This is a genomic window from Jannaschia pagri, from assembly GCF_019655435.1.
GTDB classification, from domain to species: Bacteria; Pseudomonadota; Alphaproteobacteria; order Rhodobacterales; family Rhodobacteraceae; genus Jannaschia; species Jannaschia pagri.
The window spans coordinates 163,849-394,534 of sequence record NZ_BPFH01000004.1; the positions used below are offsets into that span (position 1 = coordinate 163,849).

At 62.7% G+C, this 230,686-nt stretch carries 204 protein-coding genes, 5 tRNA genes and 1 pseudogene (2 of these 210 running past the window's edge); 115 read left to right on the forward strand and 95 right to left on the reverse strand.

Going from position 1 to position 230,686, the window contains the following annotated elements:
* On the forward strand, positions 1-674 hold the final stretch of the coding sequence (locus K5R33_RS11780) for a mechanosensitive ion channel family protein (protein ID WP_220749244.1). It extends 1,744 nt beyond the left edge of the window; the window shows 674 of its 2,418 coding nt (coding positions 1,745-2,418); its start codon lies off the left edge, out of view; its stop codon occupies positions 672-674.
* Positions 671-1,396, forward strand: a complete 726-nt coding sequence (locus K5R33_RS11785; RefSeq protein ID WP_220749245.1) for an alanyl-tRNA editing protein — start codon at positions 671-673, stop codon at positions 1,394-1,396. Before K5R33_RS11780 ends, K5R33_RS11785 begins: the two co-directional genes overlap by 4 nt.
* Before the next feature lie 104 nt (positions 1,397-1,500).
* Here the strand turns inward: K5R33_RS11785 and K5R33_RS11790 are convergent, their stop codons facing one another.
* The 5 genes from K5R33_RS11790 to K5R33_RS11810 form a co-directional block, all read right to left on the reverse strand.
* The gene (locus K5R33_RS11790) at positions 1,501-2,502 is read right to left on the reverse strand and encodes an endonuclease/exonuclease/phosphatase family protein (RefSeq protein ID WP_255576354.1); all 1,002 of its coding nucleotides are present in this window, start codon (positions 2,500-2,502) and stop codon (positions 1,501-1,503) included.
* On the reverse strand, positions 2,499-3,539 hold the full coding sequence (locus K5R33_RS11795) for an ABC transporter ATP-binding protein (RefSeq protein ID WP_220749246.1): 1,041 nt from the start codon (positions 3,537-3,539) through the stop codon (positions 2,499-2,501). Before K5R33_RS11795 ends, K5R33_RS11790 begins: the two co-directional genes overlap by 4 nt.
* Before the next feature lie 10 nt (positions 3,540-3,549).
* Positions 3,550-4,455 carry an ABC transporter permease subunit gene (locus tag K5R33_RS11800; RefSeq protein ID WP_220749247.1) on the reverse strand — a complete coding sequence of 302 codons (906 nt, stop codon included), beginning with the start codon at positions 4,453-4,455 and terminating at the stop codon, positions 3,550-3,552.
* Positions 4,456-4,468: 13 nt separating this feature from the next.
* On the reverse strand, positions 4,469-5,350 hold the full coding sequence (locus K5R33_RS11805) for an ABC transporter permease subunit (protein WP_220749248.1): 882 nt from the start codon (positions 5,348-5,350) through the stop codon (positions 4,469-4,471).
* A gap of 87 nt (positions 5,351-5,437) precedes the next feature.
* Complete coding sequence (locus K5R33_RS11810) at positions 5,438-6,739, reverse strand: extracellular solute-binding protein (RefSeq protein WP_220749249.1); 1,302 nt, start codon at positions 6,737-6,739, stop codon at positions 5,438-5,440.
* A 259-nt stretch (positions 6,740-6,998) separates the two neighbouring features.
* On the opposite strand from K5R33_RS11810, the gene K5R33_RS11815 reads away from it, so the two are divergent.
* Positions 6,999-8,003, forward strand: a complete 1,005-nt coding sequence (locus K5R33_RS11815; protein WP_220749250.1) for a LacI family DNA-binding transcriptional regulator — start codon at positions 6,999-7,001, stop codon at positions 8,001-8,003.
* Here K5R33_RS11815 and K5R33_RS11820 read toward each other — a convergent pair.
* Positions 7,977-8,696, reverse strand: coding sequence for an ArsR/SmtB family transcription factor (locus K5R33_RS11820; protein ID WP_220749251.1), 720 nt, complete (start codon positions 8,694-8,696; stop codon positions 7,977-7,979). The genes K5R33_RS11815 and K5R33_RS11820 overlap by 27 nt on opposite strands.
* A 72-nt stretch (positions 8,697-8,768) precedes the next feature.
* Here K5R33_RS11820 and K5R33_RS11825 point away from each other — a divergent pair, with 72 nt between their 5' ends.
* Entirely contained in the window at positions 8,769-9,092 is a 324-nt protein-coding gene (locus tag K5R33_RS11825; RefSeq protein WP_220749252.1) for an NIPSNAP family protein, read from the forward strand.
* A 185-nt stretch (positions 9,093-9,277) separates the two neighbouring features.
* Here K5R33_RS11825 and K5R33_RS11830 read toward each other — a convergent pair.
* Positions 9,278-9,367 (reverse strand) — tRNA-Ser (locus K5R33_RS11830).
* A 107-nt stretch (positions 9,368-9,474) separates the two neighbouring features.
* Between K5R33_RS11830 and K5R33_RS11835 the strand changes: the two genes are divergently transcribed.
* The 6 genes from K5R33_RS11835 to K5R33_RS11860 all read left to right on the forward strand — a co-directional run bounded on the left by K5R33_RS11835 (position 9,475) and on the right by K5R33_RS11860 (position 16,064).
* Positions 9,475-10,464 carry an ArsJ-associated glyceraldehyde-3-phosphate dehydrogenase gene (locus tag K5R33_RS11835; RefSeq protein WP_220749253.1) on the forward strand — a complete coding sequence of 330 codons (990 nt, stop codon included), beginning with the start codon at positions 9,475-9,477 and terminating at the stop codon, positions 10,462-10,464.
* Entirely contained in the window at positions 10,461-11,666 is a 1,206-nt protein-coding gene (arsJ, locus tag K5R33_RS11840) for an organoarsenical effux MFS transporter ArsJ (protein WP_220749254.1), read from the forward strand. Before K5R33_RS11835 ends, arsJ begins: the two co-directional genes overlap by 4 nt.
* 87 nt (positions 11,667-11,753) lie before the next feature.
* Positions 11,754-12,359, forward strand: coding sequence for a CDP-alcohol phosphatidyltransferase family protein (locus K5R33_RS11845; protein WP_220749255.1), 606 nt, complete (start codon positions 11,754-11,756; stop codon positions 12,357-12,359).
* A gap of 26 nt (positions 12,360-12,385) precedes the next feature.
* A complete protein-coding gene (locus K5R33_RS11850) occupies positions 12,386-13,582 on the forward strand; it encodes an ABC transporter substrate-binding protein (protein ID WP_220749256.1) in 1,197 nt (398 codons plus the stop codon).
* A 195-nt stretch (positions 13,583-13,777) separates the two neighbouring features.
* Entirely contained in the window at positions 13,778-15,442 is a 1,665-nt protein-coding gene (locus K5R33_RS11855) for an ABC transporter permease (RefSeq protein ID WP_220749257.1), read from the forward strand.
* Positions 15,435-16,064, forward strand: coding sequence for an ATP-binding cassette domain-containing protein (locus K5R33_RS11860; protein ID WP_220749258.1), 630 nt, complete (start codon positions 15,435-15,437; stop codon positions 16,062-16,064). Before K5R33_RS11855 ends, K5R33_RS11860 begins: the two co-directional genes overlap by 8 nt.
* On the opposite strand, the gene K5R33_RS11865 is transcribed toward K5R33_RS11860, so the two are convergent.
* The 5 genes from K5R33_RS11865 to K5R33_RS11885 all read right to left on the reverse strand — a co-directional run bounded on the left by K5R33_RS11865 (position 16,051) and on the right by K5R33_RS11885 (position 20,590).
* Positions 16,051-18,060 carry an ASKHA domain-containing protein gene (locus K5R33_RS11865; protein WP_220749259.1) on the reverse strand — a complete coding sequence of 670 codons (2,010 nt, stop codon included), beginning with the start codon at positions 18,058-18,060 and terminating at the stop codon, positions 16,051-16,053. The two genes, K5R33_RS11860 and K5R33_RS11865, sit on opposite strands and share 14 nt — an antisense overlap.
* Before the next feature lie 70 nt (positions 18,061-18,130).
* The gene (locus K5R33_RS11870) at positions 18,131-18,361 is read right to left on the reverse strand and encodes an N-(5'-phosphoribosyl)anthranilate isomerase (RefSeq protein WP_220749260.1); all 231 of its coding nucleotides are present in this window, start codon (positions 18,359-18,361) and stop codon (positions 18,131-18,133) included.
* Between the two features lie 38 nt (positions 18,362-18,399).
* On the reverse strand, positions 18,400-19,386 hold the full coding sequence (locus tag K5R33_RS11875) for a methyltetrahydrofolate cobalamin methyltransferase (protein WP_220749261.1): 987 nt from the start codon (positions 19,384-19,386) through the stop codon (positions 18,400-18,402).
* Positions 19,383-20,285, reverse strand: coding sequence for a methylenetetrahydrofolate reductase (locus K5R33_RS11880; RefSeq protein ID WP_220749262.1), 903 nt, complete (start codon positions 20,283-20,285; stop codon positions 19,383-19,385). Before K5R33_RS11880 ends, K5R33_RS11875 begins: the two co-directional genes overlap by 4 nt.
* A complete protein-coding gene (locus K5R33_RS11885) occupies positions 20,285-20,590 on the reverse strand; it encodes a virulence factor (protein WP_220749263.1) in 306 nt (101 codons plus the stop codon). The genes K5R33_RS11880 and K5R33_RS11885 overlap by 1 nt, the downstream gene beginning before the upstream one ends.
* A gap of 236 nt (positions 20,591-20,826) precedes the next feature.
* On the opposite strand from K5R33_RS11885, the gene K5R33_RS11890 reads away from it, so the two are divergent.
* Together K5R33_RS11890 and K5R33_RS11895 are read left to right on the forward strand one after the other, a co-directional pair.
* Complete coding sequence (locus tag K5R33_RS11890) at positions 20,827-21,975, forward strand: Ppx/GppA phosphatase family protein (protein ID WP_220749264.1); 1,149 nt, start codon at positions 20,827-20,829, stop codon at positions 21,973-21,975.
* 166 nt (positions 21,976-22,141) lie between these two features.
* Positions 22,142-22,882: an RlmE family RNA methyltransferase gene (locus K5R33_RS11895; protein WP_220749265.1), complete on the forward strand. Its 741-nt coding sequence runs from the start codon at positions 22,142-22,144 to the stop codon at positions 22,880-22,882.
* Between the two features lie 75 nt (positions 22,883-22,957).
* On the opposite strand, the gene K5R33_RS11900 is transcribed toward K5R33_RS11895, so the two are convergent.
* The 4 genes from K5R33_RS11900 to K5R33_RS11915 form a co-directional block, all read right to left on the reverse strand.
* Complete coding sequence (locus K5R33_RS11900; protein ID WP_220749266.1) at positions 22,958-23,137, reverse strand: hypothetical protein; 180 nt, start codon at positions 23,135-23,137, stop codon at positions 22,958-22,960.
* 49 nt (positions 23,138-23,186) lie between these two features.
* Positions 23,187-23,597: an MAPEG family protein gene (locus K5R33_RS11905; RefSeq protein WP_220749267.1), complete on the reverse strand. Its 411-nt coding sequence runs from the start codon at positions 23,595-23,597 to the stop codon at positions 23,187-23,189.
* Positions 23,597-24,025: an SRPBCC family protein gene (locus tag K5R33_RS11910; RefSeq protein ID WP_220749268.1), complete on the reverse strand. Its 429-nt coding sequence runs from the start codon at positions 24,023-24,025 to the stop codon at positions 23,597-23,599. Before K5R33_RS11910 ends, K5R33_RS11905 begins: the two co-directional genes overlap by 1 nt.
* A gap of 91 nt (positions 24,026-24,116) precedes the next feature.
* Positions 24,117-24,890, reverse strand: a complete 774-nt coding sequence (locus tag K5R33_RS11915) for an ArsR/SmtB family transcription factor (protein ID WP_220749269.1) — start codon at positions 24,888-24,890, stop codon at positions 24,117-24,119.
* A 250-nt stretch (positions 24,891-25,140) separates the two neighbouring features.
* On the opposite strand from K5R33_RS11915, the gene K5R33_RS11920 reads away from it, so the two are divergent.
* The 3 genes from K5R33_RS11920 (at position 25,141) to K5R33_RS11930 (ending at position 28,492) form a co-directional block, all read left to right on the forward strand.
* Positions 25,141-25,887: an alpha/beta fold hydrolase gene (locus K5R33_RS11920; RefSeq protein ID WP_220749270.1), complete on the forward strand. Its 747-nt coding sequence runs from the start codon at positions 25,141-25,143 to the stop codon at positions 25,885-25,887.
* Between the two features lie 45 nt (positions 25,888-25,932).
* Positions 25,933-26,922: an alpha/beta hydrolase gene (locus K5R33_RS11925; protein ID WP_220749271.1), complete on the forward strand. Its 990-nt coding sequence runs from the start codon at positions 25,933-25,935 to the stop codon at positions 26,920-26,922.
* Positions 26,923-27,547: 625 nt separating this feature from the next.
* On the forward strand, positions 27,548-28,492 hold the full coding sequence (locus K5R33_RS11930) for an ester cyclase (protein WP_220749272.1): 945 nt from the start codon (positions 27,548-27,550) through the stop codon (positions 28,490-28,492).
* A 6-nt stretch (positions 28,493-28,498) separates the two neighbouring features.
* Here K5R33_RS11930 and K5R33_RS11935 read toward each other — a convergent pair whose 3' ends face one another.
* Entirely contained in the window at positions 28,499-29,071 is a 573-nt protein-coding gene (locus K5R33_RS11935) for an exopolysaccharide biosynthesis protein (RefSeq protein WP_220749273.1), read from the reverse strand.
* A 123-nt stretch (positions 29,072-29,194) separates the two neighbouring features.
* Between K5R33_RS11935 and K5R33_RS11940 the strand changes: the two genes are divergently transcribed.
* From K5R33_RS11940 to K5R33_RS11955, 4 genes are all read left to right on the forward strand, one after another.
* On the forward strand, positions 29,195-29,950 hold the full coding sequence (locus K5R33_RS11940) for an SDR family NAD(P)-dependent oxidoreductase (RefSeq protein WP_220749274.1): 756 nt from the start codon (positions 29,195-29,197) through the stop codon (positions 29,948-29,950).
* Between the two features lie 70 nt (positions 29,951-30,020).
* Positions 30,021-31,040: a LacI family DNA-binding transcriptional regulator gene (locus K5R33_RS11945; protein WP_220749275.1), complete on the forward strand. Its 1,020-nt coding sequence runs from the start codon at positions 30,021-30,023 to the stop codon at positions 31,038-31,040.
* The gene (locus K5R33_RS11950) at positions 31,037-32,005 is read left to right on the forward strand and encodes a nuclear transport factor 2 family protein (RefSeq protein ID WP_220749276.1); all 969 of its coding nucleotides are present in this window, start codon (positions 31,037-31,039) and stop codon (positions 32,003-32,005) included. The genes K5R33_RS11945 and K5R33_RS11950 overlap by 4 nt, the downstream gene beginning before the upstream one ends.
* 158 nt (positions 32,006-32,163) lie before the next feature.
* Positions 32,164-33,294 (forward strand): cobalamin-independent methionine synthase II family protein, encoded by a 1,131-nt coding sequence (locus K5R33_RS11955; RefSeq protein ID WP_220749277.1) that lies wholly within the window; start codon positions 32,164-32,166, stop codon positions 33,292-33,294.
* Positions 33,295-33,329: 35 nt separating this feature from the next.
* Here K5R33_RS11955 and K5R33_RS11960 read toward each other — a convergent pair whose 3' ends face one another.
* Positions 33,330-33,779, reverse strand: a complete 450-nt coding sequence (locus tag K5R33_RS11960; protein ID WP_220749278.1) for a hypothetical protein — start codon at positions 33,777-33,779, stop codon at positions 33,330-33,332.
* 119 nt (positions 33,780-33,898) lie between these two features.
* Between K5R33_RS11960 and K5R33_RS11965 the strand changes: the two genes are divergently transcribed.
* On the forward strand, positions 33,899-34,324 hold the full coding sequence (locus K5R33_RS11965; RefSeq protein WP_220749279.1) for a SufE family protein: 426 nt from the start codon (positions 33,899-33,901) through the stop codon (positions 34,322-34,324).
* Positions 34,325-34,407: 83 nt separating this feature from the next.
* Complete coding sequence (locus tag K5R33_RS11970) at positions 34,408-34,818, forward strand: hypothetical protein (RefSeq protein ID WP_220749280.1); 411 nt, start codon at positions 34,408-34,410, stop codon at positions 34,816-34,818.
* Positions 34,819-35,011: 193 nt separating this feature from the next.
* Here the strand turns inward: K5R33_RS11970 and K5R33_RS11975 are convergent, their stop codons facing one another.
* A complete protein-coding gene (locus K5R33_RS11975; protein ID WP_220749281.1) occupies positions 35,012-35,917 on the reverse strand; it encodes a LysR family transcriptional regulator in 906 nt (301 codons plus the stop codon).
* 136 nt (positions 35,918-36,053) lie between these two features.
* Between K5R33_RS11975 and K5R33_RS11980 the strand changes: the two genes are divergently transcribed.
* Positions 36,054-39,458 carry an indolepyruvate ferredoxin oxidoreductase family protein gene (locus K5R33_RS11980; protein WP_220749282.1) on the forward strand — a complete coding sequence of 1,135 codons (3,405 nt, stop codon included), beginning with the start codon at positions 36,054-36,056 and terminating at the stop codon, positions 39,456-39,458.
* 159 nt (positions 39,459-39,617) lie between these two features.
* Here K5R33_RS11980 and K5R33_RS11985 read toward each other — a convergent pair whose 3' ends face one another.
* Positions 39,618-39,839 carry a sulfurtransferase TusA family protein gene (locus K5R33_RS11985; RefSeq protein WP_220749283.1) on the reverse strand — a complete coding sequence of 74 codons (222 nt, stop codon included), beginning with the start codon at positions 39,837-39,839 and terminating at the stop codon, positions 39,618-39,620.
* A 58-nt stretch (positions 39,840-39,897) separates the two neighbouring features.
* Between K5R33_RS11985 and K5R33_RS11990 the strand changes: the two genes are divergently transcribed.
* On the forward strand, positions 39,898-41,094 hold the full coding sequence (locus K5R33_RS11990) for a hypothetical protein (protein ID WP_220749284.1): 1,197 nt from the start codon (positions 39,898-39,900) through the stop codon (positions 41,092-41,094).
* On the forward strand, positions 41,091-42,449 hold the full coding sequence (locus tag K5R33_RS11995) for a cytochrome P450 (protein WP_220749285.1): 1,359 nt from the start codon (positions 41,091-41,093) through the stop codon (positions 42,447-42,449). The genes K5R33_RS11990 and K5R33_RS11995 overlap by 4 nt, the downstream gene beginning before the upstream one ends.
* Before the next feature lie 42 nt (positions 42,450-42,491).
* On the opposite strand, the gene gpt is transcribed toward K5R33_RS11995, so the two are convergent.
* The 4 genes from gpt to fabI all read right to left on the reverse strand — a co-directional run bounded on the left by gpt (position 42,492) and on the right by fabI (position 45,121).
* Positions 42,492-42,992 carry a xanthine phosphoribosyltransferase gene (gpt, locus tag K5R33_RS12000; protein WP_220749286.1) on the reverse strand — a complete coding sequence of 167 codons (501 nt, stop codon included), beginning with the start codon at positions 42,990-42,992 and terminating at the stop codon, positions 42,492-42,494.
* Between the two features lie 88 nt (positions 42,993-43,080).
* Positions 43,081-43,695 (reverse strand): LysE family translocator, encoded by a 615-nt coding sequence (locus K5R33_RS12005; protein WP_220749287.1) that lies wholly within the window; start codon positions 43,693-43,695, stop codon positions 43,081-43,083.
* Positions 43,692-44,306: a LysE family translocator gene (locus tag K5R33_RS12010; protein ID WP_255576360.1), complete on the reverse strand. Its 615-nt coding sequence runs from the start codon at positions 44,304-44,306 to the stop codon at positions 43,692-43,694. The genes K5R33_RS12005 and K5R33_RS12010 overlap by 4 nt, the downstream gene beginning before the upstream one ends.
* On the reverse strand, positions 44,306-45,121 hold the full coding sequence (fabI, locus tag K5R33_RS12015; RefSeq protein WP_220749288.1) for an enoyl-ACP reductase FabI: 816 nt from the start codon (positions 45,119-45,121) through the stop codon (positions 44,306-44,308). The genes K5R33_RS12010 and fabI overlap by 1 nt, the downstream gene beginning before the upstream one ends.
* Positions 45,122-45,218: 97 nt before the next feature.
* Between fabI and pdxH the strand changes: the two genes are divergently transcribed.
* The 4 genes from pdxH (at position 45,219) to K5R33_RS12035 (ending at position 47,127) form a co-directional block, all read left to right on the forward strand.
* Positions 45,219-45,845 carry a pyridoxamine 5'-phosphate oxidase gene (gene pdxH, locus K5R33_RS12020; protein WP_220749289.1) on the forward strand — a complete coding sequence of 209 codons (627 nt, stop codon included), beginning with the start codon at positions 45,219-45,221 and terminating at the stop codon, positions 45,843-45,845.
* A 150-nt stretch (positions 45,846-45,995) separates the two neighbouring features.
* Positions 45,996-46,547: a cold-shock protein gene (locus tag K5R33_RS12025; RefSeq protein ID WP_255576361.1), complete on the forward strand. Its 552-nt coding sequence runs from the start codon at positions 45,996-45,998 to the stop codon at positions 46,545-46,547.
* Entirely contained in the window at positions 46,526-47,005 is a 480-nt protein-coding gene (locus K5R33_RS12030; RefSeq protein ID WP_220749290.1) for a DUF192 domain-containing protein, read from the forward strand. The genes K5R33_RS12025 and K5R33_RS12030 overlap by 22 nt, the downstream gene beginning before the upstream one ends.
* 45 nt (positions 47,006-47,050) lie before the next feature.
* Positions 47,051-47,127: transfer RNA gene (locus K5R33_RS12035), tRNA-Pro, on the forward strand.
* 11 nt (positions 47,128-47,138) lie between these two features.
* Here the strand turns inward: K5R33_RS12035 and K5R33_RS12040 are convergent.
* Complete coding sequence (locus tag K5R33_RS12040; protein WP_220749291.1) at positions 47,139-49,145, reverse strand: FAD-dependent oxidoreductase; 2,007 nt, start codon at positions 49,143-49,145, stop codon at positions 47,139-47,141.
* A 577-nt stretch (positions 49,146-49,722) separates the two neighbouring features.
* Here K5R33_RS12040 and K5R33_RS12045 point away from each other — a divergent pair.
* Positions 49,723-53,385, forward strand: coding sequence for a vitamin B12-dependent ribonucleotide reductase (locus K5R33_RS12045; RefSeq protein ID WP_220749292.1), 3,663 nt, complete (start codon positions 49,723-49,725; stop codon positions 53,383-53,385).
* 801 nt (positions 53,386-54,186) lie between these two features.
* Here K5R33_RS12045 and K5R33_RS12050 read toward each other — a convergent pair.
* The 6 genes from K5R33_RS12050 to miaA form a co-directional block, all read right to left on the reverse strand.
* A complete protein-coding gene (locus K5R33_RS12050; protein WP_220749293.1) occupies positions 54,187-56,307 on the reverse strand; it encodes a dipeptide ABC transporter ATP-binding protein in 2,121 nt (706 codons plus the stop codon).
* 80 nt (positions 56,308-56,387) lie between these two features.
* A complete protein-coding gene (locus tag K5R33_RS12055; protein WP_220749294.1) occupies positions 56,388-57,848 on the reverse strand; it encodes an ABC transporter permease in 1,461 nt (486 codons plus the stop codon).
* 13 nt (positions 57,849-57,861) lie between these two features.
* Complete coding sequence (locus K5R33_RS12060; protein WP_220749295.1) at positions 57,862-58,908, reverse strand: ABC transporter permease; 1,047 nt, start codon at positions 58,906-58,908, stop codon at positions 57,862-57,864.
* 108 nt (positions 58,909-59,016) lie between these two features.
* Positions 59,017-60,690: an ABC transporter substrate-binding protein gene (locus K5R33_RS12065; RefSeq protein WP_220749296.1), complete on the reverse strand. Its 1,674-nt coding sequence runs from the start codon at positions 60,688-60,690 to the stop codon at positions 59,017-59,019.
* Between the two features lie 200 nt (positions 60,691-60,890).
* Positions 60,891-61,733 carry an AraC family transcriptional regulator gene (locus K5R33_RS12070; protein WP_220749297.1) on the reverse strand — a complete coding sequence of 281 codons (843 nt, stop codon included), beginning with the start codon at positions 61,731-61,733 and terminating at the stop codon, positions 60,891-60,893.
* 31 nt (positions 61,734-61,764) lie between these two features.
* Positions 61,765-62,676: a tRNA (adenosine(37)-N6)-dimethylallyltransferase MiaA gene (miaA, locus tag K5R33_RS12075; protein ID WP_220749298.1), complete on the reverse strand. Its 912-nt coding sequence runs from the start codon at positions 62,674-62,676 to the stop codon at positions 61,765-61,767.
* An 85-nt stretch (positions 62,677-62,761) separates the two neighbouring features.
* Between miaA and pyrH the strand changes: the two genes are divergently transcribed.
* The 14 genes from pyrH to K5R33_RS12140 all read left to right on the forward strand — a co-directional run bounded on the left by pyrH (position 62,762) and on the right by K5R33_RS12140 (position 75,208).
* The gene (gene pyrH / locus K5R33_RS12080) at positions 62,762-63,499 is read left to right on the forward strand and encodes a UMP kinase (protein ID WP_220749299.1); all 738 of its coding nucleotides are present in this window, start codon (positions 62,762-62,764) and stop codon (positions 63,497-63,499) included.
* Between the two features lie 93 nt (positions 63,500-63,592).
* Positions 63,593-64,147: a ribosome recycling factor gene (gene frr, locus K5R33_RS12085; protein WP_220749300.1), complete on the forward strand. Its 555-nt coding sequence runs from the start codon at positions 63,593-63,595 to the stop codon at positions 64,145-64,147.
* 60 nt (positions 64,148-64,207) lie between these two features.
* The gene (gene uppS / locus K5R33_RS12090) at positions 64,208-64,924 is read left to right on the forward strand and encodes a polyprenyl diphosphate synthase (protein WP_220749301.1); all 717 of its coding nucleotides are present in this window, start codon (positions 64,208-64,210) and stop codon (positions 64,922-64,924) included.
* Positions 64,921-65,808 carry a phosphatidate cytidylyltransferase gene (locus tag K5R33_RS12095; protein WP_255576362.1) on the forward strand — a complete coding sequence of 296 codons (888 nt, stop codon included), beginning with the start codon at positions 64,921-64,923 and terminating at the stop codon, positions 65,806-65,808. The genes uppS and K5R33_RS12095 overlap by 4 nt, the downstream gene beginning before the upstream one ends.
* Entirely contained in the window at positions 65,805-66,974 is a 1,170-nt protein-coding gene (gene dxr / locus K5R33_RS12100; RefSeq protein WP_220749302.1) for a 1-deoxy-D-xylulose-5-phosphate reductoisomerase, read from the forward strand. Before K5R33_RS12095 ends, dxr begins: the two co-directional genes overlap by 4 nt.
* Positions 66,975-66,981: 7 nt before the next feature.
* A complete protein-coding gene (gene rseP / locus K5R33_RS12105; RefSeq protein WP_220749303.1) occupies positions 66,982-68,316 on the forward strand; it encodes an RIP metalloprotease RseP in 1,335 nt (444 codons plus the stop codon).
* Positions 68,317-68,408: 92 nt separating this feature from the next.
* Positions 68,409-68,534 carry a hypothetical protein gene (locus tag K5R33_RS19080; protein ID WP_255576364.1) on the forward strand — a complete coding sequence of 42 codons (126 nt, stop codon included), beginning with the start codon at positions 68,409-68,411 and terminating at the stop codon, positions 68,532-68,534.
* A gap of 264 nt (positions 68,535-68,798) precedes the next feature.
* On the forward strand, positions 68,799-71,084 hold the full coding sequence (gene bamA / locus K5R33_RS12110) for an outer membrane protein assembly factor BamA (RefSeq protein ID WP_255588471.1): 2,286 nt from the start codon (positions 68,799-68,801) through the stop codon (positions 71,082-71,084).
* A 2-nt stretch (positions 71,085-71,086) separates the two neighbouring features.
* On the forward strand, positions 71,087-71,710 hold the full coding sequence (locus K5R33_RS12115) for an OmpH/Skp family outer membrane protein (RefSeq protein ID WP_220749304.1): 624 nt from the start codon (positions 71,087-71,089) through the stop codon (positions 71,708-71,710).
* Positions 71,711-71,778: 68 nt separating this feature from the next.
* Positions 71,779-72,246, forward strand: a complete 468-nt coding sequence (gene fabZ, locus K5R33_RS12120) for a 3-hydroxyacyl-ACP dehydratase FabZ (RefSeq protein ID WP_220749305.1) — start codon at positions 71,779-71,781, stop codon at positions 72,244-72,246.
* Positions 72,243-73,040 carry an acyl-ACP--UDP-N-acetylglucosamine O-acyltransferase gene (gene lpxA, locus K5R33_RS12125; RefSeq protein WP_255576366.1) on the forward strand — a complete coding sequence of 266 codons (798 nt, stop codon included), beginning with the start codon at positions 72,243-72,245 and terminating at the stop codon, positions 73,038-73,040. Before fabZ ends, lpxA begins: the two co-directional genes overlap by 4 nt.
* Positions 73,037-73,942, forward strand: coding sequence for an LpxI family protein (locus K5R33_RS12130; protein ID WP_220749306.1), 906 nt, complete (start codon positions 73,037-73,039; stop codon positions 73,940-73,942). The genes lpxA and K5R33_RS12130 overlap by 4 nt, the downstream gene beginning before the upstream one ends.
* The gene (lpxB, locus tag K5R33_RS12135) at positions 73,942-75,090 is read left to right on the forward strand and encodes a lipid-A-disaccharide synthase (protein WP_220749307.1); all 1,149 of its coding nucleotides are present in this window, start codon (positions 73,942-73,944) and stop codon (positions 75,088-75,090) included. Before K5R33_RS12130 ends, lpxB begins: the two co-directional genes overlap by 1 nt.
* Before the next feature lie 41 nt (positions 75,091-75,131).
* Positions 75,132-75,208: transfer RNA gene (locus K5R33_RS12140), tRNA-Arg, on the forward strand.
* Positions 75,209-75,270: 62 nt separating this feature from the next.
* Here the strand turns inward: K5R33_RS12140 and K5R33_RS12145 are convergent.
* From K5R33_RS12145 to K5R33_RS12180, 8 genes are all read right to left on the reverse strand, one after another.
* Positions 75,271-76,161 carry an MBL fold metallo-hydrolase gene (locus K5R33_RS12145; protein WP_220749308.1) on the reverse strand — a complete coding sequence of 297 codons (891 nt, stop codon included), beginning with the start codon at positions 76,159-76,161 and terminating at the stop codon, positions 75,271-75,273.
* A 13-nt stretch (positions 76,162-76,174) separates the two neighbouring features.
* The gene (locus K5R33_RS12150; protein ID WP_220749309.1) at positions 76,175-76,609 is read right to left on the reverse strand and encodes a DUF6691 family protein; all 435 of its coding nucleotides are present in this window, start codon (positions 76,607-76,609) and stop codon (positions 76,175-76,177) included.
* 1 nt (position 76,610) lies between these two features.
* Positions 76,611-77,039: a YeeE/YedE family protein gene (locus tag K5R33_RS12155; protein ID WP_220749310.1), complete on the reverse strand. Its 429-nt coding sequence runs from the start codon at positions 77,037-77,039 to the stop codon at positions 76,611-76,613.
* A gap of 1 nt (position 77,040) precedes the next feature.
* Positions 77,041-77,253, reverse strand: coding sequence for a YgaP family membrane protein (locus K5R33_RS12160; protein ID WP_220749311.1), 213 nt, complete (start codon positions 77,251-77,253; stop codon positions 77,041-77,043).
* A 97-nt stretch (positions 77,254-77,350) separates the two neighbouring features.
* Entirely contained in the window at positions 77,351-77,788 is a 438-nt protein-coding gene (locus tag K5R33_RS12165; RefSeq protein WP_220749312.1) for a DsrE family protein, read from the reverse strand.
* Positions 77,789-77,883: 95 nt separating this feature from the next.
* Positions 77,884-78,555 carry a Crp/Fnr family transcriptional regulator gene (locus K5R33_RS12170; RefSeq protein WP_220749313.1) on the reverse strand — a complete coding sequence of 224 codons (672 nt, stop codon included), beginning with the start codon at positions 78,553-78,555 and terminating at the stop codon, positions 77,884-77,886.
* A gap of 188 nt (positions 78,556-78,743) precedes the next feature.
* The gene (locus K5R33_RS12175) at positions 78,744-81,635 is read right to left on the reverse strand and encodes a Calx-beta domain-containing protein (RefSeq protein WP_220749314.1); all 2,892 of its coding nucleotides are present in this window, start codon (positions 81,633-81,635) and stop codon (positions 78,744-78,746) included.
* 170 nt (positions 81,636-81,805) lie between these two features.
* Complete coding sequence (locus tag K5R33_RS12180; RefSeq protein ID WP_220749315.1) at positions 81,806-82,927, reverse strand: aminotransferase class I/II-fold pyridoxal phosphate-dependent enzyme; 1,122 nt, start codon at positions 82,925-82,927, stop codon at positions 81,806-81,808.
* A gap of 109 nt (positions 82,928-83,036) precedes the next feature.
* Between K5R33_RS12180 and xylB the strand changes: the two genes are divergently transcribed.
* Entirely contained in the window at positions 83,037-84,485 is a 1,449-nt protein-coding gene (gene xylB, locus K5R33_RS12185) for a xylulokinase (RefSeq protein ID WP_220749316.1), read from the forward strand.
* Between the two features lie 10 nt (positions 84,486-84,495).
* On the opposite strand, the gene K5R33_RS12190 is transcribed toward xylB, so the two are convergent.
* Entirely contained in the window at positions 84,496-85,722 is a 1,227-nt protein-coding gene (locus K5R33_RS12190; RefSeq protein ID WP_220749317.1) for an ROK family transcriptional regulator, read from the reverse strand.
* Between the two features lie 127 nt (positions 85,723-85,849).
* On the opposite strand from K5R33_RS12190, the gene xylA reads away from it, so the two are divergent.
* Positions 85,850-87,157, forward strand: coding sequence for a xylose isomerase (gene xylA, locus K5R33_RS12195; RefSeq protein WP_220749318.1), 1,308 nt, complete (start codon positions 85,850-85,852; stop codon positions 87,155-87,157).
* Between the two features lie 230 nt (positions 87,158-87,387).
* Here the strand turns inward: xylA and K5R33_RS12200 are convergent, their stop codons facing one another.
* Entirely contained in the window at positions 87,388-88,938 is a 1,551-nt protein-coding gene (locus K5R33_RS12200; RefSeq protein ID WP_255576368.1) for a CRTAC1 family protein, read from the reverse strand.
* A 221-nt stretch (positions 88,939-89,159) separates the two neighbouring features.
* Between K5R33_RS12200 and xylF the strand changes: the two genes are divergently transcribed.
* The 7 genes from xylF to K5R33_RS12235 all read left to right on the forward strand — a co-directional run bounded on the left by xylF (position 89,160) and on the right by K5R33_RS12235 (position 95,782).
* Positions 89,160-90,188 (forward strand): D-xylose ABC transporter substrate-binding protein, encoded by a 1,029-nt coding sequence (gene xylF / locus K5R33_RS12205; protein ID WP_220749319.1) that lies wholly within the window; start codon positions 89,160-89,162, stop codon positions 90,186-90,188.
* 106 nt (positions 90,189-90,294) lie between these two features.
* Complete coding sequence (locus K5R33_RS12210) at positions 90,295-91,560, forward strand: sugar ABC transporter permease (RefSeq protein ID WP_220749320.1); 1,266 nt, start codon at positions 90,295-90,297, stop codon at positions 91,558-91,560.
* A 1-nt stretch (position 91,561) separates the two neighbouring features.
* Positions 91,562-92,320, forward strand: coding sequence for an ATP-binding cassette domain-containing protein (locus K5R33_RS12215; RefSeq protein WP_220749321.1), 759 nt, complete (start codon positions 91,562-91,564; stop codon positions 92,318-92,320).
* Between the two features lie 51 nt (positions 92,321-92,371).
* The gene (locus tag K5R33_RS12220) at positions 92,372-93,301 is read left to right on the forward strand and encodes a Kelch repeat-containing protein (protein WP_220749322.1); all 930 of its coding nucleotides are present in this window, start codon (positions 92,372-92,374) and stop codon (positions 93,299-93,301) included.
* A gap of 55 nt (positions 93,302-93,356) precedes the next feature.
* Positions 93,357-94,358, forward strand: coding sequence for an inositol 2-dehydrogenase (gene iolG, locus K5R33_RS12225; protein ID WP_220749323.1), 1,002 nt, complete (start codon positions 93,357-93,359; stop codon positions 94,356-94,358).
* 9 nt (positions 94,359-94,367) lie between these two features.
* Entirely contained in the window at positions 94,368-94,550 is a 183-nt protein-coding gene (locus tag K5R33_RS12230) for a hypothetical protein (RefSeq protein ID WP_220749324.1), read from the forward strand.
* A gap of 59 nt (positions 94,551-94,609) precedes the next feature.
* On the forward strand, positions 94,610-95,782 hold the full coding sequence (locus tag K5R33_RS12235; protein ID WP_220749325.1) for a polysaccharide pyruvyl transferase family protein: 1,173 nt from the start codon (positions 94,610-94,612) through the stop codon (positions 95,780-95,782).
* Here the strand turns inward: K5R33_RS12235 and K5R33_RS12240 are convergent.
* Positions 95,760-97,430: a glycoside hydrolase 5 family protein gene (locus tag K5R33_RS12240; RefSeq protein ID WP_220749326.1), complete on the reverse strand. Its 1,671-nt coding sequence runs from the start codon at positions 97,428-97,430 to the stop codon at positions 95,760-95,762. The genes K5R33_RS12235 and K5R33_RS12240 overlap by 23 nt on opposite strands.
* 73 nt (positions 97,431-97,503) lie before the next feature.
* Here K5R33_RS12240 and K5R33_RS12245 point away from each other — a divergent pair, with 73 nt between their 5' ends.
* The 4 genes from K5R33_RS12245 to K5R33_RS12260 all read left to right on the forward strand — a co-directional run bounded on the left by K5R33_RS12245 (position 97,504) and on the right by K5R33_RS12260 (position 103,209).
* Positions 97,504-98,925 carry a hypothetical protein gene (locus K5R33_RS12245; protein ID WP_220749327.1) on the forward strand — a complete coding sequence of 474 codons (1,422 nt, stop codon included), beginning with the start codon at positions 97,504-97,506 and terminating at the stop codon, positions 98,923-98,925.
* 215 nt (positions 98,926-99,140) lie between these two features.
* The gene (locus tag K5R33_RS12250) at positions 99,141-101,357 is read left to right on the forward strand and encodes a GumC family protein (protein ID WP_220749328.1); all 2,217 of its coding nucleotides are present in this window, start codon (positions 99,141-99,143) and stop codon (positions 101,355-101,357) included.
* Entirely contained in the window at positions 101,350-102,504 is a 1,155-nt protein-coding gene (locus K5R33_RS12255; RefSeq protein WP_220749329.1) for a glycosyltransferase, read from the forward strand. Before K5R33_RS12250 ends, K5R33_RS12255 begins: the two co-directional genes overlap by 8 nt.
* A 3-nt stretch (positions 102,505-102,507) precedes the next feature.
* A complete protein-coding gene (locus tag K5R33_RS12260; RefSeq protein ID WP_220749330.1) occupies positions 102,508-103,209 on the forward strand; it encodes a 4'-phosphopantetheinyl transferase family protein in 702 nt (233 codons plus the stop codon).
* Here the strand turns inward: K5R33_RS12260 and K5R33_RS12265 are convergent.
* From K5R33_RS12265 to K5R33_RS12280, 4 genes are all read right to left on the reverse strand, one after another.
* On the reverse strand, positions 103,194-105,848 hold the full coding sequence (locus tag K5R33_RS12265) for a condensation domain-containing protein (protein ID WP_220749331.1): 2,655 nt from the start codon (positions 105,846-105,848) through the stop codon (positions 103,194-103,196). The genes K5R33_RS12260 and K5R33_RS12265 overlap by 16 nt on opposite strands.
* Positions 105,845-115,336 (reverse strand): non-ribosomal peptide synthetase/type I polyketide synthase, encoded by a 9,492-nt coding sequence (locus tag K5R33_RS12270; protein ID WP_220749332.1) that lies wholly within the window; start codon positions 115,334-115,336, stop codon positions 105,845-105,847. The genes K5R33_RS12265 and K5R33_RS12270 overlap by 4 nt, the downstream gene beginning before the upstream one ends.
* 251 nt (positions 115,337-115,587) lie before the next feature.
* Positions 115,588-116,379: a methyltransferase, TIGR04325 family gene (locus tag K5R33_RS12275; protein ID WP_220749333.1), complete on the reverse strand. Its 792-nt coding sequence runs from the start codon at positions 116,377-116,379 to the stop codon at positions 115,588-115,590.
* A gap of 4 nt (positions 116,380-116,383) precedes the next feature.
* Positions 116,384-117,865 (reverse strand): oligosaccharide flippase family protein, encoded by a 1,482-nt coding sequence (locus K5R33_RS12280; RefSeq protein WP_220749334.1) that lies wholly within the window; start codon positions 117,863-117,865, stop codon positions 116,384-116,386.
* Positions 117,866-118,246: 381 nt separating this feature from the next.
* On the opposite strand from K5R33_RS12280, the gene K5R33_RS12285 reads away from it, so the two are divergent.
* From K5R33_RS12285 to K5R33_RS12305, 5 genes are all read left to right on the forward strand, one after another.
* Positions 118,247-118,858 carry a sugar transferase gene (locus K5R33_RS12285; protein ID WP_255576369.1) on the forward strand — a complete coding sequence of 204 codons (612 nt, stop codon included), beginning with the start codon at positions 118,247-118,249 and terminating at the stop codon, positions 118,856-118,858.
* Positions 118,859-119,113: 255 nt separating this feature from the next.
* Entirely contained in the window at positions 119,114-119,776 is a 663-nt protein-coding gene (locus tag K5R33_RS12290; protein ID WP_220749336.1) for a hypothetical protein, read from the forward strand.
* Positions 119,773-121,023, forward strand: a complete 1,251-nt coding sequence (locus K5R33_RS12295) for a glycosyltransferase family 4 protein (RefSeq protein WP_220749337.1) — start codon at positions 119,773-119,775, stop codon at positions 121,021-121,023. Before K5R33_RS12290 ends, K5R33_RS12295 begins: the two co-directional genes overlap by 4 nt.
* Complete coding sequence (locus tag K5R33_RS12300) at positions 121,020-122,081, forward strand: acyltransferase family protein (protein WP_220749338.1); 1,062 nt, start codon at positions 121,020-121,022, stop codon at positions 122,079-122,081. The genes K5R33_RS12295 and K5R33_RS12300 overlap by 4 nt, the downstream gene beginning before the upstream one ends.
* A gap of 281 nt (positions 122,082-122,362) precedes the next feature.
* Entirely contained in the window at positions 122,363-127,189 is a 4,827-nt protein-coding gene (locus K5R33_RS12305) for a calcium-binding protein (RefSeq protein WP_220749339.1), read from the forward strand.
* Between the two features lie 420 nt (positions 127,190-127,609).
* Here the strand turns inward: K5R33_RS12305 and K5R33_RS12310 are convergent.
* A tRNA-Ser gene (locus tag K5R33_RS12310) sits at positions 127,610-127,699 on the reverse strand.
* Positions 127,700-127,894: 195 nt separating this feature from the next.
* Here K5R33_RS12310 and K5R33_RS12315 point away from each other — a divergent pair.
* Positions 127,895-128,371 (forward strand): DUF302 domain-containing protein, encoded by a 477-nt coding sequence (locus K5R33_RS12315; RefSeq protein WP_373314168.1) that lies wholly within the window; start codon positions 127,895-127,897, stop codon positions 128,369-128,371.
* Here the strand turns inward: K5R33_RS12315 and K5R33_RS12320 are convergent.
* Positions 128,368-129,234 (reverse strand): LysR family transcriptional regulator, encoded by an 867-nt coding sequence (locus K5R33_RS12320; protein WP_220749340.1) that lies wholly within the window; start codon positions 129,232-129,234, stop codon positions 128,368-128,370. The genes K5R33_RS12315 and K5R33_RS12320 overlap by 4 nt on opposite strands.
* 90 nt (positions 129,235-129,324) lie before the next feature.
* Here K5R33_RS12320 and K5R33_RS12325 point away from each other — a divergent pair, with 90 nt between their 5' ends.
* The 7 genes from K5R33_RS12325 (at position 129,325) to mdoH (ending at position 139,481) form a co-directional block, all read left to right on the forward strand.
* Positions 129,325-130,470, forward strand: a complete 1,146-nt coding sequence (locus K5R33_RS12325; RefSeq protein WP_220749341.1) for an acyl-CoA dehydrogenase family protein — start codon at positions 129,325-129,327, stop codon at positions 130,468-130,470.
* The gene (locus tag K5R33_RS12330) at positions 130,467-132,074 is read left to right on the forward strand and encodes a thiamine pyrophosphate-binding protein (RefSeq protein WP_220749342.1); all 1,608 of its coding nucleotides are present in this window, start codon (positions 130,467-130,469) and stop codon (positions 132,072-132,074) included. The genes K5R33_RS12325 and K5R33_RS12330 overlap by 4 nt, the downstream gene beginning before the upstream one ends.
* Positions 132,058-133,242 (forward strand): CaiB/BaiF CoA transferase family protein, encoded by a 1,185-nt coding sequence (locus tag K5R33_RS12335; RefSeq protein WP_220749343.1) that lies wholly within the window; start codon positions 132,058-132,060, stop codon positions 133,240-133,242. The genes K5R33_RS12330 and K5R33_RS12335 overlap by 17 nt, the downstream gene beginning before the upstream one ends.
* Before the next feature lie 163 nt (positions 133,243-133,405).
* Positions 133,406-134,767 carry a tetratricopeptide repeat protein gene (locus K5R33_RS12340; protein ID WP_220749344.1) on the forward strand — a complete coding sequence of 454 codons (1,362 nt, stop codon included), beginning with the start codon at positions 133,406-133,408 and terminating at the stop codon, positions 134,765-134,767.
* Between the two features lie 27 nt (positions 134,768-134,794).
* Positions 134,795-136,120: an OpgC family protein gene (locus tag K5R33_RS12345; RefSeq protein WP_220749345.1), complete on the forward strand. Its 1,326-nt coding sequence runs from the start codon at positions 134,795-134,797 to the stop codon at positions 136,118-136,120.
* Positions 136,102-137,628 carry an OpgD/OpgG family glucan biosynthesis protein gene (locus K5R33_RS12350; protein ID WP_220749346.1) on the forward strand — a complete coding sequence of 509 codons (1,527 nt, stop codon included), beginning with the start codon at positions 136,102-136,104 and terminating at the stop codon, positions 137,626-137,628. Before K5R33_RS12345 ends, K5R33_RS12350 begins: the two co-directional genes overlap by 19 nt.
* Positions 137,625-139,481: a glucans biosynthesis glucosyltransferase MdoH gene (mdoH, locus tag K5R33_RS12355; protein ID WP_220749347.1), complete on the forward strand. Its 1,857-nt coding sequence runs from the start codon at positions 137,625-137,627 to the stop codon at positions 139,479-139,481. Before K5R33_RS12350 ends, mdoH begins: the two co-directional genes overlap by 4 nt.
* A gap of 131 nt (positions 139,482-139,612) precedes the next feature.
* Here mdoH and K5R33_RS12360 read toward each other — a convergent pair whose 3' ends face one another.
* A complete protein-coding gene (locus K5R33_RS12360) occupies positions 139,613-140,449 on the reverse strand; it encodes a CE1 family esterase (protein ID WP_220749348.1) in 837 nt (278 codons plus the stop codon).
* Positions 140,446-140,904, reverse strand: coding sequence for a rhodanese-like domain-containing protein (locus tag K5R33_RS12365; RefSeq protein WP_220749349.1), 459 nt, complete (start codon positions 140,902-140,904; stop codon positions 140,446-140,448). Before K5R33_RS12365 ends, K5R33_RS12360 begins: the two co-directional genes overlap by 4 nt.
* Positions 140,905-141,172: 268 nt before the next feature.
* Here K5R33_RS12365 and K5R33_RS12370 point away from each other — a divergent pair, with 268 nt between their 5' ends.
* The 4 genes from K5R33_RS12370 to K5R33_RS12385 all read left to right on the forward strand — a co-directional run bounded on the left by K5R33_RS12370 (position 141,173) and on the right by K5R33_RS12385 (position 144,693).
* Positions 141,173-141,673: a chemotaxis protein CheD gene (locus K5R33_RS12370; protein ID WP_220749350.1), complete on the forward strand. Its 501-nt coding sequence runs from the start codon at positions 141,173-141,175 to the stop codon at positions 141,671-141,673.
* 234 nt (positions 141,674-141,907) lie between these two features.
* On the forward strand, positions 141,908-143,074 hold the full coding sequence (locus K5R33_RS12375) for a M20 aminoacylase family protein (RefSeq protein ID WP_220749351.1): 1,167 nt from the start codon (positions 141,908-141,910) through the stop codon (positions 143,072-143,074).
* A gap of 117 nt (positions 143,075-143,191) precedes the next feature.
* Positions 143,192-143,824 (forward strand): DUF1007 family protein, encoded by a 633-nt coding sequence (locus K5R33_RS12380; RefSeq protein ID WP_220749352.1) that lies wholly within the window; start codon positions 143,192-143,194, stop codon positions 143,822-143,824.
* Positions 143,812-144,693 carry a nickel/cobalt transporter gene (locus K5R33_RS12385; protein ID WP_220749353.1) on the forward strand — a complete coding sequence of 294 codons (882 nt, stop codon included), beginning with the start codon at positions 143,812-143,814 and terminating at the stop codon, positions 144,691-144,693. Before K5R33_RS12380 ends, K5R33_RS12385 begins: the two co-directional genes overlap by 13 nt.
* A gap of 204 nt (positions 144,694-144,897) precedes the next feature.
* Here K5R33_RS12385 and K5R33_RS12390 read toward each other — a convergent pair whose 3' ends face one another.
* The 3 genes from K5R33_RS12390 to K5R33_RS12400 form a co-directional block, all read right to left on the reverse strand.
* Positions 144,898-145,143, reverse strand: a complete 246-nt coding sequence (locus tag K5R33_RS12390) for a hypothetical protein (RefSeq protein ID WP_220749354.1) — start codon at positions 145,141-145,143, stop codon at positions 144,898-144,900.
* 110 nt (positions 145,144-145,253) lie between these two features.
* Positions 145,254-145,424 carry a DUF1328 domain-containing protein gene (locus K5R33_RS12395; protein ID WP_220749355.1) on the reverse strand — a complete coding sequence of 57 codons (171 nt, stop codon included), beginning with the start codon at positions 145,422-145,424 and terminating at the stop codon, positions 145,254-145,256.
* 73 nt (positions 145,425-145,497) lie between these two features.
* The gene (locus tag K5R33_RS12400; RefSeq protein WP_220749356.1) at positions 145,498-145,851 is read right to left on the reverse strand and encodes a hypothetical protein; all 354 of its coding nucleotides are present in this window, start codon (positions 145,849-145,851) and stop codon (positions 145,498-145,500) included.
* 113 nt (positions 145,852-145,964) lie between these two features.
* Between K5R33_RS12400 and K5R33_RS12405 the strand changes: the two genes are divergently transcribed.
* Positions 145,965-146,693 (forward strand): Crp/Fnr family transcriptional regulator, encoded by a 729-nt coding sequence (locus tag K5R33_RS12405; RefSeq protein ID WP_220749357.1) that lies wholly within the window; start codon positions 145,965-145,967, stop codon positions 146,691-146,693.
* Positions 146,694-146,952: 259 nt separating this feature from the next.
* Positions 146,953-147,450, forward strand: coding sequence for a Dps family protein (locus K5R33_RS12410; RefSeq protein WP_220749358.1), 498 nt, complete (start codon positions 146,953-146,955; stop codon positions 147,448-147,450).
* 63 nt (positions 147,451-147,513) lie between these two features.
* Here the strand turns inward: K5R33_RS12410 and K5R33_RS12415 are convergent, their stop codons facing one another.
* Positions 147,514-148,341, reverse strand: coding sequence for a response regulator (locus K5R33_RS12415; RefSeq protein WP_220749359.1), 828 nt, complete (start codon positions 148,339-148,341; stop codon positions 147,514-147,516).
* Positions 148,342-148,427: 86 nt separating this feature from the next.
* On the opposite strand from K5R33_RS12415, the gene K5R33_RS12420 reads away from it, so the two are divergent.
* Genes K5R33_RS12420 through K5R33_RS12430 form a run of 3 tightly spaced genes read left to right on the forward strand, consistent with a single transcriptional unit; the run spans position 148,428 to position 150,905 of the window.
* Entirely contained in the window at positions 148,428-148,601 is a 174-nt protein-coding gene (locus tag K5R33_RS12420; RefSeq protein ID WP_220749360.1) for a NepR family anti-sigma factor, read from the forward strand.
* Complete coding sequence (locus K5R33_RS12425) at positions 148,591-149,139, forward strand: RNA polymerase sigma factor (RefSeq protein WP_220749361.1); 549 nt, start codon at positions 148,591-148,593, stop codon at positions 149,137-149,139. The genes K5R33_RS12420 and K5R33_RS12425 overlap by 11 nt, the downstream gene beginning before the upstream one ends.
* Positions 149,136-150,905 (forward strand): histidine kinase dimerization/phosphoacceptor domain -containing protein, encoded by a 1,770-nt coding sequence (locus K5R33_RS12430; protein WP_220749362.1) that lies wholly within the window; start codon positions 149,136-149,138, stop codon positions 150,903-150,905. Before K5R33_RS12425 ends, K5R33_RS12430 begins: the two co-directional genes overlap by 4 nt.
* A 15-nt stretch (positions 150,906-150,920) precedes the next feature.
* Here the strand turns inward: K5R33_RS12430 and K5R33_RS12435 are convergent, their stop codons facing one another.
* The 3 genes and pseudogenes from K5R33_RS12435 to K5R33_RS12440 all read right to left on the reverse strand — a co-directional run bounded on the left by K5R33_RS12435 (position 150,921) and on the right by K5R33_RS12440 (position 152,461).
* Positions 150,921-151,649, reverse strand: a complete 729-nt coding sequence (locus tag K5R33_RS12435) for a DNA topoisomerase IB (RefSeq protein WP_220749363.1) — start codon at positions 151,647-151,649, stop codon at positions 150,921-150,923.
* A 51-nt stretch (positions 151,650-151,700) separates the two neighbouring features.
* Positions 151,701-151,997 (reverse strand): annotated as a pseudogene (locus K5R33_RS19230) (DNA topoisomerase IB-related protein); the annotation flags it as partial.
* Positions 151,998-152,203: 206 nt separating this feature from the next.
* On the reverse strand, positions 152,204-152,461 hold the full coding sequence (locus K5R33_RS12440; RefSeq protein ID WP_220749364.1) for a DUF7218 family protein: 258 nt from the start codon (positions 152,459-152,461) through the stop codon (positions 152,204-152,206).
* 170 nt (positions 152,462-152,631) lie between these two features.
* Between K5R33_RS12440 and K5R33_RS12445 the strand changes: the two genes are divergently transcribed.
* From K5R33_RS12445 to K5R33_RS12460, 4 genes are all read left to right on the forward strand, one after another.
* Entirely contained in the window at positions 152,632-153,087 is a 456-nt protein-coding gene (locus K5R33_RS12445; protein WP_220749365.1) for a hypothetical protein, read from the forward strand.
* A gap of 38 nt (positions 153,088-153,125) precedes the next feature.
* Positions 153,126-153,497 carry a phage holin family protein gene (locus K5R33_RS12450; protein ID WP_220749366.1) on the forward strand — a complete coding sequence of 124 codons (372 nt, stop codon included), beginning with the start codon at positions 153,126-153,128 and terminating at the stop codon, positions 153,495-153,497.
* Positions 153,475-154,419 carry a hypothetical protein gene (locus K5R33_RS12455; protein WP_220749367.1) on the forward strand — a complete coding sequence of 315 codons (945 nt, stop codon included), beginning with the start codon at positions 153,475-153,477 and terminating at the stop codon, positions 154,417-154,419. The genes K5R33_RS12450 and K5R33_RS12455 overlap by 23 nt, the downstream gene beginning before the upstream one ends.
* Before the next feature lie 79 nt (positions 154,420-154,498).
* Positions 154,499-155,476 carry a YihY/virulence factor BrkB family protein gene (locus K5R33_RS12460; protein WP_220749368.1) on the forward strand — a complete coding sequence of 326 codons (978 nt, stop codon included), beginning with the start codon at positions 154,499-154,501 and terminating at the stop codon, positions 155,474-155,476.
* A 3-nt stretch (positions 155,477-155,479) separates the two neighbouring features.
* Here the strand turns inward: K5R33_RS12460 and K5R33_RS12465 are convergent, their stop codons facing one another.
* Positions 155,480-156,496 (reverse strand): AI-2E family transporter, encoded by a 1,017-nt coding sequence (locus K5R33_RS12465; protein WP_220749369.1) that lies wholly within the window; start codon positions 156,494-156,496, stop codon positions 155,480-155,482.
* A 172-nt stretch (positions 156,497-156,668) separates the two neighbouring features.
* Here K5R33_RS12465 and dusA point away from each other — a divergent pair, with 172 nt between their 5' ends.
* Positions 156,669-157,661 (forward strand): tRNA dihydrouridine(20/20a) synthase DusA, encoded by a 993-nt coding sequence (gene dusA, locus K5R33_RS12470; protein WP_220749370.1) that lies wholly within the window; start codon positions 156,669-156,671, stop codon positions 157,659-157,661.
* A 28-nt stretch (positions 157,662-157,689) separates the two neighbouring features.
* Here dusA and K5R33_RS12475 read toward each other — a convergent pair whose 3' ends face one another.
* From K5R33_RS12475 to ccmI, 3 genes are read right to left on the reverse strand one after another with little or no spacing between them, the layout of a single operon-like run.
* Positions 157,690-157,932: a DUF1289 domain-containing protein gene (locus tag K5R33_RS12475; protein ID WP_220749371.1), complete on the reverse strand. Its 243-nt coding sequence runs from the start codon at positions 157,930-157,932 to the stop codon at positions 157,690-157,692.
* Complete coding sequence (ruvX, locus tag K5R33_RS12480; RefSeq protein WP_220749372.1) at positions 157,929-158,405, reverse strand: Holliday junction resolvase RuvX; 477 nt, start codon at positions 158,403-158,405, stop codon at positions 157,929-157,931. The genes K5R33_RS12475 and ruvX overlap by 4 nt, the downstream gene beginning before the upstream one ends.
* Positions 158,402-159,616 (reverse strand): c-type cytochrome biogenesis protein CcmI, encoded by a 1,215-nt coding sequence (gene ccmI / locus K5R33_RS12485; RefSeq protein ID WP_220749373.1) that lies wholly within the window; start codon positions 159,614-159,616, stop codon positions 158,402-158,404. Before ccmI ends, ruvX begins: the two co-directional genes overlap by 4 nt.
* Positions 159,617-159,827: 211 nt before the next feature.
* Between ccmI and K5R33_RS12490 the strand changes: the two genes are divergently transcribed.
* The 6 genes from K5R33_RS12490 (at position 159,828) to K5R33_RS12515 (ending at position 166,021) form a co-directional block, all read left to right on the forward strand.
* The gene (locus tag K5R33_RS12490) at positions 159,828-161,072 is read left to right on the forward strand and encodes a sarcosine oxidase subunit beta family protein (protein WP_220749374.1); all 1,245 of its coding nucleotides are present in this window, start codon (positions 159,828-159,830) and stop codon (positions 161,070-161,072) included.
* A 319-nt stretch (positions 161,073-161,391) separates the two neighbouring features.
* The gene (locus K5R33_RS12495; RefSeq protein ID WP_220749375.1) at positions 161,392-161,541 is read left to right on the forward strand and encodes a hypothetical protein; all 150 of its coding nucleotides are present in this window, start codon (positions 161,392-161,394) and stop codon (positions 161,539-161,541) included.
* A gap of 66 nt (positions 161,542-161,607) precedes the next feature.
* A complete protein-coding gene (locus K5R33_RS12500) occupies positions 161,608-161,916 on the forward strand; it encodes a sarcosine oxidase subunit delta (RefSeq protein WP_220749376.1) in 309 nt (102 codons plus the stop codon).
* A complete protein-coding gene (locus K5R33_RS12505) occupies positions 161,913-164,873 on the forward strand; it encodes a sarcosine oxidase subunit alpha family protein (RefSeq protein ID WP_220749377.1) in 2,961 nt (986 codons plus the stop codon). The genes K5R33_RS12500 and K5R33_RS12505 overlap by 4 nt, the downstream gene beginning before the upstream one ends.
* Positions 164,866-165,354 carry a sarcosine oxidase subunit gamma gene (locus K5R33_RS12510; protein ID WP_220749378.1) on the forward strand — a complete coding sequence of 163 codons (489 nt, stop codon included), beginning with the start codon at positions 164,866-164,868 and terminating at the stop codon, positions 165,352-165,354. The genes K5R33_RS12505 and K5R33_RS12510 overlap by 8 nt, the downstream gene beginning before the upstream one ends.
* 67 nt (positions 165,355-165,421) lie before the next feature.
* Entirely contained in the window at positions 165,422-166,021 is a 600-nt protein-coding gene (locus tag K5R33_RS12515; protein ID WP_220749379.1) for a superoxide dismutase, read from the forward strand.
* 182 nt (positions 166,022-166,203) lie between these two features.
* Here the strand turns inward: K5R33_RS12515 and K5R33_RS12520 are convergent, their stop codons facing one another.
* Positions 166,204-166,743, reverse strand: coding sequence for an LOG family protein (locus K5R33_RS12520; RefSeq protein ID WP_220749380.1), 540 nt, complete (start codon positions 166,741-166,743; stop codon positions 166,204-166,206).
* 107 nt (positions 166,744-166,850) lie between these two features.
* Here K5R33_RS12520 and K5R33_RS12525 point away from each other — a divergent pair, with 107 nt between their 5' ends.
* Together K5R33_RS12525 and K5R33_RS12530 are read left to right on the forward strand one after the other, a co-directional pair.
* Positions 166,851-168,257: a LysM peptidoglycan-binding domain-containing protein gene (locus K5R33_RS12525; RefSeq protein ID WP_220749381.1), complete on the forward strand. Its 1,407-nt coding sequence runs from the start codon at positions 166,851-166,853 to the stop codon at positions 168,255-168,257.
* Positions 168,258-168,320: 63 nt separating this feature from the next.
* Entirely contained in the window at positions 168,321-170,135 is a 1,815-nt protein-coding gene (locus K5R33_RS12530; RefSeq protein WP_220749382.1) for an ABCB family ABC transporter ATP-binding protein/permease, read from the forward strand.
* A gap of 1,673 nt (positions 170,136-171,808) precedes the next feature.
* Here the strand turns inward: K5R33_RS12530 and K5R33_RS12535 are convergent.
* The 9 genes from K5R33_RS12535 to K5R33_RS12580 all read right to left on the reverse strand — a co-directional run bounded on the left by K5R33_RS12535 (position 171,809) and on the right by K5R33_RS12580 (position 180,182).
* Positions 171,809-172,096: a hypothetical protein gene (locus K5R33_RS12535; protein WP_220749383.1), complete on the reverse strand. Its 288-nt coding sequence runs from the start codon at positions 172,094-172,096 to the stop codon at positions 171,809-171,811.
* Positions 172,097-172,143: 47 nt separating this feature from the next.
* Positions 172,144-172,530 carry a response regulator gene (locus tag K5R33_RS12540; RefSeq protein WP_220749384.1) on the reverse strand — a complete coding sequence of 129 codons (387 nt, stop codon included), beginning with the start codon at positions 172,528-172,530 and terminating at the stop codon, positions 172,144-172,146.
* Positions 172,521-173,369 (reverse strand): CheR family methyltransferase, encoded by an 849-nt coding sequence (locus K5R33_RS12545; RefSeq protein WP_220749385.1) that lies wholly within the window; start codon positions 173,367-173,369, stop codon positions 172,521-172,523. Before K5R33_RS12545 ends, K5R33_RS12540 begins: the two co-directional genes overlap by 10 nt.
* Positions 173,366-173,884: a chemotaxis protein CheW gene (locus tag K5R33_RS12550; protein ID WP_220749386.1), complete on the reverse strand. Its 519-nt coding sequence runs from the start codon at positions 173,882-173,884 to the stop codon at positions 173,366-173,368. The genes K5R33_RS12545 and K5R33_RS12550 overlap by 4 nt, the downstream gene beginning before the upstream one ends.
* On the reverse strand, positions 173,881-176,073 hold the full coding sequence (locus K5R33_RS12555; RefSeq protein ID WP_220749387.1) for a chemotaxis protein CheA: 2,193 nt from the start codon (positions 176,071-176,073) through the stop codon (positions 173,881-173,883). The genes K5R33_RS12550 and K5R33_RS12555 overlap by 4 nt, the downstream gene beginning before the upstream one ends.
* Before the next feature lie 8 nt (positions 176,074-176,081).
* Positions 176,082-176,453 carry a response regulator gene (locus K5R33_RS12560; RefSeq protein ID WP_220749388.1) on the reverse strand — a complete coding sequence of 124 codons (372 nt, stop codon included), beginning with the start codon at positions 176,451-176,453 and terminating at the stop codon, positions 176,082-176,084.
* A 380-nt stretch (positions 176,454-176,833) separates the two neighbouring features.
* A complete protein-coding gene (locus K5R33_RS12570) occupies positions 176,834-177,793 on the reverse strand; it encodes a glucokinase (protein WP_373314171.1) in 960 nt (319 codons plus the stop codon).
* A gap of 6 nt (positions 177,794-177,799) precedes the next feature.
* On the reverse strand, positions 177,800-179,137 hold the full coding sequence (locus K5R33_RS12575; RefSeq protein WP_255576376.1) for a GH1 family beta-glucosidase: 1,338 nt from the start codon (positions 179,135-179,137) through the stop codon (positions 177,800-177,802).
* Positions 179,138-179,156: 19 nt separating this feature from the next.
* Positions 179,157-180,182 (reverse strand): substrate-binding domain-containing protein, encoded by a 1,026-nt coding sequence (locus K5R33_RS12580; protein WP_220749391.1) that lies wholly within the window; start codon positions 180,180-180,182, stop codon positions 179,157-179,159.
* Positions 180,183-180,465: 283 nt separating this feature from the next.
* Between K5R33_RS12580 and K5R33_RS12585 the strand changes: the two genes are divergently transcribed.
* From K5R33_RS12585 to K5R33_RS12610, 6 genes are all read left to right on the forward strand, one after another.
* Entirely contained in the window at positions 180,466-181,821 is a 1,356-nt protein-coding gene (locus tag K5R33_RS12585) for an ABC transporter substrate-binding protein (protein WP_220749392.1), read from the forward strand.
* Between the two features lie 104 nt (positions 181,822-181,925).
* Positions 181,926-182,903 (forward strand): carbohydrate ABC transporter permease, encoded by a 978-nt coding sequence (locus K5R33_RS12590; protein WP_220749393.1) that lies wholly within the window; start codon positions 181,926-181,928, stop codon positions 182,901-182,903.
* Positions 182,903-184,045 carry a carbohydrate ABC transporter permease gene (locus tag K5R33_RS12595; protein ID WP_220749394.1) on the forward strand — a complete coding sequence of 381 codons (1,143 nt, stop codon included), beginning with the start codon at positions 182,903-182,905 and terminating at the stop codon, positions 184,043-184,045. Before K5R33_RS12590 ends, K5R33_RS12595 begins: the two co-directional genes overlap by 1 nt.
* 9 nt (positions 184,046-184,054) lie before the next feature.
* On the forward strand, positions 184,055-185,707 hold the full coding sequence (locus tag K5R33_RS12600; RefSeq protein ID WP_220749395.1) for an alpha-amylase family glycosyl hydrolase: 1,653 nt from the start codon (positions 184,055-184,057) through the stop codon (positions 185,705-185,707).
* Between the two features lie 52 nt (positions 185,708-185,759).
* Positions 185,760-186,878, forward strand: coding sequence for an ABC transporter ATP-binding protein (locus K5R33_RS12605; protein WP_220749396.1), 1,119 nt, complete (start codon positions 185,760-185,762; stop codon positions 186,876-186,878).
* A 65-nt stretch (positions 186,879-186,943) separates the two neighbouring features.
* Positions 186,944-188,566: a hypothetical protein gene (locus tag K5R33_RS12610; RefSeq protein ID WP_220749397.1), complete on the forward strand. Its 1,623-nt coding sequence runs from the start codon at positions 186,944-186,946 to the stop codon at positions 188,564-188,566.
* Between the two features lie 22 nt (positions 188,567-188,588).
* Here the strand turns inward: K5R33_RS12610 and hpt are convergent, their stop codons facing one another.
* The gene (gene hpt / locus K5R33_RS12615; protein WP_220749398.1) at positions 188,589-189,128 is read right to left on the reverse strand and encodes a hypoxanthine phosphoribosyltransferase; all 540 of its coding nucleotides are present in this window, start codon (positions 189,126-189,128) and stop codon (positions 188,589-188,591) included.
* Between the two features lie 70 nt (positions 189,129-189,198).
* Between hpt and K5R33_RS12620 the strand changes: the two genes are divergently transcribed.
* Entirely contained in the window at positions 189,199-189,642 is a 444-nt protein-coding gene (locus tag K5R33_RS12620) for a type II toxin-antitoxin system RatA family toxin (RefSeq protein WP_220749399.1), read from the forward strand.
* Here the strand turns inward: K5R33_RS12620 and K5R33_RS12625 are convergent.
* Genes K5R33_RS12625 through K5R33_RS12635 form a run of 3 tightly spaced genes read right to left on the reverse strand, consistent with a single transcriptional unit; the run spans position 189,633 to position 191,697 of the window.
* Positions 189,633-190,094, reverse strand: coding sequence for a CinA family protein (locus K5R33_RS12625; RefSeq protein WP_220749400.1), 462 nt, complete (start codon positions 190,092-190,094; stop codon positions 189,633-189,635). The two genes, K5R33_RS12620 and K5R33_RS12625, sit on opposite strands and share 10 nt — an antisense overlap.
* On the reverse strand, positions 190,091-190,570 hold the full coding sequence (locus tag K5R33_RS12630; RefSeq protein ID WP_220749401.1) for a phosphatidylglycerophosphatase A family protein: 480 nt from the start codon (positions 190,568-190,570) through the stop codon (positions 190,091-190,093). The genes K5R33_RS12625 and K5R33_RS12630 overlap by 4 nt, the downstream gene beginning before the upstream one ends.
* The gene (locus K5R33_RS12635; protein WP_220749402.1) at positions 190,567-191,697 is read right to left on the reverse strand and encodes a bifunctional 2-C-methyl-D-erythritol 4-phosphate cytidylyltransferase/2-C-methyl-D-erythritol 2,4-cyclodiphosphate synthase; all 1,131 of its coding nucleotides are present in this window, start codon (positions 191,695-191,697) and stop codon (positions 190,567-190,569) included. The genes K5R33_RS12630 and K5R33_RS12635 overlap by 4 nt, the downstream gene beginning before the upstream one ends.
* A gap of 199 nt (positions 191,698-191,896) precedes the next feature.
* Between K5R33_RS12635 and dusB the strand changes: the two genes are divergently transcribed.
* The 13 genes from dusB (at position 191,897) to tsf (ending at position 207,677) form a co-directional block, all read left to right on the forward strand.
* Positions 191,897-192,898 (forward strand): tRNA dihydrouridine synthase DusB, encoded by a 1,002-nt coding sequence (gene dusB / locus K5R33_RS12640; protein WP_255576377.1) that lies wholly within the window; start codon positions 191,897-191,899, stop codon positions 192,896-192,898.
* Complete coding sequence (locus tag K5R33_RS12645; RefSeq protein ID WP_220749403.1) at positions 192,895-193,974, forward strand: two-component system sensor histidine kinase NtrB; 1,080 nt, start codon at positions 192,895-192,897, stop codon at positions 193,972-193,974. The genes dusB and K5R33_RS12645 overlap by 4 nt, the downstream gene beginning before the upstream one ends.
* An 18-nt stretch (positions 193,975-193,992) precedes the next feature.
* Positions 193,993-195,357, forward strand: coding sequence for a response regulator (locus K5R33_RS12650; protein ID WP_220749404.1), 1,365 nt, complete (start codon positions 193,993-193,995; stop codon positions 195,355-195,357).
* A gap of 74 nt (positions 195,358-195,431) precedes the next feature.
* Entirely contained in the window at positions 195,432-197,654 is a 2,223-nt protein-coding gene (locus K5R33_RS12655) for a sensor histidine kinase NtrY-like (protein ID WP_373314172.1), read from the forward strand.
* A 5-nt stretch (positions 197,655-197,659) separates the two neighbouring features.
* A complete protein-coding gene (ntrX, locus tag K5R33_RS12660) occupies positions 197,660-199,054 on the forward strand; it encodes a nitrogen assimilation response regulator NtrX (protein WP_305067754.1) in 1,395 nt (464 codons plus the stop codon).
* 594 nt (positions 199,055-199,648) lie between these two features.
* Entirely contained in the window at positions 199,649-201,034 is a 1,386-nt protein-coding gene (trkA, locus tag K5R33_RS12665; RefSeq protein WP_220749405.1) for a Trk system potassium transporter TrkA, read from the forward strand.
* A complete protein-coding gene (locus K5R33_RS12670) occupies positions 201,031-202,566 on the forward strand; it encodes a potassium transporter TrkG (protein ID WP_255576378.1) in 1,536 nt (511 codons plus the stop codon). The genes trkA and K5R33_RS12670 overlap by 4 nt, the downstream gene beginning before the upstream one ends.
* Positions 202,567-202,695: 129 nt before the next feature.
* Positions 202,696-202,944 (forward strand): RNA chaperone Hfq, encoded by a 249-nt coding sequence (gene hfq / locus K5R33_RS12675; protein ID WP_220749406.1) that lies wholly within the window; start codon positions 202,696-202,698, stop codon positions 202,942-202,944.
* The gene (gene hflX, locus K5R33_RS12680) at positions 202,916-204,322 is read left to right on the forward strand and encodes a GTPase HflX (RefSeq protein ID WP_220749407.1); all 1,407 of its coding nucleotides are present in this window, start codon (positions 202,916-202,918) and stop codon (positions 204,320-204,322) included. Before hfq ends, hflX begins: the two co-directional genes overlap by 29 nt.
* Positions 204,323-204,458: 136 nt before the next feature.
* Positions 204,459-205,088, forward strand: coding sequence for a hypothetical protein (locus tag K5R33_RS12685; protein WP_220749408.1), 630 nt, complete (start codon positions 204,459-204,461; stop codon positions 205,086-205,088).
* A 112-nt stretch (positions 205,089-205,200) separates the two neighbouring features.
* The gene (locus K5R33_RS12690) at positions 205,201-205,758 is read left to right on the forward strand and encodes a lipid-binding SYLF domain-containing protein (RefSeq protein WP_220749409.1); all 558 of its coding nucleotides are present in this window, start codon (positions 205,201-205,203) and stop codon (positions 205,756-205,758) included.
* A 173-nt stretch (positions 205,759-205,931) separates the two neighbouring features.
* Positions 205,932-206,723, forward strand: a complete 792-nt coding sequence (gene rpsB / locus K5R33_RS12695) for a 30S ribosomal protein S2 (protein WP_220749410.1) — start codon at positions 205,932-205,934, stop codon at positions 206,721-206,723.
* Positions 206,724-206,801: 78 nt separating this feature from the next.
* Positions 206,802-207,677 (forward strand): translation elongation factor Ts, encoded by an 876-nt coding sequence (gene tsf, locus K5R33_RS12700; protein ID WP_220749411.1) that lies wholly within the window; start codon positions 206,802-206,804, stop codon positions 207,675-207,677.
* A gap of 332 nt (positions 207,678-208,009) precedes the next feature.
* Here tsf and K5R33_RS12705 read toward each other — a convergent pair whose 3' ends face one another.
* Positions 208,010-208,765, reverse strand: a complete 756-nt coding sequence (locus K5R33_RS12705; protein WP_220749412.1) for a LuxR family transcriptional regulator — start codon at positions 208,763-208,765, stop codon at positions 208,010-208,012.
* Positions 208,766-209,151: 386 nt separating this feature from the next.
* On the opposite strand from K5R33_RS12705, the gene K5R33_RS12710 reads away from it, so the two are divergent.
* From K5R33_RS12710 to choV, 3 genes are read left to right on the forward strand one after another with little or no spacing between them, the layout of a single operon-like run.
* Positions 209,152-210,072: a choline ABC transporter substrate-binding protein gene (locus K5R33_RS12710; protein ID WP_220749413.1), complete on the forward strand. Its 921-nt coding sequence runs from the start codon at positions 209,152-209,154 to the stop codon at positions 210,070-210,072.
* A 31-nt stretch (positions 210,073-210,103) separates the two neighbouring features.
* On the forward strand, positions 210,104-210,943 hold the full coding sequence (gene choW / locus K5R33_RS12715; protein WP_220749414.1) for a choline ABC transporter permease subunit: 840 nt from the start codon (positions 210,104-210,106) through the stop codon (positions 210,941-210,943).
* Complete coding sequence (gene choV / locus K5R33_RS12720; RefSeq protein ID WP_220749415.1) at positions 210,940-211,983, forward strand: choline ABC transporter ATP-binding protein; 1,044 nt, start codon at positions 210,940-210,942, stop codon at positions 211,981-211,983. The genes choW and choV overlap by 4 nt, the downstream gene beginning before the upstream one ends.
* Here the strand turns inward: choV and phoB are convergent.
* From phoB to K5R33_RS12805, 17 genes are all read right to left on the reverse strand, one after another.
* Positions 211,980-212,669 carry a phosphate regulon transcriptional regulator PhoB gene (phoB, locus tag K5R33_RS12725; protein WP_220749416.1) on the reverse strand — a complete coding sequence of 230 codons (690 nt, stop codon included), beginning with the start codon at positions 212,667-212,669 and terminating at the stop codon, positions 211,980-211,982. The genes choV and phoB overlap by 4 nt on opposite strands.
* Before the next feature lie 3 nt (positions 212,670-212,672).
* A complete protein-coding gene (gene phoU, locus K5R33_RS12730) occupies positions 212,673-213,392 on the reverse strand; it encodes a phosphate signaling complex protein PhoU (RefSeq protein WP_220749417.1) in 720 nt (239 codons plus the stop codon).
* 3 nt (positions 213,393-213,395) lie between these two features.
* Positions 213,396-214,193 carry a phosphate ABC transporter ATP-binding protein PstB gene (gene pstB, locus K5R33_RS12735; protein WP_220749418.1) on the reverse strand — a complete coding sequence of 266 codons (798 nt, stop codon included), beginning with the start codon at positions 214,191-214,193 and terminating at the stop codon, positions 213,396-213,398.
* A gap of 10 nt (positions 214,194-214,203) precedes the next feature.
* A complete protein-coding gene (pstA, locus tag K5R33_RS12740) occupies positions 214,204-215,556 on the reverse strand; it encodes a phosphate ABC transporter permease PstA (RefSeq protein ID WP_220749419.1) in 1,353 nt (450 codons plus the stop codon).
* Positions 215,553-217,022 (reverse strand): phosphate ABC transporter permease subunit PstC, encoded by a 1,470-nt coding sequence (pstC, locus tag K5R33_RS12745; protein WP_220749420.1) that lies wholly within the window; start codon positions 217,020-217,022, stop codon positions 215,553-215,555. Before pstC ends, pstA begins: the two co-directional genes overlap by 4 nt.
* A gap of 102 nt (positions 217,023-217,124) precedes the next feature.
* Complete coding sequence (locus K5R33_RS12750; RefSeq protein WP_220749421.1) at positions 217,125-218,162, reverse strand: substrate-binding domain-containing protein; 1,038 nt, start codon at positions 218,160-218,162, stop codon at positions 217,125-217,127.
* 139 nt (positions 218,163-218,301) lie between these two features.
* The gene (locus K5R33_RS12755) at positions 218,302-219,357 is read right to left on the reverse strand and encodes a sensor histidine kinase (RefSeq protein ID WP_220749422.1); all 1,056 of its coding nucleotides are present in this window, start codon (positions 219,355-219,357) and stop codon (positions 218,302-218,304) included.
* A 34-nt stretch (positions 219,358-219,391) separates the two neighbouring features.
* A complete protein-coding gene (locus tag K5R33_RS12760; protein ID WP_220749423.1) occupies positions 219,392-220,576 on the reverse strand; it encodes a trans-sulfuration enzyme family protein in 1,185 nt (394 codons plus the stop codon).
* Between the two features lie 24 nt (positions 220,577-220,600).
* Positions 220,601-221,860 (reverse strand): glutamate-5-semialdehyde dehydrogenase, encoded by a 1,260-nt coding sequence (locus tag K5R33_RS12765; RefSeq protein ID WP_220749424.1) that lies wholly within the window; start codon positions 221,858-221,860, stop codon positions 220,601-220,603.
* Positions 221,860-222,984 carry a glutamate 5-kinase gene (gene proB / locus K5R33_RS12770; RefSeq protein WP_220749425.1) on the reverse strand — a complete coding sequence of 375 codons (1,125 nt, stop codon included), beginning with the start codon at positions 222,982-222,984 and terminating at the stop codon, positions 221,860-221,862. The genes K5R33_RS12765 and proB overlap by 1 nt, the downstream gene beginning before the upstream one ends.
* Entirely contained in the window at positions 222,969-224,006 is a 1,038-nt protein-coding gene (obgE, locus tag K5R33_RS12775) for a GTPase ObgE (RefSeq protein ID WP_220749426.1), read from the reverse strand. Before obgE ends, proB begins: the two co-directional genes overlap by 16 nt.
* Positions 224,007-224,038: 32 nt before the next feature.
* Positions 224,039-224,584, reverse strand: a complete 546-nt coding sequence (locus K5R33_RS12780; protein WP_373314173.1) for a GNAT family N-acetyltransferase — start codon at positions 224,582-224,584, stop codon at positions 224,039-224,041.
* A gap of 17 nt (positions 224,585-224,601) precedes the next feature.
* Entirely contained in the window at positions 224,602-225,204 is a 603-nt protein-coding gene (locus K5R33_RS12785; RefSeq protein ID WP_220749428.1) for a LysE family translocator, read from the reverse strand.
* Positions 225,201-225,743, reverse strand: a complete 543-nt coding sequence (locus K5R33_RS12790) for a GNAT family N-acetyltransferase (protein WP_220749429.1) — start codon at positions 225,741-225,743, stop codon at positions 225,201-225,203. Before K5R33_RS12790 ends, K5R33_RS12785 begins: the two co-directional genes overlap by 4 nt.
* 76 nt (positions 225,744-225,819) lie before the next feature.
* Positions 225,820-226,089, reverse strand: a complete 270-nt coding sequence (gene rpmA, locus K5R33_RS12795; protein ID WP_220749430.1) for a 50S ribosomal protein L27 — start codon at positions 226,087-226,089, stop codon at positions 225,820-225,822.
* Between the two features lie 6 nt (positions 226,090-226,095).
* Entirely contained in the window at positions 226,096-226,851 is a 756-nt protein-coding gene (locus K5R33_RS12800; protein WP_220749431.1) for a 50S ribosomal protein L21, read from the reverse strand.
* Between the two features lie 204 nt (positions 226,852-227,055).
* Positions 227,056-227,919 (reverse strand): DUF2059 domain-containing protein, encoded by an 864-nt coding sequence (locus tag K5R33_RS12805; RefSeq protein ID WP_220749432.1) that lies wholly within the window; start codon positions 227,917-227,919, stop codon positions 227,056-227,058.
* 161 nt (positions 227,920-228,080) lie between these two features.
* Here K5R33_RS12805 and K5R33_RS12810 point away from each other — a divergent pair.
* Positions 228,081-228,170, forward strand: a tRNA-Ser gene (locus tag K5R33_RS12810).
* A gap of 396 nt (positions 228,171-228,566) precedes the next feature.
* Here K5R33_RS12810 and cueR read toward each other — a convergent pair.
* Together cueR and K5R33_RS12820 are read right to left on the reverse strand one after the other, a co-directional pair.
* Positions 228,567-228,968, reverse strand: coding sequence for a Cu(I)-responsive transcriptional regulator (gene cueR, locus K5R33_RS12815; protein ID WP_220749433.1), 402 nt, complete (start codon positions 228,966-228,968; stop codon positions 228,567-228,569).
* Positions 228,965-230,686, reverse strand: partial view of a heavy metal translocating P-type ATPase gene (locus tag K5R33_RS12820; protein WP_220749434.1) — the 3' portion only. Its footprint extends 786 nt past the window's final position; 1,722 of the gene's 2,508 nt are visible here — the last part of the coding sequence; its start codon lies beyond the right edge, outside the window; its stop codon occupies positions 228,965-228,967. Before K5R33_RS12820 ends, cueR begins: the two co-directional genes overlap by 4 nt.

Consider the following 230,686-nt stretch of genomic DNA (forward strand, 5'->3'; position numbering starts at 1 on the left):
TTGGTTTTGGTCTTCAGACGATCGTCCAGAACTTTGTCTCCGGCATCATTCTGCTGATCGAGCGGCCCATCAAGCTGGGTGACTGGATCAACGTCAATGGTATGGACGGTTTCGTGCGGCAGATCAGCGTGCGCTCCACGCGGATTGAGACCTTTGACCGCCAGGACGTGATCATTCCGAACGCCGATTTGATCGCGGGGACCGTGACCAATTATACCCTCGGCAATTCCTCCGGTCGGGTTCTTGTGCCCGTGGGTGTGGCCTACGGCACCGACACCCGGAAGGTGGAGGCGATCCTGCGCGAAATCGTGGAGGCCCATCCCATGGTTGTGCTCAATCCGCCGCCCACCATCACGATGGAGGGGTTCGGCGCCGACAGTTTGGATTTCATGATCCGGGCGGTTTTGCGGGACGTCCTGTGGAAAGTCACCGTGAAGTCCGACATCAACCATGAGATCGCCAAACGCTTCCAAGAGGAAGGCATCGAAATACCCTTTGCCCAACGGGACGTCTGGTTGCGCAACCCGGAGACTTTGCAGACGCGCGCGCCCAGGACCGCGGCTGCGTCAGACCAGAGTGCGCCGCCCGCCGATGACGTGTCGGATGATGGACCGTGGCAAGACGAGGTGGCCTCCGATCCGGAGACCGCCGATCCCGAGCAGGAGACGACATGACGACCGAGGCTTTGTTCCGCACCGAACCCTACCTCAAAACCGCCCGAGCGGAGATCATCGCCCGCACGGAAGAGGGGGGCGTTGTCGTGGATCGGTCGATCTTTTACCCGCGCGGGGGCGGCCAGCCTGGCGACAGTGGGCGGATCACTTGGGACGGTGGGACGGCGGACATCGCCTCGACCGTTAAGACACCGGACGGGCAGGGGATCGTCCTGGTCCCGGCGGAACCCGCGCCCATGCCCTACGAGGGCACAGAGATCGAGATGATGATCGATTGGGACCGGCGGCATCGCTACATGCGGATGCACACGGCGCTGCACCTTCTGTCCGTTGTTGTGCCTCTGCCGGTGACCGGTGGCCAGATCGGGGCCGAGAAGAGCCGCCTGGATTTCGAGATGCCCGAGGTGATTTACGACAGGGAGTTCCTGCAGGCCAAGATGAACGGCCTGATCGCGGCGGACCATCCCGTGACCGACGACCTGATTACCGAGGCGGAGCTGGACGCGAACCCTGGCCTCGTCAAAACCCTCTCGGTACAGCCCCCGCGCGGCGCCGGGACCATCCGCCTTGTGCGGATCGGCGCAGGCGACACGCCCGTCGATTTACAACCCTGCGGCGGGACCCATGTTGCCTCCACCGCCGAGATCGGGGCCGTGACCGTCGGCAAGATCGAGAATAAGGGTAAATCGAACCGGCGTATTTCGCTGCTCCTGGAGGGTTAGGGCCACCGCAGATTGGCCTCGGTTTGGGCTGTGCCGCTGTCTTGCGCGCGCCGTCGGGAGTGCGTCCCTCACGGCGACGTGCAATGGCACTGCCAGCGTGCGTATCAAACAGGTCCTACGCAGCCGCGACACCAGACGGCATGGTGGTCCGACAGCGGTGTGCCGTCGGACGAAGTCGCGTTAATCAGCGCCTTTTCCTCGACGGAAATCCCCCGGGTCGCAAACCAATCGAGCGTCATCTTGCGGGTTGGATGGGGCGTAATTAGGCTCGGCTGCGTGGTCGGCCCCTCGGGCGTTGCGGACCAGTCGTAGCCCCGTGCCTCCGCCGCCGCAAAGAGCGTCTCGGCCCGCCAATCGAAGTCGGGCGGCATGTGGTTGCCGGTATTCAGATCGCCGCCCAGAATGACGGGCAGGCCAGGGGAGAATGCGTCGATGGTGTCAAGCAGGCGGTCGAATTGCGCGCCCCGGTGGGCGGCATCGGCATTGCTTTCAAGATGGGTCGACACAACGCAGATCGGTCCACTGGCGGTTGGAACCTCTGCCAGCAGCGCCATGCGCCCGCCGACGCGCGGCTGATCGGGGTCGGACTTGGGACCTACGAACCAATGGCCGTGATCGTCCAACCGCTCCATGGTCAGGCGGGTCGGAGGGGCGGCCGATAGGATGGCGTTCCCGTGCCATCCGAGCGCGTTGAAATCGTCCGTGCAAAACGGACGCTCCGTCGGGCCACCCAGGGCAAGCTCCTGAAACTCGACCCCAAAGACGTAGGCCATCCCCATGGCCTGAGCCATCGCTTCGGTCGTGTGCCGTTGGGCGGTGCGGGCCATGCCATTGTCCACCTCTGACAGCAGGACGATGTCAGGGGCGTAGGGCGCAAGGTGGGCGGCGCTCACTTCGGGGAAGAGGCAGCGTTCCACGTTCCAGGCCACGACCGAGACAGAGGCGGGCAGCGCATCGCGCGGTGCGGTCCCATCCACTTCGACGGCGTTCATGGCGGGCAACCCGGCCAAGAGGGCGCGGTGGCTGTCTGCGGTTCTGGGGGCCGCCTCAATCCGGTGTCGTTGCGCCTGCGTCAATGGGGACAGACGCGCGACCGTGGGCGTCACAACCGCGTGCCTGTCTCATGGTGAAAGAGGGAAATCGCCCCAGGCTTCACAGACAGCGGCACGGGGCCGGTTCCCACGTCTGTGTCCTTGCCCACATGCACCGTCAGCTTTTCATCGCCGACGACGCCATGCAGCAAGCGATGGGCGCCCAGTTCCTCGATGATCTGCACGTCAAAGGGCAGGGGGCCGCTGGTGTCTGGGATCAAGTCCTCGGGACGGATGCCCATGGTGACGGGACCGTCGGTGTGCGTTTCGACGGCCAAGGATGTCTTGGCGAAGCGGACCATCCCAGCGACCGCGTGGGCTGGCACCAGGTTCATGGGTGGCGCCCCCATGAAAGAGGCGACGAAGGTCGAGGCAGGTGCGTGGTAGACCTCCGCGGGTGTGCCGATCTGTTCCACTTTGCCACCGTTCATCACGATGATGCGGTCGGCCATGGTCATCGCCTCAACCTGGTCGTGGGTCACATAGATCGAGGTCACGCCCAGCCGCCGTTGCAGGGCTTTGATCTCAATCCGCATCTGGTTGCGCAGCTTGGCGTCCAGGTTCGATAGCGGCTCATCAAACAGGAACAGGGCCGGGTCCCGCACGATCGCGCGGCCCATGGCCACCCGTTGCCGCTGCCCGCCAGACAGCTGTGATGGCTTGCGGTCCAGATAGTCGTCCAGGCCCAACATATCCGAGGCCTGGGCCACTTTCTTGGCGATGTCTTCGGCTGACGTACCCCGGTTCTTCAGGCCATAGGCGATGTTTTTGCGCACCGTCATATGGGGGTAGAGCGCATAATTCTGGAACACCATCGCGATGTCCCGGTCTGCCGGATCCACGTCGTTGACGACGCGGTCGCCGATGCGCAACTCGCCCTCGGTGATATCCTCCAGCCCCGCGACCATGCGCAAAAGCGTGGACTTGCCGCAGCCGGAGGGGCCGACGAGGACCGTGAACTCCCCATCGGGGATGTCGAAGCTGGTGGTGGTGAGGGCTTGGAAGCCGTTGGGATAGACCTTGCGGATGCCGGACAGGGTAACCTGAGCCATGGGGTGTTCCTTACTTATCGGATTCCGTCAGGCCCTTGACGAACCAGCTTTGGAAGAAAATGACGACGAAAACGGGCGGGATGATCGCAATGATCGCCAGGAGGTTGGCGCGCCCGTATTCGGGGATGTTGGTGCCTTCCAGGTCTTGGGTGATCTGTTTGATCCCGCGCACCAGGGTGAACATGTCTTCATCCGTCGTGATCATCGTGGGCCAGAGGTATTGGTTCCAGCCAAAGACGAACATGATGATGAACATGGCCGCGATCATTGTCTGGGATAGGGGCACCAAGATATCGATGAAGAACTTGACCGGTCCGGCCCCGTCGATCCGGGCCGCCTCGACCAATTCCTCGGGCACCGAGCGGAAGAACTGTCGGAAGAAGAACGTGGCGGTGGCTGAGGCGATCAGCGGCACGATGAGCCCCTGATACGTGTTGAGCATGCCTAGGCTTTGGACGACTTCGTAGGACGGCAGGATCCGGACCTCTAGCGGTAGCAGAAGGGTCGTGAAGATGATCCAAAAGGCCAGGGTCGCGAACCGCAGTCGGAAATACACAATGGCATAGGCTGCCATCATTCCGATGATGATCTTGCCCACGGCAAAGCCAATCCCGAGGATGAAGCTGTTGATCAGCATCGAGGTCCCGGTGTTCTCACCGGAGAAGCCGGAGGCCTGGAACATCGCCTTGTTGAAATTGTCGTCTAGCTGATCGCCAATCTGCAAGGACGGGCCTGTCTTGATGACTTCGACGTCCGGGACAGAGGACATCTGGATCAGGACGACCAGTGGCAGCAGCATGAACAGCGACCCGACGATCAGAACGCTGTGGTCGACGACGGTGGACCATTTGATCCGGCGCTTGGGCGGGGCGCTGGACCGGTCTGTGGCGAGGGTGTCGGCGGAAATGTCTGACATGACGAAGGCTCCCTCAGGTGTAATGGATGCGGCGTTCGACCATGCGGAACTGGAACACCGTCAGGGCGAGCACCAGAACCATCAAGATCACCGACTGCGCCGAGGACCCGCCCAGGTCGTTGCCTCGGAAGCCGTCCACATAGACCTTATAAACTAGGGTCATCGGATTGTTCCCTGGCTCGCCCTTCACCAGCGTATCGACGACGCCGAAGGTGTCGAACAGGGAATAGGTGATGTTGATGATCAGCAGGAAGAAAGCGGTCGGCGCCAGCAGCGGGAAGGTCACGTCCCAGAACCGGCCCGAGGCGGAGCGGTTGTCGATCAACGCGGCCTCTCGCACGGACTTCGGGATGGACTGCAGGCCGGAGAGGAAGAAGATGAAGTTGACGGGGACTTGCTTCCAGACCGAGACCACAACCATGGCCGTTGCCGTGTCAAAGTAGGTCACGCCCAGGGTGAAATCCCAGCCGAGCATCTGGGCGAACTCGGTCAGGGGGCCCCAGGATTGGTCAAACATGATGAGGCCGATGAACCCCGCAACAGGCGGTGCCACGGCATAGACCCACATCAGAAGGGTGCGATAGCTGTGCGCGCCCCGGATGACCTTGTCCGCCTTGACGGCCAGCAGCAGGGCGAGGCCCAGCGACAGGAAGGTGACAAGGATCGTGAAGATCACCGTGAACCCGGCGATCCGAAGGTATTCGGAGTTGCTGAAGAGGTGGGTGTAGTTCTCCCACCCCACAAAGGTGGAGCCGAAACCGAAGGGATCTTGCAAGTAGAAGGACGACTGGATGGCATGGGCCGCGGGCCAATAGAAAAACACCGCGATGATGATCAACTGCGGCACCAGCAGCAGGATCGGCAACCAGGCGGTGGTAAAGCCTGCGCGTTTCATGGACATCCCCCTTTTTCGGTATCTTGGGCGTCAAACGCCAAAAGGGCGACGGCCCTTGGGGGCCGCCGCTGTGTCTACGCTTGGGGGTTAGCCCTGGGTGCGCGCGAAGCGGCTGAGCAGGGCGTTCGCTTCTTCTTCGATGGTCGCGAAGGCGTCTTCGACCGAGGTTTCGCCGGTCAGGATGCGGCCGTATTCGCGGTTCATCACGTCACGGATCTGGACGTAGAAGCCCATGCGGTAGCCACGGGTGTTGTCACCGGCGGGCAGGGACAGCTGCTGGATGCCGATCTCGGCGGCGGGGGCCTCTTCGTAGTAGCCCTGCTCGGCGGCCAGTTCATAGGCGGCCTCGGTGATCGGGACGTAGCCCGTGTCCTTGTGCCAGAAGACCTGCGTCTCGGGCGAGGCAAGGAAGTTGAAGAAGGCAGCCGTCGCCGCGTTCTCTTCGTCGGACTTGCCCGCCATGGCAAACAGAGCCGCGCCACCGATGAAGGTCTGCTTGGGCTCCGTGGTCACGGCCTCCCAATAGGGCAGGTAGGTGGCCGAGAATTCAAAGCCCAGGTCCTTTTTGGCCAACCCGCCGAAGGAGCCGGAGGAGCCGAGCCAGATCGCGACCTCGCCGTTCTCGAACGGGGTCTGGTTGTCACCCCAGCCGGTGCCGAACCATTCGAAGTAGCCAGCGTCTTGCCACTCGGTTAGGGCCGTGAAGTGGGCTTTGATGGCGTCGTTGTTCACCAGGATCTGGGTGTCGTTGCCGTCATAGCCGTTGTCGTTGGTGGCGAACGGCAGGTTGTGGCGGGAGTGGAAGTTCTCGGTGAAGATCCAGGGCAGGTGCGACTGGGCCAGGGCCGTGTAGCCAGCTTCCTTGAGCGCGGGCGCGGTGACGGAGGCAAATTCTTCCCAGGTCTTGGGCGGCTCGACGCCTGCGGCCTCCAGGGCGTCTACGTTGTAATACATGATCGGCGAGGAGGAATTGAACGGCATCCCGATCATCTTGCCATCGCTGTCGGCGTAGAAATACCGCACGCCCGAGATGTAGTCTTCGATGTCGAAGTCGGTGCCATTGGCTTCCAGCAGGTCTTGCACCGGGATCGTGGCGCCCTGGGCGCCAATCACCGTGGCGGCGCCCGCATCGAAGACCTGCAGAATGTTGGGCTGCTCACCGGCGCGGAAGGCCGCGATCCCAGCGGTCAGCGCCTCTTCGTATGTGCCCTTGAATACGGGCGTCAGGACGTAGTCATCCTGGCTTTCGTTAAACTGCGTTGCAACGGCATTCACCGACTCGCCCAAGGCGCCGCCCATGGCGTGCCAAAAGGTGATCTCGGTTTGGGCATAGGCGCCGCCCGCAAATAGTGAAGCAGCCGCCACGGAGGCGATTGTAAGGCGTGTCATTGTGATTCTCCCAGTCACAGACCCCTAAAGGAGCCGTATTGATCCAAGCGTCTAACGGCTGGATGCCTCACTATCGGGTCGCAAAACGCACCTGTCAAACAAAGCGGTAAGGCTTTGTTAAAAAAGCTATTTTTACAAGACCGTCATTTGATCCAGCCTGAACACGTGTTCATATGTCGACGCTGTGTAACGTCTGGATGACGCGGGGGAGTCGGTTTCACGACGGAGCACATATTCCAAACGCGCCAGGAGGGGGGCCATGGCAGGAACAATACGAAAGTCCGCACGCCGGGTGACTGCGGCAGACGTGGCCGAGGCGGCGGGTGTGTCGCGGTCTGCGGTCTCTCGGGCCTTCACGCCGGGCAGCTACTTGGATGATGGCAAGCGCCGCGCCATCCTCCGGGCCGCGAAACGGTTGGGTTATCGTCCGAACGCCATGGCCGCGATCCTACAGGGCGGTGCATCGGATTTAGTGGCGATTTTTGCGGGCGAGATGCCCAATGATTTCGACCGAGAGGTGGCCGCCGCCCTGGTGTCCGGGCTCAACGCCATAGGCAAATGGCCCCTCGTCATCGGCGGGGACGAGGCCACGGCCCGCCGCGCACTCGCCAATGTGTTGAGGTATCCGTTGGAGGCGATGATCCTGCGGTCTGGCAGTTTGGACGAGGGGGTGGCCAAATCCTGCGCCAAGCTGGGCGTGCCGGTCATCTCGTCTGGGCGGATCCTTCATATGCCAGGAGTGGACAATGTCTGTTGTCGCAACCGCGACGGCATGGCCGATATGGGGCGCCTCTTGATCGAAGGCGGTCGGCGCCGGGTCGCCTTTGTGGGTGGGCCAGAGACGTTCTGGTCCGCAGGGGAACGGCGCCTTGGCCTCGTGACGGCCTTGCACGCGGCGGGCTTGACGTTGAGCGCCGATGCCATGGGCGCCTATACCGTCCAAAGCGGCTATGACGCGGCGGCTGACTTGCTGGCTGGCCCGCCCTTCGACGCGCTCGTCTGCGCCAACGATGCCATGGCCATTGGCGCCCTCTCGCTCTTGCGGGATCGGGGCATTCCCGTGCCAGAGCAGATCGCGGTTGTAGGGTTTGACGACATTGCCATGGCGGCTTGGCCGGCCTTCAATCTGACCACCGTCCGCAATCCGATTGATACCCTGGTGGAGACTGTGACCGATCTGGTCCAACGCCGGGTCGAGACGCCCACAAAACCGGACGAGACGATTGCGATTGACGTGTCACTGGTGTGCCGGGGCACCCATTGAGCGGCGCGTGGACGCAACCGGGAACGCCTTATCAAAGGCGCGCGTGCCTGTGGGTGTGAAGGTCACCAGGCGGCAATCTTTGTGCCGACGCACCCAAGACAGATCTTCGAACCGGGCGAGCAGGGCCCGGCCCAAGCTGCCCGCCAGATGGGAGCGACGTTCGCTCCAATCCAGGCATTCCCGGCACAGGGGCGCGGTCCCGCGTGTCAGCCCATCAAGATCGACGCCGAGGTCTCGGACATAGGCCGAGCCGCTGGGTGTCAGATGCAGGTGCCCATCGTCAATGATGAGGTGTCCTCTGGCCACCAAACTGTCGAACATCTGCGTCCCTCGGTCCCCGGCGAGGTGGTTGTAGCAGACCCGCGCCGCCCGCAAGGCTGGGTCCTTGGGCCCCGTCCGTGTCCGCACCTGGCCGGCCCCCGCGGCGAGACCCATCAACCCCTCCAAAACATGGGCCACGTCATCATTGGCCAGCGAGACATATTTGTGCCGCCCCTGTTTGCGTTGGCGCAACAGGCCGCCTGCGCTCAACTTTGCAAGATGTGAACTGGCCGTCTGGAGCGTCACGCCCGCCTCGCCCGCCAACTCACTGACGGTCAAAGCCTTGCCTGACATCAAAGCGGTGAGCATGTTCGCGCGCGCGGGATCACCGATGAGGGCGGCAATCTGAGCGATGTTGGGACCTTCTTTCATAGTTCGATCTTAGTCGAACCATGGACCTCGGGCAATCGCGTAGACAGGCCGCACAATCCAACGGAGGATCCCATGCTGACCTGTGTCATTCGCTATCACATCGACCCCACGAAACGAGACCAATTCGCCGAATATGCACGCAACTGGGGACAGGCGATCCCGCGGTGTGGCGTGGATCTGATTGGCTACTACGCGCCCCACGAAGGGTCTTCGACCCTGGCCTACGGGATCTACAACGTGGCCTCTTTGGCCGACTATGAAGCGTACCGCGCGCGCCTGTCAGGGCATCCGCTTGGCAAGGAGAACTACGAGTTTGCCCAGCGAGAAAAGTTCTTGCTGCGCGAAGATCGGACGTTCTTGAAATGCGTCTCGCACCCGCATGCTGAGGGACCTTAGTCCCGGAGGCCGATCAACGTCAGGGCGCTCGTAACACGCCGCGATAGAAGGCCAGTCATTTCGCGAGGACCTACAGACCGCCGCCCAACCGGTTCGCGCTGTGGCGCGGACCGCTCAGACAGGCCGTTCACAGACGATACGCAACCCTAATCCGGGTGTGTCGCTACCAAAGCGGGTTGCATATCTGGCAGAGGCGGTGGGATTCGAACCCACGAGACGCTTTCACGCCTGCCGGTTTTCAAGACCGGTGCCTTCGACCGCTCGGCCACACCTCCGACAGGGTCTCGGTACACGGGCGCCGGGGGCGGGGCAAGGCGTGGTGGGTGTCATCAGTCCGTTACATTCGCCTTCTAGCGCGCGGGGCGATAAGACGAGGACCCCCATGAAAGTATTTCTCAACGGCTTGGGCCGCATCGGCAAGCTGGTGCTCCGTGACTTGATCGATCTGCCCGGCGACATTGACCTGGTGGGCGTCAACGATGCCACGGGCGATGCGGAGCAACATGCGCTGCTGCTCGAATTTGATAGCGTCCATGGCCGTTGGGATCGCCCGGTTCACGCCGAGGGAGATGCGCTCGTGGTGGGTGATACCCGCTTGCCGCTCACCTTCCACCGTCGGATCGAGGATTTGCCGCTGGGTGGCGTGGATATGGTCCTGGATTGCACTGGCGTCTTTAAGACCGGCGATAAGGTACAACCTTACTTTGACGCCGGCGTTGCCAAGGTCTTGGTCAGCGCACCCGTCAAGGATGGCGGCGCGCTTAACCTCGTCTACGGGGTGAACCATGACCGCTACGACGACCACCGGTTGGTGACGGCGGCCTCCTGCACGACGAATTGCTTGGCGCCCATCGTGGCGGTGCTGCGCGAAGCGTTTGGGATCAAGCATGGCAGCTTCACCACCATTCACGACGTGACCAACACGCAGACAATCGTGGATCGACCCCACAAGGACCCGCGCCGCGCGCGCTCGGCCCTGATGAACCTGATCCCCACAACAACGGGGTCGGCGAAGGCCATCATGCAGATTTTCCCTGATCTGGAAGGGCGGCTCATGGGGCACGCCGTCCGGGTGCCGCTGCTGAATGCGTCGCTCACCGATTGCGCCTTTGAGATGGAGCGCCCTGTCACCGTAGAGGCCGTCAACGCAGCTTTTCGCGCCGCTGAAGCGGGCCCCATGGCGGGCATCCTGGGTCTTGAGGAGCGGCCACTGGTGTCTTGCGATTACCTAAACGACCGCCGCTCCACCGTGATTGACGGACCGTCGACGGTCGTGGTCCAGGACACGCATCTGAAGCTCTACGCTTGGTACGACAACGAATACGGCTACGCGATTCGTATGGCGGATATTGCGCGGATGATGGCGCGATGACCTCCCTGCGGGGCTATGCGGCTGTCACGGCGGCCTATTGGGCGTTCATGTTGACCGATGGCGCCCTGCGGATGCTGGTGCTGCTGCACTTCTACACCCTGGGCTTTACCCCGCTGCAATTGGCTTGGCTGTTTGTGTTCTACGAAATCGCGGGTGTTGTGACAAACCTGACCGCCGGATGGTTGGCCGCGCGGTTCGGTCTGGCGATGACGCTTTACCTGGGGCTGGGGCTTCAGGTGGTGGCTTTGGTCGCGCTGACCTGGCTGGACCCCGCCTGGGCCATTGGGACCTCGGTTCTCTACGTGATGCTTGTCCAAGGCGCGTCTGGCGTGGCCAAAGACCTGGCCAAAACCGCCAGTAAATCCGCGGTCAAACTGCTGGTGCCAGAGGGCGGGCTGTTCAAATGGGTCGCCGCGCTCACCGGCTCCAAGAATGCGGTGAAGGGCCTTGGGTTCTTCGTTGGCGCGGGCCTTTTGGCGACACTCGGTTTTGAGCCCGCGCTCTGGACCATGGCGGCCGTCCTGCTCGCGATCTTGGTCGCGGTTCTGATGTTCCTTCCCGGGAATCTGGCGACCAAGAACAAGGGTGCGAAGTTTCGGGAGGTTTTGTCAAAGGACCCGCGCATTAACTGGCTCTCGGCGGCGCGGCTGTTCCTGTTCGGAGCGCGGGACGTCTGGTTCGTGGTGGCCTTGCCGATTTGGCTGACGGGCTTTCTGGCGGAGGAGGGGCAGGAGACAGCGGCATTCTTCGTCACGGGGGCGTTCATGGCCAGCTGGATCATTGGTTATGGCCTGATCCAGGGGATCACGCCGAAACTGCTGCGCGTGGGCTCGGTCAGCAAAGCGCTCAGTGCTGCCGTGGTGTTGGGCCTGCTGGCAGGCGGGTTGGCCGCTTTCCATGCGCTCGCGCCGGACAGTGCTTGGCCGGTCCTTGTGGGACTTTTGGCCTTTGGCGCCGTGTTTGCGGTGAATTCGTCGCTCCATTCCTATTTGATCCTGAACTTTGCGGGCGCGGCGCGGGTGACGATGGACGTGGGCTTTTACTATATGGCCAACGCGGGCGGTCGCCTGTTGGGGACGATCCTGTCTGGCTTGTGCTTCCAGCTAGGCGGTCTGGCCCTGTCGCTGGGGGTGTCGGCGGCCATGGTCGCGCTGTCGACGCTTGCGTTGCTGCGGATCCCGGAACGTCCTCAGCCCGCCTGACCGTTGCTCACTTTCCCGTGCCTTGCGGTTGCACCCTAGGGGCGACTTGAGGCAGTCAGTGTCAACCACATCGGACAGGGTCCGCCCATGCTTGACACCGCCGCCCGTCGCTTGATCGACCCGCCCCTGAACCGCTTGGGTCAGGGTCTAGCGGGCTGGGGCGTGTCGGCAAATACCGTGACGTTTCTGGGTCTTGCCCTGGGAATTGTGGCCGGGGCGACCATTGCCCTGGGCGCGCCGGGGTGGGCGTTGATCCCACTGCTCGCGTCACGTCTGGCTGACGGTTTGGACGGCGCTGTCGCACGGGCCACGCGCAAAACGGATTTGGGCGGCTACTTCGATATCTGGGCAGACTTCCTGTTTTACGGGCTGATCCCTTTGGCCTTCGCCCTCCTGGACCCCAGCAACGGCACAGCGGCTGCGTTCTTGCTGTTTGCCTTCTACGTCAACGGAACCTCATTCCTGGGCGTCGCGATCCTGGCTGCGAAACGAGGATTGGAGACGACGGCCCAAGGGCAGAAGTCGCTCTATTATTCCGCCGGGCTGCTGGAAGGGACCGAGACGATCCTGTTCTTTGTGCTGCTTTGCCTGATGCCCCAGTGGTTCGTGCCACTCAGCCTCGCGTTCGGGGCCTTGTGCTTGTTTACGGCGGCGGCCCGAGTGTTGAACGCCCGCCACCTCTTCACCGACTGATCAACGACCGACCTACCGGAGGCCCCATGCGTCTGCCCATCCTTGCCACGCTCGCCATCACCACTTTGCCCGCCATGGCAGAGCAGCCTGACCCAATGGATTGGCCCGCCGTCCTGGCCGAGGCAGAGGGGCAGACCGTCTATTGGCATGCCTGGGGTGGCTCCACGACCACGAACGATTTCATCGCCTGGATCGGAGAGCGTGCGGCCGAACAGGGAGTCACCCTGGAACACGTCAAACTGGCGGACACCGCCGATGCCGTCGGCCTCGTTTTGTCGGAGCGTCAGGCGGGTAAGGACACCGGCGGCTCAGTCGACATGATCTGGATCAACGGGGCCAACTTCGCCTCGATGAAGGAACAGGATCTTCTGTTCGGCCCCTTCGCCGAGGCCCTGCCAAACTGGCAATATGTGGATGTGGAGGGAAAGACCGTCACAACCGATTTCACCGTGCCCACCGAAGGCTATGAAAGCCCCTGGGCCATGGCGCAGGTCGTGTTCATCCACGACAGCGACAGGGTGGACACGCCGCCCACTTCGGCGCCCGCGCTGCTCGATTGGGCCCAGGCCCATCCGGGTCGGTTTACCTTTCCCCAACCGCCCGATTTCCTGGGCACCACGTTCCTCAAGCAGATGCTGATTGACTTGGTAGAGGACCCGGTGGTCCTGCAATCCCCAGTCGGAGAAGACTACGCCGAGGTCAGCGCCCCCCTGTGGGACTTCATGGATGCGCTGACCCCCGTGCTGTGGCGTCAAGGACGGGCCTACCCGCAGACAGGCCCGCGCCAGCTACAACTGATGAATGACGGCGAAGTCGACATCGCCATCAGCTTTTCGCCCGGCGAGGCAACGGCAGCGATTGCCAACTACGAACTGCCCTCCACCGCGCGCACCTACGTGTTGGACAAGGGCACCCTCGGCAACGCGAGTTTCGTGGCCATTCCCTACAACGCGAATGCTGCCGCAGGGGCCATGGTGGTCGCCGATATCATCCTGTCGCCCGAGGCACAGTTGCGCGCCCAGACACCCGACATCCTGGGCTATGGCACCGTCCTCGACATGGACAAATTGCCCGAGGCCGACCGCGCCGCCTTTGAGGCACTGGACCTCGGGGTCGCCACGCTGTCTCCGGCGGAGCTGGGCCAGGCCCAGGCGGAGCCGCATCCCACATGGGCAGAGCGTCTGGCCGCGGATTGGGTGGCCCGCTACGGCGTCGCGAACTGAGACCGCGGTGACCTTCGGAGGGCGCTGGGCGCGCGCTGGCACTTGGGGACAGAGACGATGTGCCCCGGGGTCTGCGTCCCGACGCGGGCGTTGGGCATATGGTCCAGCGGCAGATGTCGTCGCCGTCCCGTCCTCCCGACCTCCACAGGGTGCCGAGACGTCGCGTGACCCTAGCCATCCTGGCGGCGGCTAACAGTGCTGCGCCCTTTGCCCCTTTTGACGGTACTCGTGCTTGCCGGTCCCGTGCTGATCGGCATCGCGGGCACCGTCTTGCCCGCCATCGGTCTGGGCCCGGTGGGGCAGGGCTTGGGTCTGGGACCGTTCCACCAGGTGCTCGACTGGCCAGGCCTGCCCCGCGCGACGGCGGTCTCCGTCCTGTCAGGTGTCCTGTCGACCCTTGGTGCCCTTGGCGTCGCAGCCCTGATCCTGGCGGGATGGCAGGGAACCGCCACGTTCCGCGCGTTGGAGCGGCTGTTGTCTCCATTGCTAGCCGTGCCCCATGCGGCGGCGGCCCTGGGATTGGCCTTTGTGATCGCGCCCTCCGGCTGGATCGCGCGGTTGCCCGCCCAGGCCTTGGGCTGGTCGGTGCCACCGGATCTGTTGATCCTGCAAGATCCTTGGGGCCTGTCCCTGACGGCCGGTCTGATCGCTAAGGAGCTGCCGTTTCTGCTGCTGATGATGCTCGCCGCCCTGGGCCAGGTGGAGCACCGCCGACGCATGGCCATTACCCGCAGCCTGGGCCACGGTCGCGTCGCGGGCTGGATGAAAACCGTTTTCCCGGGCGTCTATGCCCAGGTGCGCCTGCCCGTGATGGTCGTGCTGGTCTACGGCATGACCAATGTGGATGTGGCGACGATCCTTGGCCCGAACACGCCGCCGACGCTCTCCGTTCAAGTGACCCGATGGATGCTGGACCCGGACCTGGCCCTTCGGTCCGTGGCCGCGGCAGGGGCCCTGGTGCAGGTGGCGGCCGTGGCCATGACCTTGGCGCTCTGGGTCGGGGCGGAACGCTTATGCGCCGCCCTCGGTCGCGCCTGGATCTGGTCGGGACGCGGCTTGCCAGAGACAACCCTGCGCGCCCTCGGAGTATCGCTCGCGGGTCTGTCGGCACTCGCGCTACTGGCAGGGCTCGCAGCGCTTGCCTTGTGGTCCCTCGCGGCGGGCTGGCGCTTTCCCGATTTGGCGCCCGAGGCGCTGACCCTGCGCAGCTGGTCCAGGTTCGGCCCGGAGATGATCGCGGTCGCCGGAACGACACTCGCCATTGCTGCTACGGCGACCTTGCTGTCGCTGATCCTGGTGATCGGCTGCCTAGAGGCGGAGCATCGCTTCGGCCTCACCGTTGGACAGCGGGCCTTGTGGTTTCTGTATCTCCCGCTGCTGGTGCCGCAGGTGGCCTTCCTGCCGGGCCTGCTGCTGCCCGCCTGGCTGGGCGTTGGACCTGGCACGGGTGTGGTGATTGCGGGGCATGTGGTTTTCGTTCTGCCGTATGTGTTTCTGTCCCTGTCGGGTCCTTACCGTGCTTGGGATACGCGCATTGCCCGGGTGGCCGCTGGCCTTGGTGCGACACCGGACCGTATCCTCTGGCGGTTGCGCCTGCCCATGCTGCTCGCGCCGGTTTTGACGGCCTGCGCCATCGGCGTTGCGGTGAGCGTGGGTCAGTACCTGCCGACGCTCTTGCTGGGGGCGGGGCGTGTCTCAACCCTGGCCACGGAGGCGGTGGCCCTGGCCGCTGGGGGCAACAGGCGGGCCATCGGCGTCTGGGGGGTGGGCCAAAGCCTGGCGGCGCTCATGCCCTTCGTCCTGGCGCTGGCCATCCCCGCCTTGGTGTTCCGCAACAGAAAGGCCATGGTCCGTGACTGAAGGCTTGCATTTGGACCGGGTCCGGATCTTTGAGGGCGCGCGCCCGCTGTTGGAGATCGACGCCCGCGTTCCACCGGGCGAGGTCCTGTCGGTCATGGGCCCCAGCGGGTCGGGGAAATCGACCCTGCTGTCCCACCTGATGGGCGATCTGGCACCGGGGTTTCGGGCGCACGGGGAACTGACGCTGGAGGGCCAAGACCTGTCCGGTTTGCCACCAGAGGCGCGGCGCCTGGGGCTTCTTTATCAAGATCCGCTCCTCTTTCCGCACCTGAGCGTTGCCGAAAACCTAGCGTTCGGCCTCCGACCCGGCGGTGACCGCACAGAGCGACGCAATCGGGTGGAGGCCGCTCTCGCCGATGTTTCCTTGGAGGGATACGGACCCCGCGATCCCGCGACGCTGTCCGGCGGTCAGGCGGCGCGCGTTGCCTTGATGCGGACCCTCCTGTCGGAGCCGCGCGCCCTGCTGCTGGATGAGCCGTTCTCCAAGCTCGATCAGGGGCTACGGGATCAAACCCGGCGCCTAGTGTTTGACCGGGCGCGGGCGGCCCGCATTCCCGTGGTCCTCGTGACCCATGACCGGGCGGACGTGGTCGCCGCCGGTGGCCCGCTTATTGAGCTTTGACCTGTTGGCGACGTCGGCGACGTCCGCCGCTTTGGGTGTTGAAGTTTACCTCGGGCAGGGGGCCCAAGTGGGGGAAAGGATCGACCGCATGGGGGATCGCATTCGCAGCGACGAAATGCTCCTGAAACCGAGGGGCCACGGCTGTTTCGACCTTTTCGATCCGGCGGACCAAGTCCTCGATCCGCAGACGCATCTTCCGATCACAGAGCGCCATGCGCGCCCCGTGGCCCGCCGCATTCCCCGCCGATCCCACAGCCTCCAACGGCGCATCGGGGATCATACCAAGCACCATCGCATGGTGCGGTGAGATATGCGCCCCGAAAGCGCCCGCGAGGGTGACCCGGTCAACGCTGTCCACGCCGACCTCATCCATCAGCAGCCGCGCCCCCGCATAGAGTGCCGATTTCGCCAGTTGGATCGCGCGAATATCCCCCTGGGTCACGCAGATCCGGCGCGTGTCGTCCTGCCACAGCACATAGGATTGCGTCCGTCCCTCGGGCACGCAGCGCTCGGTGCCCGTCTGTTCCGCTGAGCCGATCAAGCCATTGGCATCGACCAGCCCCGCCAACCGCATCTCGGCCACCGCCTCGATAATGCCGGACCCGCAGATGCCCGTGATCCCCGTGCCCGCGGTGGCTTCGGCAAAGGCTGGGTCGTCGGACCACAGGTCGCAGCCGATGACCCGAAATCTGGGCGCCTTGGTCGACGGGTCGATTTCGACCCGCTCGATGGCGCCGGGCGCGGCCCGTTGTCCGGCACTGATTTGCGCGCCCTCGAAGGCCGGTCCCGTGGGCGATGAACAGGCGAGCACCCGCTGCCGGTTCCCCAGCAGGAGTTCCGCATTGGTGCCCACATCCACGATCAGGGTCATGTCGTCCGAGGTGTCCGGGGCCTCTGACAGGGCCACAGCAGCAGCATCAGCGCCCACATGGCCCGCAATACAGGGCAGAATGTAGGCCTGCGCCCCTGCCGCCAGCCCGCCGAACCCCAGGTCGGAGGCGGCCAGGCGCACCGCGTCCGAGGTGGCAAGCGCAAAGGGAGCCTGGCCCAATTCGACCGGGTCCACCCCCAAAAGAAGGTGATGCATGACCGGATTGCACACGATGACGGCTTCGACCACGTCACTGGCCGCGATGCCCGCATCCTCCGCGAGGGATCGGGCAAGGTCACCCAAGGCGTCCCGTACGGCGGCGGTCATATCGCGGTCCCCGCCGGGGTTCATCATGGCGTAGCTGACACGGCTCATGAGGTCTTCGCCAAACCGGATCTGGGGGTTCATGATCCCACCGGAGGCCAAGACGTCTCCCGTGGACAGATCGCAAAGATGGGCGGCGACCGTGGTCGACCCGAGGTCGATCGCAAGCCCATAGAGCGGCGCTTGTCTATCGCCGGGATTGATGGCGGCCACCGTCTTTGTGTCCAGGTTGACCGCAACCGTGACCCGCCAATCCCCAGCGCGCAGGGTGGTTTGCAACCCGCGCAACACCTCCAGGGGAACCGTTAGGTCCGACAGATTGTGGTCGCGGGTCAAAGCAGCGCGAAGCCGCTCCAAGTCGCCGGAGGGCGCATCCATATCCGGCTCTTCAACCACGACCGTAAAGGCCAGGGTCGCAGGGTCCAGCGTGACGGGTCGTGCCGTCGCGGCCTTGCGCACCACTTGGCGATGCACTTGGCTTTCGGCAGGGACATCGACCACAAGGTCACCCTGTACGGTCGCTTGACACCCCAGACGGCGACCTGGGGCCAGGCCGCGCTTTTCGTCGTATCGACGCTCGACCGCGTTCATGCAGGACAGCGCATCCGCCGACACGGTGACGCCCAGTTTGGGAAAGTGCCCCTCGCCCGGCTGGACTTGGCACTTGGAGCAAATCCCGCGTCCGCCACAGACAGAATCGAGATCGACGCCGAGGCTGCGGGCTGCACTCAAGACGGGCGTACCGGTGGCGAAGGTCCCCCGCTTGCCTGATGGCATGAAGATCACGGTATGATCGGTCATCGGCGCGCGCGCCCTGGCGTTAGCGCATCGGCGCGGGGCCGGGACGAATATTCCAGAATATTCGTTCCCGTCACACCAGGAGGCGCATGGGTTTCCGTGTGCAGATGATGATGTACTGGCCGCCCGCTTCCAAAAGGCGAAAGCCACGCGCTTCGACCTCTTGCATCAGGCGCATACGTCCGATCTTGCGGTCGATATCCACAATACTGCGCCGTAGAACGCCGCCCCGAGCGACCTGTTTGGCTGAGAACAATTGCTCCACCCAAAGGTCGTTTTGCGGGATATGGTCGACGTCGCGCATGCCCCATGGCTATCGTATCCTTGGTTAACAAAAGGTTGTTAGGCGCGCCGACGACCGCCGCGCCGTCCGCCGCTGCGTGCCCCTGCCGATTTCGCAGCGCGGGCGGCTTCGGCAAAGGTCGCGCCGTCTTTCACGGCGTCCAATACCCGCGTGAAGCCGATCCAAGTGCCGCCATTGGGGTCGTGGTTCATTAACAGGTTTGCGGCGTTGATTGCCTCCATCTCCTGCGCGCGGATCGGATTCATAATCGCGCTGGTCATCCCAGCGCCGATGGCCATGGGAAGGAAGGCCGCGTTGACCCCGTGGCGGTTGGGCAAGCCAAAGCTGACGTTAGAGGCACCGCAAGTGGTGTTCACGCCCAGTTCGTCCCGCAGGCGGCGCACCAGGGTAAACACCTGCTGCCCGGCGGTGGCCATGGCGCCGATGGGCATGACGAGCGGGTCGACCACGATGTCATGGGCGGGGATGCCATGGTCTGCGGCGCGCTCCACGATTTTCTTGGCCACGGCGAACCGGACGTCGGGGTCCTCGCTGATGCCCGTGTCGTCATTGGAGATCGCCACAACGGGCACGTTGTATTTCTTCACAAGCGGCAGGACGATCTCCAGCCGCTCCTCCTCTCCGGTGACCGAATTCAGCAGCGGTCTGCCCTCTGCGGCCTCCAACCCGTTTTCCAAGGCGCCAGGCACGGAGCTGTCGATGCAGAGCGGGACATCCACCAGGGCCTGCACCTTCTCCACGAGCGACCGCATCAGCGCGGGCTCGACAAAGTTGTTGTCCGCATAGCGCGGATCTTCGGCCATCTTGTTGGTGAAGACGGCGCCGGAGTTCACGTCCAGCACCATCGCCCCGCAGGCGACCTGCTCCAGCGCGTCTTTCTCGACGGTGGAGAAGTCGTCCATCTCCAATTCAGCGGCCAGCTTTTTGCGGCCCGTTGGATTGATCCGCTCGCCGATGACGCAGAACGGGTCGTCAAAGCCTATGACGACAGTCTTCGTCTTCGATTCCAGTACGGTGCGGGTCATTCTTCATCCTTTGAGTGAGTGGCCAGCCAGGTGGCCGAGGTCTTGATCCCGCCCAGCGGGAAGATGTGTACGGACGCGATATTGAAGTCCGGGTGCGCGGCCTTGTGGGCGGCAAGCTCTGACAGAACATCGGTGGGCTCGAACGGGAGCAGCAGTTTGGTCACATCCGCCGCCCGCCGCTGCAGGACCCTGAGGGAGGGGCCGACACCGCAAGCAATCGCGAACTTTATGAGCGTCTGCAGCTTTGCCGGACCTGCCACGCCGATGTGCACCGGCAGCGCGACCCCAGCCGCGCGAATGGCGTTTGCCCAAGCGATGACGGGCGCCGCTTCAAAACAAAACTGCGTGGCAATTGCCATCTCCGCATCGGTGCGCTCCGAGAATTTCTGCTTCCATTGGAGCGCTTCGGAGACGTTTTTATCGCCACCGTCCGGGTCAATGTCGCGGTTTCCTTCCGGGTGGCCTGCCACATGGAGGCGCTCGAACCCGTCGAACGCGCCGGAGCTCAGCAAATCCATGGAGGTCGCAAAGTTGCCCACCGGCGCAGACACGCCACCGGCCAACAGAAGCGCCTGACGCACATCCGCTTCGCCACGGTAGCGCGCAATCCAATCGGTCAGCGTGGCTTGGTCGCGGATGATGCGCGCGGGGAAGTGGGGCATCGGCTCCATACCCTCGGCACGCAGGCGGGCGGCGGTGCTGACCATGTCTTCGATTGCGGTGCCGTCGATATGGGCCACGTACACCCGCGTGCCCTTGGGCAAAATCGCACCGAAATCAGCGATCTTTTCCGCCGTGCGGGGCATGACCTCAATGGAGGCGCCTTGCAGAAATGCGGCCAGGGTCGGGTCGGGCGGTGTGACCTCGGCGTCCTTCTTTCGAAATCCTAGAATGGCCATCAGACAGCGGCCTCCGTCCCGCCCGCGAGGGCAACATCGCGCAAACGCTCCGGCGTCCAAGCCGCTTCCAATTCGGCGGCGCGGGCGGCAGCGGCCTCTGCGTCGGACCCTGCGGCGTCGCCCTCCGCGACCTTCCGCCAATCTGCGAGATAGGCATCCGTCTCGGACGCGCCCGAGCGCATGGCCGCCCGGTCGATGGCCTGTTCGAACCGTTCCGACAGCTGCACCTTGGCAGCCCGGCGCCCCTTGCCCGCCAGCACCTGGGCCGGGATATCCCGCCAATAGACGACTGTTATCTGCGCCATGTCCACTCCCTCACGACCTATCCGAGCTCGAGCTATAGGGCCGCCGACCACTGGGTCACTGTCGGTTATCGACGCCGCCATGCCTGATGACGACACATGCCTGTCATATGGCATCGCCGGGTGCTGCGGGCGAGGGGGCGTTGACGTCAGATCTTTCAAGTTCATCATGAACAACCCTTGCCCGACGGGGGGGCTGGCGCATACACTCGCCGGATAAGATAGTGCAGGAGCTTCCAATGCCGCCGGACGACCCGGTCAACTTGGGCCGGACGCCAGAGGGTGCCCCCCGGCCCGTCGGACCGAAAGCGCTTGTCCCGGCCGAATTGGATCGCCCGGATTCCGCGGAATTGTACGCCGCGCTGGACCTTGGAACGAACTCCTGTCGGATGCTGATCGCCCAGCCCAAGGGCTCCCAACTCCATGTGGTCGATAGCTTTTCCAAGTCGGTTCAACTCGGCAATGGGTTGGAGCAGTCGGGGCGTTTGTCACGGTCTTCCATGGCGCGGACGATTGGCGCGTTGAAGATCTGTCGCCGCAAGTTGGAAACCCATGAAGTTAAGCGGATGCGTCTGGTCGCGACCGAGGCCTGTCGCCGCGCCACGAATGCCGCTGAGTTCATCCGACTTGTTGATCGCGAGACGGGTCTGCCCCTGGATATCATCGAGCCGGAGGAGGAGGCGCGCCTTGCTGTGGTCTCTTGCGCGCCGCTTGTGTCCTCCAAGACCGAGCAACTGCTGGTCGTGGATATTGGCGGAGGGTCGACGGAACTGGTCTGGATCGACCTGACCCGCGTGCCGCGCCATGACCGCGCCCGGGCGATCATGCGGCTCCATTCCGGGTTCCAGCCCGATGGAGACAGCTTGTTTCCAGCCGTGAAAGTCGTGGATTGGATCTCGATCCCCCTGGGCGTGGCGACGTTGAAGGATCAGTTCCGCGACGTGACCGATGACGCCGCGCGCTTTGCCTTGATGTCTTGGCACTTCGAGGAGTGTCTGCAGGAGTTTTCCCCCTACGAGGACGCGGCGGGGGACAGCGATCCCGGCTTTCAGATCATCGGCACCTCGGGGACGGTGACGACCGTGGCCGCGACGCATCTGAACCTGCGCCGTTACGACCGTAACAAGGTCGATGGCCTGCGCATGACCACCAGCCAGATTGACCGCGTGATCCGGGGGTATCTGGCCATGGGGCCCGATGGGCGCCGCAATGATCCGCGCATCGGTCGCGACCGCCATGCGCTCATCATGTCTGGGGCCGCCATTTTGCAAGCGCTGCTGCGGGTCTGGCCGACAGACCGATTGTCGGTGGCCGACCGAGGGTTGCGCGAAGGGTTGCTTTACGCGCAGATGTCGGCAGACGGCGTCCTGGACGACGGGCCGTTCTGAGCAGAAGGCCAGGGCCATGGGTCTTGCCTGCTAACGTGTTCGCGCAGCCGCGCGTGTCGCGCACAAGGTCACCATCAGATACTTTGGTCCGACCGAGCCTCAACGCGTGCAGCCCCGTCCGGGCTAGGGGCTTTCTAAACGGGGCCTGACGGTTTATCTGCGCCATATGGCGAAAAAACCCATCAAAGGTCTCCGGTCCGGCAAGGTCTCCGGACGCGGGCAACGGGATCTGACCGTGAAGGTGAAGACCGCGCGGGGCCGAAAGCTGTCGTCCAAACTCTGGCTCGAACGCCAACTGAACGACCCCTATGTGCAGCGGGCCAAAGCCGAAGGCTATCGGGGCCGCGCGGCGTTCAAGATCATGGAGCTTGATGACAAGTACGGGTTCCTGAAACCGGGCGCGCGGGTTGTCGATCTGGGCTGCGCGCCGGGCGGGTGGCTGCAAGTCGCCGTGCCCCGGATCAACTCCGACGGGTCCAACGCGAAAAAAGCCCAAGGCCGGATCATCGGCCTGGACCTGCAAGAGGTCGACCCGGTGGCCGGAGCAGAGGTCCACGTTTTGGATTTCCTCGCTGACGGTGCGGACGATCAGGTGAAGGCGTGGCTTGGGGGCGAAGCGGATGTGGTCATGTCGGACATGGCGGCTGCCTCATCCGGCCACAAACAGACCGACCATTTGCGGATCATTGCGCTTTGTGAGGCCGCAGCGGAACTGGCCTTTGATGTGTTAGCGCCGGGCGGCACGTTTGTTGCAAAAGTTCTAGCCGGTGGCGCGGAGGGCGATCTTCAGAAGCGGTTAAAGTCGCGTTTCGACAAGGTGGCCAACGTTAAACCAGGGGCGAGCCGCTCCGACAGCTCAGAGAAGTTCGTGGTCGCCATGGGATTTCGGGCGCCGTCGGTAGACTAGGGCGCCTAGGTGCCCCGCTTTACCCTAGCTCTCTAGCTGGCCCGGCTTGAACCTGGCGCCTAGAGTCGTCGCCGCCTAGTCCTTCTTCAAAAGCGACACTACCTTATCCACTGGGGATGCCGGTGGGGCCGCATTGGCGCGCTTAGGGTTATCGCCGCGCTGATCGATGGCGAAGTCTTCGTCGGGCGTGGTCGGAACGTCGTACTTCGTTTGGCCATCCGGTTGCTCGGCTTTCTCGGTCGCGTGCTTGGTCATAGTGCCTCCTTCCCGGCGCCAACGCGCGGGGAAGGATTGGGGTCCGACCTCAGCCTGCGACAAGAACGTTGATCCCCACGGCCAGCACGCAGACCCACCCGACCAAAAACAGCAGGGGTCGTGCCGGAAACCGCGCCCAGCCTCCGATCATCCCCCAAGCATGGAGCAGACGCACCGCAAAAAAGATCCCGCAGGCCCAAACCGTCACAGAGGATGAGATACCAGCAGTATGGGCGATCAAAACCACAGCCAGCATGGGCAGGAATTGTTCAAGGAGGTTGAGGTGCGCGCGGTGGGCACGGTGGACCCAGGGCCGCACCTCCGACAGCGGCGGCGGGCGGAGGAAAGGATCTGGCGCGTCCTCTCCCTTAGGCTCGGTATTGACGCCCACGATGTATGGGATCCACATCGATGCGGCCAGCAGGGCGGTCCAGGTCATCCACCAGAGTTCCGGGGTCATCAGGCTTGCCCTCCGATGCGCGTGGGCGTGCCCGTTTCCAGCCAGGTTTTAAGCGCCGCGACCAAGCGTTCCCACCCGTCGGCATAGCCCTCACCCCCTTCGGGGATGTCATAGTGTTCAAGGGTCAGCGCGCAATACCCTCCTTCCACCGCAATCATACAAACAAAGCGCGAGACGGGGATGTCCGGCGCCCACTGCGGCACGAACTCTGCTTCGATGCGGGTTTTGGGGGTCTTGGATATCTCGCGACAGATCAACATGTTCGATCCATCGGTCTGTTTGTAGACCAAGGCTTCGCCGTCGCGCACCGCTTCCGGCGCAAAGGGGTGGTAGTTGGCGGCAGCATCGGCCTCGGTCAACGCGCTCCACAAGGCGTCTTGGCTGCACCGGATGAAGGTGCGCAAAACATAGTCGGGTCTTGGGGTCATTGTCGGTCCTTTCATGGCAGACACGTCGAGAGAGCCGACCCGCACGGCGCGGAGCGGTAGGCGTCGGTCCGCAGGCTTGCGGGCGCTTTGATCAGTTCGAGGGCGAGGTCTCGCTCTGAGTCGAAGGGGCGCCGAACCGTGTCGGCTCTCCGGTTTCCAGCCAGGTCTTCAACCCGGCGGCCCACCGGCTCCATCCATCGAACACGCCCTGGCCCGGCACAACCGCATGGGTCAGGCCGAAGTGTTCCAGGGTGAGGCAGCAATGCGCGCCCTCAACGGCGACGCTCTGCACCACCCGAGACGGCGGGGCGGCCCCGTCGCCTTGGATTTCAAAGGTCATCTCTAGGCGAACGGGCGGGTCTTCCTTAGAAATCCGACACAGAAGCATCGGCTCGCCAGGAGGACCGTCGTAAGCGATCAGGTCACCATCCCGCCGCACATTCGGCGTCAGAAAGTGCCAACGGGATATGTCGGCGGCATCGGTCAGCGCGCGCCAAAGATCAAGCGGGCTGCAGCGGATGAACGTGCTTTGCACGAAGTCGGGTGTGTTGGTCATCTCTCCCTCCAATCGGGCTTTCAAGTCCAGCACCCCCCGCACCGCGGGTGCCACGCGATAGGGTTCGATCCAGCGGGCCATAGCCTCGGCCAATGGCACGGCATTGAGGTAGTGATGGGTGAAGCGTCCCCGTTTCACCCGTGTCACCAGCCCCGCGTCGTCCAGCACCTTGAGGTGCTTGGCCACCCCAAAGCGCGACATTGGAAGCGTTGCCTCCAGTTGAGACAACGTCTGCCCATCCTCGCGACGAAGCGCATCAAGGAGGTCACGCCGAGACGGGTCGGCAAGGGCCTTAAAGACCGAATCCATGGCGAACAATTACGTGACCGAAGGGTCACCTGTAAATATGTTACCATAGAGTCACATGTTGTAGGTGCCGCCGCCTCCCCCCTTAGCCGGCTGAACAAGGGACGGGCAGAGCCTCGGCTGCCCTTCGATGTTCCCCAAATATGCCACCGCAACCGGGGTCACCTGTGCCCCATGCAGCAGTCGCCCATCCATCGCCCCTTGGCCCAGCGCTCGGGCCAAAGTAGGCAGAGGCGATTGAGGAGGGCAGGCCATGGCACAAACGATCACCCGAAACGGAGTGGACCTGGCGTTCCACCACACGCCTGGAACAGGGCCGCTCGTGGTGTTTTTGGGCGGGTTCAAATCGGATATGGACGGAACGAAGGCTGTCGCCCTCGAAGCCTGGGCGAAAGCCAAGGGCCAAGCCTTCCTGCGCCTCGACTACGGCGGCCACGGGCTTTCCGGGGGCGCCTTTGAGGATGGCTCCATCGGCGATTGGCGCGATGATGCCCTTGCGGTGATCGACCACGTGACGACGGGTCCCTTGGTCCTTGTGGGATCATCCATGGGCGGCTGGATCTCTCTCCTGGTCACGCGTGACCGCCCGGACCAAGTTAAGGGCCTCGTGACCATCGCGGCGGCGCCCGATTTCACCGAGGATGGCTTTTGGGCCAGCTTCGATGAGGCGCAGCGGCAGACGTTGATGGAGACGGGTCAGGTCGCGGTCCCGTCCGATTACGGCGCGCCCTACATCATCACGCGCCGCCTGATCGAAGAGGGGCGCAAGACGCTGGTGCTGCGCCAGGCGCTGTCGCTGCCGTGCCCGACGCGTTTCTTGCAGGGCACGGCGGATGCGGATGTCTCCGTTGAGACGGCCCTGCGCTTGTTGGACCATGCCGAAGGGCCCGACATGCGGCTGACACTCGTGGACGGGGCCGACCACAGGTTTTCGGACGAGGATTGTCTGCGTCTGATCGAACGCAGCGTTACGGAGGTCCTGGAGGCGGCCGGGACTTGACGTCCAGGTTGCCCGCCGCGTCTTCTGCGGGGCGGAGGTGAGGCCATGGCGCGTGTGCTGCGGATGATGCTTTTGCTGGTTGTTGGTCTCGCGGTTGCCATAGGGGCGCTTTGGATTGTGGGTCCCTATGAGACAGTGGAGACCGAGATATCCTTCGACGGGACGACCGTGCCGGAGGATTTGGATGGATGGCTCGCCGATACGGAGGCCCAGGTCCCGAACCTACGCCCCGCTTCGGCGAAACGGATCCGCTGGGCGGGGCCGCCGGGGCAACGGACCGATCTCGCGATTGTCTACCTGCATGGGTTTTCCGCCGACCCGTGGGAGATTCGGCCCGTCCCGGACCGCGTGGCCGAGGCCCTGGGCGCGAACCTCTTTTTTCAGCGCCTGTCCGGCCATGGTCGTGACGGCGCGGCGATGGCGGAGCCATCGGCTGGCGATTGGCTAGAAGACCTCGCCGAAGCCATGGAAATTGGGCGCCGACTGGGCGACCGCGTCCTTCTGATGGCGACGTCAACCGGCGGCACCCTTGCGGCCCTGGCAGCGGCAGATCCGGCGTTGGCGCCCGTGCGAGCGGATCTGGACGGGGTGATCTTGGTGTCCCCGAATTTCAAGGTGGCCAGCCCGGCGGCCAGGCTGCTGTCCTGGCCCGCAGCGCGCCATTGGGTGCCGCTCCTGGCGGGTGAGACCCGCTCGTTTGAGCCGCAGAACACCCGTCACGCAGCCCATTGGACAGTGGAGTACCCGACGGTGTCCGTGCTGCCGATGCAGGCTCTGGTGGATTATGCGGCCACAATGGATTGGTCCGCAGCGACGGTCCCCGCTTTGATCTATGTCTCGCCCGATGACAGCGTGGTCGACCCAACGACGACGGAGCGCGTCGCCGCCGCCTGGGGCGGCCCGATGACCGTGGAGCGCGTGACCCTTGTCGAGGGGGACGACAGCTACAACCACGTCCTTGCGGGCGACATCCTCAGCCCGGCGCAAACCCCTGAAGCAATTGACCGTTTTGTCGCCTGGATCAAAGGCCTTTAGCGCGTGGGACGCGGATAAGGCGGCCAAGCCGAAGTGCCGGTCTTTTTCACGGCGCACCGATACGTCACAGGTCCTGTGGCAAATGTTCGTAACATGATGCGGGCCATCTTGCCGCCGCCGCGCTATGGGCTTTGGCCCCAAAGGCTCGACGCTGTCCAGCAAGGCTTTCCGCCAGTTTTGCCGACAATCATCACGCGACCGTAGCTCGTTAAGCTCGCCTTTTTTGACCTGCCTGAAAGCGGTGGTGACCTACGTTCTGGCGACGCGTGACGCTGCCGCTTTGATGTGGCGCCCTTGGCGTCACTCCGAATGAAAAGCGGAACGCCAAAACTTCGGGGCGACACGGGTCGAGGCGTCGTCAGAGACAGCCCCGACAGTTTTTATTGCAGCGGCGGAACACTCGGTCAGAAGACCAAGGCTAGGATCGCACCCATTCGGACCGCGATAACAACAGGCGTGGAGACATTGACCCGCAATCGTCAGCCCTGTGAGACCGACACGTCGAAAACGAAGGCCCCTTGCAATCCTATGCAAAGCCATGTGCAAGGGGACGGGCGCCACCCGGGTCTTTGCGACAGCCGGGTTTTGCCTCAGCCCACCACGCCGCCATTGCAGGAGATACCCCATGTTTCTCGCCGCCCTCCAGGCGTGTTCAGATGCAGAAATGCGCGCCCATGTGACCGATGCCGTGGCCGATGACGCGACGGTTCACCTGTGCCACCCGTTCGGGGATGTGACCGGCGGCGCGGAATTTGTCGCGACCGCCCTCGATCCGCTCTGGTCTGCCATCCCAGACGTGGAGCGGCGGGTGCAGATCTCCGTCGAAGGGATAGATGCCCACGGGCAAATATGGCTGGGGCAGGCGGGGCATTACGCCGGGCGGTTCGATGGCCCGTTTCTCGGTATTCCCGGAACACGACGCCTGGCAGCGCTGCGGTTTCACGAGTTTTACCGCTTGGAAGGTGGTCAGGCTGTGGAGGTCCAAGCCATCTGGGATCTGCCCGATCTGATGTTGCAAGCGGGCGTCTGGCCCATGGGGCCGCCACTCGGCGCCTCCGGCCGTGTGCCGGGTCCCATGACCCAGGACGGGCTGCGCGTAGCCGGTGACGGGAGCCATGCCCTCCGTGTTGTGGGAGACATGCTGGACCACCTTCACCTGTCACCCCAGGGCGAGGACGCGATGCAGCTGCCTCGCTTTTGGCACCCGCAGTGCAGCTGGTACGGCCCCGGCGGTATCGGGAACCTGCGCGGGATCCGTGGGTTCCGGGACCATCACCAAATCCCGTTCCTGGACGCTATGCCCGACCGGCGAGGCCACATCGAGAATGGCCACTTCTTTGCCCAAGGCGACTACGTTGGCTTCACGGCCTGGCCGGGGATGTCGATGACTGTCTCCGCTGGGGGCTGGCTTGGGATCGCGGGGGCCGGTCAGCGGATCACCATGCGCAGTCTCGATTTCTGGCGGGTCGAAGGCGATCTGATCCGGGAAAACTGGGTCACCGTTGATCTGCTCCACGTCTGGGACCAGTTAGGCGTAGATGTCCTAGCGCGGATGCGCCAACTGCTGTGACGGGGGTCAAACCAAGACGCGCCAGATGACCCATACGGCGGCCAACACCATCGTCCAGGCAAGGGCCATGACGCGACCGTCTCGGGTCATCAGGCCCAGGGCGAACAGCAGGATCACTCCCATCGGTACGGACGATAGGAACGGTAGTAATTCAAGCGCCGGCACGGTGAGGCAGAGCGCCAAGATCGCCGCCGCCGCACATCGCTGGCCCATGGGACCCACAAGCCACCGGAGGTGCTGGCCCAAATGGGCATCGGCCCATTGGGCCGCAGGCCTCAAGCCCCGGGCGGCCTTTGACAGCCGCGTGGCCGATATACCCTGACGCGCCAGCACGCCCGGCAGCCATAGACTTTCCCGCCCGATCAAAAGCTGACAGGCGACCAGCGCGATAACCGTCGCCAGCAGGGTGGGAACGCCGGGGATGCCCCCAATGGGCGTCAGTTCCAAGGCGGCAGGCACGGCCAGGATCGCACCGACAGACCGGCAGCCCAGTTGATCCGCCAAGCGACGGAGGGTGACCGTGTCCGCACCGGTCGCGGCTTGCTCCAAATCCTGGAGGATGGCGGTAGGACTGGTCATGGGCCTGCTCTGCAAGGGGTGTTTGGTTTTCTACGTGGGGACTGGGCCAGTGGTTTGATCTTCGCCCTTGAATGCGACGGCGGAAGCGTGTCTGCATAGGTATGCAAGCCACAGGGGGTTTCCATGACACTGCCAGCAACGCCTTCGTTTCGCCTGGACGGTCGCCGCGCCTTTGTCCCAGGGGGCACGCGCGGCATCGGGTTGGGCTGCGCCGTGGCCCTGGCCGAAGCAGGGGCTGAGGTCGTGGTCTGCGCCCGATCCGAGGCAGGCGTGACCGAGGCGGTCGAGGCGATGCGGGCGGCTGGCCATGGGGCGGATGGTCGGGCCTGTGATGTGTCCGACCTTGCTATGCTGGATGCCTTCCTCGCGGAGTATGGCCCCTTCGACATCCTGTGCAATTCCGCTGGCGTCGCCCGGCATGGACCCTCGGCAGAGACGACGCCGGAGGATTTCGACCTGGTTGCGGGGCTCAACCTGCGCGCGGCATATTTCATGGCCCAAAAAATTGCTGCCACCATGAACAATGGCGGGTCCATCATCCAGATCAGCAGTCAGATGGGGCACGTGGGGGGCGTTGACCGCGCTGTCTATTGCGCCACCAAACATGGCGTCGAAGGGATGACCAAAGCCATGGCCATCGAGTGGGGACCCAAGAACATCCGGGTCAACACGATCTGCCCCACCTTCATCCGCACGCCACTGACCGAAGCCACTTTCAACAACCCGGAGCGTCGGGCCTGGATCGACGAAAAGATCAAGCTGCCCCGTGTGGGCGAAGTCGAGGATATCATGGGACCCGTGGTATTTTTGGCGTCCGAGGCCAGCGCCATGATCACCGGCACCTCGATCCTGGTGGACGGCGGATGGACAGCCGGATGAAGGGAGCGCTGGTCATAGAAGTTGTCCGAGGGGATCGGGGGCCAGTCGCTGGCCCTGCGGATGGTGCGCCATGCCCCGCAAGGTGACCTCGCTCGATGTGGCGCGGAAGGCGGGCGTCAGCCAGTCCGCCGTGAGCCGTGTCTTTACGAAAGGGGCCTCGGTCAGCGCGGAAATGGAGGCCCGCGTTCGCGCCGCGGCAGAGGCGCTCGGCTATCGGCCCAATGTCCTTGCCCGCAGTCTGATCACAGGGCGGTCTCGGATCGTGGGACTCGTCGTGGCCTATCTGGACAACCCGTTCTTTGCCGATGCGGTCGAAAAGCTGTCCCATGCGCTCCAGGCCGAGGGCTATCATCTGTTGATGTTCACCGTGGGCAATTCGGCGGTGGACCTGGACCGGGTGGTCGATGAACTGATGGATTATCAGGTGGATGCACTGATCGCGGCATCGGTGGATCTGTCGGGGCGCTTGGTGGAACGCTGCGCGGCGGCGGGGCTGCCCGTGGTCTTGTTCAACCGGGGGATCGCGGGGTCTGGGCTGTCGTCGATTACCTCTGACAACCGCGCTGGGGGGCAGCGCGCGGCGGAGTTCCTCCTGGCGGGCAATCACAGCCGGATCGCGCATATCTCCGGGTGGCAAGGGTCCTCCACGGGGCGCGACCGGGCCGCCGGGTTTGCGACAGCTCTCGCGGCGGCGGGGCAGGGCCTGCATGGGCAGGCGGACGGCAAGTATAGCCGTGCCGAGGCCTGCGAAGCCGCGCGCACGATGATGGAGGCGCCGACGCCGCCGGATGCGATCTTCGTGGGCAACGATTACATGGCTTTGGCCGTGATGGACGTGCTGCGCCATGATCTGGGTGTGTCGGTGCCAGGCGATGTGTCCATCGTCGGCTACGACGACATCGCCATGGCTGCTTGGCCTAGCTATGACCTTACCACCGTGCGCCAACCGGCCCGCCGGATGATCGCGGCCACGGTCTCCGAACTGCTGGCCCAGATCGAGACGCCCAGTCGCCGCCCCCAAAAGATTGAAATCGACGGGCCGCTTGTCGTGCGCGGCTCTGCCCGTTTGCCCAAGGACCAAACCACATGACGTTCAACAACCGCTGGAAAGACCTGCCGGATTACATCCTCGGCATCACAAAGGAGATCTGGGAAGATCGCGGACTTGCCACCCTCCATGAGTATTACGCGCCAGAGATCGTCGTGCGGTCGCCAGGGTCGGTGGTGATCGGCAATCAGAGCGTGATCGGCGCGACCATGGCGACCCTGGCTGAGTTTCCCGATCGGACGTTGCTGGGCGAGGATGTCATCTGGAGCGGAGAGAGCCCGGAGACGGGAATGTTGTCCTCCCACCGTCTGCTGTCCACGGCAACGCATTTGGGCGACGGCGTCTATGGGAAGGCCACCGGCAAGACGCTCGTGTATCGCATCATGGCCGATTGCCATGTCACGGGGATCGCCATCGACGACGAATGGCTGATCCGCGACCAGGGCGCCATCGTCCGGCAATTGGGGTGGGAGCCATCCGCCTATGCCGCCGACCTGATCGCGCGAGAGGGTGGGGCGGCCAATGCAATCCGCCCCTTTACGCCCGAGATCGACCAGCCCGGGCCTTACACGGGGCGTGGCAATGACCATCCGCGCGGCGCGGAACTGGCCGACATCCTGATTCGGATCATGGGCGCCGATCTGCGCGTCATCCCCCAGGCCTATGACCGTGCCTGTCATTTGGAATACCCGGGCGGTGTCACGGCCCATGGCACCGACGCCGCCGACCGCTTTTGGATTGGGCTGCGCGCGTCGTTCCCAGATGCACTGTTTGAGGTGCACCATGTGATTGGGCGCGAAGACGAGATGATGCCGCCCCGTGCCGCCGTCCGGTGGTCCCTGACGGGACGGCACTCCGGCTGGGGTGTGTTTGGCGCGCCGACCGGGGCGGACGTCCATGTCATGGGCATTACCCACGCGGAGTTCGGCCCCTGGGGCCTGCGCCGAGAATGGACCGTCTATGACGAGACGGCGATTTGGAAGCAAATTCACTTGGGGACCGGCTGATAAACCGGTTGGAGCCTTCGGGGGTTCAGGGCTGTGCCCTTGGATTTTCGTCGGTACGAGGGGCGCTGCCCCTCGCGCTCCCCGGAGTATTTGAGCCGAGAAGAAACGGAGGGCCATCTGTCGCACATGCCGACGATGACCTTTGAGAAAGGATCGAGATGCCCATCAAAGTAACCCACGTCGGATCCCTGCCGCGCACGCAGGAGACGGTGGATATGATTTTCGCCCGTGAGCAGGGTCAACCCTACGACGCGGACGCGTTTGCCGCTCAGATGACCGCCGCTTGCGTCGACACGGTGCGCCGTCAGGTTGAGGCGGGGACGCAGATCGTCTCGGATGGCGAGACCTCCAAGATCAGCTATGCGACCTACGTGAAGGATCGCTACACCGGGTTTTCCGGCGACAGCCCACGCAACGCGCCTGCCGATCTCAAGCGCTTTCCCTCGTTCTTGAAGCGCCTGGCCGAAGGGGGCGGGACTCCGCAATACGCCCGTCCCATGTGTACCGGAGAGGTGCGGTCCAAGGGGCAGGATGAGCTGCTGACCGATATCGCCAACCTGAAGGCCGCGATGGCGCAACATGGGGCAGCCGAAGGCTTTATGAACGCCGCCTCGCCGGGGGTGATTTCGCTGTTCCTTCAGAACGATTTCTACCCGACCCGGGATGCCTATCTGGCGGCGCTGTCGGACGCCATGCGCGCGGAATACCAGACTATCGTGGAGGCCGGTCTCTACCTGCAGTTGGATTGCCCGGACTTGGCCTTGTCCCGGCATATGCTGTTTGCCGATCTGTCGGATGCCGAATTCCTCAAGATCGCCGCTGCCCATGTGGAGGCGTTGAACGCAGCGATTGCAGGCCTCGATCCCTCGCGCATCCGGGTCCACATCTGTTGGGGGAACTATGAGGGCCCACATGTGTGCGACATTGATATGGATACGGTCTTTTCGACCTTCCTTGGGGCGAACGCGAGCCAGCTGCTGTTTGAGACGTCGAACCCCCGCCATGCCCATGAATGGCAGGTCTTTCGGGATCGTGCCGCCGAGATCCCGGATGACAAGGTTCTGGTGCCGGGTGTGATCGACAGCACGTCCAACTTTGTCGAACACCCCGAGGTTGTGGCGGAGCGGTTGGGCCGGTTCGTGGATATTGTCGGCGCGGATCGTGTGATCGCCAGCAGCGATTGCGGCTTTGGCACGTTTGCTGGCTTTGGCGCGGTGGATCCGGATATCGCCTATGCGAAGCTGGGCGCCCTGGCCGAAGGCACCGCGCTGGCGAACGCCCGTTTGTGAGCGCGAATGGCGCGGCTGTCCCCGCCGTATCCGCCTTAGCGCCGCACGCTGCGACGGTTGCGTTGTCCTTGGACGGCAATGGTGCGGATGCCCGCCAAGTCCTGGTTGGTCACCACGGCACCGCCGAGGACTTCGCGGGATGGCTGCGGACCCGCCGGGCGGGGTGTCAGGGGGGGAAGGATGCGGAACTCGAACAGCATGACTGTGGGGTCGTCGCTGGGCAGGCGCACAAGGTCCGCTTCCCAGAACCCTTGGGTTGGGGGCAGGCCGACGGTCGATATGATGGCTCCACCGGGCGTCGCCGCCACATCCAGGGACACCACTTGGTCGACAATGGGCAAGCGGGGCTGGGCCTGCGCTTCGGCAATGGCCTCGGAACTGCTGGAGCCGAACCAATTGAGCGGGTTCAACCGGCTTTGTCCCACGCCGCAGCCCGCAAGCGCCACGACTAGCGCGCCCACCGCCAAAATCCGTCCCAGTGCCATGGTTTCTCCGTCCCCTGCTTGCCTCGTCCCCGGCTAGCCCATCGGGCCCAGTTTGGGAAGCGGCTGGACGTACGGGGCCTGGCGCCTTACCTGCTGCCCACGCAGCAAGAGGAGAGCCCATGGCGCAGGACCGTTTCGAAGACCTGGTCGAAACCTTCGAATTCCTTGAGGATTGGGAGGACCGCTATCGCCATGTCATCGACATGGGAAAGGCCTTTCCCGCGCTCGATGATGCGCTGAAAGTGCCCGCGACCAAGGTTGACGGCTGCGCGAGCCAGGTTTGGTTGCATCCGCGCATCGACGGAACGGGACCTTCGGCGACCTTCGATTTTGAGGGTGAATCCGACGCCATGATCGTGCGCGGGCTGATTGCGGTTCTCCATAACCTCTATGCGGGCCTCACGGTGAAAGAGGTCGGTGCCGTGGACGCGCCGGCGGAATTGGCGCGGTTGGGTTTGGACGATCACCTGTCGTCGCAACGGTCCAACGGGCTCCGCGCCATGGTGACGCGGATTCGGAGCGTCGCCGCTGCAGCAGCCACCTAAGGCCTATGACCGGCGCGGCGCCATGTTGCGCGCGCGCAGAAAGTCGCTTTAAGGTAATGGCGAACTTGTTAGGGGTCTTTTGCATGCGGTTGTTTGGTGTTCTGGCAGTGTTATTGACCTTGGCCGTGCCAGCGCAGGCTTACGACCAACTTGCCTATTACATCACGACCATCGGGCCAGAGGATTTGCGAAACTCTCGCGGGGTGCGGCTGTCCGATCCGGCGGCGGTGGTGCAGCAAGATCGGGCCAACTACCACCGGTTTGGGATCCGCCATGCGGGCGACGAGGGTGATCCTGTGTTCGGAAGCCGTGGGATGCGGGCCATGATACCGGGGGCAACGCGGGTGTTTGGTGCCTATCCGGCTGAGATGTCGGATTTGATCCGGTCCGGGCGCCCGTTTCGGATCGGTGTGTTCGTTTGCGGAACGCCCGGACGGGTGCAGAACGTCTTCGTTTTAACACCGTCCATTGGTGATTTCTCGGGTTGCTTCTGACCGGCGTTGGGCCAAAAAAAAGGCCGAGCGCAAGCTCGGCCGAAGTCCAACAGGGAGGTGAAGATACAGTGTATCTTCAACAGCCTAATTAAGTCGCACAACGCCATCGGACAAGGCGAAAACTGAACTGATCGGTGCAACTCCGCTATGCGTTTTGTGCATAGCTGCGTGCACTTTCTGAAAGAAGAACCCCTTAGCTGGCAGCGGCGCCCTGCTGTGCTTTGCGATAGGCCACGACCTCATCCACCACGAAATCCCGGAACGCCTCGATCCGACGGGAGCCACGGAGTTCCTCTGGAAAGGCCAAGAAAACGGGGACATCGTTTGATTGTACGCCGGGTAAGACCCTGATGAGGTTTGGAAAATCCTGCTGAAGGTAGTCTGGCAACACGCCGATGCCCAGGTCCGACAGCACCGATTGCAACACGCCGAAGTAGTTGTTTACCGTCAACGTGCGCCCGATGTCATAGGTCATTAACTCGCGCACGAGCGTCGCGCCCGCGCTGACCTGCGTCGCACCAACTTGCTGACAGATGAGTCGGTGGTTGCCCAGATCGTGGGCCGATGTTGGTGTGCCGTTGGTCTGCAAGTACTGGGGCGTCGCATAAAGCTGCATCCGAATGTCCATCAGACGTTTTCGGACCAGATCGGCTTGGCTCGGTTCCTTCATGCGGATCGCAACGTCCGCCTCGCGCATGGGCAGGTCCAATACCCGCTCCTCCAACATCAGGTCGAGGCTGATATCGGGGTAATTGGCGTAGAGTTTCGGCAAACGCGGTGCCAGCCAGATCGAGCCGAAGCCAATCGTCGTTGTGACGCGAAGGTTGCCGAAAACCTCCTCCTCGCTGTCGCGAATGCGCGCGGAGGCAGCATCCAAACGCTTGGTCATGCTTTGGGTGGCGTCGAACAGCAATTCGCCCTGTTCTGTCAGAATCAGCCCACGGGCGTGCCGATGGAACAGGGTGGTATCCAGCGAATCTTCCAAAGCGCGGATTTGACGGGACACCGCCGATTGCGACAGGTGCAGCACGTCGCCGGCATGGGTCAAAGACCCCGCATCGGCCACGGCGTGGAATATCCTCAGCTTGTCCCAATCCATCTTGGTGCCTCGTTATTTGCCGGGAAGGACCGACATGTCATACGCTAACATCTTCTAGAAGTCGAAATCGTCGCAACGATTTTTCTTTTGGGTCAGCATTCATGACCTATATAGGAAAAGTAAGGGAGATCGACACATGCGCCAAGATGTATCTTTGAACGACCGCTACGACCTGAGCCAGCAGCAGGTTCTGTTGAACGGAACACAGGCGCTCGTCCGGCTGATGCTCATGCAAAAGGCGCGGGACAAAGCAGCCGGGCTCCACACGGCGGGATACTGCACCGGTTATCGCGGATCGCCCCTTGGCGCGGTCGATATGATGATGACCAAAGCCCGCAAGGTTCTGACCGAGAACGATATTACCTTCAAGCCGGGCCTGAACGAAGATCTGGCGGCCACGGCCATGTGGGGCAGTCAGCAGGCGGAGCTGCGCGGGGAAGGGCGCTTCGACGGTGTGTTCGGGCTTTGGTACGGCAAGGGGCCTGGCGTGGATCGGTCAGGCGACGTGATGCGGCACGCCAATATGGCGGGCACCTCGCGCAACGGCGGTGTGCTGATGGCCATGGGCGACGACCATACCGGTGAGTCCTCGACCACCTGTCACCAGTCAGACTGGGCGCTGGTCGATGCCCATATGCCCGTGCTCAGCCCCGCGGGCGTGCAGGAAATCCTGGACTTCGGCCTCTATGGCTGGGCGCTGTCGCGCTATGCGGGGGTCTGGGTCGGGCTCAAGACGATGAAGGACACGGTGGAGGTGACCTCGGTCGTTGATGGTCGGCCCGATCGTTTGTCTTTCGTGACCCCGGATTTTGCGCTGCCCGAGGACGGGTTGAACATCCGGTTGAATGACCATTGGATCCCGCAGGAGGAACGCCTGCTGGGCCATAAACGCTGGGCCGCCGAGGCGTTCAGCCACGCCAACAAGCTGGACAAGCGGGTTCATGGTAAGCCGGGTGCCAAGATCGGGTTCGTGGCGGCGGGCAAAAACTGGCTTGACCTGGTCCATGCGCTGAACCTGCTCGGGTTGGACGCCGAGGAATGCGCGCGTCTCGGGATCACGACCTACAAGGTCGGACAAACCTGGCCCATGGATATGAAGGGCTTGCATGATTGGGCCGAGGGTTTGGATCTGATCGTCTGCGTCGAGGAAAAGCGCAAATTGATCGAGGTCCAGGTCAAGGAAGCCATCTTCGATGACCGCCGGGGCCGGCGCGTCTATGGCTACCAAAAGGGCGGCGGCGGGCCGGTCCTGTTTCCGTCGCACTATGCGCTGGACCCTACCGATATTGCCGCCAAACTGGCCGAGATCCTGACCGAAGAGGGGCGCGGCACCGACCGGATTGCCGCCGGTCTTGCCCGCATCCAGGAGGCGCGGCGCGCCGACAATGCGCCCGAGATCCAGGCGCGCACGCCCTGGTTCTGCTCCGGCTGTCCCCATAACACCTCGACCAAGGTGCCCGAGGGCGCGCGGGCAGGGGCGGGTATCGGCTGTCACGTCATGGCGCTCTGGATGGATCGCTCGACCGAGGGCTACACCCACATGGGGGCCGAGGGCGTGAACTGGGTCGGGGAAAGCCTGTTTTCCACCCGCAAGCATGTGTTCCAGAACCTGGGCGAGGGGACCTACAACCACTCGGGCATCCTGGCCATCCGCGCCGCTTTGGCGGCGGGGACGACGATCACCTACAAGATCCTTTATAACGATGCGGTTGCCATGACCGGGGGGCAGCACAACGAAGGCGACCTGGCCCCGGAACAGATTGCGCGCGAGTTGCAGGCCATGGGCGTCGCCGAGATCGCCGTGGTCTATGACGATAAGGAAGACGTGGATCGCGCGCGCTTCCCCTCGGGCCTGTCCTGGCATGAGCGCGCCGAGATGCCCAAGGTGCAGGCGCATATGCAGACGGTCGAGGGCGTCTCGGCCATCCTCTACATCCAGACCTGTGCGGCCGAGAAACGTCGCCGCCGTAAGCGGGGGCAATTCCCGGACCCCGACAAGCGCATCTTTATCAACACCGACGTTTGCGAGGGCTGTGGCGATTGTGGGGTCCAATCGAACTGTGTCTCGCTGGTGCCCGTCCAGACGGAGTTCGGCACCAAGCGGGCTGTGGATCAGTCGAGCTGCAACAAAGATTTTAGCTGCGTCAATGGCTTCTGCCCGTCCTTCGTGTCCGTCGAAGGCGCAAAGCTGAAGAAGGCCGCGACCCGCGATGTGGAGACCGGGCACCTGCCAGAGCCGGTTTTGCCGACCATCGACGGCACCTGGAACACGGTCATCACGGGCGTCGGCGGCACCGGCGTCATGACCATCGGGGCCGTCATGGCCATGGCCGCGCATCTGGACGGCAAGGGTGCCGGTCTGATGGAGATGGCCGGTTTGGCGCAGAAGGGCGGCGCGGTCGCCTTGCACTGTCGCTTGGGCGAGACGCCAACCGACATCAGCGCGATCCGCGTGGCCCTGGGCGAGGCGGATGCGTTGATTGGCGGGGATTTGGTTGTGAGCGCAGGCGCGAAGACCCTGGCCCTGACGACCACGGGGCGAACCGGCGCCGTGGTCAACGCCCATGAGATTGTGACCGGTGATTTCACACGGAATGCCGACTTCAAACTGCCTGCGGACCGTCTGCGTCTGTCGCTGGAGGCGCGGTTGCGCGACGGGCTCACCATGTTCGACGCGTCCAAACTGGCCGAACGGTTGCTGGGCGATACAGTCTTTTCCAACATGATGATCCTTGGGGCGGCCTGGCAGCGGGGCCTCGTGCCCCTGTCGCGGGAGGCCATCCTCAAGGCCGTAGAGTTGAACGGCGCCGCTGTGGATCGTAATCAGCGAGCCTTCGAGTTGGGTCGCTGGGCCATCTGCGTGCCGGAGGCGGCGGCAGAGGTTCTGGTCGATAGGGTCACGAAACTCCCTGAGACCCTGGAAGGGCGGATTGACGCCCGCGCCAGCCACCTGCGGGCTTATCAATCTGGACGATATGCCAAGCGCTACCGGCGTTTGGTGGAGAGTATCGCGGACCGCGACCTGCGCGAGGCTGTTGCTAAGGGGTATCACAAGGTCCTGGCCTATAAGGATGAATACGAGGTCGCTCGTTTGCTCCGCACCACCCATGAAAAAGCACGCGCGGCCTTTGATGGGGATCTGACGCTTACTTACCACCTGGCGCCGCCGATGCTGACCAAGACGGGGTCTGACGGTCGACCGGCAAAACGGGCCTTTGGGGCTTGGATCGAACGGGCCTATCCGCTGCTGGCCATGGGCAAGATCCTGCGGGGGACACCTCTGGATCTGTTTGGGCGGACGGCAGAGCGACGGATGGAGCGCGCGCTCATCGCGCAATACGAGGCCGACATGGCCGAGGTCGTGCCCTTGCTGACCGATGATAACCGGGAGGCCGTGATCGCCCTCGCAGCCTTGCCGCTCAGCATTCGGGGCTTTGGTCCAGTCAAGGAGGCCAACGAACGTCAGGCCGCCAAACGGCGCGAGGAGCTCCTGTCGGTGATCCGCTCTGGCGGCGATGGGATGCGCCAGGCCGCCGAGTGATGTCGGATCGCTTGCGTGATCCGATCCGCCGGGGGCGCTGCCCCCGGACCCCCGTTTGGTTGCGCCCGGATCTGAGATGCTGCGTCGAGTCTTTTGGACGGTGTCTGAGTATTTGTCGGACCCGTGATGAAGAGGGGGCGCTTCGGTTTGTGGTCGGGGTTAGCCTTTGCGGAGGGTGAAGCTTGTCTCCGTGGCCCCCTCGAAGGTGTGGCCAGCCTCAGCGCAGAAGTGGGGTACGTCCACATGGGCGGCCGGGTCGTCCGCCAGAAGGCGGATGCGCGCGCCGCTGGGCAAGGTCTCCATCCGTTTGCGCAGGCGCAGAACCGGGAGCGGGCAGAGCAGGCCCAGGGCGTCCACCTCAAGGTCTATGGGATCGTCCATCTGTTGTCCTTAATTTCGCCTGACGGTTCTGGCATTGTGATCGGCGAAAGGGCAAGCCATGACCGTCACCCGCCGCCGCGTTCTGTACATCCCAGGGTATGATCCGTTTCACCCCCGGCGGTATCGCGAGTTGTATCGCAAGGAGGGGGCCGCCCAGGCGGCGATTTCGGGTTACGCCTTGGAGCAGCGAAAGGGTCGGGGACCCTACGTCTGGGAGGTGACAGCCGAGATGGACGGCGCCCATGTGGAGACTGAGGTCGAGGTGCTGGTCTGGTCGGATATCGTCGCCGGGTCCATGTCGCGGTCGATTTTGGCCACTTATGGGCAGTTGGTGCGCACAGCTTGGGCCTATATCGGGTCTGGTGCCCTGTTTCGATTGATGAAGCTGCGGCAGGGGCCGGTGATCGCTGCGCTGTACCCGGTCGTTTTCCTGTTGCTACAGCTTGTGGTGGCCCTGGCTATCGGGGCGGGCGGAGCCGCGATTGTATCTGCAATCCTCCCGGGGGTGGTTGGCGGTTTGGTTGGGGGGGCCATCGGAGTCGGTCTGGGGGTCGTCGTCTTGCGCTGGTTCAAGGCCAAGGACGCGAAGGTCTTTGCCCACTACCTGATGCATGACTATGCGTTTTCGGCCCGGTGGGGGGGCGCGAACCCGCCCCAGCTAGAGGAGCGTATGGCGGTCTTCGGTGAGACGATTGTCGCTGCCCTCGGCTCGGATGCGGACGAAGTGTTGGTGGTCGGGCATTCGTCTGGGGCGCATCTGGCGGTGTCGGTCCTGGCGGATTTGATCCGAGCGGGGCGGGTGCCGGCAGGGCGTTGCGCGTTCCTGAGCCTTGGTCATGTGGTGCCCATGGTCAGTTTTCTGCCCAATGCCAGCCGCTTGCGGGCCGATCTTCATCTGATGGCAGGGCAGGACCTGATCCCTTGGGTGGATGTCACGGCGCCGGGGGATGGATGCGCCTTTGCGCTCTGTGATCCCGTCGCGGTGACAGGCGTTGCACCGGACGCGCAGCGCTGGCCGCTCGTCCTTTCAGCCGCCTTTACGAAAACGCTCAGCCCGGAACGCTGGAATGATCTGAAACGACGTTATTTTAGGCTGCACTTTCAATATCTTTGTGCCTTCGATCGGCCCGGTGACTACGATTATTTTCGGATCACGGCTGGGCCGCTGACGTTGGCGGAGCGTTTTGCCGGGCGTGCGCCAAGCCCGTCTCGGCTAACGGCCCCTGTGAACCGGTATCGGAGCATGGCCGCGTGAGCCACCCGATCCCACCCAAGCCGCAGCCCCGTCCGGACCGGGTGAGCCTGCTGGAGTATGGGAGGCGGTTCCGTGCGGATATCCTCTCGGCCCAACCGGCGCGGCTGTATCGGGCGTGGATGGCGGAGTTTCGGACGCCGTTCTTTCGCAGCTACATGATGAACGATCCGGCTTTGCTGGATCTCGTTCTGAAAGACCGCCCCGATGACTTCCCCAAGTCGGACCGCATTCGGGAAGGGCTGGCGCCTTTGCTTGGCCGATCCGTCTTTGTCACCAACGGTGAGGAATGGAAGCGCCAACGGCGGATCATCGACCCGGCCTTTGGCAAAGGGCGCTTGCGGGAGGCCTTTCCGGCCATGAAGGATGCGGCGACCGCCATGGTCGAACGCCTGTCGGAGGGCGTGCATGAGATTGAGGCGCCTGCGAGTTACGCCGCCGCCGATGTGATTTTTCGCACGCTCTTTTCCGTGCCCATTGAGGACAGACTTGCGGCGGATGTCTTTCGCCATTTCCGCGACTACCAACGGACGCAGCCGCTGTTGAACCCGGCGGCCCTGCTCCCTTGGCCCAGGTGGGTGCCGCGCCTGCATCGGCGGCGCACGCTGGCTGCGGCGCGGGCCATCCGAGGGGCGATTGCAGCCTTGGTTGAGCGGCGTGCGGTAGAGATTGCAAACGGGACCGCGCCCGACGATCTGGCGACCAAGATTATGACCTTTGCGGATCCGGACACAGGCCATCGCTTCTCACCCGAAGAGATGGTGGATCAGGTCGCGATCTTCTTTCTGGCGGGGCACGAAACCTCTGCATCGACCCTGGCCTGGGCCTTGTACCTCTTGGCCATGTATCCGCAGGTGCAAACGCGCGTGGCCGCGGAAGCGGCGCTCGATTGGGATGCAATTGGGTTGGGTGATATGAGCCGCTTGCCCGTGACGCGGGACGTCTTTCGGGAGACGCTGCGGCTCTATCCACCCGTGCCAATGATGGTGCGAGAAACGACGAGGCCGGAAGCGTTTCGCGGTCGGTCAGCGCCTAAGGGAGCGCAGATTGTCCTTAGTCCCTGGCATCTGCACCGCCATGAGCGGCTGTGGGACCGGCCCGATGCCTTCGACCCTGACCGCTGGCAGACAGAGGCGGGCACGGAGAGTGCGCGTGCGGCCTATATGCCGTTCAGCGCCGGACCACGGGTGTGTACCGGGGCCGGGTTCGCCATGGCGGAGGGCGTTCTGCTGTTGGCCCGGGTCATTGGTGCCTTTGAGGTGACACCGGTGGGCGCGCCGCCGGTGCCCGTGGCCCATCTGACCGTGCGGGCCAAGGACGGGATCCACCTCCATTTGCGGCCCAGGGCGGCGGTGTGACCTCCGTTGGCGCCGAAAGGAGAACATGACCCCATGACGGCCCTAGGCGCCGCGATAGGGCTCTACGTATTGCAGGGCCATGTCCCAGGGGAAGAAGATCCAGGTATCTTGGCTGACGCCGGTGATGAAGGTGTCCACCATCGGCTCGCCTTTGGGTTTGGCATAGACCGTCGCGAAATGTGCCTTGGGGTACATTTTGCGCACGACCTCTAGGGTTTTGCCGCTGTCCACCAGGTCGTCGATGACCAACACGCCGGTGCCGTCGCCGACCATGTCCTCGTCAGGCTTGGACAGGACCTGGGCCGCGCCCTGGGTCTGATTGTCGTAGGATTTGATCGAAATCGTATCGACCAACCGGATGTCCAACTCGCGCGCGATGATCATCGCTGGCGCCATGCCGCCGCGTGTGATGGCCACGATAGCTTTCCAACCGCCATCATCTGGGCCATGTCCATCCAACCGCCAGGCAAGCGCGCGGCTGTCGCGGTGGATTTGGTCCCAGCTGATGTGGAAGCCCTTCTCGTGGGGTAGTTTGTCGGCCATCGATCTCTCCTCGGGCGTGGCGGCGCCAATGTGCGGGGACATTCTGTTAAAGGACGGGGGCGTGCAACTGGCACGTGGGGTCGGGTGCTCAGGTCGGAAGGGCGAGCCGCAGGCCAAGCAAGCCCATGGCCACGCCAAGTGATCTGTCCAAACCTGTTTTCAGGCGCACGTAGGCGCGCCTGGCGGCGGGCAGGGAAAAGACGCGCGCCACTAGGATGTACCAAGCGGCCTCGACCCAGAAGATGTTGAACACGATGATCGCCTTGGCCTGCAAAGTGGTCTCGGCGGGCACAAAGCCCAGGAAGACCGCGCCGAAGAACACGGCGGGCTTTGGGTTGGCGAACATGGTCAAGATGCCAAGCCGTATGGCGGAGGTCAGGCCGCGCGGCGTCCCGTCGGAGACCTCCGGCAGGGGATCGCGGGCGTGGCGCCACATCATGAAGCCGATCCAGATCAGAAAGATCGCGCCCCCCACCTTGAGGAGGGTGAACAGGATCGGGATGACCTGAAACAGCAGTGACAGCCCAAGCAGCGCGGCCAGCGCCCAAATGGCCGCCCCCACCCCAAAGCCGATGGCCAGCCCCACGGCAGGGCGAAACCCTTCGGCGGCCGCGGTTCGCAGCGACAGCACAAAGGATGGCCCCGGAGATATGGCCGCAAGCAAGTGCACCAGCGCAACGGACGCAAAGGCAAGCGCTGTCATGAGGTCACCAACAAGCGCAGACCGAGCCCACCCAGCACCAGCGCCATGGCACGCGACAGAAAGGGCTTCATTGCCAGGTAGCGGCTGCGCACATCCTCTCGTGCCAGGAGGCTCGCCAGCGCGGCATAGACGAGGATTTCCAGCAGGATGTGATTGACCGTGACCACCGCCATTTCAACACCCGACAAGCCGGGCGGAAAAATCACCAGCAGGACACCGGCGGAAAACAAGATGCTCTTGGGATTTCCGAGGTTGAGCAAAAATCCCGTCAGGACGGCGCGGCGCGTCGACACGGGGACAGGTTCCGCCACAGGTTGGTTGGCGCCTCGCCAGATCTGGATCGCGAAGGCCAGTACCAACACGGCCCCGCCGATCTTCAGGATCGTGTAGGCGAGCGGCACGAGGGTAAAGACCGTCTCCAACCCCCAGAGCGCGCCGAGGGTCCAAAGACCGGCCATGACGGCCAGCCCGACCCCCGTCAGAATGCCTTGGCGGCGGCCACCGTTGAGGCTGGCTTGGACACAGAGAACGAACGCGGGCCCAGGCGCTGCGACGGCAAAGAACAGCGCGACGTTAAACGCCGCAAGATGCCCGAGCGTCAGGGCGTCCATCAGGTGTCTTTCTGTTCCCGCGTCATATCGGGGGCGTCAGGGTTTTTCATGCCGACGACATGGTAGCCCGCATCCACATGGTGGATCGTCCCGGTCACGGCAGTAGAGAGGTCCGACAAAAGATACATCGCGGACTGCCCGACCTCGTCGATGGTCACGGTCCGGCGCAGGGGCGAGTTGTTCTCGTTCCATTTCAAAATGTAACGAAAATCACCAATTCCAGAGGCCGCCAGCGTCTTGATCGTGCCTGCCGAGATGGCGTTGACCCGGATGTTGTCCTTGCCCAGATCCTCGGCCAGGTACTGAACGGAGCTTTCCAGGGCCGCCTTCGCAAGGCCCATGACGTTGTAGTGGGGCATGACCTTTTCGGCACCGTAGTAGGTCAGTGTCAGCGCACTGCCACCGTTCTTCATCAACTTTTCGGCGCGCTGTAGCACGGCCGTGAAGGAATAGACGGAGATGTTCATCGTCATCAAAAAGTTGTCGAGCGACGTGTCGAGATACCGTCCGCGCAGTTCAGATTTATCTGAGAAGCCAATTGCATGGACGATGAAATCCAGGGTGTCCCACCGCTCGCCCAGGGCGTCGAACATGGCGTCGATGGAGGCGCCATCGCCAACATCGCAGGGCAAGACGAGGTCCGATCCGACCTTTTCCGCCAATGGACCCACACGCTTCTTGAGCGCATCGCCCTGGTAGCTGAAGGCAAGCTCGGCGCCCTGTGCTGCGCAGGCTTGGGCGATCCCCCAGGCAATGGACTTGTCGTTGGCCAAGCCCATGATCAGCCCGCGCTTGCCCTGCATGATGCCCGTCATGATCCGTCCTCGTCTGAAATAGCGGTGTCTTGCGTTGCCGGAGGCTTTAGGCGATTGCCGATGGGGCAGCAAGGTTTACACTTCGGGAGTAGCAGGAATGGGACAGGATCGGTCGGGGATCTTTGCGGGTGATGATCCGTTCCGCCTTGCAACCGATTGGCTGGCCGAAGCGACCAAGTCGGAGCCAGAAGACCCCAACGCAATGGCAATTTCGACCGTCGATGCCGAGGGATTGCCCAATGTTCGGATGGTCTTGTTAAAGGACATCGAAGTCACAGGCGGGGCGGACGGGGCCTTCGTGTTTTACACGAATTTCGAAGGCACCAAGGGCCAAGAACTCGCGGCACATCCAAAGGCGGCAGGGGTTCTGCATTGGAAAAGTCTGCGCCGTCAGCTACGATTTCGAGGAGAGGTCGAACGCGTGGACGATGCGACGGCCGATCGGTATTTTGCGTCGCGAAGCCTAAACTCGCGTCTTGGCGCCTGGGCATCGCGACAGTCTCGCCCGCTCAACAGCCGGGCCAGCCTGATGGCGGAGGTTGCCAAGGTGACAGCGACGAAGGGACCGAACCCACCGAGACCCAGCCACTGGGGCGGGTTCCGCATCCGCCCGGTCGAAATCGAGTTCTGGGCCGATGGGGCATTTCGACTCCATGACCGGTTCCGCTGGACACGCGCCATTCCCGGTCAAGGGGAATGGACTGTCGAACGTCTCAATCCATGATTGCGTCGGCCAGGACTCGCCCATGACGTTTGGTCACGAAGCTGTTTTCCGCCAGAGCATGCATTGTGCCCTTGTGAGTGCCCCGCTAGCCGATATGAGGCTCGTTCCCTCATTCGCAATAACAGTAGGCGGGAACGAAAGGATTGAGCAGTGACAGGTGGTATAGCTCGCGATACGGGCGGCCATGGTGAGAATGACCAGGTCGTAGAAGGGCGCGTTAAGTGGTTTGACGCCACACGGGGCTTTGGCTTCATTGTATCCCCCCAGACGGACCGGGATGTTCTGTTGCACGCCAATGTGTTGCGTAACTACGGCCAAAGCTCCGTTGCGGACGGAAGCGATGTCAGTGTGCGTATTCAGACTAGCGAGCGGGGGCTCCAGGCGGTTGAGGTATTGTCCCTTGTGGCGCCTGATCCCGTTGACGTGGCTTATGTGGGGACAGAGCAGCCCGAATACCTTCAGCCCATTCCAGAAGATCTGCCGTATCAGCCCGCCCGCGTGAAATGGTTCGATAAAGCGAAGGGCTTTGGCTTTGCAAATGTGTTCGGCAAAGCGGACGATATCTTTATCCACGCAGAGGTCTTGCGCCGCTTCGGCCTTGCGGATCTGACCCCCGGAGAGGCAGTCTGTCTGCGCGCCACCATGGGCGCGCGCGGGTTGCTCGCTCTGGAGGTGCGGAGATGGGAATACTACCAGGATTGAGGACACTCCTCCTGTGTGTCGCGGTTCTTTGGGCTGCGCCACTTTGGGCTGCATGCGCCGACAACCGCGTCGATCTGCGGGGCGATTGGGGCAGCGCCCGCTTTCAAGCAGAACTGGCCCTGACGCCCGAAGATCATGCGCGCGGCCTGATGTTTCGCGAAAGCATGCCACGCATGGCCGGCATGTTGTTTGTGTACGAAAAAACCCAGCCGCTCGGCTTTTGGATGCGCAATACGCTGATCCCGCTGGATATGATCTTTCTCGACGCGACAGGCACTGTTGTAAATGTCCACGCCAACGCGCAACCCCTTGATGAAACAGTGATCTTGTCGGATGGGCCAGCCCGCGCCGTGTTGGAAATCAACGGCGGCATGGCGGAGCGATTGGGCATCAAAGCCGGGGATCAGCTGCGGTCACCCGCGATGCCGCAAAATGAAGCGGCTTGGGGCTGCGAGTAAGGCTTTTCAACCTTCTCATTGGGTGTTAGGCGGAGGCTCCGGTGTCGGGGTGTGGCGCAGTCTGGTAGCGCACCTGTTTTGGGTACAGGGGGTCGTGAGTTCGAATCTCGCCGCCCCGACCACCGGATCTCCTTTATGACGCAAGCGCACCGTGGTGCTGCTCGATGCTCTTCAGCTTCCGGCTTGGGATCGGGATGCTTTTACGTCCCGTCGCGTGGACGACCCACAACTTGCTCGGCCGGCCCAGGGGAACACGGGTGACAAAGCCGTACTTGGCCCGGGGACCTTTCAGCGCGGCTTCGACATCCGGGCGGAAACGACGGTCTTCGATCCGGAAAACCCGTCCGTCTTCGTATTCCACGTACAACGCCCAGGCCATGTAGTCGGCGGCGTCAGGGTCGGCGGCCCATCCGGTCAGCTTGAGGTGAGTCGTGAAGGCGGTGCAGGTGTTCAGGCGCGCATCTGCCCGGGCCTCGGGCCGCTCCGGCAAAAGCTGCAACATCTGGGCATCGGCCCGTTGCGCGACATCTTGGGCCGGAATGGTGAAGGTATAGTCTTCGAACCGGCCCGTGGTTGCGATGTAGTCCTGCTCCCGCTCGCGGCCCAGGCGGCGGGGGAGCGAACGCATCGTCTCGCGAATGGTGGCGGGGCTTATGGCGTGGAGGCCACTTTGCGCCGTAATCGCCAAGCACGCAGCGGTTCCCGCCGCCGCGCCGAGCGTCATGAACGTGGGTTCCATCCGCACGGAGCCAAAGGCGACATGGCTGCAACTGGGCGCGCAGACCGCGCTGAGGTTCTCGACAGTCCCCGACTTGGGCAGGATCAGCCAGTAGGGGATATGGAACTGATAGGGTTCTTCCGAAAAGAACATGCCCTCGCGAACCATGATACCAGACTTGTCTACAGACCAGCGAACAGGCTTGCAGTCCAAGTGATACTTAGCGTTTCCAAGGGTCTGGTCGTGATCAGTCCATTGCGCTTCAACGTCATTTTGGGTCAGGACGCGGTCGCCCAAAAGTCGCCTGCCTTCTCGCACGTAGATCGACGGCGGTAGCCCTTCGTTGTTCTGGTATTCGTCTCGACAGAAGCCGAATTGATTGAAGAAGGCTTGGACGTTGGGGGCTACTTTTGAGTCGGTCCGGATGAAATGGAGCACTCCCAAAGTGAATTGCTCCCATGCGTGCAGCATTTTTTTGCGATCCGCAGCGTCGCCTTTTATCCACCCCTTGGTGAAGTGCGGAGAATTCGTCGGAACAAGCGGTCCCGAATTCATATCGTATTTCGAAAACGGAAGCGCCGAGAGATTAAAGTAACCAGACCGCCAAGTTCCAAAGTGCTTCTTTATTTTGCTATCGCCACGGCCTCCGCCCGCAGAAATGAGCCTGCGAAAGACTTCGAACTGTTCGGGGTCGTATGAGTCCGGCTGTGGGATTTCACGACGATTATTGGGGTCATTAGTCAGAGTTAGCCGATGACAATAGGACTGTGGCTGGCTGTCTTCCTGTCCTGGTATGATGTTTGGATCGAACGCCTCGACCATGGGCAGTGGGCGCCCGTTGCCGTCTAAACCGTCGACAGGCTTGCTGTGCCACGGCAGCATACGCTTCCATACGCCGCGACCGGCCCAGGGTTCCCCATAAGTGTCCTTGCTTTCGCGCCCCACAGCGTAGGGAACTTTGGCGAGCGGCAGGAGGTCGCCTTCGTAGGTTGCGTCAATGAAATGAGCCGCTTGCAGGCGCTCCTGGGACGACAACTCGGCGTGGCGCAGACGGTTGTGTTCCTGTGCGAGGCGAAGGATTGGCGTGTCGAGGCGGACGGTCACACCAGCTTCGGAGATCATGTCTCGCAAGACGACGTTCGCCACGCGCGCCTCGGGGCGCCAGACAAAGCCGGTCTCGTCGGTCATGTCGGCGCTGTAATGGGCGGTGCAGCGTTCAAAGAACTCGCGAACAATGCCACGAATCAACGATTGCGCCACGGTATCGGTCGCATTCAACCCAGACGTGATTGTGCCGCCAAAGTGGGTCGTGGGTTCAAGCAATATGACCGATCTGCCGAGGCGCGCAGCCGAGATTGCCGCAATGATCCCACCCGGCGTCGATCCATAGACGCATACGTCCCAATTCTTTGCTTCCGCCACAATAGCCATCCGTCGGTTCAATATTTTGTGATGGCAGGTAGCTTTTATCAGAACGAGGGGTCAACCGATAAAGACCGGTATTAAAGTGGCGTCTTGGCACGGCAGGTCGCGTGTCTGAACGGGCGCTTGAGGGCCCTTGCGCCCGAGTGTCGCAGCGTACCGACTGCCCATAGATTTGCGCGCGTCTGTGGCCCTGAGACCACGGTGTGATCCACCGCCGTCCCCAAAGGCTCCACAGGGGGCCATGCGCGCAAGTCATTGGAGGCGGGGGCAGATCGGGGATTGCCCAAAGATGTGGATAACCTCGACCGCCCGTTGATCCAGCGGCGGAGGGATCGCTGACGGATTTCCACGGAACGGCCCACAGAAAAGATCGGGCCGAATCGTTGACCTTCGACTTCGCCGCCCTCTACTTAGTGTCCTTGTTAGCGCCACCCACCAGATGTGGGGTTCGCTGACCAGACAGACCGATGCAGTCCACGACCCGCAAATGGGCGGACCATGGCGCCAGATTTCTGGTATCATGGCCCGAGGACGGCGTGACATCGGCGGTATCACTCACGGAGAGGCTTGGGACATGCGGCTTGAACGGAAACTCACCACGGCAGGACAGGACGCCTATGCGGCGCTCACCTTTACCGAAACCACGTCGGAGATCCGAAATCCCGACGGGACGGTGGTGTTTCACCTGGATGCGGTCGAAGTGCCCGATAGCTGGAGCCAGGTCGCGTCCGATGTCATCGCGCAGAAGTACTTCCGCAAAGCAGGTGTGCCAGCGCGCCTGAAGAAGGTCCGCGAAAAGGATGTGCCAGAGTTTTTGTGGCGCTCGGTCCCGGATGAGGCAGCGCTCGCGGAGCTGCCGGAAGATGAGCGCTTCGGCGGGGAGACGTCGTCTAAGCAAGTGTTTGACCGGTTGGCCGGGGCCTGGGCCTATTGGGGCTGGAAAGGCGGCTACTTCACAACCGAAGAGGACGCCCACGCCTATTTTGACGAGATGCGCGTGATGCTTGCCCGCCAGATGGCCGCGCCGAACTCTCCGCAGTGGTTCAACACCGGTCTGCATTGGGCTTACGGCATCGATGGTCCCGCCCAGGGGCATCACTACGTTGATCCCAAGACCGGCAAGTTGGTACGCTCCAAATCGTCCTACGAGCATCCCCAGCCGCACGCCTGCTTCATCCAGTCCGTGGCTGACGATCTGGTGAACGACGGCGGCATCATGGCCCTCTGGGTTCGGGAGGCGCGCCTGTTCAAATATGGCTCCGGTACCGGCACGAACTTCAGTCACCTGCGCGGCGAGGGCGAAGCCCTGTCTGGCGGTGGCAAGTCCTCCGGTCTGATGGGCTTTCTGAAGATCGGGGACCGCGCGGCAGGCGCGATCAAGTCGGGCGGCACCACGCGCCGCGCGGCCAAGATGGTCATCGTCGATATGGACCACCCGGACGTCGAAGACTTTATCGAATGGAAAGTCATCGAAGAACAAAAGGTCGCGGCCATCGTCGCAGGGTCTAAGGCGACACAGGCCAAGCTGAACGAGGTCATGGCCGCCGTGAAGGCCTGGGACGGCTCCATGGAGGATGCCGTCGACCCAGCGAAGAACGACAGTCTGAAAGCGGCCATCCGCTCCGCCAAGAAGGCCATGGTCCCAGAGGCTTATGTGATGCGCGTCCTGCAATACGCGCGCCAGGGTTACACCGAGGTTGAGTTTCCGACCTATGACACCGACTGGGACTCCAAAGCCTATGAGACGGTTGCGGGCCAAAACTCCAACAACTCCGTTCGGGTCACGAATGCCTTCCTGCACGCCGTCGAAAAGGACGCCGACTGGGAGTTGATCAACCGCACCGACGGTAAGGTCGCGCGGACCATCAAGGCGCGCGATCTGTGGGAAAAGGTCGGCCACGCCGCCTGGGCCTGCGCCGATCCGGGCATCCAGTTCCACGACACGGTGAACGACTGGCATACGTGCCCAGAGGACGGGCCGATCCGCGGTTCGAACCCCTGTTCCGAGTACATGTTCCTGGACGACACGGCCTGTAACCTAGCGTCCATGAACTTGCTGAAGTTTCTCAAGGACGACGGCAGCTTCGACCACGACCTCTACGTCCATGCGGCCCGTCTTTGGACCATCACGCTGGAAATCAGTGTGGCCATGGCGCAGTTTCCGTCCAAGGAAATCGCGCAGCGGTCCTATGACTTCCGCACGTTGGGTCTGGGTTATGCCAATATCGGCGGCCTCCTGATGAACATGGGGCTCGGCTACGATAGCCGCGAGGGCCGCGCGCTCTGCGGGGCGCTGACCGCCGTGATGACGGGCGTGTCCTATGCTACCTCGGCGGAGATGGCCGGAGAGCTGGGACCGTTTCCAGGCTACGCCAAGAACGCCGATCATATGCAGCGCGTGATGCGCAATCACCGGCAGGCGGCCCGGGGAAAGACGGACGGGTACGAGGCTCTGGCGGTCAAACCCGTTGCTCTCGATATTGCCGGGTGCCCGGACAAGCGCCTGACCGCGCTGGCGGCCGATGTGTGGGACACCGTTGTGGACCTGGGTGCGCAGCACGGGTTCCGCAACGCGCAGTCCACCGTCATCGCCCCGACCGGGACGATTGGTCTGGTGATGGACTGCGACACCACGGGGATCGAGCCGGACTTCGCGCTGGTGAAGTTCAAGAAGCTTGCCGGTGGCGGCTACTTCAAGATCATCAACCAGTCGGTGCCCGCCGCCCTGCGCACGTTGGGCTATGGTGAGGCCGCAATCGCCGAAATCATCGCCTACGCCGTTGGCCATGGCTCGCTTGGCCAGGCGCCAGGGATCAATCACACCTCGCTGATTGGCCATGGGTTCGGGAAGGAAGAGATCGCCAAGATCGAGGCTGCGCTTCCTTCGGCCTTCGATATCAAATTTGTCTTCAACCAATGGACCCTGGGCGAAGAGTTCTGCACCCAAACCCTGGGCATTCCAGCCGCGAAGCTGAACGATCCCACCTTCGACCTTCTGCGGCACCTTGGGTATTCCAAGGCCGATATCGAGGCTGCGAATGACCACGTATGTGGGACGATGACGTTGGAAGGCGCGCCGGGTCTGAAAGCCGCCCACCTGAGCGTCTTCGATTGTGCCAATCCCTGTGGGAAGAAGGGCAAGCGCTTCCTGTCGGTGGAGAGTCACATTCACATGATGGCCGCGGCGCAAAGCTTCATCTCCGGCGCGATCTCCAAGACGATCAACATGCCGAATTCGGCCACCATCGATGACTGCCAGAAGGCCTATGAACTGTCCTGGTCCCTCGGCGTGAAAGCCAATGCGCTTTACCGCGATGGCTCCAAACTGTCGCAGCCTCTGGCCGCTGCTCTGGTGGAGGATGATGACGAAGCTGCTGAGGTCCTGGAAAGCGGCACGCCCGCCGAAAAGGCCCAGGTTGTTGCCGAGAAGGTCGTCGAGAAGGTCATCGTGAAGGAGGTTCTGCGCGGACGCGAAGACCTGCCCAAGCGCCGCAAGGGCTATACCCAAAAGGCGGTCGTCGGGGGCCACAAGGTCTATCTGCGGACGGGCGAATACCACGACGGATCCCTGGGCGAGATCTTTATCGACATGCACAAGGAAGGCTCGTCCTTCCGGGCCATGATGGACAGCTTCTCCATCGCGATCTCGATTGCGCTGCAATATGGGGTTCCGTTGGAGCGCTTCGTAGACGCCTTCACGTTCACCAAGTTCGAACCGGCTGGCATGGTCCAAGGCAACGACTCGATCAAGAACGCGACGTCGATCCTCGACTATATCTTCCGTGAGTTGGCCGTGTCCTATCTGGACCGCGAAGACTTGGCCCATGTGAAGCCACAGGGCGAGACCTTCGACTCCGTCGGGGAAGAGGCCTCTCCGAAGGGCGAAGACGGCAACGTCGCTCCCTTGGCGGGACCGACGGCGGATAAGTCGCTTGCGGTGATCAAGCAGGTGACGTCGTCCGGGTATCTGCGCAAGCGACTGCCCAAGGATCTGGTGGCGCTGCGGGGCGGTGCAGACCGGATTGCCGCCGAGATCGCTGGCGCGGATCGAACCGCTGCGGTGCAGACGACGCAAACCTCTGCGGTGGCCGTGACGGCGCAAATGGATGATCGTACCAAGGCCAAGATGCAGGGGTACGAAGGCGAGGCCTGTAACGAATGCGGAAACTACACCTTGGTCCGCAACGGCACCTGCATGAAGTGCAACACTTGCGGTGGCACGTCCGGCTGTAGCTGATCACGATTACGCCGGGGCGGCTGAGAAGCCTTTGGTCGCCCCGCAAAATAGTGTACCGTTGGACACCGATACACCGCGGTTCCACACGGCACACGTTGGTGGATCGTTCGTAACGAGTATTTCCGGGGGATGTAGGGTTTCGGATCGACTGTGTTTTCTGATCCAGCCAATCGGATTGCGGAGGGGGCGTGGTCTGCCGCGGTCCCTCTGTCCGTTCTAGATCGCCGTCATGTCACCCGGTCGAGCACTGGCGCTAGGCGTCCAAAGCTACCGATGAAAAGGCCCGGCGAGGTGATCGAGAGCACCTAACCCCGCCGAGCCTGTGGTGCCCGGTCATATGCTGTGGGGACAGCGACCGGATCGCGTGCGACTGAAACAGCCGCATAGGCCCGGTCCGCACCCGAGCCGAGGCAGGGGGGGAAAGCCCTGCCTATTCCATTCAACGGATCGATCCCTCCGGTCGTCACCGACCGCCTGGGATTCAGATGACATGCGCACAAGTTACGCGGTCAGAAGATCCGTCTTTCAAAGCTAGGTAGTTGTCGGCTGGAACGATTAACCAGGTCTTAACCGCAACGAACGGCAACCCATGGTTGTGTGGTCGGCCTATGACAGCGGATCGCCTGCGGAGCTTTGCGTGACCCACGCGTCTGAAACGCTCGGGCCACGCTGTGTCTCTGGCACCTTGCTCTCAAAGGGACAGATGTGTGCGGACCGGTTCCGCAACCGGGCTCCCATAAGAAAAAACCGAACGGCCTTGTAAGCAATAGCGCTGCGGACACGATTGCTGCAAAGGTAGCTTTACATGGACGTCACACCGGCTTGGGCGGCGGCGGCGGGCGGCGCCTCACCGACCTCAATCACCGGCTCCATGGCGGCCAGATCCGCATCCGACAGATGGCATTTCACCTGATGTCCGCCGTCCAAGTGGCGCACGGGCGGCACGTCTTTTTCGCACAGCCCGCCCGGGACACGGTCTTTCCACCGGCATCGCGTTTGGAACGGGCAGCCCGACGGCGGGTTCATGGCCGAGGGAATGTCACCCTCCAAGACGATGTGCTTCTTCTGAACCGAGGTGTCGGCAATCGGAACGGCTGACAGCAGCGCCTCGGTATATGGGTGATAGGGGGGCGCAAAGACCTGATCGGTTGTCCCCAATTCGACGACATGGCCCAGGTACATAACCATAACACGATCAGAGAGATACCGGACGATGCTCAAGTCGTGCGAGATGAACAGGAGCGTGGTCTTCTGGTCGCGCTGGATCTCCATCAGCAGGTCCGTCACCGCCGCCTGGACTGAGACGTCCAGCGCCGACACAGGTTCGTCGGCCACGACGATCTTGGCATCGCCGGCAAAGGCCCGCGCGATGCCCACACGTTGTTTTTGGCCGCCGGACAATTGCCGCGGCATCCGGTCGGCGAAGGCGCGGGGCAGTTTGACCAGGTCCAGCAGGTGCAGCATCCGCTCCCGCCGGTCGGCGTCACTCTTGCCGTAGTCGAAGACTTCCAGCGCGCGAATGATCTGGCGGCCGACGGTCATCGAGGGATTGAGTGTGTCGAATGGGTTCTGGAACACCATCTGGATGTCCGCGACCTGCTTCGTGCTGCGCCCTTCGATTGGCGTGGACTGAATGTCCGCGTTGCCCATGGTGATCGTGCCGTCTGTGGCCGTCTCTAGGCCCATAAGCACCTTTGCCAGCGTGGATTTTCCGCAGCCCGACTCACCGACGATGGCAAGCGTTTCAGATTCGCGGGCTTCGAAGTCCAGGGTTTCATTGGCCTTCACAACCTTCTCAGCCCCACCACCGAAGAGAGCATTTGCCGCCACTTGATAGTACTTCTTCAGGTTTTCGACCTTCAGGACGGGGGCGCCAATCTCGCGTTTGCTGGTCTCGGCAGGGGCGGCGATGGGCGCGTTCCAGTCAATCTCGTCAAATTTCACGCAGCGCGAGTGATGGCCCGGCCCAGCATCCCGCATGGGGATCACACCGCTGTCGCAGCGCCCCGCCTCGAAGTAATCGCAGCGCGGGCCAAAGTTGCAGCCTGGCGGCCGTTCATGGGGCAGGGGGAAGTTCCCGGGGATCGCAACCAACGGCCGACTGTTCTTATCCGCCCCAGGCAATGGGATCGATCGAAAGAGCGCCTGGGTATAGGGATGGCGCATGTTGTCGAAGACCTCGCCAATGGCCCCGTCCTCAACAGCCTCGCCGGAATACATCACGCAGACACGGTCGCAGGTTTCCAGAACCAGACCCAGATTGTGGGAGATGAACAGCATTGAGGTGCCGTACTTCTTGCCGAGGTCCTTCACTAACTCGACGATGCCTGCCTCCACCGTCACGTCGAGCGCGGTCGTCGGCTCATCCAAGATCAGCAGCGCCGGTTTCGACATCAAGGCCATGGCGATGACAATCCGTTGCTGCTGACCGCCCGACAACTGGTGCGGATAGCTGTCGAGCATCCGCTTCGGGTCGGGCAGTTTGACATCGGTGACTACCTGCAGAGCCATGTCATAGGCCTCCGCCTCCGACGCGCCGTCGTGGAGGATGGGCACCTCCATCAACTGCTTGCCAATGCGCATCGCCGGGTTCAGCGAGGCCATTGGTTCCTGATAGATCATGGCGATCTCATTGCCACGAATATCGCGCAGCTCTTCCTCGGACATCTGGCCCAGGTCGCGGCCTTTGAACTTGATGGATCCCCCGACAACGGCGCCGTTCTTGCCCAGGTCCTGCATCACGCCGAGGGCAACGGTGGACTTCCCACAGCCGGATTCCCCCACGAGGCCCACGGCTTCGCCCGGTTGAACGGTGACGGAGAAATCCATGACGGCAGGGATCTCCCGCAACCGGGTGAAGAAGGAAATCGACAGGGCGTCGATTTCAAGGATGGGGCCCGCATGGTCAGCTAGTTTTGTCATATGGCGTGTCTCACTTGGGGCAGAGCGCCGGGGGCTCTGCCCCCGGACCCCCGGCATATTTGAAGAACATCGAAAGGGGGTCAGTCGCGCAGGGATTCTTCTCGGAGTCCGTCGGCCAGCAGGTTGAGCCCCAGCACAAGACTGAGCAGGGCCAAGGCAGGGGCAATGGCCGGATGTGGATAGACCGAGAGAAGTTTGCGTCCTTCGTTGATGGTCGACCCCCAGTCAGGGCTTTCAGGCGGCAGGCCCAACCCGAAGAAACCAAGGGTCCCCAGTAGGATCGTCGTGTAGCCGATGCGCAGGCAGAAATCGACGATCAGAGGCCCCCGCGCGTTCGGTAGGATTTCCCACAGCATGATGTACCAGGGTGTCTCCCCTCTGGTTTGAGCGGCGGCCACGTAGTCACGGGTTTTGATGTCCAGCGTCAGACCGCGCACGATGCGAAACACGGTCGGGGAGTTCACAAAGACCACCGAGACGAAGACGATCAGGACCTGGCCCGAGATATCGAACAGGTCCAGCGCGCTTGGCCAGAGGCGGAACAGCGCGATCCGGGAGCTTTGATCTGAGATTAGCGAGAGGTACAGGACCAGGCCTACCGCCATCGCGGCGCCAAGGTAGAGGTTCCGTGTGGCGGGCTGCGTCCTGTAGCGAGAGTTGATCAGCACCCCGAAGAACACCAAGGGGGCCAAGAACAGGATCATGGCCATGTAATTCGGCAGGCCCGTTTGCACGATCTCAGGCGTCACCAACAGGTAGAATAGCAGGATCACCGGGAAGGCCAGGATCAGGTTCGCCATGAAAGACAGGACCGTATCCAGCAGACCGCCATAGTAGCCGGCCGGCAGACCCAGCGTAATCCCCACCATGAACGCAAAGAGCGTGGCCAGGGGCGCGATCTGCATGACGATGGTGCTGCCCAGGACCATGCGGCTGAATACGTCGCGGGCCAGGTTGTCGCCGCCCAGAAGGTAGAAGGGGTAGTCGCCGTCTTCGGCACCCCTGAGCGGTGTTCCGGGGACCTTGTTTTTCATGCCGGAGACCTGGGTGAGCGGATCGTGGGTCGCGATCATATCGAACAACCCGGCCCAAATGGCCGTGAACACCCAGAACATGACGAGGCCGAAGCCGATCATGCCTATGGTCGAGTCGAACAGCTTGCCATAGAGGCCCAGCCGCCGCTTGAACGCGAAGCTCGCCACGAACAGGGCCGTGAGCGAGATCCAGACGGGGGTGAAAGCTTGCATGACCCCGCCAACGATGCCGCCGCCTTGCCAGCCGACGACCATGCCCGTGACGATGTAAGCGACCAGTGTCGCGACGAAAGCCCTGAGCGCATAGGTTTGCGCCCGCGTTGCCAACCCGCCCAGGCCGGGCTGGGCGGCGAGGGTTCCGTCGGGGTTGACGCTGAGCCGCTCAGCGGTCGTGAAGAAGCTCAAGGTGATGGCGAGGAGTGAGGTCATCAGCAGGGCGGCCAGCGTGATCCCAAGGATCGGATCCAGCGTGTCGCCCATGTTGCCTGTCCAGGTGAGAGGTTCCATGATCTTGTCCTCCTCAGGCGATGCGGATGCGGGGGTTCAGGAACACGTAGCCGATGTCTGAAATCAGCTGCGTGACCAAAACGACCACGACGGAAATGATGGAGACGCCCAGCAGCAGGTCGATGTCGTTGTTGCCTGCCGCTTGCACCAGCGTCCAGCCGAAGCCTTTGTAGTTGAACAAGGTTTCGACGATCACGACGCCGTTGAGCAGCCAAGGGAATTGCAACATGATGACCGTGAAAGGCGCGATCAAAGCGTTCCTGAGGGCGTGTTTCAGCACGATCTGCGGAAAGCTGACGCCCTTGAGCCTGGCGGTACGGATGTATTGGGCGGTCATGACTTCGGTCATGGAGGCGCGGGTCATTCGCGCGATGTATCCCATGCCGTAGAGCGCGATGGTTAGGACGGGCAGGGTGAAGTTGGCAAAGGTGATGTCGTCGATGGCCGAGGTCGCGGTGCCCTTGAACCAGTTTGGCCCGAAGGTGGCAGAGGCGAAGACCGCGATGAATAGCACGCCAGAGACATATTCCGGCGTGGCTGTTGTGCCGATGGAGATCGTGGACAAGGAGCGGTCCAGTTTCGACCCCTCCCGCATCCCAGCCAAAACGCCTAAGACCAGCGCGCCGGGAACCATGACCATCATCACGAACAGCATCAACCAGGCCGTCGCATTGCCTCGCACGGCGAGGATCTCCAGGACATCGTTCTGGAACACTGTCGACCAGCCCCAGGAGCCTTGGAGGATGCCGCAGTAGCTGCCTGCGTCTTCCAGCGACGTGCCCGGGTTTGCGCAGCGGGAAAAGACGACCTCGCCGCCCTCTTCGCGCGTGAAATGGGGAACGACGCCCAGCCACCGCCCATATTTGACCAGCATCGGGTCGTTGTAGCCGCGCGCGTCGAGCCAAGAGATCACCTGCTCATCCGTCATGCGGGAGTTGGCTTGGTTCTTGGCAAGTTTTTCGAGGTTCGGTTCCAGGTTCGTCAGCGCGAAGACGATGAACGTCAGGCACAGGGCCGTCAGAACCATCACCCCCAGCCGACGCAGGATGAAGAGAGCCATGTTTTTCCCCAGTCAGAAATACTCGGTCCCTCTGGCCATCGCGGGCTCTCTTGATGGGGCCGAAAAAAGGGCCGCGCCCGGGTTGGGCGCGGCCTCGGTATCAATGCGTTAGGCTTGGATACCCATCTTATAAAGCTGCGGCAGGTCCGCCACGTGACGCTCCACACCTACGAGACCTTCGCGGTGGTGGCGGATCGCGCTCCGCCAATAGGGCTGGATGGTGACACCTTCCTCGATCACGATGGCCTGGATTTTGGCCATGACTTCGCGGCGGGCATCGGCGTCGGCGATGGCGTTCGCTTCGGCCAGTAGCGCGTCGAACTCTGGGTTGGACCAGCCGAACTCGTTCCAGGCCACGCCGGACTTATAGGCCAGGCCGAGGACCTGCGTGCCCAGGGGCCGGTGGTTCCAGTTCGTCGAGGAGAAGGCGTACTTCGTCCAGTCGTTCCAGAAGGTGGAGCCGGGCAGGATCGTCCGCTTGATGTTGAAGCCCGCATCGCGCAGCTGGGCCGCAACCGCATCCGTCGTGTTGCGGCGCCAATCGTCGTCGATGGAGTGCAGTTCGAACTCGTAATCAGCCATGCCCGCTTCTTCCAGCAGCTCTTTGGCGCGGGCCGGGTCGTAGGGCAGGCGGGCGACGCTGGCGTCATGTTCGGGGTGCATCGGGCCGACGTGGCAATTGTCGGCGACAACGCCAAACCCGGCCATGCCGAGTTCCAGACAAACGTTGTTGTCTACGGCCATGGCGATGGCCTGGCGGACGCGCTTGTCCTCGAACGGCTTCACCCCATTGGCGTCTTCGGCCAGTTGGTTTGGACGCACGACGATGGTGAAGCCCGAGGGGATCTCGGCCCGCACAAGACCCAGGTCGTCGAACAGCGTGACGTATTCGCCCACCGATTCCCAAACCAAGTCGATCTCGTCCGCCGCGAAGGCCGCAACGAACGCCGACGGATCGGTGCCGTAGTCGAGGAACTCGATCCGATCCAGGTAAGCGCCCTTGCCTTCGGCATAGCCCCACCACTCGTGGTCGGTGTTCCGCTCGAGCACGGCTTTGATGCCGACCTCGTGTTCGGTGCAGAGATAGGGACCGGTCCCGATCTGTTGCCCGATGGTGTTGTTGGGATCCTGGTCCGGGTGGATCACCGCAGAGGGGTAATCCGAGATGCCCGGGATGAGCGTAATGTCGGGGTTCAGCAGGTTCAGGCGGACGGTGTGGCTGTCGACCACCTCGATGGCGCCCTCGGCGGCTTGGTTCGTGTCCGGGTCAACCAGGGACGCAACGCGGGCCGCCATGGAGTTGCCCTCGGCCGTGCCATCGGCCCAACGGGTAAAGTTGAAGGCCACATGCTCGGCGGTGAAGTCGTCACCGTTGTTCCACTTCACGCCTTTCCGCACGTTCAGCGTGTAGACCGAAGCATCGTCGTTGGTTTCCCAGCTCTCCAGCAGCATGGGGTTGAACGATCCGTCGGAGTTGTACTCGACAAGGTATTCCAGCCAACCAGCCGTGACGGTGGCCATCTGCGTCCAATCGAAGGTGCGCGGATCCTTGGAGGCCCGTACCTCCATTTGGTACCGCAACGTGCCGCCCTGTTGCGCGTGGCCTGCTGCTTGCGCAGGCTCCGCACCGATCAGGGCGTAGGCTGCGGCGGTGGTGACGCCCAGCGCGGTGGCACGGCTCAGAAACTCACGGCGGTCCATCAAGCCGGCTTTATGCTCTTCGGCATACATCAGCGCGCCAGCGTGAACCCCGTTGGTCAGGCTCGTGTCGTGTTTGGTCATTATGTCTCTTCTCCCTGTGTCAGACATGCGCCGATTGGGTTCGGCTTTGACAGGCTCTCGCGCGTGAGGCGCGCGAAGGTGCCCAGAACCTTGAGTGTTATCAGCCAAGGGTCAACGCGTTGACTGAGGCGAATCGGCCCAGTTCCGACATTTATCTGTCGTTTTCGTCACTTTTTTCAACTGACCCTAGGGCAAGCGCGCTAGGCGGGAACGGCGCGCCGCTCCATCTTCCGGAAGGCCGATGGCGTTTGGCCCGTCAATTTCCCGAAAGCGCGCGTGAAATAGGCCGCAGACCCGAATCCCAAGTCTTGCGAGATACTTGCGGCGCTGTCGTCCGTATCGGCCAGGCGGCGACGGGCCTCGTTCATCAGACGGGCTTGCTGGTATTGCATCGCTGTCATGCCGCAGGTCGCCCGCAACGTCCGCGTTAGATGGGTCGGCGTGACGTCCAATTCCTGCCCGATGGCTTCCAGGTTCGCGCCCGTTCCCAAGTGCGCCTCCACGGCGGCGGCAAAGCGCGCGGCCAGGCGCGCGGGTTGGGGCAGGGCCGCCTCGGGCTGCGCCGTGCAGAGCCGTTCGACTAGTGCAGAGACCAAGATCAACCGCCCCAACGCCGCCCGACCGTTCGCCCGCTCGCTGATATCACCAGCCCGGGCCAATCTGTCCAACAGACCAACAAGTTCCGCTTGGGCGCCCACATCGGGTAGCTTCAAAAGCCTATGGTCGGCGGGCAGGGGCGCCTCGAACAGATCAGGCAGCCGCAGCAGCGTGCCCTCGGTCATCGCCGTGGGTTCCAGCGCGAAGGGCGTGTGTGGCGGGATGACGAGACATGTCGCGGGCCCAAACCCGCGCGTGCGCGCGTTCACGAGAACGCGGCCCTGACCCCGAGCGATCCAGATCAGGACCGGTAGCGCCTCCACGTGGGGCGTTTCGCGCCGCCACCGTCCGTTCCGCGCCAAGGGCGTAATCGGCTCCAACCGTAACCCGCGGAGGCGGTCGGCTTCGCTCAGGCTCCGGGCTTCAAAGAGGCGGATTCGCGACATGGTCCAAGCATTGGCGACCAAACCCAAGCTGTCAAAGGTCCGCCTTTGCCAGGTCCTCCGCAGCGATAGGATGCCAGTCTTTCATGCGCGCCCGAAACCAGGTGCGCTGACGTTTGGCATATTGCTGTGTGGCCACGATGGCGCGATCCCGCGCGGTGTCGAGCGAGATCTCCCCCCGCAAATGGGCGATCAACTCTGGGGCGCCGATGGCCTGAGCCGCATTTCGGGTGGGATCCCACTTCGGCAAGACGGCCTCAGCCTCATCCAACGCGCCTTGGGACAACATCAGGTCAAACCTGCGTTCTATCCGTGGGGAGAGCCACGCCTTCGGCGCGTCTAGCACGATGGGACAACACGCGGCCAAGGGAAACAACGGCGGCGGCGTCTCCGCTTGCCAGCGGCGGATGGACCGCCCGGTTGCGCGCGCCACCTCCCAAGCGCGCAAGACGCGCATGTGGTTGGCCGTATCAATGGTGTCGCGGACCTCCGCGTCGAGTTCATCCACGAGCGCGGCCAAACCATCTCGTTCCAGCCGATCCGTTGCCTCACGGCGAACCTCCGGCGGGGTCGGCGGTATCTCGGCCAACCCCTCGGTCAGCGCGCGAAAGTAGAGGCCCGTTCCGCCCACGATGATGGGCCTGAGGTCTTTCGGCAGCCCCGCAACCTCGCGCAGCCAGTCGCCCACGGAGTAATTCCGCGCCCAGTCGACGTGCCCATAGAGCGCGTGGGGCGCCTGAGACGTCTCTTCGACGGGCGGCCGCGCCGTGAGAACCTGCCAGTCCGCAAAGACCTGAAGCGCGTCAGCATTCACGATCTGGCCCCCGCCCCGGCGCGCAATCGCCAGGGCCAGGGCGGATTTTCCGCTGGCGGTCGGCCCCGCGATCAAGACGGGCTGATCATCAGGAATGGAAGCTATATCAAACAATGTTTTACGCCGCGACATTCACGTTTCGCGCAGGGTCGGATCAACCGTTGCCGTTCGTCCCCTAATCTGCGACACACGCCTCGGCAACAGCAAGGGGACAGCTATGCAGGATCAACCAACATCCGAGGCGTCTCCGATCCATAGTCGCGTGATGCTCAAAATCAGCGGTGAGGCGCTGATGGGAGATCAGGGGTTTGGACTGCATCCACCAACGGTTGAGCGCATCGCGCGCGAAGTTCAGTCCGTCCATGCCATGGGCGTCGAGGTCTGTATGGTGATCGGCGGCGGCAACATCTTCCGCGGGCTCCAAGGCTCCGCCCAAGGGATGGAGCGGACGACCGCGGACTACATGGGGATGCTTGCGACGGTCATGAATGCGCTGGCCATGCAGGGCGCCTTGGAAAGCCTCGGCCTGCACACCCGCGTCATCAGCGCCATTCCCATGGACCAAGTCTGCGAACCCTATATCCGCCGCCGCGCGGTCCGGCACCTAGAAAAGAAGCGCGTGGTGATCTTCGCCGCCGGGACGGGCAATCCCTATTTCACCACCGACACTGCGGCGACCCTGCGCGCGTCGGAAATGTCGTGCCAAGCGATCTTTAAGGGCACCAAAGTGGACGGTGTCTATGACAAGGACCCCGTGACCAATGCGGATGCCGTCCGCTACGATGCGATCACCTATGATGAGGTGCTCTCGAAACACCTGAAGGTCATGGACGCCTCCGCCATTGCCCTGGCGCGGGAAAACAATCTGCCGATTATCGTGTTCTCGCTGGATGCGCCGGGGGGCTTCCGTTCCATCTTGGCGGGCGAGGGGACATCGACCCGCGTCACCTCCTGATGCGCAAAACCTGCACGGTTTCATCACATCTGGCCGCTTCCCTCGCCGCAACGGGCGGGCTATAGCACCCCGAAAGCCACGGGGAGTGACGAGATGGCCGATGAGTTCGAGCTGGACACCGACGATCTGGAGCGCCGCATGGATGGCGCCATCGCCAACCTGCGGACGGAGTTCGGCAGCCTGCGGACGGGCCGGGCCTCTGCCTCCATGCTAGAGCCCGTGATGGTCGATGCCTACGGGTCGCCCACGCCGATCAATCAGGTCGGCACCGTGAACGTGCCCGAGCCACGGATGGTCACGGTGAACGTTTGGGACAAGTCGCTCGTCGGCAAAGTCGAAAAGGCCATTCGGGAAAGCGGGCTGGGCATCAACCCGCAGCTGAATGGGACGATCATCATGCTCCCAATCCCGGAGTTGAACGAGGAGCGTCGGCGCGAGCTTGGCAAGGTTGCCGGGCAGTATGCCGAGAACGCCCGTGTGGGCATTCGCAACGTGCGCCGGGATGGGATGGACCAGATCAAGAAGGGCGACCTGCCCGAGGACGAGCGCAAGATGTGGGAGCAGGAGGTCCAGGAAATGACCGACCGCACCATCAAACGCGTTGATGAGGCCTTGGAGGTCAAACAGGCGGAGATCATGCAGGTCTGATCGGCCTGCTCCGCCGCGCACGCGCGCGCCGGTCCCCGCGAAGAGCGAGAGAAGCGAGCGATGAGCATCCCCCAAACGGGTCCGCGTCACGTGGCGATTATCATGGACGGCAACGGCCGCTGGGCGCAAATGCGTGGCCGTCCGCGCCTTTTGGGGCACCGCGCGGGCGCCCGGCGGGTCCGTGAAATCATCGAAGCCTGTCCAGACAACAACGTCGAATATGTCACGGTTTTCGCGTTCTCCACGGAAAACTGGAAACGGACTCAGACCGAAGTCGCGGGCCTCATGAGCCTGTTTCGCCGCTACATCGAAAGCGAGGCGCAGACGCTGTTGGAACAAGGCACCCGTGTCCGGTTCATTGGCGACCGCTTGCGGTTGGATGCCAAGCTTCAGAAGCTGATGAACTGGATCGAGGCGCTCACCGCCCATAACACCCGCTGCAATCTGACGATTGCCCTGAATTACGGTGGCCGGGACGAAGTCGCCCGGGCCACCAAACGGCTAGCCCAGGATGTTGCGGACGGCAAGCTGGACCCCGCGAGCATCACCGACGAAACGCTGCCGCGATACCTGGATACACATGTGCTGCCCGACCCAGATCTGGTTATTCGAACCTCGGGCGAGGCCCGGATTTCGAACTTCCTCCTCTGGCAATCGGCCTACGCGGAATATGAATTCGTGGATACGCTCTGGCCGGATTTCACGCGCGCGACGTTTGAGGAGGTCCTCTCACGCTTTGGCGGTCGGGAACGCCGTTTTGGCGGTGTGAAAACGTGAGCGACCCACGCCCCGACACCGAAGGCGACGTCGAGCGCCCGGAAGAAGAGCCGCCGCTTTTCGATTTTGAAATCGCCGAGCCGCTGGACCCCGCCGTGGCCGGGCGCTTCAAAGACTTGGCCCCGCGCTTAATTACGGCCTTTGTGCTGCTCGCCGTGGGTGGCGCTGCGGTGATGATTGGCGGGCTCGTCTTTACGGCCCTCATTTCAATCTGCGTTGGTGTGATGTTGTGGGAGTTGGCCACCATGGCCAAGGCAGGGCCGAAGCGCACCGTGCTCTTGGCGGTCGTCGGCGGCACGGCGGTCTTCGCGGCGACGGTCGTGCCCGTAGGGTTCGGCTTGCCCATCCTTATGATGGTGCCGATGACGGCCATTGCGTTTATCCGCAAGCGCCGCCGCCTGATCGTCGGCTTTTCCACCGCGATTGCCCTGGCGGGCCTGTCTCTGACGGAGCATTTGACCCAATTCGGCGTGGCGTGGATGCTCTGGCTGATCGCGGTCGTGGTCACCTCCGACGTGGCAGGATATTTCGCCGGTCGGATGCTGGGTGGGCCGAAGTTCTGGCCGCGTCTGAGCCCGAAAAAGACCTGGTCCGGGACCGTCGCAGGTTGGATTGGCGCCGGTCTGGTCGGCTGGATCTGGGTCGTCTGGCAGGATGCCGGGTGGGAGACGGTCGGGATTTCTGTCGCCCTGGCTATGATGGCCCAAATGGGCGACATCGCCGAAAGTGCCGTGAAGCGGAAGATGGGCGTCAAGGACAGCTCAAACCTGCTGCCCGGCCATGGGGGCCTTTTTGACCGATTTGACGCGATGCTCGGGGCTGCCCTGATGCTGCTGGTGATCGAGTCCCTGTCGGAGTTTCCCCCCGTCCCAGGTGTCGGATGAAGCGGATTTCAGTTTTTGGGGCCACGGGCAGCATCGGGCAGAACACGCTCGACCTGATCGCGCGGGCGCCGGAGGATTATGATGTTGTCGCGCTGACCGGGGCCAGCAACATTGATCGCTTGGCGGCGGATGCGATCCGCTTGGGGGCGGATATTGCCGTCACCGCCGACGGGGATCGATTGGGACAATTGCGCGAGGCTTTGGCAGGGTCGGGCGTCGAGGCGGCAGCCGGGGCAGGGGCCGTGATTGAGGCGGCGGATCGGCCTACGGATTGGTGCATGTCCGCAATCGTCGGCGCGGCGGGCCTCCAGCCCGGTCTGCGGGCATTGCGCCACGGGGGCACCCTTGCCCTGGCCAATAAGGAGTCGCTGGTCTGTGCCGGGCCCCTTTTGATGGCTGAGGCCGCCCGCCACGGCGCACGGGTCTTGCCTGTGGACAGCGAGCACTCCGCCGTTTTCCAGGCCCTCGCCGGGGAAGACATGGCCGCCGTCGAACAGATCGTTATCACGGCCTCTGGGGGCGGCTTGCGCGATTGGCCGTTGGAGCGTCTGGCCCAGGCTACGCCCGAGGATGCGGGCACCCACCCCAACTGGGACATGGGCCAGCGCATCACCATCGACAGCGCCTCCATGTTCAATAAGGCGATGGAGCTCATCGAGACCAAGGAATACTTCGGTATGCCCCCGGGCGGCATCGACACCGTGGTCCACCCGCAGAGCCTGGTCCATGCGCTGGTCCAGTTTCGAGATGGCGCTTTGATGGCCCATCTTGGCGCGCCGGACATGCGCCATGCCATTGGCTATGCGCTGCATTGGCCCGATCGACGGGACCTGCCTGTGGAGCGGCTCAACTTGGCCCAGGTGGCACGCCTCGATTTCGCGGCGCCCGATCCTGCGCGCTATCCGGCGCTGGACATTGCGCGTGCGGTCATGGCGGGCGGTGGCCTGCGGGGGGCGGTTTTCAATGCCGCCAAAGAGGCCGCGCTCGACCTGTTCATGGATCGACAGATCGCCTTTACCGATATGGCGCCGCAGGTTGCACGCACTCTTGATGCGCTCGAAGGCCGCGGATGCCTTGATGCTGACACCATCACGCTCGATATGGTCCTCCAAATTGACCGCGAAGCCCGCGACCTGACCCGTGGTCCTGTCTGCGTAGGAGACTGAGATACCCATGCTTGGCACGCTTATCCCGCAGTTCGGCGGTCTGATCTGGACACTTCTGGCCTTCGTTATCGCCTTGTCGGTGATCGTCGCGATCCACGAATATGGCCATTACATCGTGGGCCGCTGGTGCGGGATCAAAGCGGATGTCTTCTCCATCGGGTTCGGCCCCGTGCTGTTCAAACGAACGGACAAACACGGGACCCAGTGGCAATTGGCGGCGCTGCCCCTGGGCGGCTACGTGAAGTTTCGCGGGGATGCCAATGCGGCCTCGGTCGGGGACGATGGGTCCATCGCCCAGATGACCGAAGAAGAGCGGCGTCAAACCATGAACGGCGCCGCGATCTGGCGCCGATCCGCCACTGTGGCAGCGGGTCCCCTGTTCAATTTCATCCTGTCCATTTTGGTCTTCGGTGCCTTCGTGATGATCAGCGGTCGCGCGGTGGAGGCACCGGTGATCGGGCCGGTGAAGACGCTACCCGCGGATGTGGTGACGCTGGAGGAAGGGGACCGCGTTCTGTCTGTGGCCGGAACCCCCATCGAGACACTGGCGGATCTGACCGCTGCCACCGTTGATTTGCCGCAAACACCAACCATCGCTTACGAAGTCGAGCGTGAGGGGCAGACCATCACACTTGAGGCTGCTTTGCCGATGCCCGCCCGTGTTGAGGTTGTGCAGCCCCGCTCCGCCGCTTGGGACATTGGGATCCGACCGAACGATGTCATCGTGGCTGTGGATGGGGAGCCAATCCATTCCTTCCGGGCGCTGCAAGATCGTGTTGCTGCCGCAGAGGGCGCGACCCTGGCGCTGGATGTTTGGCGCAACGGCGAAGAGCTTGTGTTCACCATCGAGCCACGTCGGATGGATTTACCTTTGCCGGATGGTGGGTTTGAGACCCGCTGGCTGCTGGGAATCACCGGGGCGATGTTCTTCGATCCTGTGAGCGAGCGGGCAGGCCCGCTGGCAGCCATTACCTATGGCGTTGAGCAGACAATCTTCATCGTCCGCTCCTCCCTATCGGCCCTGGGCCATATCGTGACTGGCCAGATCAGCACCTGTAACCTGTCTGGGCCGATTGGAATCGCCGAGGTCTCGGGTGCCACCGCCAGTCAGGGCATTGATCAGTTTATCTGGTTCATTGCCGTCCTGTCGACGGCCGTTGGGATGCTGAACCTGTTCCCGATTCCTGTCCTAGATGGCGGACACCTGGTCTTTCACGCCTACGAAGCCGTGGCGGGGAAGCCGCCCTCGGACAGCGCCGTGCGCCTGCTGATGACGTTCGGTGTGGCGCTCATGGGCGCGCTGATGCTCTTCGCATTGTTTAACGATTTGGTCTGTCCCTGACGCGCCATCGCGCCACTTTCGCCCCGGGCTTGCCCCATTGCTGCCCCAAAGTCGGGGCACACGGGACGCTAGGGTTAGCTACGGGTGTCGCCATGAACCATGTGAGAAACGGATATCGGGGCCTGTCCATTTTCATGGGCTTGAACATTGACCGCATTCTAGCGGTGATCGCGATCCTGGGCGCCGTGATTTTGGCCGGTTGGATCCAGTCGATCTGATCTTTGGCTTGGCGGACCGGGGCACCAGTCCAGGTCCCTGACGTCCGACATCAGGGACCGATCTTAGCCTCAACCGGCGGCTTTTTGCCGGTCATGGGGCGCCTCGTATCCAACGGGTGTTCAGTCCCCCTCCGCTTTGACAACCGGTCACCCCTTCGTTAGGCATCTGCCGTAAGAAACGTTGGTGGGGCGGATGACATGGACGATCGCGGCAGGGTCTTTTTATGGACCGGTCGGGGGGTATTTCCTCGTGTATTGAATGGCATGCGCACTGCCGCGCTGTCTTTGCTGGCTATGATCCTGCTGACGGCCGCCGTCCAAGCGCAAACCTTCCGGTTCTCGTCCTTCGAAATCCAGGGCAACACCCGCATTGAAGAGGCGACCATCCTGCAAACGCTGGGCGTTGCGCGGGGCCAGGCGATTTCCGCCGGTGCGCTCAGCGATGGGTACCAGCGGCTCCAAGCTTCGGGCCTTTTTCAACGGGTGGAGCTTGTGCCCCAGGGGTCCAAGTTGCTCGTGATCGTAGATGAGTTTCCCATCATCAACCGCATCAACATCGAGGGAAATGATCGGCTGTCTGATGACGACCTGTTCACGGTCATCGGCAGCACGCCGCGCCGGACGTATTCGCCCGCCCAAGCGGAGCGGGATGCCGCAGCGATCACGGACGCCTATGCGCAGTCCGGGCGTCTGTCCGCGACCGTCGCCCCCAAAATCATCGAGCGTCGCGGCAACCGTGTCGATCTGGTCTTTGAGGTTGCCGAGGGCCGCGTGTCGGAGGTCGAACGGATCAGTTTTGTGGGCAACCGCGCCTTTTCTGACCGCCGTCTGCGCCGGGTTCTGGAAACCAGCCAAGCCGGTATCTTCCGACTGTTGATTGGCAGCGATACATTCGTGGCCGACCGTATTGCGTTTGATGAGCAGTTGCTGCGCGATTTCTATCTTTCGCGCGGCTATGCCGACTTCCAAGTCTTGTCCTCCACGCCCGAACTCAGCCCCTCGCGGGATAGCTTTTTCATCACCTTCCAGATCCAAGAGGGCCAGCAGTTCCGGTTCGGAGAGCTTACGGCGTCGTCTGATCTGGCTGAGATCGACGTCGATTTGTACCAGTCTGAAATCCGGGTTCGCCCAGGCGACATCTTTTCCCCGCAGGCCATGGAGCGGACGATTGAACGTCTGGAACTCCTGGCAACGCGCGAAGGGCTGACCTTCATCCGCGCCACGCCGCGCGTGACACGGAACGACCGTGACCTGACGCTGGACGTGGATTTCGTATTGGAGAAGGGCGAGCGTCTGTTCGTGGAGCGGATCGATATCGAGGGCAACCAAACCACGCTGGACCGGGTGATCCGCCGTCAATTTGACACGGTGGAGGGCGACCCATTCAACCCCCGTGAAATTCGCGCCGCAGCGGAACGCATCCGGGCGCTCGGCTATTTCACCCAAGCGGACGTCAGCGCCCGCGAAGGCGCGAGCGATGGCACCATCATCGTCGACGTTGACGTGGAAGAGCAGCCGACAGGGTCGTTGGGTTTCGGCCTCAACTATTCCGTGGAACAGGGCCCGGGCGTGGCGGTCAGTTTTTCGGAGAACAACTTCCTGGGTCGGGGCCAAACGCTCGATTTCACCATCGACACCGGATCTGAGAACACATCGTCATCGGTGCGGTTCATCGAACCCGCATTCCTGGCCCGCGATCTCGCATTGTCCTTCGGTGCCTTCTATCAGGAAACCTCGGACGACAGCCTGACCTTCGATACGCGGACAATTGGCTTTGATGCTGGGATTGCCTTTCCGGTGGGTGAATACAGCCGCCTACGCCTGTCCTACGGGATCTCCGATGACAAGCTGACGGCGCGCGATCCGGCCAACCTGTCTCAGATCCTGCGCGGTGACGAAGGCAGCAACGTGACGTCTGTGGTCGGCTATCGGTGGAGCTACAACACCATCGGGGGCGGCCTGGATCCGACGCGCGGCGTTCGGCTGTCCTTTGGGCAGGACTTCGCCGGATTGGGTGGGGATACGGAGTTCGTTCGCACGTCGTTTTCTGCCGAAGCACAGCGCACCGTTGCCAATGATGAAGTCACCCTCCGCGCTGCCTTCGAGGGTGGTCTGGTGACCTCGCTCAACGGAACGAACTCCCTCCAGGCGACGCGGTTCTTTAATCGCCCGTCGATCATTCGTGGCTTTGAGACCGCGGGGATTGGTCCGCGCGACCGGGTGGCCGGCGATGACGCGCTCGGCGGCAATCGCTATGTCGCGGCCCGTGTCGAGGCTCAGTTTCCGTTTGGGTTCCTACCCGATGAATACGGCATCTCTGGCGCGGCCTTCTTGGACGTAGGCTCCGTCTGGGGGTTGGATGACACCAATGGCGGCCCGAACGGGACGGACCCCGTGGATGATGGATTCTTCCTGAACTCCGCAGTGGGGGTCGGTATTCTGTGGGATACACAGTTGGGGCCCCTGCGCTTCAACTTCAGCCAAGCCATCCGCAAGCGGGAGTTTGACCGCGTCCAGAACTTCGACCTGACGATCGAAACGCGGTTCTGAGGGTGCGCGGCCTCTGCGCAGCCCTCTTGGTGCTGGGCCTGGGGTCGGGGGCCTTGGCCCAGGGCACCGGCGGTGCGGCGCCCCTGTCACCGGGCATCGCGCAGACGGCGGTTGCGGTCCTGGATCGCGACGCGCTCTTCTCTCAAAGTCTGTTTGGTCAGCGCGTCGCCGATGATTTGGAGGCAGCCAGCACAGAGCTGGCCGCCGAGAACCGTCGGATCGAGGCGGAGCTTGAGGCGGAGGAGCAATCGCTCACGCGCCAGCGAGCGTCCCTGGACATGGATGCCTTCCGCGTGTTGGCCGCCGATTTCGACGCCCGCGTCGTGGCCATCAGGCGCGCGCAAGACGCCAAGAGCCGGGCCATCCAACAGCAATCCGACCGCGCCCAATCCGTGTTCTTTGAGCGCGCCAATCCGATTCTCGTGGCCCTGGCGCGAGAGACGGGGGCCCTCGTCATTCTCGACCGCCGCATTGTGATTGCTTCTGCGGATCAGGTGGACATCACAGCGCTGGCGCTGGAACGGGTCAATGAGGCCCTCGGCAGTGGTAGCACCTTGGGAACGACGCCGCCGACCCAGCGGCCCGCGCAGGACGCCCCGGCACCTCAGACACCGCCGACCGAATAGCGCCCCACGGCTTGCACCCCTCGGGCCCGGCGCGTTAAGCCCGATGGGAACTGACGACAGGGGACACCATGCCAAGCGATGCGATCCAGGCCGAGGCCGATATCCACCTGATCCAACGGATCATCCCCCATCGCTATCCGTTCCTGTTGGTGGACCGCGTTCGCGACATCGTCGCTAATACCTCGGCCACGGGCATCAAGAACGTCACCTTCAACGAGCCGCATTTCCAAGGGCATTTCCCGGGTGCGCCGATCATGCCGGGTGTCACCATCGTCGAGGCCATGGCCCAGACGGCGGCTGTGATGGTCGGGGTGAGCAACGACCTCGCCGACAAAGACTTCCTTGTCTACTTCATGGGGATCGACGGCTGCAAATTCCGCCGCAAGGTCATCCCAGGCGATGTCTTGGAACTGCGCGTGACGGTGACCCGGGGCAAGCCAGGCGCCAAGGTTTGGCGCTTCCGGGGTGAGGCGACGGTCGAGGGTGAGATGGCCGCGGAGGCCGATTTCACGGCCATGATGGATCTGCCGAAGTGAGCATCGACCCGTCTGCACAGATCCATCCCCAGGCGCTTGTCGAAGAGGGGGCGGTGATCGGGCCGGGGGCCTCGGTCGGGCCGTTCTCGGTCATCGGGTCTGAGGTCACGCTGGGCGCGGGCGTTGAAATCAAATCCCATGTTGTGCTGACCGGTTGGACAGATGTGGGCGAGGGGACGCAGATTTTTCCCTTCGCATCCATCGGTGAAGTGCCCCAAGACCTGAAGTACGGCGGCGAACGCACCCGGCTGCGGATCGGTGCGCGCAACCGGATCCGCGAACATGTGACCATGAACCCGGGCACCACCCAGGGTGGCGGCGAGACGGTCGTCGGCGATGACGGTCTGTTTATGGCAGGCTGCCACGTGGCCCATGACTGCATCATTGGTGACCGCGTGATCATCGTGAACAATTCCGCTGCGGCGGGTCACTGCCAGATCCAAGATGATGTGATCGTTGGGGGCCTGTCAGGCATCCACCAATGGGTGCGCGTGGGCCAGGGTGCGATCATCGGGGCGCTCTCCATGGTGACCAATGATGTGGTGCCATACGGCCTTGTGGCGGGTCCACGGGCTGAGTTGGATGGTCTGAACCTCGTGGGTCTGAAGCGCAGGGGCGTGGCACGGTCGGATATCCAAGCCCTGCGCATTGCGTTGCTGACCCTCAAACAGGGCGAGGGGACGTTCCATGAACGGGCCGTGCGCCTCGGGACGGAGACCGAGAGCGACTACGTCCGCCGCATGGTCGCCTTTATCACGGGGGCTAGCGACCGCTCTTTCCTGGTGCCGAAATGAGCCGTTTGGCCTTGATCGCCGGGCAGGGCGCTTTGCCCGCTGTCTTGGCAAATGCCCTTGGGCGGTCCGGACGGTCGTGGTTCGCCTGCCATTTGGAGGGCTTCGCCCCCAAAGGGGTCGGCCAGTCCCGCGCCTTTCGGATTGAGCGCTTGGGCAGCTTGATCGCGGATCTGTCGGACGAGGGTGTCACCGAGGTCTGTTTCGCGGGCGCAATTGCACGTCCGCCCCTCGACCCAAGCGCGGTGGATGCGGCGACGATGCCCCTGGTGCCTCGGATGATGCAGGCCTTGCAGGCAGGGGATGACGCGGCCCTGCGCACGGTCATTGCCTTTTTCGAGGAGGCCGGCATCGCCGTTCTCGGTGCCCAGGACATCGCGCCGGAGCTGTTGCAGGCGCCCCAAGTGGGCATACCCAACGACCGCGATTTAGCTGATATCGCCCGGGCAGAGACGGTGCAGGCGGCCCTCGGTCCGCTGGATGTGGGGCAGGGATGCGTCGTGGCTGGGGGTCAGGTCTTGGCGGTCGAGGCGCTGCCAGGGACTGACTGGATGCTGAGCAGTTTGGCCCGCCGCCCCGCGCCCCCGCCCCAAGCGGCGTCTGGAGGTCTGTTTGGCGGTGACCTGTTCGGAGGCGCGGCTGACTGGCTCAGCGGTGGCGCGGCACCAGCCGGGCTGCCCCCGTTTGCGCGGCCAGAGGGTGGAGTGTTCTACAAGGCGCCAAAGCCGGACCAGGACCGCCGCATCGACCTTCCGACCATTGGCCCCGAAACCGTCCGGCGCGTGGCCGAGGCAGGCTTGTCAGGTATTGCTATTGCCGCCGACGGAGTCCTCGTCCTCGACCCGGCAGAGGTAGCAGCCCAATGCACGGCGCGAGGTCTATTTCTGCTGGCGCGCGGGGCCTGATGCGCCTGTTCCTCATCGCCGGAGAGCCCTCGGGCGATGCACTCGGCGCGGCCTTGATGGCGGGGATGAAACAGCTGCAGCCCGGCGTCACCTTCGCGGGTGTGGGTGGTCCTGCGATGCAGGCCGAGGGGTTGGATAGCCTGTTTCCCATGTCGGACCTGTCGGTCATGGGGCTGGCCGAGGTCCTGCCTCGCCTGCGTCATCTCTTCCGGCGCCGCGATCAGACGGTCGAGGCCATCGCAGACACGGTACCGGACGCCCTCGTCACCATCGATAGCCCTGATTTCTGCCTCCGCGTTGCGGCCAGGGCCAAGACCGTGCGGCCAAGCCTTCCGGTGATCCATTACGTCGCACCGTCGGTCTGGGCCTGGCGCGAGGGGCGTGCGGCCCGGATGGCACGCACGGTGGACCATGTCCTGGCCCTGCTGCCATTTGAGCCACCCTACATGCAGGCGGCTGGCATGACCTGCGATTTCGTTGGCCACCCGGTCGTGGCGAAGCCCCTGGCGTCGCCCGCTGAGGCCGATCTGTTTCGCGAAGAACATGGTATCACCGGTCCCCTGGCGCTGGTGCTGCCGGGGTCGCGGGGCGGCGAAGTCGGACGCCTTGCCCCGATCTTTGGCGAGGCCCTTGCCAAGCTGCCCCGGGACGCGCGGGTTGTTGTTCCCGCTGTCGACCACCTCGCCGCTGCCGTCCGCGACGCCGTTCGAGGGTGGCCCGGTCACCCATTGGTCGTGACGGACCCGGCAGAGAAACGCGCGGCCTTTGGGGCGGCGACGGCGGCCCTCGCGGCCTCTGGTACGGTGAGTTTGGAGTTGGCGGCCAATGGCGTGCCGATGGTCATCGCCTACGATATGAATTGGTTCTCACGGCAGATCATCGCGCGGATGCTCAAGGTCGACACGGTGACCCTCGTGAACCTAGTCAGTGAGACGCGCGCCGTGCCCGAATTCCTGGGCGAAGCCTGTCGGCCAAAGGCCATCGGGCGCGCCTTTAACGATCTGTTGCTCGTGCCATCACAGCGGGCCCGCCAGGTCGAGGCCTTGGACCGCACAATGGATCGCTTGGGTCGCGGCGGCGAAGCGCCGGGCCTGAGGGCGGCGCGCTCGGTTCTGGCTGCAATCGGTGAGCGCACGGGGACAGAATGACTTGCGGGGCCGACGGTTCCCGGCTATCCCGCATCCCATAGGCACCCATAGCTCAGCTGGATAGAGCGCTGCCCTCCGAAGGCAGAGGTCTGAGGTTCGAATCCTCATGGGTGCGCCACCACTTCATTGCTATCTATTGCGCTGGTTTGGTTCCGTGCGAACGGTCTGCACCGCGTCGCCTCACAGGCCGTTGACCGGCACCTTCATCATCGGACGCCCGTCCTCATCCCTTGGGATTTTCCCCGCGCGTATATTCACCTGCAGCGATGGCAGGATCAGGTTCGGCACCTTAAGCTGGGCGTCCCGCTCATTGCGGAACCGGATGAAATCCTCCCGCGTGGTCCCACCACCCACGTGTATGTTGTCGGATTTCTCCTGCGCGACGGTTGTTTCCCACTGAATGGCGCGACCGTTGGGACCGTAGTCGTGGCACATGAACAGCCGTGTCTCATCCGGCAGGGCAAGCAACCTCTGGATGGAATCGTACAGCTGCCCCGCGTCCCCACCGGGAAAATCCGCCCGGGCGCTGCCGCCGTCCGGCATGAACAGGGTATCACCGACGAAGGCCGCGTCGCCAATGACATAGGCCATACAGGCGGGCGTGTGCCCGGGGGTATGCAGGGCGCGGGCTGTCAGCCCACCGATCTTGAAGCGATCGCCATCCTGGAAAAGGGCATCAAACTGGCTGCCGTCCCGTTGGAACTCCGTGCCTTCGTTGAAAATCTTGCCGAAGGTTTCCTGGACGGTCGTGATCTCTGCACCGATCCCGATCTTGCCGCCCAGCCGCTCTTGCAGGTAGGGCGCCGCCGACAGGTGGTCCGCATGGACGTGGGTTTCCAGGATCCAGGTCACATGTAGCCCGATGTCCCGAACCCGCTCGATCAATCGGTCCGCACTGTCCGAGGTGATGCGCCCGGCGGCGTAATCCAGATCCATGACCGTATCGATCAGCGCGCAGGCGTCGGAGGCCGGGTCCTTGACGATGTAGCTGATGGTATGGGTCGCAGGGTCGAAAAAGGCTTCGACCACCGGGGCAGCCAGGCTGATTGGCTGTGAATCAGGGTTCGGCATGTGCTGGTCTCCCTTATGTTGACGCCTGTTGCTTAGGGGTGGCGCGCGGCCACAGGCGCACGATCAAGATCCCGACGCTTGCGGCCCCGACAAAGAGAAAAACCTCCACTTGGCCCGTACCAAGGGCGGGCAGGGCGCCCCCCGGACAAAAGCCAGCAAGGCCCCACCCCGCACCAAATAGACCGGCCCCCGCCAAGAGGCGCGCGTCAATCTGCCGTGTCTGTGGGACGTGGAAAGCATGTTCTTGCAGCGGAGCGGACCGCCGGAAAACAAAGCGATAGCCCGGAACGGCCACCAACAACGCACCGCCCATCACAAAGGCGAGCGACGGGTCCCAAGTCCCAAACAGGTCGAAGAAATTCAGGACCTTGGCCGGGTTCGCCATGCCCGAGAGGGCAATGCCAAAGCCAAAGATCAGGCCAATACAGGCCGCAGAAATCAGACGCATCTTAGCCCCCCACCACATGGCGCGCCACGAAGACGGTGGCGGCGCAGGTGGCCATAAAGGTTACGGTTGCGGCAAGGGATCTGGGCGACAGCCGGGCCAGACCGCAGACGCCATGGCCAGAGGTGCAGCCCGACCCGAGCGCGGCGCCCACACCCACCAGAAGGCCGCCACCGATCAGCATCGCGGATCCCACGGGGACCTCTACGGCGACGGGGCGTCCCAGTCCCGCAAGAAGGATGGGCGCGAGGACCATGCCCGCGACCATGGCAGCGCGCCAACCCCAGTCCGCAGCATCCTGGGGCCAGAGCAAGCCCCCGAGGATCCCCGTGGCCCCCAAGACCCGGCCCAACGTGGCCATCAACAGGACAGCCGCCGTTCCAATCAATAGCCCGCCCATGAGGGAGGCCAGCGGGGTAAACGCGGTCTCCATCCTAGCAGTCCGCGCAGGTCTTCAGGCCAAGGATCCGGTAGGCTGGGCAAAACCCTGTGATGGCTGTGATGGTCAGGACGCCGCCAATCACCATGGACGCCCAAAAGCCGCCCAATGTGTTGAACACTGCAATGTCCGAGAACAGTGCCAGGGCCAGCAGAGCGATGCCTCCGATCCCGCGCAGACCGCGATCTAATGTGCCTTCGTTTCGCATGGGTATCCTCCATTATGTCTCGTGCGACCCTTAGCGGCTGCGGCGCTTCGGGTCGGTGATGATGTTACCGTGGACCGTTTATGAGCTCTGCTTCGGTTCAGAATGTCAGCAGACGCACCGTCGGATCGGCCAGCAGGGTCCCGATTTCGGCCGGGCTGGCGGCGCCGACCCCGTCGATCAGAACCGATGCATCCTCCCCAAGGCCCGGCAGGTAAATCGCGCAGACCTCCACCGTTGCCCCCATCGTCAAAAGGCGTTGCAACAGGCCCTGGGGGCTCGCATCGCGGGGCGGCTGGCCTGCGGTGGCGCTTGCTGGGGCGTTTTTCAGGGCCATGTCCGCGGCTGGTCCGCACAGCAAGACGCGGGGCGCGAGGCCCTGGTTTGCCGTCTGGAGCGTCAGGACCATGGACATCAACTGGGTCTGAGGATCTCCGGCGGTCACGATGGACAGCACCGTTCCATCCGCCTCGGCCTGTCCAGGCAGGCTCATGGTCGTGACGGCGATGGCGGCGAGGGCAGTGGTCAAGCGGTTCATGTCGAAGGCTCCGGTCTAGGGTCACCAGCGACATGCTGGCCGGGGCCTATGTGACGGGACCAGGCGGCACCGTCGGTGACATGGTCACCGTGCGGTCAAACCGGGTTTGTTTCGGCGAACTTTCGCAAGGCAGGCGCATCGACCAGTTGTATCGCGCCGCGCCGCTGCTCGACCCAACCGCGCCGAGCGAACTCCGCCATCTGGCGCGATACGCTTTCACGGGCCGTTCCCAACTCCGTGGCGAGGCTTCCGTGGGTGGCCTTGAGAACGGAACTGCCTGTGTTATCGGACAGCTCCAGCAGCTTGGCCGCCAGACGTGCATCCATCCGGCCAAAGGCGATTTCTTCGATGGTCAGGAAGAGATCGGTGATGCGCTTCGAATAGGCCGAAAAGACAAAGCGCCGGAAGGCCGGTGAGGTCGCCATGCCGTCGTCAAATACCGCGCGCGGAATGGCCACGGCCTCTATATCGGTCTCCGCGATGCCTTCGGCGGTATAGTCTTCGTAGGCCAGCAGGCAGGCGGTGGTCATGACGCAGCTTTCGCCGGAATGGACGCGGTAGAGGACGATGTGCCGACCGCCCTCCGTTGTCTGTTGAACCCGCACCCGCCCGTCGAGCAGCAGCAGCAGGGCATCGGGGGGATGACCCGGTCCGAAGATCACAGTGCCAGCCTGGATCTGAACACGGCGCGACGCCCGGGTCAGTCGATCCCGCACGTCCGGTTGCAGGGCTGAAAGACCTGGAAAACGGTCGATCCACTCATCCATGGCGATCGACCGTGTGAATGGTCCCTGAACGGGTCCAAAAGGACTGATTGCGTATGGGACCAGGTCTCCCCAGTCCTCCAACAGAATGCTGCGCCCCTACCCAAATGGCCCAGGCGCCAGATTGCCGCCAGATCAGGCGAGGCGGGCGTGCCGGTTGGCCCGGCCCCCGCCTTACCTGCCAAGATCCATCAGAAGATGAGGATATCATCGACCCCAAGTTCCCGTGCGCTTGCGGGCGTGAAGGTCGCGATGACCTCTAGACCGCGGGGGCCACCCGGCCCGTCCACGTCCACCGAAAGCTCTAGCGTGCGGAAGTTGAAAGAGGCCAGCCCATCGCGCAGCAACCCCTGCACATCCGATGGCGACAGTTCCCGTGCATTGATGCGCCCGTTGCCCAGGCCGAAGTATCTGTCGTCCAAGGCAAGGACGTCGCCCGCGCCAAAATCGGTGATCGTCGCGTTCGACGGGTTCCCATCGGCTTGGAACGCGAAGATATCCGCCCCGGCCCCGCCGGTGATCGTATCCTCGCCGCCACCGGCCAGCAGGATGTTGTCCCCTTCGTTGCCTACGATCCGGGTGGAGGTGCGGTCGCCAAGGATTTGAATGTCGGCCGTGCCGGTTCCGATGATTTCTTCGATGCCTGTGCGCGCGACGACAAAGTCGACGCTTGTGTTCACGCGGTCCATGTCGCCTTCGCTGTCACGGACAATGTCGCGAATATTGTCGACCGAATAGACATCGTTGCCCGCGCCGCCCTGCATGTCATCGCGACCAGTGCCGCCGATCAGTTGGTCGTCACCCAACCCACCGATCAGCGTGTCCGCAAAGGCGCCGCCCGCGAGGGTGTCATTGCCATCGTTGCCACGGAGCAGGTCGCGCCCATCGTCGCCGTTGAGCAGGTCATCACCCGCGAGGCCGTCCACCGTATCGGCCCCACCCCCGGCTGAGATGATGTCGCTTGCCGACGACCCGAGCAGACGATCCGGGTCATCCGATGCGCCGCGCGTCAGTTCAAAGTCCGCGCTGGTGGCTGGCGTCCCGGCGCCGTCGTCACCGGCAATCCGCAGCTCGGTCCGCAGGGTGTTTTCCCCATTGGCGAGGACCGCGCCGCTGACGCCTGTCAGCTCCAGGAAGAACGTCTCATCGCCCTCAATGGCCGTGTCGCCCTGGACGCGGATCCCAATCAGACCGGCCCCGGATCCGACCGGAATGCGAAGTTCGCCAGAGGTTTCGATGTAATCCTCTCCGGGGAGCGCGGTGTTTCCCACGGTACGGTAGCTCACGATGACTTCTTCGCGCGCGGGCTCCGACAGCAGGATGGGGACGGAATAGAACTGCGATCCGCTGTCACGTTCCTCGATGGAGATCGATACCGCGTCGACCCGAACGAAATTGTCATCGGGCTCCGGTCCCAGAACGCCCGGGGCGGCATCGCCCCTCCCTGCGTCTTGGGTCACGGGTCCGCTGTCGTTGTCCAAGATCGTGCCCGTGGCGACCAACCCGATGGCATTGCCAGCAAAGTTGGCGTTCGTGGCATTGTAAACGAACAGGTCAAAGCTCTCGGTATCTTCCCGTTCCGTGTCAGACCGCAACGTCACATTGATCCGCGCGCTCTGTTGTCCCGCCGGGATGGTGAAGGTGCCACCGGTCAGATCGAAATCGAAAAAGCGGCTGGCTGTGCCATCCAGTGTGGAATAGCTGAACGTCACGGGCGCGGGCGCGGGCCGGTCGAGCGTCACAAGGAAGCTCATGCCCGTGAGGCCGCCATCGCCTTCGATCATTGTGGCATCGTGGACCTGGATGACGGGAATGATGGGCGAGGTCGACACAGGCTCAGGTGCGGCTGTCGCGATCTCGGTGCGACCGGCGGGGCCCGATACCGGCCCGCCGTCGTTGCCCAAGATCCCAATGGTCGTCTCTATGGCCGCGGCACCCCCCTCAAACCGGGCGTTGGTGGCCCCGGTAAAGAGGACCTGGAGGTCTTCGTCCCCTTCGATGGTCTGGTCGCCGCGGATGATGACGCCAATGCGCGTGCTCTGCTGACCTGGGTTGAACGTCACCGTTCCGCCGGTGGCGTCATAATCCCCCTGGAGCGCGCTGGCCGTCAGATCCTGCGTTCCCCAGCTAAAAGACACAGGGCTGGTCACCGGCCCATCCAGGGTGACGAGCATCTCTGCCACCTGAAAACCGCCGTTGCCTTCGATGACATCGACCCCTTGGACCCGGATGGTCGGAAGGTCATCGACTTGCTCAGGCCCGAAAATCGGGGTGCCTTCGGCGCCGATGCCGCCCTCCAGATCGGCTGCGCCGCTGTCGTTATCCAGGACGTCCACCGTCACCTCTAAGGCTTGGGCGCCATCCTTGATGTTGAGGTTGTTCGGGTTCGTGAAAACCACCGTGAAGGTCTCATTCGGCTCGGGCGTTTGGTCGCCGCGTGTGACGACGTTGAGGATCGCCGACCGCTGTCCGGCGGTGAAGGTGACTGTGCCGCCCGCACCGTCATAATCGCCAACGGAATTGGCCGCGGTTCCCTGGACCGTGTAGTAATCCACGGTCGTGGTCGTCGTGGCCGGACGGTCCAGCGTGACCAGAATGCCCTGGAACTTAAAGCCGCTGTCACCCTCAATATAGCCCGTGTTATAGGCGGTCATCGTCGGAAACGGACCAGCCTCAGGCGTGGGGCCGAAGATCTGTCGCGCCACACCAGGATCCGCGCGCGGGATGTCCGGGATGCCGTCGTCATTGTCGAGGATCGTGCCCGTGGCCACCAGCGCAGCCGCCTGATCCGGGAAATCCAAACCACGGGGGTTATAGGCGACGATCTCGAAGGTTTCGTTGCCTTCGACGACCCGGTCGCCCCTTAGGACGATCCGGATTTCCGCCTCGGTTTCCCCGGCACCAAATGTGACCGTGGCCCCTCCCGAGTCATAGTCGCCCGACTGGGCGCTGCCCTCTTGGGTGAAAAACTGAAAGCTGGCGGGAACGTTGGGGGCTTCGTCCAGGCTTGCGCGGAAGATGACGACCTGAAACCCGCCGTCGCCTTCTACAAAATCCGCATTGCTCAATGTAACAATAGGCATCGGCCTTTTTCCCCCAAGCCACTTAAACTGATGGCCTCACCTCGTCAGAGTTCCCGACCTTGGTCAACCGCCTTTCGCCGCATAGGCGACCGGTCTTAAAACTGTCACTTGGTCTTTGTGGAACGGCGCTCACGGGGCCGTTTTCAAGACCGTATGGTCGTCAAATAGCCCTAGCCAACGCGCGCCAAATAGCCAGACACCAGGGGAAGCCCGGCACGCAGAGCATCGAGTTCGTTGGCAAAGCCAATGCGGACAGTTCCCTCCATGCCCATCACCGCGCCTGGGGTGAGCAGAACACCCGTTTCCGCCAAAAGCCCCCGGCAAAAGGCCTCCGATCCGATATCACAGTCCAGATGGAGCAGGGCCGTCGTTCCAGCGGTTGGGCGGACCCAATTCACCCCAGGCTCCGCCGCGACCCAGTCGGACAGGATCTCCAGGTTCTGTCGTGTGATCCGGAGACTGCGCGCCAGGATCCGGTCCGCGTGTTCCAAAGCCAGCGCCGCGATGTGGTCGTCGAGCATCCCGACGGAAATCGTTGAGTAGTCCCGGTGAAGGGAGACCGCGGCCAGGACGTCGGGCGGCGCGGTCACCCACCCCAGTCGGAGACCGGCGAGAGAGAAGGCTTTCGACATGCCCGCCGTGGCCACCGCATGGGGGCTGAAATCTGCGACGGATGGGCTGTGCCCATCCCCCACCTGCGCGGTCCCGCGATAGACCTCGTCGGCGAGCACGCGGGCGCCCCCGCTTTCGGCGATGTCGATGATCGCGCGCAGCATGTCCTCGGGGATAAGGCTGCCGGTCGGATTGTTCGGATTGGTAAAGGCCACGACGCGCGTCCGGTCGGTCATGGCGGCGCGCAAGCGGTCCAGATCGGGCAAGTACTCGTCGGTTGCCGTCAAGGGCAGGGCCGTGACATCGGCCCCGACGCTGGCAGGGATGGCCGTGTGTTGTTGGTAGGTGGGGGTCAGGCTGACAACATGGTCCCCTGGCCCCACGAGGGCCCGCCAGACCAAATCATTGGCGCCGATGGTGCCGTGGGTAACCATCACATCCTCCGGCGCGCGGCTGGCGTACAGGTTGGCAATCGCCGCCCGCAACCGCTCAGAGCCTTCAATCGCGCCATAGCTCAGCGGTTGGTCCCGGATTGCGGCTAAAGGGTCCCCGTCATGGCCGATGATCTCCAGCATCTCATCCAGGGTCATGGCCGCCACGCAGGTTTCAGCCAGGTTGTACCGGCAGCGCGTCTCGGTCTCGTTCATCCAGATTTCAACGCCAAACGGATCAATGTGCATCGCGCGCTCCCTCTGAGGCTGGCTTAGCGGACTGGGCCGCCCGGTCAAAGGCTAGACGGCTCGGGCGATATGGGCCAAGTCACCAAAAGCAACTGGGGAGGGGCGCGCCATGTATCTCGGATTAGACTTGGGGACATCCGGTCTAAAGGCCATCCTGATGGACGAAGAGGGCGCGGTCGTGGCCACCGCTGACCATGCCTACGACAATCCCCATCCGCAGCCAGGCTGGTCTGAACAGGATCCCGCCGATTGGATCACGGCCTGCGAAGGTGTGTTCGATGCGCTCGCGCGCGATGTGCCGGAAAAGCTCGCCGATCTGCGCGCGATTGGCCTGAGCGGTCAGATGCACGGCGCGACGCTGATTGACGCCGATGATGCGGTCCTCCGACCTTGTATCCTGTGGAACGACACACGCGCGGCGGAGGAGGCCGCGCGCTTGGATACGACCCAGGACCTGCGCGAGGTAACCGGGAATATCGTCTTCCCGGGCTTCACGGCGCCGAAACTCCTGTGGTTGCAAACCCATGAGCCGGACGTGTTCGCCCGCGTGGCCAAGGTTCTGCTGCCAAAGGATTACCTGCGCCTATGGCTTACGGGTCGGCATGTGGGGGATATGTCCGATTGCGCGGGCACGTCATGGTTGGATGTGGGTGCGCGCGACTGGTCTGAGACGGCTCTGACCGCTGGACACATGGGGCGCGACCAGATGCCTGATCTTGTGGAAGGCAGCGCACCGTCGGGAGACTTGCGAGAGGTTTTGCGCACCCGCTGGAACATTCGTGGCCCTGTGGTCGTCGCAGGGGGCGGGGGCGACAACGCCGCCGCTGCCTGCGGGGCGGGGTGTTTCGCCGAAGGGCAGGGGTTCGTGTCACTGGGCACCTCTGGCGTGCTGCTGGCGGCGCGGGATCGCTATGCCCCGAATCCCGCGACGGCGGTGCATACCTTTTGTCACGCCGTGCCAGACCGGTGGTATCAGATGGGCGTCATTCTGGCCGCGACGGATTGTATGAACTGGCTGTCGCGCCAAACGGGGCAGAGCCCGGCGAACTTGGCCGCCGCCCTGCCAGACCAGATTGCCGGGCCCTCGGATCTGTCGTTCCTGCCTTATCTGTCGGGGGAGCGGACACCACACAACGATGCAGGTGTCCGCGCGGCGTTTGTTGGGCTGGACGTGGGCCATGGTCCCGCCGATCTGACGCGGGCGGTCGTTGAGGGGGTCTCCTTTGCCCTGCGGGATTGCTTGGCCGCTCTGTCCGGCACGGGCGCGCAGTTGTCATCGGTCATTGCCATGGGCGGTGGCGCGCGGTCCCGGTTCTGGTTGGAGACCCTGGCCAGCACCCTCAACCTGCCGCTGTCGATCCCCGCAAGCGGAGAGTTCGGCGCGGCCCTCGGCGCCGCCCGTCTGGGGCTCGCCGCTGCGACGGGGGCCGATCCTGCGGAGATTATGTCACCGCCACCCATTGCCGAGACAATCGACCCGCGCGCCGACCTCTTGGAGCGCTACGCCGAGGGGTGGGACCGATACCGTGGTCTCTACGGATTGGTGCGGCCCCAATGACGCCGCTCGCCTAGGGGGCGCCCAGATCCTCGACAAGCAGATGGGTCAAACGCTCGATCCCATAGGCCGCGGCCCCCTTGGCCCACATGCGGTCGCCCCAGTTGTGGACGACAATCTCGGGCGGGGCGACATCCACCTGAACGACCTTGCTGTGAACCGCTTCCACAATTTCCGGTTGGCAGAGCGGGTGGTTGCCGGCCGCCTCAAAGGCCAGGATGATCAGCTCCGGGTCGAAAATGTTGATCAAATTCGCCAAACCCATGGAGAAGTATTCCCCGGCCGCTGACAGAAGGTCTGCGATCCCCGCGTCGCCTTGCGCCGCTGCCTCTTGCAAGGCGGCCATGTCGGTGAAGGTCCCCGCGCCCACCTCCTCCGCTTGTCGGAGCAGGGCGTATTCGCTGGTGTAGGCCTCTAGACAGCCGCGTTGTCCGCACTGGCACGCCGCGCCGTCCCCCGGGGCGACCTTTGTATGCCCGAACTCCGCGCCACAGCCGCGCGCACCCCGGTAGAGTTGCCCGTCGATCACGACCCCCAGACCGATCCCGTGCTGAATGGTGACGACAAGGAAGGTGCGCAGCGCCTGACCACGACCAAAGAGATGCTCCGCCGTGGCCACAAGGTTGGCGTCGTTATCGATGAACACCGCGTAGTGGACACGCTGGGACAACAGATCCGCCAAGGGGACGTTGCGCTCGGTCAGGGCCGAGGACCAATGGACCAACCCTCGCAACCCATCCACATATCCAGCAAGCCCAACACCCACCGCCGAGACCCGCGCGGGGTCGAGGCCGATGGCATGACAGGCCCGGTCCACGGCCAGCGCAATCTGATCGACCAAGGCCGCCGCGCTGCTGCGGCGTTCGGCGCGCGGGATCTCCTGCGTGCCCAACTCCCGGCCCTCAAAATCCACCAAGAGGACGGTGATCGCCCCTTGGGAGACCTTGACCCCGGCAACCAGGTGGGCCGCACCTCGGATCTTCAGGGCCTCGCGCGGACGGCCCCGGCTGGTCTTTGGACGCTCACCTGCGTCGGGGCTGATCCGTTCTATCAAGCCTTCGGACAGCAAGTCCGCTGTGATCGCCGTGACCGTGGCCGGACTGATCCCGGTTTCGCGCGCGATGTCGACCCGCGCAACTTGGGTGTGCTGCCGGATCGTGCGCAGAACCCGAGCGCGCCCAGGCCGTCGCGCCTCTATGCCGCCCCCCCGCGCGGCGGTGGGCGCTCCACTGTCATCCATATCTGCCTCCCATCGGAGCGCCCCAAACGCGACCACTCCAGGCATTAATTTGACAGAAAAAATAATTCTGTCTAGCGTCTTCCGCAGGGACGGAGATCGCCCAAGCCAGAGGAGAGGCAAGAGGCACATGACCACAGGATTTTTCGACGGGATCGCCCCGGCGACCTTTGAAGGCGTCGACAGCAAGGACCCGCTGGCCTTTCGCCACTACGACCCCAACGCGACCGTGATGGGCAAACGGCTCGAAGACCATTTGCGCTTTGCGGTGGCCTATTGGCATTCCTTCGCCTGGGAGGGCGGGGACCCGTTCGGCGGCCCCACGTTTCAGCGCCCTTGGCACCCGCAGGACGATATGGGGCGCGCCAAGATGAAGGCCGATGTGGCGTTTGAGATGTTCGACATCCTCGGCGCGCCGTTCTTTTGTTGGCACGACGCGGACCTGCGCCCGGAACAGGGCAGCTATGCCGCCAACCTCGCCACGCTGGAGGAAATCACCGACTACCTTGGCGAAAAGATGCAGGCCTCTCGCACCAAGCTGCTGTGGGGCACGGCCAATATGTTCTCGGACCGCCGCTGGATGGCGGGCGCATCGACCAACCCGGATCCGGATGTCTTTGCCTATGCGGCGGCCACGGTGAAAGGCTGCATGGATGCGACCCATAAGCTGGGCGGTCAGAACTACGTGCTCTGGGGCGGGCGCGAAGGATATGAAACCCTGCTCAACACCGATTTGGGCCGCGAGTTGGACCATATGGGTCGGTTCCTGTCTATGGTCGTCGATTACAAGCATAAGATCGGGTTTCAGGGCCAGATCCTCGTCGAGCCGAAACCACAGGAGCCGTCGAAGCATCAATACGATTTCGACGCCGCCACCTGCATCGGGTTCCTCCGCAAATATGGGTTGGAGGATGAGGTGAAGCTGAACCTGGAACAGGGCCATGCGATCCTTGCGGGGCATAGCTTTGAGCATGAGATCGCCGTCGCCGCGGCCGAAGGAATGCTCGGTTCTATCGATATGAACCGCAACGACTACCAATCGGGGTGGGACACGGACCAGTTCCCGAACACGGTGCCCGAGGTCGCGCTTGCCTATTATCAAATCCTGAAGTCGGGCGGCTTCACCACGGGCGGCACCAACTTCGATGCGAAGCTGCGGCGGCAGTCCTTGGATCCACAGGACCTGATCGCGGCCCATGTGGGCGGTATGGACGTCTGTGCCCGAGGTCTCATGGCTGCAGCCGCCATGATCGAGGACGGCGGCCTGGAGAAGGCACTATCGGCGCGCTACGCCGCCTGGGAGGACGCCGCGGCCCAAGCGATGCTGACCAGTGACCTCGCCACGATCCAAACGCGCGTGATTGACCAGGGTGTGAACCCGCAACCGAGGTCCGGGCGGCAGGAGATTCTTGAGGCTTACGTGAACCGGTTCGTTTGACTGATCGCCGATGCCAGTGAGGTGGCAGTTGACCGTTTAGGGCTTGGCGCCTTTGACGGGGACTGCCGCCCGCCTCACGGTCGGACAGGCATATTTTTGGAACATCGAAGCGGGGGGCGTTAACCTTAAGCAGAGATTAACGGGGGGCCCGATCGGTTGTCGTCGGCGTTGGGGCGCGGTTTCGATTGACGTTCTGTAGATCTGAGGTGTGTGGCCGTGGTATCTTATGGTCACTCCCGGTGCGGCGTTAGGATTTGTCCCGCATCGACCTGGCGCCAGGGGCCGACGGTGCCATCTGGCCAAGTGATCCGCACCTCTGCGCTCTCGTCTGCGCCAAGGCCGAAGTGGAGCGGCGCCGCGGTGCCGCTGACATGGCCGCCTCCGACGGTACGTTCTTGGATCTGGGTGCCTGTGCTGGTGCGCACCTCAACGAAGGCCCCGATGGCGCGTCGGTTGCCCTCTGCCTGGCGGGGATCCACGGCGAGCCACTGTCCCGCCTCTGTCGTGTTTTGCCAAACCTCCAGGGGCGCGCGGCGATTGACCACGACCAGATCCAGGCGGCCATCCCCGTTCAGATCGGCAAGGGCGGCGCCCCTGGATCGGTGCGGCGTTGCGATGCCAGCGGTCGCGCCACGTTCCGCAAAGGTGCCATCGGCCTGTTGCATCAACAGGGTGTTGGGATCCTCCATGGCCATGCCCGGCATCTGATCGACATTGCCTTTCGCGATGAACAGATCCGGGCGCCCGTCGTTGTCCACATCCCCGAACTGGGCGTGCCAGCCCGTGGAGGGACGACCGTCGTCGCCCACGTGGGGACGATGGGCCGTGGCCCCGATGGCGAAGGGGGCAGCAGCGAACCCCGTCCCCTCGTTCATCATGAGGAGTTGGTCGCCCATGGAGGTCAACATCACTTCTGGCAGCCCATCGCCGGTCAGATCCTGGCTTGCGATGCCCATCCCCCACAATTTGAGTGGTGCCCAGCCGTCGCCTTCGCCCAGTTCGCGCAGGGGGTCGAGGCTCCACATCTGTTCGCGACCGTCATGGAGGTAGTAGTGACGGTCGTTGGACACGCGCAGCATGGGGCGACCGTCGCGGCGCCAATCGGAGAAGAGCATGGACAGGGGGCAGAAACCCGGATCGAGCACGATGGGCCGGTCGTATCCGTCCCCGCTTGGACGAAACATCCGGTTTGCGTCGCAGGCGCCAAATGGCCCGTCGGGATCGTCCGCATCGACGTAGTTGCCGATCGCCAGCGTCGGCCAGGTCTGGCCTGCCTCCCAGGTGGCGGAGAAGGCGGTGGACCACGCGTCGCCCACATCTAGACCCCAGGCGGTTGTCACATCCTCGAATTGACAGTCACCCAATCCGCGTAAGACGACGTTTGGTCCGTTCCTCAGGACCATGAGGTCGAGCACATCGTCGCCGTCCATATCCAGAGGGTAGGCACCGGTCACCCGGGAGACTGCAGGGCCATCCGCTTGAGAGAGCCGAATGTCAGCGCCAGGTGTGCTGTCGTTCAGGAACAACCGACTGTCTGCGGCGCCACCGGCGGCGAAGATCTCCGGCAGGGTGTCCCCGTTGCAATTGAAGACCGCTACGCCGCCGCCCACAAAGAAGTCCCAACCGCCTACGTAGCTGTGGGAGCCGACGACGTCTTGGGCACGACTCACAAAGCGGGGCTCTGCCTGGGCGAGGGCGGCGCCCGACGCCGCGCCTGCCGCACAGGACAGACCTGTCGTCCAGGTGCGAAGAGCGGACAGAGACAGATTGAACATCGCCATGGAAGCCTTTGACCTTTCAGTGAAGCGCGGTCCGTATCTGAGCCAAGACTGCGATGAGTGCCCTAACGTCAGACCCGGATCGTTCCGTCTTTGAGGTACACGGTCTGCGCCCTTTGGGAAATATTTTCTTTGACAAATTAAATCGGATCGCCTTAGCCTTTTCCCAGCGGAACGCGGTCGCCCGAGGGCGATTGAGGACTGCGACAAACGGGAGGAAAATTATGAAAAAGACTCTGATCGCCGCCGCCATGGTGGCGACGCTGCCTGTGACCGTGGCGCTTGCCGATGGCCATTCCGTCACTGTTGGCGTGAGCTGGTCTAACTTCCAGGAGGAACGCTGGAAGACCGACGAGGCCGCCATCAAAGCCGCACTGGACGCTGCTGGAGCGGCATATTTGTCGGCGGACGCACAGTCGTCATCGACCAAGCAGCTTGCGGATGTTGAATCGCTGATCACCCAGGGCGTGGATGCTCTGATCATCCTGGCTCAGGATGGCGCCGCCATTGGGCCGGGCCTTGACAGTGCCGAGGCCGCTGGCATCCCCGTTATTGGTTATGATCGCTTGATCGAGGATCCGCGCGCCTTCTACCTGACCTTCGACAACGTTGAAGTGGGGCGCATGCAGGCCCGCGCCGTGTTGGAGCAGCAGCCCAGCGGCAACTACGTAATGATCAAGGGCTCCCCCACCGACCCCAACTCCGACTTCCTGCGCGGTGGTCAGCAAGAGGTCATCCAGGCGGCCGTCGACGCCGGTGACATCACCATCGTGGGGGAGACCTACACCGATGGTTGGGCGCCCGCGAATGCGCAGCGCAACATGGAACAGATCCTGACCCAGACCAATAACGAGGTCGATGCCGTCATCTCTTCCAACGACGGTATGGCCGGGGGTGTGGTCGCTGCGCTGACAGCCCAAGGCATGGATGGCATCCCCGTGTCCGGCCAGGATGGCGACCATGCGGCCCTGAACCGCGTGGCCCTGGGCACGCAGACGGTCTCCGTCTGGAAAGACAGCCGTGAGTTGGGCCGCAACGCCGGTGAGATCGCCGTGGCTTTGGCCAAGGGGACGGCCCTGGCGGACGTTGATGGCGCTGCGACCTTCACCTCGCCCGGGGGCGTCGACGTGAGCGCGATGCTGCTGGCGCCGCTGCCGATCACTCAGGACAACCTGGACGTGGTTCTGGACGCCGGTTGGATCGAGAAAGCCGTGCTGTGTCAGGGCGTCTCGGGCGTCGCCGCCTGCGAATAAGCCAGCGCAACCCACTTAAGGGGCCCCACCTTCGACAACCGGGGGTGGGGCTTTTTTTCTGGAAAAAAAGACCCGTCTCAGACGGGCACCACGGGGAGAGAGACCGATGGGCGCGGGCCTGGGGAAATTCATACGGACGTTGCAGCTGGATACGCGGCTGTTGGGCATGATCGGAGCGTTTCTGCTGATCGCTCTGGTGTTTAACGTTGCGACGGGCGGGACGTTTCTGACGCCGCGCAACATCTTCAACCTGACGCTTCAAACAGCTTCGGTTGCGGTGATGGCTACGGGGATGGTTTTCATCATCGTGACACGCAACATCGATCTGTCCATCGGATCCATGGTCGGTGTCATCGGCATGGTCATGGGGCTGGTGCAGGCGTTCTGGTTGCCTGAAATCGTCGGCTTCGGCAGCCCGGTCATCTGGATTGTCACGGTCATCATCGGTGTCGCGCTCGGGGTGGCCATCGGCGCGTTACAAGGTTGGATGGTCGGGTATCTGATGATCCCGTCCTTCATCGTCACCCTAGGCGGTCTGCTGATCTGGCGCGGCGCGGCCTGGTGGGTGACGCGCGGCACGACCGTCTCTCCGCTGGATCCCACGTTCATCAAGCTGGGCGGCGCGTCGGGCACCATTGGTGTGACGGCAAGCTGGATCTTGGCGGGCGTGGCCATCCTGGCCACCGTTTGGTTCCTGATCCACACCCGGCGCAGTCACTTGTCCCACGGTTTCGCGGTTAAGCCGCTGTGGGCCGAATACACACTGGGCGCCATCCTGGTCGGCGCGATTGCGGGGATTACCGCTGTCATCAACGCCTACGAGGTGCCCACCCGCGTCTTGCAGCGCCGGTTTCAACGCGAAGGCTTGGAGATGCCAGAAGGCTATACCGAGGCCTATGGGTTCCCCATCTCCGTTCTGATCGTGATCGGTATCGCCATCGCCATGACGATCGTGGCCCGCAAGACGCGGTTCGGACGCTATGTCTTTGCGATGGGGGGCAACCCGGACGCGGCGGAGCTGTCGGGGATCAATACCAAGATGCTGACGGTGAAGGTTTTCGCGCTCATGGGCGGCTTGGCTGCCGTGGCCGCTGTGATCGCCTCGGCGCGTCTGGCCTCGGCTGGGAATGACCTAGGCACTCTGGACGAGCTGCGTGTGATCGCCGCCGCGGTCATCGGGGGCACCGCTTTGGCTGGCGGCGTCGGCACGATCTATGGCGCGCTGCTGGGAGCGTTCATCATGCAGTCGCTGGTCAGTGGCATGGGCATGGTTGGGGTCGACGCCCCGTTTCAGAACATCATCGTGGGCGCTGTCCTGATCCTCGCCGTATGGGTCGACATCGTCTATCGCCGCCGCACGGGAGACGCCTGATATGACCACGCCACTTCTGGAAATGCGCAACATCTCGATCCACTTTGGCGGGATCAAGGCCGTGGACGATGTCAGCATCGACGTCATGCCGGGTGAGGTCGTGGGTCTGCTGGGCCACAACGGCGCCGGGAAATCCACGCTGATCAAGATCCTGTCGGGGGCCTACAAAAAGGATGCGGGCGAGATCTACGTCGACGGCAAGAAGGTCGAGATCAACAGCCCGCGCGACGCTCGCACCCATAACATCGAGACGATCTATCAGACGCTCGCCCTATCCGACAATCTGGACGCGGCCTCCAACCTGTTCCTGGGCCGCGAGATCGTGACGAAGTTCGGTCTGGTGGACGACACCAAGATGGAGAGTGAGAGCCGCAAGATCATGGCGCGGCTCAACCCAAACTTTAAGCGCTTCAATGAGCCGGTGCGCTCCCTGTCGGGCGGGCAACGGCAGTCGGTCGCGATTGCGCGCGCCGTCTATTTCAACGCGCGCATCCTGATCATGGACGAGCCGACGGCGGCGCTCGGCGTGCATGAGACGGCCATGGTTGCGGACCTGATCAAGGAGTTGAAGGCCCAGGGTCTGGGGATCTTCCTCATTTCCCACGACACGCGGGAGATGATGGAGCTTTGTGATCGGGTGTCTGTGATGAAAAACGGGCAGTTGATCGGGACCGAGCGGGTGGAGGATGTGACCGAGGATGACATTCTGTCGATGATCATCATGGGCAAAAACCCGAAGCGCGAGGCCGCGACGGCCTGAGCCAGAACGCCCCCGCCGGTCGGGGGCGTTTTCACGTCTTGAGGGATATGGATGTCCGGTTGGATCACGCTCGATTGCCACGGCGCGCCCCATTGTCGGCATGAGAACGGCTTTGCCGAGCTTGGCGGGCTGTTCTACCTGTTCGGCGGGCGACGCGTGCAGCCTGTGGATATCTTTGATCCAGCCACGAAGACCTGGACCCACGGCGCGCCGCCGCCGTTGGAGATCCACCACTTCCAACCGGTTATCGTAGGGCAGGAGATCTGGCTGCTCGGGACGATGACCGGAGCCTTTCCGCGCGAGACGCCCTTGGAGACGGTGTTCATATACACCCCGGCCACGGACAGTTGGTCCGAAGGGCCGACGATCCCGGAAGATCGGCGGCGTGGGGCCTCGGGCTGTGCGCTGCACGCCGATGGCTGGATCTATGTGGTTGGCGGGATCGTCGATGGGCACCACTCCGGGACCCAAGCGTGGTTTGACCGCATCCACCCGGAGACGGGCGAGTGGCAGGTTCTGCCGGATGCGCCCAACAAGCGGGACCACGCGCCCTGCGCGATTGTGGGGGATAACCTCTATGTCTTCGGAGGCCGCGAGACGGGGTGGCACAACGGGACCGACTATGAGGCGCTGTTTCACGCGACCATCGGGGATGTGGACGTCTGGAACTTCATGCGGTGCGAGTGGTCCGTCCATCCCGCGCCTTTGCCGATCCAAACAGCGGCGGGCGGCGCGGGCGTGATCCGGGACCGCATCCACTACGTCGGTGGGGAGGCGGGGCGGATGGAGGCGTTCGCCGAGATGCAGATCTTCGATGCGGCATCCGGGGCTTGGTCCTTGGGGCCGGGGCTCAACCGCGCCCGGCACGGGACGAACTGCTGCGTCTATGACGGCAAGCTGTGGATCGCCGCAGGCAGTGGCGCGCGGGGTGGAGAGCCGGAATTGACCTCCATCGAATGTATCGAGGTCGAAGGGGCCTAGCGCCGCCCTACGGATTGCCGTATCGCTTTTGCAACCGGTTGCAAGGAGGGGCGCCATGACCAGATTCGGAGTTCTCGGTGCGGGCCGCATTGGTCAGGTCCACGCGCGTGCCATCGCCGCAACACCTGGCGCTGTTATGACTGCGATTGCGGACCCGTTGGAGGCCGCGGCCCAAGCCGCCGTCGATGCCTATGGTGGTGAGATCCGAACGCTCGATGCGATTATCGACGCCGGTGACGTGGATGCTGTCGTGATCTGTACCCCCACCGACACCCACGCGGATCTGATTGAACGGGCTGCGCGTGCTGGTAAGGCGATCTTTTGCGAGAAACCCATCGACCTGGATCTGGCGCGGGTGCGCGCCTGTTTGGGCGTCGTGGAGGAGACGGGCGCGACCCTGATGCTCGGCTTTAACCGGCGGTATGATCCCGATTTCATGGCGCTCAAGGCGATCGTCGACGGCGGTCGGATTGGGCCGGTTGAGACGGTGACCATCACCAGCCGCGACCCCGGCCCGCCACCGGGGGAATACATCACCCGCTCCGGTGGCATGTTTCGTGACATGACGATCCACGACTTCGATATCGCCCGTTGGATGCTGGGGGAGGAGCCGGAAAGCGTCTTGGCTGTCGCTTCCAACCTCGTGGACCCGGAGATTGGCGCCCTGGGGGATATTGACACGGCGACCGTGATCCTGCGTACGGCCACGGGCAAACAGACGGTTATCCAAAACTCCCGGCGCGCGGCCTATGGCTACGATCAGAGGATCGAAGTGGCGGGGGCGCTCGGTGCGGCCTCCGCGCAGAACCAGCACACCGCGCGGATTGAGGTGGCGACGGCAGAGGGATTCCAACGCCCGCCGCTCCAAGATTTCTTTATGACACGCTACGCCGAGGCCTATGCCGCGGAAATCGCTGAGTTCACGACCGCTTTGGCGGCAGGCCGCCCGCCGCGTACGGGGGGACATGACGGGTTGATGGCCCTGGCCCTGGCCGATGCGGCCGTTCGTTCGGTGGCCGAGGGCAGGGCGGTCGCCATGGCAGAGATCATGGGCTAAGCTCTCAGGATGTTGGACCCCGACCATCCCTTCTTTGCCCCCGTCTGGCGGCGTTGGGCTGTGATCGGGGTTTGCTTTGGCTGGGCGCTGTTTGAGCTGTCGAATGGCGCGACGCTCTGGGCCGGGGGCTTTGCCGGGTTGGGGGCCTATGCGTTCTGGGCGTTGATCCTGGGACCTCGGATCAAGCGCTAACGTCATGGTGTTGCCACGTTTCTTCTGGAAGAAACGTCGCAAACGCAGAGGGCAGCGCTTTGAAGATCACGCAATTCGGTCTCCGGTATTCCCCAAACCTTGGCGATGGCGTCATCGCGGAGTGCGTTGCCCATGGGGTACGCACGCGAAAGCCCGGCGTCGACCTGACCCATGTGGACCTGTCCGGGCGCGGTGATTTTGGCGCTGTCACCGTGCGCAATCGAGAGATGTTGTTGGCCATCTTGGACAGGCTTCCCCTGTGGCTGCGGCAGCGGTTGACGCTTTGGAAGCTGGGTAAGCTGATGGATCGGCTTGAGGCGGACTGGCGCGCGGCGGCGCAGTGCGACTTGGCCGTGATCGGCGGGGGGCAGATCCTGTCCGATGCCAATTTGAATTTTCCGATCAAGGTCGGGCAGGCGGCACGTCTCTTGCGCGAAGCAGCGACGCCGACGGCGATCTATGCCGTTGGCGTCTCCAAGAACTGGACGCCGAAGGGGCAGGCTTTGTTTGCACGTCTGTTGGAGACGGACCTGCGGATGGTGGGGCCAAGGGATGCCCATTCGCTGACCGCTTGGACCGACCAAACCGAGGGAGGACCGACGCCAGAGGTTCTGTTGGATCCCGGCCTTTTGGCGGCTGAGTGTTATGGCCCGGCCAAAGCTGTGTCGGGCCGGATTGGGCTATGCGTGACGGATTTCAACCTGCTCGGTCATCACGCCGATGGATCTGTCGCCGGGGGCGCGGTTGGACCGGTGGAGTTTTATGTGGGCATCGCCGAAGCGTTGATCACCAAGGGCTTCGACGTCTGCTTGTTTACCAACGGCGCAGCCGAAGACCGCGCCCTGCGCGCGCGGGTGGCGGCGGCGCTCGGACAGCGGGACGGCGTGCTCGTGCCGGAAGACCCCGTTCGTCCCGATGATCTGGTCTCTCAGATTGGCGCCTGCGAGGCGGTGGTGGCCCATCGGCTCCATGCCTGCATCGTGGCCTATAGCTATGGTCGTGCGATCGTCGGTCTCGGATGGGATCGGAAGCTGCAGTCCTTCTTTGAAACGGTGGATTTGGCCGCAGGCTTCACCGCCGCGCCCGAGATCACGGGAACAGATGTGGCGCGTTTGGTGGACACGGCCTTGGCACGTGGCGTGGATGCCAGCAAACGAGCTCAGATCCTCGACCGGGCCTGGGCCGGGATTGATCGTTTGTTGGACTGCGCTACTCCACCAACCGAAGGGTGAAGCGATAGGCGGTGACGTCGCCTCGGGCTGTCTCGCCCGGGCCGACGGCGATGTCTAACTCTTGTCCGGCCTGCATTTCGATGCGCGTCAGACGGTGGGACATGTCGCTTCGTCCCGCCCAATCGAACAGTGGGTCCCCGTCCAGGGTTACGGAAAGCGTCACGCCATCGCTGCTGCGCGCTGCCGGGGACAGGGTCAGATCGAGCGCCAAAACCATGTCATCTGGGGCTGTGAAACGATGTAACACCTCTTGCGGGAAGGCCGCGGTGCCGCTCGGCAGCATGCTCTGGGACAACAGCCGCACCGAAGGGTCGTCATCGCGCCCGAGGTACGGCGTCCAGGGCACGCCAGGACGTCCTTGGCCCGGCTGGACCGTCATGGGCTCTGTGCCATTTGGTGAGCGGGTCAAACGAGCAAACGGGCCCTGTGTAGTAGGGGTGTCCCCATAGAAAAGATGCCAAAAGCTATCTGCAACAAGGTCTTGTGGTGCGATCTTCAAGTCTTCTGCGACCCTGATCGGACGTTCGGACACCACTATCAGAGGGGTGCTCTCTGACAGGGTGAAGGTCCTGTCGGGCAGGGCCCTGCCATCGGGTGCAATGGCGCTGACCTCCCGTGAGGTCAGGTCAATCTGGCGTGGTGCGCCCCAAATCACCAACAGGCTCTCCCCAAACAGACAGGCAGGTGTTGCCGCATCCGGGGAGACATCGCGAACCGGTTTGCCTGCCGCCAAGGATTGCGCTTCGGCATAGGCCAGACCGGTCGCTGTCGGGATCCCACCGCGTGTGAGCAAGGGCACGTAATCATCGCCGCGCGGGTGGAGCGGATACCAGACCAAGCGGGACACCCCGGCGAGCGCCGATTTACACAGCCCCCGCCACAGCAGGCCTGGGGCGGCGTCCGGGCTCTGGGTTCCGAACTCCGTCAACTCGATGGGCATCTCTGCCAAGGCAGAGGCGCGGCGGAGCACCTCGATCTGGCGATCAAGCATGGCAACTGGGGTGTCATAGGGATGCAGCGCGATGGCGTCGACGGGCGCCAAGCCACCCGCAGCTGCAACCTGTGCCAGGTATCCTGTGGGCACCGAATGCACCCCCGCGCCAATGATGCGCACTTCCGGTCGGACGGCGCGCACCTGTTCGGCCACGCTGATGGTGAGGGCGGCATGGGCCTCTGCCCTGGCGGTCAGGCCCGCGTCGCGCAACGGGCCTGAGACGAAGTTCGCACTGTTGAACTCATTGCCGACCTCTACGCCCGTTATGGCGGGAAAGGCTTCGACCACGCGGGCCGCATGGGCGCCGAACGCATGCACGGCGTCCGGTCCCACGGGGGTCGCGCCGCCCTCATAGGCAGGATGCCCGTTATTGACCGTCAGGGTCATCTCCGCCCCTTGGCGCGGCAACCAACCCGGCCAGCGCGTCGTCGGGGTCGTAAAGCGAAAGCGACCGTCGGGGCCTTCCACGCGGTCCCAATAGACGGCATCGCGGAAATCGAGGATCCCCAGCGTCTCCGCCCCCGCGAAGAGGCCGCGCGGCACGCCTTGGCCGAAGTTTGACGCCGCGGCCAAGGTGGGCGCCCGCAGGTCTTGCGCCCAAGCCCCCGGAGCGGCCATCAAAAGGCCAAGGATCAAAGCTATCGTCCTGAGCATTCGAATCTCCCTGGGCGCGCATCCGGTCCAGAGCAGTTGACCAGTCCCGCCGTTCCGAGGCCAGCCCGACACCATGCAGTTCTTTCCCACGTCGGCCATCGTGCTCATCGCCATCGGCATTCTGATGGTCCACGGTCCGCGCCGGGCGTTTTGGGCGTTTCTGGCCTTAACCCCGCTGGCGGCCACTGCGGCGTTCAACCTTCCGGCGGTGGGCGGGGCGTCGATCCTGTTGGCGGATCTGGCGGCTATCGCGATTTTCTTTCTGATCGCGCTTCGGGACAAGGGGTTTGCGGCGGTCTTGGGCACTGTGCGGATCGGGCAGCCCGGGTTTTGGCTGCTGCTGCTGACGCTCTATGCGATTGTCGCGACGATGCTTTTTCCTCGGCTCTTCGCCGGTGAGACCTTTGTGTTTGGCATCGCGCGCGACGGCAACGAGGAAGGGATCGTGTCGATCCCGCTGCGTCCGTCGAACGGAAATCTGACCCAGTTGTTCCGCCACCTGTTGGGGGTCTGCGTGTTTTTGGCCGCGGCCACGCTGTTTCGTTTGGCGCCGGACCCGCGCCCCGCGCTGGTGGCGGTGGCGGCGGCAACTGGGCTCAACGCGGTGCTCGGGTGGGCGGATGTGCTGACCTACGCCGTCGGGCTGTCCAACCTGCTGGAGCCGATCCGGACCGCGAATTACGCGATCCTCTATGACGTGCGGATGGTCGGCATTAAGCGCATGATCGGCGGGTTCCCGGAGGCCAGCAGCTTTGGCTACTACAGCCTTGGGCTGTTTGGGTTTTGGCTCCACTACTGGATCTTTGGCCCGCGGGATCGCCTGGGCACCATCATGCTGGCCCTGACGCTGATCTGTGTCGTGCGCTCCACCTCGTCGGCGGCCTACGTGGGGCTTGTGGCGTTCTTGGGCCTCTATGGAACAGTCGCCTTGGTGGCCAACCTGGGGGGGCAGGTCTCGCGCCGGGGGGCGCGGATCGCAGGTCTGTCGGTCGTGGCGGTTTGGTTGCTAGGGGTGGCGATTTTTGCGGCCTATGAATTGGTGCAGCCGGTCACCGCGTTTTTGGACCGCGCGTTGTTCACCAAGCTCGACAATGAGTCTGGCGTCGAGCGGTTTAGCTGGAACGCCCAAGCCATGGTAAACTTCTACGACACGCTGACGTTGGGCGCGGGCCTGGGCAGTGTGCGGGCGTCCAGTTGGCCCTTTGCTGTTTTGGCCAGCTTGGGATCCGTTGGCGGGCTGCTCTATGCCGGGTTCCTCACGAGCGTCATCGCGGGCGGCGGGGCATGGGGTGGGCGGCTTGGCGACAGCGTTGTCGCCAACAGCGCGCGGGTTGGATGCGTAGCCTTCCTCGTGTCCGCGACCCTGACGGCAGCGACGCCTGACCTGGGTCTGACGTTCTATGCCTTCGCCGGGGTTGCGGTCGGTTTGACGCGGGGCGCGGTCTTGCTGCACCGCAGGGGGCAGAGTAGACAGATCGCTGTAACGGCTGCGTGATAGGGGCCCTGCTGGAAACAGTGTTTCTTGCAATTTAGGCGCCTTATCCGCTTAAAATTCGACTATGGTTCAAGGAATGGACATGGCCCCGCTACGGGTGATTCCGCACCGCAGCATGTCTGCACGGGCAGGGCGTCAGGCCCAGCCGGTCAAGTGGGGTGTGGTGCGACGGGGTCCCGCTGGGTGGGCCAACGGAACCATGAGGGTGGATCAGTATGACCCACAGCGGCACGGAGATGCCTCGACCGCTTCAGGGGCTCGCTAATTTGCGCCCCGCGGCCGAGGATCTGTTTGACGGGATTGACCCGCGAGAGGTGTTGCGCGGCATCTGGCAGGGCAAGTACGTCATCTTAGGGGCCGCGCTGGTCTGCGGGGCGCTGGCCTACGGGGCCGTCTCACAGATCACGCCGACCTATGCGTCCATGGCGAAGGTCCTGCTCGATCCGCGCGAACGGACGTTTGTGACCGAAGACCAGGTGGTGTCGGACCTAAACCTCAACAACGAGGTCGTGGCGTCCGAGATTTCGATCATGACGTCGAATGTCCTGCTGAGCGAGGTCGTGCGGGAGTTGCAGGAAACGCGGCCCGATTTGGCCGAGATCCTGTTGCCATCGGTGGCGGAGCCGTCTTTGCCGCGCAAGATACTTGGGATGGTCGGTATGGGCGGTGACGCAGACGAGGCGCCCGCCGAAGAGCTTGACCCCGAGGTGGCGGAGGCGGTGCGGATCGACGGCCTCGTCTGGGCATTGCGGCGCGCCACGGATTTCTGGCGGGATGGGGATGCCTATATCATTTCCATCCGGGCGGAGACGGAGAGTCCCGTCTTGTCCGCGTTGATCGCGGAAACCATTGTCGATCAATACATTGAACAGCAACTTGAGGGCCGCCGCCAAACGGCCAATCAGGCAACCGCCCAGATCGAGGCGCGGGTGGCGGATCTACGTGAACAGGTCCAGCAGGCCGAGGCCGCTGTCGAGGACTTTCGCGACCAAACCATCGCCCAGCATGGAAGCAGCCTGGAGATCCTGTCCCAGCGTGTCTTGGATCTGAACGAGGAAGTGGTGCAGGCCCGCATCGAACGGGGCGCTGCCGAAGCGCGCTATTCCGAGATGGAGCGTGCCGTGGCCGAAGACGGCATCGAAGCCCTGGGCGGCATGGTCTCCACCGATGCCATTCGCGAATTGACCGCCCGCCGTTTGGAGCTGGAAGCGCAGGATGCTCAATGGGCTGCCCGTTTCCGCGACGACCACCCCGAACGGCGCAAAATCCTGTCCCGCTTGTCTGAGGTGGACCGGTCTCTCTCGGTGGAAATCGCCCGGGCCTTGGATGCCCAACGGAACGAACTGCAAATCGCCCGCGTCCGGGAAGAGACGATGGAGGCCACCTTGGCCGATGTGGAGCAGCGGTTCCAAGACGCCTCCCGCTCCAGCTTGGGCCTCCGCCAGTTGGAGCGTGAGACGGAAGCCGTCCGCTCCGTCTATCGCGACCTGCTGACGCGTGTGGCGCAGACCCGAACCCAGCAATCGTTTCAGGTTGCCGACGCTCGGGTCATTGAGCGCGCCACTGTCGCAGGCCGACCATCCGCCCCGCGGCCCAAGTTGATGACCGTCTTGGGTATCATCGTGGGGGCGGCCCTGGGCTTTGCCCTGGTTCTCCTGCGCCGCCTGACCAACCGCACCTTCCGCGACCTGTCCGAAGTGGAGCGTGCGAGCGGTCTAGACGTCGTGTCCGTCATGCCAGAACAGACCTGGCGCAATGCGGAGCAGGCGCTGGCCGAGCTCGACAAGAATCCCATGGGCCCCACCGCCGAGAGCGTGCGAGCCCTGCGCAATCATCTTGGCAGCGGTGCCCAGACGGCTTTGACCCGCAGCGTCTCATTGCTGTCTCCTCTGAGCGGTGACGGTAAGACCACGGCGACACTGCTCCTCGCGGCGCTTGCGGCCAAGGCAGACGAGATGGTCGTCGTGGTGGATTTCGACCTCCGGCAAGACACTCTCGCCAAGGAGTTGCGCCTGGGTCGCAGGCCGGGTGTCAGCGACATTCTCGCCGGTGAGGCGACGGTGGACGAAGCGGTCACGACCCTGCCGGAGCATGGCTTCGACATCATCACCGCAGGTGAGATGGGGGCCATGGGCGCCGATGGTCTGCGGACGGAGGCCATTCGCAGTGTCCTCGACGAGTTGAAAGAGAACTACGACTTGGTGTTGGTGAACACGCCTGCCATGTTGCAGGTCCCCGACGCGTCCTTGATCGCCCGCTCCGTGGATCAATGCGTCCTCTTGGTGCGGCACGGGTCCACGTCGCGGATTGCTTTGAAGCGGTGCCTGTCCATGCTCTCCGCGCAGCGGGCCCCATTGGAAGGCCTCGTCATGACACGCGCCGACAGCGAAGGGCTGCAATCTGGATATTTATTCAGTTACGGCTATGCCTGAACACCGTCGAGCGCCCCGTGTCGCGCTGATCCACTATTGGCTTGTTGGGATGCGCGGCGGGGAAAAGGTCCTTGAAGCGCTCTGTCGGATGTATCCGGACGCTGACATCTTCACCCATGTCGCCGATCGCGACGCCCTGTCTGACACCCTCCGTCGCCATACGATCCACGAAACATGGATTGGTCGGCTCCCTGCGGCGCGCCGGTTGTATCAAGCCTACCTCCCGCTGATGCCGCGCGCGTTAGAGGGTTTGGATTTGAGCGGCTATGATCTGGTAATCTCATCCGAGGCTGGTCCCGCAAAGGGGGTCATCGTGCCGCCGGATGCGTTCCATCTGTGCTACTGCCATTCCCCGATGCGCTACCTCTGGGATCAGTATCATGTCTACCGCGCGGGGACGGGATCGGTGCAACGGGCAGCCATGTCTGTTTTTGCCCATGGTCTCCGCCAGTGGGATGTGACGTCTGCGGCGCGGGTCGATGCATTTGCCGCCAATTCCCACCATGTGGCGGACCGCATCAAGAAATACTGGCGGCGCGATGCCAGCGTCGTGCATCCGCCCGTCGCCGTCGAAGACTTCGCGCCTGTCCCACCGGCGGAGGTCGGCGACAGCTATCTTTGGCTTGGCGAGTTGGCGCCCTACAAACGGCCAGACATGGCGGTCGAGGCGTTTAACCGCCTCGGTCTGCCACTGACGGTGATCGGCGGGCCGCAAAAGACGGTGGACCGTTTGGCGGCGGAGGCAGAGCCGAACATCACCTTCCTTGGAAAGACGGATTTCGACACGCTGCGCGATCACCTGTCGCGCTGTAAGGCATTGATTTTCCCCGGCGAGGAAGACTTCGGCATTGTTCCCGTTGAGGCCATGGCGGCTGGGCGACCCGTGATCGCCTATGGGCGCGGCGGGGCCTGCGATACGGTTGTGGAGGGGCAGACAGGCTTGCTGTTCCCCGATCAATCGGTCGAGGATTTGGTCGCTGCCGTCCTCAAGTTCGAGGCGTCGCACTTGGCGCAGGCCCCGTCCGAGGCCCTGGTGCGCCACGCGGCGGGCTTTTCGGAAGATGTGTTCCGACAGGGGATCCGAGCGCTCCTGCCGCCGCACTTGCGGGATGCCGAGGCGCCCATGCGCCTTGCTGGCTCCGCTTGACCGGTGCCTGATGCGCCCGTTCGCCTTTACGTTTGGCATCTAACGTCACCCGATGAGGCGACCGCGCTGTCGGCTCACCTATCGGACGCTGAACTGGCGCAGGCCCGCCGGTTTGTGAAGCCGGCTGATGGGGTGGCCTATCGTCTGGGTCGGGGTCGGATGCGCGAAATCCTAGGGGCTTGGGTTGGCACGGACCCTGCTGCGCTCTCGTTTGTCGTGGGACCGTCGGGGAAGCCCTGCCTCTGTCCCGGACCGCACTTCAACTTGAGCCATTCCGGCGGTCTCGCCTGCCTTGCGGTTCATCCCAACATGCCCCTGGGCGTGGATATCGAGGCGCCCCGCCCGGTGGAGCCATCCGTGGCGCGTCGCTTCTTTTCCGCCGCAGAACAAAAGGATCTGTCGGCGCTCCCCCAGACAGAATGGCGGGAGGGGTTCTTTCGCTGTTGGACGCGCAAGGAGGCGGTGGTGAAGGCGCTTGGCCTCGGCCTGGGCGCCGATCTCGCTGCGTTCGATGTCACCCTCGCGCCTGGTCATCCCGCCGCCGTGACGCGTTGCGATCTCGAGTCTGCTCAGGATTGGAGTCTGACTCACTTCGAGCTGACCCCGGGCTGGATTGGGGCCCTGGCAATGCCCGGGCGCAAGGAGCGACCCCGTATCGAAGTCGCCCTATGCCCCCCAGACGTCGACATTCACTGCGGGGCGTGACGCGCCAAGAAGGCATCCATAGTCTCGGCAAAACTCTCGATCCCCGTCCGGGAAATTTCCGACAGGACCACCTCGGGCATCCAATGGGTTTCCAGTTTGTCCGGTGCCACAACATCTTCCCAGCCCATGGAGGTCTTCCAAAGCCGCCCCCGTGGCGTGATCGGTGTGATCACATGGAGCACGGGAAAATCGATAGGCTCGGGCCGGTAACGGTCCCGCGCGCGCGACATCCGAGAGATGAAACGCTCCATCTCCGCTTCCATGTCGGTCCATTGGGTATGTTCGATCAGGCGCAGGCGGTGCAGCGCCCGGATGACGCCCGTGCGATGGAAAATGCCGTAGCTGCCCAAAAGCGCTGCGGTCGATAGGTGGCCCGACCGCCAGTCCTTGAGACGCAGGCGCAAGGCGAACCATCGATCTTGCGACCGCAGGCGCCGGTCTGAGTGGACCTTTTGGGCAAAGCGCGGCTCCCACACGTCGCGCATGGCGACACCTGCGATGGTCTCCCCTTCGGATTGCAGGATGCGGGCGGCTTCCAACGCCAGGTTGCCGTGCACGCAATTGCCATAGAGCAGGTACGGCCCCCGAGGTTGCGCTTGACGCACCCCATCGGCACAGCGTCGGGCCACCTCCAGAAAGTCCGTATTTTCGTCCAGGGCTGACGTGATTTCGAACAGACGAACGCAGGAGATCGGTCTGTCTTGCCCCGGCAACGTCGACAGGGCGACCGCCGTCGCGGCGTTGTTCACGGCCACAAACGGTTGCCCGGGCCCATCCCGGCGCAGCCGCATGATCCCCGGTTCATCGCCCGTTGTCGCAACGGGCGGCGCAAGCGGCGGGGCGGTGCGCGACACCAAAGCGGCCAATCCACCCAGGGTAGGGGTTTCGTATAGGTCGATAAGCGTCACGGGTGCGGACCACCGGTCGCGGATCCTGGCCAACAGACGGATGGCCAGCAAAGAATGGCCGCCCAGGTCGAAGAAATGCGCATCCGCAGGCAAGGTCTCCGTCCCCAAGACCTCGGACCACATCTCCGACATTTCCGTGAGTGTGTCTTGGCTCGCGTGCCCGGTGACCGGCCCGGGAAGCTGCTGAACAACGCTGATCGCTGTGATCTGTCCCGCAAGCGTGTCTGACAGATCTGACATCAGGCGCCCTGGCAAGGTTTCCAGCGGAAAGCTCCCGGTTTGGGCGGGTGTGACGTAGGCTTGGGACCCCGTCACGCAGGCGGTCTCCACCATGGGATGGCCGGTCAGAACGGCTACGGAATCCACGGTCGGCTGGTCTGTCGGGCGACCTTTGGTCAGGTCAGCGACCGGGGTCTCCGGCTTATCGAGGGAGAGATGGAGCGCCGCCACGGTCTGCGCCAGCACATCCTCCGCCGTGGCCCCATCATAGAGCGTAGCGTCATATTCCAGCACGATCTGCCAGCCATCAGGCCGTTCCATCACGGCCAAATCCAAGTCGTTGATCGCCGCCGGCGCGTGGGACGCCGTCGACCGCAGGGACATCTCCCCCGAGGTGCGCGACTCCATGAAAACGGTCTGCAAGCCAAAGTTGATGGAGGTGAAGGGGGGCTGTCCCGGGCGTCGAGCCGGGTTCAACTCGGCCACCATGTGATCAAAGGGCAATTGTTGATGGGCCAGTGCGCCCTCGACCACGGGGCGCGCGGCGGCGATCAATGCGGCAAGGCTCTGGGTCGGCTCCACCTCGAAGCGGAGGACGAGGTTGTTGATGAACATCCCGATCAGCGGCTCAAGCTCCGGCTCGATCCGGCCCGTGGATTGTGTGGTCATCAGGATGTCGCGGATGCCCGTGCGCGCGTGCAGGACGGCCGCGAAGACTGCGGCGCCATGGGTGAACGGGGACACGCCGGCTTGACGTGCCGCGGCCCGCAATCGCGCCCCGAACCCCGGCGGCAGGTCGTGGGAGACGGTGGCGATCTGACGTCCAGTGCGGACATTGCGGGGGCGATCCCCGGGCAGCTCGAATGGTGCGGCATCCTGCAACTGCTTGCGCCAATACGCCCGTTCAGGGTCGAGCGCGCCGGTCGCGGACAGCTCCGCCTGCCACAGGCAATAGTCGCCATATTGCAGCGGCAATGGCGGCAAATCGTCGAAGGTTCCGTCCAAGGCCGCCCCGATCTCCCGGCCCAAAACCCCGATGGAGGCGCCATCGAAACAGCGGTGATCCACGACAAAACACAGCACCGCGCGTGTCCCGCTCAACCGGATCAACGTGGCGCGGATCAGACCTGGTTGGCGCGCGTCAAACGGGTCTGCCGCGGTTTCCCGGGCAATGGTCTCGATCCGCTCCTGCTGATCCACGTCGGGGACGGGCCGCAAGTCGACGGTCGAGAATTGGAACGGCGCATCTTGATGGACGCGCTGCACGGGCGTTCCATCGGGCGCGACGAAGGAAGACCGCAGAATCTCATGTCGAGCGATGACCTTGCGGAAGGCTTCTGCGATGGCGTCCCCGTTGATTTGGCCCTCCAGCGACCATCGCACGGCCACGTTCAGAACCGGCGCGCCAGGGTCGGCTTCGGCCATGATCCAGCAGCGCGTCTGACCGGCGCTGAGCGGAAAGGTAGCCAGGATCTCGCTCGCGGCCGCAGGCGTGGGTTGCGTCGGGCTCATGCGCCACCCCCTTGTCCGCCGCGCCGCGCGCCACCACGGAAGGCGCTCAGCTTTGGCTTGGAGGGGGCGGTCCCGGACGCCGCGCGCGCATCATGATGGGCCGCCAGCGCGCGCACGGATGGGTGTTCGAAGAGATCACGGGCCTCAAGCTCCAGCCCCTCGGCCAGCATCCGCGCGGCGAGACGGAAAACCGTCAGGCTGTCGGCGCCCAGGTCAATGAGCGTGGCAGTCACGTCAGAAATGTCACGGTTCAACACTTCGGACCACAGGGCCGTCAGCCGCCGCTCCGTTTCGGTCGCGGGCGGGTTGCCCGTTTCCACGGCACGCGGGGTGGCCTCGGGCGCGGGGAGGGCCCGGCGGTCCAGCTTGCCGTTGGCCGTTTGGGGCAGGGCGTCCAAGGCCATCCACGCCGTTGGGATCATATAGTCGGGCAAATCGCGCGCCAGCGCCTGTGCCAACGCCGGGCCGTTCAGGTCGCCAACGACGTAGCCCACCAGCTTCGCGTCCCCATTTGCGCCTGTTTGCAGGGCGACGGCGGCCCGTGCTACGCCTGGTTGCGCGCGCAGGGCGGTTTCGATTTCTCCCAGGTCAATTCGGAAGCCGCGCAGCTTCACCTGCGCGTCCCGGCGGCCCAAAACTTCGACCTCACCGGTCGGCGTCAGGCGCGCAAGGTCGCCCGTTGCATAGAGCCTGCGCATATCACCATCCAAAGGCATTTCACGGAAGGCCGCCGCAGTCTTCTCCGGCTGCCCGGCATAGCCAATGGCCAGACCCGCGCCGCCGATGTTGAGCTCCCCAACGACGCCGGTGGGACAAGCCCGACCGTTGTCATCCAGAATATGCAACGTCGTGCGCGCAATCGGTCCGCCGATGGTGATCGGACCACTGCCCGTCACATGTTTCACCGCCGACCAGATCGTCGTTTCGGTCGGACCATAGAGGTTCCAGACCGTGGCCCCCGTTGCCAGCAGGTCCCGCGCCAGATCGCTTGGCAGTGGTTCTCCGCCCGTCCACGCGCGGAAGTGTAGTGGGGGCGTCAGACCTGCCGTCAAAAGGATCGACCAGAGGGTCGGTGTCGCCTGCATGACCGTGATGTCGCCCCGGTTCACCCGGTCAGCCAGTTGGAAGCCGTCGATCACCTCGTCCGAGGGGGCGACAACGACAGTCGCACCCGCCAGCAGCGGGCCAAACATCTCAAGGATGGAGATGTCAAACATGGCTGTGGTCACGGCCAAGAGGCGATCCTCGGCGGCGAGCCCCGGCGTCTCGATCATCGACGTCAGTAGGTTCGTCAGCGCGCCGTGGGGGATTTCGACCCCCTTCGGCTGGCCCGTCGACCCAGAGGTATAGATGACATAGGCCGGATGCGAGGCGGTGACCGTTGTTGGCGCGGGCGTCGCAGGATCGATTGCATCAGGTGTGATCACAACGCGCCTAGAAAATCGGCCCGGCTGATCTGTGATCACAGCGCTCGGCTTGGCATCGTCCAAGATTTTGATCAGGCGCCCGTCCGGTTGTTTGGGGTCCAGCGGTACGAAGGCGCAACCAGCCCGCAGAACACCGAGCAACGTGGGGATCAGGTCGCCCCCCCGTGGCAGGCTCACCGCAACCCGGCCCTGGATGCCTTGCGCCTGCAAACGCGCCGCAACGGCCCCGCTCCGCGCCCAGAGGTCCGCATACGTTTGGGCACCCTCACAGGTTTCAATCGCGGTCTTGTGGGGTTGCGCGGCACAAACCTCGGCCAAGCGGCCCATCATGGGGGCAAGGTCCCCGTCATCCATGGGTGCTTCGTCGTTCGTCTCAAAGGACGCGGTCAAAGGCAGACCGGAGATCGCGGCGTCCGGCGTTTGCGCCATCGCGACAATCAGCGCCTCATAGCTCCGGGCCCAGGTCCTCACCGTCTCGGCGTCAAAGAGATCGGTCGCGTAATGCGCCTCGATCCGGAGACCCGCATCCGTGGACACGAGGTTGAAGAACAGATCGAAGGTGACGGCGGCCTTGCCGTTTGCTTCGAAGTCGGCGGCAAGACCGGGCCAGGTCAGATCGGCCGGTTCCTCCAGATTGAACTCGATCTCCGTCAGGGGCAGACGGTCAAGACGGCGCGGCACCTGGGCGGCCTCTAGGATTTGGCTGAATGTTAGGCCGTCGTGGTCCAGGGCGGCAAAAACCTGATCTCTCACCGACGTCAGATGATCGCTCGCGGATGCCATCGGATCAGCGCCGCTGCGGATCGGGAGCAGGTTCACGCAATGGCCGACGAGGTCCATGGGCGCCGTGCTCTGTTGTGCGGCTGTGGGCACCCCGATTGTCATATCCGTTGCACCAGAGAGCCGATGGACGAGCGTTTGCATGGCTGCGAATGCCGCCGTGAAGAGTGTGCATCCGTGGCGCGCCCCAAACGTCTTCAGGTCCTCAACCAGTTGACGCGGGATCTCATGCACGACGGTCGCGCCGGGACGATCAGCGCACATCTTGCGCGGGCGATCGGTCGGCAGTTCCGCCAAGGGCGGCGCGTCGGAAAAGGTCTCTTTCCAGAACGCGCGGTGATCCGCTGGCGGGGCGGCAATGCGGCGCGCGTGATCGGCGAAGGCGGGTGCCTCCGGCAAATCGGCCGGGGTGCCCTGGCGCGCGGCCCCGTAAAGCGCGGCCAGATCATCCAGGATCAGGCCGAACGACCAGCCATCAAGCACGATGTGATGTGCAGTGATAACAAGGGCATGTCGGGCGTCGTTCATCTCGAACAGGCGGACACGGATGGGGGCGGCATCGGTCAGATCGAAGGGCGTCTCCGCCTCTTCGGCGAGGGCCGCATCAAGGGTGTCGCCGGGTTCAACGGGCAGGGTGAGCTGCGGGCCATCCGCGACGGTGAAGCCCGACCCGTCCCGCGCGAACCGCAGGCGGAGCGCATCGCGCCGCGCGATCAGCTGGCTCACCGCCGTCTCTAGGGCTGCTCGGTCGAGGTCCCCCTCCAGATAAAGCGTCCCACTCTCGTTAAACGCCACCGCTGACAGACCACCCAACTGGTGCCGCATCCAGATTTCGCGCTGGCTGGGCGTCAGAGGGATCGGCCGGGTCGCTGGCGTCAGGGGTGGGGCATCGGACCGCCGCACCTCCGCCAGGATGCCAGTGGCAAGCAGGGTGTCCAGCGCGGATTCAAAGGCCTCGACCACGCGGTCCACCTCCGCCTGCCCGTGCTCTGTCGTGAGGAACCAGCAGAACCCGTCCATCACATGCACACCCGCCAGACGCATCAGCGGGTAAAGCAGCGTGGCGCGGGGGTCTTGTTCGGTCAGGTCCACGACCAACCAGGAGGAGTAGTCCTCGATCACATCTGGCAGACCACGGACCTCCAGGGCCGCGCGCATCCGTTTGGCCATTTGCGACAGCAGCTTAGGCGTCTCAACCCAGAGCCTGTCACCCGCCTCGGCCATGTGGTCGAGCGTGGCTTCCACCGCCGCCAGAACCAGCGGGTGCCGCACGAAGGTGCCAGCGACAAAGGTCGGCATCGCCTCCGGTCGGCTGTCGTCACCATATTGCCAGCTGCCGCCATCCAGCGCGTCCATGTATGCGGCCGCACCCGCCACGACACCGATGGGGAGGCCGCCGCCCACCACCTTTCCGTAGATCGCCATATCCCCTTGCAGGCCCCAAACGCCCTGCATCCCGCGCGCGTCCGTGCGGAAGCCGGTGACGACTTCGTCGATGATGAGGGCCGTGTGAACGTCGTCCGTCAGGGCCTTGATATCACGCACGAACTGCTCGGGTCGCGTGGCTGGATAGCGGCTGCGGACTGGTTCGATCAGAACAGCCGCCAAGTCATCGAGGTTGTCGCGGATGTAGTCCAAGGCTTCGGCGCTGGCGAAGGGCAAAACGACCACATTGCCAAGGGCGCCCCGGGGAATCCCGGGCGCGGAGGGAAGCGCACCGGCCTTGGCGCCGGGCTTAACAAGCACCTCATCGTGTTGGCCGTGGTAGGACTTGTCGAACAGAACGACCTTCTCGCGACCCGTGGCCGTGCGGGCGGCGCGGACGGCGGCGATGACGGCCTCGGTCCCCGTGTTGCAGAAACTCACCCGCTCGTGCCCAACGGCCCTGGCGAATTTCTCTGCCAAAGGACCTGCGCGCTCGGCTTGTGGACCGAGGGCATAGCCCAACTCAAGCTGTCGGGCGACCGCCGCGTTCACGAAATCCGGGGAATGGCCGAACGCCGTTTGGCCAAAGCCGTTGACCAGATCCACCAGATCATTGCCGTCCAGGTCATGGATGTAGGCGCCCTTGGCCCGTTTGGCGACAATGGGAAAGGCCAGTTCCTTCCAATCCGCGTGAAACCCAGCAGCGGTTCGTGGATCCGCCAAGACCGGGCGATGGGCGTCGGTATAGGCTTTGGAGCTGGGGAACTTTGCTGAGTATCGCTCCGCCAGATCACGGGCGAAGACGCGCTGGTCGTCGGTCAACTCCGCATTGGAAATCATCTTGATCCGACGACCACCGCCCTCGGGCTTCGGCGTTGGCGCGACCTTCTGCGTATCTGGCGGAAGGGCAACCGGAGCCGGGGCCGCAGCGGAGGGGACGGCGGCGGCGGTGGCCGGTGCCGCGCCCAACGCCGCCAATTGTTGCGTAAACAGGGCCTGCATCGTCGCCATCTGCGCCTGCATGACGGTGCCGAGATCGCCGCTCACCGCTGGTATTTGTGCTGGGGCTGTGGGGACGACCGCCGGTGCCACGGCGGCGGGTGGCGCGACGGTTGCAGCGGGCTCCGGCGCGACAGCGGGGGAAGCGCTTGGGTTTTCGCTCAGGATGAAATCCGCCAGCAGGCGCGGTGTCCCCAGGTCCGTCGTCAGACGGCGAAAGCCAAACTGGACCTTGAACGTGCGCGCGATCTCTTGCGTCAACTGGCCCAAGAAAAGCGAGTCGAGCCCAAGTTCCAGGAAGGTCACCTCCGCATCGGCTGTGGACACCTCCATCCCCGACATATCGCTGATGGTATCGAGCAGTTGGGGCAGAACAGTCGGCGCGGTTTGGGTCATGGGGGCACTCGGAACGTCAGTAACGGAAGGAGAAGGGGCGTCATGGGCGGCTGGCGGATCCACCCAGCAGCGGCGCCTTTGGAATGGATAGGACGGCAGGGGTACCTTTCGGGCGTCGGGCGAGACCCCGTCGGACAGATCGACGTCTAGCCCCGCTGCCCAAAGGCGCAGCGTGGCCTGTGCCAAGACCTCCGGCGCTGTGTCGGCCTGGGCCGGGTCCGGCAAGCTGGGCACGGCGGTCACATAGCTGTCGGGTGCCAATGTTTGGGCGGCCAAGGCCGTCAAGGTGCGGCCAGGGCCGACCTCCAGAAGGGCTCGTGGACCGTCCCTCTGGGCCAGCGTCTCTAGCGCAGCGTGGAAATCCACGCAGGCGCGGGCTTGATTGGCCCAATAGGCGGGATCGGTGGCCTGCGCCTCGGTCAGGATGTTCCCGGTCACCGTGGACAGGATGGGGCGGTCAGGCGCCCGCAGGGGCATGTCCTGCGCGACGGCCAAGAGGTCAGGCACCACGGCGTCCATCATCTGGGAATGGAACGCATGGGAGGACCGGAGGCGACGGTACGACAGCCCAGCCTGGCTCAGGCGTGTTTCGAAGGCGTCTAACGCGGCCGCTGGTCCCGCAACCACCTGCTGATCCGGGGCGTTGCGCGCGGCCAGGTCCAGCGTATCGTCCAGGAGCGGAAGCAGTTCCTCCGGGCGGGCAGTCACGGCGGTCATGCCGCCCGGGGCCTGCGCTTGCATAAGCGCACCCCGCCGCGTGACGAAGTACAAGGCATCGGGCAGGGCCATGACCCCAGCCAAGACCGCGGCGGCCAATTCCCCAACGGAATGCCCGATGAAGAGGTCGGGTTCAGCGCCCCGCGCTTGCCACAGACTGGCGAGCGCGACTTCGGTCAACAGCAGGCTCGGCTGCGCGAGGCGGGTTTGGGCCAGCGTCCGCGCGGCGTCTTCAAAGGGACCCTCTGGGCGGAGGAGCAGCCCGCGCAGCGTGTCGGAAAGGTCATCCGCCAACAGCGATAGCCCCTCGTCCAAGGCGTCCGCGAAGTGTGGCTGCGCGGCATAGAGGGCGGCGGCCATACCAGGGTACTGCGCGCCTTGTCCGGGGAGCAGTGCCACAAGACGGGGTGCCTTTGCCGCCGTTGTGGAACCGCGCATTCGGCGCAGGGCCGTGGCGGCGGTCTGGGGCGTTCGGGCGACAACGCCCGCGCGGTGAGGCCATATGCGTCGACCGGATTGCAGCGTTCTGGCGACATCCTGCAAGTCCAGGTCCGGCGCCGCGTCCAGCGCCTCGGCAAGATCGCTGGCCATTGCGGCGAGGGCTTCGGGCGTTTTGGCGGACAGAGGCAGGGCGACTGGGGCGTCGGGCCTCTGCCGCTCCGGCAGATCCGGCGCGGCGCCCAAGACCACGTGCGCGTTGCTGCCGCCGACGCCAAAGGCGCTGACACCCGCGCGCCGGTCGTCGCCGGTCCAGGGCTGTGGCGCGGTCGGCACGGTAAAGCCGCTACCCGACAGGTCAATTTTGGGATTGATGCGTCGATGGTGCGCGATCGGCGGGATCATTCCCCGCTCCAGCACCAGCGCCGTCTTGATCAGCCCGATGATACCCGCCGCCGCGTCCAAATGGCCCGTGTTGCCCTTGACCGCGCCTAGGGCACAGGGCGTGTCAAACGGGCCGAACGCTTGCTTGAGGCCCGCAATCTCAACCGGGTCACCCAAGGGCGTCGCAGTGCCGTGGCATTCCACGTAGCCGATGTCGTGCGCGGTGACGCCTGCGTCTCGGTGGGCCTCCGTGATGGCTTCGGCCTGGCCGGTAACCGAGGGCGCGGTGTAGGACATGCCCCTGCCACCGTCATTTCCGAGGCCGGTGCCCTGGATCACCGCATGGATCGTATCGCCCTCGGCCAGGGCATCCGACAATCGTTTCAGCACCACGACACCCGCACCATCGCCGAACACCGTTCCGTTGGCATCGGCATCGAAGGGGCGGCATGTGCCGTCGAGAGAGACCATGCCCCCTTCCTGTGCCAAATATCCGCGCCTTTGGGGGAACGTGATCGAAACGCCCCCGGCAAGGGCCGCATGCAGCCGTCCGGCGCGCAGGGCCTCGACCGCTTGGATGACTGCGACCAAGCCAGTGGAACAAGCCGTTGTCACGGAAAGGGCGGGTCCCGTCAGGCCCAGCTTTTGCGCCGTGCGAGAGGGGATATCGTCCCCCACATTGCCCGCCAGGTTCGTATAGTCGATCTGAAACCCGGATGTGAAAGCGCGCCGTTCCGTGTCGTCCGTCAGAAGGTTTTCAAGCAGATACGTGGACATGGATGACCCGGCAAACAGCCCGACGCGCCCAGAGGTGCGGGTTGGGTCAAGCCCTGCGGCGTCCAATGCCTGTTGGCAGACCTCTAGGAAAATGCGGCCCTGGGGATCGATGCGCGCGGCCTCGGCGGGTAACATCCCAAAGAAGGCCGGGTCGAACTGATCCACGTCCCGCAGGATGGCACGGGCAGGAACGTAGTCAGGGCGCGCACGGGTGGCTGCATCAAAGGTGTCGGTCAATGCGTCGGGCGCGAACCGCTCAACCAGGCCGCGACCTTCAACGATGACGTCCCAAAATCCATCAAGTGTTGTGATCCCGCCGGGCAGCCGTGCGGCCATGCCAACGATTGCGATGGCGGTGTCGTCGGTTGGTTTGGGCGCATCCTGCGGGTGCTGGTCGGGGCTTTCGCTGAGGCGTGCCGCCAGGTCGCCCAGACGGGGCACGTCGAACATCAGAGCGATATCGAACGGGCTGTCGAGGCTGGCCTCCATGCGGGCATGGGCCTCGATCAATTGCAAAGATGTGCCGCCCAGGTCGAAGAAGCTGTCTTCGTCGCGCGGCGTCTGGCCCAACAGATCCCGCCAGATGGCGGCAATCTGACCACGGACATCCGAGGTGGCTCTGTCCTGCGCAAGCCGTGGTGCCTCCAGCCGGTCGCGCAAGGCCGCCCGGTCGATTTTGCCGTTCTTGGTCAGTGGCATGGCGTCCACGGCGATAAGGCGGCGGGGAAACACATGGGGATGAATGTCGCGCAGTTCAGCTCTGAGCAGCCTCTCCACCGCCTGAACATCCTGCGAGGGATCCGCCCGTTGGACGAACGCCACGAGATGTGTGCCAGCCCCAGCCCCCGACGGCTCCACCACGGCTTCGATCAGGGTGTCGGACGCGCGGAAAGCGGCTTCGATCCCATCTAGCTCCACCCGGCGACCGGCGATCTTGCACTGCCGATCTTCGCGACCGTGGAACAGAAAAACGCCATCGGCCCGGCGCGTCGCCAGATCCCCTGTGCGATAGACCAACCCGTCCTCTCCGGAACGCGGATCGGGGATGAAGGCCGCGGCGGTCAACTCCGGCCGATTGTGATAGCCCAACGCCAAGCCGGCACCGCCTATGGCCAAGATGCCTTGGGTGCCGTCCGGCACCGGGCGGTTGTCGGTGTCCAGCACGATGGCCCATTCGTTGGCCAAGGGCGTTCCGATGGGAACGCTTGTCGCCGCCAAGTCGGAGCGCGTGACCACATGGGCGAGGCTCGCGATGCAGGTTTCGGTCGGTCCGAACTCGTTGACGACCGTTACCGATGGGCAGGCATCGAGCAACTTTTCGACGCGCGACGGAGATATGGACTCGCCGCCAGTCAAGATCAGACGCAGGGGGCCGAGCGCCTTTGGGTCGACGTCGATAATGAGGTTCAAGAGGCCGGTGTAGATCGGCAGGACCGTCGCATTGTGGTCGGTAATGGCCTGACGGAGAACCGAGACCGACACCGGGTTTGCCCCGACGACGGCCACCTGGGCCCCGCGGATGAGGGCGCCGAACACCTCGGGCAGCATACCGTCACAGGCGGGTGTGGAGGTATGGAGGACGACGTCGTCCGTGCCCACGGCCAAGTCGCCGGGTCCGAACTCATAGCTTGTGACGGCCCGGTGGGGGATGCGCACGCCCTTTGGCCGCCCTGTGGTGCCTGACGTGTAGAGTAGGAATGCGGCCGCGTCGGACGAGACCTCGCGATTGGCGCCGCGATCGTCGTTGCTATCGGCGGTCTCATTGGTCTGGATGACGGTCAGGTTCGGGGCTTGGTCCCGGGCGGCCTCCGCCAAGTCTGGCGATGTCACGACGACATGAACGCCCGCGTCTTGCAGGATGAAGTCCGTCCGCTCCGCCGCAAAGTCGGGGTCCAGTGGCACCGCGGTTGCGCCCGTCGACAGAACGGCCAGCATGGCGACTACGGTGTCCGCCGACCGACCGCCATAGACCGCAACGGCGTCGCCGGGTGCCACGCCCGCTTGTCTTAATGCAGCCGCCAGCGTGCCCGTCCGATGGTGAAGGGTCGCACGGGTGTATGTGGTATCCCCGTGTCGTAGGGCGACCGCCTCGGGCCGCGGAGCGGCCTGGGCCGCGATGGCCCCGTGGATTGTTCCACCGATCATACAACGCCCTCGGTCCGCATCCAAGCGGCACGGCCACCACGGTCGGTGCAGGGGGGCAGGGGCAAAACGAACGGCATAATTGCTTATATCCTAACATAGTCGTGCCGGTACTGGACGCGTAGGCGGCGACCAAACGGCACACGTTTGCGTAGGGTAGCCATTAAATCGGGCCAGAATTGGCCACGTCGGGGCCTTTAGCGTCAACGATCTATCAAAAAACGGATGAATGGTCACCGGGAGGGGACATTCGGTCACGCGCCCATGCGCGGTCTGAGGACAAAGCCCCAGCTTTCACTCTCACCGTGCTGTGGGTGCGTCGGGATCCGGTGGCCCAAGTCGTAGATTTGCCAGCGATCCACGACCTCATACCCCAGCGCTGAGAGTTCAGCGCGCCAGTCGTCCCAACTGCGGATCTGGTATGGCGTCTGAACGGGGCCCAGACGTTCTAACGTGAACAGAGCCGGACCGTGGCGCAGCGCCACCTTGTTGAGCAAGATCGCGGCGGGGCGCTCGGGCAGGGCGTCCACAAGCTCCGTCAGGGAAATGTCCAGGTATTGCAGCAGACCGGAAGCCAACAGGATGTCGGTCTCAGGCAAAGCGGTCAGATCATCCACAAAGCGCAGGTCGCTGGGCAGGGTGCCGGCGATTTGGGACTTCTGGGCTGCGCCGATGATGGCTGGTGTGTCGTAGACGGTCCATTGTGCGCGGTTAAGGTCGATCAAATCGGAAAAGGCGATGTATTTCGTACCCATATGGCCGCCCGCGTCCAGAACGCGGGACCCGTTTGGCAGCAGCCGATCCAACCAATGGAGGAGGGGATAGTCCCAGACCTCCCGCTGGCACATCTCGGGGAAAGACACCTCAGCCGCGGCTGGGTCATTGTACCCGCGACCGCCGCTTGGGGGGATTGCCGCAAGGGCCGCCGTGCGGTTGCTATAGGCGCCTGAAAAGCGCGGCGCGCGGCCCAGTCGAACGCTCAAACGTGCGCCCATGGCCCGCGCGACATCGCGCAGCCGCCGCAGGGTCCGCCGAAGCCCGCCCATCTTCTCAGGCCTCCGCCGTGGGCGCGCGCCCGCGGCCCGTAAGCCGCGTCCATAGCTCGGGCGCGAAGACGGCCAGCGCAGCGGCATAGGCGATCATCGCAACCATGCCTTCAAGAATGGCGGCGACGAGCGAGGGAAGCCCACCAAAGGTGCCCAGACCCATATCCGCCAGCAGGAGCGCCGCGACCCCAATTGTGAGGGGGCCAATGACGCGCCGTAGATCCGATATGATCTCGCTCGCCCCCACATCGGCAAACCGGCGGAACAACCACACCGTCACGCCCAGAAGGACTGCTGCTGCGACGATCTGTGCCCATGCGACCGCATATAGGCCGAAGGGAACAGCCGCCAGCGTGGCGATCACGGTAACGGCGAGGGTCGCCAACGACAGCTTTGGCAACTGCTTGGATTGGTCCAACATGGATAGCAGCGGCTCAATGGCGATGCCAAAGCTGCCGAGCAACCGCGCCACAGCCAGCAGCAGCACCAGGGGCACGGCGGGCAGCCATTCCGACTTCAAGAGCGTTTCGATAAGCGCATCGCTTGCAACCATCAGCCAGACAAAAACGGGTACGCTAATCGCAACCAACAGGGTCAGAAACAGCCGCAACTGGGCGCGCAGCCGGTCGTTGTCCGGCGCTTCGGTGTCGGCGTCGCGCGCCTGTTTAAACAGCGCCCAACCTAGCATTTGGGCCGGAACGGCGATGACTTCGGTCACGGCCCCCACAAGCCGCTCGGCCACGCGGTAGTATCCGACCTCCTCCGGGCCAAGGGCGCCGCCAACGATAAAGGTGGCCACATAGAGGCGGATGTTCGAGAGCATGCGACTGAAAAAGAAGTGCTGCGAGAAGACCCAAAGATCGGCGAGCATCTTCCCTTCGAAGCCGAAGCCAGGCGCGGTGCGGGTCACCACAAAGCTGATCGTCAGATGTGTGATCTGATAAGCCAGCCGTCCGAACACAATGGACAAGATCCCCCAACCCGCAAGCAACGTCGACAGGGATACGGCGAGCCCGGCCAACTCGCCCAAGATCTCGCAAACGGCCGAGGATCTCAGGGATTTCTGCCAGATCATCATGCCCTTTTGTGCCGAGGACACCGTGGCCAAGACGATCCAGAGACTAAACAGCTGGACGAGAACAACGATCTCCGTGTCCAACCCCCAGATTGAGATGCCGGAGGACGCCACGAGGCCGATCAAGCCGAAGAGCACACCACAGATGATCGAGAGCGTGAGCACGCGGCGGGGCACCTGAACATCCCCGGCCCAGCACATGATATAAGGGGCCCATCCGCCTTCGGACGCCCGAAACAACAGGATCGCGCAGGCCGAGACCAGTGCGTAGATGCCGAAATCCGCCGGACCCAGGATGCGAGCGGCTACGACAAAGACGGCGAACTGACAGAACTGAGCGATGATGCGCTCCGCTGCGGTCAGTGCCCCGGCGCCGACCAGTTTCTGGGCTTTTTGATCTGTCTCAGACACCTGGCCGTCCGTCCGTAGGGATCCGACCGGCGGTCAGATTCGGGAAGTTCCCGCAGACCCTAGTTCATCCAGTCACCTGACTTGAACACATTTCGTCGGCGGCTGCCTGCCGAAATAAGTGGCTAACCGTCAGAACGGTTGTCAAAAAAATTATCAACGCACTGGTTCGGTTCGCGAAACACATCGTGGCTAAAATGTTCTGTGATTTTGACGAGATTTTGTCCTAAAGGTGACCCGGGTGGAATGAATGTGTTCTAATTTGGGGAGGGAGCGTACCGCTCCCTGGTTACTATGCCGATTACAGTTTCTGCTAAGTCTGCCGACCTGCGTCGGTTCAAAACCCGCGCGGCTCTTCCCTCGCTGACACGCCAGAAGGAGCGCTTGGCTGATTTCGCCAAGGTGTTCCTGGACCGCGCGACCGTGGGGCTCGGTCTTCTTGCTATCGCCCCGCTCCTCCTCGTCATAGCGGCTGTCATCTTGATCCTGGACGGGCGGCCCATCTTCTTTGGACATGAGCGTGTCGGGCGCGAAGGCAAGTCTTTTAAGTGCTGGAAATTCAGAACCATGGTTCGGAACGCGGAGGAAAGGCTGCAGTTTGTACTGGAGAACGACCCAAAGGCGCGGGCGGAGTGGGAGGAGACCCAGAAGCTGAAAAACGACCCCCGCATCTTGCCGTTTGGCCGTGTGCTTCGCGACCTCTCCATCGATGAACTGCCGCAGCTCTGGAACGTCCTCCGCGGGGATATGTCCCTGGTCGGTCCGCGTCCTGTGACCCGTGGCGAGTTGGCAAAGTATGGACCCGACAGAACGTCGTATTTGGCGGTTCGTCCTGGCCTGACCGGAGAGTGGCAAGTGAGCGGTCGTAGTTCCGTCTCCTTCGAAGAGCGTGTCGCGATGGATGTCGAATATGTGGCAAAACGAAGCCTTGTGCGCGACCTGACCATCTTGCTCCGCACCCCAGCGGTCGTAGTCAAGAAAACGGGCGCGTGCTAGGAAACCCCGACCTTACGAGACACGGGTCGAAGGGATTTTGGAGTGGCCACGCCGGTAGTTATCGCGATCGCCTCCGCAAACCGCGGCGGTATCCTTGACCAAACACTTTCTGTCCTTCGCGATATGGAGGACCAACCGGATGGCATCTGCGTCTGTCTTCCAGACAGCAGCGTAGGAACCGGAGACACGCCAGATTTCGGGGCGGATGTTAGGGTTCTCACGTCACCTATGGGGCTCTGTGCCCAACGAAACACTGTGATTGCGGCGCTGCCGCAGGACGCAATCGTCTTATTTCTGGACGATGACTTCTTGCTTGGTGATGGCTCCGTCTCAGCGGTGCGCAAATTGTTTGACGACCGCCCGGATGTTGCTGTGGCCACGGGGCGTGTGCTGGCCGATGGGATCGGCGGGCCAGGACTGACCCACGACGAAGGGCTGTCGATTCTAAATCAAGCGCCCCCGGCGGCGGGTGTCATGACCGACACCTACAATGCTTACGGATGTAACATGGCCATTCGCGTGGCCACGGCCAGCGAGAATGACCTCTGGTTTGACACGGACCTGCCGTTCTACGGCTGGTTGGAAGACGTGGACATGTCTCGGAAACTGGCCGCCCACGGGGCCGTGGTGAAGATCGACGGGCTTTACGGTGTTCATCTGGGCACCAAGAAGGGGCGGTCGCGCGGTGTGCCCCTTGGATATTCACAGATCGCGAACCCCCTCTACCTGGTCAAACGGGGAACCATGTCGCGGCGGAAGGCGTATCGCTTGATGGGTCGCAACATTCTGGCGAATGTCGCACGCACCCCTCGGCCCGAAGCCTGGATTGATCGTTTTGGCAGGTTGCGGGGGAACATTCTGGCTTTTGTCGATCTGCTGCGCGGGCGCATGTCCCCCACGCGGATCCGCGATCTATGACGGTTATGCCCGTGCCCAAGGCCCCTCACGTGGTAATTGTGAATGACGCCAGTGTTGCCCGGGGCGGTGCGACGGGTCTGGCGCTCCTCAGCGCGCGGCTGTTGGCGCAGCGCGGGTGCCGGGTGACCTTCGTAGCGGGCGACGCAGGGGATGACGGCGCGCTCGCCAAGGCGCGGGTCGAATTGATCGCCCTGGGCGGACAGCCCCTGTTGTCCAGGGGGAAGGCGGCCGCCTTGCGAGAGGGCGTCTATGACCGCGCCGCGAAGGACCGGCTGGGCGACTTCCTTCGGCGGATCGACAGTCCCGAAACGGTCTATCATTTGCACGGGTGGGCCCAGATCCTGTCCCCTTCGGTGTTCGATGCCCTGGCGCCGGTGGCCGCAAAAACCTTTGTCCACGCCCATGATTTCTTTTTGGCCTGTCCGAACGGGGCATATTTTCATTACCCCAAGGCGCAGCTTTGCGACCGGACGCCCCTGTCGCTCAGCTGTGTAGCGACCAACTGCGATCGACGGTCATACGGACAAAAGCTGTGGCGCGTCGCACGGCAGCGCCAGGTGCGTCGGGGCCTGTCATCCGCTGCGCCCTGGGCGGGCATCCTCCAAATCCATCCTGGGTTGTCTGATCGGCTTGCTGCGGGTGGGGTCGATCCGGCCTCCATCGTGACGGTCCGAAACCCGGTCGAACGGATCATAGCGGAACGCATTCGCGCCGAAGACAATCGAACCCTTGCCTACGTGGGCCGGACCGAGCCGGGGAAGGGCGTGGCCCTATTGTGCCAAGCGGCAAAGCAGGCAGGCGTTCGATTGAAGGTTATTGGGTCCGTGGACAAGCGCCCGGACCTCGTATCCGCCCACCCGGAGGTGACCTTTACCGGCTGGACCCAGCGCGGGAGCTTGGGGGACGCGCTCTCCGATTGCCGCGCCATCGCCATGCCGTCGCGCTTCCCGGAGCCGTTTGGCCTTGTGGCCGCCGAGGCGTCGCTCGCTGGCCTGCCGGTCGGGATTTCGCGCCATGCGCTTTTGTCGGACGATGTTGTGTCCGCCAAGTTGGGCATGGCCATAGACGTGTCGTCCGTTGAAACGTTGGCCGCCGATTTGCGCAGGTTGATGGCGTTGCCCGATGATGAGATCGCCTCCATGAGCAAGGCGGGCTTTGATGGCGCAGTGTCTGTCGCGCAAACGCCCGAGGCGTGGATCGACCAACTCATGGCGCTGTATGATCGCGCGCGGGTGGCAGCGCAGTGAGTGGCGGTCCGGCAGATCGCTTCGCGGCCGTCGATGGCCTCAGAACCTTCGCCATCCTCTGGGTTGCGCTGTACCACTATGCGGTGTTCTGGACGCCTGCAGGCCGCGGGTTGGATCTGGTCCCTTATGGTGATGCCTTAGCGTGGATCCCCTTGGCCAGTGTCGGGGATTTGGGCGTCTCGCTCTTCTTTATCGTGTCCGGTTTCGTCATCTCGCTCAGTCTGGAGCGGTCCCGCAGCATTTTGGCCTTTGCGGCCCTTAGGCTTCTCCGCCTCTGGCCAACCTTGTTGGCGTGTGGGGCCCTCACGTTTTGCGCGACCAGCCTGCTGGGCCCGCCTGAGTTGCAGCGCAGCTTTGTCGAAGCCGGGATCAGCCTGCTGTTTCTCCCGCCGGAGCACGTCGGGCGCGCCCTAGGGATCGGCCAGTTGGAGTGGCTGGACGGGGCCTATTGGTCGCTTTGGGTCGAGGTCCGGTTTTATGGGATCGCCGCGATCCTCTATTTTGCCTGGCGGCGCATGTTCCTTCTGGGCTGGACCGTTTTCGCCCTTGGGTCCTGGGCCTTGCACACTGTCATCTTGGGGCCAGACCACCCCTTGAGTGGGCTGCTGTTCACGGAGCACCAGCCCTATTTCACGATGGGCATTGCCCTCGCCGCATGGCGCCAAGGCGGACCGCGTCCGGGTCACACGTTGCTTTGGGCGCTCGGCGCGATCCAGGCGCTGACCTATGCGGACCCGGAGTTGACCAATGGGATCGGCACGGTGATCGTCATCTTCTTGGCGACGGCTGTGATCCTGTGGCGCCGCCCCGTCCCTGTGCTGAGCGCCAAACCCATGGTGCGCGCGGGGCAGGCGTCTTACGCCTATTACCTGCTGCACCAGAACCTGGGTCTGGCGCTGCTGACGGCGTTTGGCCCGCTCAGCGTCCCCATGGGCATTGCCCTTATGTTGGTGATCCAAGCTGCCCTGATTGCGGTATCCATCTGGTTCACGGAACGGGTGGAGGCACCGCTGCGTGCCCGTCTGAGGCAGTACGTTGGCCGATCCGCTCCGGCCTGAGGTGGGGCCGTGCGGGATCGCAGACTTCGATTGACTTGGCGGCAGGTCAGATTCTAGCGTCCCGCATGTCATAAGACATACGTTTCTGTGACATGTGCCATGGCGCGGTGCCCACAATTGGGGGGACGGGCAGCGCGCGGTTGTGGCAGCCGTGACTTGCTGAGCGTGACGCGTCACCGGGCGTGTTCGCTGCCTGGGCAAGCCAATTGCCACGTCTCTCCGAACGATATGACCGCGCGCAGCCTTCCCTCGGCGTGCCTCAGACCTGTGAAAGTTATTCCATGTCCGAAGTTTTGACCCGTGCCGCCGCCTTTGAGGCAGGCCTTTTGACCGATGCCCAGCGGACGGCCCTCGAAGGTATTCTGGAGCAGGGCAGCGGAACAGACCTGGCTGAGTTCTTCGCCACCGAGATCGAAGCCGCTACGGGTGTCGCCCTCAACGACGTCTTTGACCTGCGCGTCGTTGATTTCGAAGGGCGGTTCGACGTCGATTTGGCGGGGGATACGCCATCGGTTGAACTGGTCGCGCTCGGGACGGAGCGGCTGGATTTTCAAGTCGTCGCCACCGGCGTGACCGACCCGGAGCCCAGAGCCGAGGGGACCGATTTCGAGATCGATGTGCGAAAGGCCGTGCGGGACGCGAAACTGCCAGAGGACCAATCCTGGACCGGCATTTATTCGGGCCTGATTGAGGGCCAACCTGGTGACACCATCGCATTGCGGATCGACGGGTTGGAAGAGAACGTGACCATCCGCGTTGGCGAATTTGAGGTTTTCTCGGGAACGACGGGCACGGCACTCTTTTCGGTTCCCGAAGGCGCCGCGCGGGAGATCGAGATCGCCGTGGTTCTGCCCGCCAACGACCGAACGCCCCCGTCTTTGCAGATCGAGATGCTGCGGCAAGACGCCGATCCCCTCGACATTATGGAGGTGGTTCGGACCCGGGCAGTGGATGCGGTGGAGGCGGTGTTTTCATTCGCCAATGGTGCGCGGCAAGTGCTCGTCTTTGAGAGCGACGCGGAGATGACCGCTTGGTTGGACGGAGAACTGCTGTCCCTCGATGGGCCCGTCTCGGTCGCGGTGCGCGGTGCGCTTATCGTGGACCGCGAAGGCGACCACCTCTTCCGCGAGACGGGGCTGGCCCGAGACCTTGTGGTTGGGGAGACCGCCGTGCCCCGCGGGGACGCGGGCGTTCGTTTGACGCTGGACCCAGGCGTGCTCAGCTACAGCTACGCGTTTGATGTTGATCCCCAGCAGCAAACCAGCGTCTCGGGCACCCTGGGCCTGGATTGGGATGGCGGCAGCACCGACGGAGAGCGACTGCCGCTTGGGACCCAGGCGTCTGCAATCACGGATAGTGTGTTCCAAGGCATCGCCCAGGGCCTCGCCACCGTGGCCAATTCCGGGGTTCAGATTGTCGATATGTTCGACAGCTTCGGGCCCGTTGGTTTTCGCTCAATCTTAGACCTGAGCGTGGGCATTGACGCGGAATTTGCCTGGGATTTGAACTTGGGCAGTTTCGGCCTCGCGGCGGCCACGCAACCGGTCAGTTTCGACATCCTCCATGGTGGCGATATCGCAGTCGGGGGCCAGATTGCCGTCACGCTGGACAACCTGACGTTCTCAGATGGCACGCTGCGGATCCTGGAACCTGAGGTCGCGGATCTGTCGATCTTTGCCAACTTCTCGGGGCCGGAAACCGTGCTGCGGGACGTGGGGGTCCGCGTGAATACCCAGGCGCTCGTCGATGCGGACTTGGTGGAGGCCGTCTTTGGAAGCGACAGCGGGCTGGCCAACTTTGCCAACGCCCTGGAAAACCTCGCTGTTCTAGAGTTGCAACTGGACGCGGACATTACCTTGGACGACGCCCAGGATATCGTCCGCGAGTCGGCCTTTGCCCTTGGTCTGAACGGGTCGATTTCTGGGCTTCGCGGGTTTCAATCCCTGACCAAAGGCCTGTTGAACGACCCCAACGGGCTGACCTCTGGCCTGGGCAAGATCAACGCCCTGTTCCAAGCCGGTGACCGGGACGGCGCATTGAAAGAGTTCGCGAAGTTCGCGGGCAAAGGCGCGGCTAGCTCGGCGGCGGCAGCCTTCGTCAAAAGCAAGCTGCCCAGTGGGGAAGAAGTCGAGGTCAGTTCCGACGCGCTGCTGCCGATCTTGGCCGAAGCGCTGGTCGTGGGGCCGGACGGCCTTGTCGAGGTGGAGGATCAGGACGGCAACATCGTCGAGATCGAGGTCGCGGAGATCGTTCGCTTTTCCCAAGAGAACGGGTTGGACGAACTGCTGAACACCTTCAGCGAGGTTTTTCTGGACCCGGTGGAAGTCTTTCCGGGCCTGCGCCTTGCCCTATCGGGCCCGCCCGTCACGGCGAGCGTGGTCACCAATGGCTCCGGCCCGCAGTCCTTGCCAGCGCCCATTGTCGCGACGACGACCACCACCCTGGCCGAGGCCGAACTGGATGTGGTCGAATTTGGCGCGGCGGCGTCTGAGACGGCGATTGACCTGCTGCTGTCGGTTCCGGGCCTGCCGCCGAACGTCAAGGCCAAGCTGCTGGCCGCTCAGATTGGCTTGGCGCTGCGGGAGCAAATCACCGACGCCATCGAAGACGGCGCTAGCGCAGAGCTGACCCTCGACCCGGCGCCGGTTCTGGTCGAGGCGCTCACTGGCATCTTTTCGATCTTCGACGGGTTCGTGGACACGTTGAACTTGATCCCCGGCGTTGAGATCACGCCGCCGTCCGAGGTTTTTGGCGCAGATGAACTCGCGGCGCTTTTGCGCGATGAGGACGCGCTGCGCGAATATATCGGGTCGATCATCCTTCCGGTGGCCGATGCCGTTGGCGGTGGGATCTCTGCCGCTTTGGATTTGGTCGTCGGCCTTGTCGAGGGAAGCCTTAACTTCATTCAGGAAACCGTAAACGGGCTTGTCTCGGTGGTCGAAGGGGCATTCGACGCCATCCGCGAAGGGGTTGAGGGTGTCCGCGCGGGCCTCGAATTTCTGCAAACAAATCTGGGCGATCCCCTGGCCGAGGCGGGCGCCCTCACCTTTGACAACATTGCATCCACGCTCTCGACAGCCGAAGATTTTTTAAGCGGGGAGCTGGTTTCTGGTGCGATCGACAGTCTGGAAACGACAATCACCAATATCAAAGACGGGATCAGCGGGGCGTTCAAAGACTTGCTCGACTCCATTGATCGGGACTTTGGCGCATTTGGCAATCCGGCAGATATCGTGAAGGGGGTGCTGAGCGGGCTTCAGATCTTCACGACCAGCACCAACGAGGTTGATTTCAGCCGCGGTCTTTTTGCGCTGTTCGATGGTGCGGGCGACTTCGTCTTCGATGCAGGGCGTTTTGTCGACAGTTCCGTTGCCTCCATCGGCAGTGCACTTGGCTCGATTGGCACGATTTCGGAAAACCTGTCCGAAGCCCTAGAGTCCCTTCAAGGCGATGATGGCCCCTTCGGCCTGGTGTCGAAAGCCTTGGTAGATGTCGAGGTTGGCCTGGAAGGGTTAGGCAAGGGCGCCGGCGCCCTCAGGGACTCAACGTCGGGGCTGTTCACGAATATCCAGCAAAGTATTGGCGATTTTGTCTCGGTCGACTTTAGAACGCCCTTCCTGGAATTGGCGGACAGCTTGGCCCGAGATCTGGCGAGTGTCGTCCAGGGGATCGACATTCGCGCCGACCTGGACCTGCGCCTGTTTGAGATGCTGATGTCCCTGGGGCTGGACCTGGAACAGACCGTGACGTTCACCCCGTCCGAGGTTGAGGTGCGCCATAGCTTTGGAGGCGAGACCGTTGTCACCAGCCCTGACGCCGTCGTGGTCTTTGACGTGCCCTTGGACGCTGGCACATCCGAGGCCGTCGAAACCGAGCTTCTGCTGAACGGGACCTACGACTACGAATACGCGATCCGACCGACGGCAGACATTGATCTGGAATTCTTGGCCATTGAGATCTTCACCTCGCTTGGCTTCGGCGCGAATGAGCCGTTTACCGAGGTGTTCGACTTGTCGCTCCTGTCCTTCGTGACGGGCGCTTCAACTAACGTAAACGGGTCGGATGGGTTGTTGGAACTGCCCTTGCAAGGACTGCTCGACGGTCTGCTCGGCGGCCTTGCGACGTCATTGCAGGGACGGCTGGGCAACGATCTGCGCGCCGGTCAAAATGACGGACTGGTGGAGGGCAGCATCGATCTCTTCTCAATCCGGGACGTGCCGCTGGACACCAGTGGAAACGGGCTAGGCTTTGTCCCTGTGGGCACGACTGTCGATTTGGCCATCGACGGGGGCAGCGATTCACCGGCGACCATTGGTGACGACGATCTGGATGGCACCGATGACGCGGACTTCCTGGACCTGCTCGCAGGTGATGATCTGTTCCAGGCCCTGGGTGGAAATGACACCGTCCTGGGCGGTGCCGGCAATGACACCCTTGAGGGCGGTGCCGATGACGATGACCTGCGCGGGGGTGCCGACAACGACTCCCTTGATGGCGGCCAGGGCAATGACACGCTCGCCGGAGAGGCCGGTGAAAACACCCTGGTGGGCGGCGCGGGGGATGATCGATACGAGATCAGTGCCTTGGATACAATCATCGAAATCGCAGGTGAGGGCCAAGATACGGTCGTGTCCTCTGGGTCGCTGTCGCTGGGCACCAATGAGATTGAGCGCGTCATCCTCACGGGCGCCGAGGATCTTTCCTTCTCGGGCAACGTCGGGGCGACGTCGGTGACGGGAAACGCAGGCGACAATCTGATCATCGGCGGCGGGGGCGCCGATACGCTCGAAGGCGGGGCAGGGGCCGACACCTTTGCGTTCTTCCAACGGGATTTGGCTGGACCTGGCGCGCGCATCGTTGATTTCTCCGACGGAGACCGGATTGCGCTTGATGATCAATTGTTTGGCCTCAGCGGTCGGGTGAATCCCCGTCAGGCAACGGCGGAGCAAATCCGCGACGCCTTGATCAGTGGGTTGGCTGGGTTCGACGGACAGACCGGTGCGCTCACCGTAGACATCGACGGGCGAGATGGGCCCGAGGCACCGCAACTCCTGCTGACTCTCGAAGGAGTTGGCCGGATCACGGCAGAGGACGTCCTGTTGTTTTGATCTGGGCGCCCCCTGCCGTGCGCGCGTCTGCGCACGGCAGGGGGCGGGCCCTCTTTCCGGTTGGTCTAGCCGCTGTCAGGCTGAATCGGGCCGTGATGCGCGCGGACCTCTCCGACGGATCGCGTTAGACGCGCCGTCCGTCGCGGTACGCACTGTAAATCCTAATTCAAATCGTCGAATGGGTAACCCGCTCGTCAGACAGCTAGGCGACGTCTGAGGACGTCCGACCAGTTTCATGCGCGACATCATCACGCGCGCGGGTAGCACCCAAGGCCCCTCAAGACCGGGCGTACATCGCGTCCGATGACGTTAAGTTTTGGCAGTACTGAGACGGATGGCGATGAGGAGATGGGGCCGGTCGACGAGGGCGCGAACCGACTTCGCTCAATGGACGGACAGTTACCGAAGGGAAGAAGGAAGTGGCGGACAGGAAGGGATTCGAACCCTCGAGACGGTCTCCCGCCTACGCACTTTCCAGGCGCGCGCCTTCGACCACTCGGCCACCTGTCCGCTGGCGGGTCTAAGGCAAGCAGGCGGGCGGGTGCAAGGCCCAAACCCGAGGTTTTGCGCGGTTTCTCGGATTTGGCATCGGTTGGGACCTGTCACGATGCCAAGGTCGTGAAGGGCGCGTGCTTGTGGTCCCGAGACCCGCAAGCCAGACAAGGCGCATCGTCCAACACCCCGTCCAAGCCCAAGGGTTCCGCCATGATGAAACGTCTGCTTCTCGCCTGTCTTCTGGTCGCTCCGACGATGGCCTGGGCCCAAGCGGTGGCGGATGTTGCGCCGCGTCCAGGTTGGGTTGTGATGCCAACCGCCAAGACGTTTGAGACGCTCGTCGCGGACACCAGGGCGGCTGCGGGCGCTGGCGGGTTGGCCGTGGTGACAATGGCGGGCCCGACCGGTGCTGCGGCACGTCGGGGGATCGACATCCCGGGAAATCGCGTGATCGGGTTGTATAACAACGACTTCGCCGTGCGTGTGTTGCGGCTGTCCACCGCGGCGATGATCGAGGCCCCGATCCGCGTCTATGTGACGGAAAACGCCGATGGAACCGCCACACTCAGCTATAAGCTCCCGTCCCAGATTTTTGCGCCTTACATGGCAGAGGCCCCCCGGTTGCAGCCCATTGCACTCGAGTTGGATGCCGCGTTTGAACAGGTTTCTACGGCTGCCGCCCGTTAGCCGCATTGTGGGTCCGGCCAAAGGCCCGTCGGGTTGTGACCGCAGATCGCGCCCGCCAACCGGTCCCCATGGAGGTCCAGCGTGCTGCCTTGGCGCGTCACCAGGACCAAGTGCCGTTCCGCCGAAAGCACTCGCCGTTCAAGCGGCACGCCGACGCGGTTCAGATCAACCTCCGGCAGGATCGTGCGCCCGACACCGTCGGCCAGACAGGCCAGGATGGTTTCCACATGATCCAGAACCAAGCGCGGCGCGGCGCGCAGGATAGGGTGATGGGCCAGTTCGGCGGCGATTAACCGACCGATCCCCGTGGTAGGCGCAAAGTGCAGAAATGGTAACGACGGGTCACCACCTACTGGCCCCGCGATGACCAATCGGTCTTGGGCGATAACGCGTTGACGCAATCCCCCTGGGGGGACGCCCGTAGCGGTGAGAACGGCCGCGTCCAACGCTCCCGTTATCACAAGGGTTTGCAGGTTTTCAGAAAGGCCGGTCTGCACATCAAAGCGACTGTGCGGCAGTGCGTCCGGGAGCCGTCGCAAGAAACCTGGCAGAAGGCGGGGACCCGCGCTTGCAACAAGGCCCAAGCGGAACCGGCCAGCCAAGGGCGTCTCTGGCCCGACCAGAGCCCGCAGGGCGGTTTCCTTTGCCAAGACGTCCCCGGCGGCGTCCGCCACGCGGCGGCCCAGCGGGGTCAGGCGCGGGGGGCGGGTTTTGCGGTCAAAGAGGGCCGCATCGAGATCCCGCTCCAACGCTTTCATCTGCATGGAGACGGCGGAGAGCGTCATGTTCAACCGCTCCGCCGCGTCACTGAAGGATCCGAGCCGCGCAATCTCTTGCAGGGTGCGCAGGTCACGGTTCTGCATCTTCAAGCTTCCTGGATATAAATTACAATCTAATTCGCTTGTTATGTAATTTATCCAGCGTCACCCTGTCCACAGTCACCGGAGGACAGGATGTTGGATTATCTTTCTCGCGCGAATGCTCTCTTGCCCCGCCTCCGGTCGCGCGCAGCGACCTGGGACAGGGAGCGGCGGTATTGCCATGAGAACGTTTCGGACCTGGTGGCAGTTGGTCTGATGGGGATGTCGATCCCGAAGGCCTATGGTGGCCCGGGGCTTTCCCTTGCTGAGATCGTGCCAATCGTGGAAGCCGTGTCCGGCGCCTGCACATTGACCGGACGCATCCTCGTCGAGGGCAACATGGGCGCGCTGAGCGCGGTTATGGCTTACGGGACAGATACGCAGAAGGCGCGCGCGGCGGCCCTGGTTTTGGCAGGGGACAAGCCCGCCATCTGCATCACAGAGCCAGGCGCCGGGTCCGACGCACAAGCCATGGTGACCCGAGCAACGCCGGTCCCGGGTGGTTGGCGCCTGGATGGCATCAAGCACTGGATCACAGGCGGAGGGGTGTCGAAGCTTCACTTGGTCTTTGCCCAGACGCGCGACGGCATTCGCGGTTTTCTGGCGGAGCCTGGTCCGGGTCTGCGGGTCGCGCGGTTGGAACGGACGATGGGTCTGTGCGGGATGCCTGAGGCGGAACTGCGGTTTGAAAACCATTTCGTCCCCGCTGACATGGCCTTGCCCGAGGTTGGGTTTTCCCAGTTGATCGACGCCTACAACACCCAGCGCGTGGGCGCCGCAACCATCGCTTTGGGTGTTGCCTCCGAGGCCACCAGGCTCGCCCAGGCCCACCTGACGGACCGGCAGCAGTTCGGCCGACTGCTTGCGGAGTTTCAGGGCTTGCAATGGATGCTGGCCGATATGGACACGGAGTTGGCGGCGGCTCGGCTGTTGGTCAAAGACGCGGCGGCCAGTGCGGACCCTTTCCCGGATCGGACCAAAGCCGCGCGGGCGAAATTGCTGACGTCAGAGACGGCGGTGCGCGTCGTGGACCGAGCGCTCCAGATGCATGGCGCGCGGGGCTATGGTGGCGACACACCGCTCGAACGGATGTACCGCGATGTGCGGATGTTCACCATCGGTGGCGGCACGGCGCAGGTCCTGCGGACGCAAATCGCAAGTCACGTTCTCGGGAGAAAACTGCCCCAGGGGCGCCCTGCCGTTGACCAGATACGTGGGGCTGATATGGCCGCAGAATGACTACTATTCGCGCCGCCGACGCCCTTGCCCGTCGCCTTTTCGCCGCCGGCTGCCGCCGTGCCTTTGGGATGCCGGGGGGCGAGGTCCTGACCCTCGTCGACGCGCTCGAAGCCGCCGGGATCGAGTTTATCCTCAGCCATCACGAAAACGCAGCCGGGTTCATGGCTGAAGGTGCGCACCACTTGGATGGCGCGCCCGCTATCCTTGTTGCGACCGTGGGGCCCGGTGCCATGAACGGCGTCAACGTCGTGGCCAATGCAGACCAAGACCGCGTACCCATGATTGTGTTGACCGGCTGCGTGGACCCGGACGAGGCCGAGACCTACACCCACCAAGTGCTGGACCATCGCGCTGTCTTTGCGCCCATCACCAAAGCCACCTTTACCCTGACGCCAAAGGCGGCCGCGATCCAGGCGGATAAGGCCGTGCGCATTGCGACGGGCGGGGCAGGGGGGCGCGCAGGTCCCGTGCATATCGACGTCCCGATTTCGGTCGCCGACGCCGCTGTCAGTGACGCAGCCGTCCTTGTCCCTCCGACCGCGCCTGCCGCCATTGGGGCGGAGGCCTTGGCCACGGCGCGGTCCTGGCTGGCCCAGGCGAAGCGGCCCATCATGCTGGCTGGTCTGGATGCCGTCCGGGATGAGGCGGGCGCGGCCATTCAAACCTTCTGCGAGGCGCACGGCGTTCCGCTTGTCACCACCTATAAAGGTAAGGGATTGGTCCCCGAGGGGCATGACCTCGCCCTCGGCGGTGCGGGGCTTTCGCCATTGGCCGACACGCACCTTCTGCCGCTCTTCCGGGAGGCAGATCTGATCCTGCTGGCGGGCTACGACCCCATTGAGATGCGGACCGGCTGGCGCGAGGTTTGGGACCCCGCCACGCAGCACGTCATCGACATCTGCCATGAGGCCAATACCCACGGCATGCACCGGGCTGGGCTGGAGGTCATCGCCCCCACCGGCACAACCCTCGAAGCCATTGGCACCGGCATATCGCGCGGCGAGGTCTGGGACGTGTCGCAAACCCGCGCGAGCCTGAAGTCCGCGTTTGAGGCGCAAGACTGGGGCCCCGATGCCGTGATTGATGTCTGCCGCGCGGTGGCGCCCGAAGGCACGGTCGCAACAGCGGATAGCGGCGCGCACCGAATCTTGCTCAGCCAGATGTGGGATTGCGATGGCCCCCGGCAGTTGTTGCAATCCTCCGGGCTATGCACCATGGGCTGCGCACTCCCCCTGGCGATTGGCGCCAAGCGCGCAGCGCCAGACCGGCATGTAGTCGCCTTCATGGGCGACGCAGGGTTTCTGATGGTCACCGGAGAGTTGGCCTCGGCCGCCGCCCTTGGACAGCCCGTTGTTTTCGTGGTCTTCGTCGACCGCTCCCTTGCCTTGATTGAGTTGAAACAACGGCAACGCCAAATGGCCAATGCGGGGGTCGATTTCGCCCGGTTTGACTACGCGGCCATCGCCCAAGGCTTTGGTGGCAACGGCGTCACCGTCTCGGACCGAGAGGGCCTGCGCGTCGCCATGACAGAGGCATTGGCCGCAGACACCTTCACCGTTATCGCCGCAGAGATCGACCGGAAAGCCTATGACGGACGCATCTAAGGGACCGTTGTCGGGTGTCCGCGTTCTCGACCTCAGCCGCATCTTAGCGGGGCCGACCTGCACCCAATTGCTGGGCGATTTGGGTGCAACCGTCTTGAAGGTGGAAAACCCGGCGACGGCGGGCGACGACACTCGCCAATGGGGTCCGCCTTACGTGAAGGACGGTGACCAAGACACAGATCTCTCAGCATATTTCATGTGTGCCAACCGCAACAAGCTGTCGGTGGCCATTGATATCACGACGCCAGAGGGTCAGTCAGACATCCGACGGTTGGCAGGGTTGGCTGATATCGTGATCGAAAACTTCAAACCCGGCGGGCTGGCGAAATACGGCCTCGACGCCTCGTCGCTCCTGTCGGAGTGTCCTCGGCTCGTCTATTGCTCCATCTCCGGCTACGGCCAGACCGGTCCAAACGCCGCCAAGCCGGGCTACGATCTGATGGCCCAAGGCTACGGCGGGGTCATGTCGCTGACCGGTGCGCCCGAGGGAGAGCCCATGAAAGTGGGCGTCGGCATCGCGGATGTCATGTGCGGGATGTATGCCACCGTGGGGATCCTGGCGGCGTTGCGCCACGCTGAGGCGACGGGCGAGGGACAGCATATCGACATCGCACTAGTCGACAGCCAGATTGCCTGGACCATCAACGAAGGCGTCAACACGCGCCTGTCGGGTCAGACCCCTGTGCGGCGCGGCAACGGGCATCCCAATATCGTGCCCTATGGCGTCTATGGGACGGCGGATGGCCACGTGATCGTGGCCGTGGGCAACGACGCACAGTTTACGCGCTTCTGCGATGTGTTGGGTCTGTCGGACCTGCCGGAAGACCCGCGCTTCGCCACCAATCCCGCCCGGCTCGTGAATCGCGAGGCGTTGGCCCCGTTGCTGGAACCAGCCGTCCGCGCGCGGACCACGGATGCGATCATCGCAGAGCTGGAGGCCGTGCGCGTGCCGGTGGGACCTGTCCAAACATTGCCTCAGGTATTTGCCAGCGATCAGGTGGCGGCGCGGGGCATGGCGCTTGATATGATTGCGGAGGGTTTGACCCTGCCTTTGTTGGGAAACCCGCTGAAGCTTTCGCGCACCCCTGTCACATATCGGCATGCGCCGCCGCGCTTTGGGGCCGACACCGCGCGTCTGACCAAGGACGATCCGTTCGAAGACGTTTGATTGGCGGTAAAACGCTGCTTTTTCGGCGAAATCGGCGCTTTTCCGATCACCGCAAGCTGACAGGGCGTCACGTGTCCGTGACGGGACCGCTCTGCGTATAGGCGCGCCTGGCTTCCGCAGCTAAGCCAAAGGGAACAGTCGCCCCCCCGTGTCAGGAGTTCCGATGACCCGCACCGATGTTTTTGACCAACCGGTCAGCTTGACGGACGCCGATGCCGTCCAGGAATGGAACGCCATGTGCCTGGCGTTCCTGGCCCATGGGGCCGCAACACCGGTTCACCTGGGCAGGCTCTTGGATTTGGCGCCGGACTATGCCGCCGCCTATGCGGTGAAGGGTTTGTTCTATGCCCTATTGGGGCGCCGAGAGGTCATGGCGGAGGCCGAGGCCGCCTGCGCAAAGGCCGTCGCCTTGGAGGCCGGGAACGCCCGGGAACGCGCCATGTTGACGGCGCTGCAAGCGGTGCTGGCCCGGGCGCCATCGCGGGCAATCATGGCTTTGGAAGCGATTCTAGAGGACGCGCCCTCGGACACGCTTGCCATGAAGTTGAGCCACGCGGTTCGTTTCGTCATCGGGGACGCCAAGGGCATGCGGCAGTCCATCGAACGGGTGATGCCAGCCCACGGCGAAGATCACAAAGGCCGCGGATACCTGCTCGGGTGCCATGCCTTTGCGCTGGAAGAAACCGGTGACTATGCCGCCGCCGCCTTGGCGGGCCGGTCGGCCCTGACGCTGGCACCGGACGATGCCTGGGGGCTGCACGCGGTGGCCCATGTCCACGATATGACGGGCGATGCCGCCGGGGGGCTGGACTGGCTGACGGGGCGCGAGGCGGCCTGGGCCCATTGCAACAACTTTCGGTTCCACGTCTGGTGGCACAAGGCTCTGATGCTGTTGGACTTGGGTCATTATGACGAGGCCATGGCGCTCTATGACGCGGAAATCCGGGCCGAGAAGACCGACGACTACCGTGATATTTCCAACGCAACCTCGCTTTTGTCTCGATTGGAGTTGGACGGCATCGACGTCGGCCACCGGTGGGAAGAACTGGCGGATCTGTCGGAAAAGCGGACGGAGGATGGCTGCCTGATCTTTGCGGATCTGCATTACATGCTGGCCCTGACGAACGATGGGCGCGACGCGGCTGTTGCACAATTGCTGGCGCGTTTGTCCCAAGATGCGGAGCGGAGCCGCGATGAGGTCGACAGCCGTATGGCAGTCCCCGGGTTGGCCGCTGCGCAGGGTCTAGAGGCCTTTGGCGAAGGCGAATACTCAAAGGCCTTCACACAGCTTCTGGTCGCCCGTCCTGCGATGCAGGGCGCGGGCGGCAGTCACGCGCAACGGGACGTCTTTGAGCGGTTGACCATCGATGCCGGTATCCGCGCCGGGCGATTGACCGAGGCCGAGCAGGTTCTCGCCGACCGCACGACCCGCCGAGGCGGCATCGAAGACGGTTATGCGGCGGCGCGGCGCCAATTGATTGCACGCGCAGCAAAGGTCTCTTGCCCGCAGGGAGCCAGCGCCTAATTTGGCTGCAGCTTTCGAAGGATAGAGATGACTACGACGTCCCCACCCGCCGCCTTTGCCACCGCGCCCACCGTGGCGCGGACCAGCCCGGCGGCCACCGTTCGCGATCCGCGGCTCGACTTTTTCCGCGGCATTGCGATGTTCATCATCCTCCTGGCCCATACTCCGGGCAATGCTTGGACGCTGTGGATCCCGGCGCGCTTTGGCTTTTCCGATGCCACGGAGATCTTTGTGTTTTGCTCCGGCATGGCCTCAGCCATCGCCTTCGGGCGATCCTTTGATCGGGCCGGATGGACACTGGGCACCGCACGGGTGGGGTTCCGCGTTTGGCAAATTTACTGGGCCCATATCGGCATGTTCTTCGCAATCGCGGGCATGTTGGCCGCCATCGACGCCACGGGCTGGCATGAGAAGACCTACATCAACACGCTGAACTTAGTGCCCTTCTTTGAAGGCGTCGTGCGCGGCGGTGAGGTTGTATCGACGACGGCGGATCAGATGCTGGGGCTGCTGACGTTGTCCTACGTCCCGAACTATTTCGATATTTTGCCCATGTATATGGTCGTGCTGATCCTGATGCCTGTCTACATGGCGCTGGCGCGGGTGTCGCTGCCTGCCTTGGCCGTGGTGGTCGTCGGCATGTGGGTCATGGCACAGGACAGCCTGATGACCTGGCTGGGACTGGGTCATCTGCACTTGGCATTCCCGGCGGAGCCTTGGTCGGAGCGGACTTGGTTCTTTAACCCCTTCGGCTGGCAATTGCTGTTCTTCACGGGGTTCGCCTTCATGCGCGGTTGGATTCCCGCGCCCCCGGTCAAGCCATGGCTGCTGGGGCTGGCCTTGGCGGTGGTGATCGTGTCGTTCTTTCTGTCGTCGGTCGGCTTTCGGCTGTTCCAGACCGATCTGGTGCGCGACGCCTACATCGCGATGACCGGCTGTACTGAGACGGCCTTTGGCCGTTGCAATCCGGTGTTTGACTGGCGTCAGGCCAACAAGGCTTGGTTTGACAAATCGGACCACGCGATTTTGCACTACGTCCACTTTCTGGCGCTGGCCTATTTGGCCTGGGCCGCCGCAGGGGACGGGGGCCGCCGGTTGATCGCCACAGGTCAGGGTCTGGCCGCACGCATTTGGGACGAGGTCGTCACCATCGTGATGAAGGTCGGACAGCAAAGCCTCGCTGTGTTCATCTTCTCCATGGTGTTGGCCCGGGTGAACGGCTACCTGCTCGACATCATCGGGCGGTCGGCGGGGACCTGGGCGCTGATTAACCTGACGGGCTTTGGCTTGCTCATCGCTTGCGCCTATGGCGCCGGTTGGTTCAAGTCCCAGCCATGGCGGGTCAAGAAATGAAGCGCCGCGCCTTCCTGATGGCGTCGGTCGCCGCCCTGGCGCTGCCTGCGGCGGCTGACATGCCGCGGTTTCTGTCGTCGGAACCTTTTGGGCCAAACACGGTCATTGAACTGGCCCGCGCCTTGTCGAAGCAGCCGTTTGTCTTGCGCCCCTCGGTGCCCGAAGCGTGGCGCAATTTGACCTATGACGAGTATCGCAAGATTTGGTTCAACACGTCAAAGGCCGTGTGGGTTGAAAACGACCTGCCGTTCCAGATGGATTTGTTCCACCCCGGTTTGTACTTTCCGAGGGCTGTCGAGGTGGATGTCGTCCGCGATGATATGGCGAACCGGCTGGCCTTTGACTTCGCGCTCTTCGACGCGACCGACGATGCGCCCCAGCTGCCCATAGACGAATCCATGGGCTATTCCGGCCTGCGCCTGCGCCATCAATTCGCCGGAGAGACAAACCATCGGGAGTTCGCCGTCTTCCAAGGCGCCAGCTACTTCCGAGCAATTGGCGCGGCCCAGAACTATGGGCTGTCGGCGCGGGGTCTGGCTCTGCGCACGGGCGACGCGGAGGGGGAGGAGTTTCCCGACTTCACCCGCCTTTGGGTGGAGGAGCCGGTCATGGGCGACGACAGCATTGTCGTCCACGCGCTTCTCGATAGCCCGTCGGTCACGGGCGCCTATCGCTTTGTAATCCGCCCGGGCGAGACATGCGATATGGATGTGGAGGCGACGATTTTCCCACGGGTCGACCTGGATCATGTTGGGATCGCGCCGCTGACGTCCATGTTTCTGTACGATGAAACCAATCGCCCGCGCTTCGAAGATTTCCGCCCGGCGATCCATGACAGTGACGGCCTCTTGGTTTGGAACGGACGCGGTGAGATGCTGTGGCGTCCCCTGGCAAACCCAACCACGCTCCAAGTCAGCAGTTTCGTGGACGATACGCCGCGCGGCTTTGGCCTGATGCAACGGGCGAACAAACTGTCGGACTTTGCCGATCTGGAAGCGCACTATCACAAGCGCCCTTCGCTTTGGATCGAGCCGGGCGAGGACTGGGGGCAGGGTGTCGTGCGTTTGGTGGAAATTCCGTCAGACGAAGAAATCTACGACAACATCGTCGCCTATTGGCGGCCCCGCGATGTGATCCCGGCGGGCAGCGAGGCGCGCTTCACCTACCGCATGACCTGGGGCGATGCCGCGCCAGAACGGCGGGACGTAGCCCGGGTGTTGAACACCCATATGGGCAAGAACTTCACGCGGGATCGGTGGCTGGCGGCGATCGACTTCGCGGCGCATCCCGCCCTGGTGGGTGACCTGGATGATGTCACGATCCAGGTGTCCTCGGGCAGTGCGGATGTCTCCGAAGGCATTTTGCAGCGGAACCCTGAAACCGGCGGGGCGCGGCTGGCGTTCACCTTCGACCCGGGCGACCGACGGGCGGTCGAGTTGCGGGCGCAATTGCGGAAGGACGGCACCACAGTGTCCGAGGTTTGGCTTTATCGGTGGACCGCCACATGACGGAGGCTGCACCCTCTGCCACGGTTCCCGCGCCACGGCCATTGGCCCATCCACGCCAGGACCTGGGTGCGCGCTTTCGGGATGATGCGGCGCCCAGACCCGTGCGCGATGCGGCTGCGGCCTATTGGCGGGCCCTTGTATTTCTACCAGCGGCGCTGGCGACCGGTGCCCTCCTGTGGGGGTTTCTGGCTTGGTTTGCGACCGACGGCACGACCTGGGCCGAAGGGTTGCTCGCCGTACTGATCGGCGTTGGGTTCTTTTGGATCGCGCTGACCTTCGTCACCGTGGTTGGGGGCGCCATCTCCATGGGGCGGCGCTTGGCACCGGAGACGGGAGTCGTCGCGCCACTGGATGTGGCGTTGTTGATGCCCGTCTACGAAGAGGCCCCCTGGGACGTCTTCGGCAATGCCGCCGCCATGTTGGAGGCCTTGGCGAGGCGCAGCGGGCCCCATCGCTACGCGCTCTATATCTTGTCGGACACCCGCGACCCGGACCGCGCCGCCCAGGAAGAGGCCGCCTATGATGCCCTGCGCGCCCGCCTGCCCAGCGCGTCCATCTGGTATCGCCGCCGCGCGCAGAATACCGACCGCAAGGTGGGCAACCTGGCCCAATGGGTGGAAACATGGGGCGGCGGCCATGACGCGATGCTGGTGCTGGATGCCGATAGCCTTATGTCGGCCCATGCCATCGGTGCCCTCTCGGATGCTCTGTCCCGCGATCCGGGCGCGGGCCTGATCCAGTCCTTTCCGCAGCTCATCGGTGCGCGCACCCTATTCGCCCGCAGCCAGCAGTTCGCCAACGCGATCTATGGCGTGGCCTTGGCCGAGGGGCTTGCCCGCTGGACCGGGCGCGAGGGGAATTATTGGGGTCACAACGCCATCATTCGCATCGCGGCCTTCGCCAGTTCCGCGGGATTGCCGCGCATTCGCGGCCTGCGCGGGCGCGACCAGTTGATCCTGTCCCACGATTTCGTCGAGGCGGGGCTGTTGCGCCGGGCCGGCTGGTCGGTGCGCTTTTTGCCCCGTGTGCAAGGCAGCTACGAAGAGACGCCGCCGTCCCTGATCGATCACGCCCTGCGGGACCGCCGTTGGTGCCGCGGCAACCTGCAACACCTAGGTTTGCTGGGCACGCGCGGGTTCCACGCGCTCAGCCGGTTTCATCTGTTCCATGGGGCCGTGGGCTACTTGCTGTCGCCGCTTTGGTTCATCTTGCTGACGATCTGGGCCGCCATCGGGGTCAGCGAAGATCGTTCCGTCATCAATTACTTCTCGCCCGAGAACCCGACCTTGCCCAACTGGCCAGAGATGTCGCCGGTCAACCACGTCTGGCTGATGGTTGTGCTCTACGGCCTTCTGCTGGCGCCCAAGCTGATCGGGGCAGCGGCCCTGGTGCTGACCGGCACGCCCCTGGCGCGGCTGGGCGGGGCAGGGCGGTTCGGGACGTCCTTGGTGGTAGAGATCGCCATGTCCATCGCCTACGCGCCCATTTTGATGGTGCAACAGACCCGCGCCGTGGCCGAGTCGCTGCTGGGAATTGGCCTGGACTGGACCCCGCAATCGCGCTCGGGTGGGCGGTATAGTTGGTGGATCCTGCTGCGGTTCCATTGGGTGGAGACGACCATCGGTGCCCTTTTGGCCGTGGGCATGGGCAGCGGCTACGTCTCTCCCTGGCTTATCCCCGTGATGGTGAGCCTGCTGTTGGCCGTGCCGCTGTCGCGCCTGTCGGCCTGGGCCGTGCCCGGGACGCTGGCCACTCCGCAGGAGGTCCGCGCACCCCTCGTCGCCACACGGGCCGCAGCTTGGCGGCAAGAACTGCGGGACGTGTTGGGGGCCGGGCGGCTTCCGGCAGAATAGTCGAGAACGATTAGACGCCACGGGCAGGCGGAGCCTGTTGTATCTCAGGATAGAGGAAACTGGGAAATCGGTGGCCTTCCGTGCAAATCGGCACCGCCCAGCACACGAAGGGCGGCGCCAATCAGAGCGTTTTACTCAGCGTCGACCGTGACGGCCTCGAACCACTCGATCACCATATCCGCCCAACCTTCGGGCACGCCATGCCCGCCGGGAAACAGCGCAAATTCCAATTCGCTGCCCGCCGCGCAATCCCAGTGCCGACGTTGGAACGCCCCGGTTGTCTGATAGCCGTCTGGATCGGGCCAGTTGCACTGATTGGTCTCTCGCCACAGGGCCAGGCCTGCAAAGATATCACCTTGGAGCCAGAGCCCATCGCGCAGCGGACGTCCCTCCAACGGAACGGTTGAGTCCCGAAAGCCATGGGTGTGGAACAATTTCACCGGACCCGCACAGGCTTCGGGGAGGGGTGTCCAGAAGCCACCAGAGACCGGGGCATAGGCGGGAAAGGCGTCTGGCGTCTCGCAGGCCAGATAGTTCACCATGAAACCGCCGGCGGAGAACCCGGCCAAAAGGACACGGTCCGGATCGACTCCGTGGACTTCAGCGGCATCCGCAATGACCTCGGCGAAGAAGGCGCCCTCATCGCGCAGGGCCGGGCGTTGATCATCGGGTAGAAACGACCAGATGCCGCCCGATTGCCCCGTCCGCCAGGGCAGCCCGTCCGGTGCTATGACCGCATAGCCCCGTGCCGTCAGGGCCGATACCGTGCCGGTCATCCTCAGCACACCCCGGCCAGTCCCGCCGGCGCCATGTAGGAAGAGAACGGCGGGATGGAGGCTCTCTGCGGTTTCAGGCAGGGCGATCCGATAGGTGCCCAGCGGAGTGTCGCAAGCGGGACCATCGCGGCCACAGGCCTGACCTGCCGCAGGCAGAAGTGCGAGCGCGAGCGCTGGAACGAGCCCCCTCATGGTTGCACAACGGGCAAACCGCGGGCCAACCATCCGGGACCGGCCGCGGATCCGAGCATCCCTTCGGGGACGTCAATGATGCGGGTAAACCCGGCCTCCTCCAGGCGGGCGCTCATCCGGTCGGATCGCACACCGCGTGCACAGATCAGCGCGACCGGAGTGTCTGTGGCCCCGCCGGTCAAGTCGGCCAACGCCTCGACAAAGTCGTCCCGCCGCATGTCCAACGGCTTTGCCCCTTCGGCGATCCCCGTGCGGGCCCATTCGTCCGGGCGGCGGATATCGATCATCAGGATCTCCCCCGCGCGTATGGCAGCCAGCGCATCGGGGGGTGTCACCTCAGACCCCTCGAAGCGATCGCGCCGTCCATAGACGACCCCTGCGGCCGTCAAAGCGAAAGCTGCGCCAGCCCCGCCAACCAAAATCTGCCTGCGGCTCAATGGGATCTGTTTCAACATGGGGGCCTTCCAACGACTGACTGCCTCGCTGTCTAAGCCGATCCCACCTGCCGCCCCAAGTCACGTTCCGGTGACGCACCGTCACGGCGCGGGGCCGAAAACCCCGGCGCCCCATTAAGTCAATCTTCAGCATCAGACGCCATGAAAAGAGCCACCATGTGGTCGGAGCCCTATATGTCGCCGTTTGGCCCCAAACTGATTCCCGAGTGGGGCCGCTAGCATGGTCCCATGTCCTTCGTTGCCAAGTGACCTCCGCCCGGACGACAGCGTGACCCATCAGATCGAGGTGGCGCAGGGGGCCATGCGTATTTCGAACGATCCGCAGCTTGAGTTGGTCGCCACGCTCGGATCCTGCGTTTCCGTTTGTCTGTTTGACATGTGCGGCCAGTGGGGTGGCATGAACCACATCTATAAGAACGTCTCGACGGAGCCTTTGGGCGACGCCGCCGTCATTGCGGAAGCGGAACGCCTGGTGAATGCCCTGATGCAAAAGGGCGTCTCACGCCGTCGGTTGGGGGCACGGATAACCGGTGGGGCGCATGTGCTTTTGCGGGGCAAGCGCCACGGCCTGGCCATCGCGGAGGCGTGCATGGGGTATCTGACGCGCGAGGGGATCCCTCTGCTTGGGGTGAGCATCGGAGGCGAAAGTGCGCGGCGCATTCGCTTCCATCCGGTGACGGGCCGATTGGTTGTCGCAGCCCTGGCGAAGACGCGGATCACGGGGGCGCCTGCCCCGGCGAGCAACGGGAACGCGCCGGAGTTGTTCTAGGCGTTGTCCTCTGCCGCCTGGAGCGGCTGCGGTAATGTACGAGGCTAGCAGGCTCGGCGCGTCAGTCGGGCATTGGATGGCTCCCACCCATGTTGCCCTCATCCCCGGGACAGGCGGGTCGCCTAGCTGGACAGCTCACCCGCAATTGCTGGGTGAACGGCGATGGACAGGTCATGGACGGTCGCTACACTCCGTCAGGCGGCGGTTTTCCCGCCAACCTCAAAGGAGTACCCCTTGGCCCTTCTCTCCCAGTTCGACGATTGGCACGACGACATCACAGCTTGGCGCAGGGACCTGCATGCACACCCAGAACTGAAGTATGACACCCACCGCACCAGCGCCTTTGTGGCGGACCGACTGCGTGCCTTCGGTTGCGATGAGGTGGTCGAGGGGATCGGTCGCACCGGTGTTGTGGGTCTGATCCATGGGCAGCAAGGTCTCCAGGCCCGCACCATTGGTTTGCGTGCGGATATGGACGCTTTGCCAATCCAAGAGGCCACTGGCGCACCCCATGCCTCCGTGGTTCCGGGGAAGATGCACGCGTGTGGCCATGACGGTCACACGGCGATGCTGCTGGGTGCGGCCCGGTACTTGGCCGAGACACGGGCTTTTTCGGGCACCGTCGCAGTCATCTTTCAACCCGCCGAAGAGGGGGGTGCAGGCGCTGCCGCCATGGTCGAGGATGGCCTGATGACCCGTTTCGGGATCTCCGAGGTCTACGGTCTGCACAACTCTCCGCTGTTGCCCTTTGGTCAGTTCGCCATCCGATCGGGCCCTTTCTATGCGGCGGTCGATAGCTTCCGCATCGATGTGCGCGGACGCGGCGGCCACGCGGCGCGCCCCCATCAGACAGTGGATACGACCCTGGCGGCATCGGCGATTGTGATGGCGTTGCAGAGCATCGTTGCCCGGAACACGGACCCGCAGCAGCCTGTCGTTGTCTCTGTCACGGCCTTTCACACCGAAGGGGACGCGTTCAATGTCATTCCCGACGGGGCGACCCTGCGTGGCACCCTGCGCAGCTTTGACGGCACCGTGCGCGACGCAACCCTGACCCGCATGGCGGAGGTCATCGAAGCAACGGCCCAAGCCTACGGCGCCACGGCCCGTTTGCACCAAGAAGAAGAGCCATACCCCGTGATGGTGAACCACGGGGCGGAAACGGAACACTGCGTCGCGGCAGCAACCCAAGTGGTCGGCACCTGCGACGACAACGCCCCGCGAACCACCGGCGGTGAGGATTTCGCCTATATGCTAGAGGCTTGTCCGGGCGCATACATCCAACTTGGCATTGGACATGGTCCGGGCCTTCACCATCCCGCATATGACTTCAATGACGCGATTATCCCCATCGGATGCTCCTATTGGGTCACCTTGGCCGAGGCGCGCTTGGCCCCGTAATCGGCGGGCATCTGCCAGGCTATACCTTTGCTCGTCTTGTGACATCCGGCCCAGGCAGGTTACAGGGAAGCTATGGGGACGGGGGTTTCGTATTCGAGCAGGCCGTGGGTTGGCCGTGTGATCGCACTGGCCTGCGCTGCCTGGAGCAGTCCCGCCCTGGCCCACCCCCATGTCTTTGTCGATGGTGGCGTAGACATCGTCTTTGACGAAGCCGGCCAGATCACTGCGCTCGAGATCACATGGGTCTTCGATCCGCTGGACTCGCTCTATCAGGTCGCAGCCCATGGAGTGTCTCCGCTTCCAGACGGGACGCTGAGCGATGAAGACACAGCGCGGATGACAGAAGCGCTTCAAATGTTTCCCGATGATTTCGACGGGTCTGCCCATGTCTCCGTCGTGGGCGTGCCCGTTGCGCTGTCCTGGCCCGAAGACGTGGAGGTGAGCATGGTCGACGGTCGCCTCCGACAGGCTTTTCGGCGGGCGTTGGAGACACCCTTAGATGTGACAGACCTGCCGGTGGAAATCGGGTTCTACGAACGGACGTACTTTTTCGACTTTTCGATCACGCAACAGCCAGAGTTGCGTTCTGCGCCGTCGGGCTGTAACGCGGCGGTTGTTCCGTTTGTCCCGGAAACGGCAAGCCAGGCGGTTCTGGATATGCTGGCGCGTCTGGCGAGTGATACGGCGCCCGAGGATGCAAATGCCGGGGCGCTCGTGGCAGATAGGATTGTGATGACATGCGTGCCTTGATGTGGTCGGTCGGCGGGTTGGTTGCGGTTGTGGGCGCCATCTGGTTGGCGACCGAGATCCTACCCGATGCGACCGCTTGGATCCTGCTGCAACAGCGTGCCTATCAGGGCGACATCGCCGAGGCCGTGCGCGCGTTGCAAGGCGGCGCCCCTGGGGCTTGGCTCACGCTGATCGTGGCCACAGGTGGGTATGGCCTGATCCATGCGGCGGGGCCTGGGCATGGGAAGTACCTGATCGGGGGGACCGGGCTCGCCTCGGATGTGTCCGCTAAGGCGCTGCTGTCCTTGGCGGTCCTCTCCAGCCTGTTGCAAGCGGCTTGGGCGGTGGTGCTCGTCTACGGGGGGTTCTGGATCTTTGGGTTGATCGCCCCGCAGGTGACGGATCTGGCAGAGACCGTTTTGGCCCCGGCAAGCTATGCCGCCATTGCGGCGATCGGAGGCGTGTTTGCCTATCGCGGGGCCAAGGGGCTGTGGCGGGTCACACAACCTGTGCCTCAGACCACGTGCGGGTGCGGCCATGCCCATGGCCCGAGCGCCGAAGAGGTCGCGCGCCTGACCGGCTGGCGGGATGCCGTGCCCCTGGTGCTGAGCGTTGCGATCCGGCCCTGTACGGGCGCGATATTCCTGTTGGTGATTGCCTGGCAGTTGGACCTGGCCCTTGCGGGCATTGTCGGGGTGGCGGCCATGGGCCTTGGGACAGCCATCCTGACATCGGGTGTGGCGGTGTCGAGCGTCGCTGCACGGGGTCTGGCGCTGCTGTCGAGCGGCGGGACGGGGCAGTTGTCGCTGGTTGCCCCGGCCCTGCAAATCGCGGCGGGTGTCGTGATCGCGGTCATCAGCCTGAGCCTCTTGCGAGCGGCCTTGGGCTAAGGTTGCCGTATTGCGGTCGGTGCCGACGGCCCGGGACGTCACCGCCTGGCGCGGCGCCCCTGCTGATGCGGAGACCATTGGGGCAGACTGAGTGATCCAGGTCTCCTGATGACGGTCTGCTTGTGTTCCTTCCTCCGTTGAGACCGCGCCCTCGCGGCTCTTCAAGTCAAGCGTGTCCCAGAACCAGTCGGCTACCCGAGTGTCTCACCTGAGAGCTGTGGCAGGGGCAGGTGTTTGCGCTGCTTCGCCATCGTTCTCGATCTCCACATCTGGCACCGTGACGGTCCGGTCGTCATGCAAGACCTCGCCAATGTCGGCTTCAAACGTCGACGGCTGGTCATCAATCACCAAAGGTGCTGCGCGACCGCTTTGGTCCGGCTGCGTGATCCATAAGCTCGCCAAGAGAACGAGCGCGCTGATGAGGATTGCAAGGGTCGTTCCAACCTTCATAGCTGTCTCCTTTCCTATGGAAGGAGAACACGTCGCAGCGGCCTATGTTCCGCCTCTCGGGTGCTGCGTACGAGCCTATGCGGATCTGCGCCGGGACAGGCACCGCAGTCTCAGGCGGAATCGTCGGTCATGATCCCCAGGGCAACGGACACTGCGGACAAGGTCATGAAGATGACGAACAGAATTTGCGCGATCCCGGCGGAGGCGCTGGCGATCCCACCAAAGGCGAACAGCCCGGAGATCACCGCGATTGCGAGGAATGTGGCGGCCCAGCTGAGCATTGGTTGATCCTTACTGCGTCTGACCACTGAACGGACCAAAGCGTTCTTTGTTCCGCAGCCCGTGTCGGGGCACCTAGAGCAGCGACAGGCGGCGGAAGACGGCCATCAAGTCGCGCTCCCGAAAGGGTTGCTCCAATCGGTACACGCGACGCGCGTCGTCGTGTTCCGCCGGTTGGCCGTTCAGGATCACAATCGGCACGCCGGTCGCCATCCACGTCACGACTGTGGGATGATCCAAGATCGCAGTGCTGTCGCCCTCCACAATCGCGAGGCTGGGCCACAGCTTGGTTGCGTCATCGAGCGTTTGAAAGACACGCACATCCGTGATGCCGCACCCATTCAGGACTTCCTCCAGATCGTCAGCCACCAGGGGGCTTTTGTTTACAATGACCGAGAGACCCCGCGCGGGGGAGGATCCAGTGTCCATCGAGTTGTCCCATATCAACGGCCCGGAACGATTCTCGCCCGGCTGCGTTGGGCCACCATGCCCACGCCTGCACCTTGGGGCATTAAACTGTGACATAGCTGACAACGGAAATCATGGTTACGAACTGCACGCACTGTCCGCTGAGAAAACTGGACATCTTCGAAAGCCTTACGGCAGACAGCATCTCCTTCCTCCAACGGTTCAAATCGGGTGAATTGAAAGTCGACGCGGGTACGCCGCTTTTGATGGAGGGATCGAACAGCCCACAATTGTTCACCGCGCTCAAAGGGATGGGGGTACGCTATAAGCTGCTGCCTAACGGTCGTCGGCAGGTGGTGAACTTTGTGTTGCCCGGTGACTTCGTTGGTTTGCAGGCGGGCGTCATGGGTGAGATGAAGCATTCCGTGGAGGCGACCACACCCATGGTCCTATGTGTATTCGACCGGTCAGAATTGTGGACGCTGTTTAAAACACAACCGGAACGCGCCTTTGACCTGACTTGGGCGGCAGCCATGGAGGAGCATTTCTTGGGGGAGGCGCTGACCTCTATCGGACAGATGTCCGCTATGGAGCGCATTGCCTGGGGGCTCGTGCGGTTCCACGGGCGATGCGAGAACCTTGGTTTGATTGATGGGACGAAATGTCCATTTCCCTATCGTCAACAGGATCTGGCGGATGCTTTGGGGTTGTCCCTCGTCCATACCAACAAAACCCTGATGAAACTGCGGGATAGGCAAATCCTATCGATCAACGATGGGATCTTGCAGATCATGGACATCGAAGAAGCGAAGACCGTCGCCCTTCTGCCCATCGATCTCCCTGGTCGGCGGCCACTCATTTGATTTGACTGCTATGCGCGCGCTTGGCCGAGGCTTCCGATCTTTCGAAGATACCAACTGTCATACGAACACCCGCTGTCTGGTCGGAACCAATTGGGGCGCTTGTTGTTTCTTTAGTGCAAGCGCGCCCAAAAGGCAGCGCGCACCACGAAACCTGAGCGCCCGGCAGGGTCGATCATGGGGGTATCCACTGTCGATCAACAGTGGGGCGCCTCGATCATTCAGCCCGCACTTGGGCGCCTGAGACTAAATGGAGAGAGTTATGACAAGCCCGCTGAACGTTGTGCCAAAGACCGAGCCCGTGGAAACGGGTGTTCGGGACGTTGAGGGGATCGCGAGCGGCCTCGCTGACGTGTTGGCAGATACCTACCGTCTGATCTTCAAAACCCATGCCTATCATTGGAACGTGACGGGCCCGACTTTCTACTCGGTGCACAAACTCACCGAAGAGCAATATGAGGATATGTTCACCGCCGCCGATGAACTGGCCGAGCGTATCCGGTCGCTGGGGCAGCTGGCGCCCATGCAAATGGCAGACATCATGGAGCGGTCCCGCGTGCAGGACCCTAAGGGCGTGCTATCGGCCGGCGAGATGGTCGAAGACTTGGCCGCTGATCATGAGAAACTGGCCCACCGTCTGCACGGCCTCGTCGATCTGGTCGAGGGGCGGAAAGACCCGGTGACAGAAGACCTCGCAACCGAGCGCTCGGCTTTCCATGAGCAGGCCGCCTGGATGCTTCGGGCGCTTGCCGCGCACTAACCATAAGTGTGCGCCCCGGTTCTCGCGAGCCGGGGCGCTACTTGGTGAGAGCGGGCGCTACTCTCACGCAGGCTCGGATAGATGTTGCGTGGTCGCAAAGAACATGGCCTGGCTAACAGCAGCGCGCACCTGTTCCTCCACATAAGGCTTTGTGATGAGGAAGGCAGGCTCCGGCCGGTCACCGGTCAGCAGCCGTTCCGGGAAAGCCGTGATGAAGATGACCGGCCGGTCCCCCAAGGCCTGCAACAGCGCGTTGACCGCATCAATGCCCGAGGACCGATCCGCCAGTTGGATGTCCGCCAAAATGAGATCCGGCGCTTTCGCCTTACCCTTAGCGATCGCTTCATCACATGTGCGCGCAATGTCGACCACCGTGTGTCCCATGGTGCTCACGATGGACTTTAGGTCCATCGCGATGATGCCCTCGTCCTCGATGATCAGAACATCGCCCGTCACCATCTCGCCCATGTCGGCCAGGGCACGGGCGTGCAATTCGGTAACCTCATCATTGCTGAGGTTTGTGATGGCCGCGATTTCGTCGATGCTGAACCCCTCCACCGTATGCAGCAGCAGCACTTCGCGGGTGTTGGCGGTCAGATGCTGAAGGCGCCATTGTGCGCGCGCCTCCAAAAGGTCGGCGATCTCATCCTGGGTATCGATGGGGGCGCCAGCGCTGGCCCAGATGCCATGGAAGGTCCGGAACAAACCGATTTTCACGCGCTGATGGCTCGGGATCATCGAAGGGTCCGCAACAATGGCTTCGAGGGTAGCAAGCGCGTAGCGATCCCCGCTGTCCTGGGCACCAGTTAGGGCCCGGGCATACCGCCGCAGAAAGGGCAATTCGTTGGTCAACTCCACGCCGAGATCTCGGTTCGTGCCGTTGGTGTCCATCGGGTCTCTCCTGTGTCAACTTTTTATGGAACCAACGGGCGCCGCATTAGTTCCCCACTGAGGATCATTTATTCACGAGAGACGAGATGGCTTCGCAGGAGAAAAAGGAAAGGACGTCCGCATCGGAGGTCGACCGCCAGATCGACGAGAATTTGCGGCGGGTCTTCGATGATGCCGCCGCCGAACCGCTGCCAGATCGATTTACCGACCTGATTGCCAAACTCAAGTCAAAAGAAGGGGATACGTCGAATGGCAACTGATCCCCGAGAGGAAATCGTCGAACATTTGCCTGCGATGCGCGCCTTTGCGCGGTCGCTGACCCGGAACGCGTCGGCGGCCGATGATCTGGTGCAAGACACTGTGGTGAAGGCCTGGTCAAACATCGATAAGTTCCAAGCGGGCACCAACATGCGAGCCTGGCTGTTCACGATTTTGCGCAACACATTCTACTCCCTCCGCCGGAAACGGTCGCGAGAAGTAGAGGACGGCGATGGTCTTTTGGCCGAGCAGCTGTCCGAAAAGCCAGCCCATGACGGACGTTTGGTTATGAACGATTTCCGCGAGGCTTTCGCGCTGCTGCCAGATGAACAACGCGAGGCGTTACTTCTCGTGGGGGCGTCCGGTTTTTCCTATGAGGAAGCCGCTGACATGTGCGATTGCGCGGTCGGCACAATCAAGAGCCGTGCCAACCGAGGGCGCAAACGTCTCGCGGAACTCATGCATCTCAATGAAGATGAGCCGATGGAAATGACGGACATGGCCACCATGGCAGTGGTGACAGGAAAACCGGCTGCGTGACCTCCATCGCGCGGGCATGGGCACGGGCCAAGGGGCAGGCCGGGCGGCTGCGGGTCAGATTGGTCCTGTTGCTCAGCCTCGCGATTCTGCCGCTGGGTTTGATTGCTGTGATCCAGACCGCAACCGTCATCCGGGATGCCCGCGCCCTGGAGGAGCGGGACATCCTGGCCCGCACTTCCCGCGCGGTTCACATTGAGCGCGCGATCCTCCGCCGGGCCTTTGGGGCCGCGGATGCCCTCGGCGCGACCGCCGTCGCGGTTGGCGCGTCGTCCCCAGCGTGCCAAGCGGCAATGGCCAGCGTTGTCAATATCGAAGCAGCTTTCGTCTTCGCGGGCTTTATCGGAGCCGATGGGGTCATGCGGTGTTCGTCTGCGGGCGGGACCACAAGCTTTAGCGCCCATCCGGAGTGGTTAGCATTCGTCCAGGATCCAAAGCCCGGCGCTTCGGTCAACACAAACGGCGAAGTCTCCGGCCAATCGGTGGTCATCGTCACCGTCCCAGTTGAGGCAGCGGATGGTATACTTCTCGGGGCGGTCTCGATCTCCGTCCCCCACAGATTGACGGATCACTTGCTGTCCGTTGACGGCGATGCCCTCCTGCTCGCCTTGATCAATCCCGATGGCGACATCCTCGCGGCCAGCACGGGGATCGCCGATACCGAGCGGTTCCTAGCCGCTGGCGTGGTGCCGAGCGAGGCGAACATCAACAGCCTGGGCGCAACCTACCGGTTCGAGGCGGCCGACGGCGGTGAAAAGATGGCCGCAGTCGTGCCTCTGCTGGATGATCGGATCTACATCCTGGGTTTATGGGACCCGGAGGAAAGCGCCTTTACGATTTCACCCTTTGGCCTCGCCGCTCCGCTCTTTCCAATTGTCATGTGGATTGCGTCGCTCCTGGTGGCGATGTTGGCTGTGGATCGGCTGGTTCTACGCCATTTGTCGGTGCTGCGGCGGAGGATGGTTGGCTTTTCCGTTGATGACCCAACGGCGGAGCCCGTCGTCTTGCGAAATGCCCCGCAAGAAATCGAGAGCATCGCGCGCGCCTATAACGGTCTGACGGCCCGCGTGCTCCGCGACCGTGGGGTTCTCGAAGACAACGTTCGCGAGAAAGAGATCCTGCTGCGCGAGGTTCACCACCGCGTGAAAAACAACCTGCAGCTTATCTCGTCAATCATGAGCATGCAGATCCGCGCCATTGAAGATACGCCCGCAAAGACAGCGATCCGCCGTCTCCAAGACCGTGTTGTCAGCCTGTCCGCTGTCCACAAGGCTCTGTATGCGGACACCGATTTGGAAACGGTGCGCGCTGATAAGCTGTTGAAGGAAGTCATCGACGACACTTTGGTCGTGGGCTTGGGGCTCAAGACCGAGTTTTTGGTCGACAGCAGCTACGACCGCCTCGACGTCGACCCGGATCAGGCGATCCCCATCGCGCTTTTGGCCAATGAGCTTGTGACCAATGCCGTCAAACACTTGGGCCGCCCGGCGGAGGGACCCGCGCAGATTACGATCACCCTTGGTGTGGACCAGGATGATGTTTCTTTGAGGATTTGCAACACCATCGGCGATCAGATCTTGTCAGATCCTGTGAGCGATGGGACGGGCCTCGGCTCTCGCCTGATTGGGGCCTTCGTGTCCCAACTGGGAGGCACGATTGTTCAAGGTCCGACGAAAGATCCGGGTCAGTACGCCGTCGAGGTTCGCTTCAAGGTGCTGCGTCCGGTGAAGGCCACGGTGTTTGGTCCTTCGCTCCCGCAGGCCGGGTGACATCCCGTTTGCCTGTCACTCGACAGCTGCATCGGCAATCAGGTCCGCAAGCTCCGCCTCCCCGACCCGCAAGCCACTCCGTGCCGGTCCGACGGACCAAGCCGACGTTGTCCCCGCACGCGCCGCATCCAGGATTGCGGGATGGATGTAGCTTTTGCGCGCCACCGCGGGTGTGTTGTGCAAGGCCTCGGCCGCAGCGGTCGCGAGGGCAGACAGCGGAGGGACATCCTCCTGCGCGGCCACGAGATAGGCCGCCCGGCTTCCATTCCAGGTTCGAAAGTCCTTGGGCGTAATGTCTTCCCCTCCGACATCGGCCATTCGGTCCGCCGCGCGCTTCGGGTCAACGGGCCGCGCAACGCCCCGCGCATCATACCACCGGATCAGCCGGGTCTGGCGTTTCGACCCTTTGAGGTCCGTAAGCCGTGCCGTAAGGTTTCGCCCGCTAATGCGCTTGGTCACCGGGGTTCCGCCTTTGGCGCGGTAGGAGAGCTTACCTTGCGATCCAACCACACGGAGATGTCGACTTTGGAGTGTTGTGGCCCCAAAGCTGCCGTTCTCCCGTGTGTACCGCCGCGCGCCTATGCGAAGCGAGTGGCGATCCATCAGCGCAAGAACAATGGCGATTGCATCGTCTTCGGCCATGCCTTTCCCGGCAAGATGGCCAGCGATCCAACGGCGGAGACGGGGCAGGGCGCGGGCCAGGGCACCTAGCCGATCAAACTTGGATGCTGCGTGATGTTCCATCCACCTCGGGTGATAACGATACTGCTTACGACCCGCCGCGTCCCGGCCGGTAGCCAGCAGATATCCCTCCGAGTGTGGGGACATCCAAACCGACGTATAGGCTGGCGGGACGGCGAGCGCTCGGAGCCTCTGCTTGGTCATTGGACAATCAACTGTCGTCCCATCGGGCGCGACATAAGAAAACCCTCGGCCCCGGCGCCGACGACGGATGCCAGGGTAACTGTCAGGGTAGTGGACGAGGTCGAGCTTGTGGCAAAGCGCTTCGGTCATACCGCAGGAAACGCGACAAATTCGTCCAAGTTCCCAGGACACATCCGTCAGCGCAGCGCCCCCAGTGACATCGCGCATAACGTGCTGGCTCTGCTAAAGCCGATTAGTTTTGACACCGGCCCTCCGTCTAAACCGACTTCATCGGATCGTTGCGTAATGCTCACCACGCGCGAGCGGCATAGGTGATGGCGCGTCTGATCGTAACGGTCCAAATGAAAACACGTGTTCCATTGCATTGCCTACCAACTCCCCCCGCGCTGGCGTGCTGACTGGTGTCACACCGCTCAGCCGTTGCGGAGGGCATCGATCAATTTCGCCTTCGTCATGTCCGACCGACCGTGGATCTCTAACTCTCTCGCGCGCTCCAATAGCTCCTGCTTCGTCCAATCCTCATAGGGCGGGTTCTGGCCGCCGATTTTTGACGGGGTCTGGTCGGGGTTCGCCTGGGCATTGGCGATGCGGGCGGCCTTCTCCTTCGACATGCCCTTATCGCGGAGCGCGCCGTAGGTGTCCTCTTTCTTGATGCTTGGCCGCTCATTCATCGCTCGGTCTCCTGGCAAAACGGATCTCCGAAACGCGCCAACACGGAAATCGTTCCGCGCGAAGTCTGCCGCAGGCTTGGGAACAAGAGCCCAGCCAACGCGTTGTCTAAGCAACTGCACACGCACACCATCCGAACCGCAGGTGTCCCTGCGCGAGAAGGAGAACGGAGATGACGGACACTGGGTCCACCAAAGCTAAGCGAACTGACGCCTCGCGCGACTTCGCGGCAGAGGCGAAATCCTACGCGGACCAGGCCATGGGCGCGGCCCGCGACACGCTTGCTGACCATGCCGAAGCACAGGCGGATACGGTTGCACGAGCAGGGGCAGGTCTGTCCGGCACACCATACGTGCGCGAGGCGGCAACGCATCTGTCCGCATCCTTGTTGCAGGTTGCCGATGCGCTTCGGACAACCGATCTGGAGGCGCTGCAATCTGATGCCCGAGCCTTTGCCAGCCAAAATCCGGCGCTCTTTTATGGCGGTGCAGCCGCCCTTGGCTTCCTGGCGACCCGCGCAATGAAAGCCTCAGATCGTTCAGCCACGGGTAGCGTCAGCGCCCCGGAAAGCGCGCCCGGTGGTAATGGCCCGGCGCACACCACGGCGCGCAAATGGGGCTACGTGTAATGGCCCCCAGGAACCCAGATACCATCAGGCGTGAGCTTATGGGGCTATTGGATGCTGTCTCACGCGTTCTTCGAGCAGAGGCGGCCCTGGCCAAGGCTGAAGTTGGCGAAAACCTCGGTCGGATGGGCGTGGCTCTTGCGGCCGTAGTTACCGGTGGCATCATTGCCATCCTGGCCCTTGGCGCGCTGCTCTGCGCGGCTGTGGCGGGCGCCGTGGCCCTTGGTCTTCCCGTTTGGGCCGCGTCCTTACTCGTCGCTGTCGTCCTGTTCGGTCTGGCTGGCGGCCTGTTTGCATGGGGACTGTCCGGCCTAAAGGCACGTCGCCTGATCCCAACCCGCAGCCTGTCCAACGTGCAGCGTGACTTTGATGTTTTGAAGGAGGCGTTCGATGGCGGATCTTTCCGCACTTGAGCGGCAACTTGAGCATGACCGCCAGGTGCTGCGCCTGCGGATAGCATCAGTCGGGCACCAAATCGCGCCTGATCGCTTGGCGACCACAGCCAGCGCTGTCGCGGTCGAACGCGGATCAGACGTGCTGGCCAAGGCTGGTTCCGTGGCACGGGCAAACCCCGCGCCGGTTGCTTTGGTGACCACCGGCTTGGGTTGGTTGGCGCTCAGGGCGTTCGGCAGCGCCCCAGCTCAGAAGCGCCCCGCATACGACGAGACCACGACACCGATTGTGTCGTGCTTTCGCCAAACGCCCATGACCAGCGCGACCTTTGAGGCGCGCCTATCCAAAGCAAATCGCGCCACACCAGGCCGATTTGGAACCGAACACTTTGAAGGAGACCATAAGATGTCGACCTACCACCCTGATATGACCGCAGCGAAAGCCACGCAGGCCAAAGCCCGCGCTTACGCGTCGCTCGATGACCTCCGCGCGCGCATTGAAGACGGGCTTGAGGGGCTGCCAGAGGACGCCAAAGCGCGCGTTCGATCCGCGCGGGAGGCGGCCATTGCCGCCCAGGCTCAGGTGCAGGAGCAGGCCAAGACGGCGGCACAGAAAGCCCGAGACACCGCGCGGGACAATCCGCTGCTGATCGGGGTACTGGCCTTCGCCGCTGGGGCGGCCATCGCGGCAGCCTTGCCACGCACCCGCATCGAAGATCAGACCTTTGGTCAGCACCGAGATCGGCTGTTCGACGAGGCTGATCGCCTGCTGCGGGATGAACTTGCAAAGGCGACGGCTGCCGCCGAGGATGCTCTGGCGACCGGTCAGGCCCGCGCCAAGGCGGCTGCGGCTGATGTAGCGGAAGTAACAAAATCCTCCGTGGCGGGGCTGGACCCCAAGGTCGATTGGCCCGCTGCCGTGGCCTCGGTACGCGCCTCCTGACGCGAGGACCCGCCCACAGTTTGGCCCCGCCCGGTTGTGCCGCGCGGGGCCATGTCCGTTCCTTAAGCCGGAGCTTGCTATGATCGACGCGTCCTCCACCCTGGTCCCCAAGTCCATTGGTCAGACGGGGCGCGGGGCCCGCCGACCGTCACAAATCCCCTTGCGCGGTGTGTTCCAGGTAGCCAAGCGGGTCACGCGACGATTGATGGACACACAGTTATCGCTGATCTCTGCGGGTGTGGCATTCTTCGGTCTTCTGGCGGTTTTTCCAGCACTCTCCGCGCTCGTCGCCTTGGGGGGTGTTCTTCTGACACCTGTTGAAATCGCCACACAGATTGATCCGCTCCTGGCCACATTGCCACCTGCGGCAGCCGAGATCATTTCCGGCCAGCTGTCGGCCCTCGCCGCGACCAGCAATGACACGCTGAGCTGGACGCTGGCCTTGGGTCTTTTGATTGCGGTGTTTTCCGCCAGCCGTGGCACGCTGAACCTGATGACGGGGCTGAACGTTGCTTACGAAGAGCGGGAACGGCGAAACTTCTTCGTGGTGCAGATCATGGCCCTCATGATCACAGTCGTTGGCCTGATCGGCTTCGTCCTAACGCTCGCCACCGTGGCCGTGCTGCCATTCATTGCGCAGCTTGTGGGGGAGAACAGCTTGACGGCACAGCTCATCCTCATCGCCCGCTGGCCCTTTCTGGTAGCGGTCGCCGTCTTTTCGTTTGGGGCGCTGTACAAGTTCGGCCCGTCCCGGCGCCCCGCGCGGTGGCGATGGGTCACGCCCGGCGCGGCCTTGGCCGTCGCGGTCTGGCTTGGGGCGACTGTTGGGTTTTCTTGGTACGTCTCCACGTTCGGAACCTACGCGGAGACCTTCGGCGCCTTGGCGGGTGTCATCGTTTTGATGTTGTGGCTGTTTTTGTCCAGCTTTGCCTTGCTCCTCGGCGCTTTGGTCGATGCTGAATTGGAGGCGCAAACCGCCGCCGACAGCACAATAGGCCCAGCCCGCCCCATCGGACATAGGGGCGCTGTCAAAGCCGATACGGTCGAGGGTCGGTAGCGGTCACGTCGCCCTCCGCGCTTGGACCAGAAACAGCGTCCAGACCACCAGTGGGATCGCCACAAACCCGCCGAGAGGTCCCCAGAGCCACAGCCAAAAAATCAGGGAGAGAAAGACAAACAATGGGTTGAGTGACATATGCCTGCCGACCAGGGCTGGCGTGACGAACTGTGCCTCAACCATGTTGAAGCCCACAAAGACCAGGGCAGGGACGAATGACATAATCCCGTCAAACGTCACAATCCCACCCAGTAGTAGCGCGACCGCAATCATCGCTGGGCCAAGATACATGACAAAGTTCAACAGAAAGGTGGCCACGCCCCAAAGAACGGGTTCCGGCATGCCCAAAACCGCCATCGCCAAACTAACGCAGCAGCCAAAGCCAAAATTGATGCAGGTGATGGTCAGGAAATAGCGGGACACCTGACCTTCCGCATCACGCAACGTCTCGGACGTGATGGAGGCGATCTGATTGGAGATCTGACGATAGAGGTCGGCCCGGCCTGTCAGGAAAAAGAAGAGCGTGCCGAGAAACACCAGAATGCCCGCCAGCAACGCCGGCCCGTAGGACAGGGCATCGAACAGGCTTGGCACGGCCATTGCGGTGCTTGAACCAGACGCCTCTTCCCCGTCAGGGTCGGTGAGGGCCTCCGAAACACTGTCTTGCAGTTCTTGGACACCGCCGACCGCATCGCGCAGAAACCGCAGGAGATCTTCGAGTTCGGCCCATAGGATCGGAGCCTGGGACACCGCGCGCGACAGGGAGGGTTCGATTGCGAAAAACAGAAGGCTCGCTAGCCCCGAGAAGACGATGAGGACGACAAAGGCCGCAGCGGCCGCGCCCAGGCCAAGCCGGGACAGGAAATCCATCGCAGGCGCGAGCACAACGCCCAACACAATGGCCGCGAGGGCAGGGGCCAATATGGGTTGCGCGTATTCGAGCGCCGCTCCGGTTGCGACGCACGCAAGCAGCACAAGGGAGGACGTGGCCCAGACGGAGGGTTTGCGGTCATGCATCATGATGAGAACACATAAGCCGCAACGCAGTTCCTACGAGTGGCTAAAACCATAGCCCCCTGGGCGGAGGCTTTTGCGACTCGCCTGAGCAGGCGATCAGCACCCGTCGACGCCGCGCGCGTTGAACGATATGAGCAGCCCCATCACATGAACTTGTCTCCGTAGGCTGAAGACCATGGAACTCGACACACATGCAACACTGTCCGTCGCCCCGATGATGGACTGGACGGATCGCCATTGCCGGGCATTCCACCGGGTGATGTCCCGTCGGACGCTGCTCTACACCGAGATGGTGACCGCCGCGGCTTTGGTGCGGGGCGGGGCAGTGCATTTGCTTGACTTTGACGCGGCGGAGCACCCGGTGGCGTTGCAACTTGGCGGGTCGGACCCCTTGGAACTGGCCCGCGCGACGGCCCTCGCCGTGGAACGGGGATATGCCGAGGTCAACTTGAACGTTGGCTGTCCGTCGGACCGGGTCCAATCGGGACACTTCGGGGCGGTCCTGATGGAGCAGCCGGACCTCGTCGCGCGCTGTGTCGCCGAGATGATCAACGCGGCAGGCGACGTCCCGGTTACGGTCAAATGCCGCATTGGGGTCGACGATCAAACGCCGGAGGAGGTCCTGCCGGATTTCCTAGCTCGGATCCGCGACGCAGGGGTGCGGCGCGTGACCGTCCATGCGCGCAAGGCCTGGCTCCAGGGGCTGAGTCCCAAGGAAAACAGGGACATCCCGCCGTTGGATTATGAACTGGTGTACCGTATGGCGACGGCCTTTCCCGATCTGCATCTCTCGATCAACGGCGGAATCACGACATTGGATGAGGTGGCCGGTCACCTGCGTCACATGAAGGGCGTCATGGTTGGGCGCGCCGCCTACCATGACCCCGCTGCGATCCTGATGCGGGCGGATACGCGCATTTTCGGCGCAGAGAGCGATCCCTGTCCGACCCGACACGACGCAGTTCTGGCGATGGTGCCCCATATCGAGGCGCACCTGGACGCCGGTGGCAAGCTCGGCCAAGTCACACGTCACATGCTGGGCACCTTCGCGGGTCAGCCCGGCGCCCGAGGGTGGCGCCGAACGCTGTCAGAGGGGGCGACTCGCCCCGGCGCCGGGATCGACGTTTTGCATGAGGCGCTGTCTTGCGTCACCGAGGCGGCGGCTTGACGACCTCACGCGACCAACACGTCGTCAGCTATCGTTTCAGTCGGGCGCTGCGCCCGCCCCGGCGGCCCGTGGGCGCGGCCACTCGGTCTGGAAGATCCGCCATGATCATGCGCCGCGCCTCTGGGGACATTCGTGACCATTCGGTGATCTCATCCATTGTGCGCTTGCATCCCGTGCACAGGCGCGTCTCCGGGTGGACGACGCAAACGCGAATGCAGGGGCTTTCGATCTCGGCGCGGGACCAGATTTTGTCGGACGTAGGGTCATTCATTGCTTTGGTCCCAAGTGGCGCAGGCGGTCTAGCGCCCCTTGCAGGATATATCCAGCCGCCACATGGTCGATGACCTTCGCACGACGTTTGCGGGTCGTATCCGCCTCCAGCAAGGCGCGCTCTGCGGCGACGGTGGACAGGCGTTCGTCCCAAAAGGTGATCGGCACATCGCTGCGGCGGGCAAAGTTCCGGGCAAAGGCCCGGGTCGACTGCAGGCGCGGACCCTCGCTGCCATCCATGTTCAGCGGCATCCCGAGAACGATGCCCTGGATCTCCCGCGCTGCCAGGATTTCCTCCAAGGCTATGGCGTCCGCCGTGAACTTCGTGCGCCGGATCGTCCGCAGGGGGGAGGCCACGCTGCGCAGACTGTCAGAGACCGCCACCCCGATGGTTTTCGTCCCTAAATCCAGCCCCATGAGGCCGCCGAAGGCGGGCAGAACGGCGGCAAACTCCGCCACATCATCATGGATCACGGGGCCAGGCCCGCCCGGTCAGCGGCCCGTGCCAAGATGTCGAGCGCGCCTTGGTCGCCGTCGAAAACCAGCTTCGATTCTTCATAGACGGCCGAGGCAGCGTCCAAGCGCCCCATGACGCCATAGGCCGTGATCAGCCGGCCCCAATCCTGCGGGGGACCACCGTCGGAGGCGAGCCGCGCCGCCAGGCCCTCGACCATGCCGCCAATGGCCTCCATCCTTTCTTCCATGGACAGGGCGGCCATCGCCTCCACGGCCTCGGGCGAGGGACCGCCGGACGATGCCCCGCCAGGGCTTGGCAACTGATCCAAAGGCGTGGGGTCGCCCGCCGCGCGGGAGACCGCTTCGATCTGACCATAAATCGGTGGCAGCCATGGGGCGTCTGGGTTGCTGTCCCCGACCAACCGGCGCCAGATGGGCCAGGCCAGGTCTGGCCGACCGCCCTGGGCATACATCAGCCCCAGGTAATAGCGGGCAGATCCATTTCTCGGGTCAAGCTCCAGCGTCCGGGTCAGGGCCTGCTCCGCCTCAGGGGAGACATAGCCCGCAGCGGCCAGGATCATAAGCTCCGCCAGGAGAGCGAAATCCGCGGCCTGGGCGTCGTCCCCGAGAATTGCGATGACCCGGTCTTGCGCCCGCCAAGCTGCTTCAAGATCGCCGAGGCCGCTTTCGGTGTTCACAGCCAACCGCCAGCCCCGCAAATCGTCGGGTCGCTCTTGCAGGACGGTGCGCAACTGGTTCGCCATCTCGGTGATTTCAGGGCGGCTGTCGTCGATGGTGTCGGGCACCTCCGCCTCGGCAAGGGCCTGTCCGGCCCGTGTGGCGCGCTGTGCTTCGATCTCATTGATTCTGGCGGCCAATGGCAGGTCGCCGTAACCCGGCGCCCCCAACAACCCGTAGGTCGCACCCGCTGTCAGCGCCACAACCACCGCGACGATGGCCATTCCCAACCAGCGACTGCCGACTGCGCCCCTACTTTGTGCCTGAGCGGCTTTGTCAGCGGCCAACAACCGCCGGGCGACCTCCGCCCGGGTGGCGGCGGCTTCGGGCGCGGCAATGACACCCCGCGCCAGGTCGCGGTCCAACTCTTTCAGTTGGTCGCGATAGACAGCGACATCCGGTGCGGTGACCGTTGGTGGCGTGCGAAACGCCAAGAGGATCAGCGCCAGACAGACCAAGGTCAGCGCGACGACGACGATCCAGAAAATCATGATGTGTCTCCGGTCAGGTTTCGAGACTCCTACCGCCCCCCGACGGGGACCGAAAGGCCGGATGGCGGGGGTGTGATCGCAGGTCGCGTTGGACCGCTGCCGCCCCATGTCGCAAAGAGTCCTTGAGGTGCCGTTTGACTTCCGCCGAGGACGCGGTGCGCTTCGTACACCCGAACAAGCGCCGGTCGCGCGCGCCAGAAGGACCATTGGCATGAGACGCTTTTCTGCATTCGCCATCGCCCGAGAGGCGCTGCGCCATCACGAAGGCTGGGGCCGGACCTGGGCCAAGCGCCCGCCAAAGGCACGGTATGATGTCATTATCGTTGGCGCGGGTGGGCACGGGCTTGCCACCGCTTATTACCTGGGCCGCAATTTTGGCATCACGAACGTGGCGATCCTGGAAAAGGGCTGGCTCGGCGGCGGCAATACGGGGCGGAACACCACGATTATCCGTTCGAACTACCTGCAAGACCCATCGGCCGCGATCTACGAAAAGTCCCGCGATCTGTATGAGACGCTCAGCCAGGACCTGAACTACAACATTATGTTCAGCCCACGGGGGGTCATCATGTTGGCCCAGACCCACCATGAGGTCCGGGGCTATAAGCGGACGGCGCATGCCAATTCCTTGCAAGGTGTGTCAACGGAATGGATCGAGCCCGACCGGGTGAAGGAATTGTGCCCCATCATGAACATCGACGGCCCGCGTTATCCGGTGTTGGGCGGGCTATGGCAGGCCCGCGGCGGCACGGCACGGCACGATGCGGTGGCCTGGGGGCTGGCACGTGCCTGCACTGACATGGGGATGGACATCATCCAAAAATGCGAAGTCACCGGGATCGACCGGGATGGCGGGCGCGTGACAGGCGTGCAAACCACCCAAGGCCCGATTGCCTGTGACAAACTCGGCGTGGTGGTTGCCGGTCACTCAGGCGTGTTGGCGCAGATGGCTGGCTTCCGATTGCCGCTTGAGTCCGTGGCGCTCCAGGCGCTTGTCTCCGAACCCATCAAGCCCTGTATGGACGTCGTCGTGATGGCGAACACCGTGCACGGGTATATGAGCCAATCCGACAAGGGTGAGATGGTGATTGGGGGCGGCACGGACGGCTTCAACAATTACACCCAGCGGGGCAGTTTCCAGCACATAGAAGAGACGCTTCGCGCCTTGACCGAAACCTTCCCCATGATTTCCCGTCTCAAGATGCTGCGCCAATGGGGCGGGATCGTAGATGTGACCGGCGACCGATCTCCGATCCTGTCGAAAACACCAGTGGACGGAATGTTCATCAACTGCGGATGGGGGACGGGCGGGTTCAAAGCCATCCCCGGCTCCGGTTGGGGCATGGCCGAGCTGATCGCCCGGGGGCACTCACCGCTGACCGAAGCCTTTGGCCTAGATCGCTTTCGCGAAGGGCGATTCATCGACGAAAGCGTTGCCGCAGGAGTGGCCCACTGATGAAAATTCCCGCATCATTTGCTCTGACGCAACCGCGCAGATTGCGTTTCTCACCCCGGAACACTGTGTTTTGGCGCACGTTCGGGTCTTCCAAAGCGAGAGACGGTCTAGGGGTCTGGGGGGGCGAGCGTGCCAGCCTTTCGCGCGTAAATCCATTTGTTGTCAGTTCTATAAGGGGAAAGGGATCCGACGTCATGTACGCCGTCAAGTTGGCACTGGCTGGTCACGTCGACTGCGCTTCCCCTTCATTAGGGGGCTTTCAACGCAAGTTTGACGCGCTATTGTCCCATTGTGGTCATAATTTAAAGGGCCGGAGACAATGGACAATTTCGGATCCCGTCGCCCGCGCGGCGTCAACTTTATCCTCGGCGGCACGCTTGTCGCCTGTGCATTCCTGGCGTTTTCTCTGTTCAGCGGACAGGTCGACCTGGGAATTGGCGTTCCTGACGTGCGGATCGACCGACCCTAAACCGGCTACGGCAAGGGGCTGGCCGGAGGCAACAGGGCCCTCGCGCGGTGCTGTGGCGGTGCAGCCATGCTGATCCTGCGCTGCCCCTACTGCGGTCTGAACGGTGAGGAAACCGAACTCTCCCCAGGGGGTGAGGCGCATCTCAAACGGTTCGGCCCAGGCTCCGATGACGCAAGTTTCGAAGCCTACCTTTTTCTGAGAAACAACGCGAAGGGCGTTCATTTCGAACGCTGGCGGCACGCCTATGGCTGCGGAAAGTGGTTCCTTGCGGCCCGCGACAGCGCGACCCTTGAGGTCTACGGGACGTACCCGGCACAAACATCTGAACCCCCCGCCGACATCTTTGCGCGAATTGCAGACAGGGGGCGGGGATGAGCACACGTTTGACCACCGGCGGTCGCCTCATCGACCGGAGTGCCCCGCGCAGCTTTACCTTCGACGGACGCCAAATGCGGGGCTATGCGGGCGATACGATTGCCTCCGCGCTGTTGGCCAACGGTCAATTGGTGATGGGGCGCAGCTTTAAGTACCATCGCCCACGCTCCGTCGTGGCCTCCGGTCCTGAAGAACCCAATGCTTTGCTGTCTGTTGGCGAGGCGGGCCGGTTCACGCCCAACGCCCGCGCTACGGACGTGCCCTTAATCGACGGGATGACCGCGCGGAGCCAGAACGCCTGGCCCTCACTCGCCTTTGATATCGGGCAGATCAACGATGTCGCCGCGCGCCTGCTGCCCGCCGGGTTCTATTACAAGACATTCATGCATCCGCGCCCCCTGTGGAAGCACCTGTTTGAGCCATTCATCCGCAAGGCTGCCGGCCTGGGGCCCGCGCCGACCGAGCCTGACGCCGACCGCTATGAGTTCCGATATGCCTTCTGCGACGTCCTCGTGGTTGGCGGAGGGATCGCAGGGCTGACGGCGGCCTTGGGCGCGGCGGAGCAGGGCGCGCGCGTGATCTTGGTGGAGCGCAGTAGCCACTGGGGCGGACGGGCGCCCGTGGATGGTGTGACGCTCGACGGGCAGGACGCCAGCGTTTGGGTTAAGAACGCTATCCAACGCCTTGATACCTATGATAATGTGACCTTGGTGCAGAACTGCGAGGGGTCTGGGGTTTACGACCACGGATACGTCCTCTGCACGGAACGGCTCCAGGCCCAAGGCCCTCGTGAGCGCGTCTGGCGCATCCGCGCCGACCGTGTGATCACAGCCACCGGAGCGCTGGAACGCCCTTTGAGCTTTGCTGGCAACGATGTGCCAGGGGTTTTGCTGGCCTCGGCCCTCCGCGACTACGTCGTCAACTACGGCGTTTCCGTGGGCGACAGGACGGTCATCGTTACCAATAACGACGATGCCTACCGCACCGCCAAGGTCCTGGTCGACGCTGGTTTGCGTGTGCCTGCCATTCTAGACGCGCGCCCGGATCCAGACAGCGCCCTTATTAGATATATCAAAGACTTAGGTGTCACTGTTCACACGGGCAGAGGGATTGCGAAGGTCCTGGGGCGGGACCGGGTCCGCGGCGTCGCCGTGTGCCTCCAGGCAGGTGAGGGCGCGGTCATGCAGGAAATCGCCTGCGATTGCGTGGCCATGTCTGGGGGCTGGTCGCCCGTGGTGCATCTCTGGTCCCATTGTGGTGGCAAGCTTTGGTGGGATGCGGACCGTGCGATGTTCCGACCGGATCCCGAGAGGCCGCCGCTTGGCGCAGACGGGCAGGGCTTTGTCACCGCTGTCGGGGCGGCCTCAGGCGCCTTGACGCCACAAGAGGTGCTTAACGACGCCGCCCAAGCGGTGGGCGCCACAGCAGCCAGTTGTGAGACCGTGGTTGAGGCGCCCATCCTGCCGGTCTGGGTCATGCCCCAGGGAGCGAACCGGCAACTGCGCGCCAAAATGTGGCTCGACTACCAGAACGACGTGAAGGTGTCCGATGTCCGACTGGCGGCTCAGGAGGGGTTCGAAAGCGTCGAGCATGCAAAGCGCTATACCACCCTGGGAATGGCGACGGACCAGGGGAAACTCAGTAACATCAACGGGTTGGCGGTCTTGTCTGACCGGCTAGACACGGCCATTCCAGACGTGGGCACCACGACATTTCGCCCGCCCTACACTCCGGTTACCATCGGCGCCTTGGGCGGAGAGGCGCGCGGGTCGTTGTTCCAACCCCTGCGGCGCACACCGATCCACGACTGGCACGAGGCACGGGGGGCCTACATGGAGCCGGTGGGTCAATGGCGCAGGCCCTATTGCTATCCACAAGGGCATGAAACGCACGCTGAAGCCGTCGCGCGGGAGGTGCGCGCCACGCGAAGCAGTCTCGGGATGTTGGATGCCTCAACGCTCGGTAAGATCCTGGTGCGGGGACCTGACGCGGGGCGGTTCCTGGATATGCTTTACACCAACAAAATGAGTACCTTAAAGCCGGGTCGCTGCCGCTACGGGCTGATGTGTGACGAGAACGGATTCCTGATGGATGACGGTGTTGTTGCGCGCATCGATGACCAGACTTGGCTGTGCCACACAACAACCGGAGGCGCCGATCACATCCACGGCTGGATGGAGGATTGGCTGCAATGCGAATGGTGGGATTGGCAGGTCCATACCGTCAACCTGACCGAGCAATTCGCCCAGATCGCGGTCGTCGGCCCAAAGGCGCGCGCCGTTCTGGAGACCCTGGGCGGCATGGACGTCAGCGCCGACGCCTTGCCATTCATGGGGTGGGCGGACGGGACGCTGGGCGGGTTCCAAGTCCGGGTGTTTCGCATCAGCTTCTCTGGCGAATTGTCCTATGAGATCGCCTTAACCGCGGGCCAAGGGCAGGCCCTTTGGGACGCGCTTTGGGAGGCGGGGCAGGCCCATGACGTGACGCCTTATGGCACCGAGGCGCTGCATGTGCTGCGGGCCGAAAAGGGCTTCATCATGATCGGGGATGAGACGGATGGCACCGTCGTTCCCCAGGACCTGGGTCTGGACTGGGCGATCTCCAAGGTGAAAGACGACTACCTGGGCAAGCGAGGCCAGGAGCGCGTGGCGTTTCACAAGCCCGACCGTTGGAAACTGGTCGGCTTGGAAACGCTTGATGGATCGGTTCTGGAAGAGGGTGCCTATGCCATTGGTGAAGGGACGAATGCCAATGGCCAAACCCGGACCGAGGGGCGCGTGACCTCCACGTATTATTCGCCCACACTAGATCGGGGGATTGCCATGGGCCTGGTCGCGCGGGGGCCGGACCGCATGGGAGACGTGCTCCGCTTCACGCGGATCGGGCAGGGGCCTGTCGAGGCGCGGATCGTCTCGCCCGTCTTCTACGATCCCGAGGGGGAGAAGCAGAATGTCTGATGTGCGCATTGATCGGGTCGATGCGCTCGGCATGATCACCCTGCGAGGCGCGGTCGAGGTCTTGGCGCCGACTGTGGAATCGGTCCTCGGATTGGACTTGCCAGATCAGCGTTTGATGGTAACGGCAGGTGGACGCGCGGTCCTATGGATGTCGCCGGACGAGTTTCTAGTGATTTGTGATCACAGCGACGCGCCTGAGCTAGCCGCCCGTGCCATGGCGGCCCTGGATGGCCAATTTGCGACGGTGGCCGTGGTCAGCGACGCCCGCGCTGTGTTCGACCTCCAAGGCGGAGACCCGCAGGCCGTCTTATCCAAACTTGCCCCTGTCGATTTCGCCGCCCTCGCGGACGCGGAGGTGCGCCGAACGCGCCTGGCACAGGTGCCCGCCGCGTTTTGGCGCCATGCCGATGGCTATCGCCTGGTCTGCTTTCGGTCGGTGGCCGTCTATGTTCAGGAGTTGTTGGAGAACGCCGCCGCCTGACTTGACGCGGCGTACTGACGCGCTCACTTACACGGTCGAAGACAATCACCTGACCAAGGGGGCCACCATGGCATTCGACCTTCCCGACCTTCCCTATGCACACGACGCGCTGGCCGCGAAGGGCATGTCAAAGGAGACGTTGGAATATCACCACGACCTGCACCACAAGGCCTATGTGGACAACGGCAACAAGCTGATCGCGGGGACCGAGTGGGAAGGGAATTCCCTGGAAGAGATCATCAAGGGTACCTACGATGCGAGCGCCGTGGCCCAGAACGGGATCTTCAACAACATCAGCCAGTTGTGGAACCACAACCAGTTCTGGGAAATGATGGGCCCCGGTGACAGCGCCATGCCTGGCGAGTTGGAAAGCGCCATCGTCGACAGCTTCGGCTCCGTTGATGAGTTCAAGTCGCAGTTCTCGGCCGCTGGCGCGGGTCAGTTCGGGTCGGGTTGGGCCTGGCTGGTGAAGGACACGGATGGCGGCCTGAAGGTCACCAAGACCGAGAATGGCGTGAACCCCGTTTGTTTTGGGCAAACGGCTCTGCTGGGCTGCGATGTGTGGGAGCACTCCTACTACATCGACTTCCGCAACAAGCGTCCCGCGTATTTGACCAACTTCCTGGACAACCTGGTCAACTGGGAAAACGTTGCGTCGCGCATGTGATCACAGGATCATGCGAATGATAGGGAAGGGGGCTTCGGCCCCCTTTTCTATTTCGTTTGAGGGGTTTGTACCCGTCTTTAGGGGCTGTCGGAGGCCATTGTGTAGTACGCCACCGCCATGAAGTGAACGCCATCGCGACGATGTATGAACCATCCCGTACCGTTTGCTTTGGTGGCCGCTGCCTAACCCTCCAGAGCGGCCAGGGCAGCGGCCGCATCGGGCACAATCTGGACAAAGCTGAGCAGGCTGCCGTCCGCAAAGCCCTGGCTGACAACGGATTCGACCGCTTCCCAAAGCGCATCCCAGTACCCTTCGGTATTGACTAGGATGATCGGTTTCGCGTGCAGGCCCAACTGTCGCCAGGTGAGCACCTCAAAGAACTCATCCAGGGTGCCAGCGCCGCCCGGCAAGACGACAACGGCATCGGCGTTCATGAACATGACCTTCTTGCGCTCGTGCATGGTTTCGGTCACCACGAAGCGCGTAAGATCCTCTTTGCCCACCTCCAACGATCGTAGATGCGCGGGAATCACGCCGAAGGTATCGCCACCCCCGGCTTGCACCGCGCGGGCCACACGGCCCATCAAACCTACGTCTCCCGCGCCATAGACCAGGCGCCAGCCACGGGCGGCGATCCCTGCACCCAAGGCCTCGGCCTCCGCCGCAAAGGCGGGTGATGCCCCATCGCGAGACCCGCAATATACACAGACAGACGTTTCCATTGATCCCCCAGATGTCCACACGATGTTGTGGTTTTGACCCCACGTTTGGCGATTGATAAGGTCCGCCGGTGCGGGTGCAACCGCGCGGCGAAAGACCTGGGGATATGATGTCAAACGCGCTCTGGCCAGTGTTTGCCTTTGTTGGCGTGGCGGCCGTCGGGATGGCCGGTTTTGCCGTCCGTTTGTCGCAAGACGACGGGGACAGGAGCGCCGATCTGCCCTCTGGCGACGGTCCTGCGGAAACGCCTATTGTCGCCGGCGCCGGCACTGTTCCGACCCCAGCACCCCAGCCACAACAAACCCCCACGGCGCCAGAGACCGCCGATGTGCCGCAGATGGACATCGTTCGGGTAGATGCCGCAGGCGCAACTGTGATCGCGGGCAGTGGGCCAGCGGCGAGCGACGTGACCCTTCGCCTCGATGGCGCAGAGGTGGCCACGGCCCGGACCGATGCCAGCGGGAACTTCGTAAGCCTGTTTGACCTGCCAACCTTGGAGGCGCCGGGCGTTCTCACCCTGGAGGTGGCGGACGCCGAAGGATCTGTGACCCAAGCCGATGACAGCGTGATTATTGCGCCGACAGCGCCCCTGCCGCCCGCGCTCGATGAGCCCGTGACGGCAACTGAGGACGTGGCCGAGGCGGAGGCGGCACCGGTCGCGGCGCCCAATGAAACGCAACAGGTTAAAGAGGTTGAGGCGCCCGGACCGGGTCCCCAGGCCATTGCTCAAGCCCCTGAACCGCCTCGATCCCCGTCCTCACACGGATCAGCACCGGCGTTGACCCTGCAAGGCGAAGCAGGGACGGAACGACTCAGCACGCCACAGGAGCCCTTTGCGGAGGCACCCGCGTCCAGCCCCGTGGCCGCGCCACAACCGCAACCCACCGATGATGTTGCGCGTCCGACTCCCGCCGCGCCGGGCGTTGAGGCGACAACGCCGTCCAACATTCAGGTCGCTGCGGCCCCGCCAAGCGCGCCGATAGCGCCCAGGTTGTTCCGCGCGGGACCGTCGGGCGTCAGTCTTCTGACCGAGGCCCCAGCGTCGCCCCCCGAGGCTGTGGTCGACTTGGGGATCGACGCGATTTCCTATGATGATGATGGCGACGTCCGTTTGACGGGCCGCGCGGCGCAAGACAGCGAATTGCGGATCTACTTGGACAATCGCCCGGTACAAACGGTCCAGGTCGACCGGACTGGTGCCTGGTCATCGGTGCTGCCAGACGTGGATACGGGTGTCTACACGTTGCGCGTGGATGCGGTCGCCGAAGACGGGGCCGTGGAAGAACGCGTCGAAACACCCTTCCAGAGGACAGCCCCGGAGATCGCAGCGCAATTGCGTCGGGATGGGGCAACCGCCATCACGGTGCAACCCGGCTATACGCTCTGGGCGATATCCGAGGGATACTTTGGGAACGGCGTTCAATACGTGCAGTTGTTCGAGGCGAATCGCTCTCTTATCCGCGATCCGGACCTAATCTACCCCGGTCAGGTCTTTGCCTTGCCCGCAAACGATTGACGCGGCTTTCCTTTGATCCCTCGCCTGCGTAGGGTCCCAAACAGGAAAGAACCTGGGGCGGTTATGCGGCGAACGACATTGACGACGACTGAGGTCCCAGCCGGGGCTTGGTCGATCATTTGGCGCGTGACGCCGTATCTTTGGCCGGATGACAAACCTTGGGTGAAGCGCCGGGTTGTTGCGGCCCTCGCCATGTTGGTCTTGGCCAAGCTCATCGCTGTTTCGACGCCATTCTTCTACAAGGCCGCCGTGGATGCCTTGACCGGCGATACGCCAACCCCGGCTTGGACGCTGGGTGCTGGCGCGGTGGCTCTGACGGTTGTCTACGGGCTGGCGCGGGCCATGAATGTGGGCTTTCAGCAGCTTCGGGATGTGATCTTCGCACGGGTGGGGCAGAGGGCGCTGCGGACGCTCGCCTCCGAGACGTTCATCCACATACACCGCCTCTCCATGCGCTATCACATCACGCGCAAGACGGGCGGCCTCAGTAGGATCATCGAGCGCGGCGTCAAAGGTGTGGAATTCCTGCTGCGGTTTTTGTTGTTCTCTATCGGTCCGCTGGTCCTGGAACTGCTGATGATTGCGATCATCCTGTGGGCGGTTTTCGATATTTGGTATCTGGTGGTCGTGATCGTGACGATCGCGGCCTATGTGGCCTTTACCTTTAAGGTCACGGAGTGGCGCGTTCGAATCCGCAAAGAGATGAACGACCAGGATACGGACGCCAATCAGAAGGCAATCGATAGCCTGCTAAACTTCGAAACTGTTAAGTATTTCGGCGCCGAGCGGAGGGAGGCAGAGCGATATGACGGCGCGATGCGTCTCTATGAGGCGGCGGCCTTGCGCACGTCCTATTCCCTGGCGTTTCTGAATTTTGGCCAGTCGATCCTGATCACCGGAGGGCTTGTCGCGGTCATGGTCATGGCCGCTGTTGGCGTGCAGAATGGCACCTTAACCGTTGGCGATTTCGTCATGGTCAACGCCTACATGATCCAAATCACGATGCCGCTCAACTTTCTCGGGACGGTATACCGCGAAATCCGCCAGGCGCTGGTGGATATGGGCGAAATGTTTGGTCTGCTGGAACAACCACCCGATGTAAAAGACGCGCCAGACGCCCGTGTGTTGTCTGTGACGGGGGGCAGCATTTCCCTGCGGAATGTGCATTTCGGATATGACGCTGCGCGGCCGATCTTGCAGGGCATCGATCTGACCGTTGGTCCTGGTCAAACGGTGGCGGTCGTTGGCCCGTCTGGCTCCGGCAAATCGACAATCGGCCGTTTGTTGTTTCGCTTTTATGACGTGCAATCTGGCGCCGTTGAGATCGACGGTCAGGATGTCCGCTCCGTCTCGCAAGAGAGTCTGCACGCGCAGATCGGCGTCGTCCCCCAGGATACGGTGCTGTTCAACGACACGATCCGGTACAACATCGCTTACGGTCGTCCAGACGCGTCACACTCCGAGATTGAAGCCGCTGCCAAGGCGGCGCAGATCGACGACTTCATTCGCGCCTTGCCCGATGGCTACGACACCACAGTCGGCGAGCGTGGGTTGAAGCTATCTGGTGGCGAGAAGCAGCGCGTTGGGATTGCCCGGACACTGCTCAAGAATCCCCCGATCCTTTTGCTGGACGAGGCGACATCGGCGCTCGACAGCGAAACCGAGGCAGAGATCCAGGATGCGCTCCACACCATGTCACAGGGCCGGAGCGTGATCACAATCGCGCACCGTTTGTCGACGATTGTCGGGGCAGACCGCATCGTTGTCCTAGAGGCCGGGCGCATCGTCGAAGAGGGGACCCACGAAGATCTGCTGTCCCGCAACGGTCGATACGCCAGCCTCTGGCGGCGCCAACAGGACGAGGCCGACGCGGCATAGCGTCTTGATTGGCTGTGCCCGGGGGGCAGGCGCCTTCGCGACGGTGGGACATCGGGCGGAGATTTCCGTTGCAATTGACTGACGAAAGCTGACTGGGGAAATCATTGATACGACGAACAGCCTTGCGCGCTATTCTTACCCGACGGAAACCCGCCTTGGCCTGCACTACTAGAAGATCCTAAAAAAGTAGTCGACTCGTTTTTCGGTTCCTGAGCGTCACAGTTAAAAGAAAAGGCTTCCGAAAAGGTAAATCATTCATTACCCGTCAGAAGACGTGTTGCGCAATTTTATAGATAAGTGTGGGATATGAAGGAATGCCCGGCAGCGCTTGGCGTCAAAAATAAATTCTCGGCACTCGATCAGCAACGCTATGTCCTATGAGTAGCAATCCAAGCATTGCCACATAGCAAGTCCGAGGTGCACCGACGAAAGAAAGTAAGATTTTAGCAGTCCAAACTGAAACACTGGATGGTTCAGAAAGGACCCAAGTAAGGCGCCTTCGTCCATGAATAACAATCGATCAAAAGACTGACGTGGCGGAGCTTAAAGAAATGATTGGAGAAGGCCGTAGGTATCCGTCGACGAAAAGTGCTATCATCCTATCGACGAAGACAAAAATCAAGAATTCAAGCCATATATGTGCATTGCATCGAACTTACTTCAGGCACTGTTCTAAATAGGCAAGGGGATAATGGCGACTGCATCGTGTTGTATCCGTTTACCAGGAACGCAGCGCCTGCAATCAGAAGAGGAACCGGAAGCCGATGGAAACTGCCGTAGTCTGGAGTATCAACAGCGAATCTACGAGGACTACGACGCCGAGTATCTTTTCCTGTTGCTTCGCAATGCTATTGCTCATTGCCTCTCGGCCCAATAGCGTTCAAGTGAAGTCAACCGTTGAGCCATTGCGCTGCAAATAGCTTCGCCAGCAGTCTTCTTTGCAATGAGCTAGCATTGCCGAATGGTTACAGCAATCTCTCCCATCAGGACTGTACCCAGAGGAGCGCTGACCCTTGAGATAATAGATCACAATGAATTTTTGGCCTACGTCGACAATCCCGCCGTTGCTGCCAGTGCCGCCTAAGTGTAACGTCACGTGACTAGGTTCCGCTACGTGGCCTGGGACTATGCGGTTAGATGGACCATTTCTCGAACCTGGTAGAGTTGGTTTGCGCAGATAGGCAAAACTCTACTGAACTTCTCTGTAATGACCTGTATCCATCCGTCTATCGATTTGCGCATTCTTTAGAAAATCGTGCCTTTGCGACCTCCAACCTATTTGCGGCCTTCGCTGTATCTCCACATTCAAGACGCCGTTGGGGACGTAAACTTGGTGCAAGCCCTTTCAAAGCGAGAAGCGCGAACCGCACTGTCGCAATCCAGGCTAGCTGAACCAAGATCTCAAAGGATGCTCTCGACACGCTCAAAATCTGCGACGAAGTGTTGAATCGATGTTTTGATGCGAGCAGAGGTCATAAGGCGCTACCACTTCCTCAGAACGTATGGCTTCATGCTTACGGCAAAGAAAAAGAGTCATTTTTTAAGAACTGCTAAATATCACAGGCCACTTAAAGCTGTCTTTATAAGGATAGAATGGCGACATACGGAATAAACTACAACTCTCAAGTCAGACTTATTGTTAAGTTTCTTCGATTGATTATGTTTCCGTCAAGTTAGATCCATAGTTCAACAGAATCCTCGTCATTCTTCCCTTCAATTGGTAGGTCTTTAAGTCTCGACCGCAGCGCGCTTTGTTGGACAACGGTTAGCGCGTCTTCCCAAAGGTCTTCTTCGCCGTCAGTAGCTTGCGCAAGTTCTGAAAACAAATTTCCAAGATCTGCCATGGTTTGTTCAATGGAGTCCAAATATTGGATGGAGTGCATTAGTTTTTCTGGCTTGTCGGCATATTTGATAACACTTGATAGTTCGTTTTGAAGCAACTTAAGTTGCTTTGATGCCATTCGGCACTCCTCTGAAATCGTCGTCGCCCGCAACGCATTCAGAAAAGTCACAGGCGGCCTACAACGGCTTCAATGGAAGTCTTCATGTCAGCCTTTGTAAAGGGCTTAGCTAGAAAGTTGTTCATTCCGAGTTTGCGACCAGTGTCGATGACACTCCTGTTGCTGCGACCAGTCACGAGAATAAAACCTACTTTTCGTGTGGACGGATCATGGCGCAAGTGTTGCAGTAACTGTAAACCATTAAGTTCTGGCATATAGAGATCGGAAATTACAAGATGCGGTAGACTTTCGCGAGCCCTTTGCATTCCAGCTTTACCGTCTTCCGCATATTCAACGTTTCTGACACCTAACCCGTCGAGTGCCTGTAGTAGAATACCCCGACTAGTTGACATGTCATCAACGACGAGAACTTTTAACATATCCCTCAGAGGCATGCATCGTCTCCGTTGATCTTGTTGGTCGATTTAATGTACGAGGTTGCGCCTATCAACTGAATGTCCGGTGAGGGCGCCAAGAGTCGTTCGGAGTGTCCCAATAGAAGCAATCCACCGTCCGCAAGGCGGTCCTTCAACTGCAATTGCACGCGCGATTGAATGTCCGGTGCGAAATATATCATCACGTTCCGACAAAATATGACATCGAACGGGCGGGAGACTGGGAGAGGCACCAGAACATTCTGCCGCATAAAGGTTATTCCGTAGTTAAGGTCGGAAATCGTCAAGTCGCTCGTTCCACGACAATTTCCGGTTAGGTGGGCCACTCCAGATTGCAGGCGCTTAAGTATAAATTGGTTTTCCCCAAGGTTTACAGCGCGACGCAGTACCGTTTCGTCGATGTCCGTGCCTAAAATACGAACATGATCGGACCATTGGGGCCCAAAAACAAGTCGGCAGGTTGCGGCGATTGAGAAGGCTTCCTCGCCCGAAGAACAACCCGCCGACCAAATTCTTATTGGACGTCGGAGGCCCGACTGGTCTGAGCTTTTTTTTTGGAGTAGGCGATATAGAATGTCAAAATGATGGGGTTCTCTAAATATTCCAGTTACGTTTGTTGTTAACGCTGAGACGAGTTCCTTGCGCTCCTGTGCGGAAACTGGGTCTGAGCGAAGTAAGAACCGTGCATATTCAGAGAAACTAGGTCGTCCTGTAGCGCGTAAACGTCGTTGCAGGCGAGATGACACGAATACGCGTTTCGTGATAGGGAAGAATAAGCCAGCTTCTTTCCGCGCAATTTCAGAAATCATCTGGAAGTCAGCTTCGGCCATTGGTTTCATTCATTCATGTCCCGCACGCCCCCGCCTTCTTCCGGCAGGATCGAGTCCATCGATAGAACTTGGATCATTTCCTCGTCGATAACGAAGAGGAAATCCGCAAGCGCAGGCGCGTTGCCGCCAACGATGGGCGGTACGTCCTGCAACTGATCTGGTGAGGGCGTGACGATGTCGGAGACCGCGTCTACAAGTAGGCCGTGCACGCGATCCTTCTTCTGGATCACTATGATCACATTGCGCTGGCGGTCTTCGGTCGGTGCTTGGCCCAGTCTTTGTGCGAGGTCCGTAACTGGGAGGACGGATCCTCGTAGGTTTACCATGCCAAGCATGTGGGGCGGTGCGTGTGGAAGTGGCGTAGGTCGGCTCCAACTTCGAATTTCGCGCACGTCCATAATGTCCACAGCAAATCCGCGTCCGCTACATTTAAATGTCAGGAGCTGCCGGTTGAAGCGTGACGAGAGAGGCTCTGTCTCGTCCGTAGCGATATCTGGATCTGCTGATATGGTTTCACTCGTCATTGTAGACGCATCTCCGGAGTGCTGATTGATTGTCCGGTGCCAAGTCCATTGGTCGTGGCGAGCCCGCTTGGATCGACGATGAGCGCGACTTGGCCGTCCCCGAGGATTGTAGCCGCCGACACACAGGGGACACGCCCAACGCTGTCACCGAGTCCCTTGATCACGACTTGCCGCTGCGCTTCGATCGCATCGACCTGGACAGCGAAAGGGGCGAGATCGTCTGCTTTGACGAAAAGCAGTGCGCTATCTTCTGAGAGTTGGCCATTGCCCTCGACCATGGGATGATCGAACCCCATGCCCATGGCCAAGTTAACGATGGGGACGAAGCGGTCGTGCAGCTTAACGACGCGCCGGTCGGAGCCGAGTGATTGAATTCGCGCGGTTGAGACCGTTTGCGTCTCGACGATTGCTGACAACGGTATGACCATTCGTTGCTCGGACGTGCGAACAATCATCCCGTCAAGAATGGCGAGCGTCAGCGGTAGGCTTATGGACAGCGTGCAGCCCTGTCCATCTTCGGAGGCTATGGAGATCGTGCCGTTCAGATCCCGAATGGATCGCTGCACAACGTCCATCCCGACGCCTCGTCCGGAAATTGCCGACACACCATCGGTCGTTGAGAATCCGGGCAAGAACAGCAGACGATCAATTTCTCCTGGGCTCAACTCGGACGTCTGGTTTACGAGGTTTCGCTCCATGGCGCGGGCCAGAACACGTGATCGGTTTATGCCGCGCCCATCGTCGCTCACCTCGATGATAACGCGGTCGGACTGTTGCCGCGCGGATAGACGGATGCGCCCCGTCGGCCCCTTTCCTGCGGCGATCCGTTCGTCCGCACCCTCCAACCCATGGTCGATGGCATTGCGGATCATATGGGTCAGCGGATCGGCGAGCCGTTCGACGACGGTTTTGTCGATCTCTGTCGCATCTCCTTCGGTTTCTAGCTGAACGTCTTTGCCGGTCATTTGGGCGGCTTCGCGTACAATTCGCGTCATACGCTGGAACAGGGAGCGGACAGGTTGGGCCCTAATTGCCATAACGCTGTCTTGAATATCTCTAGTCAATTGTTGGAGATCATCCAACTCAGACACGGACTGGGAATGTGTGTCCAGGCTGTCCCGTTGGATGCTCTGTGCAAGCATGGACTGGGTTATCACCAACTCACCGACAAGATTCACCAACCGGTCAATCCGTTCGAGGTCCACGCGTATTGTTGAAGAAAACGCAGGTTTTGGAATGCTTTCCGGGACTGGCGGAGCAGATGCAAGCGCTCCGCCCGTGTCACGCATGGTCGGGTCGGGTCGGGTCTCAGACATGGCGGATGGTGCTTCCGGTGATGGCGCGGGCCAGTCACATTCGGGCGCGACGGTCTCCTCGGTAGCGCGGTGGATCGTCAAGACACAGAGGTCGCTTGCGAACTCAAAGACGCTCTCGATTTCCGTCTCGGTTAGGTCCTGTGCCGACGGTATCAAAAGGATCCGCCAGCGGAGCCGTGCCACGTTGAGTTCCATATCTTCCAGACACGCCAGGTCGTCATCGCGCGCAGAAACCTTAATCTGTCCAAGGACTTCCAAAGCTCTGAACAGGAACAGGGGCTCATTGCCGCTATCCAATAGGTCGGGCAGGGGATCAAAGGTTATGACCCATGTTCCCGTGTGCTCGCGGGGCGCCAAGTGCGATTGCTGAGGCAGACCCGCGCCCTCGAACAGCTCAAAGTCATTGGCGTCGTTTGCCTCGGGCATACCAAGGTCAAGGGGGATGGGTTGAAACACTGGTTCGAGCCCAAAGGACTCCTCTTGAAGCGTCGGATCCTCTGTCTGGTCCAAGGAGGCAGCCAAAGCGACCAAATCCGGGGGCAGATCACAGCCCTGGGAGGTGCCATCCCGCGACAATGATACCAGATCGCCCAAGCGGTCACTGGCACGCAACAAGGTTGCGGTTACGTCGCTCGTTGGCTCCAACCGCCCGGTGCGCAAGCCGTCCAAGACCGTTTCGAACCCATGGGCAAAGGTGACCAGATCCCCAAGATCGAACGCGCCCGCGCCGCCCTTTATCGAATGGACAGCACGAAATACGGCGTCGACCGTATCGGCGTTCTGCTGGCCGGATTGGAGCGCCAGCAGCCCGGCTTCCAATTGCTCCAGCAATTCGGAACATTCTTCAAAGAACGTGGCCTTGATCTCATCCATTCCCGACATCAGCGCAGCCCTGTCACCGTGCGCAGCGCCACAACAAGACGCGCAGGATCGAAGGGTTTAACGATCCACCCCGTGGCACCGGCGGCGCGCGCGCGTTGCTTTAGTTCTTTGGCACTTTCGGTTGTGAGCACGAGGATCGGGATCCCCGCGAAGGCCTCAAGCTGCCGCACGCGTTCGATAAAGCCAAAGCCGTCTAGGCGCGGCATGTTGACGTCCGTGAGGATCGCATCTGGCTTGGCCGGCAACCCTTCCAATACCTCAATCCCGTGCAGCCCATCCTCCGCCATGGTCGTCTCAATCCCTTCCCGTTCGAGGGTCAGGCGCACCATGTCGCGGATCGTACGGCTGTCATCGATGGCCAGGACGTGCATCACGCGGTCTCCGACTGGCAATCAGATGTTAGGCGGACCAGGGGCGTGCCCAACGCCTGAAGGCAGGACAGGAAAGCAGCCGACGGCGCATCGATCGTTAATCTAAGCGACTGTCGGTTTAGGTGATCGCGCCCAGCCATGAGGACTTGCAAGCCCGGCGTCGTGACAACCTCGACTGACGAGGCATCAAGCCTGGCATCCGTGGTCAGATCTAAAAACCAAGTCCGAACGTCGCCTGCAGAGGCGATATCGACCCGCGGTGGAAGAACCATCGTCGCGGTCGAGGAAGCGGATGGGTGAGGGTGCGGCACCGTGGGACTCCGGCTTTGTGAAAACGTCCCCGCAGCCTTACCCCCATGTCCCCTAAGAAAACGTTACGCTCACCCGGTCTCTTGCTCCGCAAGATAGGCGGCGCATCCAGTCAGGGCGGCAAAATCATCGACGACCAAAGACACCGGAAAGTTTGTCATGAATCCGGCAAATCGTCCCTTGTCGCGGAAGGCTTCCGCAAAGCCCATCTCGTGCAGATGGGGCGCCATCGCCCGGGCCACCCCGCCGACCAGGTAAACACCCCCGAGGGGAAGATGGATCAAAGCCAGGTTGCCAGCGACCGTGCCCATCACGCGGATGAATTGCTGAACGGCTGCCTTGGCGCGCGGGTCGCTGTCCACGCGCGCCATAATCTCAGCAGCAAGGTATTCGTCGGTCCCGCTAGCTTCATGGGACAGCCAGCGGTAAACACGCTCCAACCCGCGACCGGACAGCACGTCCTCGACGGCCGGAAAACCGTGCGCGTTCGACACAAAGGTGCACAGGCGCAGCTCTGCCTCGGTTCGGATGGGCAGGTTCGCGTGTCCGGCTTCGCAAGGGGGCACAAACCGCCCCGAGGGGGTGTCATGGACCGGAGCCGCGTTGAAACCCGTCCCGATGCCGATCACCAGCCGCGCGCCAGAGGGTGCCTCGGGGCCGTCGACGACCGATTCACAGGCGGAGTCCTCCAGGTATCCAAGGGCATGTCCCTGAGCCTGCAAATCGTTCAGAATAGCCCCCCGGGTGGCGCCCGTGGCCTCGGCCAGCCGTGCCGTGTCGATGGACCAATCGAGGTTGGTCAATTCCCCCACACCGTTCGCGACGGGACCGGCCACGCACACACAGGCCCCATCGGGGGCCGTGCCCCCTTCGTCGATCCGGTACTGTCGGAGGACCGGGGCCAGGTTCGCATATTCTCGGTTGCGATAGCGGCGGATCGTCTCGGGCAAAACGCGACGGCCACGGGCCATGGCGACACGCGTATTGGTGCCACCCACATCGGCCAGCAGATACAGGGAGTCGCTCATCATCAATCCTTACGCTGCCAGGGCCCGTTGGACCGCGTGATAGCTTGCCTTAGGGGTTCGGGTGTAGTCATCGAAATCCACGTGGACGAGGCCAAAGCGTTTGTCGTAGCCCAAGGTCCATTCGTAGTTATCCAGCAAAGACCAAATGGTGTAGCCCTTCAGGGGGATCCCGTCCTCCACCATCGTCTTCATCCGCTCCAGGTGACGGTCAAGGTAGTCGATCCGCGCCAGATCCGGCACCGCGACTTGGTCGGCGTTCGCCATGCCGTTCTCCGTGATGAACAGGGGCAGGTCGCCGGTGTAGTCCGTCACCGTACGGCGGATCAGCCAGTCCAGCCCGTCGGGGCAAATCTCCCACCCCATGTCCGTTTTCGGCAGCGGCCCCTCCCGCTCGGTATAGGCGGGCCACGGAGCATTCGCCCGCGCGATCCGCTTGCAGGTGTAGTAGTTAATGCCCATCCAATCAATGGGTTCCGAAATGATCTTCAAGTCATTCTGCCAGCCATCTGGCAGATGGTCAGACAAACCGTCGACAATGTCCTCGGGGTATATCCCTTTGACCATGCCGCCGACGAACCAGCGGTTGTAGATCCCGTCATAGATGTCGGCTGCCTGCCGGTCGGCGTCGCGGTCGGTGGCGGGCAGGGCGTATTCCATGTTGCAGGCAGCGCCTAGGTTTGGGACGCCCTCGGCGCGGAGGGCTTGGATCGACAGACCATGGGCCAAACCGACGTGATGCATGGCGCGGGCCGCCGCCGTCAGATCCGCCAGACCGGGCGCGTGATAGCCGTGGAAGTGGCTCAGCCAGGCGACGCACCAAGGCTCGTTCACGGGGGCCGTAGACCAGAGCCGGTCCCCCAGGCGCCGGGCCACCCGGGCGCTAAACTCCGCGAACCGCTCCGGAATTTCTCGGCTGGTCCAACCGCCGCGCTCGGACAAGGCTTGGGGCAGTTCCCAATGATATAGCGTGGCCATGGGTTTGATCCCACGCTCCAGCATTCCGTCCACGAGGCGGTCATAGAAATCGAGACCAGCTTCGTTCAACTGGCGGCCATCGGGCATGATCCGTGCCCAAGACGTGGAAAACCGATAGGCGTCAAACCCGGCCTCAGCGATCAGGTCCAAATCCTCGGCCCACCTGTGGAAATGGTCACAAGCCAGGGCGCCGTCTTCACCGCGATCAACCTTGCCCGGAACACGGGCGAAGGCATCCCAGTGCGTCGGCCCCGCACCACCATGCGCATGACCTTCGATTTGATAGGCCGACGTGGCGACAGCAAATTGGAAGTCTGACGGAAAATCAGAGCGGGTCACGGACAAGGCGTCGCGCAGGTCGGAACGGGTCATAGGAGGCTCCGGCAGAAGCTTAGGACAGGGCGGGACCGGTTGAGGCCCCCATGATCAATTCGCTTTCCCAGATCTCCTGAACCGGGGGTAGGGTCCGATCCGCGACCTGCTCCAAAAGGATTTCGGCGCACCGACGGCCTGCGGCGCGGACGGAGGACCGGGTGGCGGTGAAGATCGGGACATCGTCGCCGTTGCTGAGATAGCCGAGCATGTCGTCGTGGGTGACGACGGACACGTCCCGTCCCAGTGTCAGGTCCGCTTCGTGGATGGCGCGGCGGGCGCCGATGGCCATGATCAACGAAGACACCAAGAACGCCGTCGGCGGCGACGGCAGGCGCAGCATTTGACGCGCGGCGGCGTATCCATTGCGCTCGGACATTTCTCCGGCGAACTGGAACTCCGACCGAACGGTGGTCCCACGGGCCTCTAGGGCGGCGCAGTAGCCATCCCGCCGCCGCCGCGCGAAATCCATGATGAGGTGCCCATTTAGCAGACCGATCCGCTGATGCCCCAGATCCAGAAGGAGATCGGTCGCCCGGCGAAACGCCCGGAGGTTGTCGACATCGACGAAGCTGTAAGGCGCCGCTTCGACCGGAGCCCGCCCATGGACAACGAAGGGAAGCCCCGTGTCCTGGATCAGCGCGATGCGCGCATCATTTGTGCGCGGCCCATGGACGATAATGCCATCAACACTCCCGGTGGAGGCCATTTGTCGATAGGCCCGCACTTCGTCGCCGTCACTGACCACCGATAGAATGATGTCGTAGTTCGCCTTGGAATAAACCTCGCCCGCGCCCGCGAGAAAATCGGCGAACACCGGGTTCACCATCTCGTGATTAAGGGATGTGGGAATCACATGACCGATCGCCATGGCACGGCCCGTTGCCAAGGAGGCCGCCCGCCGGTTTGGCTTATAGCCGTGCTGCCGCGCGGCCTCGGTCACTTTGCGGCGCGTCTCTTCCTTGACTTCGGGATAGCCGCCCAGAGCCCGACTGACCGTCGTTGGCGACAGTCCCAATAGCTCTGAAAATTCCCTCAGGTTCACGCGTCGTCGCTCCGTCGTTGGTGGCGCATGGCCACCAAATCGGTTTGGATTTTCGACGCAGTCGCGTCGATTCCCCTTTTGAGGTGCCCTAAACCGCGCCCAAGACGCAACAGGAAAAAGAACCATAAGGCCAAAGGACCCACGCTACGTTAGCGTTGACATTAGCGCAAAAGGGAAGGACATTCTGTCTACTCAAAGCGGTTTGGCAAGATCGCTACTGCCTTGGGAGAGCGCCGGGAAACGGCAAAGAAGCGCGGCCGAAAGGGGTCGCTTGGGAGGATACATGAAAAATCTTGCGAGCAGCACTGCTATCGCGGTGATCCTGTCGGGGGCGGCCTATGCGGATGGCCATACCGCCGCGTTCACACCGGGCGAAGGCCCGTTTGACTGGGACAGCTACACCGCTTTTGCCGAGGCGACCGACCTGACGGGGCAGTCGGTGACCGTAACCGGGCCTTGGACCGGCGACGAAAAGGCCAAGTTCGACGTGATCATGGCCTTCTTCGCTGATGCGACCGGCGCGGAGGTGAATTACTCCGGGTCCGACAGCTTTGAGCAGGACATCGTGATTTCTGCCCGTGCAGGGTCCGCGCCCAACCTCGCCGTGTTTCCGCAGCCTGGTTTGGCCGCGGACATGGCGAGCCAGGGCCTGTTGACGGCGCTGCCCGAGGGGACCGCCGATTGGGTCGCCGAGAATTTCGCCGCCGGGCAATCCTGGGTCGACCTGGGAACCTATGCCGGTGAGGACGGCTCCGAAGATCTGTATGGCATGTTCTACCGCGTCGATCTGAAATCGCTCGTTTGGTACTCGCCCGCCGCGTTCGATGAGAACGGCTACGACATTCCCGAGACCATGGAAGACCTGAAGGCGCTGACCGACCAGATCGTCGCCGATGGGGGCACGCCGTGGTGCATCGGTCTGGGGTCTGGCGCTGCAACCGGCTGGCCCGCGACGGACTGGGTTGAGGACTTGATGCTGCGCACCCAGCCGCCTGAAACCTATGACGCCTGGGTCGCCAACGAACTGCCGTTCGATGCCCCCGAGGTCATTGCCGCCATCGACGAATTCGGCGCCTTTGCCCGCAACGACGACTACGTCAACGGTGGCGCCCAGGCTGTCGCCAACACGGATTTCCGCGACAGCCCCACGGGTTTGTTCGAGATCCCGCCCGCTTGCTACATGCACCGCCAGGCGTCCTTCATCCCGGCTTTCTTCCCCGAAGGCACGGAGCAGGGTGAGGACGTGGATTTCTTCTACTTCCCAGCTTACGCGGAAAAGGATCTCGGCTCTCCGGTGCTGGGCGCGGGCACGCTGTTTTCGATCACCAACCCCTCTGAGGGCGCAAATGCGATGATCGAATTCCTGAAGTTGCCCATCGCCCATGAGCTTTGGATGGCCCAAGGCGGCTTCCTCACGGCCCATGCAGGTGTCAACCTGGACGCGTATGAAAGTGACGCGTTGCGCGCACAGGGTGAGATCCTTGCCAATGCCACGACTTTCCGATTTGATGCGTCGGACCTGATGCCTGGCGAGATCGGCGCAGGGGCCTTCTGGACCGGCATGGTCGATTACGTGACCGGCGCTTCGGCCGAGGACGTGGCCAAGGGTATTCAAGAGCGTTGGGACGCTCTGAACTGATCCGCACCGGGTGTGCGTGAGAGCCACCCATCAGACGCGCCCGGGAGGGGAGGCCCGGGCGCGTCGCCCCCCACAGTTTGAGCCATCACGAGGGAGGAACGGCTATGTCCCCGCTCCTACAGGGCATCTTGACGGTCATTATCGGCGTCGGTGGATGTATCGGGTACTTCTGGGCGTCCAACTTGGTCCTCGACCGGGTGATCTTTCCGGCCAAAGGACAGGACGCCGGGCGCAACATTAACCGCGCCAACGCGGTCAGACCTTGGCTGTTTCTGTTGCCCGCCTTGGCGGCGCTCGGCCTCTATCTTGTCTATCCCGTTTTCGGCAGCTTTTACCGGTCGCTCTTCAACCGGTCCGGGGATGAGTTCGTCGCCCTGGGCAACTACGGCGCCCTCTTCGCCGATAGCGAGTTTCGCACGGCGCTGTTCAACAACTTCCTTTGGGTCCTGTTCGTACCCGCCGCCGCGACCTTCCTAGGCTTGCTGGTTGCGCAACTGACCGACCGCTTGTCCTGGGGGAATATCGCCAAATCGCTGATCTTCATGCCCATGGCGATCAGCTTTGTGGGCGCGTCGCTCATCTGGAAGTTCGTCTATGCCGTGGACCCCGAGATTGGGATCATAAACGCGATCCGAGACACACTCGGTTTGTCCGCCCTTGATCCGCTCCAAGTGGGGTTCTGGAATAACTTCTTCCTGATGGTCATCCTGATCTGGATCCAAACGGGCTTTGCCATGGTGATCCTGTCGGCGGCCCTGCGCGGCATCCCGGAGGAAACCATTGAGGCCGCGATCATCGATGGCGCCAACCCCGTGCAGATTTTCTTCAAGATCAAGGTGCCGCAGATCATGGGGACCATCGTCGTGGTTTGGACCACCATCACGATCCTCGTGCTGAAGGTCTTCGATATCGTCTACACCATGACGGGCGGCAACTTCGGCACGCAGATCCTGCCCAGCTACATGATGGAATACATGTTCCGCGATGACGGGCGCGCCACGGCAGTGGCCTTTGTCATTATGCTGATCGTCCTGCCCGTGATGGTCTGGAATATCGCCCAAGCCCGAAAGGAGATGCGCTGATGTCTGTGTCAGATGACGGTATCGCGGGCGCCAAAAGCTCGCTGTCACTCGTCACGAACCTCTCTGTGATCTTCCTGGTGGTTCTGTGGTTGATCCCGACAGTAGGCCTGCTCGTCAGTTCGTTTCGTGACCGGGATGCGATCAGCTCCTCGGGTTGGTGGAACGCGCCCTTTGCGACGGAACAGAATTTTGCGGCAGGCGCCGAAGGGGAATTCACTCAGACGCCCGATGGTTGGGTAATCGAAGGCAACGTGTTCGGCGAAGACGGCTCCGGCACGGTTACGGCTTTTGGTGGGCGCCGGGCGGAGCCCACGGCGTTCCAGCCCGGTACCACCGGAGAATTGGTCCGCGGTCGCACCCTGACGATGGAGGCGAACGGCGATTATCGCTATGTCGATCCGGGCGAGGACGCGCCTCGCCGGAACCCGACCCTCTACTTCGGGACGCAGGTGCCGCCCAGCTTCTCAACCGACAACTATGAGACGATCCTGTTTTCCAACGGGATGGACGTGGCCTTTATCAACACGCTGACGGTGACCATCCCAGCGACGATCATTCCGATCCTGATCGCGGCCTTCGCGGCCTATGCCCTGGCCTGGATGGATTTCCCGTTCCGAGGGACGATCATCGCGGTCATTGTGGGCCTGCTGGTCGTGCCCTTGCAGCTGGCGCTCGTCCCCATGCTGACGTTCCACAACGACATTGGGATCGGGCAGAGCTTTTACGGGATATGGTTCGCCCATACGGGCTTTGGCCTGCCGCTCGCCATCTACCTGTTGCGAAACTACATGGTTGGCCTGCCGCGCGATATTATCGAAAGCGCGAAGGTCGACGGGGCTACGGATTTCCAGGTCTTCACCAAGATCGTCCTGCCGCTCAGTTTTCCGGCACTTGCCTCTTTCGCGATCTTCCAATTCCTTTGGACGTGGAACGATCTGCTGGTGGCGAAAGTCTTCCTTCCCTCCAACTCCGACTCTTGGGTCATGACGGTCAAGATTGCCGACGACCTGTTGGGGTCACGGGGAGGCGACTGGGGCATCTTGGCGGCGGCGGCCTTTGTGTCTATCGCCGTGCCCTTGATCGTCTTCTTCACAATGCAACGCTACTTGGTGCGCGGTCTGCTGGCCGGCTCCGTGAAATAGGAAAACCGCATGACTGCGACTGCCATGCAATTGTCGCCCGATACCGATCTCGATTGGTGGAAGGGCGGCATCATCTATCAGATCTATCCGCGTTCCTTCCAGGACACGACCGGCGACGGCATCGGGGACCTGAACGGGATCACACAGCGGCTGCCCTATGTGGCGTCGCTGGGTGTGGATGCGATCTGGATTTCGCCGTTCTTTACCTCGCCCATGAAGGACTTCGGCTACGACGTCTGCGATTATCGCGACGTTGATCCGATGTTCGGCACGCTCGAGGATTTCGACCGCCTGATCGCCACGGCCCACCGTCTGGGCCTGCGCGTCATGATTGACCTGGTTCTGTCGCACACCTCAGACGCACACCCCTGGTTTCAGGAAAGCCGCAGCGACCGTTCCAACCCCAAGGCGGATTGGTACGTCTGGGCGGACCCGAAGCCCGACGGCACGCCGCCCAATAACTGGCTGTCGATCTTCGGAGGGCAGGGCTGGCACTGGGATGCGCGGCGGTTGCAGTATTACCTGCACAACTTCCTGTCGTCCCAGCCGGACCTGAATTTCCACAACCCGGACGTCCAAGACGCGCTGCTGGATGTGACGCGGTTCTGGCTCGATCGTGGCGTTGACGGCTTCCGCCTAGACACGATCAACTTTTACTTCGCCGATAAGGAGTTGCGCGACAACCCGGCCCTGCCGCCGGAAAAGCGCAACGCCACGATCGCGCCTGCGGTGAACCCCTATAACCACCAGGAACACCTCTATTCCAAGAACCAGCCAGAGAACTTGGATTTCCTGAAACGCTTCCGCGACCTGCTCGACGAATACCCTGGAACGGCGGCGGTCGGCGAAGTGGGCGACGCGCAGCTTGGGATGCAGTTGCTGGGGGAATACACCCGCGACGGGCAGGGCGTTCAAATGTGTTATGCCTTTGAGTTCCTCGCCGGTGATCTTTTGACCGCGCCGCGCGTGGTCGAGGTCTTTGACAAGTTGGAGACGGCTGCGCCCGATGGCTGGGCGTGCTGGGCGCTGTCCAACCATGACGTCACGCGGCACGTCACCCGGTGGAACTTGGACGAACAGGGCGCGCGCTGTTACGCGACGCTGCTGCAATGCCTGCGCGGGTCTGTCTGCCTGTATCAGGGCGAAGAGCTCGGCCTGAACGAAGCGCGCGTCGCCTACGAGGACCTGCAAGACCCCTATGGTATCGAGTTCTGGCCCGAGTACGTGGGCCGTGACGGATGTCGGACGCCCATGGTCTGGGAGGCGAGCAATCAGAACGGTGGCTTCTCGGAGGAGAAACCCTGGCTGCCCGTCGCCCATGAGCACTTGGGCAATGCCGTAGCTTTGCAAGAGGAGCGGGAGGATGCGCTGCTGCACCACTACCGCCGTGTCATTGCGATGCGGGCCAGCGAACCGGCCCTGCGCCAAGGCGAGCAGAGCCAGATGAAGGCCGACGGGGATCTGCTCCATTTCGTGCGCAGCGACGGCACAACGCGCTGGTTCTGCGCCTTCAACCTGGGCGGCGATGCGGCCAGCGTTCATCCGCCCGAAGGGGATTGGACCTTTGTGGAGGGGATCGGCGGCACCGATCCTGGCCGCGCAACCGGGGCAGGGGGGATGCGCCTGGGACCCTGGCAATACACGCTGTTGAAAAGCGCCTGACGACGTGTCGGGGCCCCTTCAGGCCCCGGCCAAAATACGGGAGGGAGAGACCGTGGCGAACCTGAAACTTACCGATGTGGCCAAGGTCTATGGCGGCCAGGTCGAGGTCCTCAAGGACATCAATCTGGACATCCAACAGGGCGAGTTGATCGTCTTTGTCGGACCCTCCGGCTGCGGCAAGTCGACGTTGCTGCGCATGATCGCAGGCCTGGAAAAGATCTCGGGCGGGACCCTCGAAATTGACGGCCAAGTCGTCAACGATGTCCCCCCGTCCGAGCGGGGGATCGCCATGGTCTTCCAGTCCTACGCGCTCTACCCCCATATGACAGTGCGCGAGAACATGCAGTTCGCGCTCAAGATCGCCAAGAAAAGCCAGGCCGAGATCGATGCGGCCGTCTCCCACGCTGCGGAAAAGCTCCAGCTAACGGAATACCTGGACCGCTTGCCCAAAGCCCTGTCGGGCGGTCAGCGCCAACGGGTGGCGATTGGCCGGTCCATCGTGCGCGACCCCAAGGTCTATCTTTTCGATGAGCCGCTCTCGAACCTCGACGCAGCCCTCCGGGTCGCCACCCGCATCGAAATCGCTCAACTCAAGGAGCAGATGCCCGAGAGCACGATGATTTATGTGACCCACGACCAGGTGGAGGCCATGACCCTGGCCAGCCGCATTGTCGTTCTGGACGCGCTCAAGGACAACGGTCACAAGTATTCCATCGCCCAGGTCGGCACGCCCCTGGAGCTCTACGAGACGCCCAACAGCGAGTTCGTCGCACGGTTCATCGGTTCGCCCGCCATGAACCTGTTGCCCGGCGAGATCGTCGCGACCGGCGAGACCACGACTGTCAAAACCGACGCGGGGGGCGGAACCTTCGTCTCGGCCATTCCGTCCAAGGCCGACGACATGGGCGCCAAGGTCAACATTGGGATTCGCCCCGAGGATGCGGTGGAAACCGAGGGACCGGATTACGCTTTCGCGGGCCAGGTTGAGGTCGAAGAGCGGTTGGGCGAGGTCACGCTGCTTTATTTCAAGCGGGTCACCCCCGAGGCCGACCCGGTCATCGCCAAACTGCCAGGCATTCACCCCAACCATCGCGGCCAGCGCATTCAACTGACGGCGGATCCGTCGAAGGTGCATATATTCCGGAACGGAATGTCTCTGCTTTACCGCTGACGGGTCACGGTTTCGCCGGAATGGGAGGGTCTCATAACGCCTAGGTCTATGTGAGGTTGCGTGTGATGAACCCCTTCAAAGGTAAAAGCCTCGGTGAAATCCACTACACCTTGTTGTGCGCCGTTGGCGTTGTCTATGCCTTTCAAAGCGCGCAGTGGGCGTGGAACATCGTAAAACGGCTCGGGTACCTCGACGATCCCGTTGGAGCGGCGATACCGCTTGCGATGCTGGCTCTGTCCTGCCTGCTTCCTCTCACTCTTGCTATGCGTCCGCTTATGCCACAGGCCATCCTTGCGCCATCTCGCTGGTTGCATCTTCCTGTGGTGATCGGCGCAGTTCTCTTATTCGGTGCGTCGGGCGAGTTCCTCGTCGTTCGCCAAGGCGTAATGGCCGGGCTACCGGTCGAGGCGTTCCAACCGCGGACGCCACCGTTCTTAGCAATCATGGGGATAGCATCGACGGTCGGCACCGTTGTCACAGCAATTCGCCTGATCCGCTCAGGAGGGGCGGGTGGTATCACGGCCGTCACCTCAGATACGGCCCCCCAGCCACGCGCGACGGGCGCCACATCCACGACATTGGAGAAGACGCATCTCATCTGCCTGCGCTTGGCTGGCGTGGCAATTTTTGGCGCTACGATCTACGGCGCAGCAACACAGCCCAACGCGTTGATGTTCCAGGTCGTTTCCGCTGTCTTGGGCCTCGGGGCCGCAGTCGTATGCCTGTCACCGCGCTGGACTCCTCAGGTTTTGGCACGCCCGCATCGGTGGTACCATTTCTTTGTTTGGACTTTTCTAAGTAGCCTTTTGCTCTTCTGCGCGCTGCTGCCCTACGTGTTTGGCGTCTATGGCTCGATCATCAGCGACGCCGCTGTCGCGTCCGAAGGGGGTCTTTCTACAGCACCTGGCGAAATTGCCGCGCTGACGAGGGCGGCCCTGACGACTGGCTCCGGGTTGTTGGCCTACGTTGCTGTATCCGTGCCGCTGACCCTAGCTTGGATCACGATGATCGCACTGCTATTCCAAAAGCCTACGATGGTGACGCAGCCTGCCAAGTTGCAGCCCCATACCGACCCGCGCCATGTCGAAACCCCGCCGGAGGAACGCAAGCCCGATATGTCCAAGGGCAAACTGCCGGAGCCCAAGCTGCCCTCCATCGGCGCGGCCATGAAGCTCTATATCGCGGCGGATTGGATTGTGATGCGGCTGCTCGGGGCGGGTCTGCTCTGGACGGGCTACGTCCTTTGGCAGTTGATCGAGGCGGAACGGTGGTCCCGTGTCGCTGCGCTCAGCTATGGGCAGAACCCGATGCATGCGCTCTATGCATATGCTGGGATCGGCGCGCTTATGGCGACGCCCTTCTTGCTACCGCGCTTCATCACGGCACCCCGTCATGTGGCCGGAGGGCTTTTGAAAGCAATGCTTCTGGTTGGTTCCGCGCTCGTCCTGCTGCCGATGCTGCATGTGGCCATCGAGCTCTACACGCCCGATCTCTACTGGGCGACGCTCCACGCGACGGTGCCAAGCGTCTTTAAGGGCGTGGCGGCTGTGGCGGTGACCTCGGCGCTGTTGATCAGCTTCTTCCGCCAGTTGGGATCGACGCCAAAGGTGGACTATAGCGGGAAGCCCGTGATGATCCTCTCCGGTCAACAGCTCAAAGATCTGAGGGACGCGCGCGCCAACCGCTGAAGATGTAGATGATGGCGCTGACCTACGCCTCGGGGAACCGGACCTTGCCGATGTAGGGCAGGTTTCGGTTCCTCTGGGCGTAGTCGATCCCATAACCCACGACAAATTCATCGGGGATCTCAAACCCGGTCCAAGTGGCCTTGATGTCGACCTCTCGCCGACTGGGCTTGTCCAACAGCGCGATCGTCTCCAGCCGCTCTGGTTCTCGCGATTGGAGCAGGGCCAGGACGTGGTGCAGGGTAAACCCCGTGTCGACGATATCCTCCACGACCAAGACATCGCGGCCACCGATTTCACCGCGTAAATCCTTGAGAATGCGCACTTCACGGCTGCTTTCCATGGCGTCGCCATAGCTGCTGGCTTCGAGGAAATCGACCTCAACGGGCAAGTCCAATTCCCGCACGAGGTCGGCAATAAAGACAAACGACCCGCGCAGAAGGCCCACGACGACCAGCTTGTCGGTGCCCGCGAACCGCGCCTCGATGTCGCGGGCCAAAGCTTCGATCCGGGCTGCGATGGCCTTGGCACTGATCATTTGGTCGATCACATAGGCTGCGGCCATTTTGACTCCCCCGGACCCTTGCGTCATCTGGGGCGTTACCACGAAGACCGTAGACCACCAAGGGGCCGCCATGCCGCGCCATTCTGAAAGCCGAGACCTCCCCTATACCGTTGAGCAGATGTACGACTTGGTTGCGGATGTTGCCAAATACCCCAAATTCCTGCCCTGGACCGCTGCCGCCCGCATCCGGTCGCGACAAGGCGGACCCGAAGGGGAGGTGATGCTGGCCGATCTGGTGATTTCTTTCAAAGTCTTCAGAGAGCAGTTCGGCTCCAAGGTCACGCTCTGGCCAGAAGAGAAGCGGATCGAGACGGAATACCTCGACGGCCCCTTCAGGCACCTGCAATCCGAATGGCGCTTTGAGCCGACCGACACCGGGTGCCGCGTGCACTTCTGGGTCGATTTCGAGTTCCGCAACGCCATTATCGGGCGCGTGGTCGGTGTGGTGTTCAACGAAGCCATGCAGCGCGTCGTGGCCGCCTTTGAGAAGCGGGCGAAAAAGCTCTACGCCTGAAGCGCACGCAGGATTAAGGCCAGGGCATGATCCCGCGCGGCGCGCCGGACGGCCTCTCGCCCGATAGCTCCGAAGTCGACCGTCTCCGTATGAACGCCCGCCGCAGTCGATAGGCCAAAGCAGACGCGCCCCTCGGGCTTGAACTCCGACCCGCCGGGTCCCGCGATCCCCGTGATGGAGACGGCGACGTCAACGGCTGCTCGGTCGCTGGCGCCTTGGGCCATTTCCGCAGCGACTGGTTCGGAGACGGCGCCATGGGTGTCCAACGTGGTCTTTTGCACGCCCAGGAGGTCCATTTTCGCCTGGTTCGAATAGGTCACCACGCCCCAGTGAAACACCGCCGAAGACCCCGGCAGGTCGGTGAGGGCAGCGGCGACCATCCCACCGGTGCAGCTCTCGGCAGTGGCGACGGTTCGACCTTGGGCCGCGCGGAGGATCTCGGCCGCGCTCATAGGTGCGCCACGGCGGCCAGAAGGATCACGCCAATGGCGGCTAAAACGCCAGCGACCGCATCGTCCAACATCACCCCGAGCGCGTCGGGGCGTTTGTCCATCCACCCCACCGGACCCGGCTTCCAGATGTCGAACAGCCGGAACAAAACAAAGGCTGCGATCCAACCGGGCCAGAGGCGTTCCACCTCCACACCCGCGCGGGCGGCGCCCCAAGCGAGCGGGAGGAGCGCAATCCATTGGCCTAGAACTTCGTCAATCACGACCTCGGAGGGGTCATGGTCACCGCTGCCGCGCGTCACCTGTTCCGTCGCCCAAAGCCCGACGGCGAAGATGACGGCAATGGCCAAGGTGAACGCGACGGGCCCGAGTTGCATCGCCACCCACCCCAAGGGCAGTGCCACAAGCGACCCCCACGTGCCGGGCGCCGGCCTCAGATGCCCAACGCCGCCTAAGGTCGCCACGGTACGCGCGATCATTTCGACACCAGCGCGACGGTCGCCTGACAGGCAATCCCTTCACCGCGCCCGGCAAATCCAAGCCGTTCAGTGGTCGTCGCCTTGACGGAAACGCGGTCCACCTCCAGCCCCATCAGATCGGCCACCCGCCCACGCATGGCCGCCGCATGGGGCCCAATCTTGGGCATTTCGCAGATCAGCGTGCAGTCCACGTTCGCAATGGCAAAGCCCCTAGATGCGGCCAGATCGACCGCGTGGCGGAGGAATTGCCCGCTTTCCGCGCCCTTCCATTGGGGATCAGACGGGGGAAAATGGGTCCCGATGTCGCCCTCGGCCAAGGCGCCGTAGACCGCGTCGGTGATCGTGTGCAGCCCCACATCGGCATCGGAATGCCCTTGCAGGCCGCGCCCATGGGGCACGCGCACACCGCAGAGCATCACATGGTCGCCGTCGCCAAACCGATGGACGTCGAACCCGTTCCCGACCCTGAAGTCCATGGTAGTCCTTTCTCGCATGTGCCGCTCTGCCCGGTCAAAATCGCCAGGGGTCGTGATCTTTAGATTGTCGTCGCTGCCCGGGGTGATGACAACCGGCAGACCATGGGCCCGGGCCACTTCGACGTCATCGGCGGCGTCGCCTTCGAACGCCGCATGGGCCGCGCGCAACGGCTGCGTATGAAACCCCTGGGGCGTCTGGGCGCGCCAAAGTCCCGAACGGTCCTGCGTTCCCTCAACGGTCGTGGCCCCGCGCCAAAGCGCATCCGTCACCGGCAGCGCCGGGGCTGCTGCTGGACCATGGGCCAACGCCGCGATGACCCCTTCGATCACATGGCGCGGGACCAGAGGCCGCGCGGCGTCGTGAATGAGCACCGTATCCGTGGTCACAGCTGCCAATCCAGCCCGAACCGATCCGCTCCGCGTCTGCGCCCCGTGGACCATTCGGACGCCTGGGCAGGCCGCCTCCGCTAAGGCCTTGTCGTCAGGGTGAATTACGAGGACCACGTCATCGACAAGCCCGTCAAAGGCTTGGATGCTGCGCGCAACAATGGGCCGACCGCCGAGGGGCCGATACTGCTTGGGTAGGCCGCCGCCCGCGCGGGTTCCACGCCCGGCGGCAACAATTAAGAGAGTTCGGTCGGAGGGGGCCATGGGCCAAAACTTTCAAATGGGTATCGCAAACGTGTCCTAGACCTGGGGTCCAGGGGTGACAACAGGATGGGCAAGGGGCTGGTGTTATGCCTCATTTATGGGCAAACGCTGAGTCATGGCGCAGTTCCCCCTGCGCGGTGCCTGCACTCGCGTCACGTAGGCGATATGACCAAACCGACTCTGCACAGGGTTTCAGCACGTGCTTGAAAAGACCGCAATTAACCTCGATCCTCGGCTCGCTTCCCTTGGGCTGACGTCCCCGGTTGCGCTTGCGCCGATGGCGGGGATCACGGACTTGCCCTTTCGCAAGCTCGTGCAACGCTTTGGCGCGGGATTGGTCGTCTCAGAAATGGTTGCAAGCCGCGAGATGGTCCAGGCCAAAAGGTCCGTGCGGGATCGCGCCGAAATTGGCGCGCGGGTCGAGGGGACGTCCGTCCAAATCGCAGGACGAGAGGCCCATTGGATGGCGGAAGCGGCGCGCATGCTCGAAGGGCAGGGCGCGCGCATCATAGACATCAACATGGGCTGTCCGGCGAAAAAGGTCGTTGGCGGCGCCTCCGGCTCCGCGTTGCTGCGGGACCATGATCACGCGATGACGCTGATCGAAGCGGTCGTGGGCGCGGTCTCCGTTCCTGTAACACTGAAAACCCGGCTCGGTTGGGATGAAGACAGTCTCAACACGGCGAGTTTGGCGGCACGCGCCGAAGCCGCTGGCATTCGCATGCTGACGATCCATGGGCGGACGCGGTGTCAGTTCTACAAGGGGCAGGCGGATTGGGACGCCGTTGGCGAAATCGTTGACGCGGTTAGTATTCCGGTTCTCGTGAATGGCGATATCACCGACGCGACCCGCGCGCGCCAGGCTCTGGCTGCTTCTGGCGCTGCTGGCGTTATGATCGGGCGCGGTGTCCAGGGGCGTCCCTGGATTTGTGCATCTGTCGCGGCCGATTTGTTGGGCACAGGCGCGCCGCAGCGTCCAACCTCCAGCGATCTCGTGGCGCTGATCTGCGGCTATTATGAGGACATGATTGCGTTTTACGGGCCCACTGGGGCCCGCTCGGCGCGCAAACACCTGGGTTGGTACATGGACGACGCAAGTACGCCCGCGCCTCTCCGACGCGAGGTGTTAACCGCGCCGCCCGAGGCTGTGCCATCGCTCCTGGCTGACGCGCTCAGCAGTCCCGAAAGGCAGGCGGCATGACGGAGACCGATGCCGTCTGGCAATCCCTGCCCATCCCGGCCTTCATCTTGGATCCCGAGGACCGCATTTTGACGGCCAATGGTCCGGCGGAGGGGTTCATGAATCGCTCTTCCAAGGCGTTAACAGGCGCATCCCTCCCGCAACTGATGACGGTCGAGGGCGGCCTTGTCCCGGCGACCACCCGCGTCCGGCGCAATGATGCGCCCCTGACGCTGCACGACACCAATGTGAAAATCGGTCCGGCCCCCGACCTACGCTGCGACGTCCACATTTCGCCGCTGGCCCAAGGTGTGCTGATCATGGTGGCGCCCCAAGATATTGCGGGCCGTGTAGATCGGGGCCATGGGTCGCGCACCGCCGCTCGATCCGCCATTGGCATGGCCGAAATGCTCGCCCATGAAATCAAGAACCCGCTGGCGGGGATTACTGGTGCTGCGCAACTGCTTAGCATGAACATCGGCGGAGAAGATCTTGAGCTTACAGAACTTATTGTCGCTGAAAGCCGTCGTATCGTAAAGTTGCTTGAACAGGTCGAACAGTTTGGCAACCTGCGCCCGCCACAGCATCGACCCGTTAACCTCCATGACGTCCTAGATCGCGCGCGGCGGTCCGCGATGGTCGGTTTTGCCGCCCATATGACGATAAACGAAGCCTACGATCCGTCGCTGCCACCGACATGGGGTGACCCTGACCAGCTACAGCAGGTCTTTCTGAACCTGCTCAAGAACGCGGCCCAGGTGTCTGGCCAGGGCGGCGCCATTACCATCCGAACGTTCTATGAGTTGTCGCTGAGGATTCGCCGACCTGATGGCTCGGGCGGGGCGGTTCCGCTGCAAGTGGAAATCATAGATGACGGGCCGGGCATTCCGCCGGAGATGATCGGAAGCCTATTTGAACCCTTCGTCTCCGGTCGGGAGAACGGAACCGGCCTTGGCTTAGCGCTCGTCGCTAAGATCGTTCACGAACATGACGGTTGGGTTTCGGTCGACAGCGTGCCAGGGCGCACGGTCTTTCGCCTCTCGTTGCCTTTGGTGCCGCGCGGCGCTCAACATGAAGAACGCCTCACAAGAGATTAAAAAGAAAGGAACGGAGCCATGGACGGGACAATTCTTGTCGCCGATGACGACCGGACAATCCGCACCGTTCTCACCCAGGCTTTAACTCGTGCCGGGTGTAAGGTGCACGCCACGTCCTCCCTGATGACGCTGATGCGTTGGGTTGAAGAGGGGAAGGGCGATCTCGTTATTTCAGACGTGATTATGCCGGATGGGAATGGGCTAGAGATGCTGCCAAGGATTGGCGCGGCGCGTCAGGGGCTGCCGGTGATCATCATCTCAGCCCAGAATACAATCATGACGGCGATCCAGGCGACCGAAGCCGATGCCTATGATTACCTGCCAAAGCCGTTTGACCTGCCCGATCTGATGAAACGCGCGGCTCGGGCCCTGGACCGGAAGAGCCAGGTTGTGACCCCGGTTGAGCCAAGCGAGGCCTCTGAGACGGATGATCTACCGCTGGTCGGTCGGACACCTCGGATGCAAGCCCTTTATCGGCTTGTCGCGCGGGTTATGAACACCGACTTGCCCGTGATGGTGACGGGTGAGAGTGGAACAGGTAAGTCGCTGATTGCACGTGCTATTCACGACTTCTCGGACCGTCGCACGCTTCCCTTTGTGACGGCCACGGGGGCGGATCTTGCGGGGTTCGATGGGCCTGCAGAGCTGCTCGCGCGGGTCAAAGGAGGATCGCTGCTGTTTGACGAGGTCGGTGATCTCGATGCTGAGGCGCAGGCGCGGGTCGTGCGCATGCTGGACACCCTGGACGGTGCTGGCCCCCGCATCATGGCGACCTCCCAATCGGACCTGACGAACCGGTTGGATGACGGGTTTCGGTCTGATTTGTATTATCGACTCGCTGGCGCCCAGATAGACGTTCCTGCCCTTCGCGAGCGTGTGGATGATATTCCGCTTCTGGCGGCCCACTTCCTGACCCGAGCCGAGCGCGAGGGCGCGAACCTGCGGCGGTTCAGCGATGAAGCGATGGGCCTGATCCGGTCCCATCCCTGGCCGGGAAATGTCAGACAATTGGAAAACACGGTGCGCCGGTTGGTTGCAACAAGTCCGGCCGAAGAAATCGCCCGTTCTGAGGTCGAGGCCGTCGTCGGCATGGTGCCGACCAACCTTGGCCCGCGCACTTTGGCGGCAACGGATGATTTGTCCGATGCGGTTGAAAAGCACTTGCGGCGCTATTTCGACCTACAGGGCGGGCAGTTACCGCCCCCGGGTCTGTACCAACGGGTGCTCCGTGACGTTGAAGGCCCCTTGATCGAGATTGCCTTGGACGCAACGGGCGGCAATCAGGCGAAATGTGCCGATTTGCTCGGGATCAACCGCAATACGTTGCGCAAGAAGATCACTGACCTCGATATTCTCGTGACACGGCGCCGCAAATTGATGTAGATTGGCAACAACGTTGCAGATTGGGAACAACCCAGCGAGACAACGTGCGGTAAGACATTGAGAACGGGGCAATCGTGCGCTCATCGACATTTTCCGAGCGCCTGCTGCGCTCGGTCCTGTGGGGCGAGCGGCGGGAGGCGGCCGTATGGCTTTCTGGTGCGCTGGTCGTGCTCGGACCCGTACTTGTTGCGGTCACATTCCTGGTGCTGGGTGGACGGATTTCTGGCGGGGGGCAGACGGCACTCCGCGCGATCCTGCTGGCGGATCTTGTTTATATTCTGCTTATTACAGGACTGGTTGTCCGCCGTGTCGCCGCCATCATCGCAGCCCGCCGCGCGCGATCTGCGGGCTCGAAACTTCACCTTCGTTTAACGGGCGTTTTCACGGGCATGGCGCTTGTCCCCACGATCCTTGTGGCTGTGTTCGCGACGATCACCATCAATATGGGGCTAGAGGGGTGGTTTTCTGACCGGGTTCGGAACGCCCTCGGAAACTCGGTGCTCGCCGCGCAGGCCTACGCGCAGGAGCATCGCGACGACCTGGAGCAGGATACCCGCGGGCTGGCCGGCTATCTGAACGTTGCGAAACGCGCGAGCTTTTTCATGACAGACGGCGACCTGCGCCAAGTGTTGGCCCAGGGCCAGGATTTGGTGCAGCGAGGATTGCAGGAGGCCTTTGTCATTGACGGTCTTGGTGAGATCCGCGCTCGGGGCGACCGCAGCTATCTTTTCGACTTCGAAGGGGTGACGGAAGCAGACCTAGATCGTGCCCGGACTGGTGAGGTTGTCATAATAGAAGACAAGGACGTCAATGAGTTCCGCGCCCTTCTTCAACTGACCGCCTATGCGGATCGATTTCTCTACGTGACACGAGAAGTCGACGGATCAATCCTGCAACTTTTGGACGAAACCCAGGAAACCGCGAAGCTGTACCAGACGCTGGAGCAAGACAGGGGGCGGCTGTTGTTTGATTTCGGCGTCCTCTATCTGAGTTTCGCAGTGATCCTTGTCTTGGCCGCGACCTGGGCGGGCCTCTGGATTGCTGAACGGTTGTCCATGCCCGTGGGTCAACTCGCGGGGGCCGCCCAACGGGTCGGGCAGGGGGATCTGGACGTGCGCGTCACCGAAGAAAGCGGTGACGATGAAATCGCCATGTTGGGCCGCATTTTCAATCAGATGACCCGTCAACTTAAGGGCCAACGGGACGCGCTTGTGGAGACCAACACGCAGACCGAGCGGCGGCGGCGTCTGTTCGACAGTGTGCTTGGCTCCGTCACAGCGGGTGTGATCGGTCTCGACGCGGAGGGGCGGATTGATTTCACCAACCGGTCGGCGCAACGCATGCTGCAGGTGAATGGGGACCGTCATTACGGAGATCCTCTGGATCAGATGGTGCCCGAATACGGTGACCTGCTTGAGAAGTTGCGAAACGGGCGCCTGGAAACCGTTCAAGAAGAGGTTCGGCTGGTCCGGAACGGAAAGCTGGAAAACCTTCTGGTGCGGATCGCCAAACGCACGGGAACAGATGGTGTTCTCGAAGGCTACGTTGTGGCCTTTGATGACGTGACGGACCTCGTCAGCGCTCAGCGGATGGCCGCATGGGGGGATGTGGCCCGCCGGATTGCCCATGAAATCAAGAATCCGCTGACGCCCATCCAACTGTCTGCGGAACGCGTCAAACGCCGTTTTGGCCGGGAGTTGCCGGAGGAAAGCGCCGCGAAGTTGGCTGAACTGACGGACGTTATAGTTAGGCAGGCCGGTGATCTTCGCCGGATCGTCGATGAGTTCAGCAAGTTCGCCCGTATGCCGGAACCAGATCGGCGTCCCCAAGATGTGGCCGACCTCCTGCGCGAAATAGTTGTTCTGCAACGTGCGGCTTTGGAGCCTGTGAGCCTCTCCGCGACAATCCCAGACAGTCCTGCGGTGGCGGAGATCGACACGACCATGATGCGTCAGGCGTTCACCAATCTTGTGAAGAACGCCGGGGAAGCGATTGAAACACGGTCGGAAACCGTTTCCGACTTCGAGAAGCGGGTGTCTGTTTCGCTGACCGTGGATGCTTCGTCCATCTGCATCGAAATTGCAGATACGGGCGTTGGGCTGCCTGCGGATCGGGCGCGCTTGTTCGAGCCCTATGTCACGACGCGCGACAAGGGCACTGGGCTGGGGCTGCCCATCGTTAAGAAAATCATCGAAGACCATGGGGGCACGCTGGAGCTGCGCGACGCAGACCCGGATGCCTCCGGACATAAAGGCGCGGCGGCGATCATTCGACTGCCGCGCACAGAGGAGGCATAGATATTATGGGCGATATTCTGATCACCGACGACGAGGCCGACATTCGCGGCCTTATCTCCGATATTTTGGAGGACGAAGGCTATAGTTGCCGCACTGCGGGCAGTGCGAAGACCTGTATGGATGCGATCGAGGCCGAGGCGCCGAGCCTCATGATCCTCGATATTTGGTTAAAAGACAGTGACATGGACGGGATCGATATCCTGAAGTCGGTCCGTCGCACCCATCCAGATATCCCGATCATCATCATTTCAGGGCATGGGAATATCGAGATTGCCGTCGCGGCCATTAAGCAGGGGGCCTACGACTACATCGAAAAGCCCTTCAATATCGATCAACTGATGGTCGTGGTCGGGCGCGCCATGGAGGCGTCTCGCCTTCGGCATGAAAACAGCGAACTGCGCCGAAAAGATGCCTCTGCCGCCGAGATGATTGGTCAGAGTGCGGCCTATAAAGGTTTGGTGTCGCAGCTGAAAAAGGTGATGAATTCCAACGGCCGCGTCATGCTCACGGGGCCTGCGGGCGCCGGGAAAGAGGTCGCTGCGCGATACATCCACGCCAATTCCAACCGCGCCTCCGGCCCGTTCGTCACGGTTTCGTCTGCCAGTGTTGAGCCCGAGCGCATGGAGACGGTGCTGTTTGGTCGCGAAAGCCCCGAGAAGGGCGTTGAACCCGGCCTCCTGGAGCAAGCCCATGAAGGGGTCGTCTACTTTGACGAAGTCGCGGATATGCCGCTGGGCACCCAGTCCAAAATCCTTCGCGTCCTTGTAGAGCAGGCGTTTCAGCGGGTCGGGGGCCAAGAAAAGGTTCGTGTGGACTTACGCGTTATTTCCTCCACCAACCGCGATTTGGAAGGGGAAATCAGGGCAGGGCGGTTCCGTGAGGAATTGTATCACCGTCTGAATGTGGTCCCGATTGCGGTGCCGTCGTTGGAGGACCGTCGTGACGACATTCCGTTTTTGGCGGCGCATTTTATCCAGGCCCTGAACAAGGCGCAGGGGCTGCCCCTGCGGGATCTGAGCGAGGAGACGCGCGCGTTGTTGCAGACGATGCGCTGGCCCGGAAATGTCAGACAATTGCGGAATGTGATTGAGCGGGTGTTGATCCTCGGTGATGGCACTGGCCCCATCGAGCCGTCCGAACTGCCAAGCCCGTCCGACGGCGGGGGTGACAGTGGTGAGATGACGCTGACCGGAAGTTTGGCCAGCCTGCCATTGCGTGATGCTCGTGAGCTGTTTGAACGACAGTATCTGATGACACAGATCAATCGTTTCGGCGGCAATATCAGCCGAACCGCCAGCTTTGTCGGCATGGAACGGTCAGCCCTGCACCGTAAGCTGAAGTCCCTTGGGGTCGTCACAAGCGCGCGGGGTGGCGCCCGCGTCGCCCGGGTGGATGACTGATTACTCTGGTTTTGCCAGGTGCCCGTTTGAGAGACAGAGGTCTTTTAGGTCCGACGGGTGCTGGGTGAGACGTCTTGCGCGTCCCCCTGGGCAGGAATTGAGGGACAACGGTCGGTACCCGCCATCCGATAGACACGCTTCGGCAAAAGCTGCACGCCGGGTCCTATTGGTGTCGTAGTCGAAAACCTCGATCTGGGGTGCAAAGGTTCCTTCCGGGTCATTGTCGTCCCGCGTCCCAAGGGTCGATGGGACCGTCGTTTGCGCCCGCGGCCTCTCTGGGAACCGGTGGGCCGCTTGACGGTGACATGCAAGATACGTTTGCCGCGCCTCAGCGATGGACACACCGGGCGACACCCAAATCACAGTCGTTGGATCACTGCAGCCTAGCATAAGGCAAAGACAGGGGAACATCGGCCAGCGCATGCTGGATCATAGCCCGAAAACCCTTAGCGGCTGATTAACCTTGGGGCAGGCAATCAATTGTCTGACATTTGCCGAGCGTTCAGCCAAATGTCAGACATTTGCCCTGCCCGTTGACCGTCCCGTGCCGCGCCCCTATCCAGAACGCCACGGCCACCGCCAAGGAGCGCAGGTTTGAAGGTTATCATCTGCGGCGCGGGTCAGGTGGGCTGGCAAATCGCCAGGCACCTCGCCGGAGAGCGCAACGACGTCACTGTCGTCGACAATAACCCCAGTTTGGTCAATCGCGCGACCGACACTTTGGATGTGCAGGGCATCACCGGTTTTGCCAGTTACCCCAACGTGTTAGAACGCGCTGGGGCCGAAGACGCCGACATGCTGATTGCGGCCACGCATTCAGACGAGGTCAACATGGTGACCTGCCAGGTTGCCCATTCTGTTTTCACGGTGCCGCGAAAAATCGCCCGGCTACGGGCGCAATCGTACCTGTCGGCCATCCGCAAGGATCTCTACCGCCGCGATCACCTGCCCATTGACGTGGTCATTTCGCCCGAGCGCGAAGTGGCCGAAGCCGCCTTGCGCCGTCTGCGCGCGCCAGAAGCCTTTGACATCGAAGAGTTCATGGAGGGGCGGGCGCAATTGATCGGGCTCGACCTGGACGCGGATTGCCCGGTTCTCGACACGCCCCTGCGACAGCTAAGCGAGTTGTTCAGCACGCTGCGGGCGGTCGTCGTCGGCCTGCGGCGCGGCTCTAGCGGACGACTGTTTGCGCCGGAACCCGGCGATCAGCTTCAAGCAGGCGACCAAGCCTATATCCTGTGCCATACGGAGGACCTGGCCCGCACGCAGGAGATTTTCGGCAAGAGCGTCAAACGCCAAGAACGTGTCGTGTTGATTGGTGGCGGCAACGTCGGTCTGACTGTGGCCCGCGCGCTGGAGGCCGCGCCGGAAAGGATCCGCGCAAAGATGATCGAACGTGACCGGGTCTGTGCGGAAAAGGCCGCTGAGGCGCTGGAGCGGACGATTGTTCTGTCGGGCGATGGGCTGGATATTGAGCTGCTACGGGAGGCGAATATCGAACGGGCGGATGCGGTGCTCACCGTGACGGACGACGATAAGACCAATTTGCTGGCCGCCGTGCGGGCACGCACCGCCGGATGTTCCAAGACGATTGCCTTGATTAACGATCCGACGCTCGTACCCTTGATGGGGCCTTTGGGCATCGACGCCTATGTCAATCCACGACAGACGACGGTGAGTTCGATCCTGCGCCATGTGCGCCATGGGCGGGTCCGAAATGTCTATTCCGTGGGCGATGCCGAGGCCGAGGTGATCGAGGCACAGGTGATGTCCACCTCGCCGCTTGCCGGGAAACGGATCCGCGACATCAGCTTCCCCGAGGGCGCGCTGGTCGGTGCGATCCAGAAATCCGGGGAAAAGGTTGTGCGACCGGGCGGCGGCACCATGATCGAGGAAGGCGACATCGTCGCGATCTTTGCGCTCTCGGCAGACGTGCCAGAGGTCGAGCGTTTGCTGCAAGTCCAGGTGGATTTCTTTTGAACGATCTCGCCGGCGGCACGGCCCGACGGCGGGTGCCGTTGTTGGTGTGGCTGGCCGGGATCCTATCGGCGTCGATGTATGTGCCCGCCATTCATGCTGTGCTGCGGGATGCCCATTTCGAGGGGCGTGTCTTCTTTTACTGGGGCACGATTCTGCTGTTTCTGACCGGGGCTGTGGCCATTGCCAGCGCCCGCGAGAGGTCGTCGAACGTGACGCGCAGCCATTTGGTCGCTCTGCTGGGTGCCTTGACGTTACTGCCGGGGATGGCAGCAATTCCGCTGTGGGAAGTCCTGGCCAACACACGGCCCGTGAATGCCTACGTCGAGATGGTGGCGGCGATCACGACAACGGGCGGGACGCTTTTCGCGCCAACCCGATTGTCGGAAACCCTGCATCTCTGGCGCGCTGTGGTCGGATGGCAGGGTGGGTTGCTTATGCTCGTGGCCGCCGTTGCGATCTTGGACCCGCTGCGCCTGGGCGGCTTTGAGGTGACCGAAGCGACGGCTATCCGCCGGGGCGCCAGTGTCACAACACGGATCCAGACGCCGGACCCGGAGATTCGGCTCCTACGCTCGCTTCGGGTCATCGGCCCGATCTATGCTGTTTTGACGGGGGCGCTGTGGGCCTTTTTGGTTGCAGCGGGGGAGACGCCGACACGGGCCGTCATCCATGCCATGTCGACACTGTCGACGTCAGGCATCACGGCACGGACGGGGATGGTCGATAATGGCGCGGGGATCATCGGTGAGATGGCAGTCTTTGCGTTTTTGCTTTTCGCGGTGACCCGCATTGCCTTTACCGAGGAGCGGTGGCGGGATCGCCTTACACGTCTGCCGGACAATCGAGAATTACGAATTGCCGCCGCAATTGTTGGATCTGTTTCGGTGTTACTGCTCTTGCGCCATTGGGTGTTCGCCTTGGATGTGCAGGCCGAAACGGATGCCTTGGGCGCCTTGCGCGCCCTTTGGGGCACGGCCTTTACGGTCCTGTCCTTTCTCACAACCACCGGGTGGGAGAGCACCGATTGGGCCACCGCGCGGACGTGGTCAGGCTTGGATACACCGATTGTCCTGTTGCTCGGGTTGGCGCTGTTTGGGGGCGGTGTCGCGACGACGGCGGGTGGGGTTAAACTGCTGCGGATTTATGCGCTCTACGAACATGGGCGGCGCGAGATACATTTGCTTGTCCATCCCCATGGAATCGCGGGCGGGGCGGGCGCGCGCACCCGTTTGCCGATGCGCGGGGTCGAGGCGGCTTGGGTCTTCTTCATGCTGTTTGCCCTTGGCATTGGCGCAGTCACCCTGGCCCTATCGATCACCGGTGTCAGCTTTACCAATGCGATGATCCTGGCGATTTCTGCTCTGACGACGACGGGTCCCTTGGCGGATATCGCCCTGGGAACGGGGCCCGCGACGGGTATCGGGACGTTATCGGATGCGGCAAAGATCATTTGGGCAGGGGCGATGGTTCTCGGTAGGTTAGAGACCTTGGCCCTCATCGCGCTTTTCAATCCGGATTTCTGGCGCAAATGACCAAACTGCCGCGCTACGTAATTTCACGGCATCGGGGGGTGGAACTTTTTGTCAAGCCTGCCCATAACTGTCCCATGGTAAACGACGGCCCCTGCGAAACGGGCCGCGCACGCACAGGGACGAGCAGACATGGCTTCGGATAAGCAGAACCTTCAGGACGCCTTCCTTAACCACGTCCGCAAAACAAAGGTGCCTGTGACGATCTTCCTGATAAACGGCGTTAAGCTTCAGGGTGTGATCACATGGTTCGACAATTTCTGTGTCTTGCTGCGCCGCGACGGGCAGAGCCAGCTTGTCTATAAGCATGCGATCTCGACCGTGATGCCGGCCCAGCCGATTTCCCTCTACAATGGCGAGGACGATTCTGGCGGATCGTAACTCAACCCACACGACTGAGGTGCGCGATACGCGCGCCCTTGTCCTGCACCCGGATACACGTGGGGGCGACCGATCCGGTCGCGACCCGTCACTTGCGTTGCAAGAAGCGGTGTCCCTTGCCCATGCCCTGCCCGGGTTAGAGGTCATCGGCAGCGATGTCGTCCGCCTGCCCAAGCCCCATCCTGGCATGTTGTTCGGGTCCGGCAAGGTCGAGGAATTGGGAGCGCGGATTCACGATCAAGATATCGAGTTGATCCTGATCGACGGCGCAGTCACGCCCGTTCAACAGCGGAACCTGGAAAAGGCCTGGAAGGTCAAACTCCTCGATCGGACCTCGCTGATCTTGGAAATCTTCGGCGATCGAGCGGCAACCCGGGAAGGGGTTCTGCAAGTGGATTTGGCCGCGCTGACCTATCAGCGGACGCGCCTTGTTCGGGCTTGGACACACTTGGAACGCCAACGCGGTGGATTGGGTTTTGTCGGCGGTCCCGGCGAAACCCAGATCGAGGCCGATCGCCGCGCCATCGACGAGCAGATGACAAAGCTGCGGCGCCAGTTGGCCAAGGTGGTCAAGACCCGCGAATTGCACCGCGCCGCGCGGGCCAAGGTGCCATATCCCGTCGTGGCCTTCGTGGGTTACACAAACGCGGGGAAATCCACGTTGTTCAACCGGCTCACCGGCGCGGATGTCATGGCCAAAGACATGTTGTTCGCGACGCTGGACCCTACGATGCGGGCGGTCAATTTGGACATCGAAGGGACGAACGGTTTTGACGTAATCCTGTCCGATACGGTCGGGTTCATCTCTGATTTGCCGACGCAATTGGTCGCAGCGTTCCGCGCCACCTTGGAAGAAGTCCTCGATGCGGACTTGATCCTGCATGTGCGTGACATCAGCCACCCCGAGACGGATGCGCAGGCGGCGGACGTTGAAACGATCCTGGAGCAACTCGGTCTGCCAGAGGACGTGCCGCGCCTGGAGATGTGGAACAAGGCCGATGCCCTATCGCCCGAGGATCTGGAGGCCGCGCGCAATGTGGCGGCGCGGCGCGACGACGTCTATCTTGGCTCGGCCTTGACGGGGGACGGGCTAGACGCGCTGCTGGCGCGCGTGGCGGGCGACCTGGCCGAAACCTTGGAAGAGGTGGAAATCCTGCTGCCATTCGCCGAGGGCCGTGCGCGCGCCTGGCTCCATGATGAGGGCGCCGTCCTGGCGGAGACGCCGACAGACAGCGGAACCAGCGTTCAGGTGCGCTGGACGCCGCGGCAGGCGGCGCGCTTCGCAGGGGCATTCCCGCAGATTGACCTGCCAAACCGGCCAGACCCTGAGCGCGAAACGCCCGAGGCGGATCCGAACACCGCACCCTGGACGCCTTAAATTTGCTCAATGCCGGGATCGTATCGCGAACCGCAACGTGTCGTTTCCCGATCTGCGTTTACGTCTAGAATAAGATGTTGCTATGACGAAAGTGTGGCGGGGGGCGGCGCCTAAGCACATTATGCGGGATTGAGATATGAAACACCTCCTAGTTTGCGCATCCATCGCCCTTGGCGCGACGGCAGGGACAAGTCAGGCCGCCGTTGTTTTGTTCGACGATCAAGCCTCTTTCACGGCGGCGTTGGGCGGGCTGGTTCTGACGCTCGACGATTTCAGTTCCGATATTGCTGCGGCGCCATCCATTAAGTTCTCCAGTGGCGTGACCTCGACCATTGTCGGCGGAGCCCCCTTTGTAGACGACAATAGTGTCCGGTTTGGGCGGTTTGAGACGGGCGTGGACGAAGATGGCACCATCGGGGCCTTCTCAACGGATTTTCTGTTCCCGAGCAGCGTGACCGCCCTGGCCTTCGACTATGCGGGCCTGCGCGCGCAGGAGACTGTCCTCACAACCGGCGGGCAGGATTTCGTCATTGAGCGCAATGGTGCCGCTGGGACGAACAGCAACGGGTTCTTTGGATTGATCTCCGATGACAGCTTCTCCTTTGCAAGCTTCCGCAGCATTGCGACAGGTCAAGCGGATGAGTTCACCATCGACAATCTCCGGTTTGGGGCCCCGGCGCCCGTGCCGTTGCCCGCGTCGGCCCTGTTGCTCTTGGCCGCGATTGGATCCTTCTTCGGATTGAGACGAGCCAAGGCGAGGACCTGAGCACCGACCGCTTGCCTGCGGGGCAGGGGTGACAGGCAATGACCATTCTGGTATGTTTCGTCATGATCGGGCCGTCAGAGCCCGGCTGAGCAGACATTGACAGGATACACCCATGACCGCTTTTTCGCGTCGCCGCTTTATCGTGGCGGCATCCGCTCCGTTCGCCGTGGCCGCATGTGGTAACGGCGTGGGCAGCACCGGCGGAGGCCGGATTGACGCCCGTGTGGATGAAGCCACCAACTTCATGTACGACACGCTGCCCGAAACCCAGACATTGGCCTCGAAGTCCGCAGGCGTTCTGATGATGCCGCTGATTACGGAGGCCGGTTTCGGCATCGGCGGTGGCTTTGGTCGCGGTGCGTTGCGGATCGATAACGTGACCGTGGATTACTATTCCTCGACGAATGCCTCCATCGGGCTGCAAATCGGGGCGCAGCAATATGCCCATGCGCTGTTCTTCATGACGCCAGCCTCGCTGAATAGCTTCAGGTCCTCACCGGGCTGGGTCGCTGGGGCGGATCTAGAATATGCGGTCTCGTCCAATTCTGGCGCGCTGACCACGGACACCACATCGCTGCTGACACCGGTTGTGGCCGTCGTTTTCGGTCAGGCGGGCTTGATCGCGGGCGCCACCGTCGAGGGTCAGAAATACAACCGCATCATTCCCTGACGCCCAGACGTCAGAGGTTGAAATGGCCCCTTGCGCCGGATCGGCGCCTGGGGTAGCCCGCGCACACTTCACAGGCGGGGGCGGGCCCCTGGGGGAGACATCCCTAGACGGTCCACCGGTTGAGCAGATGCTCTGATCCCCCGCTCAGGTTAAAACCGGAAAGGATATGGATCATGGCAGTGCCTGATTTCTCCCTGCGTCAGTTGTTGGAAGCTGGCGTTCACTTTGGACACCAGACCCAGCGTTGGAACCCCCGTATGGCTCCGTATATCTACGGCGCTAAGAACGGCATTCACATCATGGATCTGACGCAGACCGTCCCGATGTTGGACCAGGCGCTGCAGGTCGTGAGCGACACCGTCGCCCGTGGCGGTCGCATCCTCTTCGTCGGTACCAAGCGCCAGGCTCAAAAGCCCGTCGCAGAAGCCGCCGAGATGTGCGCGCAGTACTACATGAACCACCGTTGGCTGGGCGGCACGCTGACCAACTGGAAGACCGTGTCCAACTCGATCAACCGTCTGAAGGCGATTGACGAGGCGATGGAAGCTGGCTTCGAAGGCCTCACCAAGAAAGAGCGCCTGGGCATGGAGCGTGACCAGCAGAAGCTGCAAGCCTCGCTGGGCGGTATCCGTGAGATGGGCGGCCTGCCGGACCTTCTGTTCATCATCGACGTGAACAAAGAAGACCTGGCCATCGCCGAAGCCAAGAAGCTGGGCATCCCGGTTGTGGCCGTCGTGGACACCAACTGCTCGCCCGAGGGTGTGGATTACGTGATCCCCGGCAACGATGATGCGGCCCGCGCCATTGCGCTGTATTGCGATCTCGTGTCCCGCGCGGCCTTGGACGGCATGACTGCACAGCTGGGTGCCGCCGGTGTCGACATCGGCGCCATGGAAGAGGCCCTTGAGGAAGAGATCGACCCCGGTGCGGCTGAAGAGCCCGCCGCTGAGGAAACCTCGGCCTGATTGAACGACCCTCGGGTCATCAATCGGTTACAGGGCGCGGCTACGGCTGCGCCCATCCCATTCTGAAGGAGACAGATCATGGCGATTACGGCTGCTATGGTGAAAGAACTGCGCGATTCCACCGGCGCAGGCATGATGGATGCCAAGAAGGCGCTGACCGAAAACGACGGCGACATGCAGGCCGCCGTGGATTGGTTGCGCACCAAGGGTCTGGCGAAAGCTGCTAAGAAATCCGGCCGCACAGCCGCCGAAGGTCTGGTTGCCGTCGCCGTGGGGCAGGGCGCTGCTGTCGCCGTCGAAGTGAACTCCGAGACGGACTTCGTCGCGAAGAATGCCGAGTTCCAAGGCATGGTCGAAGGCATCGCCCAGGCGGCCTTGGCCGTTGACGACGTCGACGCCCTGAAAGCTGCGGATATGGGCGGCAAAACCGTCGAAGCCACTGTGACCGACAAGATCGCGACCATTGGTGAGAACATGTCCGTGCGCCGTATGGCGAAGATCGCTGGCGGTTCGGTCGTGTCCTACGTGCACAACGCTGCGGCCCCCGGCATGGGCAAGATCGGCGTTCTGGTCGCTCTGTCCGGTGACAACGACGCCTTCGGGAAGCAGGTTGCCATGCACGTCGCAGCCGTGAACCCCGCGTCGCTCTCCGAAGCCGACCTGGATCCGGCCGTTGTCGAAAAAGAGCGTCAGGTTCAGATCGACATCGCGCGCGAATCCGGCAAGCCCGAAGCCGTCATCGAAAAGATGATCGTCGGCCGGATGAAGAAGTACATGTCCGAAGTGACCCTGCTCAATCAGTCGTTCGTGGTGAACCCGGACCTGACGGTCGCGAAAGCCGCCGAAGAGGCTGGTGTCGAAATCACGGGCTTTGTTCGCTTGGAAGTTGGCGAAGGCATCGAGGTCGTTAAGGAAGACTTTGCCGCCGAAGTCGCGAAAGCCGCTCAGGGTTGATTTCGGTTCAGCTCGCAAGAAGCGGCGGCGTCGAGGGGAAGTCTCGACGCCGCCTTTTTTGTTCGGGACTGGGCCTGGGGATAAGACAATGTCCCAAAAACTGCTCGGGTCCCGGGGGAAATACCCCGAGACACCTCGCATTGCCGAAACTCATCGACCCGAACCGGATGACCGGTGAATGCGTCGGCCATTCCAAATCCGATTAGTCCATGGCGCAATTGCCATCACTCACAAGACAAGTATCTGTTTACACCTTTACCTTGGGTCAGTAAGTCGGGTTTTCCTTACCTAACGGTCAAAAATTTGCATCCCATTGGTCGGGCTGCAAACTTTCATGCTTGGTAGACGTGAAATTGGTTCTGAACCGCGGCCTTTAGGATCGCTTGTGCCGTCGTTTCGACGTCCAATGCCTCGCGGGCGAGTCGCAGATGCTTCTCCACGGTCGCAGGATTTCGGCCCAAAACGTCGGCAACATCCTGGACGGTTTTCCCATCTGCGACGAGTTCAAGAACTTCACGTTGGCGCGGGGTCAAGCGGTGTCCGTGGGTGCCATAGGGCAGGGACAGAATCGTCAGATGGGTTACGTGATTGATCAGCTCAATTTCGGCACCGTGTTTTTCCCAGACGGCGTCAACCTCGTCCTGGGTCATGTTGCTCGCGGCCAGGCCAATGCCATGACCCGACCGCGCAGACGTGCGCGGAAAACTGATCCCATAGCCCGCGACCACGCCCTGGGTTCTGTTGAATTCACAGACGCGCATTTCAGCCGGTGTCAGCCGCCCTTGGATGTAGTCTTCTGTGATCTCACGCCAGCTTCGGCTGCCCGTATGATTCATCGCCCAGCGAACCATCGGTGCGTCCCGGAACAAACCACCATCGAGGTAGACGTCGTTGAACGCTTTCGGATAGGTGGACAGGATCAATGCGTCCCGCATATCACCCATGCCACGGTCCGTCCGAAAGCGCGTAGCGGCATACAGAATATAGTCAAACCCGTAGCTTGCCATACGATCTTGATGCATGGGCCAAAGGTCTTCGAGCGTTGTAATCTGCGTGACGGTCAGCAGATAGCCCTGAATGTCCGACATGCTAAGTCCCCGCGATGACCATGCTTTTGCGTCAGAAGTCTTGTATGGTTGCAATGTGAAAAGCGACAGTAGTCATCCAGTCAGCGTTAGTAATTTTACATAACTATGATTATACAGCTTTCCTTTAGGTGTATCCGGTATCAAAGACCGCAACGTAAAACTCAGAAGATTGCTTCAAAGGACGTGAGACCTTGTCGAAGCGCTTCGCATGGAAAACGCCTGCGGACGTCTTCCACGACAAAGATCACGAAAGACCTGGGTCAATGCCTCCCGCAGGCAGGTCTGCGTTCCCGGTAACAATGTTTCTGATCGGGCGCTGTCACCTTGCACGTCGGGTCGTGATGACGTCTACATAGCGCAAAAGATGACCCGGGGAGACCGACCCAATGCTAAGACTCACCACAGCCGCATCCGCGCTCGCACTGACCGCATCCATGGCTCAGGCAGCCTGCGAGGATGTCGTGTTCTCGGACGTCGGCTGGACCGATATTACGGCGACGACGGCCACCGCGACGGTTGTCCTCGAAGCGCTCGGCTACGATGTAGACGTGAAGGTGTTGTCGGTCCCGGTCACTTATACCTCAATGGCATCCGGTGATGTGGATGTCTTCTTGGGCAACTGGATGCCCACGATGGAGGGCGATATCGCGCCCTATCGCGAGGCCGGAACGGTCGACACCGTCGTCGCCAACCTGGAGGGCGCGAAATACACGCTGGCCGTGAACTCGGCAGCCGCGGCCCTGGGCATCGCCTCCTTTGGCGACATCCAGGCCCATGCCGATGCGCTGGACGGCAAGATCTATGGGATTGAGCCTGGCAACGACGGCAATCGCTTGATCCAGTCGATGATCGACGCAGACGCCTTCGGCTTGTCTGATTTTGAGGTCGTTGAGTCTTCGGAACAAGGCATGTTGGCCCAGGTGGAGCGGTTGACCCGCCGTGAGCAGCCGATCGTCTTCTTGGGATGGGAACCCCATCCGATGAACGCCAACTTCGACCTGACCTACCTGGAAGGTGGGGACGAGTTCTTTGGGCCGAACCTTGGCGGTGCCACGGTCTATACGAACACCCGGTCGGGGTACGTGGACGCCTGCCCCAATGTTGGTAAGCTGTTGACCAATATGACATTCTCCCTTTCGATGGAGAATGAGATCATGGGGTCGATCTTGAACGACGGCGAAGACCCGGAGGAGGCCGCCAAAGCCTGGCTGACGGCCAATATGGGCGTTCTTGACGGCTGGCTTGACGGAGTCACCACGGTCGGCGGGGACGACGGTAAGGCCGCTGTGACCGCAGCGCTCCAGTAACCAGCATGGCACCCCATCGTCGGGACTGCGCATGCTAGATTGGCTAACCGAGAATAAGATCCCCGTCGGCAAAGCGGCCGCCGGGGTCTTTGATTGGCTTCAGGACAACTTCTTTTGGGCGTTTGACGCACTGTCTATCGCCCTAGAGACCATGATCGACGGTATTCTCTGGGTTCTCCAGACCCCTCACCCGCTGATCGTTGTGGCGGTCTTTGTGGCCATGACCTGGGCACTCCGGCGGAATTGGAAGACCTGCCTTTTCATCGCATTGGGGTTTTTGTTCATTCTGAACCAGGGCTATTGGGAGGAGACGACTGAGAGTCTGACCCTGGTTCTGTCAGCCTGCGTTGTCTGCATGGCGGTGGGCGTTCCAATTGGGATTGCTGCGGCCCATCGGCCTCGGCTTTATGCGACGATCCGGCCTGTGCTTGATCTGATGCAGACCCTGCCCACCTTCGTCTATCTCATTCCGGCGATTGTCTTTTTCGGGATTGGTATGGTGCCTGGCCTGATCGCCACGGTGATCTTTGTGCTGCCAGCGCCCATTCGACTGACTTACCTTGGCGTGTCCTCCACGCCCCTGCCTCTGCTAGAGGCCGCGCGCGCCTTTGGCGCAACGGGCCGTCAAGTCCTGTGGAAGGTCGAACTGCCCTACGCCCTGCCCCAGATCATGGTTGGTCTGACGCAAACGATCATGCTGTCGCTGTCCATGGTCGTGATCGCCGCGCTTGTGGGCGCGGATGGGCTCGGAGTGCCCGTCGTCCGCGCGCTCAATCAGGTGAACACGTCCCTTGGCTTTGAGAGCGGCTTCGTCATCGTTGTGGTGGCCATTATGTTGGACCGCATGCTTGGACGGGGGGATGCGAAATGACGGCTGTTCGGTTTGATAACGTCTCCATCGTCTTTGGGGAAAAGCCGGGCATCGCCCTGCCCTTGATGGACGCGGGGCAAGACCGGGCAGAGATACAGCAGGCGACCGGTCAGGTTCTGGGTGTTCACAACTGCAGCCTCGATGTGGCCGAGGGTGAGATCCTGGTGCTGATGGGGTTGTCCGGATCGGGCAAATCCACGCTCCTGCGGGCCGTGAACGGATTGAACCCGGTCGTGCGCGGTGGCGTGACCATCCGTGATCGCGACTGGTCTGCCACCCTGCCCGGCTGTTCCGAAGCGGATCTGCGCCGGGTGCGGCGCGAATGTGTGTCGATGGTGTTCCAGCAGTTCGGCCTGCTCCCCTGGCGAACGGTGCGGGACAATGTGGGGCTGGGCCTAGAGCTTGCGGGCATGGGCAAGGCCGACATCAGACGGCAGGTGGAGGAGCAGCTCGCCCTGGTCAGCCTGTCCGATTGGAGTGATCGCAAGGTTGGTGAGCTGTCGGGCGGCATGCAACAGCGGGTGGGATTGGCCCGTGCCTTCGTGACGAACGCGCCAATCCTTTTGATGGATGAGCCGTTCTCGGCCCTCGACCCGTTGATCCGAGCCCGTTTGCAGGATGAGTTGCTGGACCTTCAAAAACAGCTAAAGCGGACCATCATCTTCGTCAGCCATGACTTGGATGAGGCCTTCAAGCTGGGCAACCGCATCGCGATTATGGAGGGCGGGCGCATCGTCCAATGCGGCACGCCGCAACAGATCATTGCACAGCCCGCCAACGACTATGTGGCCGACTTCGTTGCCCATATGAACCCGCTCAGCGTTCTAACCGCTGTCGATGTCATGGTCCCCGACACAGACGGGCCAGCTGACGCACCGTCCGTGCCGGACGATACGCCTTTGGCAACCGTTATGGAAACGATGTTGGACGGGCCGGACCAGGTAATGGTTGAACGCGACGGCGCGCCTGTCGGACGCATCCGCAAAGATGATGTGCTGCGCGGTTTGCTGGACCCCCAAGGCACCGGCGCTCCGACTTAGCCGAGCGCGTAGCCTGTCCCGCGAACCGTCCGGATCGGATCGTTTGTATTGCTTTCGGTACGGAGTGCCTTGCGCAGGCGGCCCACATGAACATCGACCGTCCGGCTATCCACGTAAATGTCCCGCCCCCACACGCGGTCCAAAAGCTGGTCACGGGACCAGACACGTCCGGGCCGCTCCATAAAGGTGGTCAACAGACGAAACTCTGTTGGACCCAAGTGCAATTCCGCCCCGTCGCGAAAGACACGGTGTTCCTCGGTGTTCACGGAAATATCGTCAAACTCTAGCACCTCACCAACCGAGGCTGGGCGCACACGGCGCAACTGGGTTCTGATCCGCGCCATCAGTTCCACGACCGAGTACGGCTTGACCACATAGTCGTCGGCCCCGGTCTCCAACCCTCGCACGCGGTCGACCTCTTCGGATCGCGCAGAGATCATGATGACCGGGATCATGCGCGTTTCGGGTCTGGATTTCAGACGGCGACATACCTCAATGCCCGAGACTTCGGGCAGCATCCAATCCAATAGAACCAAATCAGGCGAATCCTCGAGGGCCATCTCCAAAGCCGCGTCGCCCGACGTGGCTTGGGTGACGATGTACCCCTCGGCCTCCAGGTTATAGACGAGGACCTCACGTTGGGGCGCCTCGTCTTCGACCACCAGGACGGATGGTTGCGTGCCCATGGGTCAGACCCCTGCTCCGCTCGACGCGGAGCTCGTGGTGTCCGCCTTGGCGCGATCCTCATCCGGCAGTTCGCCCGAGACGAGATAGATCACTTGCTCCGCGATGCCGGTCACTAGATCGCCCATGCGCTCGATATTTTTTGCCATGAAATGCAAGTGCATACAGGCCGTGATGCTGCGCGGGTCTTCCATCATATGGGTCAGGTACTCGCGGAAGAGACCATTATACATCTGGTCCACTTCCTCGTCCCGCGCACGCACGTCTGCCGCCAATTCGGCGTCGCGCTGGATGTAGGCATCGAGCGCGTCCTTGAGCATCAGTTGCACGGCCTTAGACATACGACGCAATGACGCCGTGCCGCCATCAACGGGATGCAAATCCAAAAGGATTTCAGAGCGTTTCGCCATGTTTTTCGAGTAGTCGCCGATCCGTTCCAGGGCCGCCGAGATGCGAAACACCGTGAGCACCGTCCGCAGGTCCGACGCAATCGGCTGCCGCAGGGCAATGACCCGCGCCGCCTCTTGGTTCACCTGAAGCTCCATCTCGTCAATCTGCTTGTCGCCCGCGCGAACCTTAGCCGCCAGTTCCGCGTCACCTTCCACAAGCGCCTGGGTCGCCTTGTTGATGGCATCTTCAACCTGGCCGCCCATTTTCATGATCATGGCTTGGATGGCTTCCAGGTCTCTGTCAAAAGCCTGGGAAATGTGTGGGTTAGAAGCCATTGCTTATCCAATCCGACCGGTGATGTAATTCTCGGTCCGTTCGTCCTTAGGGTTGGTGAAAATGTCGCCCGTGTCACCGTACTCGACCATCTCGCCGAGGTGGAAATAGGCCGTCTTCTGGCTGACGCGACTTGCTTGGGACATGGAGTGGGTCACGATCACGACGCTATAGTTGGCTCGCAATTCGTGGATCAGGTTCTCCACCTGATCCGTCGCGATGGGGTCCAGAGCAGAGCACGGCTCATCCATCAAAAGCACCTCGGGCGAGGTGGCGACAGCGCGCGCGATACACAACCGCTGCTGCTGACCCCCCGACAAACCAGTGCCGGGGGCGGTCAAACGGTCTTTGACCTCGTCCCAAAGGGCCGCACGCCGCAACGCACTCTCAACGATCCCATCCAGATCGGCCTTATCCTTGGCCAACCCGTGGATGCGAGGCCCATAGGCCACATTGTCGTAAATGGATTTGGGGAACGGGTTCGGCTTTTGAAAGACCATTCCGACCTTGGCGCGCAGTTGGACGGGGTCCACGCGCTTGTCATAGATATCTTCGCCGTCGATCAGAATGTCGCCTTCGACCCGCGCGACGCTGATGGTATCGTTCATCCGATTGATACACCGCAGAAACGTCGACTTGCCACAGCCTGACGGTCCAATGAAGGCCGTGACTGTCTTGTCCGCGATATCCACATCAACGTTCTTGATGGCGTGGGTGTCACCGTAATAGACCTGCACGCCCTTGGCGCGGATCTTGGTCCCATTGTTGTCCACGGCTCTCTCCGTCAGTCGCATGTCGTTCATGTCGGCCCCCTTACCAGCGGCGCTCGAACCGGCGGCGCAGGAAGATCGCCGTCAGGTTCATGATGAGAAGAAACACCAACAGCACGATGATCGCACCAGACGCCCGCTCAACGAAAGCGGGATCAGACCGTTGGGTGAAGTTATAGACCTGAACGGGCAAGGCCGTGGCCGGGTCGAACAAACCACCGTCCCAAGGGGCCTCGGGGTATTCCCGCACGAAGGCGACCATCCCGATGAGCAGCAGGGGCGCGGTTTCGCCCAGGGCTTGGGCCAAGCCGATGATCGTTCCGGTCAAGATGCCAGGCATGGCGAGCGGCAAGACGTGGTGGAACACCGACTGCATCTTGGACGCGCCAATCCCCAGGGCCGCATCACGGATCGACGGTGGAACGGATTTAAGCGAGGCGCGCGTGGCAATGATGATTGTGGGCAAGGTCATCAGGGTCAGCACCAGCCCGCCGACGATGGGTGCCGATTGGGGCAGACCCGCGAAGTTGATAAAGATGGCCAAGCCGAGGATCCCGAACACGATGGATGGGACGGCCGCTAAGTTCGAGATATTCACCTCGATCAAATCGGTGATGCGGTTTTGCGGCGCGAATTCCTCTAGATAGATGGAGGCGGCGACACCGATGGGCAGCGCCAAGCACAGCACCACCAGCATCATGTAGAGGCTGCCCAGGATGGCGACGCCCAGACCCGCAGCCTCGGGCCGTGTCGTGGAGGCATCCGGCGCCGTGATGAACCGCCAGTTGAACCCCGTGCGCAGCAAATCGGCGGCCTTGAGGTCCTCGGCCAGGCGCAGTTGCGCGGGCGAGATGTTCTTGTCCAACTCAGCCGTCTCATAGGTCACGCGTCCCTTAAAGAACCCGTCAATTCGGCCTGATGCCAGCACCTCAACAGGGATGGTCTGTCCGACCACGTCAGGGTTCGCCAGAACAAAGCTACGAAGCTGTGCCACACTCTCGTCCGAGATGAGGTCAGCGACATCGCGGGCGCCCAAATCGGTCTCAATGCCAGCGCCTTCGATGGTCCCGATCAACCCGTCGCGCAGCAGCGGCGCATAGCCGAACGTCGTGACCTTCCCCATGTCCGCAGGATCGCGATTGCCTTCGGGGTCCAACCGGTCCGCGTCCAGGGTCACACTGATTTCAATTGTCGTCTGACGAAATGCGGACAGCCCTGCGGTCAGGATCGACGTCAGCAGCAGCACCAGCATCAGGATGCCCGTACAAACGGCCACCAAACCATACATGCGGAAGCGCTTTTCGCGCGCGTTTCGCTTGGCGGTGTGGTCATCGGACGCCATGAGGGAGCCCATGCCGGACCCGCGGCGTGGCGTTTCGGCGGTCGCATCGGTCATTCGTACTGCTCCCGGTATTTGCGAACGATATACAAGGCGAGGACGTTCAGCCCCAGCGTGATGACAAACAGGGTGAGGCCCAGGGCAAAGGCCACCAGGGTCTCGGGCGAGGAGAAGTCCGTATCGCCCGTGAGCTGGCTGACGATCTTTACGGTGACGGTCGTCATGGCCTCAAAGGGGTTCGCGTCGATCCGGGCCGCAGCCCCTGCCCCCAAGACCACGATCATGGTTTCACCTATGGCGCGCGAAGCCGCCAAGAGGATCGCGCCGACGATGCCAGGCAGGGCCGCCGGAATGATAACCTGGCGGATCGTTTCAGACTGCGTCGCACCCAGCCCGTAGGAGCCGTCGCGCATGGCTTGCGGCACTGCGTTGATAATGTCGTCGGACAGCGAGGACACGAAGGGGATCAACATGATCCCCATCACCAATCCCGCTGTCATAACGGACGATGCGGAGGTGCCGAGGCCCAACGGAGACGCAATCGCATCGCGGAGCAGCGGCCCCACCGTGATCAGCGCAAACAGGCCGTAAACGATGGTCGGGATACCTGCGAGGACTTCCAACAATGGCTTGGCGAAGCCGCGGAACTTCTTGCCCGCATACTCCGACAGATAAATCGCCGAAAACAGCCCAATCGGAACCGCCACAAGCAGGGCGATGAGCGAGATGTAGAGCGTTCCCCAGAGGAGCGGCAGAATACCCAGCTCAGACGATCCACCTCGGCCCGAAAAGCTGGGGTCCCAGGTCGTCGAAAAGAAGAACTCCAACGCCGGATATTGCCGGAAGAAGTTCATTGTCTCAAACAGCATCGACAATACGATGCCCAGCGTCGTGAGGATCGCGATGGTCGAGGCGCCGATCAGGATCACCATAATCGCTGCTTCGACGGAGTTGCGGGCGCGGAAGTCCTTGTCGGTCTTCGCATACATCAGTCCGAAGCCACCAATCGCCAGCAGCAGCACGACCACGTTCATCGCGAGGTCGGCACGCCCCTCTAGGACGCGGTAGCGTTGGGCGGCCGTCAGCGTCGTGCGGTCAACCTCCGTTCCCACGGCGACGCCGACCTCGGCCAGACGCTGGCGCACGTCCGTGAATTCGCTGCGCATGTCCCCGGCCCGCTCGGCGGTGATTGTCCCTTGCTCAACGGCTAGGTCCAGGCCCCGGGCAACCCGGCGCACGTCGGCTAGGATAAGGCTCAGATCGCCCTGGGTTTCATAGGCGTCCTCCGGGACTGTGGCGGCGACGCGGCTTTCGATGAGGATCGGTTGGAGAACCATCCAAGCGGCCAGTACCAGGAGCGCGGGTGCAGCGACAAACAGCGCGACATTGGCGCCGTAATAGCCCGGCAGGGAGTGCAGCAAGCGCGAGTCCCCACCAGCGGAGGCAAGCGCCTTCTTCCGCCCCAGCACAATTCCCGCGCCAGCGAGGATCGCGATGATCGCGAGCATCCAAATCACAGGCATCGGTGGTCTCCGCGTAAGTGTCTTTGCGTCTCATGGCACAGCGGGACCAAACTGGCCCCGCTGTCATTTCTATGGAGTGTCGGCCAAGGCGACCGACCTCACTCAGTTGGCGGTCATGTCAACTTCGTTTTCGATGGCTTGCTGAACGGCTTCCAGTTCCGGGTCGGACACCAGACCGTAGTCGGCCAGCGGGCCGAAGGGGCCAGCGATGTCGTTGGACACGAAGAACGAGGCGTATTCCTTCAGGCCGGGGATGACACCGATGTGCGCACCCTTGATGTAGAAGAACAGCGGACGCGACACCGGGTATTCACCCGAGGCGATGGTCTCGGTCGAGGGGGCAACGCCACCCATGGTCGCGACCTTCAACACGTCGGTGTTGTTCTCGTAGAACGACAGACCGAAGACGCCGACACCTTCGGGGTTCGAGTCGATGCGGGCCAGTGTCTCGGTGTAGTCACCGGTGATGTCCACGGCGACACCGTCCGCGCGCACGGCCAAGCAAGCGTCTTCGGCGTCGTCTTCGGACATGCCAGCGTCCATCATGGCTTGGAAGGCGCCGGTGGCTTCGCAGCCAGCCGCGATGACCTGCTCTTCGAACACTTCACGGGTGCCGTGGTTGGTGCCGGGGATGAAGGCCGCGATGTTGACGGCGGGCAGGTCGGCGTTGAAATCGGCCCACTGGGTGTGCGGGTTGTCGACCAATGCGCCATCGACCAGAACCTTGGCGCCGAGAGCGTTGAACAGATCGGCGGGTTCAAACGCCGTGAAAGCAGGGCCGGTCTGCTGAGAGGCAAAGACGATCCCATCATAGCCGATGCGGACTTCGATGATGTCGTCCACACCGTTGGCGGCGCAGGCTTCGATCTCGCCGGAGCGGATCGCCCGCGAGGCATTCGCGATGTCGATGGTGTTCTCGCCAACGCCTTCGCAGAAGCGGCGCAGGCCAGCGGAGGAGCCGCCGGATTCGACGACGGGCGTCGGGAACTCAAAGTTTTCGCCAAAAGCCTCGGCAACAATAGAGGCATAGGGCAGCACGGTGGAAGAACCGGCAACCTGGACCTGGTCGCGCGCAGCAGCGGCGGTGGCGGACACGGCGGCAACAGCCAGCACAGACACAGCGGTCTTGGTGAAGGACATGACAACTCCTAGATTCTTTGTCAGTCATGGCAGCCCCCCCTGGGCCACCATTCGCCGCCGCACCTAGAAACGGCGTGTAGGGCTTTTGTGACGGTTACGTAACAGTTTTATGACGGCCATCGGGGGTGCCACTTTTTCTTTAGACCTCGGCTGGCAGAACCACGGTCATGGCGGTCCCACGCCCTTCCCGGCTGTCAATACGGAGCCGTCCGCGGTGCCGATTCACGATGTGTTTGACGATGGACAGCCCCAGACCCGTGCCCCCTTGTTCGCGGGAGCGACCGGTATCGACCCGATAGAATCGCTCCGTCAATCTGGGCAGGTGCTCTGGCGGGATCCCTGGACCATCATCGCGCACCTCCATGGCCCAAGCTGGCCCGCGCAACACGGGCTCTCGGGACTTATAGGTGAGTGAGATCTGAACCTGTCCGGGACGCGCGCCATACTTGATGCTGTTTTCGACCAAGTTGACTGCGATCTGAACCAATTGGTCCCGGTCACCCAGCACCATGGCCTTGTCGGGCGCCTCGAACGCAATCGTCACGGCGGCAGCCTCTGCAACCGGGTGAAGGGTGTCCAAGGCTTCGCGCAGAACCGCGCAAAGATCGACCTGATCTGTGGGCCGCCGACGGGTCAACCCCTCCAGTCGGCTCAACGCCAAAAGGTCGGAGACGAGGCGGTTCATACGCGCCGTTTCTTGCGACATCAGGCCTAGGAACCGGTCTTGGGCCGCAGCGTCGCGCCGCGCGGGACCCTGTAGGGTTTCTATGAACCCCATGACCGCCGTCAGCGGGGTCTTCAACTCATGGCTGACGTTGGCCACGAAATCCCGGCGCATGGATTCCTCGACCCGCTTTGCGGATACATCGCGAAATACCAGCAAGACCTCAGACCGGCGCGCGGCCCCCAGGATCGGTGTGACCGTCACATCGAACAGAGTCTCCACCGCCCCCGAGGAATGGGAAAACCGCGCCGATCCTGTCCGATGGTGCCCAAAGGCATCTTCGACCGGAGCCAGCAGGTCCGGTTGTCGCAACACGCTCACGTAAGACTGCTGGTCGATCCACGATCCGAACCACTCATGGGCCTGCTCATTGGCTTTTGCCACGCGCCCATTGTGATCCAGCAACATGGCCGGTTCCAACAGGGCGTCGATGATCTGATGGCCCTGCGTAAGTTCCGTTTGCGACGCCATGGCCACACCTCACCGCATGTCTGACGGATCGCGCTTACCCGATGGCAGCCACCGCATCCAGCGCCGCGGTGACATCGCGTGTCAGCAGCGCAATGGGCTCGCACCCGACGGACACACGGAAGAACCCTTCGGTAATGCCCAAGGCGGCGCGCCCCTCAGGTGTCAAACCCCGGTGGCTGGAAGAGGCGGGATGGGAGAAGGTCGTCCCCACATCCCCAAGTGTCGGGGCAAAGGCCAATTGAGGCGCCGCACGGGTGAACGCATTGGCGGCCTCGCGCCCCCCTGCGAGCCGGAAAGAGACCATGTTTCCAGGCGCCTCCCCCAGCAAGGCTTGGGCGCGGTTGTGGTCGGGGTGATCTGAGCGGCCAGGGTAGAGCACCGCCTCAACCGCGTCATGGCCTGCGACCAGGTCGGCCAGTGCGCGCGCGTTCGCCTGCGCCCGCTCGAACCGCATGTCAAAGGTATAAAGCCCGCGTTCGGCCATCCAGCAATCGTATGGGCTGGGCGTCAGTCCGAGGGTGACAATCGTGTCATAGATTGCCGTGCGCGCGTCTGGGTCACGGGCCAGAACGTAGCCCAGCGTCACATCGCTATGACCCGCGAGCAGTTTGGTCACCGAGTGGATCACCACGTCCGCGCCGCGCGCATAGGCCGGAAAACCGTAAGGCGTGGTGAAAGTGTTATCCACGACCAGGATCAACCCTCGGTCCCGTGCGAGCCGTTCGATCCCATCCATATCCGCCAAACGCAGGGTCGGGTTGGACACGGCCTCGATCAGCAAGAGCTTGGTGTTTGGGGCTATCGCGGCCTCGATCGCGGTTACATCCGTCGGATCGGCGAAGGTCGCCGTAATGCCCCACTTCGGCAGATCGCGGGACAACATGCGTAGGCTGCGTCCGTACAACTGGTCGCCCGCCACGATATGGTCGCCCTGCCCCAGCAGGCCCAACATCGTCGCCGTGACCGCAGCCATGCCAGAGCCGGTCATCAACCCGCCCTGACCGCCTTCCAGACGGTCAATCATCTGTGCCAGGACATCCGCGTTCGGATGCCCTTCCCGCCCGTAGGTATAGCCCTGGGCGCGCCCCTCATATTGATCGTCCAGCGCGTCCGGATCGGGCGAGCTATACACCACAGAGGGCTGCAACGGCGTTGTCACCGCACGGCTGACAGACTCCGGCCACGGGGTGCGCCGGACCAGATTGGGACGGTCGGACATTAAAGTCGCCTCATATCGTATTGATTAGGAACGGATCGCACCGTCGGCTGTGACCAAGTACTTGAAGCTGGTCAATTGCTCGGCCCCCACCGGGCCGCGCGCGTGCATTTTGCCGGTGGCAATGCCGATCTCAGCCCCCATCCCGAACTCGCCGCCGTCTGCGAACTGGGTCGACGCGTTGTGCATCAGAATGGCGCTGTCCAGCCGTTCGAAGAACATCGCAACCGGCGCGGCATCTTCGGCCAAGATGCAATCTGTGTGGTTCGAGCCATACTGCCGTATGTGCGCAATGGCGTCCTCAACGGAATCAACGACTTTCGCCGCGATCTTCATGTCGAGGTATTCGGTTCCCCAATCTTCTTCAGTCGCTTCGAGGTCGCCACGGAGCCCGTCACCCGCGCGCACCTCCACACCTGCATCGCTCAACATGTCGAGCAGGTCTTGGCCGAGACCTTCAGCGATGTCGCGATGGATCAGGAGACATTCCGCCGAACCGCAGATCCCCGTGCGGCGGGTCTTCGCGTTTAGCACGACCTTGCGGGCCGTCTCCGGGTCGGCGGATGGATCCACATAGATGTGAACAATTCCCTCCAGATGGGCAAACACAGGCACCCGCGCCTCCCGTTGGACGAGACCCACAAGACCTTTGCCACCCCGGGGCACAATGACATCAATATGATCCGTGGCGGTCAGCATGGCCTGAACCGCTGCACGGTCACGGGTCGGGACAAGTTGGATGGCCGCCTCGGGCAGACCCGCAGCGCGCAGCCCTTCCACCATCGCCCCATGGATCGCCTGGGAGGAGTGAAACGACTCTGACCCGCCCCGAAGGATGACCGCATTTCCGGCCTTGAGGCAAAGCGCGCCCGCATCGGCGGTCACATTCGGACGGCTTTCGTAAATGACGCCCACCACGCCCAACGGTGTGCGCACACGGCGGATATGCAGGCCGTTGGGCTGTTCCCATTCCGCTATCGTTGCGCCGACGGGGTCTGCCTGCGCCGCGATTGCGCGCAGACTGTCGCAGATGCCGGCAATCCGGTCCTCATCCAGGGCCAGGCGGTCCATCATCGCGTCGCTCAGACCCTTGTCGCGCCCAAACGACAGATCCTTTGCATTGGCCGCAATGACATCGGCTTTGCGTGCCCAGAGGGCCTCCGCCGCCGTCGTGAGAGCCATCGCCTTGGCCTCGGGTGTTGCGAAGGCGAGCGTTGCAGCCGCGTCGCGTGCAGCGGACCCGATTTGCGCCATCAGCGCGGGAATGTCGTCGATCACATCTTTCATCAGATCACCATATCGTCCCTGTGGATCAGCGCCGCGCGGCCAGGATAGCCCAGCGTTGCCTCAATCTCGGAAGAGCGCAAGCCTTTGATTTTACGCGCCTCATCGCCCGTGTATCGGATCAGCCCCTGCCCCATGGCACGACCGTCCGGGCCTTCGATCGTCACCGGTTCCCCGCGACCGAAGCCGCCGCCAACGAAAGTCACCCCCGCCGGTAGGAGGGATTTTCCTCGCGCCAGAGCTTGGGCCGCGCCGGGGTCAATGGCAATGGTGCCCCGGGGTTTCATGGAGGCGATCCAACGCTTGCGCGCCGTTTGCGGGTCGTCTTTGGGCAAGAACCAGGTCGCCCGTGCGCCAGCGTCGAGCGCGGTCAACGGGCGCTCTCCGCCCAGTGTGATCACAAGCGCGCAACCGGCCTCGGTCGCGGTCCGCGCGGCCATGACTTTTGTGATCATCCCGCCTTTTGATAGGCCGGAGACCCCGTCGCCCGCCATGGCCGAGATGTCTTCGGTAATCTCCGGCACCACGGGTAGATGGCGCGCGTTCGGGTCGAGGTTGGGGTTCGCGGTATAGAGACCATCCACATCGGACAGCAGAACGCAGACGTCCGCGCCCGCCATGGCGGCCACTTGGGCGGCCAGTCGGTCGTTGTCGCCAAAGCGAATTTCGTCTGTGGCGATCGTGTCATTTTCATTCACAATGGGAACCACGCCTAGGCCCAACAGCGTCTCAAAGGTGGAGCGCATGTTGAGGTAGCGGCGCCGATCCTCGCTGTCATCCAGGGTCAACAGTACCTGCGCCGTCGTGAGCCCAAGGGGCGCCAAAGCCTCGCCATAGGCGGCGGCCAGACGGATTTGGCCAACGGCAGCGGCGGCTTGGCTCTGTTCTAGGGACAACGGCACCGAGAGCGAGAGGGCTCGGCGCCCAAGGGCGATGGACCCGGAGGACACGAGAATGACGTCCGTCCCGCGCTGCCGCAACGCGGCCACGTCCTTGGCCAAGCCGCCCAGCCACTCGGCTCGCAGCTTTCCCGTTGGACCATCCACCAACAGGGCCGATCCGATTTTGATGACGACCCGCTGGGCCTGGGCCAGGGATTGACCCGTCTCGGTTAAAGTGGCGACCATGGCGCGTCCGACGGGGCTTGCCCAGCCTCCGCCGTCTCCCGTTCGATCATCGTACGGAGCGCCCGCAACACCTCGGTTACGCCGTCGCCCGAGACGCCGGACATGGTCAGGACGTCCCCACCAGACAGGGCTGCCAGGGCATCACGCCGCGCCTTCGCCTCCTCAGCCTCCAGCGCATCGACTTTGTTCAGCACGGTCAGGCGCGGCTTGTCGGCCAGCCCCTCGCCATACATCTCCAACTCCGTGATGATGGTGCGATAGTCGCCTTCCACATCGCCCGAGGTGCCGTCGACCAAGTGCAGCAACGCGCCAGAGCGTTCCACATGCCCCAAAAAGCGATCACCGATGCCGCGCCCCTCATGGGCGCCCTCGATCAGTCCTGGGATGTCGGCCACGACGAACTCGGTCCCGTCCACACCCACGACACCCAGATTGGGCACAAGGGTCGTAAACGGATAATCGGCAATCTTCGGCCGAGCGTTCGAGGTCGCGGCGAGAAAGGTCGACTTACCGGCATTCGGCAGACCCAAAAGCCCCACATCTGCGATTAGCTTGAGCCGCAGCCAGATCGTCCGTTCCACCCCAGGCTGGCCGGGGTTCGCGCGGCGCGGCGCCTGGTTCGTGGCCGATTTGAAGTGCAAGTTCCCAAAGCCGCCGTTGCCGCCACGGGCCAGCACCACGGTTTGACCGACGTCGGTCATATCCGCGATGACAGTCTCTTCGTCTTCGTCCAGCACCTCGGTGCCGACGGGGACGCGCAGGGTGATGCTGTCGCCATCCTTGCCCGTGCGCTGCTTGCCCATGCCGCCCTGTCCGGACTTCGCGAAGAAATGCTGTTGGTAGCGGAAATCGATGAGCGTGTTCAGCCCCTCGACCGCTTCGACGATGACGTCTCCGCCCCGTCCGCCGTTCCCGCCGTCGGGCCCGCCGTATTCGATGTATTTTTCACGCCGAAACGAGACGGCGCCGGACCCGCCACCGCCGGATCGGATATAGACTTTGGCAAGATCGAGAAACTTCATGGACTAGCCCTTACGCCCCACGGCAGAGACCCTCAAGTCATCTGGCGAATGTACGTCCATTGGGGAACAATTGCGCCGCGAGCAACGCTGAATGCCTCCGCGTCGCCAATGTAGTCGAAACCCGCGTTCGTCAGAACCCGCGCCGAGGCCGGGTTGTCCTGAAACACCTTTCCGAACACCTGCGCCGCCCCAAGGGGGTTCGCCTCCATCAGGCCGCGCACGGCCTCGCTGGCGAGGCCCGTGTTCCAGGCAATGGGCGCGATCCAATAGCCGATTTCGTATTGGTTGCGATCCATCGGATCGAGGCTGACAAGGCCCACGAGTTCCCCAAGACCCGCATCATGGGCATCAATGGTCCAAACCGTCTCACCATCGACCGCCGTCAGGCACCGGGAGACAAAGGCGTCAGTGGCCCCCGGGGGCAGAGGATGCGGAATGGTCGTCGTCATCTCGGCCACCCGCCGGTCGCCAGCGAATTGCTCGATCAAGCCCATGTCGGAGCGGCGCACGGGCCGCAGCAGCAGCCGGTCCGTTGTGACCAGGGGCTGGGCCTCGGTGGTCACAGCATCCAAGCGGATGGGGGCAGATTGGGGTGTCATGTCGTTCCTCCTCCGAACAGCACGAACAGGACACTGGCCACGGTGAGCGCAGCCAGGGTCCACATCAGGTAGCGTTCTGCGGGTTTGCCCCGCAGAGTTTGGGCCACAAGGCTTCCGCCCATGGTCCACAAAGGGTGCAGCAAGATCTGCAACCCCAGTAAGACAGCGGCGATGGTCGCCGTCGCCTCAAAAGTGGGCGTACCGGGTGCCACAAACGCAGTGAAGCCGCCCGTAATCATCGCCCAGGCCTTGGGATTCAGGGGGTGTACGATCAACCCGGCCAGAAAACCTGGGGCCGAGGCCTGCCCCCCCTCGCCCAAGCGGAGGTTGGCAACCTTCCATGCCAGGAACACGATATACGCTGCAGAGGCCCATTTCAGCGCCTCGAAGACAAGCGGCGCCCGTTCCGCCAGTTCCATCAGACCGTAGCCAACCGGCCAAATGATGAGCTGTTTACCCAGGGCCACCCCCGCGACGAATGGCAAGGCGGCGCGCAGTCCAAACCGCGCACCGGTTGCCATCAGGGCCATATTGGCGGGTCCTGGTGTGCCCACCTGGCTGGCTGCGAAGACGGCGAAACTGGCGACCGCGACGCTCATCTGGCGGCCCTCCAGTCCGGGGCAAGCAGGCCCATGACCAGATCATCGACGCGACCGTCCGGTGTCCAGCAGGCCTCGCGCTCCCGTCCTTCGACGACAAAGCCGCAGGCCTCATAGCAGCGGATCGCCGCCGCGTTCGTGACCATCACCCTCAGGCCGACACGATGCAGCCCTAGGGTGTCAAAGGCATAGCCCAAGACAAGGCCAAGCGCTTCGCGCCCATATCCCTTGCCCGTATCCCGTGACGATTGCAGACCCATTGCGACGCGCGCGTGGCCCTCTGCCGGCCAGACATCCATCAGACGGATCGCGCCGATGAACGTCCCGCACCGCGCGATCACCCAAGAGACGGAGGCCGAGACCTCGGCAAGCCAACCCGTTGCCCAGGCCCGGTCCAAGGGCGGCAGGGTGCCTGGCTTGAGGCCCGACCACTTCGTAATCTCGGGGTCTCGGCCAAGCGCGACCATGGTCTCCGCATCCCCATCCTGCGGCGCGCGCAGCGAGATGTTCGGTCCGGTGAGTATGGGCAGGTCGGGCATCTCGCCCTCCGGAGAAAACGCAAAAGGGGATCGACTGTCGCCGATCCCCCTAATGCTTGAAACCTTAAGGTTCGGCTTACTCGGCGGCCTCCGCCACCGGGAGAACCGAAATATAGGTCCGGCCTTTGAAGCCCTTGCGGAAGGTCACGGCGCCTTCGTCGGTCGCAAAGATGGTGTGGTCTTTGCCCATGCCGACGCCTTCACCCGGCCACCACTTGGTGCCGCGCTGACGCACGATGATGTTGCCCGGGATGGCCTTTTGACCACCGTAGAGTTTCACGCCAAGGCGGCGACCAGCGGAGTCGCGACCGTTGCGGGAGGAGCCACCGGCTTTTTTGTGTGCCATCTGTCCTTACTCCTGTTCAGCGGCGAATTGCGTCGCCTGTTCGATCCAGTTGTCGCGCTCGATGCGGCCTTTGAACGACAGACGGTCATCCATATAGGCAATCTCTTCGGCGCCCCAAGCGGCGATCTGGTCAAAGTGGAAAACGCCGTTCTCGTGCAGCAGGCCTTCCAGCTTGGGACCAACACCCGAAATCCGCTTCAGATCGTCGGCACCGCCTTCGCGAGCTTCCTTCAGCAGGTTCGCGGGCTTGGCACCAGCGGCCTCGGCCACGGGGGCCTCGTTGTCGGCGGCTTGCGTCGGCGCGGCGGCTTTCTTCGCGGGGGCAGCTTTTGCCTCGACCGCAGGGGTCGCGGCTTTGGCGGCCTTGGCGGGCTTCGTGGCGGCAGCAACGGCCGTAGCAGAAACCGACCCAGCCCCAACGGCGGCTTTGACACCCGTGGCATCGGCGCCCGAGGCCAGGATGTCAGTGACGCGCACCAGGGTCAGCTTCTGACGGTGGCCCTTCGTCCGCTTGGACGAGTGCTTCCGGCGACGCTTGACGAAGTGGATCAGCTTTTCGCCTTTGATCTGGTCGATCACGTCGGCCTGGACAGCAGCACCGTCCACGGTCGGTGCGCCCACGGTGACCGTGTCACCGCCCAGCATCAGCACGTCATTGAATTGGATCTTTTCACCAGCTTCGGCAGCCAGCTTTTCGACACGCAGTACATCGCCTTCGGCGACCCGGTACTGCTTGCCCCCGGTCTTCAGAACGGCAAACATCCGTTCTCTCCTTCATGTCGTCGCGTCCTGCGGTCCCCGAACCCGGGTGTTTGTGATCCCTTTGGATCACCTCGAACAGCGGCCCATCTTGGGCTGTTTGACGCTGTGCAATGGGCACAGCGAATAATAGAAACAGGCCACAGGTCTCCCGGTGGCCTGCGCGGCGTATTTCAGAGCACCGCAGGTCTGTCAAGCGATCCGACGCTACGCGTCTTGCTGCGTCATGAACACCGCCGCAGCCAGCCCAAGCTCATAGGATGTGGAGGCGAACACCTCAGAGAAACTCTGGGCCATCGCTGCGCCATAGCCTTGACCGGCCGGCGTGCGCACAAAATCCAAGTAGCCCTGGAGATCGTCGTCCGTCAAAGGCGCATAGGCCAGCATCAGATAGCTCAGCAGCCAAAGCTCCGCCGCCTCGCGGATGTTCGCCTGTTGGCCAACCACCATTCCGACCATGTCATCTTCGACCAGATCATCACGGATGACGCCGCCCTCCGACAGGCCCCGGTAAAAGGCGAGGTTGGCATTTAGGCCACTGGCCACGTTGTTGTCCACCAGATCCAACGCCTCGATCAGCGATCCGATGAGGATGGTGCGCGGCGTCGGCTGAGCCTGGAGGACATGGGCAGCCTGTTTCGCATTGGTCTCAACGGAGGGCTGCAACATGGCGCGGCGTGCGATCAGCTCCCGCTCAATAATGCGCTGACCCAGGCCGCTGGCAAAAAACGCGCTCGCGTCGCGGGCCTCCTCCGGGGCGAGCGTCGTCACGAGGTTATCCCCAACCATCTGTTCCAACCGCTCAGGCGTCTGAATCCGAGCAACGGTCTTATCCCAGGACGCTCCGCCCCGCCCCGGGAAGAAGGTCGACTCGAGCGACCGCCCGTGCCTGGCCCCCTCTGTGGCGACGATCTGAACCAGGGGTTTCACCCGTACGGTCGCCATAAGGTCCGTCAGCGCCTCACCCTGATGTATCTCCGGGGGTGTCCCAACGCCTTGAGCCGTCACAGGCCCCGTCAAAGCCATCATGACGGCCACCGCAGATGCCATACGTCTTTTTACCTGATCCATGCTCGAACTCCTGCCCTTTTTGTTTGAGAATTCCGACTGCGAGCCGTTCCGTAAAGACCGGACTGCCGGAAAAGACCAAATCGGCGGAAAGCGCGCTTTTCCCGCCGCATCCTCTTGCGTGGATCGCGCGCCTTGCCTAAAGACGCGCCACCACCGAGCGCGGAGAGGTGCCGGAGTGGTCGAACGGGACGGTTTCGAAAACCGTTGTGGATGCAAGTCTACCCAGGGTTCGAATCCCTGTCTCTCCGCCACTTCACACCTTGGACATCGTGCGGCGCAGCGGCCGCTGTGACAGGTCTGCTGAATGGTAGGGAGTTACCTTTTCGACGTCTTTGAAAGCGGAGGGTGACGCCATGGGCGTCTGGCCCGCCGACTGATCGTGCCTGACATGGGTTGCTTCAAAGCGAAGAGTGGTGCGCGCATGTCGGCGGGCATGTCGCTAATGAAATGGGGAGCTTTGCCTTTGACCTGCATTTGGTAACCTGACAATTTGGCGCTCTGCCCTCGCATGAAGATGCCTGTGATACACCGTCACCGCGGAGCTGCCATCTTGCGTCGGGTCGACCATGGCTTGTGCGCGTAGCCAAGTGCTCCTTATGGCGGCACGGTTCAACTCAAAGATACCGAGACGACAGCCGCGCCAACGACTACTTCTGATCGTCTGCGGCACCAGCGAGGTCGCGCAGGATCGGGCAGTCGGGCCGGTTGTCCCCCTGGCAGGACGCCACGAGCGTCGAGAGCGTCTCTCGCATGGATCGCAGTTGCGCAATCTTGGCATCGATTTGCGCCAGGTGCCCCTGTGCGACCGCCTTTACCTGAGCGCTTTCCCGGGAGTCGTCCTCATAGAGCGCCAACAGCGTCCGACAGTCCTCGATCGAAAACCCAAGGGCGCGCGCACGGCCCAAAAAGACGAGTTTATGCAAATCCGTCTCGGAGAAGGCCCGATATCCGTTGCCACTGCGGTTGGGATGGATCAGACCGATGTCCTCATAATACCGGATCGTTTTCGTGGGCAGGCCCGAGCGCCCGGACACTTCGCCGATGTTCATGGGTGCGTCTCCCTTTGGACGGACACTGGCGGGACCGACGCCCGCAATGGTGGTCGTGCCGGTCCAAGATGAACGTGCCGCAAGCGAAGCGCATTTGCCAAGACCGAGACCGAAGACAGCGCCATCGCACCAGCGGCCAACATGGGCGACAGCATCCAGCCCGTCAGCGGAAACATGGCCCCTGCCGCAATGGGCAGAAGGGCTGCATTGTATCCAAAGGCCCAGACCAGGTTTTGGCGGATGTTGGCAAGGGTCTTCCGGGACAGGTCGATGGCACGTACGACGCCAAGGGGATCGCCTGAGGCCAGCACGACATCGGCGCTTTCGATGGCGACGTCGGTTCCGGTTCCGATTGCGATCCCGACCGAGGCGCGGGCCAAGGCTGGACCATCGTTGATGCCATCCCCCACGAAGGCGACGCGGTCGCCGTTGGAGCACAGCGCCTCCACCGCCTCAACCTTGCCGTCGGGCAGAACTCCGGCAACGACCGTTTCGATGCCCAGGGTTTGAGCGATTGCCTGCGCCGTTTCCTGGCGGTCGCCGGTCACCAAGGCCGTCCGCACCCCACGGCTGCGCAAGGCGTCCACCGTATGGCGCGCGGTCGGTTTGATTGGGTCGGCCACACAGATTGCACCGGCCACGTCCGTGCCGATGGCCACGAAGACCACGCCCTGCCCGGCCTCGGCGGCGGCCTTCGCCAGATCGACCACGGTCGAGGGATCAATCCCCTCGGCGCGCAACATACTTTCGGTTCCCACGCGGACGGGAACGCCATCAATCTGCCCCTGCAAGCCCTGCCCCGGTGTTTCGGACCAGCCCACAACGGGTCGGAGCGCGATCTGTGCCCCCTCGGCGGCGTCTAGAATGGCGCCTGCCAACGGGTGTTGGGATTGCGCCTCTAGGCTGGCGGCAGCGGCCAAAACGGTGCCGCGATCATAGCCGTCAGCCAGCAAGATGTCCGTTACGCGGGGCTGTCCTTCGGTCAGCGTCCCCGTCTTATCGAAGGCCACAACATCCACGTCGGCCAGGGTCTGAAGAGCCTCGCCCCGACGCAAGAGGACGCCGAGGCCAGCAGCGCGTCCCGTTGCCACCATGATCGAGGTCGGCGTGGCCAACCCCATGGCACAAGGACAGGCGATAATCAGAACGGAAACTCCCGCCACCAGCGCGTTGGGCACGGCGGGCTCCGGCCCCAGCGTGAGCCAAACGAGAACCGTCAGACAGGCCAAACCCATCACGATGGGCACGAACCAAAGCGTCACGCGATCCACAAGACGCTGCACGGGCAGACGCGTGGCCTGGGCGGCCTGAACCATCGCCAAGATCTGCGCCAACCGCGCCTCCGCCCCAATCCGCGTGACAGAAACCCGGAGCGCACCGGACCCGTTCAACGTCCCACCGGTCACCTCATCTCCCATTGTCTTGGGCACCGGCAGCGGCTCGCCCGTGAGCATGGATTCGTCGATTGCGCTTGTGCCCTCCAGGACTTGGCCATCTGCGGGCACCCGTTCCCCAGGGCGCACGATCACTGTGTCGCCAACGGCCAAGGCGTCCTGGGGCACGGTCTCGACGCCGGTGTCGGTCAACCGCTGCGCGGTCTCCACGCGCAGGTCCATCAACGCGCGAATGGCGGCTCCGGTCTGGCCTTTTGCCCGGGCTTCCAGCCAACGGCCCGTCAGGATCAGGGTGACTATCACGGCAGCGGACTCGAAGTAGAC

Bases quoted from the DNA above. Each gene is read 5' to 3' on its own strand.
- K5R33_RS11970 (WP_220749280.1), top strand. From the start codon at position 34,408: ATGCGGTTGTTTGGTGTTCTGGCAGTGTTATTGACCTTGGCCGTGCCA.
- proB (WP_220749425.1), bottom strand. From the start codon at position 222,984: ATGGTCGCCACTTTAACCGAGACGGGTCAATCCCTGGCCCAGGCCCAG.
- K5R33_RS12165 (WP_220749312.1), bottom strand. From the start codon at position 77,788: ATGAACCGCTTGACCACTGCCCTCGCCGCCATCGCCGTCACGACCATG.
- K5R33_RS11785 (WP_220749245.1), top strand. From the start codon at position 671: ATGACGACCGAGGCTTTGTTCCGCACCGAACCCTACCTCAAAACCGCC.
- K5R33_RS12500 (WP_220749376.1), top strand. From the start codon at position 161,608: ATGCTGATCCTGCGCTGCCCCTACTGCGGTCTGAACGGTGAGGAAACC.
- K5R33_RS11805 (WP_220749248.1), bottom strand. From the start codon at position 5,350: ATGAAACGCGCAGGCTTTACCACCGCCTGGTTGCCGATCCTGCTGCTG.
- K5R33_RS11980 (WP_220749282.1), top strand. From the start codon at position 36,054: ATGCGCCAAGATGTATCTTTGAACGACCGCTACGACCTGAGCCAGCAG.
- K5R33_RS11935 (WP_220749273.1), bottom strand. From the start codon at position 29,071: ATGACCAGTCCTACCGCCATCCTCCAGGATTTGGAGCAAGCCGCGACC.
- K5R33_RS12610 (WP_220749397.1), top strand. From the start codon at position 186,944: ATGAACCCCTTCAAAGGTAAAAGCCTCGGTGAAATCCACTACACCTTG.
- K5R33_RS12295 (WP_220749337.1), top strand. From the start codon at position 119,773: ATGACGGTTATGCCCGTGCCCAAGGCCCCTCACGTGGTAATTGTGAAT.
- K5R33_RS11960 (WP_220749278.1), bottom strand. From the start codon at position 33,779: ATGGCACTGGGACGGATTTTGGCGGTGGGCGCGCTAGTCGTGGCGCTT.
- K5R33_RS12200 (WP_255576368.1), bottom strand. From the start codon at position 88,938: ATGGCGATGTTCAATCTGTCTCTGTCCGCTCTTCGCACCTGGACGACA.
- K5R33_RS11850 (WP_220749256.1), top strand. From the start codon at position 12,386: ATGCGTCTGCCCATCCTTGCCACGCTCGCCATCACCACTTTGCCCGCC.
- K5R33_RS12455 (WP_220749367.1), top strand. From the start codon at position 153,475: ATGGCGGATCTTTCCGCACTTGAGCGGCAACTTGAGCATGACCGCCAG.
- K5R33_RS12240 (WP_220749326.1), bottom strand. From the start codon at position 97,430: ATGCTCAGGACGATAGCTTTGATCCTTGGCCTTTTGATGGCCGCTCCG.
- pyrH (WP_220749299.1), top strand. From the start codon at position 62,762: ATGCAGGATCAACCAACATCCGAGGCGTCTCCGATCCATAGTCGCGTG.
- K5R33_RS12435 (WP_220749363.1), bottom strand. From the start codon at position 151,649: ATGGAACATCACGCAGCATCCAAGTTTGATCGGCTAGGTGCCCTGGCC.
- K5R33_RS11990 (WP_220749284.1), top strand. From the start codon at position 39,898: ATGACCGTCACCCGCCGCCGCGTTCTGTACATCCCAGGGTATGATCCG.
- obgE (WP_220749426.1), bottom strand. From the start codon at position 224,006: ATGAAGTTTCTCGATCTTGCCAAAGTCTATATCCGATCCGGCGGTGGC.
- K5R33_RS12495 (WP_220749375.1), top strand. From the start codon at position 161,392: ATGGACAATTTCGGATCCCGTCGCCCGCGCGGCGTCAACTTTATCCTC.
- K5R33_RS12575 (WP_255576376.1), bottom strand. From the start codon at position 179,137: ATGACCCGTTCCGACCTGCGCGACGCCTTGTCCGTGACCCGCTCTGAT.
- K5R33_RS12060 (WP_220749295.1), bottom strand. From the start codon at position 58,908: ATGGCTCTCTTCATCCTGCGTCGGCTGGGGGTGATGGTTCTGACGGCC.
- K5R33_RS11915 (WP_220749269.1), bottom strand. From the start codon at position 24,890: ATGGATTCGGTCTTTAAGGCCCTTGCCGACCCGTCTCGGCGTGACCTC.
- K5R33_RS12005 (WP_220749287.1), bottom strand. From the start codon at position 43,695: ATGACAGCGCTTGCCTTTGCGTCCGTTGCGCTGGTGCACTTGCTTGCG.
- K5R33_RS11800 (WP_220749247.1), bottom strand. From the start codon at position 4,455: ATGTCAGACATTTCCGCCGACACCCTCGCCACAGACCGGTCCAGCGCC.
- K5R33_RS12650 (WP_220749404.1), top strand. From the start codon at position 193,993: ATGGACGGGACAATTCTTGTCGCCGATGACGACCGGACAATCCGCACC.
- K5R33_RS12440 (WP_220749364.1), bottom strand. From the start codon at position 152,461: ATGAATGAGCGGCCAAGCATCAAGAAAGAGGACACCTACGGCGCGCTC.
- tsf (WP_220749411.1), top strand. From the start codon at position 206,802: ATGGCGATTACGGCTGCTATGGTGAAAGAACTGCGCGATTCCACCGGC.
- K5R33_RS12690 (WP_220749409.1), top strand. From the start codon at position 205,201: ATGACCGCTTTTTCGCGTCGCCGCTTTATCGTGGCGGCATCCGCTCCG.
- K5R33_RS12530 (WP_220749382.1), top strand. From the start codon at position 168,321: ATGCGGCGAACGACATTGACGACGACTGAGGTCCCAGCCGGGGCTTGG.
- bamA (WP_255588471.1), top strand. From the start codon at position 68,799: ATGCGCACTGCCGCGCTGTCTTTGCTGGCTATGATCCTGCTGACGGCC.
- K5R33_RS12270 (WP_220749332.1), bottom strand. From the start codon at position 115,336: ATGATCGGTGGAACAATCCACGGGGCCATCGCGGCCCAGGCCGCTCCG.
- K5R33_RS12800 (WP_220749431.1), bottom strand. From the start codon at position 226,851: ATGTTTGCCGTTCTGAAGACCGGGGGCAAGCAGTACCGGGTCGCCGAA.
- K5R33_RS12160 (WP_220749311.1), bottom strand. From the start codon at position 77,253: ATGCGAAACGAAGGCACATTAGATCGCGGTCTGCGCGGGATCGGAGGC.
- K5R33_RS12390 (WP_220749354.1), bottom strand. From the start codon at position 145,143: ATGAAGGTTGGAACGACCCTTGCAATCCTCATCAGCGCGCTCGTTCTC.
- K5R33_RS12525 (WP_220749381.1), top strand. From the start codon at position 166,851: ATGTCAAACGCGCTCTGGCCAGTGTTTGCCTTTGTTGGCGTGGCGGCC.
- K5R33_RS11955 (WP_220749277.1), top strand. From the start codon at position 32,164: ATGCCCATCAAAGTAACCCACGTCGGATCCCTGCCGCGCACGCAGGAG.
- K5R33_RS12545 (WP_220749385.1), bottom strand. From the start codon at position 173,369: ATGAAACCAATGGCCGAAGCTGACTTCCAGATGATTTCTGAAATTGCG.
- K5R33_RS12685 (WP_220749408.1), top strand. From the start codon at position 204,459: ATGAAACACCTCCTAGTTTGCGCATCCATCGCCCTTGGCGCGACGGCA.
- K5R33_RS12150 (WP_220749309.1), bottom strand. From the start codon at position 76,609: ATGCGTCTGATTTCTGCGGCCTGTATTGGCCTGATCTTTGGCTTTGGC.
- rpmA (WP_220749430.1), bottom strand. From the start codon at position 226,089: ATGGCACACAAAAAAGCCGGTGGCTCCTCCCGCAACGGTCGCGACTCC.
- K5R33_RS12365 (WP_220749349.1), bottom strand. From the start codon at position 140,904: ATGTTGAAACAGATCCCATTGAGCCGCAGGCAGATTTTGGTTGGCGGG.
- miaA (WP_220749298.1), bottom strand. From the start codon at position 62,676: ATGTCGCGGCGTAAAACATTGTTTGATATAGCTTCCATTCCTGATGAT.
- K5R33_RS11920 (WP_220749270.1), top strand. From the start codon at position 25,141: ATGGCACAAACGATCACCCGAAACGGAGTGGACCTGGCGTTCCACCAC.
- mdoH (WP_220749347.1), top strand. From the start codon at position 137,625: ATGACGGAGGCTGCACCCTCTGCCACGGTTCCCGCGCCACGGCCATTG.
- lpxB (WP_220749307.1), top strand. From the start codon at position 73,942: ATGCGCCTGTTCCTCATCGCCGGAGAGCCCTCGGGCGATGCACTCGGC.
- K5R33_RS12570 (WP_373314171.1), bottom strand. From the start codon at position 177,793: ATGATGAGCGACTCCCTGTATCTGCTGGCCGATGTGGGTGGCACCAAT.
- K5R33_RS11880 (WP_220749262.1), bottom strand. From the start codon at position 20,285: ATGGCCATTCTAGGATTTCGAAAGAAGGACGCCGAGGTCACACCGCCC.
- K5R33_RS12460 (WP_220749368.1), top strand. From the start codon at position 154,499: ATGATCGACGCGTCCTCCACCCTGGTCCCCAAGTCCATTGGTCAGACG.
- K5R33_RS11895 (WP_220749265.1), top strand. From the start codon at position 22,142: ATGGCGAAAAAACCCATCAAAGGTCTCCGGTCCGGCAAGGTCTCCGGA.
- rpsB (WP_220749410.1), top strand. From the start codon at position 205,932: ATGGCAGTGCCTGATTTCTCCCTGCGTCAGTTGTTGGAAGCTGGCGTT.
- K5R33_RS12410 (WP_220749358.1), top strand. From the start codon at position 146,953: ATGACAAGCCCGCTGAACGTTGTGCCAAAGACCGAGCCCGTGGAAACG.
- K5R33_RS12405 (WP_220749357.1), top strand. From the start codon at position 145,965: ATGGTTACGAACTGCACGCACTGTCCGCTGAGAAAACTGGACATCTTC.
- K5R33_RS11825 (WP_220749252.1), top strand. From the start codon at position 8,769: ATGCTGACCTGTGTCATTCGCTATCACATCGACCCCACGAAACGAGAC.
- K5R33_RS12465 (WP_220749369.1), bottom strand. From the start codon at position 156,496: ATGATGCATGACCGCAAACCCTCCGTCTGGGCCACGTCCTCCCTTGTG.
- K5R33_RS11930 (WP_220749272.1), top strand. From the start codon at position 27,548: ATGTTTCTCGCCGCCCTCCAGGCGTGTTCAGATGCAGAAATGCGCGCC.
- xylF (WP_220749319.1), top strand. From the start codon at position 89,160: ATGAAAAAGACTCTGATCGCCGCCGCCATGGTGGCGACGCTGCCTGTG.
- K5R33_RS12505 (WP_220749377.1), top strand. From the start codon at position 161,913: ATGAGCACACGTTTGACCACCGGCGGTCGCCTCATCGACCGGAGTGCC.
- K5R33_RS12050 (WP_220749293.1), bottom strand. From the start codon at position 56,307: ATGACAAAACTAGCTGACCATGCGGGCCCCATCCTTGAAATCGACGCC.
- K5R33_RS12130 (WP_220749306.1), top strand. From the start codon at position 73,037: ATGAGCCGTTTGGCCTTGATCGCCGGGCAGGGCGCTTTGCCCGCTGTC.
- K5R33_RS12340 (WP_220749344.1), top strand. From the start codon at position 133,406: ATGACCCGCACCGATGTTTTTGACCAACCGGTCAGCTTGACGGACGCC.
- hpt (WP_220749398.1), bottom strand. From the start codon at position 189,128: ATGGCCGCAGCCTATGTGATCGACCAAATGATCAGTGCCAAGGCCATC.
- K5R33_RS12590 (WP_220749393.1), top strand. From the start codon at position 181,926: ATGTCCCCGCTCCTACAGGGCATCTTGACGGTCATTATCGGCGTCGGT.
- dxr (WP_220749302.1), top strand. From the start codon at position 65,805: ATGAAGCGGATTTCAGTTTTTGGGGCCACGGGCAGCATCGGGCAGAAC.
- K5R33_RS11950 (WP_220749276.1), top strand. From the start codon at position 31,037: ATGACGTTCAACAACCGCTGGAAAGACCTGCCGGATTACATCCTCGGC.
- phoU (WP_220749417.1), bottom strand. From the start codon at position 213,392: ATGGCTTCTAACCCACACATTTCCCAGGCTTTTGACAGAGACCTGGAA.
- K5R33_RS12055 (WP_220749294.1), bottom strand. From the start codon at position 57,848: ATGGAACCTCTCACCTGGACAGGCAACATGGGCGACACGCTGGATCCG.
- K5R33_RS12145 (WP_220749308.1), bottom strand. From the start codon at position 76,161: ATGCCGAACCCTGATTCACAGCCAATCAGCCTGGCTGCCCCGGTGGTC.
- K5R33_RS12630 (WP_220749401.1), bottom strand. From the start codon at position 190,570: ATGATCGCGCGTACCGTGGCGACCTTAGGCGGCGTTGGGCATCTGAGG.
- K5R33_RS12755 (WP_220749422.1), bottom strand. From the start codon at position 219,357: ATGGCGTCGCAAACGGAACTTACGCAGGGCCATCAGATCATCGACGCC.
- uppS (WP_220749301.1), top strand. From the start codon at position 64,208: ATGAGCATCCCCCAAACGGGTCCGCGTCACGTGGCGATTATCATGGAC.
- K5R33_RS11875 (WP_220749261.1), bottom strand. From the start codon at position 19,386: ATGACCCGCACCGTACTGGAATCGAAGACGAAGACTGTCGTCATAGGC.
- K5R33_RS11885 (WP_220749263.1), bottom strand. From the start codon at position 20,590: ATGGCGCAGATAACAGTCGTCTATTGGCGGGATATCCCGGCCCAGGTG.
- K5R33_RS12750 (WP_220749421.1), bottom strand. From the start codon at position 218,162: ATGTCCTTCACCAAGACCGCTGTGTCTGTGCTGGCTGTTGCCGCCGTG.
- K5R33_RS12765 (WP_220749424.1), bottom strand. From the start codon at position 221,860: ATGAAAGATGTGATCGACGACATTCCCGCGCTGATGGCGCAAATCGGG.
- K5R33_RS12345 (WP_220749345.1), top strand. From the start codon at position 134,795: ATGACTACGACGTCCCCACCCGCCGCCTTTGCCACCGCGCCCACCGTG.
- K5R33_RS12805 (WP_220749432.1), bottom strand. From the start codon at position 227,919: ATGGATCAGGTAAAAAGACGTATGGCATCTGCGGTGGCCGTCATGATG.
- K5R33_RS12425 (WP_220749361.1), top strand. From the start codon at position 148,591: ATGGCAACTGATCCCCGAGAGGAAATCGTCGAACATTTGCCTGCGATG.
- K5R33_RS12210 (WP_220749320.1), top strand. From the start codon at position 90,295: ATGGGCGCGGGCCTGGGGAAATTCATACGGACGTTGCAGCTGGATACG.
- xylA (WP_220749318.1), top strand. From the start codon at position 85,850: ATGACCACAGGATTTTTCGACGGGATCGCCCCGGCGACCTTTGAAGGC.
- gpt (WP_220749286.1), bottom strand. From the start codon at position 42,992: ATGGCCGACAAACTACCCCACGAGAAGGGCTTCCACATCAGCTGGGAC.
- K5R33_RS11835 (WP_220749253.1), top strand. From the start codon at position 9,475: ATGAAAGTATTTCTCAACGGCTTGGGCCGCATCGGCAAGCTGGTGCTC.
- K5R33_RS11820 (WP_220749251.1), bottom strand. From the start codon at position 8,696: ATGAAAGAAGGTCCCAACATCGCTCAGATTGCCGCCCTCATCGGTGAT.
- K5R33_RS11940 (WP_220749274.1), top strand. From the start codon at position 29,195: ATGACACTGCCAGCAACGCCTTCGTTTCGCCTGGACGGTCGCCGCGCC.
- K5R33_RS12215 (WP_220749321.1), top strand. From the start codon at position 91,562: ATGACCACGCCACTTCTGGAAATGCGCAACATCTCGATCCACTTTGGC.
- K5R33_RS12760 (WP_220749423.1), bottom strand. From the start codon at position 220,576: ATGTCCGACCGTCCCAATCTGGTCCGGCGCACCCCGTGGCCGGAGTCT.
- K5R33_RS12635 (WP_220749402.1), bottom strand. From the start codon at position 191,697: ATGGCCCCCTCCGACCGAACTCTCTTAATTGTTGCCGCCGGGCGTGGA.
- pstB (WP_220749418.1), bottom strand. From the start codon at position 214,193: ATGAACGACATGCGACTGACGGAGAGAGCCGTGGACAACAATGGGACC.
- K5R33_RS12250 (WP_220749328.1), top strand. From the start codon at position 99,141: ATGACCCACAGCGGCACGGAGATGCCTCGACCGCTTCAGGGGCTCGCT.
- xylB (WP_220749316.1), top strand. From the start codon at position 83,037: ATGTATCTCGGATTAGACTTGGGGACATCCGGTCTAAAGGCCATCCTG.
- arsJ (WP_220749254.1), top strand. From the start codon at position 10,461: ATGACCTCCCTGCGGGGCTATGCGGCTGTCACGGCGGCCTATTGGGCG.
- phoB (WP_220749416.1), bottom strand. From the start codon at position 212,669: ATGGGCACGCAACCATCCGTCCTGGTGGTCGAAGACGAGGCGCCCCAA.
- K5R33_RS12400 (WP_220749356.1), bottom strand. From the start codon at position 145,851: ATGGACACTGGATCCTCCCCCGCGCGGGGTCTCTCGGTCATTGTAAAC.
- dusA (WP_220749370.1), top strand. From the start codon at position 156,669: ATGGAACTCGACACACATGCAACACTGTCCGTCGCCCCGATGATGGAC.
- frr (WP_220749300.1), top strand. From the start codon at position 63,593: ATGGCCGATGAGTTCGAGCTGGACACCGACGATCTGGAGCGCCGCATG.
- K5R33_RS11925 (WP_220749271.1), top strand. From the start codon at position 25,933: ATGGCGCGTGTGCTGCGGATGATGCTTTTGCTGGTTGTTGGTCTCGCG.
- hfq (WP_220749406.1), top strand. From the start codon at position 202,696: ATGGCTTCGGATAAGCAGAACCTTCAGGACGCCTTCCTTAACCACGTC.
- K5R33_RS12415 (WP_220749359.1), bottom strand. From the start codon at position 148,341: ATGGACACCAACGGCACGAACCGAGATCTCGGCGTGGAGTTGACCAAC.
- K5R33_RS12790 (WP_220749429.1), bottom strand. From the start codon at position 225,743: ATGCCCGACCTGCCCATACTCACCGGACCGAACATCTCGCTGCGCGCG.
- rseP (WP_220749303.1), top strand. From the start codon at position 66,982: ATGCTTGGCACGCTTATCCCGCAGTTCGGCGGTCTGATCTGGACACTT.
- K5R33_RS12450 (WP_220749366.1), top strand. From the start codon at position 153,126: ATGGGGCTATTGGATGCTGTCTCACGCGTTCTTCGAGCAGAGGCGGCC.
- K5R33_RS12395 (WP_220749355.1), bottom strand. From the start codon at position 145,424: ATGCTCAGCTGGGCCGCCACATTCCTCGCAATCGCGGTGATCTCCGGG.
- iolG (WP_220749323.1), top strand. From the start codon at position 93,357: ATGACCAGATTCGGAGTTCTCGGTGCGGGCCGCATTGGTCAGGTCCAC.
- K5R33_RS11985 (WP_220749283.1), bottom strand. From the start codon at position 39,839: ATGGACGATCCCATAGACCTTGAGGTGGACGCCCTGGGCCTGCTCTGC.
- K5R33_RS12490 (WP_220749374.1), top strand. From the start codon at position 159,828: ATGAGACGCTTTTCTGCATTCGCCATCGCCCGAGAGGCGCTGCGCCAT.
- K5R33_RS12625 (WP_220749400.1), bottom strand. From the start codon at position 190,094: ATGAGCGCGGCCGAGATCCTCCGCGCGGCCCAAGGTCGAACCGTCGCC.
- K5R33_RS12350 (WP_220749346.1), top strand. From the start codon at position 136,102: ATGGCGGGTCAAGAAATGAAGCGCCGCGCCTTCCTGATGGCGTCGGTC.
- K5R33_RS12220 (WP_220749322.1), top strand. From the start codon at position 92,372: ATGTCCGGTTGGATCACGCTCGATTGCCACGGCGCGCCCCATTGTCGG.
- K5R33_RS12030 (WP_220749290.1), top strand. From the start codon at position 46,526: ATGGGAATACTACCAGGATTGAGGACACTCCTCCTGTGTGTCGCGGTT.
- K5R33_RS11965 (WP_220749279.1), top strand. From the start codon at position 33,899: ATGGCGCAGGACCGTTTCGAAGACCTGGTCGAAACCTTCGAATTCCTT.
- K5R33_RS12325 (WP_220749341.1), top strand. From the start codon at position 129,325: ATGTTGGATTATCTTTCTCGCGCGAATGCTCTCTTGCCCCGCCTCCGG.
- K5R33_RS12585 (WP_220749392.1), top strand. From the start codon at position 180,466: ATGAAAAATCTTGCGAGCAGCACTGCTATCGCGGTGATCCTGTCGGGG.
- K5R33_RS12275 (WP_220749333.1), bottom strand. From the start codon at position 116,379: ATGGGCGGGCTTCGGCGGACCCTGCGGCGGCTGCGCGATGTCGCGCGG.
- K5R33_RS12785 (WP_220749428.1), bottom strand. From the start codon at position 225,204: ATGAGCGTCGCGGTCGCCAGTTTCGCCGTCTTCGCAGCCAGCCAGGTG.
- K5R33_RS12620 (WP_220749399.1), top strand. From the start codon at position 189,199: ATGCCGCGCCATTCTGAAAGCCGAGACCTCCCCTATACCGTTGAGCAG.
- hflX (WP_220749407.1), top strand. From the start codon at position 202,916: ATGGCGAGGACGATTCTGGCGGATCGTAACTCAACCCACACGACTGAG.
- K5R33_RS12550 (WP_220749386.1), bottom strand. From the start codon at position 173,884: ATGACGAGTGAAACCATATCAGCAGATCCAGATATCGCTACGGACGAG.
- K5R33_RS12705 (WP_220749412.1), bottom strand. From the start codon at position 208,765: ATGTCGGACATTCAGGGCTATCTGCTGACCGTCACGCAGATTACAACG.
- K5R33_RS12445 (WP_220749365.1), top strand. From the start codon at position 152,632: ATGACGGACACTGGGTCCACCAAAGCTAAGCGAACTGACGCCTCGCGC.
- ccmI (WP_220749373.1), bottom strand. From the start codon at position 159,616: ATGATTTTCTGGATCGTCGTCGTCGCGCTGACCTTGGTCTGTCTGGCG.
- K5R33_RS12535 (WP_220749383.1), bottom strand. From the start codon at position 172,096: ATGGCATCAAAGCAACTTAAGTTGCTTCAAAACGAACTATCAAGTGTT.
- pstA (WP_220749419.1), bottom strand. From the start codon at position 215,556: ATGACCGATGCGACCGCCGAAACGCCACGCCGCGGGTCCGGCATGGGC.
- K5R33_RS12155 (WP_220749310.1), bottom strand. From the start codon at position 77,039: ATGGAGACCGCGTTTACCCCGCTGGCCTCCCTCATGGGCGGGCTATTG.
- K5R33_RS11815 (WP_220749250.1), top strand. From the start codon at position 6,999: ATGGCAGGAACAATACGAAAGTCCGCACGCCGGGTGACTGCGGCAGAC.
- K5R33_RS11870 (WP_220749260.1), bottom strand. From the start codon at position 18,361: ATGCGCGACGTCGACCATATCCCGCAAAACGACCTTTGGGTGGAGCAA.
- K5R33_RS11900 (WP_220749266.1), bottom strand. From the start codon at position 23,137: ATGACCAAGCACGCGACCGAGAAAGCCGAGCAACCGGATGGCCAAACG.
- K5R33_RS12190 (WP_220749317.1), bottom strand. From the start codon at position 85,722: ATGGATGACAGTGGAGCGCCCACCGCCGCGCGGGGGGGCGGCATAGAG.
- ntrX (WP_305067754.1), top strand. From the start codon at position 197,660: ATGGGCGATATTCTGATCACCGACGACGAGGCCGACATTCGCGGCCTT.
- fabZ (WP_220749305.1), top strand. From the start codon at position 71,779: ATGCCAAGCGATGCGATCCAGGCCGAGGCCGATATCCACCTGATCCAA.
- K5R33_RS12510 (WP_220749378.1), top strand. From the start codon at position 164,866: ATGTCTGATGTGCGCATTGATCGGGTCGATGCGCTCGGCATGATCACC.
- K5R33_RS12180 (WP_220749315.1), bottom strand. From the start codon at position 82,927: ATGCACATTGATCCGTTTGGCGTTGAAATCTGGATGAACGAGACCGAG.
- K5R33_RS11810 (WP_220749249.1), bottom strand. From the start codon at position 6,739: ATGACACGCCTTACAATCGCCTCCGTGGCGGCTGCTTCACTATTTGCG.
- K5R33_RS12600 (WP_220749395.1), top strand. From the start codon at position 184,055: ATGACTGCGACTGCCATGCAATTGTCGCCCGATACCGATCTCGATTGG.
- pstC (WP_220749420.1), bottom strand. From the start codon at position 217,022: ATGCCTGTGATTTGGATGCTCGCGATCATCGCGATCCTCGCTGGCGCG.
- K5R33_RS12540 (WP_220749384.1), bottom strand. From the start codon at position 172,530: ATGCCTCTGAGGGATATGTTAAAAGTTCTCGTCGTTGATGACATGTCA.
- K5R33_RS11865 (WP_220749259.1), bottom strand. From the start codon at position 18,060: ATGACCGATCATACCGTGATCTTCATGCCATCAGGCAAGCGGGGGACC.
- K5R33_RS11890 (WP_220749264.1), top strand. From the start codon at position 20,827: ATGCCGCCGGACGACCCGGTCAACTTGGGCCGGACGCCAGAGGGTGCC.
- K5R33_RS12065 (WP_220749296.1), bottom strand. From the start codon at position 60,690: ATGACCAAACACGACACGAGCCTGACCAACGGGGTTCACGCTGGCGCG.
- K5R33_RS12595 (WP_220749394.1), top strand. From the start codon at position 182,903: ATGTCTGTGTCAGATGACGGTATCGCGGGCGCCAAAAGCTCGCTGTCA.
- K5R33_RS19080 (WP_255576364.1), top strand. From the start codon at position 68,409: ATGAACCATGTGAGAAACGGATATCGGGGCCTGTCCATTTTCATGGGC.
- K5R33_RS11905 (WP_220749267.1), bottom strand. From the start codon at position 23,597: ATGACCCCGGAACTCTGGTGGATGACCTGGACCGCCCTGCTGGCCGCA.
- K5R33_RS12560 (WP_220749388.1), bottom strand. From the start codon at position 176,453: ATGCACGTCCTGGCCATCGATGACAGCCGTACGATCCGCGACATGGTG.
- choV (WP_220749415.1), top strand. From the start codon at position 210,940: ATGACGGCTGTTCGGTTTGATAACGTCTCCATCGTCTTTGGGGAAAAG.
- K5R33_RS12520 (WP_220749380.1), bottom strand. From the start codon at position 166,743: ATGGAAACGTCTGTCTGTGTATATTGCGGGTCTCGCGATGGGGCATCA.
- K5R33_RS12710 (WP_220749413.1), top strand. From the start codon at position 209,152: ATGCTAAGACTCACCACAGCCGCATCCGCGCTCGCACTGACCGCATCC.
- choW (WP_220749414.1), top strand. From the start codon at position 210,104: ATGCTAGATTGGCTAACCGAGAATAAGATCCCCGTCGGCAAAGCGGCC.
- K5R33_RS12175 (WP_220749314.1), bottom strand. From the start codon at position 81,635: ATGCCTATTGTTACATTGAGCAATGCGGATTTTGTAGAAGGCGACGGC.
- pdxH (WP_220749289.1), top strand. From the start codon at position 45,219: ATGGGACAGGATCGGTCGGGGATCTTTGCGGGTGATGATCCGTTCCGC.
- K5R33_RS12385 (WP_220749353.1), top strand. From the start codon at position 143,812: ATGCGTGCCTTGATGTGGTCGGTCGGCGGGTTGGTTGCGGTTGTGGGC.
- K5R33_RS11795 (WP_220749246.1), bottom strand. From the start codon at position 3,539: ATGGCTCAGGTTACCCTGTCCGGCATCCGCAAGGTCTATCCCAACGGC.
- K5R33_RS12170 (WP_220749313.1), bottom strand. From the start codon at position 78,555: ATGGATGAGTGGATCGACCGTTTTCCAGGTCTTTCAGCCCTGCAACCG.
- K5R33_RS12245 (WP_220749327.1), top strand. From the start codon at position 97,504: ATGCAGTTCTTTCCCACGTCGGCCATCGTGCTCATCGCCATCGGCATT.
- K5R33_RS12475 (WP_220749371.1), bottom strand. From the start codon at position 157,932: ATGAATGACCCTACGTCCGACAAAATCTGGTCCCGCGCCGAGATCGAA.
- K5R33_RS12230 (WP_220749324.1), top strand. From the start codon at position 94,368: ATGTTGGACCCCGACCATCCCTTCTTTGCCCCCGTCTGGCGGCGTTGG.
- K5R33_RS12045 (WP_220749292.1), top strand. From the start codon at position 49,723: ATGCGGCTTGAACGGAAACTCACCACGGCAGGACAGGACGCCTATGCG.
- K5R33_RS12555 (WP_220749387.1), bottom strand. From the start codon at position 176,073: ATGGATGAGATCAAGGCCACGTTCTTTGAAGAATGTTCCGAATTGCTG.
- K5R33_RS12265 (WP_220749331.1), bottom strand. From the start codon at position 105,848: ATGAGCCCGACGCAACCCACGCCTGCGGCCGCGAGCGAGATCCTGGCT.
- K5R33_RS12320 (WP_220749340.1), bottom strand. From the start codon at position 129,234: ATGCAGAACCGTGACCTGCGCACCCTGCAAGAGATTGCGCGGCTCGGA.
- K5R33_RS12360 (WP_220749348.1), bottom strand. From the start codon at position 140,449: ATGAGGGGGCTCGTTCCAGCGCTCGCGCTCGCACTTCTGCCTGCGGCA.
- K5R33_RS12315 (WP_373314168.1), top strand. From the start codon at position 127,895: ATGATGAAACGTCTGCTTCTCGCCTGTCTTCTGGTCGCTCCGACGATG.
- K5R33_RS11945 (WP_220749275.1), top strand. From the start codon at position 30,021: ATGCCCCGCAAGGTGACCTCGCTCGATGTGGCGCGGAAGGCGGGCGTC.
- K5R33_RS12515 (WP_220749379.1), top strand. From the start codon at position 165,422: ATGGCATTCGACCTTCCCGACCTTCCCTATGCACACGACGCGCTGGCC.
- K5R33_RS12255 (WP_220749329.1), top strand. From the start codon at position 101,350: ATGCCTGAACACCGTCGAGCGCCCCGTGTCGCGCTGATCCACTATTGG.
- K5R33_RS11910 (WP_220749268.1), bottom strand. From the start codon at position 24,025: ATGACCCCAAGACCCGACTATGTTTTGCGCACCTTCATCCGGTGCAGC.
- fabI (WP_220749288.1), bottom strand. From the start codon at position 45,121: ATGACGGGCATCATGCAGGGCAAGCGCGGGCTGATCATGGGCTTGGCC.
- K5R33_RS11845 (WP_220749255.1), top strand. From the start codon at position 11,754: ATGCTTGACACCGCCGCCCGTCGCTTGATCGACCCGCCCCTGAACCGC.
- K5R33_RS12305 (WP_220749339.1), top strand. From the start codon at position 122,363: ATGTCCGAAGTTTTGACCCGTGCCGCCGCCTTTGAGGCAGGCCTTTTG.
- K5R33_RS12010 (WP_255576360.1), bottom strand. From the start codon at position 44,306: ATGGACGCCCTGACGCTCGGGCATCTTGCGGCGTTTAACGTCGCGCTG.
- K5R33_RS12070 (WP_220749297.1), bottom strand. From the start codon at position 61,733: ATGTCGCGAATCCGCCTCTTTGAAGCCCGGAGCCTGAGCGAAGCCGAC.
- K5R33_RS12645 (WP_220749403.1), top strand. From the start codon at position 192,895: ATGACGGAGACCGATGCCGTCTGGCAATCCCTGCCCATCCCGGCCTTC.
- K5R33_RS11975 (WP_220749281.1), bottom strand. From the start codon at position 35,917: ATGGATTGGGACAAGCTGAGGATATTCCACGCCGTGGCCGATGCGGGG.
- K5R33_RS12335 (WP_220749343.1), top strand. From the start codon at position 132,058: ATGACGGACGCATCTAAGGGACCGTTGTCGGGTGTCCGCGTTCTCGAC.
- K5R33_RS12420 (WP_220749360.1), top strand. From the start codon at position 148,428: ATGGCTTCGCAGGAGAAAAAGGAAAGGACGTCCGCATCGGAGGTCGAC.
- K5R33_RS12330 (WP_220749342.1), top strand. From the start codon at position 130,467: ATGACTACTATTCGCGCCGCCGACGCCCTTGCCCGTCGCCTTTTCGCC.
- cueR (WP_220749433.1), bottom strand. From the start codon at position 228,968: ATGAACATCGGCGAAGTGTCCGGGCGCTCGGGCCTGCCCACGAAAACG.